The organism is Hamadaea tsunoensis DSM 44101 (genome assembly GCF_000428945.1).
GTDB classification, from domain to species: domain Bacteria; phylum Actinomycetota; class Actinomycetes; order Mycobacteriales; family Micromonosporaceae; genus Hamadaea; species Hamadaea tsunoensis.
The window spans coordinates 57672-284021 of record NZ_AUAX01000005.1 but is presented as its reverse complement, the minus strand read 5'-3'; the positions used below and the strand labels follow the sequence as shown (position 1 = coordinate 284021).

At 70.0% G+C, this 226350-nt stretch carries 228 protein-coding genes, 7 tRNA genes and 4 pseudogenes (2 of these 239 running past the window's edge); 77 read left to right on the top strand and 162 right to left on the bottom strand.

Annotation, left to right across the window (positions count from 1 at the left end):
• Positions 1–236: the 3' end of a hypothetical protein gene (locus tag G401_RS44920; protein ID WP_034591268.1), read on the top strand. It extends 277 nt beyond the left edge of the window; 236 of the gene's 513 nt are visible here — the last part of the coding sequence; its start codon lies beyond the left edge, outside the window; its stop codon occupies positions 234–236.
• 128 nt (positions 237–364) lie between these two features.
• Here the strand turns inward: G401_RS44920 and G401_RS0111420 are convergent, their stop codons facing one another.
• The gene (locus G401_RS0111420) at positions 365–1891 is read right to left on the bottom strand and encodes an NAD(P)H-quinone dehydrogenase (protein ID WP_157545592.1); all 1527 of its coding nucleotides are present in this window, start codon (positions 1889–1891) and stop codon (positions 365–367) included.
• Here G401_RS0111420 and G401_RS0111415 point away from each other — a divergent pair.
• Complete coding sequence (locus tag G401_RS0111415; protein WP_064741737.1) at positions 1883–2341, top strand: gamma-glutamylcyclotransferase; 459 nt, start codon at positions 1883–1885, stop codon at positions 2339–2341. The genes G401_RS0111420 and G401_RS0111415 overlap by 9 nt on opposite strands.
• A gap of 40 nt (positions 2342–2381) precedes the next feature.
• Here the strand turns inward: G401_RS0111415 and G401_RS0111410 are convergent, their stop codons facing one another.
• The gene (locus G401_RS0111410; RefSeq protein ID WP_027342624.1) at positions 2382–3122 is read right to left on the bottom strand and encodes a helix-turn-helix domain-containing protein; all 741 of its coding nucleotides are present in this window, start codon (positions 3120–3122) and stop codon (positions 2382–2384) included.
• 21 nt (positions 3123–3143) lie between these two features.
• Positions 3144–3773 carry an MBL fold metallo-hydrolase gene (locus G401_RS0111405; protein WP_027342623.1) on the bottom strand — a complete coding sequence of 210 codons (630 nt, stop codon included), beginning with the start codon at positions 3771–3773 and terminating at the stop codon, positions 3144–3146.
• A gap of 149 nt (positions 3774–3922) precedes the next feature.
• Here G401_RS0111405 and G401_RS44915 point away from each other — a divergent pair, with 149 nt between their 5' ends.
• A complete protein-coding gene (locus G401_RS44915) occupies positions 3923–4849 on the top strand; it encodes a DUF4349 domain-containing protein (RefSeq protein WP_034591267.1) in 927 nt (308 codons plus the stop codon).
• A 213-nt stretch (positions 4850–5062) separates the two neighbouring features.
• Here G401_RS44915 and G401_RS0111395 read toward each other — a convergent pair whose 3' ends face one another.
• Both G401_RS0111395 and G401_RS0111390 read right to left on the bottom strand, forming a co-directional pair.
• Positions 5063–6322: an amidohydrolase gene (locus tag G401_RS0111395; RefSeq protein WP_027342622.1), complete on the bottom strand. Its 1260-nt coding sequence runs from the start codon at positions 6320–6322 to the stop codon at positions 5063–5065.
• 368 nt (positions 6323–6690) lie between these two features.
• Entirely contained in the window at positions 6691–8265 is a 1575-nt protein-coding gene (locus tag G401_RS0111390; RefSeq protein WP_027342621.1) for an acyl-CoA mutase large subunit family protein, read from the bottom strand.
• A 236-nt stretch (positions 8266–8501) separates the two neighbouring features.
• Here G401_RS0111390 and G401_RS0111385 point away from each other — a divergent pair, with 236 nt between their 5' ends.
• The 14 genes from G401_RS0111385 to G401_RS0111320 all read left to right on the top strand — a co-directional run bounded on the left by G401_RS0111385 (position 8502) and on the right by G401_RS0111320 (position 28153).
• Positions 8502–10229, top strand: a complete 1728-nt coding sequence (locus G401_RS0111385; RefSeq protein WP_034591265.1) for a serine/threonine-protein kinase — start codon at positions 8502–8504, stop codon at positions 10227–10229.
• Between the two features lie 90 nt (positions 10230–10319).
• Positions 10320–11999 (top strand): phospho-sugar mutase, encoded by a 1680-nt coding sequence (locus G401_RS0111380; protein WP_034591263.1) that lies wholly within the window; start codon positions 10320–10322, stop codon positions 11997–11999.
• A 27-nt stretch (positions 12000–12026) separates the two neighbouring features.
• A complete protein-coding gene (gene upp / locus G401_RS0111375) occupies positions 12027–12659 on the top strand; it encodes a uracil phosphoribosyltransferase (protein WP_027342618.1) in 633 nt (210 codons plus the stop codon).
• Positions 12660–12827: 168 nt separating this feature from the next.
• Positions 12828–13787: a deoxyribose-phosphate aldolase gene (deoC, locus tag G401_RS0111370; protein ID WP_027342617.1), complete on the top strand. Its 960-nt coding sequence runs from the start codon at positions 12828–12830 to the stop codon at positions 13785–13787.
• An 8-nt stretch (positions 13788–13795) separates the two neighbouring features.
• Positions 13796–15220 carry an aldehyde dehydrogenase family protein gene (locus G401_RS0111365; RefSeq protein WP_027342616.1) on the top strand — a complete coding sequence of 475 codons (1425 nt, stop codon included), beginning with the start codon at positions 13796–13798 and terminating at the stop codon, positions 15218–15220.
• Positions 15210–16112: an aldehyde dehydrogenase family protein gene (locus G401_RS0111360; RefSeq protein ID WP_027342615.1), complete on the top strand. Its 903-nt coding sequence runs from the start codon at positions 15210–15212 to the stop codon at positions 16110–16112. The genes G401_RS0111365 and G401_RS0111360 overlap by 11 nt, the downstream gene beginning before the upstream one ends.
• 68 nt (positions 16113–16180) lie before the next feature.
• Complete coding sequence (locus tag G401_RS0111355) at positions 16181–17404, top strand: cytochrome ubiquinol oxidase subunit I (protein WP_027342614.1); 1224 nt, start codon at positions 16181–16183, stop codon at positions 17402–17404.
• 9 nt (positions 17405–17413) lie between these two features.
• Entirely contained in the window at positions 17414–18082 is a 669-nt protein-coding gene (locus G401_RS44910) for a cytochrome d ubiquinol oxidase subunit II (protein WP_051366489.1), read from the top strand.
• A 24-nt stretch (positions 18083–18106) separates the two neighbouring features.
• Complete coding sequence (cydD, locus tag G401_RS0111345; protein WP_034591261.1) at positions 18107–19756, top strand: thiol reductant ABC exporter subunit CydD; 1650 nt, start codon at positions 18107–18109, stop codon at positions 19754–19756.
• Positions 19753–21456 (top strand): thiol reductant ABC exporter subunit CydC, encoded by a 1704-nt coding sequence (gene cydC, locus G401_RS44905; RefSeq protein WP_084557067.1) that lies wholly within the window; start codon positions 19753–19755, stop codon positions 21454–21456. The genes cydD and cydC overlap by 4 nt, the downstream gene beginning before the upstream one ends.
• Positions 21457–21462: 6 nt before the next feature.
• Positions 21463–23163, top strand: a complete 1701-nt coding sequence (locus G401_RS0111335) for an aminotransferase class V-fold PLP-dependent enzyme (protein ID WP_027342612.1) — start codon at positions 21463–21465, stop codon at positions 23161–23163.
• 154 nt (positions 23164–23317) lie between these two features.
• Complete coding sequence (locus tag G401_RS0111330) at positions 23318–24178, top strand: hypothetical protein (protein ID WP_027342611.1); 861 nt, start codon at positions 23318–23320, stop codon at positions 24176–24178.
• A gap of 58 nt (positions 24179–24236) precedes the next feature.
• Positions 24237–26837, top strand: coding sequence for a hypothetical protein (locus tag G401_RS55720; RefSeq protein WP_027342610.1), 2601 nt, complete (start codon positions 24237–24239; stop codon positions 26835–26837).
• A gap of 113 nt (positions 26838–26950) precedes the next feature.
• Complete coding sequence (locus tag G401_RS0111320; protein ID WP_084557063.1) at positions 26951–28153, top strand: ABC transporter substrate-binding protein; 1203 nt, start codon at positions 26951–26953, stop codon at positions 28151–28153.
• A 104-nt stretch (positions 28154–28257) separates the two neighbouring features.
• On the opposite strand, the gene G401_RS0111315 is transcribed toward G401_RS0111320, so the two are convergent.
• From G401_RS0111315 to G401_RS0111295, 5 genes are all read right to left on the bottom strand, one after another.
• Positions 28258–28845 carry a GTP-binding protein gene (locus G401_RS0111315; protein ID WP_027342608.1) on the bottom strand — a complete coding sequence of 196 codons (588 nt, stop codon included), beginning with the start codon at positions 28843–28845 and terminating at the stop codon, positions 28258–28260.
• A gap of 1 nt (position 28846) precedes the next feature.
• A complete protein-coding gene (locus G401_RS0111310; RefSeq protein WP_027342607.1) occupies positions 28847–29221 on the bottom strand; it encodes a DUF742 domain-containing protein in 375 nt (124 codons plus the stop codon).
• A gap of 58 nt (positions 29222–29279) precedes the next feature.
• Entirely contained in the window at positions 29280–29684 is a 405-nt protein-coding gene (locus G401_RS0111305) for a roadblock/LC7 domain-containing protein (protein ID WP_027342606.1), read from the bottom strand.
• Positions 29681–33079 carry a sensor histidine kinase gene (locus tag G401_RS0111300; RefSeq protein ID WP_245601687.1) on the bottom strand — a complete coding sequence of 1133 codons (3399 nt, stop codon included), beginning with the start codon at positions 33077–33079 and terminating at the stop codon, positions 29681–29683. Before G401_RS0111300 ends, G401_RS0111305 begins: the two co-directional genes overlap by 4 nt.
• A 318-nt stretch (positions 33080–33397) precedes the next feature.
• The gene (locus G401_RS0111295; RefSeq protein WP_027342604.1) at positions 33398–34471 is read right to left on the bottom strand and encodes an adenosine deaminase; all 1074 of its coding nucleotides are present in this window, start codon (positions 34469–34471) and stop codon (positions 33398–33400) included.
• A 24-nt stretch (positions 34472–34495) separates the two neighbouring features.
• On the opposite strand from G401_RS0111295, the gene G401_RS0111290 reads away from it, so the two are divergent.
• A complete protein-coding gene (locus G401_RS0111290; protein ID WP_027342603.1) occupies positions 34496–35287 on the top strand; it encodes a putative RNA methyltransferase in 792 nt (263 codons plus the stop codon).
• Between the two features lie 155 nt (positions 35288–35442).
• On the opposite strand, the gene G401_RS0111285 is transcribed toward G401_RS0111290, so the two are convergent.
• From G401_RS0111285 to G401_RS0111230, 12 genes and pseudogenes are all read right to left on the bottom strand, one after another.
• Positions 35443–36123, bottom strand: coding sequence for a DUF4272 domain-containing protein (locus G401_RS0111285; protein WP_034591256.1), 681 nt, complete (start codon positions 36121–36123; stop codon positions 35443–35445).
• A 4-nt stretch (positions 36124–36127) separates the two neighbouring features.
• Positions 36128–37402 (bottom strand): thymidine phosphorylase, encoded by a 1275-nt coding sequence (locus G401_RS0111280; RefSeq protein WP_027342601.1) that lies wholly within the window; start codon positions 37400–37402, stop codon positions 36128–36130.
• 16 nt (positions 37403–37418) lie between these two features.
• Positions 37419–37847 (bottom strand): annotated as a pseudogene (locus G401_RS0111275) (cytidine deaminase); the annotation flags it as partial.
• A gap of 1 nt (position 37848) precedes the next feature.
• On the bottom strand, positions 37849–39117 hold the full coding sequence (locus tag G401_RS0111270; RefSeq protein WP_027342599.1) for an ABC transporter permease: 1269 nt from the start codon (positions 39115–39117) through the stop codon (positions 37849–37851).
• A 3-nt stretch (positions 39118–39120) separates the two neighbouring features.
• Positions 39121–40524: an ABC transporter permease gene (locus G401_RS44900; RefSeq protein WP_084557062.1), complete on the bottom strand. Its 1404-nt coding sequence runs from the start codon at positions 40522–40524 to the stop codon at positions 39121–39123.
• Positions 40521–42152 (bottom strand): ABC transporter ATP-binding protein, encoded by a 1632-nt coding sequence (locus tag G401_RS44895; RefSeq protein ID WP_245601686.1) that lies wholly within the window; start codon positions 42150–42152, stop codon positions 40521–40523. Before G401_RS44895 ends, G401_RS44900 begins: the two co-directional genes overlap by 4 nt.
• Before the next feature lie 186 nt (positions 42153–42338).
• Positions 42339–43403, bottom strand: coding sequence for a BMP family lipoprotein (locus G401_RS0111255; RefSeq protein WP_027342598.1), 1065 nt, complete (start codon positions 43401–43403; stop codon positions 42339–42341).
• Between the two features lie 300 nt (positions 43404–43703).
• Positions 43704–44051 (bottom strand): hypothetical protein, encoded by a 348-nt coding sequence (locus G401_RS0111250; RefSeq protein WP_034591254.1) that lies wholly within the window; start codon positions 44049–44051, stop codon positions 43704–43706.
• 10 nt (positions 44052–44061) lie between these two features.
• Complete coding sequence (locus G401_RS0111245; protein WP_027342596.1) at positions 44062–45897, bottom strand: glycoside hydrolase family 13 protein; 1836 nt, start codon at positions 45895–45897, stop codon at positions 44062–44064.
• 28 nt (positions 45898–45925) lie between these two features.
• Entirely contained in the window at positions 45926–46774 is an 849-nt protein-coding gene (locus G401_RS0111240; protein WP_027342595.1) for a sugar ABC transporter permease, read from the bottom strand.
• Positions 46771–48429: an ABC transporter permease subunit gene (locus G401_RS0111235; RefSeq protein WP_027342594.1), complete on the bottom strand. Its 1659-nt coding sequence runs from the start codon at positions 48427–48429 to the stop codon at positions 46771–46773. Before G401_RS0111235 ends, G401_RS0111240 begins: the two co-directional genes overlap by 4 nt.
• Before the next feature lie 10 nt (positions 48430–48439).
• On the bottom strand, positions 48440–49693 hold the full coding sequence (locus G401_RS0111230; RefSeq protein ID WP_027342593.1) for a sugar ABC transporter substrate-binding protein: 1254 nt from the start codon (positions 49691–49693) through the stop codon (positions 48440–48442).
• A 225-nt stretch (positions 49694–49918) separates the two neighbouring features.
• On the opposite strand from G401_RS0111230, the gene G401_RS0111225 reads away from it, so the two are divergent.
• From G401_RS0111225 to G401_RS0111215, 3 genes are all read left to right on the top strand, one after another.
• Positions 49919–50944: a LacI family DNA-binding transcriptional regulator gene (locus tag G401_RS0111225; protein WP_027342592.1), complete on the top strand. Its 1026-nt coding sequence runs from the start codon at positions 49919–49921 to the stop codon at positions 50942–50944.
• Between the two features lie 119 nt (positions 50945–51063).
• A complete protein-coding gene (locus tag G401_RS0111220; protein WP_027342591.1) occupies positions 51064–52494 on the top strand; it encodes an alpha-amylase in 1431 nt (476 codons plus the stop codon).
• A 61-nt stretch (positions 52495–52555) separates the two neighbouring features.
• The gene (locus G401_RS0111215) at positions 52556–54163 is read left to right on the top strand and encodes a glycoside hydrolase family 13 protein (RefSeq protein ID WP_051366485.1); all 1608 of its coding nucleotides are present in this window, start codon (positions 52556–52558) and stop codon (positions 54161–54163) included.
• A 64-nt stretch (positions 54164–54227) separates the two neighbouring features.
• Here G401_RS0111215 and trpS read toward each other — a convergent pair whose 3' ends face one another.
• Both trpS and G401_RS44890 read right to left on the bottom strand, forming a co-directional pair.
• Positions 54228–55244 (bottom strand): tryptophan--tRNA ligase, encoded by a 1017-nt coding sequence (gene trpS, locus G401_RS0111210; protein WP_027342589.1) that lies wholly within the window; start codon positions 55242–55244, stop codon positions 54228–54230.
• 4 nt (positions 55245–55248) lie between these two features.
• Positions 55249–56085 carry a hemolysin family protein gene (locus G401_RS44890; RefSeq protein WP_245601696.1) on the bottom strand — a complete coding sequence of 279 codons (837 nt, stop codon included), beginning with the start codon at positions 56083–56085 and terminating at the stop codon, positions 55249–55251.
• Between the two features lie 199 nt (positions 56086–56284).
• Between G401_RS44890 and galE the strand changes: the two genes are divergently transcribed.
• Positions 56285–57259 carry a UDP-glucose 4-epimerase GalE gene (gene galE / locus G401_RS0111200; RefSeq protein ID WP_027342588.1) on the top strand — a complete coding sequence of 325 codons (975 nt, stop codon included), beginning with the start codon at positions 56285–56287 and terminating at the stop codon, positions 57257–57259.
• Between the two features lie 100 nt (positions 57260–57359).
• Here the strand turns inward: galE and G401_RS44885 are convergent, their stop codons facing one another.
• Positions 57360–58832, bottom strand: coding sequence for a glycoside hydrolase family 18 protein (locus tag G401_RS44885; protein WP_084557058.1), 1473 nt, complete (start codon positions 58830–58832; stop codon positions 57360–57362).
• Positions 58833–58948: 116 nt separating this feature from the next.
• On the opposite strand from G401_RS44885, the gene galK reads away from it, so the two are divergent.
• Both galK and G401_RS0111185 read left to right on the top strand, forming a co-directional pair.
• Positions 58949–60079 carry a galactokinase gene (gene galK / locus G401_RS0111190; protein WP_027342587.1) on the top strand — a complete coding sequence of 377 codons (1131 nt, stop codon included), beginning with the start codon at positions 58949–58951 and terminating at the stop codon, positions 60077–60079.
• A 35-nt stretch (positions 60080–60114) separates the two neighbouring features.
• Positions 60115–61092, top strand: a complete 978-nt coding sequence (locus tag G401_RS0111185; RefSeq protein ID WP_027342586.1) for a YihY/virulence factor BrkB family protein — start codon at positions 60115–60117, stop codon at positions 61090–61092.
• On the opposite strand, the gene G401_RS44880 is transcribed toward G401_RS0111185, so the two are convergent.
• The 11 genes and pseudogenes from G401_RS44880 to G401_RS44860 all read right to left on the bottom strand — a co-directional run bounded on the left by G401_RS44880 (position 60986) and on the right by G401_RS44860 (position 71741).
• Entirely contained in the window at positions 60986–61576 is a 591-nt protein-coding gene (locus G401_RS44880; RefSeq protein WP_051366482.1) for a 2'-5' RNA ligase family protein, read from the bottom strand. The two genes, G401_RS0111185 and G401_RS44880, sit on opposite strands and share 107 nt — an antisense overlap.
• 115 nt (positions 61577–61691) lie before the next feature.
• The gene (locus G401_RS0111175) at positions 61692–62930 is read right to left on the bottom strand and encodes a sulfate adenylyltransferase subunit 1 (RefSeq protein ID WP_407636856.1); all 1239 of its coding nucleotides are present in this window, start codon (positions 62928–62930) and stop codon (positions 61692–61694) included.
• A gap of 80 nt (positions 62931–63010) precedes the next feature.
• A complete protein-coding gene (gene cysD, locus G401_RS0111170) occupies positions 63011–63925 on the bottom strand; it encodes a sulfate adenylyltransferase subunit CysD (RefSeq protein ID WP_027342584.1) in 915 nt (304 codons plus the stop codon).
• A gap of 411 nt (positions 63926–64336) precedes the next feature.
• Positions 64337–65227 (bottom strand): annotated as a pseudogene (locus tag G401_RS44870) (inositol monophosphatase family protein); the annotation flags it as partial.
• Complete coding sequence (locus tag G401_RS0111160) at positions 65227–66648, bottom strand: sugar transferase (protein ID WP_051366550.1); 1422 nt, start codon at positions 66646–66648, stop codon at positions 65227–65229. The pseudogene G401_RS44870 and the gene G401_RS0111160, both read right to left, overlap by 1 nt.
• A 191-nt stretch (positions 66649–66839) precedes the next feature.
• On the bottom strand, positions 66840–67427 hold the full coding sequence (gene pth, locus G401_RS0111155) for an aminoacyl-tRNA hydrolase (protein WP_027342582.1): 588 nt from the start codon (positions 67425–67427) through the stop codon (positions 66840–66842).
• Between the two features lie 73 nt (positions 67428–67500).
• Positions 67501–68136, bottom strand: a complete 636-nt coding sequence (locus tag G401_RS44865; protein WP_034591252.1) for a 50S ribosomal protein L25/general stress protein Ctc — start codon at positions 68134–68136, stop codon at positions 67501–67503.
• A 307-nt stretch (positions 68137–68443) separates the two neighbouring features.
• Complete coding sequence (locus G401_RS0111145; protein ID WP_027342581.1) at positions 68444–69424, bottom strand: ribose-phosphate diphosphokinase; 981 nt, start codon at positions 69422–69424, stop codon at positions 68444–68446.
• Positions 69425–69587: 163 nt separating this feature from the next.
• On the bottom strand, positions 69588–71021 hold the full coding sequence (gene glmU / locus G401_RS0111140) for a bifunctional UDP-N-acetylglucosamine diphosphorylase/glucosamine-1-phosphate N-acetyltransferase GlmU (protein WP_322787724.1): 1434 nt from the start codon (positions 71019–71021) through the stop codon (positions 69588–69590).
• A gap of 38 nt (positions 71022–71059) precedes the next feature.
• Positions 71060–71130, bottom strand: a tRNA-Gln gene (locus G401_RS0111135).
• 74 nt (positions 71131–71204) lie between these two features.
• Positions 71205–71741, bottom strand: a complete 537-nt coding sequence (locus G401_RS44860; RefSeq protein WP_051366481.1) for a helix-turn-helix domain-containing protein — start codon at positions 71739–71741, stop codon at positions 71205–71207.
• Between the two features lie 142 nt (positions 71742–71883).
• On the opposite strand from G401_RS44860, the gene G401_RS0111125 reads away from it, so the two are divergent.
• On the top strand, positions 71884–72909 hold the full coding sequence (locus G401_RS0111125; protein ID WP_084557057.1) for an acyl-CoA desaturase: 1026 nt from the start codon (positions 71884–71886) through the stop codon (positions 72907–72909).
• A gap of 131 nt (positions 72910–73040) precedes the next feature.
• On the top strand, positions 73041–73643 hold the full coding sequence (locus G401_RS0111120) for a TetR/AcrR family transcriptional regulator (RefSeq protein WP_084557055.1): 603 nt from the start codon (positions 73041–73043) through the stop codon (positions 73641–73643).
• A 64-nt stretch (positions 73644–73707) separates the two neighbouring features.
• Here G401_RS0111120 and G401_RS44855 read toward each other — a convergent pair whose 3' ends face one another.
• From G401_RS44855 to metG, 9 genes are all read right to left on the bottom strand, one after another.
• A complete protein-coding gene (locus G401_RS44855; protein WP_051366480.1) occupies positions 73708–74193 on the bottom strand; it encodes a DUF4383 domain-containing protein in 486 nt (161 codons plus the stop codon).
• A gap of 52 nt (positions 74194–74245) precedes the next feature.
• Complete coding sequence (locus G401_RS0111110; protein ID WP_027342577.1) at positions 74246–75265, bottom strand: GNAT family N-acetyltransferase; 1020 nt, start codon at positions 75263–75265, stop codon at positions 74246–74248.
• A 40-nt stretch (positions 75266–75305) separates the two neighbouring features.
• On the bottom strand, positions 75306–75737 hold the full coding sequence (locus tag G401_RS0111105; protein ID WP_034591249.1) for a DUF4383 domain-containing protein: 432 nt from the start codon (positions 75735–75737) through the stop codon (positions 75306–75308).
• 57 nt (positions 75738–75794) lie between these two features.
• Entirely contained in the window at positions 75795–77576 is a 1782-nt protein-coding gene (locus tag G401_RS0111100; RefSeq protein WP_027342575.1) for an ABC-F family ATP-binding cassette domain-containing protein, read from the bottom strand.
• Between the two features lie 21 nt (positions 77577–77597).
• The gene (locus G401_RS0111095) at positions 77598–78548 is read right to left on the bottom strand and encodes a 4-(cytidine 5'-diphospho)-2-C-methyl-D-erythritol kinase (RefSeq protein WP_027342574.1); all 951 of its coding nucleotides are present in this window, start codon (positions 78546–78548) and stop codon (positions 77598–77600) included.
• Positions 78545–79408, bottom strand: a complete 864-nt coding sequence (gene rsmA / locus G401_RS0111090) for a 16S rRNA (adenine(1518)-N(6)/adenine(1519)-N(6))-dimethyltransferase RsmA (RefSeq protein ID WP_027342573.1) — start codon at positions 79406–79408, stop codon at positions 78545–78547. Before rsmA ends, G401_RS0111095 begins: the two co-directional genes overlap by 4 nt.
• A gap of 192 nt (positions 79409–79600) precedes the next feature.
• Positions 79601–80458 carry a TatD family hydrolase gene (locus G401_RS0111085; protein ID WP_027342572.1) on the bottom strand — a complete coding sequence of 286 codons (858 nt, stop codon included), beginning with the start codon at positions 80456–80458 and terminating at the stop codon, positions 79601–79603.
• Positions 80459–80489: 31 nt separating this feature from the next.
• A complete protein-coding gene (locus tag G401_RS0111080) occupies positions 80490–81515 on the bottom strand; it encodes a hypothetical protein (RefSeq protein ID WP_245601685.1) in 1026 nt (341 codons plus the stop codon).
• A gap of 108 nt (positions 81516–81623) precedes the next feature.
• Complete coding sequence (metG, locus tag G401_RS0111075; protein WP_027342570.1) at positions 81624–83396, bottom strand: methionine--tRNA ligase; 1773 nt, start codon at positions 83394–83396, stop codon at positions 81624–81626.
• Positions 83397–83505: 109 nt separating this feature from the next.
• Between metG and G401_RS44850 the strand changes: the two genes are divergently transcribed.
• Positions 83506–84270: a hypothetical protein gene (locus G401_RS44850; protein WP_157545590.1), complete on the top strand. Its 765-nt coding sequence runs from the start codon at positions 83506–83508 to the stop codon at positions 84268–84270.
• On the opposite strand, the gene rsmI is transcribed toward G401_RS44850, so the two are convergent.
• Entirely contained in the window at positions 84264–85106 is an 843-nt protein-coding gene (gene rsmI, locus G401_RS44845; RefSeq protein ID WP_051366478.1) for a 16S rRNA (cytidine(1402)-2'-O)-methyltransferase, read from the bottom strand. The two genes, G401_RS44850 and rsmI, sit on opposite strands and share 7 nt — an antisense overlap.
• 54 nt (positions 85107–85160) lie before the next feature.
• Here rsmI and G401_RS0111060 point away from each other — a divergent pair, with 54 nt between their 5' ends.
• Positions 85161–86705: a dolichyl-phosphate-mannose--protein mannosyltransferase gene (locus G401_RS0111060; RefSeq protein WP_027342569.1), complete on the top strand. Its 1545-nt coding sequence runs from the start codon at positions 85161–85163 to the stop codon at positions 86703–86705.
• A gap of 3 nt (positions 86706–86708) precedes the next feature.
• On the opposite strand, the gene G401_RS0111055 is transcribed toward G401_RS0111060, so the two are convergent.
• A complete protein-coding gene (locus G401_RS0111055; protein ID WP_027342568.1) occupies positions 86709–87602 on the bottom strand; it encodes a type IV toxin-antitoxin system AbiEi family antitoxin domain-containing protein in 894 nt (297 codons plus the stop codon).
• A 177-nt stretch (positions 87603–87779) separates the two neighbouring features.
• Here G401_RS0111055 and G401_RS44840 point away from each other — a divergent pair, with 177 nt between their 5' ends.
• From G401_RS44840 to G401_RS0111040, 3 genes are read left to right on the top strand one after another with little or no spacing between them, the layout of a single operon-like run.
• Complete coding sequence (locus tag G401_RS44840; RefSeq protein ID WP_051366477.1) at positions 87780–88316, top strand: hypothetical protein; 537 nt, start codon at positions 87780–87782, stop codon at positions 88314–88316.
• The gene (locus tag G401_RS44835; protein WP_034591247.1) at positions 88313–88615 is read left to right on the top strand and encodes a hypothetical protein; all 303 of its coding nucleotides are present in this window, start codon (positions 88313–88315) and stop codon (positions 88613–88615) included. Before G401_RS44840 ends, G401_RS44835 begins: the two co-directional genes overlap by 4 nt.
• The gene (locus tag G401_RS0111040; RefSeq protein WP_027342567.1) at positions 88615–89121 is read left to right on the top strand and encodes a hypothetical protein; all 507 of its coding nucleotides are present in this window, start codon (positions 88615–88617) and stop codon (positions 89119–89121) included. Before G401_RS44835 ends, G401_RS0111040 begins: the two co-directional genes overlap by 1 nt.
• Here G401_RS0111040 and ku read toward each other — a convergent pair.
• The 9 genes from ku to G401_RS0110995 all read right to left on the bottom strand — a co-directional run bounded on the left by ku (position 89118) and on the right by G401_RS0110995 (position 100158).
• Complete coding sequence (gene ku / locus G401_RS0111035; RefSeq protein ID WP_027342566.1) at positions 89118–90176, bottom strand: non-homologous end joining protein Ku; 1059 nt, start codon at positions 90174–90176, stop codon at positions 89118–89120. The genes G401_RS0111040 and ku overlap by 4 nt on opposite strands.
• A gap of 65 nt (positions 90177–90241) precedes the next feature.
• The gene (locus tag G401_RS52565) at positions 90242–91111 is read right to left on the bottom strand and encodes a DUF1906 domain-containing protein (protein WP_051366476.1); all 870 of its coding nucleotides are present in this window, start codon (positions 91109–91111) and stop codon (positions 90242–90244) included.
• 170 nt (positions 91112–91281) lie between these two features.
• Complete coding sequence (locus G401_RS0111025) at positions 91282–93732, bottom strand: choice-of-anchor D domain-containing protein (protein ID WP_027342565.1); 2451 nt, start codon at positions 93730–93732, stop codon at positions 91282–91284.
• A 204-nt stretch (positions 93733–93936) separates the two neighbouring features.
• Positions 93937–94010 (bottom strand) — tRNA-Ala (locus G401_RS0111020).
• 96 nt (positions 94011–94106) lie between these two features.
• On the bottom strand, positions 94107–94979 hold the full coding sequence (locus G401_RS0111015) for a hypothetical protein (RefSeq protein ID WP_027342564.1): 873 nt from the start codon (positions 94977–94979) through the stop codon (positions 94107–94109).
• Positions 94980–95131: 152 nt separating this feature from the next.
• Positions 95132–95761, bottom strand: a complete 630-nt coding sequence (locus G401_RS0111010; RefSeq protein ID WP_027342563.1) for a GNAT family N-acetyltransferase — start codon at positions 95759–95761, stop codon at positions 95132–95134.
• Positions 95758–97038, bottom strand: coding sequence for a molybdopterin molybdotransferase MoeA (locus G401_RS0111005; RefSeq protein ID WP_027342562.1), 1281 nt, complete (start codon positions 97036–97038; stop codon positions 95758–95760). Before G401_RS0111005 ends, G401_RS0111010 begins: the two co-directional genes overlap by 4 nt.
• A gap of 21 nt (positions 97039–97059) precedes the next feature.
• Positions 97060–98061, bottom strand: a complete 1002-nt coding sequence (locus tag G401_RS0111000; RefSeq protein ID WP_084557051.1) for a UTP--glucose-1-phosphate uridylyltransferase — start codon at positions 98059–98061, stop codon at positions 97060–97062.
• A 9-nt stretch (positions 98062–98070) separates the two neighbouring features.
• The gene (locus tag G401_RS0110995; protein WP_027342560.1) at positions 98071–100158 is read right to left on the bottom strand and encodes a GGDEF domain-containing protein; all 2088 of its coding nucleotides are present in this window, start codon (positions 100156–100158) and stop codon (positions 98071–98073) included.
• A 75-nt stretch (positions 100159–100233) separates the two neighbouring features.
• On the opposite strand from G401_RS0110995, the gene G401_RS0110990 reads away from it, so the two are divergent.
• From G401_RS0110990 to mscL, 3 genes are all read left to right on the top strand, one after another.
• Positions 100234–100821, top strand: a complete 588-nt coding sequence (locus tag G401_RS0110990) for a 5-formyltetrahydrofolate cyclo-ligase (protein ID WP_064741735.1) — start codon at positions 100234–100236, stop codon at positions 100819–100821.
• A 92-nt stretch (positions 100822–100913) separates the two neighbouring features.
• Positions 100914–101174, top strand: coding sequence for an FmdB family zinc ribbon protein (locus tag G401_RS0110985; protein ID WP_027342558.1), 261 nt, complete (start codon positions 100914–100916; stop codon positions 101172–101174).
• 77 nt (positions 101175–101251) lie between these two features.
• A complete protein-coding gene (gene mscL / locus G401_RS0110980) occupies positions 101252–101620 on the top strand; it encodes a large conductance mechanosensitive channel protein MscL (protein ID WP_027342557.1) in 369 nt (122 codons plus the stop codon).
• A gap of 1 nt (position 101621) precedes the next feature.
• On the opposite strand, the gene G401_RS44825 is transcribed toward mscL, so the two are convergent.
• Complete coding sequence (locus G401_RS44825; RefSeq protein ID WP_034591245.1) at positions 101622–101804, bottom strand: hypothetical protein; 183 nt, start codon at positions 101802–101804, stop codon at positions 101622–101624.
• Positions 101805–101829: 25 nt separating this feature from the next.
• Here G401_RS44825 and G401_RS44820 point away from each other — a divergent pair, with 25 nt between their 5' ends.
• The gene (locus tag G401_RS44820) at positions 101830–102033 is read left to right on the top strand and encodes a hypothetical protein (protein ID WP_051366475.1); all 204 of its coding nucleotides are present in this window, start codon (positions 101830–101832) and stop codon (positions 102031–102033) included.
• A 9-nt stretch (positions 102034–102042) separates the two neighbouring features.
• Here G401_RS44820 and G401_RS44815 read toward each other — a convergent pair whose 3' ends face one another.
• Positions 102043–103158: a CapA family protein gene (locus G401_RS44815; RefSeq protein WP_051366474.1), complete on the bottom strand. Its 1116-nt coding sequence runs from the start codon at positions 103156–103158 to the stop codon at positions 102043–102045.
• 53 nt (positions 103159–103211) lie between these two features.
• Complete coding sequence (locus tag G401_RS0110960) at positions 103212–103721, bottom strand: DUF2231 domain-containing protein (protein ID WP_027342556.1); 510 nt, start codon at positions 103719–103721, stop codon at positions 103212–103214.
• 287 nt (positions 103722–104008) lie between these two features.
• Between G401_RS0110960 and G401_RS0110955 the strand changes: the two genes are divergently transcribed.
• On the top strand, positions 104009–104434 hold the full coding sequence (locus tag G401_RS0110955; protein ID WP_027342555.1) for a Fur family transcriptional regulator: 426 nt from the start codon (positions 104009–104011) through the stop codon (positions 104432–104434).
• Positions 104435–104461: 27 nt separating this feature from the next.
• On the opposite strand, the gene G401_RS0110950 is transcribed toward G401_RS0110955, so the two are convergent.
• From G401_RS0110950 to G401_RS44805, 9 genes are all read right to left on the bottom strand, one after another.
• The gene (locus tag G401_RS0110950) at positions 104462–105355 is read right to left on the bottom strand and encodes a RecB family exonuclease (RefSeq protein ID WP_051366473.1); all 894 of its coding nucleotides are present in this window, start codon (positions 105353–105355) and stop codon (positions 104462–104464) included.
• 38 nt (positions 105356–105393) lie between these two features.
• Complete coding sequence (locus tag G401_RS0110945) at positions 105394–106014, bottom strand: MarC family protein (protein ID WP_027342553.1); 621 nt, start codon at positions 106012–106014, stop codon at positions 105394–105396.
• A gap of 59 nt (positions 106015–106073) precedes the next feature.
• On the bottom strand, positions 106074–107294 hold the full coding sequence (locus G401_RS0110940) for a hypothetical protein (RefSeq protein ID WP_027342552.1): 1221 nt from the start codon (positions 107292–107294) through the stop codon (positions 106074–106076).
• Positions 107291–107968: a SigE family RNA polymerase sigma factor gene (locus G401_RS44810; protein WP_034591244.1), complete on the bottom strand. Its 678-nt coding sequence runs from the start codon at positions 107966–107968 to the stop codon at positions 107291–107293. Before G401_RS44810 ends, G401_RS0110940 begins: the two co-directional genes overlap by 4 nt.
• A gap of 120 nt (positions 107969–108088) precedes the next feature.
• Positions 108089–108925 (bottom strand): PH domain-containing protein, encoded by an 837-nt coding sequence (locus G401_RS0110930; RefSeq protein ID WP_027342551.1) that lies wholly within the window; start codon positions 108923–108925, stop codon positions 108089–108091.
• An 18-nt stretch (positions 108926–108943) separates the two neighbouring features.
• Positions 108944–109102 (bottom strand): hypothetical protein, encoded by a 159-nt coding sequence (locus G401_RS56690; protein WP_169734171.1) that lies wholly within the window; start codon positions 109100–109102, stop codon positions 108944–108946.
• Between the two features lie 141 nt (positions 109103–109243).
• Complete coding sequence (locus tag G401_RS0110920; protein ID WP_051366472.1) at positions 109244–109900, bottom strand: DUF6758 family protein; 657 nt, start codon at positions 109898–109900, stop codon at positions 109244–109246.
• A gap of 68 nt (positions 109901–109968) precedes the next feature.
• Positions 109969–110706, bottom strand: coding sequence for a TrmH family RNA methyltransferase (locus tag G401_RS0110915; RefSeq protein WP_034591242.1), 738 nt, complete (start codon positions 110704–110706; stop codon positions 109969–109971).
• Positions 110703–111215 carry a hypothetical protein gene (locus G401_RS44805; protein WP_051366471.1) on the bottom strand — a complete coding sequence of 171 codons (513 nt, stop codon included), beginning with the start codon at positions 111213–111215 and terminating at the stop codon, positions 110703–110705. The genes G401_RS0110915 and G401_RS44805 overlap by 4 nt, the downstream gene beginning before the upstream one ends.
• A gap of 269 nt (positions 111216–111484) precedes the next feature.
• On the opposite strand from G401_RS44805, the gene G401_RS0110905 reads away from it, so the two are divergent.
• The 3 genes from G401_RS0110905 to G401_RS44800 are packed head-to-tail and all read left to right on the top strand — an operon-like array spanning position 111485 to position 112763.
• Complete coding sequence (locus tag G401_RS0110905) at positions 111485–111949, top strand: MaoC family dehydratase (protein ID WP_027342548.1); 465 nt, start codon at positions 111485–111487, stop codon at positions 111947–111949.
• 10 nt (positions 111950–111959) lie between these two features.
• A complete protein-coding gene (locus tag G401_RS0110900; protein ID WP_027342547.1) occupies positions 111960–112352 on the top strand; it encodes a hypothetical protein in 393 nt (130 codons plus the stop codon).
• Positions 112353–112397: 45 nt separating this feature from the next.
• Entirely contained in the window at positions 112398–112763 is a 366-nt protein-coding gene (locus G401_RS44800) for a DUF3817 domain-containing protein (RefSeq protein ID WP_051366470.1), read from the top strand.
• Positions 112764–112787: 24 nt separating this feature from the next.
• Here the strand turns inward: G401_RS44800 and trxA are convergent, their stop codons facing one another.
• Both trxA and G401_RS0110885 read right to left on the bottom strand, forming a co-directional pair.
• The gene (gene trxA / locus G401_RS0110890) at positions 112788–113150 is read right to left on the bottom strand and encodes a thioredoxin (RefSeq protein WP_027342546.1); all 363 of its coding nucleotides are present in this window, start codon (positions 113148–113150) and stop codon (positions 112788–112790) included.
• Positions 113151–113290: 140 nt separating this feature from the next.
• Entirely contained in the window at positions 113291–114481 is a 1191-nt protein-coding gene (locus tag G401_RS0110885) for an acyl-CoA dehydrogenase family protein (protein ID WP_027342545.1), read from the bottom strand.
• Positions 114482–114692: 211 nt separating this feature from the next.
• On the opposite strand from G401_RS0110885, the gene G401_RS0110880 reads away from it, so the two are divergent.
• Positions 114693–115142: a DUF4190 domain-containing protein gene (locus G401_RS0110880; RefSeq protein WP_027342544.1), complete on the top strand. Its 450-nt coding sequence runs from the start codon at positions 114693–114695 to the stop codon at positions 115140–115142.
• Between the two features lie 154 nt (positions 115143–115296).
• Positions 115297–115836 carry a DUF4190 domain-containing protein gene (locus G401_RS0110875; protein WP_027342543.1) on the top strand — a complete coding sequence of 180 codons (540 nt, stop codon included), beginning with the start codon at positions 115297–115299 and terminating at the stop codon, positions 115834–115836.
• A 61-nt stretch (positions 115837–115897) separates the two neighbouring features.
• Here G401_RS0110875 and G401_RS0110870 read toward each other — a convergent pair whose 3' ends face one another.
• Complete coding sequence (locus G401_RS0110870; RefSeq protein WP_027342542.1) at positions 115898–116668, bottom strand: SDR family NAD(P)-dependent oxidoreductase; 771 nt, start codon at positions 116666–116668, stop codon at positions 115898–115900.
• 65 nt (positions 116669–116733) lie between these two features.
• On the opposite strand from G401_RS0110870, the gene G401_RS44795 reads away from it, so the two are divergent.
• Complete coding sequence (locus G401_RS44795; protein ID WP_051366468.1) at positions 116734–117090, top strand: DUF4190 domain-containing protein; 357 nt, start codon at positions 116734–116736, stop codon at positions 117088–117090.
• Here the strand turns inward: G401_RS44795 and G401_RS0110860 are convergent.
• Complete coding sequence (locus G401_RS0110860; RefSeq protein WP_027342541.1) at positions 117071–118027, bottom strand: HpcH/HpaI aldolase/citrate lyase family protein; 957 nt, start codon at positions 118025–118027, stop codon at positions 117071–117073. The genes G401_RS44795 and G401_RS0110860 overlap by 20 nt on opposite strands.
• Before the next feature lie 63 nt (positions 118028–118090).
• Here G401_RS0110860 and G401_RS0110855 point away from each other — a divergent pair, with 63 nt between their 5' ends.
• A complete protein-coding gene (locus tag G401_RS0110855) occupies positions 118091–118924 on the top strand; it encodes an SDR family NAD(P)-dependent oxidoreductase (protein ID WP_245601684.1) in 834 nt (277 codons plus the stop codon).
• Here G401_RS0110855 and G401_RS0110850 read toward each other — a convergent pair.
• A complete protein-coding gene (locus G401_RS0110850; RefSeq protein ID WP_027342539.1) occupies positions 118921–119826 on the bottom strand; it encodes a DMT family transporter in 906 nt (301 codons plus the stop codon). The two genes, G401_RS0110855 and G401_RS0110850, sit on opposite strands and share 4 nt — an antisense overlap.
• 193 nt (positions 119827–120019) lie before the next feature.
• Between G401_RS0110850 and G401_RS44790 the strand changes: the two genes are divergently transcribed.
• A complete protein-coding gene (locus tag G401_RS44790; RefSeq protein WP_064741733.1) occupies positions 120020–120796 on the top strand; it encodes an HAD family hydrolase in 777 nt (258 codons plus the stop codon).
• A gap of 73 nt (positions 120797–120869) precedes the next feature.
• Positions 120870–121361, top strand: a complete 492-nt coding sequence (locus G401_RS0110840) for a hypothetical protein (RefSeq protein ID WP_034591240.1) — start codon at positions 120870–120872, stop codon at positions 121359–121361.
• Between the two features lie 51 nt (positions 121362–121412).
• On the opposite strand, the gene G401_RS44785 is transcribed toward G401_RS0110840, so the two are convergent.
• A complete protein-coding gene (locus G401_RS44785) occupies positions 121413–122432 on the bottom strand; it encodes a hypothetical protein (RefSeq protein ID WP_211240718.1) in 1020 nt (339 codons plus the stop codon).
• A 118-nt stretch (positions 122433–122550) separates the two neighbouring features.
• Here G401_RS44785 and G401_RS0110830 point away from each other — a divergent pair, with 118 nt between their 5' ends.
• On the top strand, positions 122551–123165 hold the full coding sequence (locus G401_RS0110830; RefSeq protein WP_027342537.1) for a class I SAM-dependent methyltransferase: 615 nt from the start codon (positions 122551–122553) through the stop codon (positions 123163–123165).
• On the opposite strand, the gene truA is transcribed toward G401_RS0110830, so the two are convergent.
• The 41 genes from truA to rpoB form a co-directional block, all read right to left on the bottom strand.
• Positions 123131–123946: a tRNA pseudouridine(38-40) synthase TruA gene (gene truA / locus G401_RS0110825; protein WP_034591238.1), complete on the bottom strand. Its 816-nt coding sequence runs from the start codon at positions 123944–123946 to the stop codon at positions 123131–123133. The two genes, G401_RS0110830 and truA, sit on opposite strands and share 35 nt — an antisense overlap.
• 66 nt (positions 123947–124012) lie before the next feature.
• Positions 124013–124564: a 50S ribosomal protein L17 gene (gene rplQ, locus G401_RS0110820; protein WP_027342535.1), complete on the bottom strand. Its 552-nt coding sequence runs from the start codon at positions 124562–124564 to the stop codon at positions 124013–124015.
• Positions 124565–124596: 32 nt separating this feature from the next.
• Positions 124597–125643 (bottom strand): DNA-directed RNA polymerase subunit alpha, encoded by a 1047-nt coding sequence (locus tag G401_RS0110815; protein WP_027342534.1) that lies wholly within the window; start codon positions 125641–125643, stop codon positions 124597–124599.
• Between the two features lie 91 nt (positions 125644–125734).
• Positions 125735–126361 carry a 30S ribosomal protein S4 gene (rpsD, locus tag G401_RS0110810; protein WP_027342533.1) on the bottom strand — a complete coding sequence of 209 codons (627 nt, stop codon included), beginning with the start codon at positions 126359–126361 and terminating at the stop codon, positions 125735–125737.
• Between the two features lie 15 nt (positions 126362–126376).
• Positions 126377–126784, bottom strand: coding sequence for a 30S ribosomal protein S11 (gene rpsK / locus G401_RS0110805; protein WP_027342532.1), 408 nt, complete (start codon positions 126782–126784; stop codon positions 126377–126379).
• 33 nt (positions 126785–126817) lie between these two features.
• Complete coding sequence (gene rpsM / locus G401_RS0110800) at positions 126818–127198, bottom strand: 30S ribosomal protein S13 (protein ID WP_027342531.1); 381 nt, start codon at positions 127196–127198, stop codon at positions 126818–126820.
• A 178-nt stretch (positions 127199–127376) separates the two neighbouring features.
• Positions 127377–127490 (bottom strand): 50S ribosomal protein L36, encoded by a 114-nt coding sequence (rpmJ, locus tag G401_RS0110795; protein ID WP_020520458.1) that lies wholly within the window; start codon positions 127488–127490, stop codon positions 127377–127379.
• 51 nt (positions 127491–127541) lie between these two features.
• Positions 127542–127763: a translation initiation factor IF-1 gene (gene infA / locus G401_RS0110790; protein WP_020520459.1), complete on the bottom strand. Its 222-nt coding sequence runs from the start codon at positions 127761–127763 to the stop codon at positions 127542–127544.
• Positions 127764–128005: 242 nt separating this feature from the next.
• Positions 128006–128872: a type I methionyl aminopeptidase gene (gene map, locus G401_RS0110785; RefSeq protein WP_027342530.1), complete on the bottom strand. Its 867-nt coding sequence runs from the start codon at positions 128870–128872 to the stop codon at positions 128006–128008.
• Between the two features lie 20 nt (positions 128873–128892).
• A complete protein-coding gene (locus tag G401_RS0110780) occupies positions 128893–129546 on the bottom strand; it encodes an adenylate kinase (RefSeq protein ID WP_027342529.1) in 654 nt (217 codons plus the stop codon).
• Entirely contained in the window at positions 129543–130871 is a 1329-nt protein-coding gene (gene secY / locus G401_RS0110775; protein ID WP_027342528.1) for a preprotein translocase subunit SecY, read from the bottom strand. Before secY ends, G401_RS0110780 begins: the two co-directional genes overlap by 4 nt.
• Before the next feature lie 238 nt (positions 130872–131109).
• Positions 131110–131553 carry a 50S ribosomal protein L15 gene (rplO, locus tag G401_RS0110770; protein WP_027342527.1) on the bottom strand — a complete coding sequence of 148 codons (444 nt, stop codon included), beginning with the start codon at positions 131551–131553 and terminating at the stop codon, positions 131110–131112.
• Positions 131553–131735, bottom strand: a complete 183-nt coding sequence (gene rpmD / locus G401_RS0110765; RefSeq protein ID WP_027342526.1) for a 50S ribosomal protein L30 — start codon at positions 131733–131735, stop codon at positions 131553–131555. The genes rplO and rpmD overlap by 1 nt, the downstream gene beginning before the upstream one ends.
• Positions 131735–132367: a 30S ribosomal protein S5 gene (rpsE, locus tag G401_RS0110760; RefSeq protein ID WP_027342525.1), complete on the bottom strand. Its 633-nt coding sequence runs from the start codon at positions 132365–132367 to the stop codon at positions 131735–131737. The genes rpmD and rpsE overlap by 1 nt, the downstream gene beginning before the upstream one ends.
• A gap of 17 nt (positions 132368–132384) precedes the next feature.
• Positions 132385–132780: a 50S ribosomal protein L18 gene (gene rplR / locus G401_RS0110755; protein WP_027342524.1), complete on the bottom strand. Its 396-nt coding sequence runs from the start codon at positions 132778–132780 to the stop codon at positions 132385–132387.
• A complete protein-coding gene (gene rplF, locus G401_RS0110750) occupies positions 132777–133319 on the bottom strand; it encodes a 50S ribosomal protein L6 (protein ID WP_027342523.1) in 543 nt (180 codons plus the stop codon). The genes rplR and rplF overlap by 4 nt, the downstream gene beginning before the upstream one ends.
• Positions 133320–133331: 12 nt before the next feature.
• A complete protein-coding gene (rpsH, locus tag G401_RS0110745; RefSeq protein ID WP_027342522.1) occupies positions 133332–133739 on the bottom strand; it encodes a 30S ribosomal protein S8 in 408 nt (135 codons plus the stop codon).
• Positions 133740–133845: 106 nt separating this feature from the next.
• On the bottom strand, positions 133846–134031 hold the full coding sequence (locus G401_RS0110740; protein WP_027342521.1) for a type Z 30S ribosomal protein S14: 186 nt from the start codon (positions 134029–134031) through the stop codon (positions 133846–133848).
• Between the two features lies 1 nt (position 134032).
• The gene (gene rplE / locus G401_RS0110735) at positions 134033–134602 is read right to left on the bottom strand and encodes a 50S ribosomal protein L5 (protein WP_027342520.1); all 570 of its coding nucleotides are present in this window, start codon (positions 134600–134602) and stop codon (positions 134033–134035) included.
• Entirely contained in the window at positions 134602–134919 is a 318-nt protein-coding gene (gene rplX, locus G401_RS0110730; RefSeq protein ID WP_027342764.1) for a 50S ribosomal protein L24, read from the bottom strand. The genes rplE and rplX overlap by 1 nt, the downstream gene beginning before the upstream one ends.
• The gene (rplN, locus tag G401_RS0110725) at positions 134916–135284 is read right to left on the bottom strand and encodes a 50S ribosomal protein L14 (protein WP_020520472.1); all 369 of its coding nucleotides are present in this window, start codon (positions 135282–135284) and stop codon (positions 134916–134918) included. The genes rplX and rplN overlap by 4 nt, the downstream gene beginning before the upstream one ends.
• A gap of 114 nt (positions 135285–135398) precedes the next feature.
• Complete coding sequence (gene rpsQ / locus G401_RS0110720; RefSeq protein WP_027342519.1) at positions 135399–135677, bottom strand: 30S ribosomal protein S17; 279 nt, start codon at positions 135675–135677, stop codon at positions 135399–135401.
• Between the two features lie 5 nt (positions 135678–135682).
• Positions 135683–135913, bottom strand: a complete 231-nt coding sequence (gene rpmC / locus G401_RS0110715; RefSeq protein ID WP_027342518.1) for a 50S ribosomal protein L29 — start codon at positions 135911–135913, stop codon at positions 135683–135685.
• Positions 135913–136338 carry a 50S ribosomal protein L16 gene (rplP, locus tag G401_RS0110710; RefSeq protein ID WP_027342517.1) on the bottom strand — a complete coding sequence of 142 codons (426 nt, stop codon included), beginning with the start codon at positions 136336–136338 and terminating at the stop codon, positions 135913–135915. Before rplP ends, rpmC begins: the two co-directional genes overlap by 1 nt.
• Positions 136339–136341: 3 nt before the next feature.
• Entirely contained in the window at positions 136342–137181 is an 840-nt protein-coding gene (gene rpsC, locus G401_RS0110705) for a 30S ribosomal protein S3 (protein ID WP_027342516.1), read from the bottom strand.
• The gene (rplV, locus tag G401_RS0110700) at positions 137181–137642 is read right to left on the bottom strand and encodes a 50S ribosomal protein L22 (RefSeq protein WP_027342515.1); all 462 of its coding nucleotides are present in this window, start codon (positions 137640–137642) and stop codon (positions 137181–137183) included. The genes rpsC and rplV overlap by 1 nt, the downstream gene beginning before the upstream one ends.
• Before the next feature lie 33 nt (positions 137643–137675).
• Complete coding sequence (rpsS, locus tag G401_RS0110695; protein WP_027342514.1) at positions 137676–137957, bottom strand: 30S ribosomal protein S19; 282 nt, start codon at positions 137955–137957, stop codon at positions 137676–137678.
• Positions 137958–137970: 13 nt separating this feature from the next.
• A complete protein-coding gene (gene rplB, locus G401_RS0110690; RefSeq protein ID WP_027342513.1) occupies positions 137971–138810 on the bottom strand; it encodes a 50S ribosomal protein L2 in 840 nt (279 codons plus the stop codon).
• A gap of 12 nt (positions 138811–138822) precedes the next feature.
• Entirely contained in the window at positions 138823–139128 is a 306-nt protein-coding gene (rplW, locus tag G401_RS0110685) for a 50S ribosomal protein L23 (RefSeq protein WP_027342512.1), read from the bottom strand.
• On the bottom strand, positions 139125–139778 hold the full coding sequence (gene rplD, locus G401_RS0110680) for a 50S ribosomal protein L4 (protein ID WP_027342511.1): 654 nt from the start codon (positions 139776–139778) through the stop codon (positions 139125–139127). Before rplD ends, rplW begins: the two co-directional genes overlap by 4 nt.
• Complete coding sequence (gene rplC, locus G401_RS0110675) at positions 139775–140431, bottom strand: 50S ribosomal protein L3 (protein ID WP_027342510.1); 657 nt, start codon at positions 140429–140431, stop codon at positions 139775–139777. Before rplC ends, rplD begins: the two co-directional genes overlap by 4 nt.
• 13 nt (positions 140432–140444) lie before the next feature.
• Positions 140445–140753 (bottom strand): 30S ribosomal protein S10, encoded by a 309-nt coding sequence (gene rpsJ / locus G401_RS0110670; RefSeq protein WP_007073037.1) that lies wholly within the window; start codon positions 140751–140753, stop codon positions 140445–140447.
• A gap of 454 nt (positions 140754–141207) precedes the next feature.
• Positions 141208–142401: an elongation factor Tu gene (gene tuf / locus G401_RS0110665; RefSeq protein WP_027342509.1), complete on the bottom strand. Its 1194-nt coding sequence runs from the start codon at positions 142399–142401 to the stop codon at positions 141208–141210.
• A 123-nt stretch (positions 142402–142524) separates the two neighbouring features.
• Positions 142525–144621, bottom strand: coding sequence for an elongation factor G (gene fusA / locus G401_RS0110660; protein WP_027342508.1), 2097 nt, complete (start codon positions 144619–144621; stop codon positions 142525–142527).
• 72 nt (positions 144622–144693) lie between these two features.
• Entirely contained in the window at positions 144694–145164 is a 471-nt protein-coding gene (rpsG, locus tag G401_RS0110655; RefSeq protein WP_027342507.1) for a 30S ribosomal protein S7, read from the bottom strand.
• A gap of 3 nt (positions 145165–145167) precedes the next feature.
• Positions 145168–145551: a 30S ribosomal protein S12 gene (gene rpsL, locus G401_RS0110650; RefSeq protein WP_027342506.1), complete on the bottom strand. Its 384-nt coding sequence runs from the start codon at positions 145549–145551 to the stop codon at positions 145168–145170.
• A gap of 507 nt (positions 145552–146058) precedes the next feature.
• Positions 146059–146532 carry a DUF4190 domain-containing protein gene (locus G401_RS0110645; protein ID WP_245601683.1) on the bottom strand — a complete coding sequence of 158 codons (474 nt, stop codon included), beginning with the start codon at positions 146530–146532 and terminating at the stop codon, positions 146059–146061.
• A gap of 38 nt (positions 146533–146570) precedes the next feature.
• Positions 146571–146894 carry a hypothetical protein gene (locus G401_RS0110640; RefSeq protein WP_027342504.1) on the bottom strand — a complete coding sequence of 108 codons (324 nt, stop codon included), beginning with the start codon at positions 146892–146894 and terminating at the stop codon, positions 146571–146573.
• A gap of 15 nt (positions 146895–146909) precedes the next feature.
• Positions 146910–148520 carry an ArnT family glycosyltransferase gene (locus tag G401_RS0110635; RefSeq protein WP_157545584.1) on the bottom strand — a complete coding sequence of 537 codons (1611 nt, stop codon included), beginning with the start codon at positions 148518–148520 and terminating at the stop codon, positions 146910–146912.
• A gap of 80 nt (positions 148521–148600) precedes the next feature.
• Entirely contained in the window at positions 148601–152500 is a 3900-nt protein-coding gene (locus G401_RS0110630) for a DNA-directed RNA polymerase subunit beta' (RefSeq protein WP_027342502.1), read from the bottom strand.
• An 84-nt stretch (positions 152501–152584) separates the two neighbouring features.
• Positions 152585–156025, bottom strand: a complete 3441-nt coding sequence (gene rpoB / locus G401_RS0110625) for a DNA-directed RNA polymerase subunit beta (protein WP_027342501.1) — start codon at positions 156023–156025, stop codon at positions 152585–152587.
• Positions 156026–156448: 423 nt separating this feature from the next.
• Here rpoB and G401_RS52560 point away from each other — a divergent pair, with 423 nt between their 5' ends.
• Entirely contained in the window at positions 156449–157609 is a 1161-nt protein-coding gene (locus tag G401_RS52560) for a mannosyltransferase family protein (RefSeq protein ID WP_051366466.1), read from the top strand.
• Positions 157610–157657: 48 nt separating this feature from the next.
• On the opposite strand, the gene rplL is transcribed toward G401_RS52560, so the two are convergent.
• The 13 genes from rplL to G401_RS0110555 form a co-directional block, all read right to left on the bottom strand.
• Positions 157658–158041, bottom strand: a complete 384-nt coding sequence (gene rplL, locus G401_RS0110615) for a 50S ribosomal protein L7/L12 (protein WP_027342500.1) — start codon at positions 158039–158041, stop codon at positions 157658–157660.
• A gap of 62 nt (positions 158042–158103) precedes the next feature.
• Entirely contained in the window at positions 158104–158640 is a 537-nt protein-coding gene (gene rplJ / locus G401_RS0110610; RefSeq protein WP_027342499.1) for a 50S ribosomal protein L10, read from the bottom strand.
• A gap of 1736 nt (positions 158641–160376) precedes the next feature.
• Complete coding sequence (gene rplA / locus G401_RS0110605) at positions 160377–161090, bottom strand: 50S ribosomal protein L1 (protein WP_027342498.1); 714 nt, start codon at positions 161088–161090, stop codon at positions 160377–160379.
• 70 nt (positions 161091–161160) lie between these two features.
• A complete protein-coding gene (gene rplK / locus G401_RS0110600) occupies positions 161161–161595 on the bottom strand; it encodes a 50S ribosomal protein L11 (RefSeq protein ID WP_027342497.1) in 435 nt (144 codons plus the stop codon).
• Between the two features lie 154 nt (positions 161596–161749).
• Positions 161750–162397: a transcription termination/antitermination protein NusG gene (gene nusG, locus G401_RS0110595; protein ID WP_245601694.1), complete on the bottom strand. Its 648-nt coding sequence runs from the start codon at positions 162395–162397 to the stop codon at positions 161750–161752.
• 73 nt (positions 162398–162470) lie between these two features.
• A complete protein-coding gene (gene secE / locus G401_RS0110590) occupies positions 162471–162890 on the bottom strand; it encodes a preprotein translocase subunit SecE (protein ID WP_027342495.1) in 420 nt (139 codons plus the stop codon).
• A 145-nt stretch (positions 162891–163035) separates the two neighbouring features.
• Positions 163036–163108, bottom strand: a tRNA-Trp gene (locus tag G401_RS0110585).
• 394 nt (positions 163109–163502) lie between these two features.
• Positions 163503–163670, bottom strand: a complete 168-nt coding sequence (rpmG, locus tag G401_RS0110580) for a 50S ribosomal protein L33 (protein ID WP_027342494.1) — start codon at positions 163668–163670, stop codon at positions 163503–163505.
• A gap of 103 nt (positions 163671–163773) precedes the next feature.
• Positions 163774–163846 (bottom strand) — tRNA-Met (locus tag G401_RS0110575).
• Between the two features lie 24 nt (positions 163847–163870).
• Positions 163871–163943 (bottom strand) — tRNA-Thr (locus tag G401_RS0110570).
• Between the two features lie 104 nt (positions 163944–164047).
• Positions 164048–166510, bottom strand: coding sequence for a putative bifunctional diguanylate cyclase/phosphodiesterase (locus G401_RS0110565; RefSeq protein WP_211240723.1), 2463 nt, complete (start codon positions 166508–166510; stop codon positions 164048–164050).
• Between the two features lie 109 nt (positions 166511–166619).
• Positions 166620–166817: a hypothetical protein gene (locus G401_RS0110560; protein ID WP_157545582.1), complete on the bottom strand. Its 198-nt coding sequence runs from the start codon at positions 166815–166817 to the stop codon at positions 166620–166622.
• A 206-nt stretch (positions 166818–167023) separates the two neighbouring features.
• On the bottom strand, positions 167024–167518 hold the full coding sequence (locus G401_RS0110555; protein WP_027342491.1) for a YajQ family cyclic di-GMP-binding protein: 495 nt from the start codon (positions 167516–167518) through the stop codon (positions 167024–167026).
• Between the two features lie 217 nt (positions 167519–167735).
• Between G401_RS0110555 and G401_RS0110550 the strand changes: the two genes are divergently transcribed.
• A tRNA-Tyr gene (locus G401_RS0110550) sits at positions 167736–167819 on the top strand.
• A gap of 92 nt (positions 167820–167911) precedes the next feature.
• Here the strand turns inward: G401_RS0110550 and G401_RS0110545 are convergent.
• Positions 167912–169129, bottom strand: coding sequence for an MFS transporter (locus G401_RS0110545; protein ID WP_027342490.1), 1218 nt, complete (start codon positions 169127–169129; stop codon positions 167912–167914).
• 170 nt (positions 169130–169299) lie between these two features.
• Positions 169300–170181 (bottom strand): zinc metalloprotease HtpX, encoded by an 882-nt coding sequence (gene htpX, locus G401_RS0110540; protein WP_407636846.1) that lies wholly within the window; start codon positions 170179–170181, stop codon positions 169300–169302.
• A gap of 319 nt (positions 170182–170500) precedes the next feature.
• On the opposite strand from htpX, the gene G401_RS0110535 reads away from it, so the two are divergent.
• On the top strand, positions 170501–171478 hold the full coding sequence (locus tag G401_RS0110535) for an aromatic acid exporter family protein (RefSeq protein ID WP_027342488.1): 978 nt from the start codon (positions 170501–170503) through the stop codon (positions 171476–171478).
• A 105-nt stretch (positions 171479–171583) separates the two neighbouring features.
• Here G401_RS0110535 and G401_RS0110530 read toward each other — a convergent pair whose 3' ends face one another.
• The 7 genes and pseudogenes from G401_RS0110530 to G401_RS0110500 form a co-directional block, all read right to left on the bottom strand.
• A complete protein-coding gene (locus tag G401_RS0110530) occupies positions 171584–172339 on the bottom strand; it encodes an EI24 domain-containing protein (RefSeq protein ID WP_034591232.1) in 756 nt (251 codons plus the stop codon).
• 16 nt (positions 172340–172355) lie between these two features.
• Positions 172356–173087 (bottom strand): alanyl-tRNA editing protein, encoded by a 732-nt coding sequence (locus tag G401_RS0110525; RefSeq protein WP_027342486.1) that lies wholly within the window; start codon positions 173085–173087, stop codon positions 172356–172358.
• A gap of 40 nt (positions 173088–173127) precedes the next feature.
• Positions 173128–174015 (bottom strand): alpha/beta fold hydrolase, encoded by an 888-nt coding sequence (locus tag G401_RS0110520; RefSeq protein WP_034591231.1) that lies wholly within the window; start codon positions 174013–174015, stop codon positions 173128–173130.
• Entirely contained in the window at positions 174012–174329 is a 318-nt protein-coding gene (locus G401_RS0110515) for a DUF2516 family protein (RefSeq protein ID WP_051366465.1), read from the bottom strand. The genes G401_RS0110520 and G401_RS0110515 overlap by 4 nt, the downstream gene beginning before the upstream one ends.
• Before the next feature lie 77 nt (positions 174330–174406).
• Positions 174407–174811: a hypothetical protein gene (locus tag G401_RS44775; RefSeq protein ID WP_051366464.1), complete on the bottom strand. Its 405-nt coding sequence runs from the start codon at positions 174809–174811 to the stop codon at positions 174407–174409.
• Positions 174811–175191: pseudogene (locus G401_RS44770) on the bottom strand (helix-turn-helix domain-containing protein); the annotation flags it as partial. The pseudogene G401_RS44770 and the gene G401_RS44775, both read right to left, overlap by 1 nt.
• A gap of 65 nt (positions 175192–175256) precedes the next feature.
• Positions 175257–176216, bottom strand: a complete 960-nt coding sequence (locus G401_RS0110500; RefSeq protein ID WP_027342483.1) for an asparaginase — start codon at positions 176214–176216, stop codon at positions 175257–175259.
• A gap of 41 nt (positions 176217–176257) precedes the next feature.
• Between G401_RS0110500 and G401_RS0110495 the strand changes: the two genes are divergently transcribed.
• Complete coding sequence (locus tag G401_RS0110495; RefSeq protein WP_027342482.1) at positions 176258–176866, top strand: nitroreductase family protein; 609 nt, start codon at positions 176258–176260, stop codon at positions 176864–176866.
• 152 nt (positions 176867–177018) lie between these two features.
• Here the strand turns inward: G401_RS0110495 and G401_RS0110490 are convergent, their stop codons facing one another.
• The 3 genes from G401_RS0110490 to pdxH are packed head-to-tail and all read right to left on the bottom strand — an operon-like array spanning position 177019 to position 179867.
• Entirely contained in the window at positions 177019–177933 is a 915-nt protein-coding gene (locus G401_RS0110490; RefSeq protein ID WP_027342481.1) for an aldose 1-epimerase family protein, read from the bottom strand.
• Between the two features lie 9 nt (positions 177934–177942).
• Positions 177943–179205 (bottom strand): MFS transporter, encoded by a 1263-nt coding sequence (locus tag G401_RS0110485; protein WP_027342480.1) that lies wholly within the window; start codon positions 179203–179205, stop codon positions 177943–177945.
• Positions 179202–179867 carry a pyridoxamine 5'-phosphate oxidase gene (gene pdxH, locus G401_RS0110480; protein WP_027342479.1) on the bottom strand — a complete coding sequence of 222 codons (666 nt, stop codon included), beginning with the start codon at positions 179865–179867 and terminating at the stop codon, positions 179202–179204. The genes G401_RS0110485 and pdxH overlap by 4 nt, the downstream gene beginning before the upstream one ends.
• A gap of 230 nt (positions 179868–180097) precedes the next feature.
• Between pdxH and G401_RS0110475 the strand changes: the two genes are divergently transcribed.
• The 3 genes from G401_RS0110475 to G401_RS0110460 all read left to right on the top strand — a co-directional run bounded on the left by G401_RS0110475 (position 180098) and on the right by G401_RS0110460 (position 184009).
• Entirely contained in the window at positions 180098–181201 is a 1104-nt protein-coding gene (locus G401_RS0110475; RefSeq protein ID WP_027342478.1) for a citrate synthase 2, read from the top strand.
• A gap of 216 nt (positions 181202–181417) precedes the next feature.
• Positions 181418–182539 (top strand): phosphoserine transaminase, encoded by a 1122-nt coding sequence (serC, locus tag G401_RS0110470; RefSeq protein WP_027342477.1) that lies wholly within the window; start codon positions 181418–181420, stop codon positions 182537–182539.
• 135 nt (positions 182540–182674) lie between these two features.
• Complete coding sequence (locus tag G401_RS0110460) at positions 182675–184009, top strand: hypothetical protein (RefSeq protein WP_157545580.1); 1335 nt, start codon at positions 182675–182677, stop codon at positions 184007–184009.
• A gap of 3 nt (positions 184010–184012) precedes the next feature.
• On the opposite strand, the gene G401_RS58275 is transcribed toward G401_RS0110460, so the two are convergent.
• The 4 genes from G401_RS58275 to G401_RS0110440 are packed head-to-tail and all read right to left on the bottom strand — an operon-like array spanning position 184013 to position 188215.
• Positions 184013–185464: a hypothetical protein gene (locus tag G401_RS58275; protein WP_157545578.1), complete on the bottom strand. Its 1452-nt coding sequence runs from the start codon at positions 185462–185464 to the stop codon at positions 184013–184015.
• Complete coding sequence (locus G401_RS0110450; RefSeq protein ID WP_027342473.1) at positions 185461–186081, bottom strand: DUF4352 domain-containing protein; 621 nt, start codon at positions 186079–186081, stop codon at positions 185461–185463. Before G401_RS0110450 ends, G401_RS58275 begins: the two co-directional genes overlap by 4 nt.
• Positions 186074–186835 (bottom strand): hypothetical protein, encoded by a 762-nt coding sequence (locus tag G401_RS0110445; RefSeq protein WP_157545576.1) that lies wholly within the window; start codon positions 186833–186835, stop codon positions 186074–186076. Before G401_RS0110445 ends, G401_RS0110450 begins: the two co-directional genes overlap by 8 nt.
• 54 nt (positions 186836–186889) lie before the next feature.
• Positions 186890–188215, bottom strand: coding sequence for an ATP-dependent 6-phosphofructokinase (locus G401_RS0110440; RefSeq protein ID WP_034591229.1), 1326 nt, complete (start codon positions 188213–188215; stop codon positions 186890–186892).
• A 96-nt stretch (positions 188216–188311) separates the two neighbouring features.
• Between G401_RS0110440 and G401_RS0110435 the strand changes: the two genes are divergently transcribed.
• From G401_RS0110435 to G401_RS52550, 12 genes are all read left to right on the top strand, one after another.
• A tRNA-Arg gene (locus G401_RS0110435) sits at positions 188312–188384 on the top strand.
• Between the two features lie 164 nt (positions 188385–188548).
• Positions 188549–189106, top strand: a complete 558-nt coding sequence (locus G401_RS0110430) for an RNA polymerase sigma factor (protein WP_027342470.1) — start codon at positions 188549–188551, stop codon at positions 189104–189106.
• On the top strand, positions 189106–190086 hold the full coding sequence (locus tag G401_RS52555) for a CU044_5270 family protein (RefSeq protein ID WP_027342469.1): 981 nt from the start codon (positions 189106–189108) through the stop codon (positions 190084–190086). Before G401_RS0110430 ends, G401_RS52555 begins: the two co-directional genes overlap by 1 nt.
• A gap of 45 nt (positions 190087–190131) precedes the next feature.
• Positions 190132–191358 (top strand): hypothetical protein, encoded by a 1227-nt coding sequence (locus G401_RS0110420; RefSeq protein ID WP_157545574.1) that lies wholly within the window; start codon positions 190132–190134, stop codon positions 191356–191358.
• 109 nt (positions 191359–191467) lie between these two features.
• A complete protein-coding gene (locus tag G401_RS0110415) occupies positions 191468–192199 on the top strand; it encodes an NUDIX hydrolase (RefSeq protein WP_027342467.1) in 732 nt (243 codons plus the stop codon).
• 66 nt (positions 192200–192265) lie between these two features.
• Complete coding sequence (locus tag G401_RS44760) at positions 192266–193162, top strand: hypothetical protein (RefSeq protein ID WP_034591227.1); 897 nt, start codon at positions 192266–192268, stop codon at positions 193160–193162.
• On the top strand, positions 193159–194388 hold the full coding sequence (locus G401_RS0110405; protein ID WP_034591226.1) for an adenylosuccinate synthetase: 1230 nt from the start codon (positions 193159–193161) through the stop codon (positions 194386–194388). The genes G401_RS44760 and G401_RS0110405 overlap by 4 nt, the downstream gene beginning before the upstream one ends.
• A 7-nt stretch (positions 194389–194395) precedes the next feature.
• On the top strand, positions 194396–194839 hold the full coding sequence (locus G401_RS0110400) for a GNAT family N-acetyltransferase (protein ID WP_027342465.1): 444 nt from the start codon (positions 194396–194398) through the stop codon (positions 194837–194839).
• Between the two features lie 246 nt (positions 194840–195085).
• Positions 195086–196426 carry an ABC transporter substrate-binding protein gene (locus G401_RS0110395; RefSeq protein WP_211240717.1) on the top strand — a complete coding sequence of 447 codons (1341 nt, stop codon included), beginning with the start codon at positions 195086–195088 and terminating at the stop codon, positions 196424–196426.
• A 10-nt stretch (positions 196427–196436) separates the two neighbouring features.
• Positions 196437–197390 carry a carbohydrate ABC transporter permease gene (locus tag G401_RS44755; RefSeq protein WP_084557042.1) on the top strand — a complete coding sequence of 318 codons (954 nt, stop codon included), beginning with the start codon at positions 196437–196439 and terminating at the stop codon, positions 197388–197390.
• On the top strand, positions 197387–198277 hold the full coding sequence (locus tag G401_RS0110385) for a carbohydrate ABC transporter permease (protein ID WP_027342463.1): 891 nt from the start codon (positions 197387–197389) through the stop codon (positions 198275–198277). The genes G401_RS44755 and G401_RS0110385 overlap by 4 nt, the downstream gene beginning before the upstream one ends.
• A 207-nt stretch (positions 198278–198484) precedes the next feature.
• Positions 198485–200533: an NPCBM/NEW2 domain-containing protein gene (locus tag G401_RS52550; protein WP_245601682.1), complete on the top strand. Its 2049-nt coding sequence runs from the start codon at positions 198485–198487 to the stop codon at positions 200531–200533.
• Positions 200534–200648: 115 nt separating this feature from the next.
• Here the strand turns inward: G401_RS52550 and G401_RS0110375 are convergent, their stop codons facing one another.
• The 7 genes from G401_RS0110375 to G401_RS0110345 all read right to left on the bottom strand — a co-directional run bounded on the left by G401_RS0110375 (position 200649) and on the right by G401_RS0110345 (position 207744).
• Complete coding sequence (locus G401_RS0110375) at positions 200649–201950, bottom strand: ABC transporter ATP-binding protein (RefSeq protein ID WP_027342462.1); 1302 nt, start codon at positions 201948–201950, stop codon at positions 200649–200651.
• A gap of 158 nt (positions 201951–202108) precedes the next feature.
• Positions 202109–202783, bottom strand: a complete 675-nt coding sequence (locus G401_RS0110370; RefSeq protein ID WP_407636855.1) for an ABC transporter ATP-binding protein — start codon at positions 202781–202783, stop codon at positions 202109–202111.
• 84 nt (positions 202784–202867) lie between these two features.
• Complete coding sequence (locus G401_RS0110365) at positions 202868–203674, bottom strand: ABC transporter permease (RefSeq protein ID WP_027342460.1); 807 nt, start codon at positions 203672–203674, stop codon at positions 202868–202870.
• Positions 203675–203751: 77 nt separating this feature from the next.
• Complete coding sequence (locus G401_RS0110360) at positions 203752–205119, bottom strand: L-serine ammonia-lyase (protein ID WP_027342459.1); 1368 nt, start codon at positions 205117–205119, stop codon at positions 203752–203754.
• A 185-nt stretch (positions 205120–205304) separates the two neighbouring features.
• Positions 205305–206069 (bottom strand): DUF4230 domain-containing protein, encoded by a 765-nt coding sequence (locus G401_RS0110355; protein ID WP_245601681.1) that lies wholly within the window; start codon positions 206067–206069, stop codon positions 205305–205307.
• A gap of 182 nt (positions 206070–206251) precedes the next feature.
• On the bottom strand, positions 206252–206875 hold the full coding sequence (locus G401_RS44745; RefSeq protein ID WP_051366460.1) for an NUDIX hydrolase: 624 nt from the start codon (positions 206873–206875) through the stop codon (positions 206252–206254).
• Positions 206876–206904: 29 nt separating this feature from the next.
• Positions 206905–207744 (bottom strand): aminotransferase class IV, encoded by an 840-nt coding sequence (locus G401_RS0110345; protein ID WP_027342457.1) that lies wholly within the window; start codon positions 207742–207744, stop codon positions 206905–206907.
• Positions 207745–207825: 81 nt separating this feature from the next.
• On the opposite strand from G401_RS0110345, the gene G401_RS0110340 reads away from it, so the two are divergent.
• From G401_RS0110340 to G401_RS0110320, 5 genes are all read left to right on the top strand, one after another.
• Positions 207826–208233, top strand: coding sequence for a Fur family transcriptional regulator (locus G401_RS0110340; protein ID WP_034591225.1), 408 nt, complete (start codon positions 207826–207828; stop codon positions 208231–208233).
• Complete coding sequence (gene ygfZ / locus G401_RS0110335) at positions 208230–209270, top strand: CAF17-like 4Fe-4S cluster assembly/insertion protein YgfZ (protein ID WP_027342455.1); 1041 nt, start codon at positions 208230–208232, stop codon at positions 209268–209270. The genes G401_RS0110340 and ygfZ overlap by 4 nt, the downstream gene beginning before the upstream one ends.
• A 31-nt stretch (positions 209271–209301) precedes the next feature.
• Positions 209302–210135, top strand: coding sequence for a BKACE family enzyme (locus tag G401_RS0110330; protein ID WP_027342454.1), 834 nt, complete (start codon positions 209302–209304; stop codon positions 210133–210135).
• 109 nt (positions 210136–210244) lie between these two features.
• The gene (locus G401_RS0110325; protein WP_027342453.1) at positions 210245–210535 is read left to right on the top strand and encodes a type II toxin-antitoxin system VapB family antitoxin; all 291 of its coding nucleotides are present in this window, start codon (positions 210245–210247) and stop codon (positions 210533–210535) included.
• Between the two features lies 1 nt (position 210536).
• The gene (locus tag G401_RS0110320; RefSeq protein WP_027342452.1) at positions 210537–211703 is read left to right on the top strand and encodes an acyl-CoA dehydrogenase family protein; all 1167 of its coding nucleotides are present in this window, start codon (positions 210537–210539) and stop codon (positions 211701–211703) included.
• Positions 211704–211724: 21 nt separating this feature from the next.
• Here the strand turns inward: G401_RS0110320 and G401_RS0110315 are convergent, their stop codons facing one another.
• The 5 genes from G401_RS0110315 to G401_RS44740 all read right to left on the bottom strand — a co-directional run bounded on the left by G401_RS0110315 (position 211725) and on the right by G401_RS44740 (position 217059).
• On the bottom strand, positions 211725–213254 hold the full coding sequence (locus G401_RS0110315) for a hypothetical protein (RefSeq protein ID WP_027342451.1): 1530 nt from the start codon (positions 213252–213254) through the stop codon (positions 211725–211727).
• Positions 213255–213311: 57 nt separating this feature from the next.
• Positions 213312–214307 (bottom strand): mycothiol synthase, encoded by a 996-nt coding sequence (gene mshD / locus G401_RS0110310; RefSeq protein WP_027342450.1) that lies wholly within the window; start codon positions 214305–214307, stop codon positions 213312–213314.
• 12 nt (positions 214308–214319) lie between these two features.
• Positions 214320–215048, bottom strand: coding sequence for a winged helix-turn-helix transcriptional regulator (locus tag G401_RS0110305; protein ID WP_027342449.1), 729 nt, complete (start codon positions 215046–215048; stop codon positions 214320–214322).
• Between the two features lie 194 nt (positions 215049–215242).
• On the bottom strand, positions 215243–215989 hold the full coding sequence (locus tag G401_RS0110300; RefSeq protein WP_027342448.1) for an LmeA family phospholipid-binding protein: 747 nt from the start codon (positions 215987–215989) through the stop codon (positions 215243–215245).
• Positions 215990–216078: 89 nt separating this feature from the next.
• A complete protein-coding gene (locus G401_RS44740) occupies positions 216079–217059 on the bottom strand; it encodes a hypothetical protein (protein WP_064741731.1) in 981 nt (326 codons plus the stop codon).
• A gap of 142 nt (positions 217060–217201) precedes the next feature.
• On the opposite strand from G401_RS44740, the pseudogene G401_RS58495 reads away from it, so the two are divergent.
• The 4 genes and pseudogenes from G401_RS58495 to G401_RS44735 form a co-directional block, all read left to right on the top strand.
• Positions 217202–217282: pseudogene (locus G401_RS58495) on the top strand (Ms5788A family Cys-rich leader peptide); the annotation flags it as partial.
• Positions 217283–217446: 164 nt separating this feature from the next.
• On the top strand, positions 217447–218301 hold the full coding sequence (locus tag G401_RS0110290; protein WP_027342447.1) for a sulfurtransferase: 855 nt from the start codon (positions 217447–217449) through the stop codon (positions 218299–218301).
• A gap of 5 nt (positions 218302–218306) precedes the next feature.
• Complete coding sequence (locus G401_RS0110285) at positions 218307–218618, top strand: DUF1416 domain-containing protein (protein ID WP_034591224.1); 312 nt, start codon at positions 218307–218309, stop codon at positions 218616–218618.
• A gap of 128 nt (positions 218619–218746) precedes the next feature.
• Complete coding sequence (locus G401_RS44735; protein WP_051366459.1) at positions 218747–219208, top strand: hypothetical protein; 462 nt, start codon at positions 218747–218749, stop codon at positions 219206–219208.
• A gap of 7 nt (positions 219209–219215) precedes the next feature.
• Here G401_RS44735 and G401_RS0110275 read toward each other — a convergent pair whose 3' ends face one another.
• Complete coding sequence (locus G401_RS0110275) at positions 219216–219578, bottom strand: DsrE family protein (RefSeq protein ID WP_034591223.1); 363 nt, start codon at positions 219576–219578, stop codon at positions 219216–219218.
• Between the two features lie 24 nt (positions 219579–219602).
• Between G401_RS0110275 and mtfM the strand changes: the two genes are divergently transcribed.
• Both mtfM and G401_RS0110265 read left to right on the top strand, forming a co-directional pair.
• On the top strand, positions 219603–219707 hold the full coding sequence (gene mtfM / locus G401_RS58270; protein WP_027342444.1) for a small membrane protein MtfM: 105 nt from the start codon (positions 219603–219605) through the stop codon (positions 219705–219707).
• Entirely contained in the window at positions 219701–220285 is a 585-nt protein-coding gene (locus tag G401_RS0110265; RefSeq protein ID WP_157545570.1) for an FABP family protein, read from the top strand. Before mtfM ends, G401_RS0110265 begins: the two co-directional genes overlap by 7 nt.
• 46 nt (positions 220286–220331) lie before the next feature.
• Here G401_RS0110265 and G401_RS0110260 read toward each other — a convergent pair whose 3' ends face one another.
• From G401_RS0110260 to G401_RS44730, 4 genes are all read right to left on the bottom strand, one after another.
• Positions 220332–221336, bottom strand: coding sequence for an inorganic phosphate transporter (locus G401_RS0110260; RefSeq protein ID WP_034591326.1), 1005 nt, complete (start codon positions 221334–221336; stop codon positions 220332–220334).
• Positions 221337–221348: 12 nt separating this feature from the next.
• Positions 221349–221975 (bottom strand): DUF47 domain-containing protein, encoded by a 627-nt coding sequence (locus tag G401_RS0110255; RefSeq protein ID WP_027342441.1) that lies wholly within the window; start codon positions 221973–221975, stop codon positions 221349–221351.
• Between the two features lie 106 nt (positions 221976–222081).
• Entirely contained in the window at positions 222082–222957 is an 876-nt protein-coding gene (locus G401_RS0110250) for a PPK2 family polyphosphate kinase (RefSeq protein ID WP_034591222.1), read from the bottom strand.
• 53 nt (positions 222958–223010) lie between these two features.
• Positions 223011–223586 carry a DUF402 domain-containing protein gene (locus tag G401_RS44730; RefSeq protein ID WP_051366458.1) on the bottom strand — a complete coding sequence of 192 codons (576 nt, stop codon included), beginning with the start codon at positions 223584–223586 and terminating at the stop codon, positions 223011–223013.
• 181 nt (positions 223587–223767) lie between these two features.
• Between G401_RS44730 and G401_RS0110240 the strand changes: the two genes are divergently transcribed.
• On the top strand, positions 223768–225825 hold the full coding sequence (locus G401_RS0110240; protein WP_027342439.1) for an ATP-dependent DNA helicase: 2058 nt from the start codon (positions 223768–223770) through the stop codon (positions 225823–225825).
• 252 nt (positions 225826–226077) lie between these two features.
• Here the strand turns inward: G401_RS0110240 and G401_RS0110235 are convergent, their stop codons facing one another.
• Positions 226078–226350, bottom strand: partial view of a GroES family chaperonin gene (locus G401_RS0110235; protein ID WP_027342438.1) — the 3' portion only. It continues 66 nt past the right edge of the window; only the last 273 of its 339 coding nucleotides appear in the window; the start codon falls outside the window, past its right edge; its stop codon occupies positions 226078–226080.

The window sequence follows — 226350 nt, the reverse complement described above, 5'->3', positions numbered from 1 at the left end:
CGAAGCTGCAGCCGATCTTCACGAGGGTGGCCGCGACGTTCACGGACGCCGCTTCCAAGGTGGACGACGCCGAGGTCCAGGCCGCGATCACGCAACTGGCCGACGCGGCGAAGAAGGAGTCGACCTACAAGACGTTCGACGACTTCAACGAGATCGAGCAGATGACCGGCCCCGCGGAGGGCGTCCTCAAGGCCAAGTGCAACGCCGCCGGCGCCCCGCTCCAGAACATCTCCTGACCACCCCGCCACTCCCCGCCCGGCGCCCCTGATTCCCGGCGATCTTGCGCGAATGCCCCAAAAATCGCGGCTTATGCCCGATAGGCCCGGACATTCGCGCAAGATCGTCGGAAAAGGGCGGGACGGGGTCAGTCGGATTCGTGTTGCATGAGCTGGCGGGCGGCTTCGGCGACCGAGCCCGACAGCGACGGGTAGATCGTGATCGTGTGCGCCAGCTGGTCCACCGTGAGGTGGTTCTCCACGGCCATCGCGATCGGCATGATCAGCTCGCTGGCCCGGGGCGACACGACGACGCCGCCGACGACCAGGCCGGACGCCGGGCGGCAGAACAGCTTGATGAAGCCGTCGGAGATCCCGGCCATCTTGGCCCGGGCGTTGCCGGTCAGCGGCAGCATCACCTCGCGGGCCGGTACCTTGCCGCTGGCCACGTCCTGCTGGCTGACGCCGACGGTGGCGAGTTCCGGGTCGGTGAAGACGTTGGCCGCGACGGTCTTGAGGCGCAGCGGGGCGACGGCCTCGCCGAGCGCGTGCCACATGGCGATGCGGCCCTGCATGGCGGCGACGCTGGCCAGGGCGAGCACGCCGGTGCAGTCGCCGGCCGCGTAGATGCCCGGCACGTTGGTACGCGACACCCGGTCCGTCGTCACGTAGCCGCCCGGGGAGACGGCCACGCCGTACTCGACGAGTCCGAGGTCGGCCGTGTTCGGAACCGATCCGACGCACATGAGCGCGTGCGAGCCGGTGACGGTACGCCCGTCGGCCAGCTCCACGACGACGGCGTCACCCTGACGGCGTACCGCGTTGGCGCGGGAGTTGTTCATGATCTGCATGCCCCGGGTGCGGAAGACGCGCTCGATGGCCATGGCGGCGTCGGCGTCCTCGTGCGGCATCACGCGGTCGCGGCTGGACACGAGCGTCACCTTCACGCCCATCGCCAGGTACGCCGACGCGAACTCGGCGCCGGTCACCCCGGAACCGATGACGACGAGGTGTTCGGGCAGCTCCCGCAGGTCGTAGATCTGCCGCCAGGTGAGGATGCGCTCGCCGTCGGGCTGGGCGTCGGAGAGGATGCGCGGGGTCGCCCCGGTCGCGATGAGCACGGTTCCCGCATCGACCGAGTACTCTGCGTCACCGTCGGTCGGCGTGATCCGGACCTTGTGGTGATGGCCGAGCGAATCCTCGCCGAGCCGGGCGCTCCCGGAGATCATCGCCACGCCCGCTTTGATGAGTTTGGCGTGAATGTCGGAAGATTGCGCGGCGGCGAGCCTGCGGACACGGCCGTGCACCAGGGTCGCATCGACGGTTATCGCTTCAAGGCCGTCCGAGTGAACGCCGAACTCCTCGGTGTCGCGGTACCCGGTCACCACGTCTGAGCTGGCGATGAACGTCTTCGACGGCACACAGTCGTGTAGCACGCACGCCCCGCCCGCGCCGTCCTCCTCGACGATCGTCACGTCCGCGTCGAGCTGCGCGGCGACAAGCGCCGCCTCGTAGCCGGCCGGTCCCCCACCGATGATCACAATCCGGTTCACGGCTGTTTCCCCTAGTCGTCCGGCCGGTCGTGCCGAGCCGTTCCGCCATGGCGCGACATACGACACGCCCCGCCATATTCTCTCGTACGCCCGAGGCGGACTATCGTCATCGCCGTGCGTCATTACGCTGCGTACGGCTCGAATCTCGACCCCGCCCGCATGCGAGCCTACTGCCAGCACTCACCGATGGTGGGCGTGGGCTGGCTCGAGGGGTGGCGGATCACGTTCGCCGGCGAAGAGGTCATCGGCTGGGAAGGCGCCGTCACGACCATTGTCGAGTCGCCCGGCGACCGTGTCTTCGTCGCGCTCTACGACGTCCATCCCTGGGACGAGTCCCAGCTCGACGAGGTCGAGGGCGTCGTCGCGGGCACCTACCGCAAGCTGCACGTCCGCGTCGCGACGCTGGACGGCGAGCTGACCGCGTGGGTCTACGTCTTCAACGGGTACGAGGGCGGCCTGCCGACCGTCTGGTACCTCAACGAGATCGCGAGCGCCGCCGGCAAGGCCGGTGCGCCCGACGACTACGTGGCGAGCCTCCGCGAGCGGCCCACCCGCAACAACACGCTGGAGTAGGGCCTCTGTCCGCCGGATCGTTCGCGACCCGTCGGCGGCTTCAGACGATGACCGGCCGCCCGGCGAGCGTACGCACGCCGGCGAGCCATTCGGCGCGCTCGGTCTCGTCCAGCGCGGCGAAGGCCGGTGCGACCAGGCGTACCACCGCGGCGTCGGCCCAGGCCCGGCGCCGGGGCAGGTGCCCGGGGCGGTGGAAGGGCGGCTGCCAGCCGTGGTCGAGCGCGGCCGCGTCGCCGTCCGGTCCGGCCAGCAGCGCCTGCACCGGACTCAGTCCGGCCGCCCGGTACGCCGGCACGGCCGCCCCCGCGTACAGCTCGCTGAGCTGGTAGAGGCGGACGGCCAGCAGGTCGGCCGGTACGCGCGACGGCACCGGCATCTCCCGCCAGGCCGCGAAGAGCGGCAGCCCGCCCGCGTCGGCGGCGTCGAGGACGCGACCGGTCAGATCGGCGAGCCGGCCGGGGCCGACGACGCCGGCGAACTCCTCGCCACCCCAGCGGCAGCACAGCGCCAGCCGCTCGGCGGCCAGTTCCGACACCGGCATCACCTTGCGGGCGGCGGCGAAGGCCTCGCGTACACCGTCAGGGGCGACGAGACCGAGGGCGGCGGCCGCGACCGACGGGCTCACCTCGCCCAGGGCGCCCGCGCGACCGGCGACGGCGAAGGCCCAGCCGGAGACGCCGAGGTCCCGCGCCCGCCGGACGGTACGCGCGGACCGCGACCACTCGGTGCCGAGGGTTTCGACGGTGCGGCGCCCGGCCGCGGCGAGCTGCTCTGGCGTCACATTCGTGAGTATGCTCCGCGTTCAGCCGACGCTCGTACCCGGTTCCAGCCGGAGGTAGGGCGCCTGCGCGAGCTTCGTCATGTTGCCGTCGACGACCATGTGCCCGAACTCGTTGTGCAGCCCGTCGTGCAACGCGTAGACCCGGCGGGGGCGGATCGCCCGGACGAACGCGATCGACTCCGACAGCTTCAGCCACGGTCCGCTGACCGGCACGAACAGGGTGTCCACGGTGGCACCCTCGGGGACGTCGAACGAATCGCCCGGGTGGTAGACCGACTCGCCCACCAGGAATCCGAGGTTCGGCACGGGCGTCACCTCTTCGTGCACGAGCGCGTGCAGCCCGCCGAACGCGCGTACGCCGAACCCGGCCGCCGTGAACGCGTCGCCGCTGTCCACCACCGTCGCCACCGACCGCAGGTCGCCCAGCTTGTCCACGACGGACTTGTGCGCGTGGATCGTCACCCGGGGCCGCTGGTCCAGCGCGTCGGCCAGCTTGTCGACGTCCAGATGGTCGAAGTGCTCGTGCGTGATCAGGACGGCGTCCACCCCGTCGAGCGCCTCCGGCCGCGACCACGGGCCCGGATCGATCACGAGCACCGCGCCGTCGTCCTCGACGCGTACGCAGGAATGTTCGAACTTGGTCACCCGCATGAGTTCCAGCCTAGAGCCTGCCTCCCGGATCAGGCCCCGGTCACGGGGAACCGGCCGGGACGGCGCTGCGTCCCTACTGACACGCCGGGTCGGTTGGGGGTCAATGCGACCCGGCGCCCATCTTTCCTTCTTCCGCACCGGGGGAACCCATGAGCACCCGATCCCTGCGCCGCCCCCTCGCCGCCGCCGGCCTGGTGGTCCTGCTGGCCACCGGCGGCTGCGCGGCCTCGAGCGACAGCGGCGCCACGTCCAGCGACGCCGGCGCCCCCGCACCCGCGGCCCAGGCTCCGGGCGCCGACGAGAAGGCCGCCGGCGGCGGCACCGGCTACACCTCCGCACCGGGCGGCCAGACCGCGAATGACCCCGCCGCCTACGCCCGCTCGATCATCTACAACGGACAGATCACGGTACGCGTGGAGCACGTCTCCGACACCGCCACCCGCGTACGCACACTGGCGACGTCGTCGGGCGGCTTCGTCGGGGACGAGAAGAGCGACGGTTCACCCGGGCACGAGGAATCCACGCTGACGTTGCGCGTACCGGCGGACAAGTTCGGTTCGATCCTCGACGACCTGGCCAAGCTCGGCACCGAACTCTCCCGCTCCCTCAGTACGCAGGACGTCACCGACACGGTCGTCGACCTGGACGCCCGGATCGCGGCGCAGAAGGCCAGCGTGGACAGTGTCCGGCGGATGTTCACGCAGGCCAAGCAGCTCAGCGAGGTGGTCCTGCTGGAGAAGGAGCTCACCCAGCGCCAGGCCGAACTGGACTCCCTCATGGCCAAGAAGCGCCACCTCGACGACCTGGTGACCCTGTCCACGATCACGATCACCCTGGTCGGCCCGCAAACCCCCTACGTGCAGCCGAAAAAGGCGGACCCCACATTCCTCGGCGGCCTGTCCACCGGCTGGGACACGTTCGTCACGATGCTCAAGGTCGCCTCAGCAGTACTGGGCTTCCTCCTGCCCTTCCTACTGGTCCTGGCCGTAATCCTGGTCCCCCTGCTGGTCTGGCGCCGCCGCCGGAAGACTCCGCGGGCGAGCTCGGCCCTCAAGGATCAAGAGTCCACGGACTGACCCGCGGGTGGTTGCTTCCCCCGGTGGTTGCTGCCCTCGATGGGCGCTGCCCCCGGTGGTTGCTGGGAAGGTTATTGCCCGTTCGCCCTTCGGGCGAGACGAGGGCACATCGGCCCTTATGCAACGTCCGGCAGCACAAGATCCTCAAACGCTTCGCGCTTGCGGATCTTGCACTGCCGGACGTCGCGGCCGAGTGCGGGTCCCTGGGGCCGTTTAGAAGTAAGAAGACAGAGCAGCCAGCGCTGTGTGGACCATGGTCCGGACGCCGTAGCCGATGGCGCGTTCGTCCACGTCGAACCCTGACTGGTGGATGTCCATCCGCACCTCGGAGCCGGGAATCCCGGTGCCTAGGCGGATCATCGCTCCTGGTGCGTGGTCCAGGTAGAAGGCGAAATCCTCGCCGCCCATGCTGATCTCCGCCTCGACCACCCGCTCGGCACCCAGCGCCGCGCCGGCGGCCGCCGCGATCACGGCCGTCGCCATCCGGTCGTTGATCACCGGCGGTACGCCGCGCGTGTAGCGGACCTCGACGCCCGCGCCGGTGGCGGCGACGACGTCCTTGATCAGCTGAGTGATCAGCTCGGGGGCCTGCTGCCAGGCGTCCTTGTTGAGGATGCGAACGGTCGCCTTGGCCACGCCCTCGATCGGGATCGCGTTGGCGGCTTCGCCCGCGTGCACCGCGCCGAACACCATCGAGACGCCGGCCCGCGGGTCGACGCGGCGGTCGAGCAGAGCCGGGCCGTCCACGATGACGCGGGCGAGCGCGTGCACCAGGTCGGCGGTGAGGTGCGGGCGGGCGGTGTGGCCGCCTTTGCCGGTGAGGCGGACTTCGACGGTGTCGGCCGCGGCCGTGAAGGCTCCGGACCGTACGCCGATCAGCCCGACCGGCAGCTGCGGCGCGCAGTGCAGCGCGTAGATCGCGGCGACGTCCTTCATGGCCCCGGCGGAGATCATCTCCGGCGCGCCCGACGGGAACTTCTCCTCGGACGGCTGGAAGAGCAGCCGGACCCGGCCCGGCAGTTCGCCGCGCTGGTCCAGCTGAGCCAGGGCGAGCCCGACGCCGAGCAGTACCGTCGTGTGTACATCGTGGCCGCACGCGTGGGCGGCTCCGGAGACCAGCGAGCGGTACGGAACGTCCTTTGTGTCCGGCAGCGGCAGCGCGTCCAGGTCCGCGCGCAGCGCGATCACCCGGTCGCCGGAGCCGATGTCGCAGATCACGCCATTGCCGCGGGGCAAAAACCGCGGCTGCAGGCCGGCCACCGCCAATTCGCGCGCGACCAGGGCGGCCGTCTCGAACTCGTGACCGGAAAGCTCCGGATGCGCGTGAATGTGCCGTCGAATCGCTACGAGCTCGGCCCCTCGGGAGGCGAGCCATCGGTCCAGATGACCAGGCAACGGATCAGCCCCAGGCAAAGTCTCGGGCCAGTTCGACGTCAGCGTGCTGCCCTCGGGCAGCGTCAGCGCACTCGTCACGGCGTTTTCTCGATCTCGATCGACAGTGGGACAAACCTCGACAAGCCTAGCCCCAGACCGGTAACTCTGCGCAACGTCATTGCGGTAGCGATGACGTTGCACTGTGTCACGTCCTCCCAGGTAGGGAGATTTCATGGCTGTTTCGATCGCTGGCATGGCCCCTACACCTCTCACAACGCGTGACGGCTGTGGATGTGACGCACACCTGGTCCGGTCATGAAGTTTCACGCTCGTGCATCGAGGGGCGTCCGCGTCGCACAGGCGGTGCGAGCACCGAAAGAGTGATTAACTGAGCAACCTTTTGGATGTCATCGGTGCCCTTTCGGATGACCCCACGGAGTCCTGATATCCGCCGTAACTGTGAAGTTTCAGAACCGATCAGCCGGGCGGTAGGTCCCCCAGACGTCGCGCAGGGCGTGACACACCTCGCCCACGGTGGCCCGGGCCGCGAGCGCCTCCTTCATCGGATAGAGCACGTTGTCCGTACCCTCGGCCGCCTTCTTCACACCTGCCAGAGCGGTACGCACAGCCGCGTTGTCGCGTACCCGGCGGAGTTCGGCCAGGCGAGCGACCTGGGCCTCCTCGATCGCGGGGTCCACCCGGAGGGGCTCGTACGGCTCCTCCTCGTCCAGCGCGAAGCGGTTGACGCCGACGACCGTCCGCCGTCCGCCGTCGATCTCCTGCGCGACCTGGTACGCCGACGCCTCGATCTCCCGCTTCTGGAACCCGTTCTCGATGGCGTCCACCGCCGAGCCGTACGCGAACACGCGCTCGATGAGCTCGTTCGCGGCCGCCTCGATCTCGTCCGTGAGCGCCTCCACCACATAGGAGCCCGCGAACGGGTCCACGGTGGCGGTCAGATCCGTCTCGTACGCGAGCACCTGCTGCGTACGCAGCGCCAACCGGGCGGCCTTGGCGGTCGGCAGGGCGATCGCCTCGTCGAACGAGTTGGTGTGCAGGGACTGCGTACCGCCGAGGACGGCACCGAGGCCCTGCACCGCTACGCGGATCAGGTTGACCTCCGGTTGTTGCGCGGTGAGCTGGACTCCCGCGGTCTGCGTGTGGAAGCGCAGCATCCAGGATTTCGGGTCCTTGGCGCCGAACTCCTCCTTCATGATGCGCGCCCAGATCCGCCGCGCGGCGCGGAATTTGGCAACCTCTTCGAGCAATGTGGTCCGCGCGACGAAGAAGAACGACAATCGCGGCGCGAACTTGTCGACGTCGAGGCCGGCCGCGATGGCGGCGCGCACGTACTCGATGCCGTCGGCGAGCGTGAACGCGATCTCCTGCACGGGCGTCGCACCGGCTTCGGCCATGTGGTAGCCGCTGATGGAGATGGTGTTCCACTTCGGGATCTCCGCGCCGCAGTACGCGAACGTGTCGGAGACCAGCCGCAGCGACGGTTTCGGCGGGAAGATGTAGGTCCCGCGGGCGATGTACTCCTTGAGGATGTCGTTCTGGATCGTGCCGTTGAGCTGGTTGCCCGCGATGCCCGACTGCTCCGCGACAAGCTGGTAGAGCAGCAGCAGCACGCTTCCCGGCGCGTTGATCGTCATGCTCGTGGAGACCTTGTCCAGCGGGATGTCCCGGAACAGCACGGCCATGTCGTCGATCGAGTCGATGGCGACGCCGACTTTGCCGACCTCACCGTGGGCAATCGGTTCGTCCGAGTCATAACCCATTTGAGTGGGAAGGTCGAAAGCAACCGACAGGCCCATCGTGCCCGCATCGAGCAGTTGGTGATACCTGGCATTTGATTCGGCGGCCGTGCCGAAGCCCGCGTACTGCCGCATGGTCCAGGGCCGCGACGTGTACATGGTCGGATAGACGCCCCGCGTGAACGGGTACGCGCCCGGCTGCTCGTCGGACTGTCCGTGCAGGTCAGCGGGCCCGTAGACGGGCTTGATCTCGAATCCGGACTCGCTTAACCGACGTTCAGTCATACCGCCGATCGTAGGGGTAGGCACCCGGCCGGTGGATGAGGTCTTCCCCACAGGACCACCCGTACGCCCGCACGAATTTGCAGTAAGGAGCGATGATCAGCCCACACGGCTTTCGCTCGACCGGGATCTGCAGCAGAATAGGGCGATTGGCCGACCCGGCCCCAGGGTACGGCTGCGACCGGCCCCCGAGCCCGAGACAGATCCCTCAGCGAGACGGCGGCGAAGTGACTACCCCCATGCCCACAACCTGGAACAGCTCCCCAGGCGACGGACGAGCCGCCCCCGGGACCCTGATCGGCGGACGTTACTCACTGCGCACCGCGATCGGCACCGGTGGCATGGGCGCCGTCTGGCGGGCCTCCGACACCCTCCTCCGCCGGGAAGTGGCGGTCAAGGAGGTCGTCTGCCCGCCCGGGATGGCGTCGTCGGACCGCGAGGCGATGTACGAGCGGACCATGCGCGAGGCCCGGGCGGCGGCCGCGCTGGCCCACCCGAGCGTCGTCCAGGTCTACGACGTCGTGCACGAGAACGGCCGGCCGTGGATCGTGATGGAGCTGCTCGACGCGCGCAGCCTGGCTGACATGGTCATCGAGGGTGGCCCGCTGGCGCCGCGTACCGTCGCCAAGATCGGTGTCGCGCTGCTGGGCGCGCTGGAGGTGGCGCACGCGGCCGGCGTACTGCACCGGGACGTGAAGCCGGCGAACGTGCTGATCTGCGCCGACGGCCGATGCGTGCTGACCGACTTCGGCGTCGCCCGGATGCCCAGCGACGTCCAGCTCACCACGCCGGGCATGGTCCTCGGCTCGCCGCACTTCATCTCGCCCGAGCGCGCGATGGGCCACCCGTTCGGGCCGCCCAGCGATCTGTTCTCGCTCGGCGTCACGCTCTTCACGGCCGTCGAGGGCCGGCCGCCGTTCGACAAGGGCGACCCGCTGGCCACGATGCACGCCGTCGTCGAGGACCCGCCGGCCAAGCCGGTGCTCGCCGGACCGCTCGCCGACGTCCTGGCCGGCCTGCTGATCAAGGATCCCGCCCGGCGGTGGGACGTCCACCAGGCCCGTGCCGAGCTGCGCGAGCTGCTGGCCGGATCGCTGGCGCAGGCGCCGGCCGGCAACGCGTACACCGATCCGTGGGCCGTGGTGCCCGCCCAGCTGCCCGCCACCCGGCCGGCTGCCGCGAGCGAGGCCACCGGCGCCCACGACACGCTCGCCCCGGCGGGCCCCGCGCAGCCGAGCCCGGCCAAGCCGGGCAAGCAGGTCGGCGGCCGTGCGCTGCTGGCCACCGGCGCGATGCCGGGTGTGAGCGTCCCGCAGGACGCGACCAGCGCGATGCCCGCGCTGGACCGGCCGCGCAAGAGCCCGCTCGCCGCGTTGGGCGGTCTGTCCCGCAACGTCCGGCTCGGGCTCGTCGGCGGCCTGGCCGTCGTCCTGCTCGCCGCCGGGATCATCGCCGTGAGCAAGATGGGCGGTTCGGGCACGCCCGCCGCGAACGGCGCGTCCACCGGCCCGTCGGTCGAGCCCTCGCCGAGCGTCGCCGGCGACATCTACCAGGGCAGCGGCTACTCGGTGATCCTTCCCGACGGCTGGAAGCCGAAGAAGGCCGGCTCCTACATCCAGGCCGAGGACCCCAGCGACAGCGGCCACTGGATCCGGCTGATCGTCAGCAACGGCAAGGACGCCGACAAGATCCTCTCCAGCGGCGGCAGCCGGCTGAGCAAGTCCGGCTGCGAGGACCTCTACCAGGAGGTCGATACGCGCGACATCCAGCTCGCGGGGGCCGCCGGCTCCGAACTCGAATACCTGTGCACGCCCAAGGGCGGCAAGCAGCGCCACGGCCTGTGGCGGGCGGTCGCGATCGACGGCAAGGTCTACCAGATCTACCTGTCGACGTGGCAGAACGACTACGACGCCATGAAGACCCTGTTCGACGCGTCCACCTCGACGTTCCAGGTCAAGGCCGCCTGACCGGGGCCGGTGACCGGTCGGCCCGGCCGGTCACAGGGCAACTTCGCCGACCACTGCGACCAGGGCGTCACACTGTGCTAGAAATCGCCCATGAGCGACCACACCGTCCTGGACCCCGCGCTGGCCGACCGCGTACGCGCCTGGATCGATGACGACCCCGACCCGGCTGCCCGGGCCGAGCTGCAGGCCCTGCTCGACACGGGTGCCGCGGCCGAACTGGCCGACCGGTTCGCGGGGCCGCTGATGTTCGGCACGGCCGGGCTGCGGGGACCGCTGCGGGCCGGCCCGAACGGCATGAATCTCGCCGTCGTCCGCCAGGCCGCGGCCGGCCTGGTCACCTGGCTGCTCGCGAACGGGACCACGGCCGGCGAACCGCTCGTCATCGGCTACGACGCCCGGCGGGGCTCACACGAGTACGCGCTGGAGACGGCCCGGGTCGCCACCGGTGCCGGCCTGCGGGCGCTGGTGATGCCCCGCAACCTGCCGACTCCCCTGCTCGCCTTCGCGGTACGCAAGCTCGGCGGCTGTGCCGGCGTCATGGTGACCGCGTCGCACAACCCGCCGAACGACAACGGGTACAAGGTGTATCTCGGGGCGCGGCTCGGTGGCCCGCTCGGCGCCGGTGCGCAGATCGTCCCGCCGGTCGACGCCGAGATCTCGGCGCGGATCAGTGCCGTGACGAGCCTGTCCGGCGTACCTCTCGGCGACGACGGGGAACTGCTGGACGAGTCGATCGTCGAGAGCTACGTCGCCGCGGCCGCCGCCACGGTGGATCCCGACGGGCCGCGGGACCTGGTGATCGCGTACACGCCGATGCACGGGGTGGGCGGCCAGGTGCTCGTCGACGCCTTCGAGCAGGCCGGTTTCGCCACGCCGCAGGCCGCCCCGGAGCAGTGGGTCCCGGACGGCACCTTCCCGACGGTCTCCTTCCCGAACCCGGAGGAGCCCGGCGCGATGGATCACGTCATGGCGCTGGCCCGCCGGATCGACGCAGACATCGCCATCGCGAGCGACCCGGACGCCGACCGTTGCGCGGTGGCCGTTCCGGCGCCGAACGTGCCCGGCGGCTGGCGGATGCTGCGCGGGGACGAGGTCGGCGTACTGCTCGCCGACCACCTCATGCGCAAGGGCCGGCGCGGCACGTACGCGTGCTCGATCGTCAGTTCGTCCCTGCTCAAGGCGATGACCGCCGAACGGGGACTCGGGTACGCCGAGACCCTCACCGGGTTCAAGTGGATCGTCCGGGCCGCCGACGATCTCGCCTTCGGTTACGAGGAGGCGCTGGGCTACTGCGTGGACCCGGGCAGCGTACGCGACAAGGACGGCATCTCGGCGGCGCTGGTCGTGGCCGAACTGGCGGCCGGGTTGAAGGCGGAACTGCGCGGGCTGACCGACCGCCTCGACGAGCTCGCCGAGCACTTCGGCCTGTACGCGACCGACCAGCTCGCGGTACGCGTCGACGACCTCACCGAGATCTCCGACGCGATGGCCCGGCTGCGGGCGAAGATGCCGGCGACCCTGCTCGACGAGAAGGTGACGTCGGCCGAGGACCTGCTGCCCGAGGCGGACGTCGTCATCCTGCGGACGGCCGACGCCCGGGTCGTCGTGCGCCCGTCGGGCACCGAGCCGAAGCTCAAGGCGTACCTCGAAGTGGTGGAGAAGGTCGTGGACGGCGACATCGCGGCGGCGCGCGAGCAGGCGGGCGCCGCGCTGACCGCGCTGCGCACGGAGATGGCCGCCGCGCTGGGAATCTGGAGTGTCCATCCGTGAAATACATATCCGGTAGGTTGTGAGCCCGTGGACGTACACGTCGTAGATCATCCGCTCGCCCAGTCCCGGCTGACCGCCATGCGGGACGGCGGGACCGACTCGGCCTCCTTCCGGGCGGCGCTGCACGAGCTGAGCACCATGCTGGCCTACGAGGCCGCGCGGTCCTTCGCCGCCGAGAAGTACCCGATCGAGACGCCGGTGGCGCCGACCGAGGGCACCCGGCTGGCGAACCCGCCGCTGATCGTGCCGGTGCTGCGGGCCGGTCTCGGCATGGCCGACGCCGTCCTCAACCTGCTGCCGGAGTCCTCGATGGGCTTCGTGGGGCTGGCCCGGGACGAGCACACGTTCGAGCCGCGGGCCTACATGGAGTCGCTGCCGGCCGACCTGCGCGGCATTCCGGTGCTGGTGCTCGACCCGATGCTGGCCACCGGCGGCTCGCTGGAGCACTGCGTACGCCTGCTCACCGACCGGGGGGCCACGGACATCACGGTGCTCTGCGTGATCTGCGCGCCCGAGGGCATCGAGCGGCTGTCCCGGTCCGGCCTGCCGATGCGGCTGGTGACGGCGAGCATCGACGAGCGCCTCAACGAGAAGATGTTCATCGTGCCGGGCCTCGGCGACGCCGGCGACCGCCAGTTCGGCGGCATGCCCCGCTTCTGACCCCGCTTCAAGATCCCACTCAGGCAAGCCCCCAAGATCCCGTTTGGATCATGGTTTCGCACGTAATCTTGGTCCAAGATTCGGGTGATTTCCCTGATCCAAACGGGATCTTGGGGGACATTCGCGCAAGATCGTCGGGGTTGATCGCGGACGGGTAGGCTTTCGGGCATGACAGTCGCGACCACCCCCTCGGCCGCCACCCTGGCCGAGGTGACCAGGTCGAACGCGGCCCTCCGGGCGTTCCTGCACGGCCTGCCCGGCGTGGACAAGGTCGGCGCCGACGCGCGCGCCGCCACCCTCGGCACCCGCTCGATCAAGACCACCGCCAAGGCCCTCGCCATCGACCTGGCGATCAGCATGGTCGACCTGACCACGCTGGAGGGCGCCGACACTCCCGGCAAGGTCCGCGGCCTGGCCAACAAGGCCCTGCGCCCCGACCCGCTCGACCCGACCTGCCCGCCGACCGCCGCGGTCTGCGTCTACCCGTCGATGGTCGCCGAGGTCGCCCGGGTCGTGAAGGGCAGCCCGGTCAAGATCGCCTCCGTGGCCACCGCGTTCCCGGCCGGCCAGGCGTCCCTCAAGGTCAAACTTGATGATGTACGCGACGCGGTGCGGGCCGGTGCCGACGAGGTCGACATGGTGATCAACCGAGGCGCCTTCCTCTCCGGCCGGTACCTCGAGGTGTTCGAGGAGATCGTGGCGGTCAAGGACGCCTGTGGCGACGCCCGGCTGAAGGTCATCATGGAGACCGGCGAGCTGGTCACCTACGACAACGTACGCCGGGCCTCGTGGCTGTCGATGCTGGCCGGCGGCGACTTCATCAAGACCTCGACGGGCAAGGTGCAGCCGGCCGCGACGCCGCCGGTCACCTTGATCATGTTGGAGGCCGTCCGCGACTTCCTGGCCGTCACCGGCCGCAAGGTCGGCGTGAAGCCGGCCGGCGGCATCAAGACCAGCAAGGACGCGATCAAGTACCTCGTGCTGGTCAACGAGACGGTCGGCGACGGCTGGCTCGACCCGCACTGGTTCCGCTTCGGCGCCTCCTCGGTCCTCAACGACCTGCTCATGCAGCGGAGCAAGATGAAGACCGGGCACTACTCCGGCCCCGACTACGTGACCCTGGACTGATCATGAGCATCTTCGAGTACGCCCCGGCCCCCGAGTCGCGGGCGATCGTCAGCCTCAAGCCGTCCTACGGGCTGTTCATCGGCGGCGAGTTCGTCGACGGGTCGGGCAGCTTCAAGTCCATCTCCCCGTCCAGCGAGGAAGTGCTCGCGGAGGTCGCCGAGGCGTCCGAGGCCGACGTCGACCGGGCCGTCGCCGCCGCCCGGAAGGCGTACGAGCAGGTGTGGGGCAAGATGTCCGGCGCCGAGCGGGCCAAGTACCTGTTCCGCATCGCCCGGATCATCCAGGAGCGCGGCCGCGAGCTGGCGGTGCTGGAGTCCCTCGACAACGGCAAGCCGATCCGCGAATCCCGGGACGTCGACATCCCGCTGGTCGCCGCGCACTTCTTCTACTACGCGGGCTGGGCCGACAAGCTCGATCACGCCGGGTTCGGCGCGAGCCCGCGTCCACTGGGCGTGGCCGGGCAGATCATTCCGTGGAACTTCCCGCTGCTCATGCTGGCGTGGAAGATCGCGCCCGCACTGGCCTGCGGAAACACGGTCGTCCTCAAGCCGGCCGAGACCACTCCGCTGACCGCGCTGCTGTTCGCCGAGATCTGCCAGCAGGCCGAGTTGCCGCCGGGCGTGGTCAACATCCTCACGGGGGCCGGTGCCGCCGGCGCCGCTCTCGTGGCCCACCCGGACGTCGACAAGGTCGCCTTCACCGGCTCGACCGAGGTCGGGCGGATCATCGCGCGTACGGTGGCCGGCACGAACAAGCGGGTCACGCTGGAGCTGGGCGGCAAGGCGGCCAACATCGTCTTCGAGGACGCGCCGGTCGACCAGGCGGTCGAGGGCATCGTCAACGGCATCTTCTTCAACCAGGGCCACGTCTGCTGCGCGGGCTCCCGGCTGCTGGTCCAGGAGTCGATCTCGGAGGAGGTGCTCGAGTCGCTCAAGCGGCGGATGAGCACCCTGCGCGTCGGCGACCCGCTGGACAAGAACACCGACATCGGCGCGATCAACTCGGCCGAGCAGCTGGCCCGCATCAAGGAGTTGACCGCGGCCGGCGAGCAGGAGGGCGCCGAGGCCTGGTCGCCGCCGTGCGAGCTGCCGAGCCGGGGCTTCTGGTTCCGCCCGACGATCTTCACCGGCGTCTCGCAGGCCCACCGCATCGCGCGCGAGGAGATCTTCGGCCCGGTGCTGTCGGTCCTCACCTTCCGTACGCCGGCCGAGGCCGTCGAGAAGGCGAACAACACGCCGTACGGGCTGTCGGCGGGGATCTGGACCGAGAAGGGCTCCCGGATCCTGGCCGTCGCCGACCAGCTGCGGGCCGGTGTCGTCTGGGCCAACACGTTCAACAAGTTCGACCCGACGTCGCCGTTCGGCGGTTACAAGGAGTCCGGTTACGGTCGCGAAGGCGGCCGGCACGGCCTGGAGGCGTACCTTGCCCACTAAGGATGCTCAGCCCGCCCGGCTGGCCGTACGCAAGACGTACAAGCTCTTCATCGGGGGCGCCTTCCCGCGCAGCGAGTCCGGGCGCAGCTATGTCGTCTCCGACGCGAAGGGGAACTTCGTGGCCAACGCGGCCCAGGCCTCCCGGAAGGACGCCCGCGACGCGGTGCTCGCCGCGCGGGGTGCCGTGGCGAAGTGGTCCGGGGCGACGGCGTACAACCGGGGCCAGATCCTCTACCGGATCGCCGAGATGCTGGAGGGGCGCCGCGACCAGTTCATCGCGGAGCTGCGTACCTTCGGGCTGTCGGCGGCCGCCGCGGTGTCCGAAGTGGACGCGTCGATCGACCGCTGGGTCTGGTACGCCGGCTGGTCCGACAAGATCGCGCAGGTGGTCGGCGGGGCGAACCCGGTCGCCGGACCGTTCTTCAACCTGTCGGCCCCGGAGGCGACCGGCGTGGTCGCGATCGTGGCCCCGGCCGAACCGGCCCTGCTCGGGCTGGTCGGCGTCGTCGCACCGGCGATCGTCACGGGCAACACCGTCGTCGTGGTCGCCTCGCCGGACCGGCCGCTGCCCGCGATCACCCTGGCCGAGGTGCTGGCCACCTCCGACCTGCCCGGTGGCGTGGTGAACCTGCTGACCGGCAGCCCGGCCGAGATCGCGCCCTGGCTGGCGTCGCACGCCGACGTCAACGCGCTCGACCTCACCGGCGTGACCGACCACGGGCTGGCGAAGGAGCTCGAGGTCGCGGCGGCGGACACCCTCAAGCGCGTGGTACGCCCGGCCGCCGTGGACTGGTCCGCCGACCCCGGCATCGCCCGGATGACGGCGTTCCTGGAGACCAAGACGGTCTGGCACCCGAAGAGCTTCGAAGGCGCCAAGGGGTCGGCCTACTGACGCCCTAGGGGTCGTTTTCCGGGGAAGCACCGATTCGGCGAGGCCGTCGCCGTGGCTAGCTTGATCATGTGAGTGTGCTCGACATCGCGCGACTCCAGTTCGCCACGACGACGATCTTCCATTTCCTCTTCGTGCTGCTGACTCTGGGTCTCGTCACCCTGCTCGTCGTCCTGCAGACCGCCTGGCTGATCACGCGCAAACCCGCGTACGAGCGCCAGGTCCGGTTCTGGGGCCGGCTCTACGTGATCAACTACTTCCTGGGCATCGCCACCGGGATCGTCCTGGAGCTGCAGTTCGGCCTGAACTGGAGCGGCCTGTCGCACTATCTCGGCAACATCTTCGGCGCACCGCTGGCGATGGAGACCATCCTCGCCTTCTTCCTCGAATCCACGTTCCTGGCACTGTGGATCTTCGGCTGGGGGCGGCTCAACCGCTTCGTCCACACCGCCCTGATCTGGCTGATCGCCGCGACGGCGTACCTCAGCGTGTTCTGGGTGCTGGCGAGCAACTCGTTCCTGCAGCATCCGGTCGGGTACACGCGGTCGGCGGACGGCGTACTGCACCTGACCGACTTCGGCGCGCTGTTCACCAACCCCACCTTCGTCATGGCCGTGCCGCACGTCGTGTTCGCCGCGATCACCACCGGCGGTTTCGTCATGGCCGGCATCAGCTCGTGGCACCTGCTCCGGCGTACGCGGGAACTGGAGTTCTTCCGGAAGTCCCTGCGGCTCGGCGTGGTGACCGCCTTCGTCGGCATCGTCATGACGATCGGGGCCGGCTTCGCGCAGTTCAAGCCGGTGGGCGAGGTGCAGCCGACCAAGCTCGGCGACGATCACGCCAAGGCGGCGGCGGTCGCGGACTTCACACACCGGTTCGGGCCCGGCCACTACCAGATGCCGACCTACGGCAGCGTCGGGCTCGGTTTCATGATCCTGATCGCGTTCGGCCTGTTCTTCGTCGGTGCCCTCATCCCGCTGTTCTTCCGGGACTGGATCATCCGGCTGAAGTTCCCGCTCGTGCTGCTGCTCCTGGCGATCCCCCTGCCGTTCCTGGCGGCGATCTTCGGCTGGCTGGTACGCGAGGGCGGCCGGCAGCCGTTCGCGGCGTACGGCGTACTGCCGCTGGACCAGGCGATCACACCGGGCGGCTCGACGGGCTCGATGCTCACCAGCTACCTGATCTTCACGGCGGTCCTCGTCGCGCTGGCGGTGACGGACTGGGTGCTGATCGCCCGGGCCGCCCATCGCGGGCCGGTCGAGCCCACGCCCGACGCGCTCACCGCACTGGCATAGGAGGTAGTCATGCTCATCGTCTTGGCCGTGATGTTCACCGGCTACTTCCTGCTCGGCGGGCTCGACTACGGCGTCGGGATCATGGCCCGCGACCGGGCCGAGATGAACAGGGTCGCACCGTTCTTCCTCGGCAACGAGGTCTGGCTGGTCGCCGCGGCCGGGCTGCTGTTCGGCGCGTACCCGTGGAATGAAGGCGAACTGCTCGGCGCGTACCGCGTGCCGGTCTGGTTCGCGCTGGGCGGTGCCGTGCTGGTCGTGGCCGCGTACGGGCTGAGGATCTTCAAGCCGGGCGGCGCGCTGGACGGGGTCGCGCGGGTGGGTGCCGTGGTGGCCGCCCTGGGTTGGGGTGCATTTCTCGGCGCGGTCTGGCAGGGCGGTGAGTTCCGCCTCACACCCCTGGTGATGGCGAGCTCGGTCGGCCTGCTGGCCCTGCTCTGCGCGCACGGCTGGGCCTTCCTGCGGCGGCGCTGGCTGCTGCTCGCGGCGACCTCGATGACGGTCGTGGCCGCGGTCCTCCTCGCGGGCAGCGCCGTGACCTGGCACGCCGCCGACCGCGAGTCCGTCGCGGTGATCGCGCCGGTGGTCATGGTGGCCCTGCCGGTCCTCATCGCGGTGCAGGCGGTCACCTGGTGGCTGTTCCGTACGCGACACCCCAGCGAGGCGAAGCAGCCGGTCTGAGCGGCGTCTGCTGTACTGCGTCTGATGCGTCCGTTCGATCCGCGCCTGTTGCGCGCCGTGCCCGCGGCCCGGCGTGACGCCGCCGCGCTCGCTCTGACCGGCGGCGCCACCGCGGTGACGATCGTCGCGGTGGCGTACGCGCTGGCCCGCACCCTGGCCGCCGCGGCGGAGGGCCGGCTGGACGGGGTGGCGCTCGCCGGCTTCGTCGTCGCCCTCGTGCTGCGGGCCGGGTGCACCGCCCTGAGCGGTCTGGCCGCGGCCCGGATGGCGGCGACGGTCAAGGCTCAGCTGCGGGCGGATCTGCTCGGCGCGGTCGGCGAGCGCGGCCCCGGCTGGCTCGCCGGCCAGCGCGCGGGCGAGCTGGCGACGCTGACCGGGCGCGGTCTCGACGCGCTCGACGGCTACTTCACGGGTTACCTGCCGCAGCTCGTGCTGGGCGCGACCGTGCCGGCCGCGGCGGTGCTGACCCTCGCCCTCAGCGACCTGACCAGCGCGATCATCGTGCTGGTCACGCTGCCGCTCATCCCCGTGTTCGGCATCCTGATCGGCTGGCAGACCCAGGCCGCCACCGAGAAGCAGTGGCGGCGCCTGCGGCACCTGGGCGGGCACTTCCTCGACATGGTCTCCGGGCTGCCCACGCTACGTGCCTTCGGTCGCGCCCAGGCCCAGGTCTCCGCCGTACGCGCGATGGCCGACCAGCATCGCGTCGCGACCATGAAGACGCTGCGGATCGCGTTCCTCTCGGCGCTCGTCCTGGAACTGATCGGGACGATCTCGGTGGCGCTGGTCGCCGTCCCGGTCGGCCTGCGCCTGCTGTCCGGCAGCCTGACGTTGTCGACCGCGCTGCTGGTGCTGCTGCTGACCCCGGAGGCGTACGCACCGCTGCGCGCGGCCGGCAGCAAGTTCCACGCGAGCATGGAAGGGCTGACCGCGCTCGACGAGGCGTTCACCCTTCTCGCTCCGTCAGAGGTCTCCGTCTCCGTCGGTCAGGCCGTTGTGGCGGCGCCCTCGGCCATCGTCCTGAGCGGGGTCGGCGTGGCGTACGAGCGCGGGCCGGCGCTGGTCGACGTCGACCTCACGATCAACGCCGGCGACCGGATCGCCCTCGTCGGTCCCAGCGGCGGCGGCAAGAGCACGCTGGTCGGACTGCTCCTCGGCTTCGTACGCCCGACCGCCGGCACGGTCACCGTCGACGGCATCGATCTGTCCGAACTGGACATCGAGCACTGGCGCCGGCGGCTCGCCTGGGTTCCGCAGCGCGCCCACCTGTTCGCCGCGACGCTCGCCGAGAACATCGCTCTCGGCACCCCCGGCCTCGACCGGGCGGCGATCGAGGCGGCGGCGCGGTCGGCGTACCTGGGGGACGTGATCGACGCGCTCCCGCTCGGCCTGGACACCCCGCTCGGCGAACGCGGCGTCGGCCTGTCCAGCGGCGAACGGCAGCGGCTGGCCCTGGCCCGGGCGTACGCGCGTACGGACGCGGACCTGATCCTGCTCGACGAGCCGACGGCCCGCCTCGACGGCGGCAGCGAGCAGGCGGTGATCGAGGCGACCGCCCGGCTGGTCGAGGGCCGCACCGCGATCTTCGTAGCCCACCGGCCGGCCATGCTCGACCTCGCCACCCGCGTGATCGAGGTCGTCGACGGCCGCGTACGCGAGAAGGTGCTCTCATGATCTTCCGGTTGGCGAGGCCGGTGGCGGGACGGTTGCTGGGGGCGGTGCTCCTCGCGACCGCGACCGAACTCGCCGGGCTGAGCCTGATGGCGACGGCGACCTGGTTGCTCATGACGGCCGCCGGGCAGCCGCCGGTCGCCTCGCTGACCGTGGCCATCGTCGCCGTACGCGCCCTCGCCATCGCCCGCGGCGCCCTGCGCTACGCCGAACGCCTGGCCTCGCACGACGCCGTACTCCGGATCGTCACGACCGTACGCGCGCGCGTCTTCGCCGCCCTCGTGGACCGCCCGGCCGAACCGGTACGCCGCGGCGACGCCCTGGCCCGCATGGTGTCCGATGTGGATGCCGTCCAGGATCTCGTCGTCCGCGTCTGGATCCCCGCCTGCGCCGGTACGCTCGCGAGCGCCCTCGCCGTCACCGGTGCCGTCCTGATCGACCCGTGGTGCGGGGTCGTCCTCGGGGCCGGGCTCGTGCTCTGCGGCGTAGTGCTGCCGGTGCTGGCGTACCGGCTGGCCGCGACCTCCACCCTGGCCGCGCTCCGCGCCGAGTACGCCGTCGCCTCCCTCGATCTCGTCCACGGCGCCGCCGACCTGGCCGCGTACGGGGCCCGGCCGGCGTACGAGGCCACGGCGGCGTCGATCTCGGACGCCCTGGCGCGACTGGAGAAGCGGCTGGCGTTCCGGGCCGTCCTGGTCGACCTGATGGGCTCGCTGATCATGGCGCTGACCGCATTCTCGGTGATCGCCGCGGCCCACGCCGCCGGCGTACCGGGCGTGTGGATCGGGGTCCTCGCGGTCGGCACGATCGCCGCCGGGGAGGTCGCGCTCTCGCTGACGGCGGCGGCCCGGCGCCGCGCGGAGATCGCCGGAGCCCTGGACCGCCTCCGCCCCCTCCTCACCACCGCCGCCGCCCCCACCGCTGACGGCCGCGCCGCCTCCGGCGGCGACCGCCAAGATCCGGTTTGGATCACGGAAAACCACGTGATCATGGCCCAAGATTCGGGTGATTTCCCTGATCCAAACCGGATCTTGGGGGCGCCCGGCAGGCCCGGGTTGCTGGAGGTGGAGGGGGTTTCGGTGCGGTACCGGCCCGCCGGACCACCCGCGCTCGCGGACTTCTCGCTCACCCTCGCCCCCGGATCGACGACCGCGCTCGTCGGGCCGTCCGGTGCCGGCAAGTCCACCGTCCTCGCCCTGCTCTCCGGTGCCCTGCGCCCGGACGAGGGCCAGGTCCGCTACGACGGCCGGCCGCTGCCCGAAGACGCGTACGCGACCGTCGGCGGCCTCTTCGCCGATGCGGCGGTCTTCCACGCGAGCATCGCCGAGAACGTGACCCTCGGCCGGCAGGCCACCGAGCCCGAGCGCCGGGACGCCGCCCGCGCGGCCGGCCTGCTGGACTGGATCGAGGCGCAGCCCGAGGGCTGGAACACGATCGTCGGCGAGGACGGCACCGCGATGTCCGGCGGTCAGCGCCAGCGCCTGACGCTGACCAGGGCGCTGCTGCAGGCACCTCCGGTCGTGCTGCTCGACGAGCCGACCGAGGGCCTGGACCCCGCGCACGCCGACACCGTGCTCCGCGACGTGCTGGAATTCCTGCGCGGGCGTACGGTCGTGCTGGTGACCCACCGGACGGCGGAGACCGCCGGATTCGATCAGGTGATCCGAATCGGTACTGCGCGGGAAACAAGCCCGGCCGCATAATGAGGGATGGTCGCTCAGGACAGCCCGCTCATCCGGCGGATCCGCGAATCCGTCATCGGTGACGATCAGGTCATGTGGGGTCCCTACGGCCCCCGTCGGGTGACCTACGCCGATTACACCGCTTCGGGTCGCGCGTTGTCCTTCATCGAGGACTTCATCCGCGACGAGGTACTCCCCCGTTACGCGAACACACATACCGAGTCGTCGGGCACCGGGCTGCAGACCACCCGTCTGCGCGAGGACGCCCGCCAGATCATCCGCGACGCCGTGGGCGGCGACGAGCGTACGGTCGTGATCTTCGCGGGCTCCGGCACCACCGGCGCCATCGACAAGATGATCGGCATCCTGGGCATCCGCCTGCCCGCCGAACTCGACGACCGCTACTCGCTGCGCGAGCACATCCCGGCCGCCGAGCGCCCGGTCGTCTTCATCGGCCCGTTCGAGCATCACTCCAACGAACTGCCGTGGCGCGAGTCCATCGCCGACGTCGTGGTCATCCCCGAGGACCACGACGGCCACATCGACGTCCAGGCTCTCGAAAAAGCCCTCCAGGAGTACGCCGAACGGCCGCTCAAGATCGGATCGTTCTCGGCGGCGTCGAACGTGACCGGCATCGTGAGCGACACCCACGGCATCTCCGACCTGCTGCACCGGTACGGCGCCCTCTCGTTCTGGGACTTCGCCGCCGCGGCCCCCTATGTGGACATCGAGATGTACGGGCGGTGCACGAAGCACCCGCTGGCGTACAAGGACGTGGTGTTCATGTCGCCGCACAAGTTCGTCGGCGGTCCGGGCACCCCCGGCGTCCTCGTCGTACGCCGGGAGCTGCTGACGAATCGCGTACCGACGGTGCCGGGCGGCGGGACTGTCGACTACGTCAACACTTTTGAGCACCACTACCTGGCCGACCCGGCCCACCGCGAGGAGGGCGGCACCCCGGCGATCGTCGACGACATCCGGGCCGGGCTGGTGTTCCAGCTGAAGCAGGCGGTCGGCGCCGACGTGATCCGGGCGCGCGAGGAGGACTTCCTGCACCGGGCGATCGCGTCCTGGCAGCACAACCCGCATGTGCAGATCCTCGGCAACACCAGCGCCGAGCGGCTGTCCATCGTGTCCTTCGTCGTGAAGGGACCCTCCGGACGTTACCTTCACCACAACTTCGTGGTGGCGCTGCTGAACGATCTGTTCGGCATCCAGTCCCGCGGCGGCTGCTCCTGTGCGGGGCCCTACGGCCACCGCCTGCTCGGCATCGACCTCGCCCGGTCGCACCAGTTCGAGCAGGAGGTGCTCAAGGGCTGCGAGGGGATCAAGCCCGGCTGGGTGCGGGTCAGCTTCAACTACTTCATCTCCGAGACCGTCTTCCGCTACATCGCCGAGGCCGTCCATCTCGTCGCCACCTACGGCCACCGGCTGCTGCCGGAGTACCGGTTCGAGGCGCGTACCGGGCTGTGGCGGCACCGCGAAGGGGTCGTCGAGCCGCCGCTGCGCCTGGGCCGCCTGCGCTACGACGCCGCCGGGGAACTGCGCTGGCCGGCCCAGCACGAGCGGGCGCCCGAGTCGGCACTCGACGACTATCTCGAAACAGCCCGGAGCCTGTTCGACAAATTCGAGGACCGCCCCTACGCCGACGGGACCGCCGGGGCCAGGGTCTCCGCGGGTTTCGAGGAGCTTCGCTGGTTCGAGCTGCCCGACGAATGCCTGCTCTGACCCTGGTACGCCGCAACGCGTACCACTGGCGGAGCCGGGCGCACGCGCGGCCGGGGGAACGACTAGGGTTGTGCCCTGAGTCACGACGGTTGGTGCGTGACTCCGGCACCATCGGACAGCGACAAGCGTCGGACAGCGAACGCAGGAGGCCGCAGTGGCGGAGGAGCCCACCGAGTTCTGGAGCGGGTACGCGATGGACCCGGTCGAGATCGCCCTGCCCGCGGGCAGCGGTTTCACGCTGCGCGCCTACCGGACGTCGGACGCGGTGACGCCGACCGACGTCTCGGAGCGCGAGCCCGAGGAGAACCCGTTCGCGCGCAAGCCCGACGAGCCGCTGGAAGACGAGGACCTGCCCGACTTCGACGAGGACGAGCTCACCCGCCAGGCGCTGGGTGAGGACTCCGACGACGCGGACAAGGCCGCCGGCAAGGGCGACACGAGCGTCGACCTCGAGCCGGTCACCGACGAGGACTCGGCCGACGACGCCGAGGACGCGGCGGAGACCGAGGAGGAGCCGGCCGCCGACGCCGAGGAGGTCCCGCTCTTCCTGTCCCACAAGGGCAAGGTCCTGATCTTCAAGTCGACCGAGGGCCTGCTCGACTTCGTCAAGTCGGACGCCCCGCACGACCTGCGCCAGCTCGCCGAATGGGACGAGTTCGCCGAGGCGGTCACCGCCGACGAGATCGAGCCGGCCGAGGACGACGCCTACGAGCTCGACCTCGTGGTGGAGAACCTGCGCGGCGGTCACGACGCCTGGGACGCCCCGTTGCTGCTGAGCGCCGGCGAGGTGGCCCGCGACCTCGCGTACGCGTTGCGCCTGGAGACGGTGCTGACCATGCTGTCCCCCGGTTCCCCGCTGGACGATCTCGACGAGGCGCTCCGGGCGGCATCGGCCGGCGGCATCGGCGGATTCATGGCCAAGCGCCGCATTCGTAAAATCGGTGCACAACAGGCGAGCCTCGGCTGGCGTACGGTGATCGGCAAGATCTCCAGCGCCGTGGACTGGCGCGACTGAGCATCGCAAGGCAGCATCAAAGCTTGGCACACGACAGTCCCGGGAGGAGATCGACGCCGTGGCGCTCGTTCGCGTGTATTGCGGTTTGGCTTCGGCCGACACAGGGGTCGCCGGTGACGACGGATGGCTGACCGCGGCCGTCGTCGACGACTCGGGCCGCCTGCTCGACGTCTGCGAGATCGGCGACGACGCCAACGGGTACGCGACGCTGAGCGCCCTGCTCGCCGAGCGCTCCAGCGCCCCCTCCGGGGTCGCGGTCGCCGCCGACAGCGATGACCACCTGCTGACGATGCTGCTCACCACCGCCGGCCGATCGCTGGCGGTGGCCGACGACGACGCCGCGGACGACTTCGCCGAGCGCTTCGCCGACGACGACTCGGCCGACGAGATCGAGTCGGCCCCGGCCGAGCGGCGCGCGGTCGGTCTCGCCCGCGCCCTGCAGGCGGGTGCGCTGTCCGCCCAGGCCGGTCCGGCCCCCCGCGACCTCGCCGGGCTCAAGCCGGTGCTGGCCGCGCACACCGCACTCGCGTACGGCCGGCACGGCACCGCGGGCGCCCTGCGGGAGGTCCTCCGCGAGCTCTACCCGGCGGCCCTGCGGGCGTACCCGGACCCGGCCGAGCACCTCTCGCTGGCGATCCTCGACGTCCTGCCCGAGCCCGGCATGCTCGCGGCCCCGGCCGGCCGCGGCCGCGAGGTGCTGACCGTCGACTCGGTGGCCGCTCAGGTCGCCACGGCCGGTGTCACCGACCACGCCACCGCCACCGAAGCCGTCACCGCCCTGCGGGTGGCCATCGCCGAGACGCCGCGCCGCGGCGGCGTGAGCAAGCAGATCACCGCCGCGATCGCCGAGACCGTCCGGCAGGCCGTCGCCGCCGTGCGCGCCTGCGACGCCGCCTGCGCCTCGCTCATCCAGACCATCGCCGACCGGGTCTCCTCGCCGGGCGCGGCCGCACCGGTACCGCCACCCGCGAAACCGCTGCGCCGGACGGCCGCCGCACCGGCGTCCGCACCACCCGCGGCCACGCTGCCGGCGCCCGTACCGATGCCGCTTCGGCCGGTCCGCGAAGAGGTACAGGCCCCGACCCGGATACCGGCCTCGCGCCGGGCCCGGTCGCCCCTGAACCCCGTCGCCGCCGCACCGGTCTCGCCCGCGCCTGTCGCACCCGTCGCGCCCCTGCCGCCCGGCTTCGAGCCGACGCCGGCGGTCGGCGTACCGGTGATCCAGCCGCCGCGGCAGCCGCAGCAGGTCAGCCAGCCGGCGCACCCCCGGCCCGTCGCGCAGCCCAAGACCCAGCCGCAGCCGGTCGCCACCACCACGGTTGCGCAGCCTCAACCGCAGCCGGTGCAGGGGGGCACGGCCGCCGTGCCGGCCCAGCGCGGCCCGATCGACGACGGCCCCCGGACCACGACGCCCGCCGAGGTGGGTGCGCCGTTCGTGCCGACCCTGTCGCAGGCCGCCATCCACAACGCCCGTGCCGAGCGCCTCACGTCGCCGGGCGAGCCGGCCGGCTCCGCCCTCGACGAGCAGGGTGCCGGCATCGGTGCCACGGAGATCGTGCTGCCGCTCACCCGGCCGGCGCCGTCCGCCGAGCCCGCCGGCTCCCGGTCGTCCTGGCCGTTGATCGGCGACCGCGACGAACGGGCCGCCGTGTCCGGGCCGCCGGCCTACGAACCGCCCGCGTACCAGGCGCCCTACGAGCCGGTCGGCTTCGACCGCGGCTACGAGGAACGCGGCTACGAAGAGCGGGGTTACGAGCGCGACGGCCGCGGCCGGGATCCGCGCGACCGCGACGTCCGCGACACCCGCGATCCGCTGGACGTCCGGGACGGTCGCGACGCCCGGGACCGGGACGCCAGAGACCGGGATGCCCGGGACAGAGATGTCCGGGACCGGGACGGCCGGGGCCGCAACGGTTACGACCGCGGCTACGAGAGCGGCGGCTTCGAGGGCAGCGGCTTCGAGGCCAACGGTTACGAGGCCAACGGTTACGGGGCCAACGGCTTCGGGCCGAACGGATACGAAGCCAACGGGTCCAACGGCTACGAGGCGAACGGCTACGACACCGGCGGCTACGACAAGGTCACCCCGCCGTGGCTCGCCGACGATCTGGTCCTGCCCGAGCCTCCGCCGCTGCGCCTGGTCGACGCCAGCGCCCTGGAGGAGCCGCTGAGCGTACGCGCCGCCAACCGGGGCGGCTCGCCCGTCGTGGACGACGGCGACGGCGACCTGCTGATCTTCTCCACGATCCGGTCCGCCTGGTTCACCGGGCACCCCGAAGGGGACGCCCCCGAGGACAACGGCGACGAGCCGACCTGGAACTCCGAAGTCGACCTCGGCTGGCGGGCCGCCGAGAGCGCGGCCAGCCCCAGCTTCGCCGAGGAGACCCGGGCCGGCCTGCCGAAACGCGTACCGCAGGCCAATCTGGTGCCGGGCTCGCCGATCACCACTCCCGACCGTTCGCTGCGCATAGTGCGCGACCCGCAGCGCCTCGCCCAGCACACCTCGGGCTACTTCCGGGGCTGGCGGCGCGGCCAGGAGGTCAACGGCTACGCCGTCGGCGGCCGCCCGGGTCGCGAATCGGCCGGCGGCTGGGACTTCAGCCGCGACACCGACGACCGCGAAGACTACGGCTACCGCACAGCCAATTACGGCCGGTAACTGCTCCCCCTTGTTCAGCCCTTGTCGTGAGGTTCTCCACACGGCAAGGGCTTGACCTTGTACTGCCTGGCCAGAGAGCATACGCGGGCAGTAGTAGCAGTTCGGAGGCGTACATGAGAGTCACCCGACGCGGATTCCTCACCATGGGAGCCGCGGTCGCGGCGGGCTCGGCGCTCACGGCCTGTGATGTCATGACCGACTCCAGTGCCGCGACAACCACCCACAAGGTGCTGAGTACCGACCCGATCCGTATCGGCGTCAGCCTGGAGTTGTCCGGGAGCAACGCCGTCTTCGGCCGCCTGCAGGAGCGGGCGGTCGGCATCGCGCTGGCCGACCTCAACGTCGACGGCGTACGCGTCGGCGACGTCTACCGTCGCCTCGACGCGATCGTGCTGGACAACCACGGCGACGCCGGCCAGGCGACGTTGGTCGCCCGGCAGTTCGCCGAGCAGGGCGTGTCCGCGATCATCGGCGGCATCACGGCCGAGACCGCGTTCGCGACGCTGGCCGTCGCGGAGGACCGCCGCGTGCCGTACCTGTCGCTGTGCGGGGCCGATGCGATCTCCATTCCGCTGACGACGCGGAAGTTCACCTACAAGCTGGCCCCGAACGCGTCCGACATCGCGACGACGCTGGCCCGCGACATCCGCTCCAGCGGCCTCAAGCGCGTCGTGGTGATGTCGGGTACCGACACGCTGGGTTCGGACGGCCTGCGCGCGATGACGGCCGCTCTCGACGCCGCCGGGCGTACGCTCAGCGACAAGGTGACGCTGCCGTCGTCGGGCAAGGACTACTCCGGTGCCGCCGCCCGGGCCGTGGACACCCATCCGCACGCGATCGTGGTGTGGGCCGGCCCGTCGAACACGGCGCGGGCCGTCAAGGAGCTGCGCGGCGTGAACACCACCGCCAAGATCTACCTGCCGACGGGCGGGGTGGACGACGACACCCTGTCCACCGACAACCAGCCCATCATGCAGGGCGTACGCGTCGCGTACCCGGCGGTGCTCGGTGGTGCCCCGTTCCTGGCCAACGGAGCCAGTGCCCGGGCGACCCGCAGCTTCATCAACCGGTACACGCAGCAGTTCGGCTCGTTCAGCGGCTGCGCGCCGTACGCGGCCGACGCCCTGTCCCTCGTCGCGGCGGCGGTACGCCGGGCGTCCAGCGTCGAACCACGGCGGCTCCGGGGTGCTCTGGAATCCACGCCATACGAAGGAGTCGCGGGCGCGTACGGGTTCAGCCCGATCGACCACGGCGGCATGTCACCCGACGTGCTGGCGATGTTCGTCGCCCAGCGCCACACCTGGATCCGCCTGTAGCCCGCTCGGCGAGACGCCGGCTCGGCAAGACGCCCGGGTCGGCAAGATCTGAAGAAGCCCGGTCCATCAGGACCGGGCTTCTGTCGTCGTATCGCCGGGACGCGTCAGGCGGGGATGCCCTGTCGCGTACGCCGCATGCTCAGTACGTACTCGACCAGCGAGATCAGCACCTGCTTGGTGGACTCACGACCACGGGCGTCGCACGTGACGACCGGCACCTCGGGCGAGATGGCGAGCGCGTCGCGCACGTCCTGCGCCGTGTGGTACTGGGTCCCGTCGAAGCAGTTGATCGCCACCAGGTACGGCAGCTTGCGGTGCTCGAAGAAGTCGATCGCCGCGAAACAGTCGGCGAGACGACGGGTGTCGACGAGCACGACCGCGCCGATCGCGCCGCGGACCAGCTCATCCCACATGAACCAGAACCGCGTCTGGCCCGGCGTACCGAAGAGGTACAGGATGAGGTCGCGGTCGATCGAGATGCGGCCGAAGTCCATGGCGACCGTGGTGGTCGTCTTACCCGGCACCTGGCGCGTGTCGTCGACCCCGACGCCGGCTGACGTCATGATCGCTTCCGTCGTCAGCGGCGTGATCTCTGAGACCGAGCCGACCAGCGTGGTCTTACCCACGCCGAAGCCACCGGCGATGACGATCTTCGCCGAGGTCACCCGTCCAGGGTTGGGACGGTGCGACATGTCAGAGCCTCCGAAGTCCACTCAGCACCCTTTCCAGCAATTCAGTGCCTACTGCGTCATTGGTCTCGAATGAGGTGGGCTCATAGACCGCGACGAGACCGTCTGCGGCCATGTCCGCGATGAGCACGCGCGCCACACCCAGCGGAAGCTGCATCCGCGCCGCGATCTCCGCGAGGGATTGCAACCTACCGTCGCACAACGACGCGATGTGCTGGTGTTCGCGGCCGGTCGAGCCCTTGGACGCCGAAGACGACCGGCCGCGCATGGTGGTCTCGACCAATGCCTCGATCGCGATGTCCAGCCTGGGCCGGGTGCGACCACGGGTAACGGCATACGGCCGAACCAGCGCGCCGGTCGGCTCATCTCGTTCAACCATCAGCCGTTCACCCCCTTTCGGACCCGCGTGGACCGTCCAGCGCGGGCTGCCATCCTGTTCAGTTGAGCATGCCCGCGGGCGAGCGCGGCGCCGGCGTGAGCGCGTCGCCCACTCGGTCCACCAGCAGCGCCATCTCGTACCCGACCTGGCCGACGTCGCAGCTCCGCGACGCCAGGACGGCGAACGATGAACCATCCGAGATGGACATCAGGAACAGGAACCCGTTGTCCATCTCGACCACGGTCTGCAGGACGGCGCCGCCCTCGAAGCAGCGCGCCGCGCCCTGCGTGAGGCTGACCAGACCAGAGGAGATCGCCGCCAGCTGGTCGGCCCGGTCCCGCGGCAGGTCCCGCGAAGACGCGAGGAGCAGACCGTCCGCGGAGACGGCGACGGCGTGCGCGACTCCCGGTACACGATCCGCGAAGTTGGCCAGAAGCCAACCCAGATCCTGCGTTGATGTCATGCCTCATGCTCCTTGCCGGATTGCCGCCCGTTCGGGGTGGAACTGGCGGGCGTTTCGTCGTTCTGCTGTGTGCGGCCTCGCTGCACTCCTCGGTGGTACGCGGAGAGCAGGCCGCGCACCCCCTCAGGCGTACGCCGCTGGACGGTCGCGGCTCCGCCAGGGCGCTCGATTCCACCGGGAACCAGCTGTGCCATCGGAACGCGCTTGGGCAGCCCGGCGCCGGTCGTCTCGTCCATGCCGCCGTCGTGAGCGGCTGAACTGGCCGCGGACGCGGCCGCCCAACCGTCGTCGGCGGACGTCTGCCAGCTCGGCGCGTACGCGGCCGGGACGGAGTAGGGGGCCGGGATCGTCGGGTTGCTCGCGGCCCGGTCGTCGGAGTAGGGCTTCGTGCTGCTTGCCGTCGTGGTCGAACGCCGCTCGTCGGCGTCGTCCCATGCCCCGCCGGCGACCGGGTACTGGCTGGTGGGCGCGCTCTGCGCCGACACGGTCCGGTACTGGCCGGTGGCCGAGGCATCGCCCGACGCGACGCTCGGGAACTGTGCCGTCTCCGAGATGTCGACCGGTTCCGCGGGCTCGCCGGCAGCCGGTTTGCGGGTGCGGAACCAAGCCGATTCGAGTTCCCGGAAGATCGGCAACTCCATCGTCTCGTCCGCGTAGGCTACCGCGCTGTCGGCGTTCGCGGGAGCCGGTGGAACGTAGGAGATCGTCGGCTGAGCGGTCGCCTGCTCGTCGACCATCGGGAATTCGCTCGTCCGATCGGGCGTCGGCGTGTCACCGGGCGTGACCGGCGGCCAGACCGGCAACGCGGCGCCGCTCGGCACCGACGGCGCGCTGACCGGGGTGCTGCTCACCGGCATGCTGCTCACCGGTACGCCACTGACCGGCATGCTGCTCACCGGGACGCTGCTGACCGGGCTCGACCCGAACGGCGGCGCGGACATCGGCTGCCCCGCGAACGTGTCGCCGGACGTCCAGTTCGGCTCGGACCGCGTGGTCTCGGGCGCGGCGGACGGCGGCCAGGTGGTGTCGGCGCGCGAGTTCACCTCGGGCGACGTCGGCATCTGGCGCGGGATGCCCCGGCCGTCCGACATCAGCTCGCCCTCGACGGTGTTCTGCTCGGTCGCGCGGCGCTGCGGCAGCGGGTCGATCGGCGAGCCGTTGCTGCCGTTCGCCGGGCTTGCCGGGCGGCCGTTGGCGCCGGTCAGATCCGACCAGGCCGGCATCGAGCGGCCGTTGGTGCCGAAGTCCCCGGCCGGGGTGCTCGCCGGCGGTGCGGGCGGCGCCTCGAAGAGGCGGCTCGGCGACGGCGGGACCTCGTAGAGCGGGCGCTGCGGGACGTGGCCGTTGGAGTGCGGCGCGGGCACGGGCCCGCTCTCCAGCGCGAGCGGCTGGGCGAACGGCGAGCGCGGCGGCACCTGCGAGGGCTGGGCCTGCGGCGTCACCGCACGGCTCGGCGCCTGGCCGCGGCCCGACAGGGCCCGCGGTACCAGCACCGACTGCGGCAGGGTGACGTCGGCGATCGTGCCCCGGTCCGCGGCGGGCCGCAGCTCGACCTTGACGCTGTGCCGGGCAGCCAGCCGGGCGACCACGACGAGGCCCATCATCCGGGAGACCGCGACGTCCACCATGGGCGGCGTCGCGAGGCGCTCGTTGATGTCGGCCAGCATCTCGTTGGAGATGCCGATGCCCTGGTCCTCGACGTAGAGCACGGCGCGGTCGCCGACCCGGCGGGCCTCGACCATGACGATCGAGTCCGGCGGGGAGAAGGCGGTCGCGTTGTCGAACAGCTCGGCGACCAGGTGCACGAGGTCGTTGACCGCGTGCGAGGCCACCTCGATGTCCCGGTCGACGGTGCCGAACTCGATGCGGGTGTAGTGCTCGACCTCGGACTGGGCGGCCCGCAGCACGTCGCCGAGGGACGCCGGGTCCCGCTGTACGCGAGTCGAGTCGGCGCCGGCGAGGACCAGGAGGTTCTCGTCGTTGCGCCGCATCCGGGTGGCCAGGTGGTCGAGCTGGAACAGCTCGCCGAGACGGTCGGGGTCCTCCTCGCCGCGCTCCAGCCGGTCGAGGTGGCCGATGAGCCGGTCGACCAGGATCTGGGAACGGCGGGCGAGGTTGACGAACATCGTCGCGACGGAGGCCCGCAGGGCGGCCTGTTCCGCCGCGGTACGCACGGCCTCGAGGTGGACCGCGTTGAACGCCTCGGTCACCTGCCCGAACTCGTCCTTGCTGCGGACCGGCAGGGGGTCGGCGATCTGGCTGGCCACCTGGGCCGGCGACAGGGCGCTGGAGATGGAGGGGTCGCGCAGCCGGGCGACCGCCTGGGGCAGGCCGTACTGGGCGACCGCGAGCGCGCCGTGGCGCAGCTCCCGCAGCGACCGGGCCATCGACCGGGCGATCAACCAGGCGAACAGGATGGCGAGCAGCAGCGCGCCGAGCAGCAGGCCGGTCTCGACCAGGATCCGCTGGGTGACCTGGTCGCGGACCGCGGTCGCCTCGGCCGCCGCGTCGGCGTCGACCTTCTCCTCGACCTTGCGGACGAGGTCGGACGCCTCCGAGTGGGCCTGGTCCCAGTTCTGCGCGTTGAAGTTCAGGGTGGACATCGTCGGCGACTGCATCGAGTCGATCGCGCTCTCGTCGATGCCGACCTCGCGCATCGCCCGGCCGCTGGTGCGGCTGGTCCACAGCTCGTTCTGCTCGGGCGTCGCCACGAGCTTGAACGACGCGTACGCCTGCTCGGCACCGATGCGGGCGCCGATGTAGGACTGGCGCATCTGGTCGCTGAGGCTGCCGCTCGCGAAGGCGTTGAGGATGATGACGCGTTCCTGCGCCATGTATTCCTTGTACTTCGCCAGCTGCGCGCCGGCCTGCATCCGCTCGGACAGCGTGGTGTCGCCGGCCAGCTGGGCGGTGAAGTTCCGCACGTTCAGCAGGTCGTCGATGATGACGCCGTACGAGTTGGCGACCTCGCTGGACTGGGACTTGGCGTTCTTCGTGCCGTCCCGGAGCGGGCCGAGGTCCTGCAGACCCTGCTGGATGTGCTCGATCGCGCTGACGAAGTTGGCCGGCAGGTCCCCGGTGGACAACGACTGCATCTGCTGCAGATAGTCGCCGACCGCCTTGTCGGTCTCGCCGACGGCCTGGTCCAGCGCACTCTTCGCGGTCTGCACGTTGTTCTTGTCGCTGCCCGCGCCGAGCAGGTAGACGGCCTTGGCTCGTTCTTCCTGCAGGGAATGCGTCAGCGCACCAGCCTCGGCGTCGAGGTTCGCGAAAGTTCGCGCCCTGTCCGCCTGCTGGACCGTATCCATCTGACCGACGAGGCCGTTGACACCGACGACGATCGTCGCCAAGGTCGGCACGACCATGATCAGGCCGAGTTTGGCCCAGATGGGCATGTCCCGGAGTCGACCCGCCGGTCGACGGAGACGCGAAAGGACCGTGTCACCCGATCCTGGCCGCTTGCTCACGTCACCGCCCTTCATGCGGACCGCCCTGGCCCTGGCTCGCCACACGGTACCCAGGGTTCCAGAAATCCGCCACGCGCTTGCTCAGCAATCACCGGACCGGCCGCAAGGGCCGGACCCCCGAGATTCCATCACGCCGAGCGACAAAGCAAAAGGCCAGCCCGCCTCGCTTCGCACAGTTGGGGCGGAACAATTGGACAGTTAGTTAATACCGGTCCGCCAGAAGCCGCCGAATATCACCGTCCGTAACTATGCCGATGCGATCAGCTTCGCGTACGCCGGCTTGATCGTCTCGTTGATGATGGCCAGACGCTCATCGAATGGTATGAATGCGCTCTTCATGGCGTTGATGGTGAACCACTGGAGCTCCGCCCAGCCGTAGCCGAAGGCCGCCACGAGCAGGGCCATCTCCCGTGACATCGAGGTGCCCGACATCAGCCGGTTGTCGGTGTTGACCGTGACGCGGAACCGCAGGTCACGCAGCAGTCCGATCGGGTGCTCGGCGATCGAGGCGGCCGCGCCGGTCTGGACGTTCGACGACGGGCACAGCTCCAGCGGGATGCGCTTGTCGCGCACGTAGGACGCGAGCCGGCCCAGCCGGCCGTCGGCGATGTCGTCGACGATGCGTACGCCGTGGCCGAGCCGGTCGGCGCCGCACCACTGGATGGCCTGCCAGATGGACGGCAGCCCGAACGCCTCGCCGGCGTGGATCGTGAAGTGGAAGTTCTCCCGCTGGAGGAACTCGAACGCGTCCAGGTGCCGGGTGGGCGGGTAGCCCGCCTCGGCGCCCGCGATGTCGAACCCGACCACCCCCGCGTCCCGGTACGCGACGGCCAGCTCGGCGATCTCCATCGAGCGGGCGGCGTGCCGCATCGCGGTGAGCAGGCAGCCGATCCGGATCGTCCGGCCGGCCTCGGCGGCCCGCGCGGTGCCCTCGGCGAACCCCTCCAGCACCGCCTCCACCACCTGCGGCAGCGTCAGGCCCCGGTCGAGGTGCTGCTCGGGCGCGTAGCGGACCTCGGCGTACACGACGCCGTCGGCGGCCAGGTCGAGGGCGCACTCGGCGGCCACCCGGCGCAGCGCCTCGGCGGTCTGCATGACGGCCACCGTGTGCCCGAAGGTCTGCAGGTAGCGCTCCAGCGAGCCGGAGTCGGCCGCGTCGGCGAACCATTGCCCCAGTTCGGCGGGGTCGGTCGTGGGCAGCCGGTGGCCGATCTCCGCCGCCAGCTCGACGATGGTCGCCGGCCGCAGGCCGCCGTCCAGGTGATCGTGCAGCAGGGCCTTCGGGGCGTTGACGATCTCGTCGTGGCTGGGTGCGACCATGTACCCAACATATCGGAGAACACGATGAACGACGCCGTGGTGGCCGCGTTGCGCTGCCCGCTCTGCGCTGACGGCCTGGCCGCGACGCCCGGGTCTCTGCGCTGCCCGCACGGGCACAGCTTCGACGTCGCCCGCGCCGGCTACGCGCACCTCGGCGTCGGCCGGCGGCTCCCGGCCGGCGACACCCCCGAGATGGTCGCGGCCCGCGCCGGGTTCCTCCATCACTACCTGCCTGTACGCGCAGCCGTCGCCGACGCGGTACCCGGCGGGGCCGCCCTCGTCGCCGACGCCGGCGCCGGAACCGGTTTCTACCTGTCCGGCGCGCTGGACGCCGCCCCCGACGCGGCCGGGCTCGCCATGGACGTGTCGAAGGCCGCCCTGCGCCGCGCCGCCCGCTGCCATCCCCGCGCCGCCGCGGTGCTCACCGACCTGTGGGGCCCGCTACCCCTCCGGGACTCCGCCGTCGACGTCCTCCTCAACGTCTTCGCCCCCCGCAACGGCCCCGAGTACGCCCGCATCCTCACCCCACGAGGCCGCCTCGTAGTCGTCACCCCGCTGGCGGACCACCTCAGCGAGCTACGAGCGGCGCACGGGCTTCTGGACGTGGATCCCGCCAAGGAGGAACGGCTCGCGACCTCGCTGTCGGCCTTCCAAGCGACTGCTTCCGAAGACCTCACGTGGCCGATGAGTCTCACCGCCGAAGATGTCACGGCAGTGGTCGGTATGGGCCCCAACGCCTTCCACACCCAGACCCGCGCCTACGAACCGACGACGGTGACCGCGGCGATCCGGGTGACGACATACATGAAGGGTTGAGAGCGCGAGGGAACGACGGCGAACGATGCGTCGCCCCACTCACCTGGCAGTGGAGGCGCCCCGCGCCGGAACGGTCTCCCGCGCGAGGAGCGGAGGTGAGATCGACGAACCCGGGACAAGATGCTCTTCAGGCACTTGAATTCGATCTTAAGCCACTACGTAGAAAGATCTATCTCTTCCCAGCCGACGGGCGCTTCCTGGTACGGGCCGGCGAGAACCACCGCCCACTCCAGCCCCCACCGGCGCTGCCCGATCGCGGCTGAGTCCAACACGCCCGGGAGGGAGAGGCCCTGCGCTTCCGCGGCCTGGAACGACCAGTCGAGGCAGTAGTAGAGGTCCAGCACCGCGGCGATGAGCTCGGGTTCGCGCGGCGCGGGCAGGATGCGCGACCGCCATTCCTCGAACGTCTCCGAGCGGGTCAGATCGGGCATGAGCGCCATGTGATCGTCCGGTGGGGCGGTGGGATCCAGGCGCCGGGACAGGCCGAGCATCCAGGTCAGCGCGGCGAGGGCGTCCAGGTGCAGCGCGAAGGCGTGCTGGTCCCCCACCCCGCCCTTGATGAAGTCGAACTCGAAGTCGGTGACCTCGTCGTTGAGCCGGTTGGCGTCGAGCCAGGCGAGCGCATGGTCGACCGGCATGCCGAAGCAGCGTTCGAGGATGACGTAGAGGACCGCCGCGCGCGCCTCGATCTGGACCGTGGGGCGCAGCGCGACCGTGTCGCCGGGTTCCCACACGAACGGGTAGCTCTCGGGTGGCAGCGGCAACCCCAGGCGCTGTATCTCGGCGAGGTTCGCGAGGCGGGTGGCGATCGGGTCGGGGGCGAGGACGGCGGCCACGAACCTACGCTACCCGGTCGATCACCAGCGGCCGGCCGGCGACAGGGGCATCGGCCAGCGTGAACGCGCCTTCGGCGTCCGGCAGCGCCGCGGGGATCCGAGCGGCGTCGTCGGCCCGCAGTTCCGCGAGGACGTCCCCGGCGGCGACCCGGTCACCCGGCTTCGCCTTGAGCAGTACGCCCGCGGCGGCGCTGACCGGATCCTCCTTGCGGGCCCGGCCGGCGCCGAGCCGCCAGGCGGCCAGTCCGATGCCCATGGCGTCGACCGCGGTCACGTGCCCGTCGCGGGACGCGCGGACGACCTCGGTCTCGCGGGCGGTGGCGAGGGGCGCGTCCGGGTCGCCGTCCTGGGCGCGGATCATCGCCCGCCAGGCGTCCATGGCCCGGCCGTCGCGCAGCGCCTCGGCCGGGTCGGCGTCGATGCCCGCCGCGGCCAGCATCTCCCGGGCGAGGGCCAGGGTCAGCTCCACGATGTCGGCCGGGCCGCCGCCGGACAGCACGTCCAGCGACTCCTGCACCTCGACGCCGTTGCCCACGGCGAGGCCGAGCGGCGTACTCATGTCGGTGAGGAGGGCGACGGTGGTGACGTGGTGCGCCTTGCCCAGCTCCACCATCGTCTCGGCCAGCGTCCGGGCGTCGGCCGCCGACTTCATGAACGCGCCCGAGCCCACCTTCACGTCCAGGACCAGCGCGGAGGTTCCCTCAGCGATCTTCTTGCTCATGATCGAACTGGCGATCAGCGGGATCGCCTCGACCGTCCCCGTGACGTCGCGGAGGGCGTACAGCTTGCGGTCGGCGGGGGCGAGGCCCTCACCGGCCTGGCAGATCACGGCGCCGACGGCACTGAGCTGGGCGATGAACTCCTCGTTGCTGAGCGCCGCGCGCCAGCCCGGGATCGCCTCCAGCTTGTCCAGCGTGCCGCCGGTGTGCCCGAGGCCGCGGCCGGACAGCTGGGGCACGGCCGCACCGCACGCCGCGACCAGCGGGGTCAGCGGCAGCGTGATCTTGTCACCGACACCGCCGGTGGAGTGCTTGTCCACGGTCGGCCGGGACACGCCGGACAGGTCCAGCCGCTCCCCCGAGGCGATCATCGCGTGCGTCCACCGGGCGATCTCCGCGGGCGTCATGCCCCGCAGCAGGATCGCCATGGCCAGCGCGGACATCTGCTCGTCCGCGACGGCCCCCTTCGTGTACGCGTCCACGACCCAGTCGATCTGCGCGTCGGACAGGACGCCGCCGTCGCGCTTGGTCCGGATGACGTCCACCGCGGCGAAGCTCATGTGCTGTGATTCCTTACTCGAGGTTCGCGGGGCCGAAGGCTCCCGGCAACAGCTCGCCGACGGTGGTGTGCCCGTCGGCCGTCTCCACGAGGCAGTGCTCGCCGCCGTGCTCGAACAGCAGCTGGCGGCAGCGCCCGCACGGCGTCAGCGGATCCCCGTTGCCGTCGACGCAGGAGATCGCGACAAGCCGGCCGCCGCCGGTCCGGTGCAGCTCGCTGACCAGGCCGCACTCGGCGCACAGGGTCAGGCCGTAGGAGGCGTTCTCGACGTTGCAGCCGCTGATCAGCCGGCCGTCGTCGACCAGGGCCGCCACGCCGACCGGGAACTTCGAGTACGGCGCGTACGCGTGCCGCATCGCGACCACGGCCAGCTCGCGCAGGGCCGCGAAGTCGACCTCGCGCGGCTTGGCCCGGCGCAGATGCGATCCGGGCAGTCCTCCGGCCATCTCAGTGTCCCTTCACCCAGGGTTTGCCGTCCGCGGCGGGCGCGCGTACGCGGCCCACCAGCCCGGCCACCGCGAAGATCGTCGCGATGTAGGGCAGCATGTTGAGGAAGGCGCTCGGGATGGGGGTGGCGATGCTGCCCAGGATCGAGGCGAGCGCGCCGGCGAAGCCGAAGAACAGGGCGGCCAGGAAGGCGCCGATCGGCTGCCACCGGCCGAAGATCATGGCGGCCAGCGCGATGAAGCCGGCGCCGCCCGTCAGGTTCTTGGTGAAGCTGGTCGCCGACACCATCGAGAAGTAGGCGCCGCCGAAACCCGCCACGACGCCCGCCATCAGCACGTTCGCCCAGCGCAGGCCGAGTACGCGGACACCGAGCGTGTCGGCCGCCGTCGGGTGCTCGCCGACCGCCCGCGTACGCAGTCCCCAGCGCGTACGCGTGAGGGCGATCGCGACGACCGCGACGACGAGGAAGGCGCCGTAGGTGAGGATGGTCCCGGTGAACACCGCGGGCCCGAGGATCGGGATCTTCGACAGCAGCGGGATCTCCCAGACCGGCAGGCTGCCCGGCGAGTTGTACGCCGCGTTCTTCTGCATGATCTGCTCGTACAGGTAGCCGGTGATGCCCAGGGCGAAGCTGTTGAGCACGATGCCGATGACGACCTGCTCGACCACGTACCGGATGGCGAAGAAGGCCAGCAGCGCAGAGATCAGTACGCCGCCCAGCGCCGCCGCGATCAGCCCGAGCCACGGATTGTGGGTGACCGAGCCGACGAACGCGGCGAAGAAGGCGCCGGTGAGCAGCTGACCCTCGATCGCGACGTTGACGACGCCGGTCTTCTCGCACAGCACGCCGCTGATGGACCCGTAGATGAGCGGCAGCGCGGCGAGCACGGTGAGCTGGGCGAGCAGCCCGAGGGCGATGGTGTCGCCGGTGGCTGCCCGGGAGATCTGCCAGCACAGCGAGGAGATCACGAAGGCGGCGAGGGAGATGCTCGTCCACAGCCCGTACCGGGCCTGGGTGAAGTACAGCGCGAGCCCGGCGCCGAGGGCGACCAGGCCGAAGACGATCGCCCCGAGCCGGCCGGGGATCGACATCGCCGCCCCGCTCACGTCGGTGCCGAACGAGAAGTGGGCGCTGCGGCTGCTCGCCAGGGCGCCGAACACGACGGTGGCGATGACGCCGAGGACGGTCAGGATGAGCCCCGTCTTGCGGGCCCGCGTCCAGTACGCCGCCGGCGCCACCACGGCCGTGTCGAGAGTGGTTGCGGTCATTGCCTACCCCTGGGCCAGGCCGACGTGCGCGGCGCTCGACGGTGACTTGCGGAGCCGGAAGATGGCCTTCACCAGCATCGGGGCGGCGACGAACATGACGATCAGCGCCTGGATGACGGTGACGAGTTCGGTGGAGATGCCGGGGTCGGCCTGCATCCGCAGCCCGCCGGCGGTCATCGCGCCGAACAGCAGCCCGGCCCAGACCACCCCCCACGGTTTCACGCGGCCGAGCAGGGCGACCAGGATGCCGTTGAAGCCGATCTGGCCGACGACGTCCGCGGACAGCGCCCGGGCGTCGCCGTGCACCATCGTGACGCCGCCGAGGCCGGCGAGCGCGCCCGCGAGGCCCATCGTCAGCGCGAGCGTCAGCCCCACCGACATGCCGGCGGTACGCGCGGCGTCCTGGTTGTATCCGACGGCCCGCAGTTCGAAGCCGAAGGTGCCCCGGCGCAGCAGCCAGGACACCCCCCACGCGGCCAGCAGGGCGAGCACGATGCCGAGGTTGGCCCGCAGGCCGGCGTCGGTCGCGGTGGGTCCGAAGATCTTGGGGAACATCGCCTGCGGGTGCACCGGCTTGCTGATCGCGTCCGGGCGGTTCGGGTCGTGGATCCCCTTCTGCAGGATGTACCAGCCGAGGAACAGCAGGGCGATGTAGTTCATCATGATCGTCACGATGACCTCGTGCGCCCCGGTACGCGCCTTCAGCACGCCGACGATCAGACCGTAGAGGGCGCCGAACAGGGCACCCGCGAGGGTGGACAGGATCCACGCCGTCGCGCCGGGCGCGGAGAAGGCGAAGCCGACCGTCGCACCGCCGATCGCGCCCATGATCGCCTGGCCCTGGCCGCCGATGTTGAACAGCCCGGCCCGGAACGGCAGGGCCGAGGCGAGGCCGGTGAAGATCAGCGGGGCGGCGAAGGTCAGCGTCTCCGAGATCGGGTACATCACCCGTTGCCAGGTGACGTTGTCTACGCCCCAGATCCAGCGGTTGAAGCTGTCCGGGTCGATGATCGAGCCCTTGAACATGTTCCCGTACGCCGAGCTGACCAGGTCCCAGGAGGCCGACAGGGTCTTGCCGGGCTGGTAGAAGAAGTAGGCCCACTGCTGGCGGGTCGGCTCGTCGCCCAGCACCATGAGCACCGCGCCGACGATCGCGGCCAGCACGATCGCCAGCAGCGTCACGGTGAACGCGTTGTCCGCCCACAACTCGTCCAGGAACGCCTGGCCGAGGGTCCGCTTGGGCTGAGGTGCGGGCGTATCGGCCGGCTGCCGGACGGCGTCGGGGCCGGCGGCCTCCCGGTCGGCGCGCAGTGCGTCGGGGTGCACCGGCAGCATGCCGCCCTTGCCGGGCTCGGGGCCGGTCTCCGGCGTGCCGCCCGGCTCGATCGGGGGGTTCTCGTCGCTCATGATGCCGTCTCCTCGCCGTCCGCCTCGGCGTCCGGGGTCTCGGTGTCGCCCGCGGCCTCGCGTACCTCGCCGGGGGTGTCGGCCGGCAGCGGCTGCTTCCCGGTGATGCCGGCCATCAGCAGGCCGATCTCGTCGCGCGGCGTGTCCGGCGAGACGATCGCGAGGACCCGGCCGCGGTACATGACGGCCACCCGGTCGGCCAGCGAGAGCACCTCGTCCAGCTCGCTGGAGACCAGCAGGACGCCGGAACCGGTGTCGCGCTCGGCGACGATCCGCTTGTGGATGAACTCGATCGAACCGACGTCCACGCCGCGGGTCGGCTGCGCGGCCACCAGCAGTTGCAGCTTGCGCGACAGCTCCCGGGCCACGATGACCTTCTGCTGGTTGCCGCCGGACAGCGTGCCGACGGCGTGCAGGGGCGAGCGCGTACGGATGTCGTATTCGGAGATCTTCTCGGCCGCCCCGGACTCGATCTTCGACCGGTTCAGCGCGAAGCGGGTGCCGTTCGGGCTCTTCGCGTACGTGTCGAGGACCAGGTTCTCGGCCACCGAGAACTCCCGGACCAGGCCGTCGACCCCCCGGTCCTCCGGGATGTAGCCGACGCCGGCGTCGAGGATCTTGCGCGTACCCCAGGCGGTCACGTCGTCGTCGAGCAGCTTGATCGAACCGGCCGCGATCGGGCGCAGGCCCATCACCGCCTCGACCAGTTCGGTCTGCCCGTTGCCCTGTACGCCGGCGACGCCGAGGACCTCTCCCGCGCGTACCTCCAGGGAGATGCCGCCGACGGCCTGCAGCCCGCGGTCGTCGGCCACGACGAGGTCGGCGATGGACAGCACGGGGCGGCCCGGCACGGCCTCGTCCTTCTCGACCCGCAGCAGTACGCTGCGGCCGACCATGAGGTCGGCGAGCTCGGACTCGGGTGCGTCGGGAGCCGCGGTGCCCACGGTCCGGCCGCGGCGGATGACGGTGATCCGGTCGGCGACCGCCTTCACCTCGCGCAGCTTGTGGGTGATGAAGACGATGGACTTGCCGGCCGCCTTGAGCCCGCGCATGACGTCGAGCAGTTCGTCGGTCTCCTGCGGGGTGAGCACGGCGGTCGGCTCGTCGAGGATGAGCAGGTCGACGTCGCGCGTCAGCGCTTTGACGATCTCGACCCGCTGCTGTACGCCGATCGGCAGGTCCTCGACGACCGCGTCGGGGTCGACGGGCAGGCCGTACTGGTGGGACACGTCGACGACCAGCTTGCGCGCCTTGGCGTGGTCGAGGAAGCCACCGGGGCCGCGGATCTGCTCCGCGCCCAGCATGACGTTGTCGGTGACGGTGAAGACCGGCACGAGCATGAAGTGCTGGTGGACCATGCCGATTCCGGCCGCGATGGCGTCGCCGGGCCCCTTGATCTTGATGGGCCGGCCGTCGACGAGGATCTCGCCCTCGTCCGGCTGCAACAGTCCGTAGAGGACGTTCATCAAGGTGGACTTGCCCGCGCCGTTCTCGCCCAGCAGGGCGTGGATCTCGCCCGGCTCGACCGTCAGGCTGATCTGATCGTTGGCGACGAGATCACCGAAGCGCTTGGTGATGCCGCGCAGTTCGAGTCTCAGCGGGGACCTCCTTGTGCCGGCTGATCGCATCGCAGGGGCGTGCGCAAGATTCTTGTGCACGCGGGCGGTCATTTCTAGCAGACGTTCGGCCGGAGCCGACGGGCCCCGGCACACAGCGGCCGCCCCGGTGTGATCGGGGCGGCCGGTGTGCTGTCTACCAAAACCGGCCTTAGCCGGATAATCTCACCCGGGAGTGCCCGCCCGGGTGAGAACGGATCACTTCGGCTGCGCCGGCGACGAAACCGTGATCTTGCCCGAGATGATGTCGGCCTTCAGGCCCTCGATCTCGGCCTTCAGGGCGGCGTCGATCTTCGAGTCGAACTCGTGGTACGGCGCGAGCGAGACGCCGTTGTTGGCCAGCGTGCCCTGGAAGCCGGTGTTCGTCAGCAGCGTGCCGTTCTGCGTGGCGGCCTTGCTGACCGCGTCCGCGACACCGTCGGTCGAGTTCTTCACGACCGTGCTCAGGATGACCGAGCAGTACTGCGTGGTGTTGCAGCCGTCGGCGTCGACCCAGATCACGACGTACTTGGAGCCCGCGTTGGCGGCGGTGCCCAGGCCGGCGCCACCGGCGACCGGCATGATCACGTCGGCGCCCTGGCCCGCGAGGGCGTCGGACTTCTGCTTGCCGGCGTCCTGCTTCACGAAGTCGTTCGTGAACAGACCGTCCTGCTTGTCCTTGTCCCAGCCGAGAACCTGGACGTTCTTGCCGTGGACCTCGTTGTACTTCTTCACGCCGTCGACGAAGCCGTCCATGAAGATCGTCACCGGCGGGATCTTCATGCCGCCGTAGGTGCCGACCTTGCCCGACTTCGAGTAGCCCGCCGCCAGGTAGCCGGCGAGGTACGCGGCCTGCTGGGTCTGGAACTGGATCGGGAAGATGTTCGCCTGGTCGCCGTTGCCGTTGTCGACGATCGAGTACTGGATCTTCGGGTTGGCCTTGGCGGCCGCGACGGTCGCGTCACCCATGAGGCCGCCGACCGACTGGATGTAGTTGCAGCTCTTGCCGGCCAGGTTGGACAGGTTGGGGGCGTACTGGTCCATCGAGGTCGACGAGACGTAGCTGATATCGATCGCCGAGTTCGCCGACTTCGCCTTCTGGAAGCCGGCCCACGTCGATGCGTTGAACGAGTGGTCGTCGATACCACCCGTGTCGGTCACCATGCAGGCCTTGTAGGCCGTACCGCCGCTGGACGAGCCGCTGGTGGGCGACTCAGCGGGCTTGCTACACGCGGCGGCGACAAGCGCCAGACCGCTCACCGCGGCGACCGCGGCGATCTTCATCCCACGCACTGGGCGCAAGACGGTCTCCTCTCCCATGTGACGTCGCGAGCGCCAGTCTGCACATGCAAACAAGTTGCGACGAATCTACGGACGGGAGATTACGCGTCTCCCTGCCCAACGGCTGATCATCGTGCCCTGTTGTTGAGCACCCGTTATGGCCGCGTGACCAAGTGGTGGAATAGATCACCACAGGCACCGGCCATGATCCCCGTCATGGGCAAATGTATCGCTTTTGCCCGTCTTGACCGAGCACATCGACGAAGATGGCCCCCGCCGCGACGGCCCGGCGGCCGAGCCGTCTCAGTGCCAGAAGACGGCGACGGCGGCGGTCCCGAGCACCATGCCCAGGATTCCCAGGAAATGGCCCTTCGAGATCTCCTCGCGCTTGCGCAGCGGGATCACCATGCCGGCGATGAGAATGCCGAGGACGGCCTTGACGATCAGCTTCGCCGTCGGCGGCTCGTGGCCCTCCCCGCGCAGCGGCGCGGCCAGCGCGAGACCCGTCACGACCTGGGTCGCCGCGCCGATGACCATCGCGGTGTTGACCCGGAACTTGCCGGTCAGCCACTGGGTCACGGCACCGCCGAGCAGCAGGGCGAACCCGATGAGGTGGGCGTACAGCAGGATGAGGCGGATGGCTTCCTTCACGCCGGGCAGCCTAACCCGCCAGGCGCCAGACCTGCAGGGTCGGCCCGTCGGACGCGGGCAGCGCGCCCCCGCTCAGCGGCAGTCCACCGTAGAGGTTCACGCCGCCGCCCAGGCCCGCCAGCTCCACCGCCGCGCCCGCCGCCCGCCGCGCCAGCACCAGCAGCGACCCGGCCGCCGTCTCGCGCAGGAAGGCCAGGGCGTCGCCCTCGGCGTACACCCACCGCAGGCCGCCGTGGCGCAGTGCCGGCTCGTCGTTGCGCAGGCCGATCAGGCTCGTGTACGCGTCCAGCGTCGCCGGGTCGCGATCGGCCGGCCGGTTCCACGGCATCGGCGTACGCGAGTTCTCCCCGTTCCAGCCCGTCAGGCCGAACTCGTCACCGGCGAAGATCATCGGCGTACCCGGGAGGGTCATCTGCAGGCCGACGGCGACGAGATGGCGTTGCCGGGACCCGGCGACCGTCCGCATCCGGGCGGAGTCGTGCGAGTCGAGCGGCGTCCACGAGTTCACCAGCGCCCGCCAGGACGTACGCCCCGCGAACGCCCGCATGGTGGCGACCGCGGACTCGGCCGGCCGGGACGGCACCCCGCCCGGTACGCCGAAGAACTCGGCCGGCGATCCCTCGGCGACCAGCCAGCTCCAGACGGGCCGGGTGAACCCCGCGTAGTTCATGGTGCCGTGCCAGCCGTCGCGGTCGAGATCACCGGTCGCGTCGTGCATGTGCTCGGCGACCAGCAGCGCGTCCGGCCGGACCGCCGCGATCTCGGTACGCAGCAGCGCGGCGACCTCGTGGGTGAGGTCGGACGCGGCGCGGCGCCCGGTCATGTTGGCCACGTCCACCCGCCACCCGTCCAGCGGCGCCGGAGATCCATCCGGGAGCGGCCGCAACCACTTCCGGAGCACGTCGAGCATCCATTCGCGGGTGAGCGGGCTCGCCCAGTTCAGCTTCGGCAGGCTCCGGACACCGTTCCACGACTCGTACTCGTCCTCGGCCAGCCCGTACTCGGGGCCGAAGAAGAACATCTCCCGCTCGGGCGCCTTCGGATCCGAAGCTGATACGAACCACTCGTGCCCGTCGCCGCAGTGGTTGGTGGTGATGTCGCCGACCAGCCGCAGTCCGCGCGCGTGCAGTTCGTGCGCCAGCCGCTGGTACGCCTCGTCCCCGCCGAGCAGCGGGTCGATCCGGTCGAACGTCGAGGCGTTGTACCGGTGGTTGGACCGGGCCGGGAAGACCGGGGTCAGGTAGACGGTGTTCACGCCCAGCGCCTCGATGTGATCGAGGTGCCCGGTGATGCCGTCGAGGTCGCCGCCGAAGAACTGCTCCGAGACGCCGGGACCGCGGCCGAGCACCTCGGTCGTGTCCCAGTCGCACGGCAGCGCCCAGTCCGGCAGTTCCGCCTCGGCCACCGGTCCCGCCGCCGCCGACCGCGCGAACCGGTCGGGGAAGATCTGGTACACGACCGCGTCGGCCGGCCACGACGGCGGGGCCGCGTACGCGACCAGCCGGAAGTCGGTCGCGTCGGGCACGTCGTCGGCCACGATCCCGGCGGCCGTCAGCCAGGCCGGCGGCCGCCCGCCGCTCTCCCGTTCGTCGAACAGCAGGTAGAACCGGTAGTTCGTGACGGGGTTGCGGACCTCGACCAGCCCCGACCACCATTCGCCGCCGTCGTGGCGTACCTGGGTGAACCGGGGTTCCGCGTCGGGCGTGGTCCGCACCCACACCTCGCTGACCCCCGCCCCGGCCGGTACGCGGACGCGTACCGTGACCAGGTCGCCCAGGGCCGGGGCGGGGTCGGCGACGTACAGGGCCGAGCCGTCGTGGTGCGGCTGGTGGAACAGGGACGGCACAGCCGGACTCTCCTCGGTGGTGCTGTTGTCAGCCCTTGACCGCGCCGGCGGTCAGGCCGTTGACGATGTACTTCTGCAGCCAGAGGAACACTGCGACGGTCGGAACGGCGGTCAGCAGCGAGCCCGCGGCGAACATGCCGAAGTTGACGTTCCGGTCGCCGGCGATCATGCCGTAGAGGCCGACGGCGAGCGTCTTGCTCTCCGGGTCGGTGAGGAAGAAGCTCGCGAAGATGAACTCGTTGATCGTGCCGATGAACGCGAGCAGGGCGGTCACCGCCAGGATCGGCGCCACGAGCGGCAGGATCACCCGGAAGAACGCCTGCGCGTGCGAGGCGCCGTCGATCGTGGCCGACTCGTCCAGCTCCCGCGGCACGGTGTCCAGGAAGCCCTTCATCAGCCAGGTGTTCACGCCGAGCGCGCCGCCCAGGTAGAGGACCAGCAGGCCCCACACCTCGTTGAAGCCGAACGCCGGCCACAGGTCCGTCACGGTCGTGAAGATCATGAAGATCGTCACCATGGCCAGGAACTGCGGGAACATCTGGATCAGCATCAGCGCCAGCAGGCCGCCGCGGCGCCCGCGGAACTTCATCCGGCTGAACGCGTACGCGGCGCACATGCTGATGAAGACGCTGGCGAACGCCGACACCAGGGCGATCAGCGTCGAGTTCACGAACCAGTGCACGAACGGGTACCGGCTGTCGGTGAACAGCTTGTGGAAGTTCTCGAAGCTCGCCCCGGTCGGGTAGAGCTCGGAGGAGCTGAGCGTGCCCAGCGGGTTGATCGCCGCCGAGACGACGAAGGCGATCGGGAACAACGCGAACAGCACGATGAGGATCAGCACCAGGTGCCGCCAGCCGACCCGCTTCACCCAGGTCACGAGTAGACCTCCTCAAGCTTGCGCGTACGCCGGAACGCGATGGCCGACATCGTCGCCACGATCGCGAAGATGATGGTCGAGATGGCCGCCGCGAAGCCGAACTGCGCCCCGCTGCCGCCGAAGGCGAGCCGGTACGTGTAGGTGATCAGCAGGTCGGTCGCGCCGCTGGACGCGTTGTCCGGTGGGAACGGGCCGCCCTTGGTGATGAACTGGACCGCGTTGAAGTTGTTGAAGTTGTACGCGAACGACGAGATCAGCAGCGGGCTCAGCGCGACCAGCAGCAGCGGCAGCGTCACCCGCTTGAAGCCCTGCCAGGCCGTGGCGCCGTCGATGCTCGACGCCTCGGTCAGCTCGCGCGGGATCGCCTGCAGCGCACCGGTCGCCACCAGGAACATGTAGGGGAAGCCGAGCCACATGTTCACCAGGATCAGCGCGAACCGGGCCGTCATCGGCTGGCCGAGCCAGTCGATGTGGCTGCCGAACACCCGGTTGATGAGGCCGAAGTCGGTGTTGAACATGTCCCGCCAGACCAGCAGCATCGCGAAGGAGGGCATCGCGTACGGCAGGATGAGCAGGGTCCGGTACAGCTTCGTGCCGCGTACGCGCGGCGAGTGCAGGGCCAGCGCGCAGATCATGCCGAGCGCGAACGAGAAGAACACGCTGCTGAGCGCGAAGACGATGTTCCAGACGAACGAGCCGAGGAACGGGCCCGAGATCGCGGGGTCGTTGACCAGGCGGGCGAAGTTGTGCAGGCCGACGTTGACCTTCCAGCCCTGCGACAGGTTGTCGCCGTTGGGCCCGACGAAGTAGCCCTTCGACTCGTCGGCGGTGTACTTGGTCCCGCTGGCCACGTCGGTGACGCAGTCACAGCCGGCGTCGTAGAGCTTCGTCGCCTTCAGCTCGACCGCCCGGCTCAGGCCGCTGGACTTGATCGCGCCCTGCCCGGTCGGGACCGCGAAGGCGCCGATCTCCTCGGCCCGGCCGGCCGCGTCGCCCGCGTTGAGGATCGTGTAACCGTCCGCCTCGGTCACCTTGCCGGTCAGCCCGACGTTGGCACCGGGCAGGTCCTTCAACCCGTCCGCCGTGCCGACCTGCACCTTGCGGTCGCCGGCCGCGTCGGTCGTGACCAGCAGGAACACCAGGTGGTCCGACTTGTCGAGGGCCGGGCTCAGGCCGTACTCGGGTGCGTTGGCGACCTGCTGCAGCGAGCTGGTCTGGATGGCGACGATCGCCTCGTCCTTGTTGCCCCGGTGGCCGTCGCCGAAGTTCGTGACGGCCGTCGTCAGGGTGTACAGGACCGGCAGGACCTGGAACGCGATCAGGAAGATCGTGCCCGGCAGCAGGTACTTGACCGGAACGTGTCGCTTGCTCAGATACACGTACGCGATCACCAGGCTGACCGCGGCCAGGATGACCACGCCGGCCCAGTGCCGCCCCGAGATGAGGGGCGGACCCGCGTACAGGTCGATCGCCGCGACGAGGCCCAGCGCGATCACGCGGCCGGCCAGGAAGCCGGTGGTGATCTCGCGGGGTGCGGCGGGCGTCGTCGCCCGTCCCCGGGAACGGCGCTGCTCGGGCAGAGGGCGCGGGGAGCCGTTGCTCCCCGCGCCCTGCGTGCCGCCCGAGTCCACGGAACTCGTGCTCGGCGTGGTCATCGCGATAGACCTACTTCTTGGTGATCGCGTCGTTGATGGCCTTCGCGGCGGCGTCGGCCGCCGTCTTGGGGTCGCCGCCCTTGATCACGGCCACCTCGGCGTTGCCGAACGGGCCCCAGATGGCGGCCATCTCCGGGATGACCGGCATGGGCAGGCCGTCCTTGCCGGCGTCGAGCCACTTGGCCACGTCCGGGTCCTTCGCCTTGGCGTCGTCGATCGCGGCGAGCAGCGCCGGCGGCCGCGGGTCGGCGTCGTACAGGGCCAGCGCGACCTCCTTGTTCGTGACGTAGTTAGCCACGAACTCCTGCGCGAGCGCCTTGCTCTTGCCCTTCGCCGCGACGAAGAACGCCTGTACGCCGAGGAACGGCTGGGCGGGCTTGCCGCCGGCGAACGCCGGGACCGGGGTGATGTCGTACGCGATGCCGGCCTTCTTGATGTCGGCGATGTTCCACGCGCCGGTGATGAAGAAGGCGGCCTTCTTGGCCGTGAAGGTGGCGACGACGTTCTCGGCGGCGATCGAGGTCTTGAGCGCGCCGGAGCCCTTCTCGCCCAGCTCCTTGATCTTCGTGAAGGCCGCGATCGAGTCGGGGCTGTTCACGGTGACGTTCTTCGGGTCCGGGTCGCCGGCCGAGGTCAGGCCGAACATCGAGCCGCCGCCCGAGGAGTAGATCGGGTAGATGTGGTACGCGTCGCCCTGCGCACCGGCCTGGTCGAGCAGGATCTCGGAGACCTTGCCGGCCTTCTTGAGGTCCTGGCCGGCCTTGACGAGGTCCTCGAGGGTCGCCGGGGCGGTCGGGGCCAGCTCGGTGTTGCGGACCAGAGCGATGTTCTCCAGCGCGTACGGGGCGCCGTAGACCTGGCCGTTGAAGGTCACGGCCTTGACGGCGGCGGCGGCGAAGGTCGACTTCTGCTCGGCCGACAGCTGCACCGGGTCGATGGCGCCGTTCTGCACCAGGTTGCCGATCCAGTCGTGCGCGCCCACGACGACGTCCGGGCCGCTGCCCTGCTGCGAGGCGGTGACGAAGACCGTCTGGAGGTTCTCCGCGACCTCCTTGACCTCGACCGTGATGCCGTTGTCCTTGCCGAACTGGTCGGCGTACTTCTTCAGCACGGCCGTACGCTTCGTGTCGGCCCAGATGACGAGCTTGCCGTTGCCCTTGTCCTTGGACGGCGCGGCGGCCGGCTTGTCGTCGGTTCCGCACGCCGCGAGGGCGGAGGCGGACGCGGCGGCGCCCAGTGCCGCGAAGACGATACGTCTGCGCATCAAAGGTCTCCTGTTCAAAGGGGTCGCGCGGAGCCACGGGACGGTGGCCCGGCAGACGGGGGTATCTGAGAATGTGTTCCGGAGTCGGGGTCAGCTTGTTTCGAAGCTGTTCGCCGGTTGTTGCGGTTCTGTGCGTTGGGCGCACGTTAGCAAGACTTTGCAAGATGTGGAAGAGCTTGCAGGTCCCTGTCAGCAAGATCTTGTCTGTTCGGTTACCATTCCGCCATGCGTGCACGTCTGGCTGACATCGCTCAGCAGGCCGAAGTGAGCGAGGCCACGGTCTCGCGGGTGCTCAACGACCGTCCCGGCGTCTCGGCCGAGACGCGTCAGGCGGTTCTCACCGCCCTCGACGTGCTCGGTTACGAGCGCCCGACCAAGCTGCGCAAGCGCAGCGCGGGTCTCGTCGGGCTGGTCGTCCCCGAGCTCGACAACCCGATCTTCCCGGCGTTTGCCCAGATCATCGAGTCGGCGCTGGCGCAGCAAGGGTACACACCGGTGCTGTGTACGCAGACCGCCGGCGGCGTGACCGAGGACGAATACGTCGAGATGCTGCTGGACCGCCAGGTTGCCGGCATCGTCTTCGTGTCCGGGCTGCACGCCGACACGACGGCCGACCCCGACCGCTACCGGAAGCTGCTCACCCGGCCGCTGCCGATCGTGCTGGTCAACGGGTACATGGAGGGGTTGGAGGCGCCCTTCGTCTCGGTCGACGAGCGGGCCGCCGCCGACGCCGCGGTCGCCCACCTGGTCGCGCTCGGCCACGAGCGGATCGGCCTGATCTCCGGGCCCGGCCGCTACCTGCCCGTACAGCGCAAGATCTCCGGCTACCGGGACGCGATGCGGCGGCTGCTCGGCCTGTCCGACCGGGACATGGACGAGCTCATCGCCCTGTCCCCGCTGTTCGGCGTCGAGGGCGGCGAGGCGTCGACCGGCCGCCTGCTCGATCGCGGCGCGACGGCCGTGGTCTGCGGATCCGACCTGATGGCGCTGGGTGCGATCCGGTCCGCCCGGCAGCACGGGCTGCGCGTACCCGACGACGTGAGCATCGTGGGCTTCGACGACTCGTCGCTGATGGCCTTCACCGACCCGCCGCTGACCACCCTCCGCCAGCCGGTACGCGCGATGGCGCTGGCCGCGGCCCGGGCGCTGATCGACGAGATCCTGGGCCACCCCGCCCCGCACTCGGAGTACGTGTTCCGCCCGGAGCTGGTCGTCCGCGGTTCGACCGCGGTCGCCCGCAAGCGCGGGTAGCGCCTCGGGCGCGTAGTACGTCTGAAACTTGCTGAAAACTTCTGCTTGACGTTTGCAAGGTTTGCGGCGCATTCTTCATCCCGTCACCAGTCAGGTGGCGGGTGGAGAGGAGCAGCAGCGTGCGACGCTGGAGACGCGGTGCCTTCTGCGCGCTGCTGCTCGTCCTCACCGGCTGCTCGGCGGAGCCCCTTGCAGTACCCGCGGCGACCAAGTCCGCCGTTCCGGCGGATGGGAACGCTCCCACAGGGGTCGTCGTCCATCTCTTCGAGTGGCCCTGGGCCTCCGTCGCGAAGGAGTGCACCGATCGGCTCGGGCCGGCCGGCGTCGCGGCGGTGCAGATCTCGCCACCCCAGGAGCACGTCGAGCTGCCGGACCAGCATTTCCCCTGGTGGCAGGACTACCAACCGGTCTCGTACGCGCTGACGAGCCGTCGGGGCGACCGGGCCGCTCTGGCCGACATGGTGGCGACCTGCCACAAGGCCGGCGTACGCGTGTATGCCGACGCGGTCCTCAACCACATGACGGCCCAGCTGTTCGGGGTCGGATCGGCCGGGACGAAGTTCACGAAGACCGGCTACCCCGGCTACGACGGGTCGGCCGACTTCCACCACTGCGGCCACGACATCGCCGACTACACCGATCGGGACGAGGTCCAGAACTGCGACCTCGTGGGCCTTGCCGACCTCGCCACCGAACGCGCGGACGTACGCGCGAAGCTGGCCGCGTACCTGGGCGATCTGCTGTCGCTCGGCGTCGACGGATTCCGGATCGACGCCGCGAAGCACATGCCCGCGGCCGACATCGCGGCGATCCTCGGGAAGCTGGGCAAGACCTCGGCGGGACGCGTACCCGTGATCTATCAGGAAGTGCTGTTCGCCGCGGGCGAGCCGATCCAACCGGCCGAGTACCTGCCCGACGGCGCGGTGCTCGAACCGCGGTACGGCCCGGACCTGAGCCGGGCGATGCGCGGCAGCCTGGTGAACCTCGAAGGTCTCGGCGAACCGACCGGCGACGCCCTGGACTACGAGCCGAGCGGCCAGTCCGTGGTCTATGTGGACAGTCACGACACGCAGCGCGGCGGCACGCCGCTCACCTACAAGGACGGCGCGCTGCACACCCTCGCGACCGCCTTCATGCTGGCCTACCCGTACGGCACCCCACTGGTGATGTCGAGCTTCGCGTTCGACGACTACGACCAGGGGCCGCCCGCCGCGAAGGACGGGACGACGCTGCCGGTAGTGTGTGCGCCCCAGGCCTTCGTCTGTGAGCACCGCACCGTGCTCCCCCTCGTACGCTTCCGCGCGGTCACCGGCGACGCGCCGGTGACCCACTGGTGGGCCGCCGACGACCAGCTGGGCTTCGCCCGTGAGGGCAAGGGCTACTTCGCCCTGAACCGGGCCGCCCAGGCCGCGACCAGGAGCGTCGCGACCGGGCTGCCCGCGGGGACTTATCACGACATCACCACCGGCTCGGCCGTCACCGTCGACGGTTCCGGGCAGGCCACGATCACCGTTCCGGCCCAGGGCACACTCGCGCTTGTCGCCGGATGACCGAACCGTTCCGGCACCGGGCACACTCGCCTCGGCGCCGGATGACCGAGAGGACACACCGTTGAGCACCACAACCTCCGCCGCCAGGGCGCAGACCGTCCTGGGCAACGACGACTGGTGGCGCGACGCGGTCGTCTACCAGGTTTACCCCCGCAGCTTCGCCGACGGCGACGGTGACGGCACCGGCGACCTGTCCGGCCTGCGCGCCAAGCTGCCCTACCTGCGCAAGCTCGGCATCGACGCGATCTGGCTGAGCCCCTTCTACACCTCCCCGCTCGCCGACGGCGGCTACGACGTGGCCGACTACCGCGACGTGGACCCGCGCTTTGGCACGCTCGCCGACTTCGACGCCATGATCGCGTACGCGCACGAGCTGGACATCCGCGTGATCGTCGATCTCGTTCCGAACCACTGCTCCGACCAGCACGAGTGGTTCCAGGCCGCGCTGGCCGCCGGTCCGGGCTCGCCCGAACGGGAACTGTTCCACTTCCGCGAGGGCCGAGGCGACCTGCCCCCGAACGACTGGGAGTCGATCTTCGGCGGCCCCGCCTGGACGCAGACCCCGGACGGCCAGTGGTACCTGCACCTGTTCGCGCCCGAGCAGCCCGACTTCAACTGGGACAACCCGGCCGTACGCGCGGAGTTCCGCGACATCCTGCGGTTCTGGCTGGACCGCGGGGTGGACGGTTTCCGGATCGACGTGGCGCACGGAATGATCAAGGCGGACGGCCTGCCGAACGTGGGCAAGGCCGGCGACGAGCGCCAGGTGATGATGGTCGGCCGGGGCGAGCTGCCCTACTTCGACCAGGACGGCGTGCACGAGATCTACCGCGAGTGGCGCCCGATCCTCGACTCCTACCCCGGTGGCCGGATGGCCGTCGCGGAGGCGTGGGTGCCGAGCCCGCAGCGGCTGGCCCGGTACATCGGGCGGGACGAGCTGCACCAGGCGTTCAACTTCGACTTCATGATGGCCAGCTGGGACGCGGACTCGTTCCGGACCATCATCGACAAGTCGCTGATGGAGGCCGACCTGGTCGGGGCGCCGACGACCTGGGTGCTGTCCAACCACGACAAGCACCGGCACGTCACCCGGTACGGCGACGGTCCCGTGGGGCTGCTGCGGGCGCGTACCGGCACGCTGCTCATGCTGGCCCTGCCCGGCTCGGCGTACCTGTACAACGGCGAGGAGCTGGGTCTCAACGAGGTCCTCGACCTGCCCGACGAGCTGCGCGAGGACCCGTCGTTCCTGCGTACCGGGGAGAGCCGGGACGGCTGCCGGGTCCCGCTGCCCTGGGGCGGCACACCCGCCGACGGGTTCGCGTTCGGCCCCGCCGGTGCGGCCGCGCCCTGGCTGCCGCAGCCCGCTTCCTGGGCGGCGCTGACGGCCGAGGTGCAGGAGGACGACCCGGCCTCGACGCTCAACCTCTACCGGCAGGCCCTCGCCGTCCGCAAGTCGAACCCCGCCCTCGGCGGCGGTGCCGTGCGCTGGCTGGCCGCGCCGGCCGGCGTTCTGGCCTTCGAGCGGGAGCCGGGGATCGTCGTGGTGGCCAACCTGTCGAAGGTGCCCGTCTCGCTGGACGCCTTCGGCGGCAAGGCGCTCGTCACGAGCGGCCCGCTGACCGAGACGGGCGAGCTGCCCGTCGACACCGCGGTGTGGCTCCAGCGCTGATCTTTGTTCGCTGAGTACGAAGCGGCCGCGCCCCACCGGGGCGCGGCCGCCTTCTCGTCGGGCCTCAGGCCGCGGGCTTGAGGAAACCCAGGCGGTCGTAGGTCAGGGCCAGGGTCGCGCCGGCCACCGCGCGCGCCTTCTCCGCCCCGATCGCCAGCATCTTGTCCAGCTGCGCGGGATCGTCCAGGTAGGACCTGGTCGCCGCCTGGATCGGCGTCACGAACTGCACGAACACCTCGGCCAGGTCCTTCTTCAGGTCCCCGTAGCCCTTGCCGTCGTACGCGGAGACGAGCTCCTCGACTCCCCGGCCCGACAGCGCCGAGTAGATCGTGAGCAGGTTGCTGACGCCGGGCTTGCCCTCCGGGTCGTAGATGATCTCGCGGCCGGTGTCGGTCACGGCGGACTTGATCTTCTTCGCCGACTTAGCCGGGTCCTCCATGATCTCCAGGAGGCCGCCCGGGGTCGACGACGACTTCGACATCTTCGCGGTCGGATCCTGGAGGTCCAGGATCTTCGCGGTCGCCTTCGGGATGTAGGGCGCGGGCAGCGTGAACGTCGGCCCGAACAGGTGGTTGAACCGCTGCGCCAGGTCGCGGGTCAGCTCCAGGTGCTGGCGCTGGTCCTCGCCGACCGGCACGGCGTCGGCCTGGTAGAGCAGGATGTCGGCGGCCTGCAGGATCGGGTACGTGAACAGCCCGACGCTCGCCCGCTCGGCGCCCTGCTTGGCCGACTTGTCCTTGAACTGCGTCATCCGCGACGCCTCGCCGAAGCCCGTGATGCAGCCCATCACCCAGCCCAGCTGGGCGTGCTCGGGCACGTGCGACTGCACGAACAGCGTGCTGCGCTGCGGGTCGATGCCGAACGCGAGCAGCTGCGCGAGGCTCGTGCGTGTACGCGCGCGCAGCACCTTCGGGTCGTGGCCGGCCGTGATCGCGTGCAGGTCGACGACCATGTAGAAGGCGTCGTGCGTGTCCTGCATCGCCACCCAGTTGCTCACCGCGCCCAGGTAGTTGCCCAGGTGGAAGGAGTCAGCCGTCGGCTGGATCCCGGAGAGGACGCGGAGGCGGCGGTCGTCAGACATGCGCCTATTGTTCCAGCCCCACCACCGGCGCGCCGAGCGGCCCGGTCACGTACATCTCATCGACGGCCGTCGCCTGCTGGGGCAGGTCGGGCTGGCGCACCAGGCCCAGCCGGGCGACCCGCCGGCCGTCCAGGGCCAGCACCCGCAGCACCACTCCGGCGTCGTGGACCTCGACGCTGTCGCCGACCACCGGTACGCGTCCCAGCCGGGCCATCACGTACCCGCCGAGGGTCTCGTAGGGGCCGGGACGCAGCGTGAACCCGGTACGCTCGGCGAAGTCGGCCAGGTTCAGCCGGCCCTCCACCTCGGCCGGGAACAGCCCGGCCATCACCGGGTCGGGGGCGTCGTCGTACTCGTCGTGGATCTCCCCGACCAGCTCCTCGATGAGGTCTTCGAGGGTCACGATGCCGGCCGTGCCGCCGTACTCGTCGACGACGAGGGCGAGCTGCTGGTGTTCGCGACGCATCTCGGTCAACGCCGGCAGTACGCGTTTCGCCGCCGGCAGCCGCTTGACGTCGCGGACGAGGTCGGCGAGCGTACCGGTGCCGAGCAGCAGGTCGCGCAGGTGCACGAAGCCGACGACGTTGTCGCTGCCGCCGTCGGTCACCGGGAAGCGGGAGTGGGTCTCGGACTTCGCCACCGTCACGGCTTCGGCCAGCGGCATCGAGATGTCCAGGAAGACGACGTCGGGGCGCGGGATCATGATCTCGCGGATGAGCGCGTTGCCGCTGCGCCACACGTCGCCGATGATGCGCCGCTCGTCGCCGCCGATCGAGTCGTTGGCCGCCACGAGCGCCCGCAGCTGGTCTTCGCTGATGCGGTCGCGCAGGAACCGCAGCATCCATGGGGAGACGGTCTTGGTGAGCACGCCGGGACCGCGTTTCGAGGGCGCGGCGCGCCCCGGAGGTCGGTCCGGACTATGGCCATCCGGCATCCCTGCATCGTACGACGCGGCGTCCGGGAGTTCCCAGGTCGCCACGATGTCGTGCAGATTCGCTGGGTAGGGTGGGCGCGATCACTGCACCCACCGGGAGGAACGCATGAAGCTGCTCGTCACCGGCGGCGCCGGGTTCGTCGGCGCGGTCGTCAGCCGGCTGCTGCTCGACGCCGGGCACACCGTCGTCGTGCTGGACGACCTGTCCCGCAACGACGCCGCCCAGGTTCCGGCCGACGCGCAGTTCGTGCAGGGCCGGGTCCAGGACGCCGCCGAGATCCTGACCCCGGAGGCCGGCTTCGACGGCGTACTGCACTTCGCGGGGCTGATCTCGGCCGGCGAGTCGATGTCGCTGCCCGAGCTGCACTGGGAGGCCAACACCCGGGCCGGGCTGAACCTGATCGACGCGATGCGCGCGGCGGGCGTACGCCGGCTGATCTTCTCGTCGACCGCCGCCTGCTACGGCGAGCCGTCCGAGCTGCCGCTGACCGAGAACGCCGTGACGATGCCGATCAACACCTACGGCGCCACGAAGCTCGCGGTGGATCTGGCGATCGCGTCCGAGGCCCGGGCGCACAAGCTGGCCGCGGTGAGCCTGCGGTACTTCAACGTCGCCGGGGCGTACGTGGGGGCGGACGGGACCGTGATCGGCGAGCGGCACGACCCGGAGACCCACCTGATCCCGATCGCGCTGGAGGTGGCGGCCGGCAAGCGGGAGAAGATGCCGATGTTCGGCGACGACTACCCCACGCCGGACGGCACCTGTATCCGCGACTACATCCACGTCACCGACCTGGCCCGGGCACACCTGCGGGCACTGGAGGCGGCCACGCCCGGCGAGCACCGCATCTACAACCTCGGCGTCGGCACCGGCTTCTCCAACAAGCAGATCATCGACGCCGTACGCGAGGTCACCGGGGCCGACGTGCCGGTGGAGTGGCTGCCGCGCCGCCCCGGAGATCCCGCCGCCCTGTACGCGTCCTCGGCCAAGGCACAGGCCGAACTGGGCTGGACTCCGGAGAAGACCGAGGTCGCCGACATCGTGGCCGACGCGTGGACGTTCTACCGGCGCCAGAACTGAGACGGCGCCAGAACTGAGAAAGCGCCAGAACGACCGTCGGCAAGACGGGAAAGGGGCGCTCCGGTGATCCGGAGCGCCCCTTTACGCGTACTCGGAGATTCTAGGAAAGAACCGGGGAGAGCGCGTTGATGAGCGCGTGGTCGTTGGAGTCCTGGCTGAGTTCCCAGGCCATGGCCCCGCGCAGGCCGAGCAGCTTGATGAGCGCGGCGCGCTCGCCGATCGACTTGGGGTCGGAGTAGACGATCGTGGTGGGGACGGTGATGGTGGTGCCGTCCGAGAGGTTGTGCACCGCCGCCGGGTTCCACAGGTAGGGCTCGCCCGCGAACAGGTTCCACTTGCGGGTGTAGCCGTTCTGGCCCACGCCCGCGGCCGTGACGATCGCGCCGTTGTCGACGAGCTCGTGGTAGCTGGGCTGCGGGGTCTGGTCCCAGGCCAGCACGTTCGCGTCGAGGCCGGTGTTGTCGAAGGCCGTGTAGAGGCCGCCGGTGTTGCGGATGTACTGGTTGGCGTAGAACGGCACGCCCACGACGATCTTGCTCGCCGGTACGCCGGACGCCAGGTAGTACCCGACGGTGCCGGCCGTGTTCCAGGTGAGGTCCTTGCCGTTCGGGTCCCGCGGGTCGGGCGTGAACAGCGTGTCGTGCGCGGAGACGGCGCCGCCGGTGACGTTGTAGTCGTAGCTCATGATGTTCGCCCAGTCCAGGGACTTCACGAAGTTCGCGAGCTCGTAGTACTTGGTCGAGTTCTTGGCGGCCGGCATGGCGGCGGTCAGCAGGTAGTGCTTGCCCGTCGTCTTCCCGTACGCGTCCAGCTGCTTGCGGAACTCCTGGGCGAGCAGGGTCGCGTTGTGCCGGTCGGCCGGGCTGACGTCCTCGTTGCCGCCGGCGACGGCGGTCGGGTACTCCCAGTCCAGGTCGATGCCGTCGAAGATGCCGGCGGCCGCACCGAGGCCGCCCGCGTCCTCCGGCCACCCGCCGGTCGGCAGGTTGCCCTTGATGAACGTGTCGATGCAGGCGGACACGAACGACGCGCGCCGCTCGGGCGTCGCCGCCACCTGCGAGAAGTGCGTGGACTTGGTCCAGCCGCCGAGCGAGATCTCGACCTTGAGATCCGGGTGCGCCAGCTTCAGCTTGCGGAGCTGGTTGAAGTTGCCGTACAGGTTCTGCCCCGGGTAGGTGTCGGCGACACCGTCCACCGAGTTCTCCCCGCCCCAGTAGACCTGCTGGAAGTCCGCCCAGGGGTCCAGCACACTGCAGCTGGTCGCGCCGGTCGCCGGGTCGAACCCGGGTACGCCGAACGCGTACTGGATGACGTTGATCTTGTCGGCGGGGATGTCCTTGACGAAGTACCCGCGCCCGTAGACGTCCCAGTCGGCGAAGTACGCCGAGACGACCTTCTTGGGGGCCTGGCCGGCCGCCGATCCGGAACCGGCGTCCGCGGCCGTCGCGGGGGCGATCCCGGCGCTCAGGGCGAGCGCGGCGACCGCGGCGATCCGCACCATCGGACGCGTACCAGCAGTCTTGCTGGATCGCACGCCCGCGGCGGACCGGTCAGTCAGGAATGAACGCAACATGTGACGACACTCGACCGCAAACGACGCTCTGTCAAGACTCCTAACAGATAGACACGCCTGCCCCGTCGAACAACCTCTTGAGGCGCGCCCACGCGAAGGTCGCTACCATCCTGCCCATGACTGATGCGGCCCAGCGCGCGGTGGAACTGTTCCGGCGGACCCACGGTGAGGAGCCGGTCGGCTTGTGGAGCGCGCCCGGGCGGGTGAACCTGATCGGCGAGCACACCGACTACAACGACGGCTTCGTGCTGCCCTTCGCCCTGCCGCACAGCACCTGCGTCGCGGCCAGCCCGACCGCCGCCGCCACCTGGTCGGCCACGTCCGAGCTGACCGGCGAGACCGTCGAGTTCGACCTCTCCACCAAGGTCGACGGCTGGGCGGCGTACGTGGCGGGGGTCGTGTGGGCCCTGCGCGACGCGGGCTACGACGTCCCCGGCGCCCGGTTCACGATCGCCTCCGACGTCCCGCTCGGCGCCGGGCTGTCCTCCTCCGCCTCGCTGGAGTGCGCCGTCCTGGTCGCCCTGTCCGACCTCGGCCGGCTCGGCGTACCGCACGAGCGGCGGCCGCTGCTGGCGCAGCGCGCCGAGAACGCGTACGTGGGGATGCCCTGCGGCGTGCTCGACCAGTCCGCCTCCGTGCTCTGCACGGCCGGCAACGCGCTGTTCCTGGACTGCCGCTCCGGCGCCAGCGAGCAGATCCCCTTCGACCTCGCCGCCGACGGCCTCGCCGTGCTCGTCGTCGACACGCGCGCCCCGCACCGCCTCGTCTCCGGGGAGTACGCCGCCCGGCGCGAAGCCTGCGAGCGGGCCGCCGCGGAGCTCGGGGTGCCCGCCCTGCGCGACGCGACCCTGGCCGACCTCGACCGCCTCACCGACGACCTCCTGGTACGCCGGGCGCGCCACGCGATCACCGAGGACCAGCGCGTCCTCGACACGATCGAGCTGCTGCGCTCCGGCCGCCACCGCGAGATCGGGCCGCTGATGACGGCCTCGCACGCCTCGCTGCGCGACGATTTCGAGGTGACCGTCCCGGAGCTGGACGTGGCCGTGGCGGCGGCCCTGACCGCCGGCGCGTACGGGGCCCGGATGACCGGCGGCGGCTTCGGCGGCTGCGTGATCGCCCTCGTCGACGCCGACAAGGCCGACCTCGTCGCCGAGGCGGTGGCCAAGTCGTTCGCCGACCACGGCTTCGCCGCCCCGGCCGCCTTCCGGGCGGTGCCCGGCGCGGGCGCCCGCCGCATTTCCTGACCACCTGCGGCGCGGGATTGAGCAAAGATAAAGACGTGGTGGCGATCTTCGAACGCATCCAGCACGCTGTCGACATGGCGCTGGAGCGGTACGACCACGCGGTGGCCACCGCCCGCAAGCGGTCCGGGACGTTCGACAACTTCTGGGCCGCCAAGGAGCGCTACTCCGAGGTCATGGGCGGCCGGCTGGCGGCCGCGATCGCGTACTACGGATTCTTCGCGGCGTTCGCCCTGTCGCTGGTCGCCTTCTCGGTCTTCGGCTTCTTCCTGGAGTCCCACCCGCACCTGCAGGACACCGTCACCACGGCGCTCGAGAAGAACCTGCCGAGCCTGCCGGTCGAGTCGATCCAGAACAACGCGGCCAACATAGCGTTCTTCGGTGTCATCGGCCTGCTGCTCACCGGGCTCGGCTGGGTCGACTGCTGGCGTACCTCCCAGCGGGCGGTCTGGAAGCTCGAGGAGCACCCCGGCAACGTCGTCATACGCCGGCTGGTCGACCTCGGCATGCTCATCGCGCTGGCCGCCGTCATGGGGTTCTCGCTGGTCCTCGGCGACCTGCTGGACAGCCTGTTCCGGTGGCTCTCCGGCGGCACGTCGTCGATCTGGCTGACCCTCTCCACCGGCGGGGTCACGGTCCTGATCAACGTGATGTTCGCGGCCGCGCTGCTCACCGCCCTGCCCCGGCTGCACATCCAGCCCCGGCGCCTGATCCCGCCGGCCGTGGCGGTCGGCCTGACGCTGTCGCTGCTGAACTGGCTGGGGCGCGCGTACGTGACCCACGCGACCCGGTTCTACACCGCGTACGCGGTGATCGCGACCGCCGCCGGTCTGCTCATCTACCTCTACCTGTTCAACCAGGTGGTGCTCTGGGGCGCGGCGCTGGCGGCCACCTCGACCCGCGGCCGGTTCATCGACCTGGCCGCCGGCCCGAAGCCCGAGGCCGACCAGGAGCCGGAGCAGCCGGAGCAAGCCGGTAGTCCCGCAGATGGTGCCACTGGGAGTCCGGGGACTTGATGTCGCCGGTGTGCGTGTGCAGCCGGAAGACGTCGACCGTGAACCGGGCCTCGAAGGTCGACAATTCGTCGAAAACCTGGTCAAGCTTCTCCGGCGCGACCTCCTGGGCCACCGTCACGTGCGGGTGGTAGGGGAAGTGCCGGGGCCGGTCGAGCTCGGGCGCGCCGGAGATCGCGGCGGCCAGCAGCTCGCACTCGCTGATCCCGGCCGCGACGGCCACGAACACGACCTCGGTGACCGGCCGGAACGTGCCCGTACCGCGCAGGAGCAGCTCGAACGGGCGGTGAGCGGCCGAGACGCGGACCAGATGGTCCTTGATCGCGCCGAGATCCCCCGGGTCGACCTCGGTCGGCCCCAGCAGGGTCAGATGGGCCGGCACCGTGGCGCCGAGCGGATCTCCCGCCGCCACCCTGGCCTGGGTGAGACGCGGGCCCCAGGGCGCCGGGATGTCGACCGCCACGCCGATCCGGACGGTCTCCGCCATAGCGCCATTCTCCTCTTCGCCGGATCATCGTGGGAGCGGTCTGGTTCCCCTCCTGGGATCATCCCCGGTCGCCCGGCGCCCGCGCTACATCCGGTTACACGATCATTCCAGCCGCTTACACGATCATTCCGGCGGCGACCGTCCGGTTCGTGACCTCGTCGATGATGATGAAGCCGCCCGTGGTGCGGTTACGCCGGTACTCGTCGGCCAGCAGCGGCTGGGTCGTGCGCAGCCGGATCCGCCCGATCTCGTTCAGGCCGAGCCGGTCGGTCGACTCGTCCCGGTGCAGGGTGTTGACGTCCAGGCGGTAGTACAGCTCCTTGACGATCGCGCGTACGGTCCGCGTCGTGTGCTTGACCTGGTACTTGCCACCGACGGTCAGCGGCGCCGACTCGTCCATCCAGCAGACCATCGCCTCGATGTCCTGCGTGACGGCCGGGGCGTTGTTCGGACGGCAGATCAGGTCGCCGCGCGAGATGTCGATCTCGTCGTCCAGGCGTACGGTCACCGACATGGGCGGGAACGCCTCGGCCACCGGGCCGTCGGCCGTGTCGATCGCCGAGATGCGCGTCGTCAGGCCGCTCGGCAGCACCAGCACCTCGTCGCCCGGCTTCAGGATGCCCGAGGCCACCTGTCCGGCGTACCCGCGGTAGTCGAGGCCGTTGGCGACCTGCGGACGGATCACGTACTGGACCGGGAAGCGTACGTCGACGAGGTTGCGGTCGGACGCGATGTGCACGTGCTCCAGGTGGTGCAGCAGGGACGGGCCCTCGTACCACGGCATGTTGTCGCTGCGGCCGACGATGTTGTCGCCGTGCAGCGCGGAGATCGGGATCGCGGTGAGATCCGGCGCGTCGAGCTTGGCCGCGAAGTTGGCGAAGTCGTCGGCGATCTGGTCGAAGACGTCCTGCGAGTAGTCGACCAGATCCATCTTGTTCACGCACAGGACCAGGTGCGGTACGCGCAGCAGCGAGCAAAGGAACGCGTGCCGCCGGGACTGCTCGACCAGGCCCTTGCGGGCGTCGACCAGGATGAGCGCGAGATCGGCCGTGGACGCGCCGGTGACCATGTTGCGGGTGTACTGGATGTGCCCCGGGGTGTCGCCGATGATGAACTTGCGCCGCGGCGTCGCGAAGTAGCGGTACGCCACGTCGATCGTGATGCCCTGCTCCCGCTCGGCGCGCAGGCCGTCGGTGAGCAGCGCCAGGTTGGTGTACTCGTCGCCGCGGGCCGCGCTCACCGCCTCGACCGCTTCGAGCTGGTCGGTGAACAGCGACTTGGTGTCGTAGAGCAGCCGGCCGATCAGGGTCGACTTGCCGTCGTCCACCGATCCCGCGGTGGCGAACCGGAGCATGTCGATCTTGTCCCCCGCCGCCGGTACGCGGGCAGCGGGGATCGTGGCGGCCGCCTGGCCGCCGTGGGTCTGCGACACCATCAGAAGTAGCCTTCCCGCTTGCGGTCTTCCATCGCCGCCTCGCTCACCTTGTCGTCGCCGCGGGTGGCGCCGCGCTCGGTGATCCGGGTGGCGGCGACCTCCTCGATCACCTTCTCGACCGTGTCCGCGTCGGAGCGGACCGCCGCCGTACAGCTCGCGTCCCCGACCGTGCGGTAGCGCACCCGCTCGGTCGTGATCACCTCGCCCGGCCGGGCCGGCAGGTGCTCGTGGACGGCGTACAGCATGCCGAAGCGGTCGACGACCTCGCGGTCGTGCGCGAAGTAGATCGAGGGCAGGTCGATGTTCTCGCGGGCGATGTAGTGCCACACGTCCAGCTCGGTCCAGTTGGACAGCGGGAAGACGCGGATGGACTCGCCGGAGTTGATCCGCGCGTTGTACAGCGACCACAGCTCCGGGCGCTGGTTGCGCGGGTCCCACTGGCCGAACTCGTCGCGGAAGCTGAACACCCGCTCCTTGGCGCGGGCCTTCTCCTCGTCGCGCCGGGCCCCGCCGAACAGGGCGTCGAACCGGTACTTCTCGACGGCGTCCAGCAGCACCGGCGTCTGGATACGGTTGCGCGTACCGTCGGCGGGCTCGCGGACCAGGCCGCGTTCCAGGGCGTCCGGCACGCTCGCCACGATCAGCTGGATGCCGAGCTCGCGTACCCGCCGGTCGCGGTACTCCAGCACCTCGGCGAAGTTGTGCCCGGTGTCGACGTGCATCACGGGGAAAGGAATGCGGCCGGGCGCGAACGCCTTCTCGGCCAGCCGGAGCATCACGATGGAGTCCTTGCCGCCCGAGAAGAGCAGCACGGGCCGCTCGAATTCGGCCGCCACCTCGCGCATCATGAAGATGCTCTCGGCCTCCAGGGCGTCCAGGTGCGAGATCCGGTACGCCGCCGTCGCCGGGCTCATGTTTCCAGACCTTTCCTAGTGCTTTGCTGGGGAATTAACGTACCCGCCGCGTACCGCTTCGATCAACGGTGCTCAGCCGAGTTGTGATGTGCCCGACATATCGGTGCCGGCCGGTGTCTCGTCGTCCCCGACCGGCGTTTCCCCCGGCTCGGCCGGTTCGTCGTCCACAGCCTCGTCCGCGAGATCGTCCTCGAATCCGGCCTCGTCCTCGTCTTCGAGTTCGTCCTCGTCTTCGAGTTCGTCCTCGTCCTCGAGATCGGTCTCGGCATCGTCCGCGAGTTCGGTCTCGTCCTCGTCCTCGTCCTCGTCCTCGAGATCAGTCTCGGGATCGGTTTCGAGGAGCTCCAGGGCGGCTTCCTCGTCGAGGGCCGCGCGGGCGGCGGCCGCCGTCTCCGGGTCGAGCGGCTGCGGCGCGAGCGCCCGGGCCAGCGCGTCGAGCAGCGGGCGGGCCAGGTCCCGGCGGCAGACCACCAGGTCGGGCAGCAGCGGATCGGCCTGGTTGTAGACCAGCGCCGAGCCGTCGAGCCGGGACGTGTGCAGGCCGACCGCCGCGGCCACCGCCACGGGTGCGGCCGAGTCCCACTCGTACTGGCCGCCCGCGTGCACGTACGCGTCCACCTCGCCGGTGATGACGGCCGCGATCTTGGCACCGGCCGACCCCATCGGGACCAGCAGGGCGCCCAGTTCCTCGGCGACCGCCGCGACCACGGCCGGCGGGCGCGTACGGCTGACGGCGATGCGTACGCGGGTGCCGCGGGCGAGGACGGCGCCGTCCGGGCCGACGCCGGGCTCGGGCGTCGTCCGGTGCCCCCGGGCCGACGGGATCGTCCCCGGCGCGGGCTCGGTCGAGAAGACGAGGCCCTGGGCGGGCAGCGCGATCGAGGCCGCCACGAGTTTGCCCCCGGTCACCGGCCGGGCGCTGGTACGCCGTCGCCGCCCCGTCCGGCTCACGGTGGCCGACGGGCCGGCCGAACTCCACAGCGCCACGTGCACCGCCCAGTCGGTACGCCCTTCCTCGGCGTACTCGCGGGTGCCGTCGAGCGGGTCCACGATCCAGACGCGGTCGGCCGACAGCCGCTCCGCCTCCTCGTCGGCCTCCCGGGAGCCGGTCGCCTCCTCGGACAGCACGGCGTCGTCCGGCCGCCAGTCCGCCAGTTCCTTCATCAGGTACGCGTGGGCCGCCTGGTCGCCCGCGTCCTTCAGCGCACCCGGATCGGCGAAGCCCATCTCGTCGCGGAGTCCCAGCAGGAGCGCTCCGGCGGTGGCGGCCAGCCGGCGGGAAAGCTCGGCGTCGAACTCCATCAGTACGCCCCCGAACTGCGGACGACCGCGGTGAGCGTACGCAGCAGGATGACCACGTCCATGGAAAGCGACCAGTTCTCGACGTAGCGGAGGTCCAACCGGACCGCCTCCTCCCAGGACAGGTCGGCGCGGCCCGAGACCTGCCACAGGCCGGTCATGCCCGGCTTCACGGCGAGGCGGCGCAGCACGTCGTCGTGATACATCGCCACCTCCTGCGGCAGCGGCGGGCGCGGGCCCACCAGCGACATCTGTCCGGCCACCACGTTGAACAGCTGCGGCAGCTCGTCCAGCGAGAACCGCCGCAGCCACTGCCCGACGCTGGTGACCCGCGGGTCGTCACGGATCTTGAAAAGTACGCCGTCGTGCTCGTTGAGATGCCGGAGCTCGCTCAAGCGCGCCTCGGCGTCCACATGCATCGTACGGAACTTGTAGATGCGGAATTCACGGCCGTCACGCCCGACGCGTACCTGGCGGAAGAGCACCGGTCCGGGCGAGTCACGGCGAATGCGCCAGGCGATGTAGGCGAACAGCGGCCACAGAAGGCCGACGAGCAGCAGCGCGCCGCCCCGGTCGACCAGGTTCTTGACCACACGGCTGCCCCCGGCCAGGCGCGGGTGCTCGACGTGCAGCATCGGCAGCCCGTCCAGCGGCCGCAGCGTCGTCCGCCCGCCGGCCACGTCGACCAGGGCGCTGGCCACGATCAGGTCGATGTCGTCGCCCTCCAGCCGCCACGCCAGCCGGCGCAGCCGGTCGCCGTCGAGCTCCGGGCAGCCCAGGACGATCACCGTGTCGGCGGCGGCCCGGCTCACCGCCTCGGGGACCTCGTCGAACGTGCCGAACACGGGCAGGCCCACCTGCCCGTCGCCGTCCGCCGGCAGGCACGCGCCCACCACGTCCATCCCGTGGAAACGCTCGCGCCGCAGCTGCCGGGTCATCGCGACGACGGCCAGCTCGTGCCCGACCACGATCACGCGCCGCAGGAACTCGCCCCGCGCCCGCCCCCGGTGCAACCTCTTGCGCAGCAGGAACCGCACCACGATCAGGGTCGCCGTGGCGGCGGGCAGCGCCATCAGGACGTAGGTGCGCGCCGTGGGCAGCTCCAGGGCGTACGACACGATCGCGATGCCCGCGATCAGCGCCAGCCCGCCGCGCAGCACGCGGTCGTACTCTTCCGTGCCCACGTACAGGAACCGCTTGTCATAGGCCCGCGCCAGCGCCAGCACCCCGACCAGAGCGAACGGCAGCAGGCACGACAGGATCATATAGATCCGCGTGTACGCGGTGAGCTCCGCGAACCGGACGTGGAAGGCGAGCCAGCCCGCGCCCAGGCCGACGGCGAAATCCGCGCACAGCAGGGACAGCTGGTAACGCAGCTCCCACCGGCGGGAACGCCGGGCCTGTGCGGGATGCACGGGCACCATCGCCGGTACGCGCGGCAGCACCACCGTGTCCAGATCGGAGAGAGGACGCGTGTCCACGATCGCCGCGGGCTTCGCGGGATTCCCGGCATTCGTGGGATTCTGGTGCGGCCGCGGACTGAGCCGTCGGTGTTGAACGTCCACCACATACCCCCGAAGTCTTCTGGGGGTTCAACGGCTGAGCTGCGACGACGTCACGCGCCGTGGTACGCGTTCTGCGTCGGCTCCAGTCCTTTGACGATGATCGACTCGACGGCGTCGGCCGCCCGGTCGATGAGGAACTCCAACTCCTTGCGCTCGGCGGCCGAGAAGTCCGCGAGCACGAAGTCCGCGGGATCCTGGCGACCCGGCGGCCGCCCGACGCCGAAGCGTACGCGGACATAGTCCTTTGTCGACAGTGACTTGGACATGGACCGCAGGCCGTTGTGGCCGCCCTCGCCCCCGCCGATCTTCATCTTCAGCGTGCCGTAGGGGATGTCCAGCTCGTCGTGGACGGCGATGACCTGCTCGGCCGGAACCTTGTGGTAGTCCGCCCACGCCTTCGCCGGGCCGCCCGAGACGTTCATGTAGGTCAACGGCTTGACCAGCACCAGCTTGGGCGCGTCGACGCCCACCCCGAGCCGCCCCTCGGCGACCTCGGCCGGGCCGCCCAGCGACTTGCGGCCGAACGAGGCGCCGATGCGCTTCGCGATCAGGTCGGCCACCATGAAGCCGACGTTGTGCCGGTTGCCGGCGTACTTCGGGCCGGGGTTGCCCAGGCCGACGACGAGCCACGTGTTCACGGGACCAGCCTCTCAAAAGGGTGGGGATACGACAAAGGCCGGTGCCCGCGGCACCGGCCTTTGAAGTCGTGGCTCAGGCCTCGGTGGCCTCGGCGCCGGGCGCCTCCTCGGCGGTCTCCGCGGCGGCTTCCTCGGTGGTGGTCTCGCCCTCGAGGTCCTCGGCGGTCGGCGCGACGCTGACGACGGCGATGATCGTCTCGGCGTCCGCGGCCAGCTCGACGCCGCGCGGAAGCTTCAGGTCGGCGGCGGTGACGTGCGAGCCGGCCTCCAGGCCGTCGATCGAGGCCTCGAGCGACTCGGGCAGGTGCAGCGCCTCGGCGTTGATCGAGATGCGGTCGTTCTCGGTCATGACCAGGGTGCCCGCGGCGGCGTTGCCCACCAGGTGGACGGGAACGTCGACGGTCACCTTCTCGCCCCGCTTGACGATCACGAGGTCGACGTGGTCGAAGGTGTCCTTGATCGGGTCACGCTGGATCGCCTTCGGCAGCGCCAGCGTCTTGGTGCCGTCCTCGCCCACGAGCTCGAAGACGGTGTTCACGCCGCCGTGCCGGATGGCGGCGGCGAACTCACGGGCGGGCAGCGCGATGTGGCGCGGGTTCTCGCCGTGGCCGTACACGACGGCCGGAACCTTGCCGGCCCGTCGGGTCCGGCGGGCGCCGCCCTTACCGAACTCGGTACGCGACTCGGCGCTGATCTTTACCTCGGACACAGTTAATCTCCTGCTCAACGGGCTGGCTGTCGTGGGCCGACGAGAAGGGCGCACGGGTACGGACCCGGAGCACCATGTCGATCACGGTGCTTCAACGCAGACCGCGAAGCCCGCAAAGCACCCTCGCCGTGGCAACCGAAACAGCCTACAGCACCCGAAATGCGTTCCACACAGCGGTGCCGCCCACGTCACCTTCCCGGGCACCCGACGAGCGCGGCCCCGCCCCGAGACACGCTCGGGACGGGGCCGTGGAAGGCGCTCCAGTGCGCTCAGGACCAGCCTGGGCACCTGTTCGGGACCGGCGGTGTCAGGACAGGCCGCCGAAGAGGGTGGTGACCGATCCGTCGTCGAAGACCTCGCGGATCGCCCGCGCCAGCAGCGGCGCGATCGAGAGCACGGTGAGCTTGTCGAACTGCTTCTCGGGCGGCAGCGGCAGCGTATTGGTGACGATGACCTCCGAGATCCGGCTGTTCTTGAGCCGCTCGGTCGCCGGATCCGAGTGGATCGCGTGCGTGGTGGCCACGATCACGTCGGCCGCGCCCGAGTCGAACAGGATGTCGGCCGCCTTGCAGATCGTCCCGGCGGTGTCGATCATGTCGTCGACCAGGATGCAGGTACGCCCCTCGACCTCACCGATCACCCGGTTCGCGACGACCTGGTTCGGCTTCAGGGGGTCCCGCGTCTTGTGGATGAAGGCCAGCGGGCAGCCGCCCAGCCGGTCGGTCCACCGCTCGCCCACGCGTACCCGGCCGGCGTCCGGGGACACGACGGTCAGCGCCCGGTCGCCGTACTTGGCTTCGACATAGCTGGCCAGCGGCTCCATGGCGAACAGGTGGTCCACCGGGCCGTCGAAGAAGCCCTGGATCTGCGCCGTGTGCAGGTCGACCGTGAGGATCCGGTTGGCCCCGGCCTGCTTCAGCAGATCGGCGATCAACCGGGCCGAGATCGGTTCGCGACCGCGGTGCTTCTTGTCCTGCCGGGCGTACGGATAGAACGGCAGGACCACGGTGATGCGCTTGGCGGAGCCCCGCTTGAGCGCGTCGATCATGATCAGGGTCTCCATGACCCAGGTGTTCACCGGAGCCGTCACCGACTGCACCACGAAGGCGTCGGATCCGCGGACGGACTCCTTGTAACGAACGAAGATCTCGCCGTTGGCGAAGTCGTACGCCGCGGTCGGCGTCGGCGCCACCCCCAACGTCTGGCCGATCTCCTCGGCCAGCTCGGGATAGGCCCGCCCCGAGAAGAGCATCAGATTCTTACGGTTCTCCGCGACGATGCTGCCCATCGGCCTCGTTTGCCCCTCCGCGTACGCGACTGCGACACCAAGTATGACCCGTCACGGTCATACTCTCCTGCCAGTTGCCGAACGTCGCACGGGGCCGGCGCGGCGTGGAACAGATCACCTCCGGCCGTGCCGCCAAGCCCGTAACCTCGCCGAAACCACCCGTTCAGGCGGCCGCCGCGCCACCGTCCGCCTCCGCGGCCGCCTTCGCGGCGGCAGCGGCGGCGCTGTCCGGCCGGGCCCGGTGGATCCAGCCTTCCTTGTTGACCTGACGCTCACGGGCGATCGCCAGCGCGCCCGGCGGCACATCCTCGGTGATGATCGAACCTGCCGCGGTCGTCGAGCCGTCGCCGAGGCGTACCGGTGCGACGAGCACGGAGTCCGACCCCGTGTTCACGTACGCGCCGATGATCGTGCGGCTCTTCGACTGCCAGTTGTAGTTCGCGACCACGTTGGCGGCGCCGATGTTCGTGTGCTCCCCGACGTTCGCGTCGCCGACGTAGGACAGGTGCGGCACCTTCGCGCCCTCGCCCAGCGTCGAGTTCTTCACCTCGACGAAGGTGCCCACCTTCGACTTCACCCCGAGCGTCGTGCCCGGCCGCAGGTACGCGTACGGCCCGACCTTGGCCTGCGGCCCGATCTCGGCCAGCACGGCGTGCGCGCGGACGACCTCGGCACCGGCCCCGACCGTCGTGTCGACCAGGGTCACGTCCGGACCGACCACGGCACCGGCGGCGATCGCGGTGGCGCCCTTCAGATACGTCGCCGGCTCGACGACCGCGTCCCGCTCGATCGTCACGTCCGCGTCGATCCACGTCGTCGCGGGGTCCACGATCGTCACCCCGGCACGCATGTGCGCGGCGTTGATCCGGTCCCGCAGCAGCGCGCCCAGCTGGGCCAGCTCGGCCCGGTCGTTGCAGCCGAGCGTCTCGTCGGCGTCCGCCGCGACGTGCACGGACACCCGCCGACCGGCCTGCCCGAGCAGCCCGAAGACGTCGGTGAGGTACTCCTCGCCCTGCGCGTTGTGCGCGGTCAGCTTGCCCAGCGCGTCCCGCAGCGCGGCCGCCTCGAAGGCGTAGATCCCGGCGTTGATCTCCCGGATCGCCAGCTGCTCCGGCGTCGCGTCGCGCGCCTCCACGATCCCGGCCAGCCCGCCGTCGGCGTCGCGCAGGATGCGGCCCAGCCCGCCCGGCGACGCGACCTCGGCGGCCAGCACGGTCGCGGCCGCACCGGCGTCCTCGTGCGCGCCGACCATGGCCGCCAGCGTCTCGGTACGCAGCAGCGGCACGTCCCCGTTCAGCACCAGCACCGTGCCGTCCACGCCGTCCAGGGCGTCCAGCGCCGTACGCACGGCGTGCCCGGTCCCGCGCTGCTCGGCCTGCAGAACAGTGCTCGCATCCGGTGCGACCTCGCCGACGTGCGCGGTGACCAGCTCCGCCCGGTGCCCGACGACCACCACGGTACGCGCGGCCAGCGGCCGGGCCGCGGCCATGACGTGACCGACCAGGGTCCGGCCGAGCAGCGGGTGCAGGACCTTGGGCAGGTCGGACTTCATCCTCTTGCCTTCGCCCGCGGCCAGGATGATCACAGTGCGCGCCACGCGGGTTACCGCCTTGCTATCAGGGGCAATTGGGACAGCTCCCGGGAGAGGATTCGAACCCCTATATACCGGACCAAAACCGGCAGTCCTGCCATTAGACGACCCGGGACTACAATTCGGGCATTTTGCCATGGCGGCTCCGGCCCGCGTAAAGACTAACCTGTCTCGCCCTCAGCTTCAGTTTCAGGTTGTCCCATCATCGCATCGACCGCGGCGGCGATCCGTCGATACATCGCCCCACTCCGCCGGACTTCCACCCGCAGGCAGCCGATAGATCATCTCTTCCGGAGCGGCCCCGACGCTCCGGAGGAAGGACAGGAAGAGCCGGACCAGTCGGGCGTCGCTGTTCACGAAGACGACCCGGGGACTCGGGTTCCACGGCTTCACCTTCGCGCCTTCGCACCAGTACATGAGCGCGCCGAGCATCAGCAGGTCCCGCTCGTCCAGGCCGCCGATCACCCCGGCGCACTCGACGGCGAGCCGCTCTTCTTCCGCCGCGCGCTGCACACGGTGCCGTTCCCAGCGGGCGTCCGTCATCGCCTTCGCGTGTGCCCGGCGCCGTTGCCCTTCCGCCGTGTCGTCGGCGAGCGGGACGTGTCTGGTCCACTCCCACGCGGTCGACCGGGCGACTCCCAACCGGCGCGCGATCGACGGCACCGAATGGCCGTCGATCTTGAGCGCTATCGCCTGTTCCCGCAGCTCTCGTCCGGCGTACGCCATGACCGGACGATAGAACACGCGTACGACAGGAATTCACCGAAGGAAATTCACAGGAAGCAGCTCTGGGAAGACTACGGTCCCGTAGGTTACGGTATCGTAGGTAAGCCGTCCCCGGTCCGTTGTTCCCGCTCAGTGAGGTGCCATGTCCTCTGCCGCCGCCACCCGCACTGCCGATCTCGAGACCAACGCCACCGGCGCGGCCGAGATCGAGCAGACCATCCGCGGTCCGAAGCCGCTGACCGAGGGGCCCCAGCCCAAGGGCATCCTGATCGGGCTGTGGGGCTTCGTCGTCATTCCCTTCCTGGCCCTGCTGGCCGCGATCCCGGTCGCCTGGGGCGGCTGGCTGTCGTGGACCGACGTGGCCATCGGCGCCGTCTGGTACATCGTGTCCGGGCTCGGCATCACGATCGGGTTCCACCGCTACCTGACGCACGGATCGTTCAAGGCGACCCGCTGGCTGCGGGTGACGCTGGCGGTCGCGGGTTCGTTCGCGGCCGAGGGTTCGCCGACCCAGTGGGTCGCCGACCACCGCCGCCACCACGCCTTCTCCGACAACGAGGGCGACCCGCACTCCCCGTGGCGCTTCGGCCAGTCCTTCTGGGGCCTGACCAAGGGCCTGTTCCACGCCCACGTCGGCTGGCTGTTCAACCGGGAGATGACCAACCGCGCCCGGTTCGCCCCCGACCTGATGGCCGACAAGGACATCCAGAAGGTCGACAAGCTCTTCGTGCCGCTGATCATCACGTCGCTGCTGGCCCCGGCGGCCGTCGGCGGGCTGGTCACCTGGTCCTGGCAGGGCGCGCTGACCGCGTTCTTCTGGGCCGGCCTGGTCCGCGTCGGCCTGCTGCACCACGTCACGTGGTCCATCAACTCGATCTGCCACGTGTACGGCGAGCGCCCGTTCGAGACTCGTGACGGCGACAAGGCCTCCAACTTCTGGCCGCTGGCGATCCTGTCCTTCGGCGAGTCCTGGCACAACCTGCACCACTCCGACCCGACCTGCGCCCGGCACGGTGTCATGCGCGGTCAGATCGACATCTCCGCGCGTACCATCTGGTTCTTCGAGAAGTTCGGCTGGGCCACGAACGTGCGCTGGCCGAAGAAGGACCGGCTCACCGCGAAGCTGGTCGAGGGCGCGCAGGGCAGCGCGGCGCGGCTGGGCGGGTGACCGCCGCCACGGTGGGTGAGGACCTGCCGGGCCGACCCGAGCGGGCATCGGCCTGGCAGGATGGCTCCGTGGAGGATGCGCGGGGGCGGGAACCCAGGCCGGAGCGTGCGCCGGCGAAGGCCCGGGTACGCATGTCGGCGGCCCAGCGGCGCGAGCAGTTGATCGCCATCGGCCGGCAGCTGTTCGCCGAACGCGGGTTCGACGCGACCTCGATCGAGGAGGTCGCCGCCCGGGCGAAGGTCTCGAAGCCGGTCGTCTACGAGCACTTCGGTGGCAAAGAGGGCCTGTACGCGGTGGTCGTCGACCGCGAGGTGCGCTCGCTGCTGGACCGGATCGCCAACGCGCTGACCGCAGGACATCCGCGGGAGCTGCTGGAGCAGGCGGCGCTGGCCCTGCTGGACTACATCGAGGAGGAGACCAACGGGTTCCGCGTCCTGGTACGCGAATCGCCCGTGATGTCGTCCTCCGGCAACTTCTCGTCGGTGCTGAACGACGTGGCCCATCAGGTCGAGCACATCCTGGGCGCGGAGTTCAAGACGCGGGGCTACGACCCGAAGCTGGCCGAGCTCTACTCGCAGGCGCTGGTGGGCATGGTGTCGCTGGTCGGCCGCTGGTGGCTGGAGGTACGCAAGCCGCGCAAGGAGACGGTCGCCGCGCACATGGTGAACCTGGCGTGGAACGGCCTCGCCCAACTCGAGGCGAAGCCGCTCCTGCTCACCCGCCGCGGAAAATAGCGGCCACCCGCGCGGCGGACGCGGCCCACCGGAAGCGGCCCTCACGCAGCCCGGGAGACGGCTCTCAGCTGGACGTGGACGGCGTCATGCGCCGTGGTTCCCCCTTCGGCGACCCCGCGACCCGCATCGACTCCTCGCGGCGCGCGTCCTCCCTGCTGCCGGTCTTGCCGTAGAGGCCGGCGATGAGCAGGCCGGTGCCGACCAGGCTGGACACGACGCAGGTGGCGACGGTGAAGTTCAGCTTGTTGAGGTCCGAGCGGATGATGATCAGCCCGAAGACGCCGGCGAACATGAAGACGCCCCCGGCCACGATGTTGATGAAGTGGTCGATGTTGCGGCCGTACAGTGCCCCGATCGCGACGACCGCCCCGACGATGATCGACAGGAGCGCGAACGCGGTGTTGGTCTTCAGTCCGAGCGCGTAGTTGTCGCCGCGGCCGAAGAACGGGTCGCCCCAGCTCACGATGAGCCCGACGATCCCGAAGACCAGCAGGTACAGCCCGATGAGGAAGGCCAGCCCACGGTAGAAGGGCCGGAGCCGATGATTCACCGGAATATGCGACATACCCGGATTCTCCCACCGGCTCCGAGCCGCGTCCCGGTTACAGGTTCTTCTGCCACTCCATCAGGCCGTAGGCCGCGCGGAAGCCCATGGCCTCGTTGATCGAGATCATGTAGTCGTTCGCCGCCGCGTTCCAGGTGGTGATCCGGTTGATGTCCGGGTCCTGGGCGAGGGCGGCGTACAGATTCTCGATCTTGACGATCGTGCCGAGCCGGTGGCCCCGGTGGTCCGGGTCCACGATCGTGATGAACTGCATCGCCTGCCCGTTGTCCGCCTCCGGGTCCAGGCAGATCGTCGTCCAGGCCGCGAGCGCCCCGGTCGCCTCGTGCACCGCGCCCGCGTGGACCGTGCTGCGGCCCCGCGCGGACAGGGCTTCCTCGTGTTCGCGTACGCGGGCCGCGTCGACCTTCTGCGGCTCGACGTCGAGGTCGCCCATGGGAGCGTCCTGGATCAGGCGCCCGTCGAGGTACGCGACGCCGTCGATGAGGTCGTCCGGGGCGATGCCGTTCCAGCGGACGAGGCGGTAGCCGGGGGCCTTCTCCCACGCCTCGGCGAGCATCTTCGCCAGCGCGGGCCGGTCCAGCGTCTCGATCACGAGTTGCCGGGCGACCTCGGGCAGGGCCGCGGCGAACCCGAGCTTCTCCGCGAAGCCGACGCCGGCCAGATCGCCCGGCGGGCAGCCCGGAATCTCGGCGTTCGTCTGCGCGAAGATCTTGGTACGCCCCTCCTCGGCGCGTACGAGGTCCTCGAGGTGGCGGTAGACCTCGGAGCCGATGCCCTGGCGGCGGTGCTCCGGATGGACGGCCACGCCGATCGAGGCGGTCGCGAGGTTCTCCTTGAGCGGGAACTCGGTCATGCCGACGGCCACCGGTACGCCGTTCGCCCGAACCAGATACCGGGTGGACCGCTCGCTCGGCCAGGGGTGCGTGTAGAGGGAGTCGAACGACCGGCGCGTCATGATCGGCGCCAGCGGCAGGTCCACCGCAACGGCCGCCCGGTATACCGCGTACGCCTCGGCGGCGCCCTCGTCGACGGTCACGGGGGTGATGGTCAGGCTCATGCCCACAGCATGGCGGGGCCATCACCCCGGCGCACCCGAATTAGTGGGCGGTGACGGTCTTGCCGGACTTGATGTAGAGACCGGCCGTGAGCAGTACGCCGCCGATGACGAACGCGACGACGACGTTGGCCATCCGGTAGTTCAGGACGTTCATGTCGGTACGCATCGTCAGCAGCCCGAAGGTGCCGGCGGCCATCAGCGCGAGGCCGAAGAACAGGTTCGCGACCTGGTCGACGTTGCGGCCGGCAAGCAGCGACAGCAGGATGAGGACGCCGGTGGCCGCCATGAGCAGCGCGTGCCCGGGGTTCATGCCGAGGCCGAGGACCTCGCCCGGCCCCTTGTCGAAGTAGGGGTTCGACGCGGTCGCTGCGAAGCCCCAGACCCCGAGCGCGAGCGTCACGAGGCCGGCGACGGCGGCGATCGTGCGGTACAGCGACCGGAGCGGGTGGTTGACCGGTGCGTGGCTGAGCATCACGGGCTCCTGCGAGGGGTGGGGAATCGAACGACAGGCAGGCTACAAGACCCCGTTTCAGCCCTCGCTGACGGTCTCCGCGAGCGTGAGCCACTCCTCTTCGAGCGACTCCTTCTCCGCCAGCAGCGTGCGCAGGTCCGCGTCGAGCGAGGCGACCTTCGCGTAGTCGGTCGCGTTGTCGGCCATCTGCTTGTGCAGCTTCGCCTCGCGCTCGGTCAGCTTGCTCAGCGCGCGCTCGACGCGTACCAGGTCCTTCTTGGCCTGGCGCAGGTCGCCCGTTGCGGACGGTCCCTTGGCCGGGGTCGCGGTCGCCTTCGCCGCCTCGGGTTCCGACCGGGTCAGGTACTCGTCGATCCCGCCCGGCAGGTGGGTCAGCTTCGCGTCGCCCAGCATCGCGTACACCATGTCGGTGACGCGCTCGACGAGGTAGCGGTCGTGGGACGCGACGATGAGCGTGCCCGGCCAGCCGTCGAGCAGGTCCTCCAGCGAGGCCAGGGTGTCGGTGTCGAGGTCGTTGGTGGGCTCGTCGAGGATGAGCACGTTCGGCTCGGCCGCCAGCAGCCGCAGCAGTTGCAGGCGCCGCCGTTCACCGCCGGACAGGTCGCGTACGTGCGTCCACACGCGACGGTCGGTGAACCCGAACAGCTCCGCGAGCTGCGTCGCCGACATCTCCTTGTCGCCGACCGTGACCCGCTTGGCGACCTCTTCGACGGCCTCCAGCAGGCGCAGCTCACCCGGCAGCTCGACCAGTTCCTGCGACAGGTACGCGATCTTCACCGTCTGGCCGACCTTGACCTCGCCGGTGTCCGGCTTCAGGGTGCCGATGAGCGCCCGCAGCAGCGTGGTCTTGCCGGCGCCGTTCGGACCGAGCAGGGCGATCCGATCACCCGGCCCGATCCGCCACGTCACGTGGTCGAGGATCAGCTTCGGCCCGGCGTGCAGGGTCACGTCCTCGACGTCGAACACCTGCCGGCCCAGCCGGGCGGTCGCCATGCGGGCCAGGGTCACCGTGTCGCGTACCGGTGGGACGTCGGCGATCAGCGCGTTGGCCGCGTCGATCCGGAACCGCGGCTTGCTGGTCCGCGCGGGCGGTCCGCGCCGCAGCCACGCGATCTCCTTGCGCAGCAGGTTCTGCCGCCGTTCCTCGGTGACCGCCTCCCGCCGGGTCCGTTCCGCCCGCGCGAGGGTCCAGGCCGCGAAACCGCCGTCGTACGCGCGGACGCTCTGATCGGCGACCTCCCAGATCCGGGTGCACACCGCGTCGAGGAACCACCGGTCGTGGGTGACGACCACGAGCGCGGAGGTGAGCTTCGTGTTGATCCAGTCGGCCAGCCAGCCGATGCCGGCGATGTCGAGGTGGTTCGTCGGCTCGTCGAGGATCAGCAGGTCGCAGTGGCGGATCAGCAGCGCCGCCAGCGCGATCCGGCGCCGCTCGCCACCCGACTTCGGCCCGATCTGGTCGTCGAGCCCGATGCCCGGCATGCCCAGCCCGTCCAGCACCGTACGCACACCGGCGTCGCCGGCCCACTCGTGCTCGGCCGCGAAGCCCTCCGGCAGCCAGGCGGTGCCGAGGACGATGTCGCGTACGGTGAAGGTGCCGGGCAGGTCGAGACGCTGGGGCAGGCTGGCGACGCGCAGGTCCCGCCGGTGGGCGACCCGGCCGGAGTCGGGTTCCTCCTGCCGGGACAGCAGTTTCAGCAGCGTGCTCTTGCCGGCCCCGTTGAGGCCGACGACCCCGATCCGGTCGGTGTCCTCCAGGCCGAGCGAGACGTCGGTGAGCAGTGGCCCCGCCGTCCCGTACGCCTTGCTGACCCGGTCGAGATTGATGATGTTCGCCATGATGCCTTTCCGACGATCGCGTCAGACGCTGCGGGCGCCCAGAACAGGGCCGTGCGCGACGCGTACTTCCCGGCAGACCCCGGCCTTCTCGAGTTCGGCCGCCAGCCGGGCGGCGTCCTCGGCGCCGGCGGCGAGGAACACGCAGGTGGGTCCGGAACCGGAGACCAGGCCGGCGAGCGCGCCCGCCACCCGGCCGGCTTCGAGCACCTCGGCCAGCGCCGGGCGCAGGGAGATCGCGGCCGCCTGCAGGTCGTTGCCGAGGGCGGCGGCCAGCACGGCCGGGTCGCGCTGGCGCAGGGCGGCCATCAGCTCGCCGGCGTCGTCGAGCGGCGCCGGGCCGTCCGGGCCCGACCGCAGCCGGTCCAGCTCCCGGTAGACGTCCGGAGTGGACAGACCGCCGTCGGCGATGCCCACCACCCAGTGCCATACGTGCGCCCGGGCGAGCACCGGGCTCACCGCCTCGCCGCGGCCGGTGCCGAGCGCGGTGCCGCCGTGGACCAGGAACGGCACGTCGGAACCGAGGTCCGCGGCGATCCGCGCCAGCTCGTCACGGCCGAGATTGGTGCCCCACAAGGCATCGCAGGCGACCAGGGTCGCGGCCGCGTCGGCGGAGCCGCCCGCCAGACCGCCCGCCAGCGGGATCGACTTGCGCAGGTGCAGCCGGGCGTGCGCGGCGACCTTCGCGGTGTCGGCGAGCGCCCGGGCGGCCCGGATGATCAGGTTGGATTCGTCGAGCGCCAGGTCGCCCGCGCCCTCGCCTTCCATCGTCAACGTCAGCGTATCGCCGCGCCGCGCCGTGACCTCGTCGTACAGCGAGATGGCGTGATAAATCGTCCGCAGCTCGTGGAAGCCGTCCGCGCGCAGCGGCCCCACGCCGAGATGCAGATTGATCTTCGCCGGTACGCGTACCCGCACACTGCTGGGCAACGGCCGGTCCGTGTCGTCGTCGTCCGGCCACCACGCTTCGGTCACCGGGTCACCCTACCGTTCCCGGATTGCGCCGCGATGGCCGCGAACTCCTTCACGGTGAGCGCCTCGCCACGGGCCTGAGGATCCACCCCGGCGGCCCGCAGGAGCAGCTCGGCCGCGGGCGGCGAACCGGCGTACCCGGCCAGGGCGGCGCGCAACGTCTTGCGGCGCTGGGCGAACGCGGCGTCCACGACCGCGAAGACCGCCTCGCGGCGCACATCCGTACGCGGCGGCTCCCGCGACGTGAACGCGACGAGACCGGAGTCCACGTTCGGAACCGGCCAGAACACGTTCGGCGGAACCTTTCCGGCCAGGCGCGCGGACGCGTACCAGGCAAGTTTGACGGAGGGGATCCCGTAGATCTTGGAACCGGGGCCGGCGGTGAGCCGCTCGGCCACCTCCAGCTGGACCATGACGAGGCCGTGGCGCAGCGACGGCAGCTCGGCGAGCAGGTGCAGCACGACCGGGACGGCGACGTTGTAGGGCAGGTTCGCGACGAGCGCCGTGGGGGCCGGGTCGAAGTCCGCGGCGGTGGCCTTCAGCGCGTCCTGGTGATGGACGGTCAGCCGGTCCGCGACCCCCGGTACGCGTTCCGCCGCGGTCTCGGGGAGCGCGGCGGCCAGCGGCGCGTCGATCTCGACGGCGTGCACGTGGGCGGCCGCCTCCAGCAGCCCGAGGGTGAGTGACCCCAGCCCGGGCCCGACCTCCAGGACGACGTCTTCCGAGGTGAGGCCGGCGGCCGTCACGATACGCCGGACCGTGTTCGGATCATGGACGAAGTTCTGGCCGAGCTTCTTGGTCGGGCTCACCCCGAGCCGCGCGGCGAGGGCGCGAATCTCGGCGGGGCCGAGCAGACCGGTCATGGTGCTGCACTCTATGCGGTCGCGGCGGCCCGTCCCCTCAGGCGCCGCCCGCCGCGTCCCGCGTCACCCTCCCCCGTGGCCCCCGCCCCCTTCCGACGATCTTGCGCGAATGCCCCGAAATTCGCGATGAATGCCCGGAAAGCCCGAACATTCGCGCAAGATCGTCGGGGCGGGAAGGCAGGCGGCGGGCGGTCACCAGGGACCGAAGACGCGTTCGCCGGTGGCGGAGATGCCCGCGCAGACCTCGTCGACCTCCTTGCCCGTCGCCGCCGCCAGCTGGCGGATCGTCAGCGGGATCAGGTACGAGCCGTTCGGCGCGCCCCGGTGCGGCATCGGCGTCAGATAGGGCGCGTCGGTCTCCACCAGCATCTGGGTGAGCGGCGTCAGGGCGGCGGCCGCGCGCAGCTGCGGCGCGTTCCCGAAGGTCACCGTCCCCGCGAACGACAGCACATAGCCCCGGCGTACGCATTCCGCTGCGAAGTCGGCGTCGCCGGAGAAGCAGTGCAGGACGACCGTGTCCGGTGCCCCGGCGTCGTCGAGGATCCGGAGCACCTCCGCGTGCGCTTCCCGATCATGGATGACGAGCGCCTTGCCCGTCCGCTTCGCGATCTCGATGTGCCCGCGGAAGCTGTGCTCCTGCGCCTTGCGGCCGTCCTCACCGGTGCGGAACGTGTCCATGCCGGTCTCGCCGACACCGCGTACGCGCTCCTGGTCGGCCAGCGCGTCGATGCGGGCCAGCGCGCCGTCGAGGTCGGTCAGGCGGGGCGCCTCGTTCGGGTGCAGCGCGACGGTGGCGAGCACGGCCGGCTCGGTACGCGCCAGGGCGGCTCCCCATTCCGAGGAGTCGAGGTCGACGCCGACCTGGACGAGCCGGTCGACACCGACCGCCCGGGCCGCCTCGATCTGCTGGGCGACCGGCCAGCCGGCCCCGCTGGAGCCGACGATGTCGAGGTGCACGTGGCTGTCGAGGACGGGCACGGCGAGCGGTTCGGGCGCGGGCGGTGCCGGGCGCTCACGCCGAAGCGCTGCCCGGGAACTGCGGTTGGTCACCGCCCGATCCTAGATTCGGTGAGGTCCGCGCTCAGATCCGGTAAGGGATGTCCACGTCCTGAATGTCGGTCACCTCGGCGACCGGCGCCCAGGCCTCGTAGACCCCGCGTTCGTGGCACTGCGCCCCGAGCGTCGCCACGCCGACCGCGTCCGGGCGGCACAGGCGCAGGCGTACCCATTCGCCCTCGACGGTCACGCCGGTGCAGAGGACGCCGCGCCAGCGCGCGTACCGGGTGCGGCGGTTCAGGGACTCGACGGAGTACCGGGCGGCCCGGGTCATCGCGAGCACCCGGAAGGTGTCCGGCGGGTCGGCGACGGCGTCGTGCTCCAGCCCCTGGTAGTTGCCGACCAGCCGGCTGAAGCCGCGTTCCGGCTGCACCGGCAGGTAATCCTGGTCCGGCGCGACGCCGTTGAGCGGGGTGAGCAGGTGCCGCCACTGCGGGCCGGCCAGCCGCAGCCAGCCCCGCTGTTCGGGCTGGTACGTGTAGAGGATCGCCTCGGTCCCCTCCGGCGTGTACGCCACGAGCTGGGCGTTGGCCGGCAGCGGCAGATCAGCGAAGTCGCTGGTGATGAATTCGGGGATCAGCTCGGAATTGCTGGGCGCGAAACCCGTGCCGAGCACCGGCGGACCGATCCGCTCGTGCGCCGGGATCGCGAGCAGTCCACTGGTGACATCCGGGTAGCCGTAGTCGACCCCGTCGACCGCCCGCCACCGCAGCATGTACGCCGCCGGCGCGGTCGCGTCCCCGCCGAGCACCGACCAGTCCCCCGGCGTACGCAGGTGGGCCGTGTCGAACTCGCGATAGCAGAAGCCGTACGCCATCGCGCCCCGCAACGTCGCGTTGACGGCCCGGGCGGGCAACGGCTTGACCATGCGCGTACCTCGTCGTACGGCAGCCGAACTGCGGACCTGGGCGATCAGCTCGCCGTCGGTCCCCCGCGGGGGGACCTGGCTCAGCCGCTGGATCTGTTCCCAACTCGTCGTCCGGGTCAGCGGAACGAGAAGAGGACCGTCCAGTTCGCCACTCGCCGTCACGGTTTGATCGACGATCGTCACGAGGCGTGACGTTACGGGGCCAAGGTGAACAGGACCTGACAGTCGAACCAACGAGGCGGCCGGGATTTCCCCCGACCGCCTCGGTCCGACTCACCACAATTGCGGACGTCAGCCGCCCAAACGGGCGAGCTCTTCCTCCACGATGGACGGATCCAGCTTCTTGAACACCGGCGTCGGCGGCTGCAGCGGCGTACCGGGCGTGATGGCCGTCGACTCCCACGCACCGCCGCTGTAGTCACCGGTCAGGATCGGGTAGCCGGGGCCGCCGTCGAGGTCCTCGACCTCCACGATCCGCGGCATCGGCGCGAGCACCCCGGCGCCGCCGAGCAGCTCGTAGATCTTCTGCGCCGAGTGCGGCAGGAACGGCGACAGCAGCGTGTTGCAGTCGTTGATCACCTGGAGCGCGGTGTGCAGGATCGTGCCGAGCCGCTCCCGCTGGTCCTCGCCCTTCAGCGTCCACGGCGCCTGGTCGGACAGGTACCGGTTGGCCTCGGCCACGACCCGCATCGCCTCGTTGATCGCGAGCTTCTGCCGGTGCTGCTCCAGCAGCCCGCCGACGGTCGCGAAGCCCGCCTTCGCGGTGGCCAGGAGCTCCTCGTCGGCCGGCAGCAGCGGTCCCGGCGCGGGGATCGCGCCGAAGTTCTTGGCCGCCATGGCGATCGAGCGGTTGACCAGGTTGCCCCAGCCGGCGACCAGCTCGTCGTTGTTGCGGCGCAGGAACTCCGCCCAGGTGAAGTCGGTGTCGGTCGTCTCCGGACCGGCCACCGCGATGAAGTACCGCAGCGCGTCGGCTTCGTAGCGGGACAGGAAGTCCCGGACGTAGATGACGACCCGGCGGGACGAGGAGAACTTGCGTCCCTCCATCGTCAGGTACTCGCTGGAGACGACCTCGGTCGGCAGCCCCAGCTCACCGAGCGCGCCCGGCTTGCCGCCCTTGTCGCCCTTGCCGTCGTAACCGAGCAGGATGCTGGGCCAGATCAGCGAGTGGAAGACGATGTTGTCCTTGCCCATGAAGTAGTAGCCGCGGGCGGCGTCGTTCTGCCACCACTCGCGCCACGCCTCCGGGTTGTCCGTACGCCGCGCCCACTCGATCGACGCCGACAGGTACCCGATGACGGCGTCGAACCACACGTAGAAGCGCTTGGTGTCCCAGCCGTCGCGCGGGATCGGCACGCCCCAGTCGAGGTCGCGCGTGATCGCCCGCGGGCGCAGGTCGTCGACCAGGTTGCGGGAGAACCGCAGCACGTTCGGCCGCCAGCCCTCGCGGCTGTCCAGCCACTCGCCCAGCGCCTCGGCGAACGCGCCGAGGTCGAGGAAGAGGTGCTCGGTCTCGCGGAACTCCGGCGTCTCGCCGTTGATCTTCGAATGCGGGTTGATCAGGTCGATCGGGTCCAGCTGGTTGCCGCAGTTGTCACACTGGTCGCCGCGGGCGCTCGTGTAGCCGCAGATCGGGCAGGTGCCCTCGATGTACCGGTCGGGCAGCGTACGCCCGGTGGACGGGGAGATGGCGCCCATCTGGACCTGGGAGACGATGTAGCCGTTCGCCTGGAGGCCCTCGAAGATCTCCTGGACGACCGCGTAGTGGTTGCGGGTGGTGGTCCGGGTGAACAGGTCGTAGCTCAGGCCCAGCGCGGCCAGGTCCTCGACGATGATCCGGTTGTACTTGTCGGCGGCCTCCCGCGCGGTCAGCCCCTCACCGTCCGCCTGGACCAGGATCGGCGTGCCGTGCTCATCGGTGCCGCTGACCATGAGCACGTCGTGACCGGCCATGCGCATGTACCGGCTGAAGATGTCGGAGGGCACCCCGAATCCGGACACATGACCGATGTGGCGCGGGCCGTTGGCGTAGGGCCAGGCGACCGCGGCGAGAACGTGGCTCATGGGCATAGAGCCTAATGAGGCTCGCTCCGGCCCTGCGAACGGGATATCACTCCGCGCGACACGCGAGCCAATGTCCAGCTAGTACCTATTTTGCGCGGAAGATTACCTTGTGACCGGATCAATGGAGAGCAGCCCGTGGGCCTCACCTGACAGCCGGGGTGGGATCGCTCCCGAGCCGGCGCCTCCGGCCGGCCGGCCCGAGGGCCAGGAGGAGATCGAAAGCCGCGTACCGGCGCAGACCGTCGTCACCGTGCCGACACCGGCCGCCCTCGCCGGCGAGCCGGACACCGAGCAGAGCCTGGCGCAGTGGCCCACCCGCGAGATGATGGCCGGCCGCACCGTCCGGGCCCACCGCGAACCCGCCCGCCCGAAAGCCGAGCCGGCCCGCCGGGCGGCCTCCGTGTTCGGGCTGACCAGCCTGGTCCTGTTCACCCTGCTCGCCGCCTTCTTCGCCTGGGTCAGCGCCGGGCCGCTGTGGCTCGCCGTCGGGCACGGCGAACACGGGTCGGCCGCCGTCACCGAATGCGTCGGCGCCGGGGTCAGCCGCCGCTGCGTGGGCGACTTCACCGCCGCCGACGGCACCGTGACCGAGCGGGTCGCGCTGTACGGCGTACCGACGGGGGCGGCGGACACCTCCCTGCCCGCCCGGATGGCCGGCAGCCACGGGGACACGGCGTACGTCGGCGAGGCCCTGCGCGGCCTGCACCTGCGCTGGGCCGTCGGCGTCGGCCTCTGCCTGCTCTGCGGGGCCGGCATCGCGCTCACCTCGGGCGCCGTACGCTTCACCGACCGCCGGGCCCGCCGCGCCGCCGTCGCCGTCAGCCTCGCCGCGCCGCTGCTGCTCCTCGTCGGGTTCCTCGCCGCCGCCTACTGAGCCGCCGCGTCCTGCTTCTTCGCGGTCGCCGCGGCATAGACCTCTTTCCGGGGTACGCCCAACTCCGCGGCCACGGCGTCGATGGCGTCCCGCCGGGTGCCCCCGCCGGCCAGCCGCTCGTCGACGAGTTCCCTGAGTTCGGCGTCGCTCGGCCGGGCCGCCGGCGCGGCGGGAGCCCCGGCCACGACCAGCGTGATCTCGCCCTTGTACGCGTCGGCCCCGGCCGCCAGTTGCGAGAGGCTGCCCCGGCGTACTTCTTCATAGGTCTTGGTGAGCTCACGGCAGAGCGCGGCGGCGCGATCCGGACCGAACGCGCCGGCCAGATCGCGCAGGGTGGCCTCGATGCGGTGGGTGGACTCGAAGAAGACGAGCGTGCGGGATTCGGCGGCGAGTTCGGCCAGGCGCGCGCGGCGGGCCGACCCGGTACGCGGCAGGAAGCCCTCGAAGCAGAAGCGGTCGCAGGGCAGCCCGGACAGCGCGAGGGCGGTCGTGACCGCGCTGGGCCCGGGCGCGCACGACACCGGTACGCCGGCCGCCAGAGCCGCGGTGACCAGGCGGTACCCGGGATCGCTGACGCTCGGCATGCCGCCGTCGGTGATCAATGCCACGGTCGTGCCGGTACGCAGCAGCTCGACCAGTTCCGGGGTGCGCTTCTCCTCGTTGCCCTCGAAGTAGGAGACGAGCCGCCCGGGCATCTCGATGCCGAGATCCCGCGCGAGCCGCACGGCGCGGCGGGTGTCCTCGGCCGCGATCACCTCCGCGGTCGTGAGAGTTTCCGCCAACCGGGCCGAGGCGTCGGCGGGGTTTCCCAAGGGCGCGCCGCAGAGGATCAACATACTGTCATTATCCGGGCGTCCCTTCCCATGAACATTGAGCGCTACTATGCGCGAATGACGATTGCCCCCGAGGCGCGTACGGGAACTCCCGAGACCGCGGAACCCGCGCTGCCGGCCGTGGTACGCCGCCGCCTGGACCCCGTCGACCGGCGGCTGGACCCCTATGCCTGGCTCGCCATGGGCGTGGTGGGGCTGATCGCCGCGCTCCTGAGGTTCGTCAACCTGGGCTCGCCCAAGGGCAAGATCTTCGATGAGATCTACTACGCGACCGACGCGCACAACCTCTGGCGCCTCGGTTACGAATGGGACGAGAAGAACAACTCGCCCGGTTACGTCGTGCACCCGCCGCTGGGCAAGTGGCTGATCGGCATCGGCGAGCAGATCTTCGGCTACAACGAGGTGGGCTGGCGGTTCTCGGCCGCCGTGATCGGCACCGCCAGCGTCGTGATGCTGATGCTGATCGCCAAGCACCTGTTCGGCTCGACCGCGCTGGCCTGCGCCGCCGGCCTGCTGATGACCTTCGACGGGGCCGAGTTCGTGCTGTCGCGCGCCGCCCTGCTCGACATCTTCCTCATGTTCTTCATCCTGGCCGCGTTCGGCTGCCTGGTGCTCGACCGCACCGCCCGGCGCCGCCGCTGGATGCGCTTCATCGCCGAGGGCGGCGACCCGGCCGGTCGCGGCCGCGCGTCCCGGCCCCGGTTCGCCGTGCCGTGGTGGCGCCTCGCGGCCGCCGTCATGATGGCCTGCGCGCTCAGCGTCAAGTGGAGCGCCCTGGCGTTCCTGCCGGTCATGGCCCTGCTGGTGATCTGGTGGGAGGTCGGCGCCCGGCGCTCGGCCGGCGTACGGCACCCGATCGCGGACGCGCTGCTCGACGAGTCCGGCTGGTTCCTGGTCTGCATCGCGATCATCGTCCCGCTCTACATCGCCTCCTGGTCGGGCTGGCTGCTCACCGACGGCGGCTTCGACCGGCACGGCCCGGCCGGCGAGGGCCTGCCCTGGGGCATCAGCGCGCTGGCCAACCTGTGGGACTACCACTCGCAGGCGTACCACTTCCACGTCGGCCTGCACGATCCGCACACGTACCAGTCGTGGCCGTGGCAGTGGCTCCTGCTGGCCCGCCCGGTCGCCTTCTACTGGTCGACCAACGACCCGTGCGGCAGCGGCAGCTGCGCCGCCGAGGTCGTGCTCAACGGCACCCCGCTGCTGTGGTGGGCGTTCATCCCGGCACTGGCCGCGCTCATCTGGTTCGGCATCGCCCGCCGCGACTGGCGGGCCGGCGCCCTGCTCGCCTTCATCGCGGCGGCCTGGCTGCCCTGGTTCCCCTACGAGCTCGACCACCGCACGATGTTCTTCTTCTACGCGCTGCCGATGGAGCCCTTCCTGATCCTCGGCATCGTCTACATCATGGGCGTGATCATGGCCCCGGTCGGCGACCCCGTCCGCGACGAGAAGCGCCGCATGAGCGGAGCGGTGGTGGCCGGCGTGTTCATCATGCTGGTGGCGCTGAACTTCGCGTACTTCTATCCGATCTTCACCGGCCAGTCGATCCCGTACGAGGCCTGGATGCACCGGATGTGGCTCGGCAACCGCTGGATCTGACGCTCAGGCGCCCGTTCCCGCGAGCATGCCCTGCACGGCCGCGACCACGTACGCCGGCCGCTGCACCACGTCCGCCCAGGTGAACCGGAGCACGTTCCAGCCGGCCGCCGCGAGCCGGTTCTGCCGCTCGCGGTCGCGCTGGAACGCGCCCGGCGAGCCGTGCCGGGCGTGGCTGTCCACCTCGACGATGAGCCGGGCGCCGGGGAAGGCGAAGCCGGCGGGCCCGATGAGGCCCGCCTGATCGAAGATCGGTTCCTGACCGGTCCAGCCGTCGATCCCGGCCGCCGACAGCAGCCGGGCCAGCAGCCGCTCGGCCGCCGTACGCCCGCCCCGGCCGGCCGAGCGCATCAGCCGGGCGAGCCGTGGCGCGTCCCGGCGGCCGGCGTGCGCGTGCACCCGCTCCCCCACCTCGTCGACCGTGGTCAGGCCGGCCCGCACGGCCTCGTCGAGCAGGGCCAGCGCCTGATGCTCGGGCAGTACGCGCAGGCAGTCGAAGACCGTCCGGACCGCGATGGTGACCGGGCAGCCCTCATGCCGGGTGAGGTCGCCGGGGCCGACCTGGTCGCGCAGGTGCACGACCCCGGGCGGGGCGGGCCGCGCGACGTCGCCGACGGCCACGAACACCCGCCGGTCGGCGCTGCTCAACCCGTGCCGGCGGGCCGCCGAGGGGCCGGCCAGGACGGCACCGGGCAGGTCGAGCAGGATCGCCCGCTCGCGTACGCGTTCGGTGACGGGCAGCCCGGCCACCGCCAGCGCGGCCCCGGCCACCACCAACCATTCGCCGGCCTGAATCCGGCGCCGGATCTGGTACGCCGAGAAGCCCAGGTCGCGCGCCTGACCCCGGGTGAAAAGGCCCTGCTGACGCGACGCGAGCCGGCGCAGCGCGACGGCATCCACGAGCGCCAAGCATGCCCGGTGCGCGTACGCCCCGCTCGTCCATCCACATCAACCAAGCGGACAAAACGGGCATGATCACGGGTTGACCCCCGCTACGCGCATTTTCCTCGGCGTGTCGCCCCTAAATCCCTGATCAATAGGGCGAAGCGTCGGTCCCACCCCCTATCGTCCCGGGGCATGACGCAGACGCAGGAGTTCCTCCGCGAAGTCACCGGACCCGACCGCACCTGTCAGGTCTCCTCCACCCTCACTCCCGACGGCCGCTGGGACTTCAGCGTCGTCACCTGCGACAACGACGGCCAGATCATGACCGACCTGCACGGCCTGATCGCTCCGGACGACCTCGACCTCATCCTCAGCGCCCTGCCCGGTGAACTGATCACGATGAGCCTGTGGGCCGGCCAGCCGGTGACCATGCCCGGTGCCGCGAGCCTCGCCGAACGCCGCAAGAAGCACCCCAAGCTCTTCACGAAGTGGACGGAGGCGGACGAGGACCGGCTCGCCGCGCGGTTCCGGGGCGGGGCGTCCTATGCCGAGCTGGCGGCGGAGTTCGGCCGCAACGTCGCCGGGATCAAGGCCCGCCTCGTCAAGCTCGGCGAGCTCACGCCCGAGCAGGGCGGCTGGGTGGCGCGCTGGCCCAACCCGCGGCCGCGTGACGCCGGGGCGTCCGGCGAGGCGGACCCCGCCGAGCCCGCCGAACCGGCCGGGCGATGAGCTGCCGGGCGGTCCCAGAGCCGCACCGCGGGCGACCGGGCCGGCCGGTCGCGTACCGCAAGCCGACCACGACGATCGGCGGTCGCCTGCCGGCGCCGGAGATCACCGCCGCCCTGGTCCGAGGGCTGCTCGCGGGCCTGTTCCTGCGGGCCGTTCCGGCCGGGCCACGGTGGGGTGTGATCGCCTGCGTCCGCTGCCGGGCCGACCGCGCCGTCTGGGCCGCCCCGAGCGACCCGGCCGGCCACGCCCGGCAGGTCGACCGGTTCATCCAGCAACACGATCACACCCAGGAGCCGTGATGCGGACACTCGCCTTCGTTCTCGTCCTCGACCGGCCGCCCACGGGCGACGACCTCACCCGCCTGTTCACCCACGGCTGCGACGACGCGGCCTTCGGCACCGACGGCGGCCTGGCCGTCGCCGAGTTCGACCGGCACGCCGAGACGATGGCCGCCGCCATCGTCTCGGCCACCCGGGCCCTCGAATCGGCCGGCCTGCACCCGCTGCGGGTCACCGACACCGTCCGTCTCACCCTCGCCGGAGTCGCCGACCGTGCCGGAGTCCGGCCAGAGATGCTGCTACGGCACCTGTCCAGCGGCGACTTCCCGGCACCGGCCGATCCGGGCCGGTCCGGGCCGGTCTTCTACGACTGGCGTACGGTCGCGCCCTGGCTGCGCGACCGCCTCGGGCTCGACGTCGCCGACACCGATCCGTCCCTGCTGCTGGCGAGCCTGCTGCTGCAGGCCCGCCGGCTCCGGCCGCACGTGCCCGACGCCGCCACCCTCGACCAGTTGCTGACCTCCTAGGCCGCCTTCTTCCGCGGTGCCTTCTTCGCCGGGGCGGCCTTCTTCGAGGCCGCCTTGGCGGTGGCTCCGGCCGTCTTCCCGGCCGCCGACCTCGTCGCCGCGGCCTTCTTCACGGCAGCTTTCTTCACAGCGGCCTTCTTCACGGGTGCGGCCTTCGCGGGAGCCTTCCTCGCCGGCGCCTTCTTTGCCGCGGCCTTCTTCGCCGCCGGCGCCGCCTTCTTCCCGGCCGTCGCCTTCGCCGGCGCCCGGCGGCCCGGCGCCTCGCCCGCCGACGTCCGCACGGTCCGGCCCTGGGCCTGCTCCACCGAGGCGGTCAGCACGGCGAGCAGGTCGGCGGCCTTCGTCGGCCGCTCCGGCGCCGCCCTCGCCACCTCACCGCCGTGCAACTTCGCCTCGACCAACTCCAGCAGCGCCGCCCGGTAGTCGTCGGTCTGCTCGTCCGGCTGGAAGTCCCCGGCCATCGTCTCGACCAGCGAGGCGGCCATCTTCCGCTCCTGCGGACGCAGGGTCGCGCCCTTGCCCAGAAGGTCGAAGTCCGGCTCGCGTACCTCGTCCGGCCACAGCATCATGCTCACGACCAGCACGTCATCGCGTACGCGCAACGCCGCCAGATGCTCGCGCTGCCGAAGGGCGATCTTGACGATGCCGACCCGGTCGGAATCCCGCAACGACTCCCGCAGCAGCAGGTACGGCTTCACCGCTGCGGCACCGTCCGGCGCGAGGTAGTAGGCCTTCGCGAACAGGACCGGGTCGACCTGCTCGGCGGGGACGAACTCCAGCACGGTGATCGTCTTCGCGGTCGCCACCGGCACCTCGGCCAGATCCTCGTCGGTGAGCACCACCACCGCACCGTCGTCGGCCTCGATACCCTTGGCGACCTCGGCGTACGGGACCTCCTCGCCGTCCACCGAGCAGACCCGGCGCATCGAGATCCGGCCCCCGTCGGCGGCGTGCACCTGATGGAAGCGGATGTCCTTCTCCTCCGTGGCGGAGTAGAGCTTCACCGCGATCCCGACCAGGCCGAGCGAGACCGAGCCCTTCCAGATGGCGCGCATCGGCATAGGGCCAGCCTGACACAGCGTTCCTCAGCCCAAGGGCTGTTTACGCAGGTCGGCCCGGTTCAGACGGCGCCCTCGCGCAGGGCCTGCTTGACCGCTTCGACGATGGCCGGCTTGTCGGCGTCCCCGAGCGGTGCCCCGTCGACGATCACGTCCCCGGTCAGCTGGTTCTTCATCGCGTCCAGGAACTGCTGATTGGTGGCGAGGGTGGCGGCGATCTTGTTCCAGGTCAGCACCTTCTCGCCCTTGGTCGGGCCGCCGACCACGGTGTCCCGGCCGCTCACCAGGGCCTCCACCCGGTACGCCAGTGCCGCGAAATCCTTGTCGTCCATGAACGCCATGTCGTCGTCTCCCGTCCACTGGCCATAGTCCGGCACCATGGCCCGATTCAGATCGCAGTCGGCTCCGCCGATCGTGGCGCCGACCTTGTACTGCTCGAGGTGATTGCCCGCCGCCCACCGGCCGCCGGACCACGCGTACGTCTGCCAGAACCAGCGCGCCACACCGTCCCGGCGCGCCCACACCATGGCGTTGTACCCGCCGTACACGCCCACCCGCGACAGGCCGAGGACGCTCGCGGCACCGCGCAGACCGTTGGCGACCGCCTTCCACTGGCTCGCCGTCATGTCGAAGTCGGCGCTCAGGTAGATCGGCCGGCTGTCGGGCAGCCCCAGCGCCGCGAAATGGTCAAGCGCGCTGTTCGCCCAGCTCACACCGGTGCTGTAGCCGCCCAGCAGGCCGTCGGCCGCGCCTTCGGCGTTCGCCACGATCCCGAGGCCCGCGTTGTGCAGGGCGTCCCGCTCGGCGGCGTGCAGCTGCTTGCCGTCCGAGCCCGGGCCGCCGTACCGGCAGGCGAACTGCTTGCCCGCGGCGACCAGCGATGAGGGGGAAGGCAGGGGCGGGAACGCATAGTCCACGCCTTCGACAGACATCGGCGCTCCTCGGGGGTCGGCGGGCGCACTCGATCGAGCGTAGTCGAGGCGGCCAGGAGCGCAACGCCCTCCGACAGTCGGGAAACGGTCTCGCCGCTCGCCTTCCGCGCCCGCCCGGAAAACGGGAAGCCGCCCCGAGCCGATCGGCCCGAGGCGGCTTGCCGTGCACGTCACGCCTTGTGCGGAAGCGGTGCAGGCGTACCGAGGCCGACCACGCCCGGCGCCGCCCGGCGCGGGCCCGCGGCCCCACCGAGTACGCCTTGGCCGAAGGACGGGCTCGCGGTACCGGGATAGAGCCAGAACGCACCGACGACGTCGACGACCGCGTGGGCGGTGCCGGAGTTGTTGTAGATGTCGAACTGGTTGATCCCCGACCCGCCCAGCAGGGTCAGCGACGCGTTGGCCGCGATCTCACCCTTGCCGAGGTTGAGCGTGCTGACGGTCGGCCGGGCGAGCCCGGTCGGCCACAGGGACATGTAGGTGTTGGCGGTGGGCTGGATCCCCGTCGCGTTCAGCATGAGCGCCTGCGTCGCCGCCGGCAGCACCGAGCCCGGTGCCGTGACGGTGGCGGTCGAGGCGCCTCCCAGCGGTCCGGTCAGCCCGAGCGCGCTGCGGCTGTCCACGATGCGCTGCGGCGTCTGCGGCGTGAACCGCAGGCCGTCCGGCAGCGTGCCGTCGTCGATGAGGCCGACGACGTCCACCACGACGTGCGTGGTCTGCGGACTGAAGATGCTGATCGACGGAAGCCCGTAGTACTTGCCGGTGCAGATGGTGCACGGGCCGACCGGCACGATCGCGAAGTTCGGCGTGACGCCGCCCTTCGTGTAGTTGACCGTCGACGTACTCGGGTTGGTGCCGTTGCCGTCCCACGCGGTCAGGAAGCCGGCCGCCCGGGGGGACACCGCCGTGATGTTGACGACGAACGCGCGGATGTGCGAGTTCGCCGTGCCGTAGTCGTCGGCGAGCTGGGCGTAGTAGCCCGCGGGAAGCGGCTCGCCCCAGTCCGACCGGCTGTCGAAGAGCCGGTAGGGCTCGACCGGCTGGAGCTGCCCGGCGAGCTGGCCCGACTGGTAGTAGGCGGAGCCCGCGTACCAGCCGTTGACATCGGCCACGATGTGCGTCGCGGTGGACGCGTAGATGTTCACCGCGCCGTCCGCCCCGACGGGCACGGTCACGGAGTTCGACCGCAGGCCGCCCTTGACGTAGTTGAGCGAGGACGCGGTCGGCCGCGCGACGTCCGACGGGTACGCCGTCAGGAAGCCGGAGCCGATCGGGCCGGTCACCGTCAGGTTCAGCACGACCGCGGAGACGCCGTTGAACGGCAGGCCGCCCTGGCCGAGGACCTGGAGATGAACCACGTTGCCGGAGTGGACGATGCTCTTGGGCGCGCCGAGACCCGAGCGGGTGTCGAGGATCCGCGCGGGCGTGACCGGGCTGTACGTCCCCCGGAATCCCTGGGTGACGTAGTAGAGCGTCAGCTGCACCGACTTGGTCGGCGTGAGGCTGTTGTCATGCAGCTCCAGCGTCGCATACTTCGGGTACGCGGTGCTCAGCGGCTTGGCCGCGACCTCGACGTAGCAGGTCTGGTTCTTCGCGAGGCTGACACCCTTGCAGGTGTCGGTCGTGACGAAGAAGTTCGCCGCGTCCGTACCCGTGATCGTGGCCGGCGTGAAGGTGTCCGGCGTGTCTCCGGTGCCGGTCACCGTCACCCGCTGGGGCGCGCCGAGCTCGTACAGGATCTGGCCGTCGAAGCTCAGGAAGCCCGGCGACACCGTCACGGTACGCGGATCGACGCCGTTCATGCCGAGCTGGAACCAGCGGGCGCCGAGCGACGTGTTGTCGGCCAGTTTGAGCAGGGTCCAGTCGCCGCTGAGCTTGGTCGAGTGCGCCGTCACGGTGATCGTGCAGGTCTCCCCGTACGCCAGGGACGCCCCGGTGCACGAGTTCTGCGAGATCGCGTACGAGCCGCTGTTCTCGATGAAGGTCGGGTCGCCGAAGACGACCGGCCCCGCGCCGAGCGACGTGACGGTGAACGTCTTGCTGACCGGTCCGCTGCCGACGAGACGCGACCCGAAATCGTAGGCCATCAGGTCGGTACCCGCTCCGGCGTACGCCGTGCCGGAGTTCCAGCGGATCTCACCGTGCAGATCCTGGTAGTTCGAGAAGCACGAGAGGACGAACGTCGCGGCGAACCCGGTCAGGGCTCCGCCGCTGCCGCGGACGACGTCTTCCACGTGCAACGTGCCCGGCGCCTCGTCGCAGGTCGCACCCGCGTGGGCGACGTCGATGTACGCCTTCGCCGCGTCGGGTACGAGGCTGAGCTCGTAGTCGGTGCCGGCGGTCCAGGTGGATCCGGTGGGCGGAGCCACGTGGATCACCCAGTTGTCGGTGCCGCGGTCGGCTCGGAAGTCGACCTGGTCGGTGCCGGTGGCGCCGACCGTGAACGTCGACCCGTTCGTCGCGTCGTACGCGAGCGATCCCTGGTGCCACCATGATCCGGTGGAACCGTCGACGTAGAGGGCTGTGTAGGGCGCTGTCGGGCCCGCGGCCTGCGCCGGTGCGGCAACACCGGTCAGCGCGAGGACGACTGCGGAGGCGAGGGCGCCATGAAGAGCCCGCATGTGATCTCCCCGTTCACGGAATGCAGAGCTTGCGGGCGGAAATATAGGACTCTCGCGCAACTACAGCCCATAGGTCGAACGGCCTACTCGCGTCGCGGACGGGGAACCGGGCTGGGGGCGCGGGCTGGGGACCGGGCGAGGCGAACAGGCCGCGGCACAACGACGAAGGCCCTGAGCGATGAACGCTCAGGGCCTTGCTCAGTGTGGAGACGAGGGGATTCGAACCCCTGACCCCCTCGATGCGAACGAGGTGCGCTACCGGGCTGCGCCACGTCCCCCGGTGCGATCCGTTTCCGGACCGGCGCCAAGGTTAGCAGGTCTGCCCGCCCATGCGCGAATCACCCCGCCGCGTCGTGTTCACCCGGTCGCGACGCTCATCGGGAGCTGCCGCGCGAGTCGGCCGGGCCGGCGGAGTAGGGCTTTCCGCGTACGCGTGATCCTCGCGGGCTGGGGGCGCGGTAGGACAGCACCGGTGCCGACTGCTCCGCTCCGACCGCCTTGGGCAGCTCCTGCGTCTCCTGGAGGGAGAGCATGAGGGCGGCACGCTGGCGTACCAGTTCTTCCTGGAGGAGGCGGGCCGCTTCCCGGCGGGCGGTGGCGCGGCGGCGCTGCGCGCGGCGTACCTCGGCTTGCTGCTCTTCGAGCCAGCGGGCCTCGGCGGCTTCGGCGGCGCGGCGGCGCTGCATCTGGCGGGCGCGGCCGCGCAGGTGGCCGACGTAGACCGCGAGCAGGGTGCCGCTGGCGGCGAAGCCGATCCAGAAGCCGGGTCCCACGGCGAAGACGCCGCCCAGCTCGACCGCGTTGAACAGGATCAGGGCGGCCAGTACGCGCCGGCGCCGGTACACGGCCGGGCGGGCCCGGCTGCGGCCGCCGGTGGCGCCGCGGAGTGTGTAGGGGACGGCGGAGCGCGGGACGACGGTGAGGGTGGGGCGGCGCGAGGAGGCGCGCGGTCCGGAGCGGGCCGGGGTGGAGACGGGGATGGCGCTGACCATCGGGACCGCCGACACCGGCGTGTACGCCCCCACGAGCGAGCCGAGGATCTGCGAGGGGATGTACGCGCGGGGCGGGTTGACCGGGAGGCGTCCTGGCACGGTGCGACGGCGCCGGGACCTGGCCAGGACCCGCGCGGTCGACAGCGCCCGCTCCGCCACGAGGCGCTCGGTGGCGTCGTACCGGCGTACCAGCGCCGGGGCGAGAGCGAGCAGCCCCGCGGCGGTGAGGACGGCGAGGAGCACCGAGGTCGGCACCCTCTCCCCTCCCGTCACTCCTCGGCGGGACCCGGACGGGATCCCGCGCTAGATAGATCGTTTACCGAGGGTAAAGGTCGCGGCGCGCCGTAGGTGGCAGGCGCGCCGCCCCGGCGCGTCGCGGGATATCGACGAGGGCAGGTAAAGCGGGGTCAGGCGGCTCGTAAGCGGTGCCAGCGGCGGACCAGCCCGCCGTCGGCCAGCACGTCCTCGATCGTGACGCCGTAACCGATGTGGTCCCGCCAGGCGCCGTCGATGAACATGTAGTGCGGGTGGTACGCCTCCTCGCGCAGCCCGAGCTTCTCGGCGACCCGGCGGCTGGCCTTGTTCTCGGGGCGGATGTTGACCTCGACCCGGTGCAGGCCGCCGGAGCTGAACGCGTGGTCCACGACCAGCGCCAGCGCGGTCGGCATGATGCCCTGGCCGGCGACCCTCGAGTCGATCCAGTACCCGCAGTACGCCGAGGCGAACGCGCGCCGCACGATGTTGCCCAGGTTGATGTGGCCGACGAAGCGCTCGCGGCCGTCCTCGACGAGGCAGATGGCGAACGGCATGGCTTCGCCGATCTTGGCCGCCTCCTTGAGTCCCTTGTAGACGAGACGGAACGAGGCCGGGGAGTTCATCTGCGCCCAGGGCCCGATCGGCGTGGCCTCCCAGGGCGCGAGCCACGGCTGGTTGCGGATGCGTACCTGGGACCAGTCCTGGGCGTCGGAACGCTTGTACGGGCGCAGCAGCACCGGCCCGTCACGCAGCACGGTCGGATAACCGAGGGCTCTCGTCATCGTCGCCTGTCCAGCAGCAGAACGTCCACAGTCGACCCGGCGGGGGCGGTCGTCACCCGCTCGCCGAGGACCAGCAGGCCGTTCGCTTCGGCCAGCCCCGCCAGCGTACGCGGTCCGCCGGCCAAAGGCTGCACGGTGTAGCCGCCGCCGCGGCGCTCGGCCACCAGAGCGGGCCGGAATTCGCGCAGCCCCGGAGGGGAGGTCACCGTCTCCAGGAGGTGCCCGCGTACGGACGGGCGGAACACCGGCTCGGCGCCGGCCAGCAGCTGGATCGCCGGGCGGGCGAGCACCTCGAAGCCGATCAGGGCGGCGCCGGGGTCGCCGGGCAGGCACACGATCGGCACCTCCTCGGCCGTGCCGTAGGTGCCGAAGCCCAGCACCGAGCTCGGGTACAGGGAGACCTCCGTGAAGGTCACCGAACCGCTCCGGCTGCCGTCCCGCCGGGACAGGATGCGGCGCACCATGTCGCCCGGACCGGTCCCGGTGCCGCCGGTGGTGATGATCAGGTCGGCCCGCAGCGTCTGGTCCTCCAGCAGGCTGCGCAGGCCCTCCGGATCGTCGTCGCAGATCCCCACCCGGTACGCGTGCGCGCCAGCCTCGGCCGCCGCGGCGGTCAGGGCGTGCGAGTTCACGTCGACGACCTGGCCGGGCTGGCTGACCCGGCCCGCCTCGACGAGTTCGTCGCCGGTCGCCACGATGACGACGCGGGGCGTGGGCCGCACGACGACGTGGCCGATGCCACTGGCCGCGAGGACAGCCACGAGCGCCGGGGTGACGACCGAGCCGCCGCGGGCCAGGACCGTCCCGGCCGCGATCTCCTCGCCCGCCCGGCGTACGCCGTAACCGCGCTTGGGTACGCGGGCGATCTCGACGGCGGCCATGCCCTGGTCGGTCCAGTCGACGGGGACGATCACGTCCGCGCCGATCGGCAGCGGCGCACCGGCCGCCACGGAGAAACACGAGTTCGGGGTCAGCCGGGCCGGCCGCCAGCTGGCCGCGCCGAGATCGCCGACGACGTTCAGGCGTACCGGCCGGCCGGGGCCGGGCGGCACGAGATCGTCCGCCCGGCACGCGTACCCGTCGATGCCGGCCTGGTCGAAGGCGGGGTAGGGATGCGGCGCGAGGACGTTCTCGGCGAGCACGTTGCCGTGCGCCTGCGTCAGGTCGAGGTCGAGCGCCGGCAGCGCCCTGAGCCTGCGCAGCACGCTGCCCAGGTAGTCGGCGAGCGGCGTCAGCTCGGCTGCTGACGCCGCGTCGAACTCGGCCGTTGCGGTCATCTCTGCGTCATCCCGATCCGCCTAAGAGGCGCCTCCGGCTGGACTGCTGCCGGCGAGGTAGTCGACCAGCCACTGGCGGAACGCCGGGCCGAGGTCCTCGCGTTCGCAGGCCAGCTGCACGGTCGCCTGGAGGTAGCCGAGCGGGATGCCGGTGTCGTAGCGGTGGCCGCGGTAGACGATGCCGTGCACCGGCGTGCCTTCGGCGAGCAGGATCGCCATGGCGTCGGTCAGCTGGATCTCGCCGCCGCTGCCCGGCTTGGTCCGCCGGATGGCGTCGAAGATGGAGAAGGGCAGCACGTAGCGGCCGACGACGGCGAGATTGCTGGGCGCCTCGCCGACCGGCGGCTTCTCCACGAGCCCGGTCACCTTCACCACGGATCCAGCGTCGCTGACGGCGGCAAGTGACGGATCGACCTCCTCGACCGACGCGATGCCGTAACGGTTGACCTGGTCCTCGGGAATCTCGATGAAGGACAGGACTATTCCGCCGGTCTGCGCCTGCAGATCGAGCATCGAGGGCAGCAGCGGCTCGTCCTCCGCGCAGAACTCGTCGGCCAGCAGGACCGCGAACGGCTCCCCGCCCACGTGCGACTCGGCGTACGAGACGGCGTGGCCGAGGCCCAGCGGCTCGCCCTGCCGGCAGGTGTAGATCTCGGCCAGTTCGGACGTACGCCGCACGGCGTTGAGCCGCGCGATGTCTCCCTTGGCCTCCAGCCGGGACTCGAGGTACGGGTTGCGGTCGAAGTGGTCGACCATGCTGGTCTTACCCCGGCCGGTGACCAGGAGGATGTCGTTGATCGAGGCGCTGGCGGCCTCTTCGACGATGTACTGGAGCACCGGGCGGTCGACGACGGGCAGGAGTTCCTTGGGGACGGCCTTGGTGGCGGGCAGGAATCGCGTGGCCAGTCCGGCAGCGGGGATCACTGCCTTCGTGGCCCGCCGTGCAGCCGTCACCGGCCGGTCGGGGGCGTTGCCGCCCGCGCCGCCGGCTGTACGGTCCGCTGAGGGGGTGTGTCCGAGCATGTGGCGAGACTATCGGCCATTGCCCTGTCGGGGCGTCTGAGTCCCGCCCGACGCGCCGCGCGCGGTCAATTCTCCGACCGGCGCGCAGGCACCGAGAGCTGCGGACATCGCCGGGCGGGCCACATCCGGAATGGCATCTCCGGCTGTCCGATAGCGGTCACGCCCGGCCGCTTTGGCCGCGTACAGGGCGTCGTCGGCGGCCTGCACGACGGCCGATCCGCTCTCGCCGTGCTCCGGATAGACCGCGATCCCGATCGACACCGTCACCTCGACCCGGCCGCGCGGCAGCAGCACCGGCGCCGTACGCAGGGCCGCGCACAACCGTTCCGCCACGGCCTGCCCGCCGGCCAGATCGGTTTCGGGCAGGAGCACCACGAACTCCTCCCCGCCGTGCCGGAACGCGAGGTCGACCTCCCGGATCTCCCCGCGTACGCGGCGGGCGAACTCGGTCAGCACGATGTCGCCGGCCGCGTGCCCGAAGGAGTCGTTGATCTCCTTGAACCGGTCGAGGTCCATGGCCAGTACGCACAGCCGCCGCCCGAACCGGTGCGCCCGTTCGACCTCCCGGCGCAGGCAGTCCAGCATGGACCGGTAGTTGAGCAGCCCGGTGAGCGAGTCGGTGACCGACAGCCGCTGGGCCTCCTCGTGGACGCGTACGTTGTCGACGGCCACCGACGCCTGCCCGGCGAAGGTACGCAGCGTGTCGAGGTCGCCGTCGTCGAACTCGTCCCGGCCGAGCCGGTCGTAGAGCGCGAGTACGCCCTGCGCGGCGGGCAGCCCGGCCGGCCACAGCCCGCGGGCGGAGGCGGTGCCCGGGGCCGGTTCGGCCGGCAGCAGCCCGCCGAGCGTGAACGGGACGATCACGTAGGACCGGCTGGCCGGCTCCATCGGCAGCAGCACCGGGCGGTCGCGGTCGGTGCGGCCGCGTACCGGGACGCCGGTGGCCGCCACGGAACCGAGCAGCCCTTCCCCGATCGGTACGCGCAGCACGGACCCGTCGACCCCTTCGGCGCACTGGGCCGTGAGGAGTCCGGTCGCCGGGTCGACCAGGAGCACGGCGCCCGCCCTGGCCCCGGCGGCGTGCCGGGCGGTCTGCAGGATCACCTGGAGGATCCGGTGCAGGTCGTGCGTGCTCGACAGGGTGTCGCCGAGGACGCCGAGCTGGCCGCGCAACTGGTCCCGGCTGGCGGTCAGCGCCTCCACATAGGATTCCAGCTCGGCCGTCATCCGGTTGAAGGCGGAACCCAGCCGGCCCATCTCGTCCGCCGACTCCACCGGTACGCGTACGCGCAGGTCGCCGTCGGCCACCTGGTCGGCCGCCCGGGCCAGCCGGTCGAGCGGGGCGGTCGTCGTGCGGGCCAGCCACCAGGCGACCACGACGGCCAGCCCGGCGGTGAGCAGCACGACGGCGATCAGGGTCAGGTAGCGGCCGGCCATCGAGGGCTCCGGCACCGACAGGACGAGCGGCAGCGGGATCCCGTCCGCCGTGCCCAGCCGGCGGGCGAAGTCGCCTGGTCCGCCGGCGGTCGACACCGCCGGCACGACACCGTCGCCGGACAGCAGCGTCACGCGTACGCCGGCCGAGTCGGCGAGCCGCTGCAGCGCCGCCGGGTCCACCGACTGCGCCGCCCACACCGTGCCGACCTGGTCGCCCTGGGCGTCGACGAGGTCCACCCGCGCGGCGATCCCCTCGAAGGTCGCCGGGCCGATCTCCTCGGACGTGCCCGGCGCGCACAGCGCCCACGGCGGCGGCGGCGCGTCCACGGTGGTCAGGCCGCTGAACCCGGTCTCCGCATCGGACTCGACGTGCACGCCGGACACCAGCCCCCGAGCCACGTACCGCTGCGCCACCCCGGCCCGGTCGGCCTCAGGCGCGTCGGCGACCGCCTCGGCCACCGCCCGCAACTGCCCGCACAGGGCGGCGAAGCTCGTGCGTACCGCCCCGCTCGCGACGGTCAGCCGGTCCGCCGCGCGCTCCTGGGCAGCCGAAGCCACGTAACCGGCGGCGAACACCGCCCCGATCAGCGCCGGCGCCAGGACCGTCGCCAGAAAGGCGCTGGTCAGGCGGGTTCGCAGGCTCACCGGGTCTCCCTCCATCGACTACGATTGCGGTCGCGGGTGCGATGCTTGCACGCTTTGCCCGCTTCAACTGAGTTGTGGGGAAAGTGTCACGTGTCGGATTTTTCGGTTCGTTCGGCGGTGGCGCCCGTCGATCTTGTCGGCAGCAAGATCGAGGTCAGGAAGGCGCTGCTCACGGCCCGTCGCTCCCGCCCGGAATCGACCCTGCGGAATGCCGACGCCCGGCTCTGGCGCCATCTGTCAGATCTTGTACGCGTCACCCGCCCGTCGGTCGTCGCGGCGTACGAACCGTTCGGGACCGAGCCCGGCGCCCACCTGTCCGGGCCGCTGCCCCGGCTGCTGGCCCGGCACGCCGCGGTACGCGTACTCGTGCCCGTCCTGCTGGCGGACAACGACCTGGACTGGCGCGACTGGGACGACGACGACCTGCTCGGCGAGGCGGAGATCGCCGCGGCGGACCTGGTGATCGCCCCGGCGCTGGCCGTCGACACGACCGGTGTACGCCTCGGTCGCGGCGGCGGCAGTTACGACCGCGCGCTGGCGCGGGTGGCCCCCGACGTGCCGATCGTGGCGCTCGTGCACGACGGTGAATTCGCTCACAGCCTGCCGGCCCAGCCGCACGACCGGCGGGTGACCGCCGTGATCACGCCCACGGCCGGGATGATCCGGCTGCCACAGTGAGTTGAGCTGGACGGAGTTCGCGTGCCACTATTGGCACTCGACGTTATGGAGTGCCAGCCGATCCCGCGGCGGCAGTCGGTCAGGAGGAGATCGTGCCCACGTACCAGTACGCGTGCACGGCCTGTGGTCACCAGCTCGAGCGCGTCCAGTCGTTCACCGACGCGCCGCTGACCCAGTGCCCCGAGTGCGACGGCCAGCTGCGCAAGCTGTTCTCCGGCGTCGGCGTCGTCTTCAAGGGCTCGGGCTTCTACCGCACCGACTCGCGGAAGACCCCGTCGCAGTCGAACTCCTCGTCGAGTTCGTCGGGCTCGTCCAGCTCCAGCCCGTCCGCCAGCTCCTCCTCGGCATCCTGACGCCGGCACGTCGCGCTAATACGGACTTTTTGCCCGAATTACGCTAATTCTGCGCGTACGCGCGGGACAATGACGGCGTGTTCAAGGGTTTTCGGGAGTTCGTCCTTCGCGGCAACGTCATCGACCTGGCCGTCGGCATCGTCATCGGCGCCGCGTTCGGCGCGGTGATCAACCAGTTCACGAAGTCGTTCCTGGAACCACTGATCCAGGTCCTCACCGGCGGGCACGGCACCGGCGGCCGATTCACCGTGCGCGGCGTGCCGTTCGACTACGGCGCCTTCATCAACGCGCTGATCACGTTCGTCCTGACCGCGCTCGCCCTGTACTACTTCGTCGTCGTACCGGCGAACGCGTACGCGCGCCGGCGCGGGACGCTCAAGGAGGACGAGCTCTCGGACGAGGCGAAACTGCTCACCGAGATCCGCGACCGGCTGCCCAGGGGCTGACTCACCAGTGCGGCGGGCGGTCTTCGAGCAGGCGGTCGTCGTTGGAGCCGGCGGATTCGCCCCAGCCGGCGTCGGTGTCGTCGACGGTCTGGTCGGGCAGGATCGGCGCGTCGTCCGGCTCGAGTTCGACGACGCGGTCGTCCTCGGTGCTGGAGATGCCGTAGGTCAGATCTTCACCGGCCACGCCATCCAGCTTAGGAGGTGTACGCGTGTCTGAGTACCCGGGTCCGCCCATTGCGGTACCGCCCCAGGACTTCCATCCGGAACTGGTCGAGGTGGTCGACCCGCCGCGCCGGCTGCCCGAGCAGGACGCCGCCGCCCTGGACGCGGACGAGCGCCGCGCCCGCCGGTTCACGCTGCTCGTCGGGGCGATCGCGGTGGCCGCCCTGCTGATCGTCACGCTGGCCCGCTGAGCCGGCGGTCTACGAAGCAAGCGCCGCGTACTTCATCACCCGGTCGTACGCGGCCTGGTAGGTGGCCCGCCGGGCGGGATCGAGAGCGGGATCGGCCAGCGCCGCGGTCAGGTCCACGAGACGGATCGACGGCGCGAGGTCGACCCAGGTCGGCAACGGATCGATCTTCCGGACCGACCACCGGCCCGCGTACGCGAACGTCACCCGGACCATCAGCCCCTCCCGGTTGGCGTCCTGCGGATCGGCGTGCCGGGCGAGTTCGTTGCCCATGCCGAAGACGAACCACGTGCCCTTGATCCGGCGGATCGGCTGCACCACGTGGGCGTGGTGGCCGAGGACGAGGTCGATGTCGGGCGAGCCCGCGAGCGCGTTCGCCCAGGCCAGCTGATTCGAGTCCGGATCGTGCCGGTACTCGGTGCCCCAGTGCAGGCTCACGATGACGATCTGCGCACCGGCCAGCCGGGCGGCGTGCGCGGCAGCTTTGATCTTCGCCGGGTCGATCCTGCTCGCCAGCCATTCCCGGCCGGCCGGCGGCGTGAGCCCGTTGAAGCCGAACGCGTACGCGAGATGCGCGATCTTCACTCCGCGGACGGTGTAGATCCACGGCTTGCCGGCGTCCTGCGGCCGGGCGGCGATCCCGGCGTGGCCGAGGCCCTCGGCGTCCATCGCGGCGATCGTCCGGTCGATGCCGGCCTCGCCCTGGTCGAGCGTGTGGTTGGAGACCGTCGAGCACCCGTCGAAACCGGTGTCCTTGACGCCGTCGAGGATCTGCGGCGGGACGCTGAACCGGGGGAACCCCTTGAACGGCCCGCCCGCCGGGGCCAGGGGCGTTTCGAGATGGCAGAGCGCGAGGTCGGCCCCGGACACGACCGGGCGTACGCCGGCGAACATCGGCGCGTACCCGCCGTCGCGCGTGGCCTGCTGCCAGATCTCGGGGTGGGCGAGCACGTCGCCCGCTGCCACGAGTGTGATCGTCTTCGGGGCCGCGGCCGCCGGGCTCTGCCCCGCCACCGCGGCGGGAGTGCCGCTCGCGGAGCCGGTCGGGGAGCCGTCCGCGACGGGGGACGCGGTCGGCGTGCAGGCGGTGAGGGCCACGCACAGGACGATCGGGAGGATTCTGCGCACACTCCCGTGTACCACAGAGATCCTCCCGATCAGGGTTGCCGTCAGAGTTGCCGTCAGGGTTGCTTGAACGATCCCCACACGATGTGGGCGCCCGTGTCACCGGTCTTGAACACGTAGTAACCGGTGAACCCGGCCAGCACCAGGACGACGAGGGCGAGCCCGATCGTCGCGATCAGCGAGCCCTTGCGCGACGAGCCCTCCGCCGAGGGCCGCCGGCCGATCGCCGTCGAGACCAGGACCAGCAGCAGCGCCGCCACCCCCAGCCCGATCGAGAAGTACTCGGTGTTGTCGCCGTAGTGCAGGTGGGTGTCGACCTGGCTCATGATCTGCGGCGGATAGTTCTGCGCGACCAGCATCTTGCGCAGCGCGTTCCCCGACTGCGTGGCCGCGAACGCCCCCAGCGGGCCCGCGACGGCCAGCAGCGCCACCGCCCAGCCGATACGCCTGCGCAACGGCGGGACCAGCGCGTACACGGCCGACCCGCCGACGAGCAGCACGATGAACACGATCGCGAAGTGGATGATGAGGGGGTGGGCGGGGATGCCCAGGATGTAGTCGAACACGAGTGGGCCTCCGTGGCTGGTCGTTCCCCGGGTCGCCGGTCAGCGGCTTGCGGGTCAGCGTAAGGGGCGGCCACCTGCGGGCGCGGCGTACGAACGGCTGTTCCTGGGGTTCTCGACTTTCGGCCGGAAGCCCCTCCGCCGTTCGGTCAGAAACGATCATCAGGACGCTCGGCGAACCCGACGAAGGCGACGTTCGTCAATGAAACAGCAGCCGGACGCGCAGTTCGCGGCCGGTGAGATCAGGCTCTTTTCTTGGACGATTCCAAAGATCGTGCTTTGATGGCTGTGTGTCCGGTGAAGAGCGGCTGCGTTCGGTCGGGCTGCGGGTCACGCGCCCCCGGCTCGCCGTCCTCGACGTGCTCACCGGCGGCGGTCACTTCGAGGTCGACGAGGTCACGCGGCTGGTCCGCGACCGGCTCGACTCGGTGTCCACCCAGGCGGTCTACGACGTGCTGGGCGCCCTGTCCCGGGCCGGCCTGGCCCGGCGGATCGAACCGGCCGGCTCCCCCGCGCTGTACGAGGCTCGTACCGGCGACAACCACCACCACGTCGTGTGCCGCGGCTGCGGCGAGGTCGCCGACGTCGACTGCACCGTGGGCAGCGCCCCCTGCCTCGACCCGAACACCGCGCACGGTTTCGAGGTCGACGAGGCCGAGGTCACCTTCTGGGGACTGTGCCCGGCCTGCCAGTCGCTGCGCGGCGCGGACGCCTGACCCGGCCGCTTCCGGTCGGCACCCGGCTCAGTCCAGCTCGACCGCCGGTTCGCGCGGGACGACCGCCGTCCACGGCTCACGCACGGCGGCCTGCGCACCGGCAGGACAGACCTTGCGGTAGTCGCACCACGAGCACAGGGCACCCGGCTGCATCGGGTACGCCTCGTCCGGGTCGGCCCCGGCGGCGACGGACTTCTCGGCGGCGATGATGTCGCGGGCGGTCGCCTCGGCCCGGCCGACGTGGCGGGCGATCGACTCGTCGGTGTGCTCGTGCGCCGCCACCGTCTCGGTCGGCAGGTGATGCAGTTCGACCCGGTGGCACGGGCGGCGGAACTGCCGCGCGGCGGCGAACGCGTAGAGCGCGAGGGCCAGCGAGCCCCGCGCGTCGTCCGAGGTGAGCTCGCCCCGGCCGGTCTTGTAGTCGACGATCACCAGCTCGTCGCCGCGCCGGTCGATCCGGTCGGCCCGGCCGGACAATGCCAGCACCGACGTCTTGGTGGCGACCGTCCGCTCGACGCCGACCGGTTCGTCCTCGGGATCGAGCGTCGCGATGTACGCCTCCAGCCAGGCCAGCGCCCGGGCGAAGACCTCGCGTTCCTGCTCCTCGTCGCGGTAGCCCTCACGGACCCAGGTCGCGCGCAGCAGAGTCGCCAGCGGGTCGGCGGTACGCTTCGCGACCGGCAGGGCCCACCAGTTCTTCAGAGCGGTGTGCACGCTCGCGCCGAGGGAGTTGTGCGCCCAGGGCGGCCCCTTCGGCGGCGCCGGCCGGTCGACGTAGCCGTACCGGAAGCGCCGCGGGCAGTCCGCGAACGAGGACAGCTTGCTCGGCGTACAGACGAGGAGGCGGTCGGGGAGGTCACCGAAGTCCAGCCCGAGTTGCTCGGAGGGGCCGGACTGTCCCGGGATGCGGCCGGTGGGCATAGGGCGAATCCTCCCAGACGGGTACGACATCCGCCTCTTCAGGCCCCCCGCGAGGCCCGGTACGCGTCCACGAACTGTCCGATCGCGCCGGCCATCAGCTGCACCGCGATGGCCGCCAGCAGCAGACCGGCGATCCGGGTCAGCACCTCGATCCCGCCCGGGCGCAGTATGCGTACCAGCGTGCCGGAGAAGCGCAGGACCAGCCAGACCGCGATCATCACGGCCACGATCGCGAGGGCCACCGCCGAATAGTCGGCGAAGTCGTTCGCCTTGCGGACCTCCAGCATCGTCGCCACGATCGCACCCGGCCCGGCCAGCAGCGGCGTACCGAGGGGGACCAGGGCGATGTTGGAGGTCGACTGCTGCTGCGGATCGTCGGCCTTGCCGGTGAGCAGCTCCAGGGCGACCAGGATGAGCAGCAGACCGCCGGCCGCCTGCAGGGCGGGCAGATCGATCTGGAGGTAGTCCAGGATCTTCTGGCCCGCGACCGCGAAGACGACGATCACACCCAGCGCCAGGGCGACCGCCTGCCAGGCCGCCTTGTACCGCTCCCGGGCGGGCAGCGAGCCGGTCAGGGCCAGGAAGATCGGCACCATGCCGGGCGGATCGGTGATGACCAGCAGGGTCACGAACATCTCGCCGAAGAGCTGCGCATTCACATCCGCCACGATAGGGCGTGACGCGCCTCAAACCGCCGCTACCCGACCGGCGCGGCCGGTCATCGCCTGATAGGCACCAGTTCGGCCCCGCCGGGTACGCCGGACGGCAGCGCGATCGGCCGCTGGCCACCGTCCACACCGCACGCGACGTAGCCGTTGTTGGCCCCGACCACGACGGTGTCGGTGGAGATCCACACCGGTGTGGCGGTGCCGTCGGCGGAGCAGCTGGCCACCCAGGTCGGGCCGGCCTTGTGATCCTTGCCGGCGGACGCCACCGACCGGTCGAGGTCGATGATCCACATTCCACCGGGGAACGGGCTCGCGAGGTACCGCCCGTCCGGGGAGACCGCCGCCCGCTCGACACCGCTGCCGAGCAGTTCGTGGCAGCCGGCGTACGCCTGGAGTTTGATCTGGCCCGTCGCGGCGGCGGCCTGGACGAGGCAGGTGGTGCCGCCGGAGCTGACCACGCCGAACGTGTCGAACCGGGGACTGCCGAACAGCTGCACGTAACCGGTGGTGCTGCGATAACCGCCGTTCTGCCGCCAGATCGCGTACCGGCCCCGGTCGGCCGTGGCCAGCAGCACCGACGTCGACACGAACCCGACCGGGATGTCACCGGCGACGACCGTGCTGCTCGCGATGTCCTGCAGCCCGGTGACGGTCAGCTTGGCCAGCCGCAGCGTGGTGCCGGCGACCGCGGCGATCTGCGTACCGTCGGCGTTGACCGTCCAGCGCTCACCACCCGGCAGGAGCTGGACCGCCGTCCCCTGCGTACGCATCAGCCAGAGCCCGCTCTCGTCGCCGGCCAGCCAGCCCAGCCGCGTACGCACCACGGTCAGGTCGGCGCCGTCGACGACCAGGGTGCGCCACTTTCCTTCGGTGGCGTCCCAGAGCCGGTCGCCCACGCGTACGTCCACGAGCATGCCGACCGGCTGGACGGGCGCGGTGAACTCCGACGGTTCGAGGTCGAAGGCGACCTGCGGGTCGCCGGCCATGCCGAGGCCGTGCAGCGGGCTGTCGCGGTCCTCACCGGTCGACCAGGCCCGCAGGCTGACCGCGGCGGTCAGGACGAGCACGAAGACCAGGGTGGCCGCGATTCCGCTGGTGGTCAGGCGGCGGCTGCGGATGCGCTGCGCCCGGCCCACCGCGATGCCCGCGATGTCCTCGGCGAGCGGGATCGCGTCGGCCTGCCGGTCGAACAGGCCGCGCAGCGCCGCGGCCGCGTCGGCCTCGGTGGTGGCCTGTCCGGGAAGGCGCTCCGCGGGACGCACGGCGGTCATCGCCCGTCCCGTGCGGGGACTGCGATCCGCGGCCGGGGCTTGCGGCCGACCGGATTCTCCTCGAACTTGTCCGCGCGGACCGGTTCGGGCACCACGGCGTCGGCCGGACGCGGGCGCGGGGTCGCCACCCGGGGCTTGGCCGGGCGCGCGGAAGTCTCGGCGGGCGCCGCCGGTCCGGTGATCCCCGGGACCTGGACACCCTCAGCCGTGAGCCGTTGCCGCAGCGTGCCGAGCGCCCGGGAGGTCTGGCTCTTGACGGTCCCCGGCGAGATGTTGAGCAGTTCGGCGGTCTGTGCCTCTGACATGTCCTCGTAGAAACGCAGAACGAGCACGGCGCGTTGTCGTGCCGGCAGAGCTTTGACATGTTTCCAGAGAAGATCTCGGTCGAGCTGCTCCTCGGTGGCGTCGCTGATCGCCCGCTCGGGCAGGAACTCGGTCGGCCGTTCGCCGTGCCAGCGCCGACGCCACCACGAGGTCGCCGTGTTGACCAGCACGCGGCGGGCGTACGGCTCGACGGCCTCGATCTCGCCCAGCCGCTTCCAGGCCAGGTAGGTCTTGGTCAACGCCGTCTGCAGGAGGTCCTCGGCCGTGGCCCAGTCGCCCGCCAGCAGGTACGCGCTACGCAGGAGGGCGCCGGAGCGAGCCGCGACGAACTCGCGGAACTCGTCCTCCATTCCCGACCGACCGGCCAACTGACGTCACCCGCCTCCCCGCATTGTGGAAGACAGGCTGTCACATACGTGGCCGCGTATCCAGAGTCCGAATGGATGTTTACCGGTGGAGTAACGACGGGACTACGCTTCGTCCTCGGCGTCCCGGCCCAGCCGCGCCTCGACCGCCGCCGGCTCGTACATCTCCTCGACCACCCGCAGGTACAGCTCGTTCGGGTTCGGCAGGTGCTTGACCTCGCGCAACGCCTGATCCTGGCCGGCCGACTCGAGCACGAACGTGCCGTAGTTGAGCATGCGGCCGAGCGGGGACTGCTCGTACTTCATGTCGGTGACGCGCAGCAGTGGCATCATTGCGACATTCCGCGTGATGAGTCCGCGCACGACCATGACCCGCTTGTTGGTCAGGATGAAGCGGTCGTAGTACCAGTCCGCCACGCTCCAGGCGACCCAGCCCATGACCAGCGCGTAGATGACCACCGCGACGACGCTGAGGCTGCCGAGGTTCTGGTGCGCCAGGAACCCGGTCAGGTAGCCGAGCGCGAGGGTGGCGACCGCACCCACCAGAACCTGGTTGGTCAGGTGGATCCAGTGTTTGCGCCATTCCCCGCGATACCGCTCCGTCGGGAACAGGTAGCGCGCGACCAGCGAACTCGGCTCGTCCTCCAGCGGCAGTACGCGCCGCGGCCCGGCCGAGTTCGCGGTGGCGTTGCTCAGCCCCGCGAGCTCGTCGGCCGAGATGAATTCGTCGGGCGGGACGTAGCCACCACCGCTGGACCCGGAGCCGGTCGAACCGCCGCCCGCCGCGGCCGCGCCCACGTGGGCCCGGCCGATGAAGGCGGTGTCGTCATCGGACGCCCGAGCCGATTCCCCACGCGTACGCGGGATCGGCTCGGTGTCGTGGTCACGACGGCCCGGTTCGTCATCCGGGCCTTCCGGCTCGTCGTCAAATGGCCCAGCCATGGGGGTGCGCCCGCCCTATCAGGCGACGAGGCTGGAGAAGAAGTCGCCGAAACCCTGGGCGATGTCCATGATGGTGCTGCCCAAGGACTTCACCACGTTTGCCGCCGAGTCGGGACGGAAAGCCACGAAGAAGATCAGGAAGGCAATCCCGCCCCAGACGAGGATCTTCTTGACCATGGTGGGCCACTCCCCCTCCGCCGCGGCATCCAGTCGCCGCGATGCAACTTAGCGTAGCAGTTACCAGGTCCTCAGTGAATCATTCGCCGACAACCTGGCCTGACGCGCCACTAAAGCAAAACCCGCAGGTCAGGCCATGATTCAGAACTTGCCTAGCAGGTAGGGCGATATGGCGCCGTAAACAAGTCCACCCGGGACCCAATCACTCAAGTCATGCAGCGTGACGTCCTCGGCCAGGAGATATCCGGCCGGTGCCGGCCACGCGACCGTCCACAGCCAACGGCCGTGCGCTTCCCCCACGTACGCGCTGCGGTCCTCGGGCGTGTCGAGTGCCCACATCGGAGCCGGGTGGCCCGCCGCGCGTACCTTCGCGTGGGCCGTCGTGGAGGCGGCGAGGTCGGCGATGCTCGGCCCGGGATCGGTCCCCGGCCGGCCCGCGAAGCGAACGCCCAGGCCGACGCCGGGGTCCTCGGCGATGAAGAGGATGTCGGCGGGGCCGGAGATCAGCGAGGCCGGCCCGGTGCACGCGACGACCGAGGCGACCACTCCGGTCCGGTCGTCGCCGACCCAGCCGACGCCGGTGACCATCCAGCCGAGCGGCAGCGGCCACGGGCACCAGACGGGGAACTCCTGGCCGGCCGCCCGCTCGGCGGCGCCCCGGACGATCTCCGGGCCGATGTGCTCGGCCACGTGCAACGGCAGGACCGGCCCGCACTGGTGGCATTGCCAATGGGAGCGTACGAGGTCCGGCGGTCGCACCGGGCCACCGCAGCGGGGGCAGGACACCGCTACCGCCATGCGTTCACACTCCCCCGGGTGGGTACGCCCGTCAAGGTCGCGGCGGGCATATGACCGAAATGCGGGTATTAGGACATCCAATGGAAGAGCGCCATGGCGACGCTGGTCGCCAGGTTGTAGCTGGACACCTGCGGCCGCATCGGCAGCGCCACCAGGTGGTCCGCCCGGGACTTCAGCGCCGCCGACAGCCCGTGGCGCTCCGAACCGAAGGCGAGCAGGGCACCCGGCGGCACCGGCACCGAGCGCACGTCCGCGCCCGCCGGGTCGAAGGCCAGGATCGGGCCGGCGGGCAGGTCGTCGAGGTCCGCCGCCGCCACGGCGGTCGCGTAATGCAGGCCCGCCGCCGCGCGTACGACGGTGGGGTGCCAGGGGTCGAGCGGCCCGGTGGTGACGACGCCCGCGGCCCCCGCGCCCGCCGCCAGCCGGATCACCGCGCCCACGTTGCCCAGGTTGCGCGGTTCCTCCAGGAGCACGACGGGCGCCGCGCGATCCGCGGCGAGTCCCGTCGCGGGCCGGTCGGCGAGCGCCGCGACCCCGGTGGGGTGCAGCCGGGGGACGAGCAGGCGGAGCTGGTCGGCCGGTACCGGCGCGAGCAGCACGTCCAGGTCCGTGAGCAGGTCCGGGGCGAGGGAGGCCGCCAGCTCCAGCACCGCGGGCTTGTCGGCCGCCAGGGCCACCCGGATGTACGCGTCGAAGCGCAGCGCGTGCTTGAGCGCGTGGAAGCCGTCCAGCAACACGACGCCGGGGTCGTCCCCGGCGTCGCGCCACAGTCGCAGTTCTTCCCCCGAGGGCCGCGTCGTCCTCAAGGCCGCAGGGCCCGGTCCAGGTCCACGAGGAACGTGTGCTCGGCGTCGCTGATCAGCGAGCCGCCCAGACCGAACACCCCGCCGGTACGCGAGGCGCCGCAGACGCGTGCGGCGATGTTCTGCAGCCACTGCCCGTACGCCGCCGCGTCGGCGGGGTCGGCCCGCCGGGTGAGGGTCAGGCTGGCTGCGCGACAGGTCACGAGGACCTCGGTGATGCCGGCGTGGCGGTCCCGGAACTGCTCCGCCGTGGGCGGGTCGGGATCCAGTTCGGCGTAGATGGCGGCGACCACCGCGCGAACGAGGTCGGAGTCCGAGACGGCTCCGGCCGCGATGGCGTCTATGCCGGCGAGACCTTCGGCGACCGTACGCTGGTCGCTGTCGGGCTCGGCCGACGTCGCGGCGATCATGACTTTGGCGGGCAGCCGGGTGAGCAGATCCCACTCCTCCGGCTCGAAGGCGATCGGCGGAGCGGAACGTAACCGCTGGCCAGCCCCGGATTGGCTCGGCATGGCGACCTCCTACAGGCCAGCATATGCCCGCCGCGGCCCGGCGCACCTCGATGCGCTGGAAAGGGTTCACTCACACCGCGACTCAGACACGGACGGTCACCGTCCATGATCTGTCTGCTCTGTGACCGGGGTCTCTTGGCCGATCCTCTATACAGTTCACGCAACATTCCGGCAAAATCATTTCTCAAGAGCGTGGGCGGCGGGTGCTAAGAGCCTCGCCGCTCATTGCGTTCCCCGGGACATCGTCGTCTCCGCGCAGGGAGTTACAGATGCAGTTCGGTCGGTACTTCGAGGAGTTCGAGGTCGGGGCGGTCTACAAGCACTGGCCCGGAAAGACCGTCACGGAATACGACGACCACCTGTTCTGCCTGCTGACGATGAACCATCACCCGCTGCACCTCGACGCGCACTACGCGCAGACGCAGACGGCCTTCGGCAAGAACGTCGTGGTCGGCAACTACATCTACTCGCTGCTGCTGGGGATGTCGGTGCCGGACGTCAGCGGCAAGGCGATCGCCAACCTCGAGGTCGAGTCGCTGCGGCACGTCGCGCCGACCTTCCACGGCGACACCATCTACGGCGAGACGACCGTGCTGGACAAGCGCGAGTCGGAGTCGAAGCCCGACCGGGGCGTGGTGACCGTCGAGACCCGCGGCTACAACCAGGACGGCACGATGGTCTGCATCTTCAAGCGCCGGGTGATGGTGCCGAAGACCCCGGTCCCGGCCGAGTAGTCTCGGGGGCGTGCGACCCCTGCTCACCCCCGCCTGGCTCGGCCGGCACGCGCTCGCGTTCGTGCTCGTCCTGGCCTGTGCCGGGCTCGCCTGGTGGCAGACGACCCGGGCGATGGGCGGCAACCTGCTCAGCTACGGGTACGCGCTGCTCTGGCCGGTGTTCGGCGTCTTCGTGATCCTCATCTGGCTGCGGGAGGCCCGGCTCGCGCTGGGACGCGTACCGAAGGCGGGCCCGGTGGCGCCACGGGAGGGATTCGGCCGGCCGGTCGTCGCCCCCCGGCCGGTGACTCCGGCCACCGCGACCGGCCCGGACGACGACGATCCGCGGCTGGCGGAGTACAACCGACTACTGGCATGGCTGGCCGCGAACCCCGGCGCCCGGCCGGCCGACTTCCCCGGCTGACCTTTCCCGGACCGGGCTTCCCGGCCCCGACACGCGGAGTTGCTCATGAACGGCGCACACACCCGGTACCGCATCGCCGCGTACGTCGTCGGCGTGATGCTCGTGCTGCTCGTCCTGGTCGCCATGCCTATCAAGTACTTCGGCGACAACGCCGTACCGGTGCAGGTCATCGGCACGGCCCACGGCTGGCTGTTCGCCGGCTACCTGGCGCTGACGTTCGACCTCGCCCGGCGTACGAACTGGCCGCTGCGGCGCACGCTCGGCGTGATGGTCTCGGGGACCATCCCGTTCCTGTCGTTCGTGGTCGAGCGCAAGGTCGACAAGTGGCTGGCCGCCGACGGCGCGAAGACCGCCGCGGACACGAAGACGGGGGCCGCCGAAGCAGCCCCCGTCGAGCACGCCGACGCGTGATCCGAGTCTGTTGGGGAGTTTGGCCTACGCCTGAGCGGCGATCTGCTCGCGGACCATGTCCATGTCGAGCTCCTGCACCTTGGTGATGAGCTCCTCCAGGGCCGCGCCCGGCAGCGCGCCGGGCTGCGCGAAGACGATCACGCCGTCGCGAACCGCCCAGATGGTGGGGATCGAGCTGATGCCGTACTTCATGGCGAGGTCCTGGTTCGCCTCGGTGTCCACCTTCGCGAAGGTGATGTCCGGGTACTTCTGGGAGGCCGCGTCGAACACCGGCGCGAACCGCATGCAGGGCCCGCACCAGCTCGCCCAGAAGTCCACCAGCACGATGCCCTCGTCCTTGGTGGTGATCTCGTCGAAATTGGCGGCGGTCAAAGCCACGGTCGCCATGTCACGCTCCGATTCGTCAGCGATTGCGCAATGGGTCTTCGTCGATGCTCAACGCCTGCCCGGGCGATCGCATTCCCGGCCGGTCGTCCCCGGGCCGGTGGTTCAGCTCACCCTATCCCCCGCCGCACCGGGCGCCCGGATCAGGCGCGGTACTCCTTGAGCAGGCCACGCGAGATGATCGTCTTCTGGATCTCGCTCGTGCCCTCGCCGATGAGCAGGAACGGCGCCTCCCGCATCAGCCGCTCGATCTCGTACTCCTTGGAGTAGCCGTAGCCGCCGTGGATGCGGAACGACTCCTGCACGACCTCAGCGCAGTACTCGCTGGCCAGCAGCTTCGCCATGCCGGCCTCGACGTCGTTGCGCTGGCCGGAGTCCTTCAGCCGGGCCGCGTTGACCATGAGCGCGTGCGAAGCTTCGATCTTGGTACCCATCTCGGCCAGCTTGAACGCCACCGCCTGGTGCTCCGCGATCGCCTTGCCGAACGTGCGCCGCTGCTGCGCGTACGCGACGGCCAGCTCGAACGCGCGCAGCGAGATGCCGCAGGCCCGGGCGGCGACGTTGACCCGGCCGACCTCGATGCCGTCCATCATCTGGTAGAAGCCCTTGCCGATCTCGCCGCCGAGCACAGCCGACGCGGGCACCCGGTGGTCGGCGAGGACCATCTCGGTCGTCTCGACGCCCTTGTAGCCCATCTTCTCGATCTTGCCGGGGATGGTCAGGCCGGGCGCGGTCTCGCCGAAGCCGGGCTCCTTCTCCAGCAGGAAGGTGGTCATGTTGCCGTACACGGTCGGGGCGCCGGTCTCGGTCTTGACGAGGGTCGCCACCACGCCGGCGTAGCCGCCGTTGGTCAGCCACATCTTCTGGCCGTTGAGCACGTATCCGTCGCCGTCGGGGACCGCCCGCGTCTTGATCGCCGAGACGTCCGACCCGCATTCGGGCTCCGACATGGAGAACGCCCCGCGCAGCTCGCCGGTCGCCATCCGGGGCAGCAGGCGCTGCTTCTGCTCGGGCGTACCGTGCTGGGCCACCAGGTACGCGACGATGAAGTGGGTGTTGACGATGCCGCTGATCGACATCCAGCCGCGCGACAGCTGCTCGACGACGAGGGCGTAGGTCAGCAGCGACTCGCCGAGCCCGCCGAACTCCTCGGGGATCATGAGCCCGAACAGGCCCATCTCCCGCATCCCATCGACGATCTCTGTCGGATATGTGTCATCGTGCTCCAGCCGCTGCGCCCGCGGAATGATCTCTTTGTCGGCGAACTCCCGCACGGTGTCGAGGATCGATTCCTGAACGTCGGTGAGGCCGTGCGTACGGGCGAGGCGGGGCATGCGTACCCTCCGGGTGAGTTTGTTACTTAACGGTCACTCAGGTTGCTTGAGTATCTCGCGGGAATCGATCCGCCGAGAAGGTGGGACGAGCCCTTTACCTCTGTGAAAAGCTTCACCCCGTCTAGTACCCTGCGCCAGTACGCCACCCCGGAGGGCTGCCCGCCGCGAGAGCGGCCCGGGCGGGCTCGTTCGAGAATCACAGGAGCCGACGATGACCTATCCGCCGCCGGGCAACCCTGACCCCTACGGTCAGCAGCCCCCGTACGGTCAGCAGCCCGACCCGTACAACCCTTACGGCACGCAGCCGGGTTCCCCGGCCGCGCCGCAGTACGGCGCCCAGCAGCCGGCTCCTTACGGCCAGCCCGCGCCCTACGGTCAGCCGTACGCGGCGGCCCCGGCCACCCAGCAGAACTCCATGGCCCTGGTCTCCATGATCCTGTCCCTCGTGGGCCTGCTCTTCTGGATCACGGCGCCCATCGGCGCGATCCTCGGCCACGTCGCGCTCAAGCAGATCCGGCAGACCGGTGAGCAGGGCGAAGGCATGGCCAAGGCCGGCATCATCATCGGCTGGATCATCACCGGTCTGGGGATCATCGCCTGCTGCGGCTGGTTCGTCTTCGTCATCGCCCTCGCCAACAACACGTCCTCGACGACCTACTGACCCGCACGTGGGGCCAGGGGCCACCGAGCAGCGCCCACCAGCGGGCGTGGCCTCGCGCCGCGCCCGTTGGACGCGTTCGTAGTATGAAGATCGACAGTGCCGCCGGACGGATGCTGGCACACCTCCGGCGTGCACCGGAAAGGAAGGACTTCGCGTGACCTATCCGCCGCCGCCCGGCAACCCGGACCCGTACGGTCAACAGCCGGCCCACGACCCCTACTCCGCGCCGCAGCCGCCGGCCGCCGATCCCTACGGCGCACCCCAGCCTCCGGCCGCGCCGCAGAACCCGTACGACCCGTACGCGCAGCAGCAGCCGCCCGCTCCGCAGTACGGCCAGCAGCCGGTCAGCCCCTACGGCGCCACGCCGCAGTACCCGGCGTACGGCGCGCCGATGGCCGACCCGAACAAGAACAACGGGCTCGCGATCGGCTCCATGGCCACCGGTATCGGCAGCATCCTGCTGGCCTGCTGCTGCGGCGTACTCGGCCTGCTGGCCGGCGTCGTGGCCGTGGTCCTCGGCATCATCGCCAACAAGCAGATCTCCGAGCGCGGCGGCCAGGGCAAGGGCATGGCGCTCGCCGGCATCATCACCGGCGGTGTGGGCATCCTGATCGCCCTCGCGCTGATCATCTGGGCGCTGTCGGGCGGTCAGCAGTCGCTGATCAACGACATCGTCAACAGCAGCAACAGCTGAGCCACGGGCTCCGAACGGCCCGCCGGATCCCGGCGGGCCGTTTCCGTGTCCGGCCGCCGGATCAGAAGGCCGCCTGGCGCACGCTGTTGCCGCCGTCGATGACCAGGATCTGACCGGTGATGTAGGACGACGCCGGGGAGACGAGGAACGCGATGGCCCCGGCCACCTCGTCGGGCGTACCCGGGCGGCCCATCGGCGAGCCGTAGCCCTGCTTGAGCTCCACCAGGGTCGAGGCCGACGTGTGGATCAAGCCGGGCGCGACCGCGTTGACCGTCACGCCATCGGCGATCAGCTCCATCGCCAGCGCCCGGGTCAGGCCGAGCACGCCCGCCTTCGCCGCCGCGTACGCGGCCTCGGCCGGCAGGGCGTTGACGGGACCGGCGGTGGCCGACAGGTTGACGATGCGACCCCAGCCGCGCTCCGCCATGCCGTCGCCGAACGCCCGGCTGCACAGGAACGCGGTGGTCAGGTTCCGGTCGATCTCGGTACGCCACTCCTCCGCCGACAGCTGGGCGACCGGCCGGATGACCTCCGGCGAGGCCCGGCTCGCGAGGCCGGCGTTGTTGACCAGGATGTCGACCTCGCCGAGCTGATCGCGTACGGCGTCGGTGAGCGCGGCGACCTCGGCCTCGTCGGTGAGGTCGGCCACGAAGCCGGTGACGCCGAGTTCCGTGGCACGCTCGTGGATGCGCCGGGTCGTCGACACGATCGCCACCTTGGCGCCCTGCCGGCGCAGCAGGCGGGCCGTCGCGAAGCCGATGCCATAGGGGCTGCCCGCGCCGGTGACCAGCGCGACCTTGCCATCGAGCGAGAACAGGTCCGGAGTATCCATACCTCGCATACTCGTCCACGCTCACCAGCCCGGCAACGGTGGCCCCCAGGTTTTACCCTGCGGGCATGACGACCCCGCAGCCCTCGCCCTACGGACCGCCGTACGTCCCGGTGCCCGGCCGGCCGACGAACGGCCTGGCCATCGGCGCCCTGATCACATCGATCGCGTGCTTCTTCATCTGCCTGCCGGCCGGGATCGCGGGTGCGATCATGGGCCACGTCGCCCGCCGCCAGATCCGCGAGCGCGGCGAGGACGGCGACGGGCTGGCGCTGGCCGCGATCATCCTGGGCTGGGTCGGCTTCGTGCTGATGCTCGCCGTGGTCCTGCTGTTCGTGGCCTTCTTCGTGTGGGGCGTGGCGGTCTTCCCCAGCGACCCGGGGCCGACCTACGACGGGACCGTGTTCAGCTCGCCGGCGGGGTGAAGGCCGAGGTCCTGGCCATTCCGGCGGCCCGGCCCTTGCCCGCGATGACGAGCGCCATCTTCCGGGACGCCTCGTCGATCATCTCGTCGCCGAGCATCACCGCGCCGAGCCGGCCACCGGCCTCCGACGTCCAGTGCGCGTACGCGTCGAGGATCAGCTCGGCGTGGTCGTAGTCGGCCTGCGAAGGCGAGTAGACCTCGTTGGCGGCGTCGATCTGGCCGGGGTGCAGGACCCACTTGCCGTCGAAGCCGAGCGCGGCCGACCGCTTGGCCACCTCGCGGAAGGCGTCGACGTCGCGGATCTGCAGGAAGGGACCGTCGATCGCCTGCTTGTCGTGCATGCGGGCGGCCATCAGGATGCGCATGAGGATGTAGTGGTACGGGTCGCCGGGGTAGTCCGGCAGCAGCGCGCCGACCACGAGCGACTTCATGTTGATGCTGGCCATGAAGTCGGCCGGGCCGAAGATGACGGTCTCGACGCGGGGCGAGGCGGCCGCGATGGCGTCCACGTTGACCAGCCCGGCGGCGTTCTCGATCTGCGCCTCGATGCCGATCGAGCCGACCTCGAGCCCGGTCGTCTTCTCGATCTGCGTCAGCAGCAGGTCCAGCCACTGCACCTGGGCGGCGTCCTGCACCTTCGGCAGCATGATGCAGTCCAGGTTCGCGCCGGCGCCCTCGACGACCTCGATCACGTCCCGGTAGGTCCACGGCGTGGTGAGGTCGTTGACGCGGACGACCCGGGTCTTGCCGGCCCAGCCGCCCTCGTTGAGCGCCGCCACGATGTTCTTGCGGGCCTCGGGCTTGGCCAGCGGCGCCACCGCGTCCTCCAGGTCGAGGAAGACCTGATCCGCGGGCAGACCCTTCGCCTTGTCCAGCATCTTCACGCTGGAACCCGGAACCGCCAGGCATGACCTGCGGGGACGACCGATGGCACCCATGCGCACTCCTCGACGCGAAACCTGAGCAACCGTTCAGTAACTTCGACAAGGTAACCTTCCGGCGTGCCCGAGGAGAACGCAACTGTGGAAGATCTCACCGCCGTCGTCACCGGGGCCAGCTCCGGCATCGGCCGCGCGGCCGCCGTCGAGCTCGCCCGGCGCGGATGGCGGGTCGCCCTGGTCGGCCGGGATCCGGCCCGTCTCGACGCGGCCTTCTCGGCGGTACGCGACGCCGCGACCGGCCCCGCGCCGCTGACCGTCCGGGCCGACTTCACCTCGTTCGCCTCGGTACGCGAAGCCGCCGCCGAACTGTCGAAGCTGGACGGGATCGGCGTACTGGCGAACAACGCCGGGGCGGTGTCGCGGGGCCGGCACACCACGGCCGACGGCCACGAGGTGACGATCCAGACGAACCATCTGTCGCCGTTCCTGCTGAGCGTGCTGCTGCGCGACCGATTCCGGCCGGGTGCCCGGATCATCACGACCGCCTCGATGGCGCACTCGTGGGGCACGCTCGATCCCACCGACTTCGATCGGGCCGGCGGCGTGTACAGCGCGTGGCTGGCGTACGGTGCGTCGAAATCGGCCAACATCGCGTTCGCCGCGGAGGCCGCCCGGCGCTGGCCCGACCTGCTGTCGTTCTCGTTCCACCCGGGTGTCGTGAAGTCCAACTTCGGTACGCCGGCCGCCCGCCTGTTCTACAGGATCGCACCTGGTCTGTCCACACCGGAGCAGGGCGCGGACACGCTCGTCTACCTGGCCACGGCACCGGCCGGTGAACTGGTCAACGGGGCGTACTACGACAACCGGAAGGTCGCGATGCCGAAGGCGTACCTGACCGATCCGGCGTTCCAGGCCAAGGTCTGGGAGCGGTCCTTGGAGATCACACAGCCCTAGGGCTCGGGGTTGGCCGTGATCGGACGCCGGTCGCGGGCCGATCCCAGGATGACGAAGGCCACGCCGCTCACGAGGATCGCGATGCCGAGCCAGGCCAGCGGCGTCGGCCGCTGGTGCAGCCAGACCCAGCTGATCAGGGCCGCCCCGGGCACCTCCAGCATCACCAGCACGCTCACCGCCGTCGCCGACACCTCGTGCAGCGAGTAGTTCAGCATCGAGTGGCCGAGCAGCTGCGTACCGATGGTCAGGCCGATGATCGCGAGCCACACGCTCCCCGCGTACCCGTGCAGGGGGACGCCGGACACGACGCAGCCGAGGCCGAGCACGAGCGCGCAGACCCCGTAGCAGATGGTGGTGTAGCTGGTGGTGCTCGCGCGGCGGCGGGCGCGCTCGCCGAGGACGGTGTAGACCGCGGCGAAGAAGCCGCCGGCGACCGCGAGCAGGTCGCCGAGGAGGGCCTGCGACGAGCCGCCGCCGAGGTCGGCACCGGTGGCCACGATGACGCCGGCCACCGACGCGATGATGCCGATCCAGGTGCCGCGGCCGAGGCGGCTGCCGAGGACGACGGCGATCAGGCCGACCCAGACGGGCTCCGCGGCACCCAGCGCGGTGGCGGTCGCGACCTTGGTGAGCTGTGCCGCGGCCATCCAGGTCGCGAAGTGCGCGGCCAGCGCGACGCCGGCCAGCACGCTCCAACGGATCTCCCGGTCCCGCCGGAGAGCGGTGATCTCGGCCCGCCGGGTGAGCGCCGCCGCCGGGGCGAGGACGGTCGTGGCGATGGCGTTGCGCCAGAACGCGAGGGCGAGCGCCGGTGCGGCCGCGTACGCGATCAGCGGCCCGGAGGTGGAGATCGCGAACACGGCGATGCCGAGGGCCAGGGCCGTACGGAGGCTGATCTTCACGCGACGGAGGGTAGCGTCCGGGCCGGTGAACCGGCGACCGCCTCCCGCCGAGCGCGCAGCGTGACCGTGGCACAACGGTCGGCGATTCGGATGATGCACGACGCGTGATCACCTGGCTACGCTCGGACAGTCCGCTGCAACTTGCATATTTTCACCGGCACAGCTCCGGGTACGCGTGTGGGGGAACTGAAGAGTGGTCGCATCCGAGCGCGCTGTCCTGTTCGACTTCTTCGGCACGCTGACGCACGCGTGCGTACGCGGCCGCGGTCACGAGCGGGTCGCCCGCATCCTCGGTTGTCCCCTGCCGGACCTCGTCGCCGTGCTCGACGCGTCGTTCTATCCGCGCAGCCGGGGCGCGTTCGGCGGCCCGATCAACACCCTGCGGTGGATCGCGGAGCAGCTCGGCCTGCGCGTGAGCGACGCCCGGCTGAGAGCCGCCCATCAGGCGCGGATCGTGGCACTGCGGGACGACACCGTCATCCGGGCGGAGGCGGCACCGGCGCTGCGCCTGCTCCGGTCGGCCGGTTACAAGATCGCCGTGGTCAGCGACTGCGGGTACGAACTGCCGGAGATCCTGCCGATGCTGCCGATCGGGAGGCTGGTGGACACCGCCATCTACTCCGTCCACATGGGCGTCTGCAAGCCGCATCCGGACATGTACCAGGCCGCCTTCGCCGCGCTGTGGGCCGACCCGCGGCGCAGTGTCTACATAGGCGACGGCGGTTCGCGGGAGCTGACCGGCGCGACCTCGTTCGGGGTGAACGCGATCCGTCTGGGCGCTCCCGACCTCGCGGGACACCTCGTCTTCCGGTCCGACGAGGAGTTCCGCGGGCCGGTGGCGATGTCACTCACCGACATCGCCACCGGAATCGTCCACGCGGGCTCCACGGCGTCGTACGTCGAGGAGCTGTCCGGCCCGCCGGTGGCGCTGCTCGACGGGTTGGACCCCGTCCCGGCCGGCGTACGCTGACGATCCGCCCGCGACCACCCGGTCCGCGAACCGCGTGGCGTGTGAGCATCGCGTGGTGTGTGAGGATGAGGACATGCATCCGCTCGTCGAGGAAGCCGCCAAGAAGGCCGCCGTCGCGTGGCTCGGGTTCGGCGACGGCCCCGCGTACGCGGTCTGGTGCATGCCCCTCGACGGCAAGCTGTACATCGTCACCGGCCCGGGTGAGCAGGACGTCCCCGGGCTCGTCGACGCGGTCGAGGCCGGCCTGCCGGCGCGGCTGACCCTGCGCGGCGATCACGGGGGCAGCATCGTCACCTTCACCGCCGAACCGCGCGGGCTGCACGGCAACGACACCGAGTGGGAGACCGTCGCCCCGCAGCTGGCCGGCAAGCGGCTCAACGCGATCGGCACCACCGACGAAGTGGTGGCCCGCTGGGCGGCCGAGTGCATGATCGTCGCGATCACGCCGGTCGCCCCGCTCGCCGAGCTCGACGCCACCACGGCCGCCGCTCCCCCGCGGCCTACCCCGGCGACCAGGGAAACGCGCCGCCCGTTCCGGCTGCACCGCGTACGCGGAGCGCGCTGAATCCCTACCGGTGGCGGGTCCCCGGCGGCGAATGATGCACGGGACGGACCCTCAGTCCGAGCTGACCGAGCCCGGGCTCACCGGGACGACGGATCGCTTCTCCACCACCGATCCCAGCAGGTGCAGTTCGATGACGTCGTAGAGGATCTGCTGCGCGTACGGGTCGTCGTCGGCGAGGTCGCGGCCGTCGGCCCGGGCCACGACGCAGTAGACGAGGAAGTGCCCCCGGTAGTCCCAGCCGAGATGCGTCGACGACAGCGCCAGCGCCCGGGTCGCACCGGTCGGCACGTAGCCCTTGAACCGGCCCTGCTTCGCGTCCACGACCGAGTGGATCCGCTCGTACGCGCCCTTCGCCGCCCCCGAGTCGGCCAGGTTCACGATCCCGCCCGTGGCCAGGTACGCCTTCGTCGGCGACCGCAGTGTGGCCCGGACGACCTGCGTACAGCCGGCCGCCAGCAGGGGTGCGAGGCGACCGTCGGCCACCGAGGCGCAGTTCCGGACCGCCTGTACGCCGATCACCTGGTACCCCGGCTCACCCGGCTTGATCGTGATCACCTTGCGGCCGAACACCTCGGACGCGGTCAGCGGGGCGGGATCGGCCAGCCGGGACGTGATGTCGCGGGGCAGCGCCGTCGGCACCACCGGTACGCCCTGCGCGGCCGCACTCGTCCCGGCCCGCTCGTCGCGCAGGATCTGCCAGCTGCCGAAGCCGCACACGATGAGCAGGACGACCGCCGCGGTCGCCGCGAGGCTCGCCTTCAGCCAGGCCGCCTGATGCGTACCGAGCACGAGCGGGGTCGGCTGCAGGAGGAGATCGCGCGGGCGTGCGGACACCCCGCGGGAACGCCGCCGAACCGGGCGGACTCCGCCGACCGGGCGCGCCGGACCGGAATCGGCGTGGCGAGTCGGGCTGTCGGCGTGGCGGGTCGGGCCGTCGGCGTGGCGGATCGGGCCGTCGGCGTGGCGGGCTCGGCGTACCGGGCGGCCGGTATCACCACCGGCGACCCGTCGAGCGGTTCTGAGGGGCGACTCCCCGTCCGGGCTGGTCCCGGCGTACCTATGCGCACCCATGACCGACCACCCTAATCGGGCGCACCGGCACGAAGCGCTAGACTCGCGCGAAATACCCCAGTAGTGTTCCGCCGAGGTGCGACCGAGGGTGCCGATCGCGGTCGGGGAGAATGACGGCGTGACAGGCGATCATTACTTCACCCCGACCCCCGGATCGGCCGCCCGGCCCCGGGAGATCGCGTTCAGCGCCGGCGGCCGCGAGTACGCGCTGGCCTCCTCGACCGGCGTCTTCTCCGCCGATCGCCTGGATCCCGGCACGGCGGTGCTGCTGCGCAAGGCGCCCCTGCCCGGCGACGACGCGACCGGCACGTTCCTCGACATCGGCTGCGGCTACGGCCCGATCACGAGCGTGCTGGCGGTCGGCGCGCCCCGCGTACGCGTCGTCGCGGTGGACGTCAACGAGCGGGCGCGGGCGCTGGCGGAACAGAACATGGCGACCCTCGGCGTGGCCGACCGGGTCGTGGTGGCCGCGCCCGACGACGTCGACCCGGCGCTGCGCTTCGACCAGATCTGGTCCAACCCGCCGATCCACGTGGGCAAGGCGGAACTGCACGACCTGCTGCTGCACTGGCTGCCGCGGCTCACACCGGACGGCACGGCCTGGCTCGTCGTGGCCCGCCACCTCGGCAGCGACTCGCTCGCGGACTGGCTCGGCGGTCAGGGCTTCCCGACCGTCAAACACGCCAGCCAGAAGGGCTTCAGAGTGCTGCGCGTAGCTGCCGCGTCGCGGTAGCCCGCTCGGCCCACTCGGCCGGATCCGTCGGGTAACCCACCTCGACCAGCGTCAGGCCGTGCGCGCCGACCACGGCCACGTCGTCCGCGCGCTGCCTGCGGGTCAGCAGACTCCCCGGCCACGCGGGATCGCGGCGCCCGTCGCCGGCCGCGAGCATCCCGCCCACCAGGCTCCGGACCATCTGCTGGCAGAACGCGTCGGCCTGCACCGTCGCGATCAGAATCCCATCGGCTTCGCGGCGCCAGGCCAGCCGGGTCACCCGCCGGATCGTGGTCGCGTGCTCCTTCTTCCGGCAGTACGCGGCGAAGTCGTGCTCCCCGACGAGGCCCTGGGCCGCCGCGTTGAGCCGGTCGAGGTCCAGCGGCCGGGGCCAGGCGAGGGTGTCGCGGCGGCGCAGCGGCTCCGCCCCGAAGGGCGCGTCCGTCACCCGGTACTCGTACCGCCGGAACAGCGCCGAGAACCGGGCGTCGAAGGCGTCGTCGACCCGGTACGCGGCGCGTACGCGGACATCGGGCGGAAGCAGCCCGGACAGGCGGCGCACGACGGTGGTCTCCACGGCGGACCAGACAGGGTCCGGGAGATCGATGTGGCTGACCTGGCCGGTGGCGTGAACGCCCGCGTCCGTACGCCCCGCGACCGTGAGGCCGGTGGCGTTCCCGGCGCCGAGGATGCGATCGAGCTCGGCCTGCAGCACCCCCGCGACCGTACGCCGAGTGGGCTGCGCGGCCCAGCCGGAGAAGTCGGTGCCGTCGTAGGAGATGTCGAGCCTGATCCTGGCCATGCTGGGCGACTCCCGGAAAGACGTCAGCGGGCCGTCCGGAATGGACGACCCGCTGACGGTGGTGTCTTACTTCTTCTCGTCGGCCTCGGCCTCGATGGCCTCGACCTCGGCGGCGGTCTCCGCGTCGGTGACCTCGGCCTCGTCCGCCGCGACCGCGGCCTTGGCGGCCGGCGCGTCGTCGGTGTCACCCGCGAGGGCGGCCACGACGTCGGCCTTGGCGGCCTTGCGCTTCTCGGTCTTGGTGTTGACGGCCGCGACCTCCAGCTCCTCGACCAGCTCGATGATCGCCATCGGAGCGGCGTCGCCCTTGCGGGGGCCGACCTTCACGATGCGGGTGTAACCACCGGGGCGGTTCGTGTACCGCGGCGCGATCGTCTCGAAGAGCTCCACGAAGGTGTCCTTCTCGCGGATCACGCGACGGACTCGGCGCCGGGCGGCGAGGTCGTCGCGCTTCGCGAAGGTCACCAGACGCTCGGCCAGCGGGCGCAGCCGCTTGGCCTTGGTCTCCGTCGTGGTGATGCGGCCGTGCTTGAACAGCGAAGTCGCCAGGTTGGCGAGCATCAGCCGCTCGTGCGCGGGGCTGCCGCCGAGGCGGGGGCCCTTGGTGGGCGTGGGCATGGTTCTGCTCCCTGTGTGGTGGCGGCAGCGCTTTAGAGCTGCTCGGTCTCGCGGTAGTCGTCGACGTCGGCGTCCGAGTCGGAGTCGTCGTCGTAGGCGGTGTCGCCGAAGGAGTCGACGACGTTCGCCGGGTCGAAGTTGGGCGCCGAGTCCTTCAGGCCCAGCCCCATACCGGCCAGCTTCATCTTGACCTCGTCGATCGACTTCTGCCCGAAATTCCTTATGTCGAGCAGGTCCGCCTCCGTACGCCCGATGAGCTCACCAACGGTGTTGATGCCCTCGCGCTTGAGGCAGTTGTACGACCGGACGGTGAGGTCCAGCTCCTCGATCGGCAGCGCCAGGTCGGCAGCGAGCTGCGCGTCCTGCGGCGACGGGCCGATGTCGATGCCCTCGGCGGTCTCGTCCAGCTCGCGGCACAGGCCGAACAGCTCGACGAGCGTCGAGCCGGCCGAGGCCAGCGCCGTACGCGGCGAGATCGACGCCTTGGTCTCGACGTCGATGATCAGCCGGTCGAAGTCCGTACGCTGCTCGACACGGGTCGCCTCGACGCGGTAGGTCACCTTCAGCACCGGCGAGTAGATCGAGTCGACCGGAATCCGGCCGATCTCCGCGCCGCCCTGCTTGTTCTGGGCGGCCGTGACGTAGCCGCGACCACGCTCGACGGTCAGCTCCATGTCGAGCCGGCCCTTGCTGTTCAGCGTCGCGAGCTTCAGATCCGGGTTGTGCACCGAGACGCCGGCCGGCGGCTGGATGTCGCCCGCCGTGACGTCGCCCGGGCCCTGCTTGCGCAGGTACATGCTGACCGGCTCGTCGTGCTCGGAGCTGACCGACAGCTCCTTGACGTTCATGACCAGCTCGACCACGTCCTCCTTGACACCGGGGATCGTGGTGAACTCGTGCAGCACGCCGTCGACCTTGATGCTGGTGACGGCCGCGCCCGGGATCGAGCTGAGCAGCGTACGCCGCAGCGAGTTGCCGAGCGTGTAGCCGAAGCCCGGCTCCAGCGGTTCGATGGTGAACCGGGAGCGGGTCTCGCTGATCGACTCTTCCGTGAGAGCCGGCCGCTGGGTGATGAGCACTTACTTCTCCTTGGATGCCGAGACGCCCGCTATTTGACGTCTGCTGACAGGTGCGGCCGGCGCACACTCGTGTGCGCCGGCCGGTGAGCCCCTACTTGGAGTAGAGCTCGACGATCAGCTGCTCCTGGACCTGGGTGTCGATGGCACCCCGGGCCGGAAGCGAGTGAACGAGGATCTTCAGCTGCGTGGGGATCGCCTCGAGCCACGCCGGAACGGTGCGGCTGCCGGCCTCGCCCTGCGCGACCTGGAACGGGGTCAGCTCCCGCGACTTCTCACGGACCTCGACGATGTCGTGGTCGGTGACGCGATACGACGGGATGTCGACCTTCTTGCTGTTCACCACGAAGTGGCCGTGCTTGACCAGCTGGCGGGCGTGGTCACGGGACTTGGCGTAGCCGGCCCGGTAGACCACGTTGTCCAGACGCGACTCGAGGATCTGCAGCAGAACCTCACCCGTCTTGCCCGACTTGCGGTTGGCCTCTTCGTAGTACGTACGGAACTGCTTCTCCAGCACGCCGTAGATGCGGCGGGCCTTCTGCTTCTCGCGAAGCTGCAGCAGGTACTCGGTGTCCTTGGTGCGGCCGCGACCGTGCTGCCCGGGCGGGAACGGCCGGGACTCGAACGGGCACTTCGGCCCGTCGCACTTGCTGCCCTTGAGGAACAGCTTGGTCTTTTCGCGACGGCAGCGGCGGCAATCGGCGCCGGTGTAACGAGCCATCTCTCTATCTCTCCCTTAGACCCGGCGACGCTTCGGCGGACGGCATCCGTTGTGCGGCTGCGGCGTGACGTCGGAGATGACTCCGACCTCGAGACCGGCGGCGGTCAGCGAACGGATGGCGGTCTCACGGCCCGAACCCGGGCCCTTGACGAAGACGTCGACCTTGCGCATGCCGTGCTCCATCGCCCGGCGAGCGGCGGCCTCGGCGGCCAGCTGCGCGGCGAACGGGGTCGACTTGCGCGAGCCCTTGAAACCCACCTGGCCGGCGGAGGCCCAGGAGATCACAGCACCGGTCGGGTCCGTGATGGACACGATGGTGTTGTTGAAGGTGCTCTTGATGTGCGCCTGCCCGTGGGAGACGTTCTTACGTTCCTTACGCCGGACCTTCTTGACTGCGGCCCCAGCGCGTGCCTTCGGCGGCATAGCTTTATGCGCTCCTTATCGAGATCTGGTCTGCTACTTCTTGCCGGGCTTCTTCTTGCCGGCCACGGTGCGCTTGGGACCCTTGCGGGTACGCGCGTTGGTACGCGTGCTCTGCCCACGGACGGGCAGCCCCTTGCGGTGCCGGATGCCCTGGTAGCAGCCGATCTCCACCTTGCGGCGAATGTCAGCCTGGACCTCGCGGCGCAGGTCCCCTTCTACCTTGAAGCTCGCTTCGATGTGATCACGCAGCTGGACGACCTCGTCATCGGTCAGGTCCTTGGCGCGCTTGTTCGGGTCGATACCAGTCGCGGCGAGGCACTCCATCGCGCGGGTCCGGCCGATGCCGAAGATGTAGGTGAGCGCGATCTCCATGCGCTTTTCGCGCGGGAGATCCACGCCGACGAGACGTGCCATGTGCGGGCTTTCTCCTCAATCGTGGCGGAGGTCTATGCCTGCCCCCATCCCGATCTGCCCGGATCGGGCCCCGGCCTCCGACCGGGGGTAGGCCACGAGAGTTTCCCACAATGGGACGTCCCCGCGGCCGGGACGAGCTTGTGCTGTTGAACTGCTGCGCGAGATCTGCGCGTCGGGCTCAGCCCTGGCGCTGCTTGTGGCGCGGGTCGTCACAAATGATCATGACCCGGCCGTGCCGACGGATGACGCGGCACTTGTTGCAGATCTTCTTGACGCTCGGCTTGACCTTCACGGTTCGCCTTTACTCCGGTTTTGGACACGGGCACGTACGCCCGATGCCGTGTTACTTGTAGCGGTAGACGATTCGGCCGCGGCTCAGGTCGTAGGGCGAAAGCTCCACGACGACCCGGTCCTCCGGCAGGATGCGGATGTAGTGCTGGCGCATCTTTCCGCTGATGTGAGCCAAGACCCTGTGGCCGTTAGCGAGCTCGACCCGGAACATTGCGTTCGGGAGTGGCTCGATAACTCGGCCCTCGATCTCGATGGCCCCGTCCTTTTTCGGCATGTCCTCCGCTACCTGACATCGGGTGTAATGGCTGGCACACGTTGTCCTCGCGCAGTGATTGCCGATACCGCGGATGCGATATTCACAATGTGCACGCCAGCCGCGGCACTGTCAGCTTCCGAGCGCCGGAGGCATGACAGAGGGGACGCGGTGCGCCGTTGAGCCAGTCTACGCGCGGGTATGCATCGATACCAAATCGGGGTCTCGTAGATCACGCCAGCTCAACGGGGCACGGCCCGGAGTCAGTCGGCCTGTGCCGTGAGAAGGTCGCCGAGACGTTCACGGCCGCCGTCGAAAGCGGTGAGAACCCACACACCGTCCTCGAACAGTCCGATCGAATGCTCCACGTGCGCGGCGACCGACCTGTCCGTGCTCACGACCGTCCAGCCGTCGGAGAGTTCCAGCGTACGCGGGCTGCCCATGGTGATCATCGGCTCGATCGCCAGGGCCATCCCCGGCACGAGGAACGGGCCCTTGCCCGGCCGGCCGTGATTGAGGATGTGCGGATCCTGGTGCATCTCGGTACCGATGCCGTGGCCGCCGTAGCCGTCGACGATCCCGTAACGGCGCCGGGCCCCGGTGACCCGGCCGACCAGAGCGGACTTCTCCCCGCGGATGCTCTGCTGGACCGCGTACGAGATGTCGGTGAGGCGGCCCTTGCCCGTGCGTACGCCTCGCGCCGCCGCGGCGATGCCGGCCCACATGGCGTCCTCGGCAACGGCCGACATGCGCAGCAGGTCCGGCGAGGTCTCGCCGACGCCGACGGTGATCGCCGAGTCGCCGTGCCACCCGTCGAGGATCGCGCCGCAGTCGATCGAGATGAGGTCGCCCTCCTGCAGGATCTGGCCGGCGCTCGGGATGCCGTGGACGACCTGCTCGTTCACCGAGGCGCAGATGGTCGCGGGGAACCCGTGGTACCCCTTGAAGGACGGGACCGCGCCGGCGCCCCGGATGACCTTCTCGGCGATGCCGTCGAGGTCGGCCGTGGAAACGCCGGGCGCGACCGCCTGGCGCATGGCTTCGAGGGCCTCCGCCACGACGAGTCCGGCCGCGCGCATCCGGCGCAGCTGTTCGGGCGTCTTGATCTGAACGTCGAGCTGGTGGTGCATAAATCCAGCCTATACAGGGCTCAGGAGCCGAACGAGCGCAGCGCCTCCATGGCGCGCGCCGTCACATCCTCGACCGGGCCGGTGGCGTCGATCCCGACCAGCTTGCCCTGGGCGCCGTAGTAGTCGACCAGGGGAGCGGTGTCCCGCTCGTAGACCCTCAGCCGCTCGGCGATGGTCTCCGGCTTGTCGTCGTCGCGCTGGTACAGGTCGCCGCCGCAGTTGTCGCAGACGCCGTCCTTGGTCGGCCGGTCGAACTCGACGTGCCAGATCTTCTTGCAGCCGTGGCAGTTGCGCCGGCCGGACAGCCGCCGGATGACCTCGTCGAACTCGACGACCAGTTCCATGACCAGGTCGAGAGCGACACCCTCGTCCCCGAGCATCTTGTCCAACGCCTCGGCCTGCGGCACCGTACGCGGGAACCCGTCGAGCAGGAACCCGTCGGCCGCGTCCGCCTCGGCCAGCCGGCCGCGCACCATGTTGATGGTGACCTCGTCCGGAACGAGGCCACCGGCGTCCATGTACCGCTTGGCCTCGATCCCGAGGGGCGTACCCTGCGAGACATTGGCCCGGAAGATGTCACCCGTGGAGATCTTCGGGATGGACAAGGTCGAGGCGACGAACTCCGCCTGCGTACCCTTGCCCGCTCCCGGCGGGCCCACGAGAACCAGCCTCATCGCAGGAAACCTTCATAGTTACGCTGCATCAGCTGGCTTTCGATCTGCTTGACGGTCTCCAGACCCACGCCGACCATGATCAATACCGCCGTACCACCGAACGGGAAGTTCTGGTAGGACGTGCCGCCGAGCCACATGAAGAAGAAGTTCGGCAGGACCGCGATGATGCCCAGGTACAGAGCACCCGGCAGGGTGATGCGGGTGAGGATGAAGTCCAGGTAGTCGGCGGTCGGCTTGCCGGGGCGGATGCCCTGCACGAAGCCGCCGTACTTCTTCATGTTGTCCGCGACCTCGGTCGGGTTGAACGTGATCGACACGTAGAAGTAGGTGAAGAAGATGATCAGCACGAAGTAGGTCGCGATGTAGACCCAGTTGCTCGGGTTCGCGAGGTGCCGGTCGACCCACAGCCAGACGTTGCCCGGGTTGTCGCTCTTGGTGAACTGGAGCGCCAGCTGGGGCAGGTAGAGCAGCGAGGAACCGAAGATCACCGGGATGACGCCGGCCTGGTTCACCTTCAGCGGGATGTACGTGGACGTGCCGCCGTACATGCGCCGGCCGACCATTCGTTTCGCGTACTGCACCGGAATGCGGCGCTGTGCCTGCTCGATGTAGACCACGGCCGCGATGATGGCGACGACGAGCACCAGGACGCCGGCGAACCAGTACGCGCCCTTCTGCTTGTAGATCTGCCAGCCCTCGGAGGGAAGCCGGGCGGCGATCGACGTGAAGATCAGGACGGACATGCCGTTGCCGACGCCGCGGTCGGTGATCAGCTCGCCCAGCCACATGATCACACCGGTACCGGCGGTCATGGTGACGACCAGCGCCACCAGCGTCAGCCAGGCCGGGATCTTGGTGGCCGGGATGATCTCGACGCCGGCCGGGCAGGCACCGCCGAACAGCTGGCCGGACTTGCCGAGCGCGACGAACGCGGAGGACTGGAGGACCGCGAGGCCCAGCGTCAGGTACCGCGTGTACTGCGTGATCTTCGCCTGGCCCGACTGACCCTCCTTGCGGAGCTGCTCGAGCCGCGGGATGACCACGGTCAGCAGCTGCAGGATGATCGACGCGGTGATGTAGGGCATGATGCCCAGCGCGAAGACCGACAGCGAGAGCAGCGCGCCACCCGAGAACAGGTTCAGCAGGCTGAAGATCCCGTTGCTCCCGGCCGAGGCAGCCTTGATGCACTGCTGCACGTTGCCGTAGGACACCCCGGGGCTCGGGATCGTGGCACCGAGCCGGTAGAGCGCGATGATGGCCGCTGTGAACAGCAGCTTCTTGCGCAGGTCAGGCGTTCTGAACGCACTGAGAAACGCGGAGAGCACTCTTTCCTCCTGCGGGAGGCGGCCACGTGTGGGTGGCGCGGGGGCGTGACGGGATCGCTACGGGACGAAATCCATAGCTGGGTTTGGACTGTAACAGCCCGTGGGGGTTCTGGTCAGGGGTGGCCGAGCATTATTTCGCTGAGCTGCCCTTGAGCCAAGCGTCCGATAGAAGAACACGAGGCGCCGATCGTCCGCTTCTGTTGGCGAAGCAGCCGACCGGCGCCCTGTATGTTCCGCCTTACAGCTCGGTGACCGAGCCGCCGGCGGCGACGATCTTCTCCTTGGCGGACGCGCTGAACGCGTGCGCCGAGATCTGCAGCGCGACGCCGCCCAGTTCGCCGGTGCCGAGCACCTTGACCGGGTGGCCCTTGCGGACCGCACCGGCCGAGGCGAGCTCGTCCGGGCCGATCTGGCCGCCCTGCGGGAAGAGCTCGGCCAGGCGGTCCAGGTTCACGACCTGGAACACGACCTTGAACCGGTTCCGGAAGCCCTTCAGCTTCGGCAGGCGCATGTGGATGGGCATCTGCCCGCCCTCGAACGCCGCCGGAACCTGGTAGCGAGCCTTCGTACCCTTCGTACCGCGACCGGCCGTCTTGCCCTTCGAGCCCTCACCACGACCCACGCGGGTCTTGGCGGTCTTCGCACCGGGCGCCGGGCGGAGGTGGTGGACCTTGAGAGTCATCAGTCGACCTCCTCAACCTTGACGAGGTGGTTCACCGCGAAGATCATCCCGCGAATCTCGGGACGGTCCTCCTTGACGACCACATCTCGGATCCGCTTCAGGCCGAGCGACCGCAGGGACTCCTGCTGGTTGCGCTTGGCACCGATCTTGGACTTGACCTGAGTCACCTTGAGCCGAGCCATCACGCACCCGCTCCCGCTCGCGCGGCCAGCATGCGGGCCGGCGCGACGTCCTCGACGGGCAGTCCGCGGCGCGCCGCGACCTGCTCCGGCGACTCGAGCATCTTCAGAGCCGTCACCGCGGCGTGCACGATGTTGATCGGGTTCGACGAACCCAGGCTCTTCGACAGGACGTCGTGGACGCCCGCGCACTCCAGCACGGCACGCACCGGACCACCGGCGATGACACCCGTACCGGCGCTGGCCGGCTTCAGGAGCACGACACCGGCCGCGTCCTCGCCCTGCACCGGGTGCGGGATCGTCGAGCCGATCCGGGGCACCTTGAAGAAGTGCTTCTTGGCCTCCTCGACACCCTTGGCGATGGCCGCGGGCACCTCCTTGGCCTTGCCGTAGCCGACGCCTACGGTGCCGTCACCGTCACCCACCACGACGAGCGCGGTGAAGCTGAACCGACGACCACCCTTGACGACCTTGGCGACACGGTTGATGGTGACGACCCGCTCGATGTGCGGCGTCTTCTCGACCGGCTGCCGGTCGCGGCCGCCCTCACGGCGGTTGTCGCGACCGCGGCGCTGATTGTCGCCGCCCTCGCTGCTGTTACCGGACCCGGAGCCCCGGCGCTGTGGACCTGGCATTCGTAGTCCACTCCTTCCTAGAACTCGAGCCCGGCCGCGCGGGCTGCGTCCGCCAGAGCCGCGATGCGGCCGGCGTAACGGTTACCACCACGGTCGAACACAACTTTGTCGATTCCGGCCGCCTTGGCGCGGTCGGCGATGAGCGAGCCGACTTTGCCGGCCAGGTCGCTCTTGCTGCCCTCGGCGGTACGCAGCGTGGCGTCCAGCGAGGAGGCCGACACCAGGGTGTGACCCTTGATGTCGTCCACGATCTGCGCGGTGATCTGCCGCAGCGACCGGGTGACCACCAGACGGGGCCGCTCGGCCGTACCGCTGAGGTTCCGACGGATCCGGAAATGGCGGCGCGCCCGGCCGACGGCGCGCTTGCCAGCGACACCCCCGCCATTGCGGCGCTTGAGGAGCTGCGCGCTCACTTCTTACCTGCCTTTCCAGCCTTGCGGCGGATGACCTCGTCCGAGTACTTCACGCCCTTGCCCTTGTAGGGCTCCGGCGGACGAATCTTCCGGATCTTCGCGGAGACCTCGCCCACGAGCTGCTTGTCGATGCCCGCCACGTGGAACAGCGTCGGCCGCTCGACGGTGAAGGTGATGCCCTCAGGGGCGGTCACCAGCACCGGGTGCGAGAAGCCGAGGGCGAACTCGAGGTCGCTGCCCTTGGCCGTGACGCGGTAACCCGTGCCGTTGATCTCCAGGCTCTTGCGGTAGCCCTCGGTGACGCCGACGATCATGTTGGCGACCAGGGTACGCGAGAGGCCGTGCAGCTCCTTGGCCTTGCGCTCGTCGTTCGGGCGGGTGACGTGCAGCTCCCCGCCTTCACCACGCTCGATGGAGATGGGCTCGGCGAGCGAGTGCTCGAGCGCGCCCTTGGGGCCCTTGACCTTGACGGTCTGGCCGGAAATGGTGACCTCGACCCCAGCGGGGACCGTGATCGTCTTACGTCCGATTCGCGACATGGCAGACCTTCCTCACCAGACGTAGGCGAGGACTTCCCCGCCCACCCCTCGCTTGCGGGCCTGCCGATCGGTGAGCAGCCCCTGGGACGTCGAGATAATCGCCACGCCCAGGCCGCCGAGCACCTTGGGGAGCTCCTGCGAACGGGCGTAGACCCGAAGGCCGGGCTTGGAGACCCGGCGGATACCCGCAAGGCTGCGCTCGCGGGTCAGGCCGTACTTGAGTTCGACCGTCAGCGTCTTGCCGACGGCCCCCTCCTCGGGCTCCTCAACCGCCCAGGTCGAGATGTACCCCTCCGCCTTGAGGACCTCGGCGATGTTCGCCTTGATCTTCGAGTAGGGCATCTGCACCCGGTCGTGATACGCCTGGTTGGCGTTGCGCAGACGCGTCAGCATGTCTGCGATTGGGTCGGTCATCGTCATTGTTGTTTTAGCCTTTCTCGCCGCGGTTCCACCGGTTGCCGGAACGTGGTTCCGGATCGGGGCCTACGGCGAAGCAAGAATTCAGAATTCTCAGCAGCTCGCGGGTTTACCACGAGGCCTTGGACACGCCGGGGAGCTCGCCACGGTGGGCCATCTCCCGGATGCACACCCGGCAGAGGCCGAACTTGCGGTAGACCGACCGGGGCCGGCCGCACCGCTGGCAACGGGTGTAGGCACGCACGGCGAACTTCGGCTTCGCGGCGGCCTTGATGATCAGCGCCTTCTTGGCCATGTCAGTTCTCCTTGAACGGGAAGCCCAGGAGCTTGAGAAGCGCCCTGCCTTCGTCGTCGGTCTTCGCGGTGGTCACCAACGTGATGTCCATGCCCCGGACCGAGTCGATCCGGTCCTGGTCGATCTCGTGGAACACCGACTGCTCGGTCAGACCGAACGTGTAGTTGCCGTTGCCGTCGAGCTTGCGCCCGTCGAGCCCGCGGAAGTCGCGGATACGCGGCAGCGCGATCGCCAGCAGGCGGTCCAGGAACTCCCACATCCGGTCGCCCCGGAGGGTGACCTTGGCGCCGATCGGCATGCCCTCGCGCAGCTTGAACTGCGCGATGGACTTGGTCGCCCGGCGGATCTGGGGCTTCTGGCCCGTGATGGCGGCGAGGTCGCGGACCGCACCGTCGATCTTCTTCGCGTCCCGGGCAGCCTCGCCGACGCCCATGTTGACGACGATCTTGGTCAGGCCCGGTACCTGCATCGGGTTCGAGTAGCCGAACTGCTTGCGCAGCTCGCCCGCGATCTCGTTGCGGTACTTCTCCTTCAGACGAGGGAGAGTCTTCTCAGCGGTCGCCGTCGACATCACAGCTCCTTGCCGGTGCGGCGCGAGATACGGACCTTGCTGCCGTTCTCATCGATCTTGTAGCCCACCCGGACCGGCTTGCCGTCCTCGAGGTACGCCACCTTGCAGACGTCGATCGGCGCCTCCTGGGTGACGATGCCGCCGCTCTTGGCGCCCCGCTGCGTCGTCCGGATCTTGGTGTGCTTCTTGATGCGGTTCACGCCCTCGACCAGGACCTTGTCCAGCTTCGGGTAGGCCGCGATGACCTTGCCCTCCTGGCCCTTGTCCCGACCGGAGATGACCACGACGGTGTCGCCCTTCTTGATCTTCATGATCAGAGCACCTCCGGGGCCAAAGAAATAATCTTCATGAATCGCTTGTCCCGCAGCTCGCGGCCCACCGGGCCGAAAATACGAGTACCACGGGGGTCTCCGCCGTCCTTGATGATGACGGCGGCGTTCTCGTCGAACCTGATGTACGAGCCGTCGGGCCGCCGCTTCTCCTTGACCGTCCGAACGACGACCGCCTTGACGACGTCGCCCTTCTTCACGCCGGCGCCAGGAATGGCGTCCTTCACGGTGGCCACGATGACGTCGCCGATGCTCGCGTAGCGCCGACCCGAACCACCGAGAACGCGGATGCACAGAATCTCCCGGGCACCCGTGTTGTCGGCGACTCGCAGTCGCGACTCCTGCTGGATCACGTCAACTCCTGTATGTCTGCCAGTTCTCCGGCGTACCGGAGCTTGGCGGAACTTGGTCCACATCGGCGCGGGCCGGGGTTGTCACCCCGAACCCGCACCGACGCAGGCGGTCTGTTACTTGGCCCTCTCAAGGATCTCCACGACCCGCCACCGCTTGGTGGCGGACAGCGGACGGGTCTCCATCAGGAGGACGCGGTCGCCGATGCCGCACGCGTTCTGCTCGTCGTGCGCCTTCAGCTTGCTCGTGCGCCGCAGCACCTTGCCGTAGAGCGGGTGCTTGACCCGGTCCTCGACGGCGACCACGACGGTCTTGTCCATCTTGTCGCTGACGACGAGGCCCTCACGCACCTTACGCGAGGTCCGCGCGACAACGTTCTCGTTGGTCTCGCTCATGTTGTTTACGCCACCTCAGTCGGCGCGGCCGAGAGACCCAGCTCGCGCTCACGCATGATCGTGTAGATCCGGGCGATGTCCTTGCGGATGACCTGCAGCCGCTTGTTGTTGTCCAGCTGCCCGGTCGCACCCTGCACGCGGAGGTTGAACAGCTCCGCCTTGGCCTCCCGCAGCTTGGTGACCAGCTCCTCGCCGGAGAGTTCACGCAGCTCAGCAGACTTCAGTCCGGCCGCCATCACGCCTCACCCACTTCACGCGTCACGATGCGGCACTTCATCGGCAGCTTGTGGATCGCGCGACGCATCGCCTCACGCGCGATCGCCTCGTTCGGGAACGTCATCTCGAAGAGAATCCGGCCCGGCTTGACGTTCGAGACCCACCACTCCGGCGAGCCCTTACCGGAACCCATCCGGGTCTCGGCAGGCTTCTTCGTGAGGGCCTGGTCCGGGAAGATGTTGATCCAGACCTTGCCGCCACGACGAATGTGCCGGGTCATCGCGATACGCGCCGCCTCGATCTGGCGGTTGGTGACGTATGCCGATTCCAGCGCCTGAATGCCGAACTCGCCGAACGCCACCCGGTTGCCGCCCTTCGACGCGCCACTGCGCGACGGGTGGTGCGGCTTACGGAAGCCCTTCGGGGGCTTACGCGGCACCAGCATTGATCAGCCCTCCTGCGTCTGCACCGGCGCGGCCTCGACAGCCGCCTCGGTGGTGCTCTCCGTGGTGGCGGCGGCCGCGGCGGCCGCACGGCCGGCCTCGGTGCCACCCGCGGTGGTGCCGGACGAACCCGACCGGGTGCGGCGAGGCCGCTCCGGACGGTCGGCCCGCTCACGACGCGGGCGCGCTGCGCCTGCGTCCGCCAGGGCCTCACGGCCCGGGACGGCGTCACCCTTGTAGATCCAGACCTTCACGCCGATCCGGCCGAAGGTCGTACGCGCCTCGAAGAAGCCGTACTCGATGTTGGCCCGCAGCGTGTGCAGCGGAACGCGACCCTCACGGTAGAACTCCGTGCGGCTCATCTCCGCGCCGCCGAGACGGCCGGAGACCTGCACCCGGATGCCCCGCACGATCGGGTTCTTCATCGCCGACTGCATCGACTTGCGCATCGCCCGACGGAAGCTGACCCGGCTGGACAGCTGCTCGGCGACGCCCTGCGACACCAGCTGCGCGTCCGACTCGGGGTTCTTCACCTCGAGGATGTTCAGCTGCACCTGCTTGCCGGTGAGCTTCTCCAGCTCGCCCCGCAGACGCTCGGCCTCGGCACCCTTACGGCCGATGACGATGCCCGGGCGGGCGGTGTGGATGTCGACGCGCACCTTGTCACGGGTGCGCTCGATCTCCACCTTGGAGATGCCGGCGCGCTCGAGGCCCTTGGACATCATCTTGCGGATCTTGACATCCTCGCCGATGTAGTCCTTGTAGAGCTTGTCCGCGAACCAGCGCGACTTCCAGTCGGTCGAGATGCCGAGCCGGAATCCGGTCGGGTGAACTTTCTGACCCATTACTCGGTCTCCTCCTGCTCGGCGGCCTCAGCCTTGGCGGCCGCCTTCGCCGGCGTGGCCTTGGCGGGCGTAGCCTTCTTCGCTGCGCGGGCCGGGGTACGCGGCGCGACCGCCTCCACCTCGATGGTGATGTGGCAGGTCCGCTTGCGGATCCGGTACGCGCGACCCTGCGCCCGCGGCCGGAACCGCTTCAGCGTCGGGCCCTCGTCGACGTAGGCCGCGCTCACGAGGAGCGCTTCCGGGTCGAGCCGCTCGTTGTTCTCGGCGTTCGCGATAGCGCTCGCCAGCACCTTGTAGACGGGCTCGCTGGCGGCCTGCGGCGCGAACTGCAGCACCGTGAGGGCCTCCTTCGCGGGTAGACCGCGAACGAGGTTGACCACACGGCGCGCCTTGGTGGCGGACAAGCGCACGTGGCGGGCAACGGCCCGGGCACCGGGCGCCTGCGCGTCCTTCGTAGGCATCGTGTATTCCCCTGGTTCCTTAACGGTCCACCGTCAGCGACGGCGGCTCTTCCGGTCGTCCTTCTCGTGACCCTTGAACGTGCGGGTCAGCGCGAACTCGCCGAGCTTGTGCCCGACCATTGCCTCACTCACGAAGACCGGGACGTGCTTGCGCCCGTCGTGCACCGCGATCGTGTGCCCGAGCATGTCGGGGATGATCGTGGAGCGACGCGACCAGGTCTTGATGACGTTCTTGGAGCCCTTCTCGTTCTGCGCTTCCACCTTCTTGAGCAGGTGGTCGTCGATGAACGGGCCCTTCTTCAGGCTGCGTGGCATCTCGTTACCTTCCTCAGCCGCGCTTACGCGTGGCGTAACGTCGGCGGACGATCAGCTTGTCGCTCGCCTGACCCTTACGACGGGTGCGGCCCTCGGGCTTACCCTGCGGGTTGACCGGGTGACGACCACCGGAGGTCTTACCCTCACCACCACCGTGCGGGTGGTCGATCGGGTTCATCGCCACACCACGGACGGTCGGGCGCTTGCCCTTCCACCGCATACGGCCGGCCTTGCCCCAGTTGATGTTGGACTGCTCGGCGTTGCCGATCTCGCCGACGGTCGCCCGGCAGCGGACGTCCACCTTGCGGATCTCACCCGACGGCATACGCAGCGTGGCGTAGTCGTCCTCGCGGCCCAGCAGCTGGATGCCGACGCCGGCCGAGCGGGCCAGCTTCGCGCCGCCGCCCGGACGCAGCTCCACACCGTGGATCGTGGTGCCGACCGGGATGTTGCGCAGCGGCAGGTTGTTGCCCGGCTTGATGTCCGCGCCCGGACCCGACTCGATCGGGTCACCCTGCTTGAGGTCCTTCGGCGCGAGGATGTAGCGCTTCTCGCCGTCGGCGTAGTGCAGCAGGGCGATACGGGCGGTCCGGTTGGGGTCGTACTCGATGTGCGCGACCTTGGCCGGGATGCCGTCCTTGTCCACCCGCTTGAAGTCGATCAGGCGGTACTGGCGCTTGTGGCCGCCGCCCTGGTGCCGGGTGGTGATCCGGCCGTGGACGTTGCGGCCGCCCTTCTTGGGCAGCGGCACGACCAGCGACTTCTCCGGGGTGGACCGGGTGATCTCCGCGAAGTCGGCGACACTGGAGCCACGGCGGCCCGGCGTCGTCGGCTTGTACTTACGAATAGCCATTGTCTATGCCCCTCAGCTCACCGGTCCGCCGAAGACCTCAATGCGGTCTCCGTCGGCGAGCTTCACCATCGCGCGCTTGGTCGCCTTGCGCTGGCCGTAGCCACCGTTGCGGGTGCGCTTGCGCTTGCCCTCACGGTTGAGCGTGTTCACGGTCAGTACGCGCACGTTGAAGATCTGCTCGATCGCGATCTTGATAGCGGTCTTGTTCGCATCCGGGTGCACGAGGAACGTGTACCAGTTGCGGGTGAGCTCGCTGTAGCTCTTCTCGGAGACGACCGGGGCGACGATGATGTCGCGCGGGTCGGCGATGGTGGTCACTTGTCACCCTCCTCGGTGCCCGCGACGCGTACGCCGAGGAACTCCTCGAGGGCGTCCTTCGTGAAGACCACGTGGTCTGCGACGAGTACGTCGTAGGTGTTGAGCTGGCCGGCCTCGATCAGGTGCACCAGCGGCAGGTTACGCAGGCTGATCCAGTTCAGTTCGTCATCCGTGCCGAGGACGACGAGCGTCTTCTCGGCCTCGATGCCGACCGCCTTCAGCGTGGCGATCGCGGCCTTCGTCGACGGGGTCTCCCCGTTCACGAACGCCTCCACCACGTGGACGCGGCTCTCGCGGGCCCGGTCCGACAGGGCGCCACGCAGGGCGGCGGCCTTCATCTTCTTCGGGGTCCGCTGCGAGTAGTCACGCGGCACGGGACCGTGGACCACACCACCGCCGGCGAACTGCGGTGCACGGGTCGAGCCCTGACGGGCGCGGCCGGTGCCCTTCTGCTTGTACGGCTTACGGCCACCACCGGAGACCTCGCCCCGGCGCTTGGCCTTGTGCGTACCCTGGCGCTTGGCGGCGAGCTGCGCCACCACGACCTGGTGCATCAGCGGAATGTTGGCCTGCACGTCGAAGATGTCGCCGGGCAGCTCAACCGAACCGGCAGCGGCACCATCGACGCCGATGACGTCAACCGCGGTCACTTCGCACCACCCTTCTTCAGCTTCGCCGCCGAACGGACCAGCACCAGCGCGCCCTTGGGGCCCGGGATGGCGCCGCGCACGAGCAGCAGGTTGTTCTCTACGTCCACCGCCTGAACGGTGAGGCCCTGAGCGGTGAAACGCACACCACCCATGCGGCCGGCCATGCGTACGCCCTTGAAGACGCGACCGGGGGTCGCGCAGGCGCCGATGGAGCCGGGCGAGCGGTGCTTGCGCTCGACACCGTGCGAGGACTTGAGGCCGTGGAAGCCGTGACGCTTCATCACACCCGCGAAGCCCTTGCCCTTGGTCTTGCCCGTCACGTCGATGGCCTGGCCCGCGGCGAAGGTGTCCACGGTGAGCTCCTGGCCCAGCGTGTACTCACCCGCGTCGACGGTACGCAGCTCGACGATGTGCCGGCGCGGGGCGACGCTCGCCTTGGCGAAGTGGCCGGCGCGCGGCTTGTTGGCCTTACGCGGGTCGATGGCGCCGTACGCCAGCTGAACCGCGGAGTAGCCGTCCGTGTCGAGGGTGCGGATTTGGGTCACCACGTTCGGGCTGACCTCGACGACCGTCACCGGTACGACCTTGTTGTTGTCCCACAGCTGGGTCATGCCCAGCTTGGCGCCCAGGAGGCCCTTAACTTGCCTGTCCATGAGTGTCCGGTCCCTACAGCTTGATCTCGATGTCGACGCCTGCCGGCAGGTCGAGACGCATGAGCGAGTCGACCGTCTTGGGGGTCGGGTCGATGATGTCGATCAGACGCTTGTGCGTGCGCATCTCGAAGTGCTCGCGCGAGTCCTTGTACTTGTGCGGCGAGCGGATCACGCAGAAGCGGTTGATCTCCGTGGGCAGCGGCACCGGGCCCGCGACCTGAGCGCCCGTACGAGTCACCGTCTCGACGATCTTGCGCGCCGAGGAGTCGACAACCTCGTGGTCGTAGGCCTTGAGCCGGATGCGGATCTTCTGTCCCGCCATGGTGGCTTCTGTTTCCTTCTCTCGTTGTGACCCTCGCCGGAGTGTGTCCGCCGGCGGTGATGGCCGTCCGCTCTCTTCTTGTCAACCCGTCCGAGCTGCTCTGATGAGAGCCTCCGGCTGGTCCATCCGACCCCCGCGGTCGGGCGTGTCGCGCGCCAGGCCACGCCTTACCCATGCATATTCACCACATGGAAGCGGTTTGACCTGGCAAACGTCACGCCCGCGCTGCCGGGGCTGGGCGACACCCACGACTTGCTCGTGAGTCCCGCAGTGACCGGTGCCGACCCCGCTGAAGTGCAAGGTCTACCGGCCGCAACGCAACCTGTTCATTATGCCGTACGAGGTGCGGGTATGTGAAATCGGGGTGCCCGGTCTCACTCACCGGCCTCGCTATAAGGCCGAACATGCGGATCGGGCGCCCCACCTTCGCAGGCAGGGCGCCCGATTCAGCAGATTACTTCAGGATCTTGACGACCCGGCCGGCGCCGACGGTGCGGCCACCCTCACGGATCGCGAACCGCAGGCTCTCCTCCATGGCGATGGGCTGGATCAGCGCCACCGTCATGTTGGTGGTGTCGCCGGGCATGACCATCTCGGTGCCCTCGGGCAGCGTGACGACGCCGGTGACGTCCGTGGTACGGAAGTAGAACTGCGGACGGTAGTTCTGGAAGAACGGGGTGTGGCGGCCGCCCTCCTCCTTGGAGAGGATGTAGACCGTCGCCTCGAACTCCGTGTGCGGGGTGGTCGTACCCGGCTTGATGACGACCTGACCGCGCTCGACCTCCTCGCGCTTGATACCGCGGAGCAGGAGACCGACGTTCTCTCCGGCGCGCGCGTCATCGAGAGTCTTGCGGAACATCTCGATCGCGGTGACCTTGGTCTTGAGCGACTTCTCCTTGATGCCGATGATCTCGACATCCTCGTTCGGGAGCAGCACGCCGCGCTCGACACGACCGGTGACGACGGTGCCACGACCGGTGATCGTGAACACGTCCTCGACGGGCATGAGGAACGGCTTCTCGGTCTCACGCTCGGGCTGCGGGATCGCGGTGTCGACCGCGTCCATCAGCTCGAGCAGCTTGGCCGACCAGGTCGCGTCGCCCTCGAGCGCCTTGAGCGCCGACACGCGAACCACCGGGACGTCGTCGCCGGGGAACTCGTAGGTGCTCAGCAGCTCGCGGACCTCGAGCTCCACGAGGTCGAGAAGCTCCTCGTCGTCCACCATGTCCGACTTGTTCAGCGCCACGACGATGTACGGAACGCCGACCTGGCGGGCCAGGAGCACGTGCTCCTTGGTCTGCGGCATCGGGCCGTCGGTCGCGGCGACCACCAGGATCGCGCCGTCCATCTGGGCGGCACCGGTGATCATGTTCTTGATGTAGTCGGCGTGACCGGGGCAGTCGACGTGCGCGTAGTGCCGCGACTCGGTCTGGTACTCGACGTGCGCGATCGAGATCGTGATACCACGAGCCTTCTCCTCCGGCGCCTTGTCGATCTCGTCGAACGGCGTGTAGGGGTTCAGGTTCGGGTACTTGTCGTGCAGGACCTTCGTGATGGCCGCCGTCAGCGTCGTCTTACCGTGGTCGATATGACCAATGGTGCCGATGTTGACGTGCGGCTTAGTCCGCTCGAACTTCGCCTTCGCCACTGGTGTCCTCCTGTGGACTGTTGGTTCGTACGCCCGACGGCGCCCCGAGGCGCTTTGGACTTCTCCTGGCCGCCTGGCTGACCGTGACGGTCAGCCAGGCGTTCTCGTATGGCTGGCGGGCGATTACTCGCCGGTGGCCTTCGAGATGATCTCCTTCGCCACGTTCTGAGGAACCTCGGCGTAGGAGTCGAACTGCATGCTGTAGCTCGCCCGGCCCTGGGTCTTCGACCGCAGGTCGCCGACGTAGCCGAACATCTCCGACAGCGGCACGAGGGCGCGGACGACGCGGGCACCGCCGCGCTCCTCCATCGCCTGGATGATGCCGCGGCGGGAGTTGAGGTCTCCGATGACGTCACCCATGTTCTCCTCAGGAGTGGTGACCTCAACGGACATCATCGGCTCGAGCAGCGCCGGGTCGGCCTTGCGAGCCGCCTCCTTCAGCGCCATCGAACCGGCGATCTTGAACGCCATCTCGGACGAGTCGACCTCGTGGTACTTGCCGTCCACCAGGGTCATCTTCACGCCGACCAGCGGGTAGCCGGCGAGGATGCCGTACTGCATGGCGTCCTGCGCACCGGCGTCGACCGACGGGATGAACTCCTTCGGGATGCGGCCACCGGTCACGGCGTTGACGAACTCGTACGTCGCGTCCCCGTCGAGCGGCAGCGGCGAGAGGCCGATGATGACCGACGCGTACTGGCCGGAACCACCGGTCTGCTTCTTGTGCGTGTACTCGACCTTCTCCACCGTGCGGCGGATGGTCTCACGGTACGCGACCTGCGGCTTGCCGACGTTCGCCTCGACGTTGAACTCGCGCTTCATCCGGTCGACGAGGATCTCCAGGTGGAGCTCGCCCATACCGGAGATGACCGTCTGGCCCGTCTCCTCGTCGTTGCGGACGCGGAAGGTCGGGTCCTCCTCGGCGAGCTTCTGGATGGCGACACCCAGCTTCTCCTGGTCGGCCTTGGTCTTCGGCTCGATCGCCACGTCGATGACGGGCTCCGGGAAGGTCATCGATTCGAGGACCACCGCGTTGGCCGGGTCGCACAGCGTGTCACCGGTCGTGGTCTGCTTCAGGCCCTGGACGGCGATGATGTCACCAGCCTGCGCCGACGAGCGCTCTTCGCGCTTGTTGGCGTGCATCTGGTAGATCTTGCCGATCCGCTCCTTGCGGTCCTTGGTCGAGTTGATGACCTGGGTGCCGGACTCGACCGTGCCCGAGTAGACCCGGACGTAGGTGAGCTTGCCGAGGTGCTTGTCGGTCTGCACCTTGAACGCCAGGCCCGAGAACGGCTCCTTGACGTCGGGGTGGCGCTCGGCCGCGGTCTCGCCGTCCATGAGGATGCCCTCGATGGCCGGGATGTCCAGCGGCGACGGCAGGAAGTCGACGACCGCGTCGAGCATGGGCTGGACGCCCTTGTTCTTGAACGCGGAACCGCAGACGACCGGGTTCAGCTTGCCGGCGATGGTGGCGCGACGGATCGCGGCCTTCAGCTCGTCGACGGTGAACTCGCCACCCTCGAGGTACTTCTCCATGATCGAGTCTTCCGCCTCGGACAGCGTCTCGAGCAGCTTGACACGCCACTCGTCCGCGGAGTCCTTCAGGTCGGCCGGGATCTCCTCGACCGCGTAGTCCTCGCCCTTCTGGGTCTCGCCGCGCCAGGTGAGGGCGCGCATGCCCAGCAGGTCGACGACGCCGATGTGGTCGCCCTCGAGCCCGATCGGGATCTGCAGGACCAGCGGCGTCGCGTTCAGGCGGCTGATCATCATGTCGACGCAGCGGAAGAAGTCCGCGCCGGTACGGTCCAGCTTGTTGACGAAGCACATACGCGGAACGTTGTACTTGTCGGCCTGGCGCCAGACGTTCTCGGTCTGGGGCTCGACGCCGGCGACGCCGTCGTAAACGGCCACCGCACCGTCGAGGACCCGCAGCGACCGCTCGACCTCGACCGTGAAGTCGACGTGGCCGGGCGTGTCGATGATCTGGATGACGTGACCCTTCCACTCGCACTTGGTGGCGGCGGAAGTGATCGTGATACCACGCTCCTGCTCCTGCTCCATCCAGTCCATGACGGCAGCGCCCTCGTGGACCTCACCGATCTTGTGCGTGATACCGGTGTAGAACAGAATGCGCTCGGTCGTGGTCGTCTTACCGGCGTCGATGTGCGCCATGATGCCGATGTTGCGGAGCTTGGCGAGCGCGGCGTTTGCGGCGGCCACTTTCGAGTTCCCTTCAGGAGATGTAACTCAGGGTCGGGAGCCGGGCCGGTCAGCCCGGCTCCCGGAAGATGCTTACCAGCGGTAGTGAGCGAAGGCCTTGTTGGACTCCGCCATCTTGTGCGTGTCCTCGCGCCGCTTGACGGCGGCACCGAGGCCGTTGCTGGCGTCGAGCAGCTCGTTCATGAGGCGCTCGACCATGGTCTTCTCGCGGCGGGCCTTGGAGTAGGTCACCAGCCAGCGCAGGCCCAGCGTGGTGGCACGGGCCGGACGAACCTCGACCGGAACCTGGTAGGTCGCGCCACCGACACGGCGGCTGCGGACCTCGAGGGTCGGCTTGACGTTGTCCATCGCGCGCTTGAGCGTGACGACCGGGTCGGTACCGGTCTTCTCCCGGCAGCCCTCGAGGGCTCCGTAGACGATGCGCTCGGCGAGCTGGCGCTTGCCCTCCAGCAGGATCTTGTTGACCAGCTGGGTCACGAGGGGCGAGTTGTACACCGGGTCAGCGATGAGCGGCCGGCGCGGTGCGGGTCCCTTACGCGGCATGGCTTACTTCTTCCCATCCTTGACGAGCTTCGCGCCGTAACGGCTGCGTGCCTGCTTGCGGTTACGGACGCCCTGCGTGTCGAGCGAGCCACGAATGATCTTGTAGCGCACACCGGGCAGGTCCTTCACACGACCGCCGCGGACGAGCACGATCGAGTGCTCCTGCAGGTTGTGACCGACACCGGGGATGTACGCCGTGACCTCGATCTGGCTCGAGAGCTTGACGCGGGCGACCTTGCGCAGCGCCGAGTTCGGCTTCTTGGGAGTCGTGGTGTACACACGCGTGCACACGCCGCGGCGCTGGGGGCTGCCCTTCAGCGCGGGCGTCTTGGTCTTGCTCGTCTTGGCCTGGCGGCCCTTGCGGACCAACTGCTGGATTGTGGGCACCGGGTGTCTCCGCTCCCTGTCCTCTCGGTGCCGAATCGCTCGGTGCGACCCGGATGTTCTCTTCGGTTGGCCGATGGACGTCACCGCGACGCTCACCGGTCGGCCAGCCTGCTGGGTCCGACCCGTCCACGCTGCGCTTTCACGGCGCTCGTGGCGCGTTTCCGACCCCCGCGGTCGGGCGTGTCGCCCAGCCACGGTTCGGCGCGCGATCGCTCGCTCGCCGGGGTTTGAGCGCGTACCCGCCGCTACCGGTTCGGGCGCACGCACAATGAGCCCAGGCATGCCTGGGCACGAGGGAAAAGAGTACCCACCGTGAGCGTGCAGGTCAAAACGAGCATTCGGACCAGCCCTGCGGCCGTTTCGAACGATCACTCTTCATGTACGCGTCTCTTCATGCACACATCACATCGGGCCACTCGACCCCATAGTCTACCCGTTGGCCCGGGACGGGGCGCACGGGATAGGCGGCTGTGAGCGGACGCACGTGGCGTACTGCGGTTGACCGGGTCAGACGCCGCTGATCTGGGAGGCGTCGAGCACGAACGCGGCCACCATGGCGATGACGGTCAGCACAACGCCGACGGCCCCGCAGATCATTCCGGCCAGCGCGAGGCCCTTGCCCCGCAGCGCGCTCGACCGGCGGATCTGGCGCAGCCCGAGCCCGCCGAGGACGACCGCCCCGATCCCGAGGACGCCGGCCAGCACGGCGAACGCGCCGGCGGCCGTCGCACCCCAGCCGCCCGACGCCCCGACCAGCGCGAAGCAGCCGACGACGAAGCCCACCAGGATCGACGCGATGCCGGCGACGAGGCTGCCCGAGGCGAGCCCCGTGGTGATCGGCGGCGTGCCGAGGATGGCCAGACCGTAGGGCGTACCGAGGACCGGGTCCACGCGTACGGGCGGCGGCAGCTGGACGGGCCGCGGGGGAACGTGCGGCATCTGGGTGTGGAGGGGGCCACCCGAGCCCGGCGCCTGAGTCACCCGCTCAACTTACCGCCGACGCCCCGGTGGGCGCGGACTCAGTTCACCGTCGGCGGGAAGTCGTGCGCCGGATCGGCCGCGTGGTGCAGCACCCCCACCACGACGGCCACGCTGACCACCAGCGCCGCGACCCCCAGTGCCAGCCGGGCGAGCAGCTCGCCGCGGCCGAGCAGCGCCGAGCCGGTGCGCCAGCCCTCCCCTGCCGCGATGTCCGCGCGCGCCTGCCGGGCCAGAGCCAGGGCGAGCACCGCCGGGACGACGCCGCCCAGCAGCGGGCTGGTCACGATGGCGATCCAACCGAGGGCGTACGCGGCCACTGCCTTGCTGTCACGGATCGGCTCCGGGTCGGCCGGGTGTCGCATTCATCCAGATTAGCGCTAATACTGACGCAGTGAGACCCGGCACAGCGGCTCGCCTTCGACCATCACCGCATGGATCTCGCGATAGCCGTCCGGTGCCGGCGACGTGGTCAGCAGGAAGATCGGCTGGCCGTCGCCGACCGACTGCATCCCCGGCAGGTACGGCTCGGTGAGCGAGTTCCAGGCGACCTCGTCCTGGAAGGTCGGATTGTCCGGGTGGTAGCCGCGGTAGTGGTCGTTGAGCCAGCTGGCGGCCGTCGACGCGCACTGGCCCCAGTAGTCCGCCTCGTACTCGTGCCGCGCCTGCGCGAATCCGCCGGCCAGGGGGCTGAAGTACGCGTACTCGAAGGGGTAGATCTTCGCGGTGGACACGACGACCTCGGCCTGGCCGACCAGCGCGAGGCCGACGAGCCCCCAGGCGATCGCGGTCCGGCCCGAGGCGCGCAGCGCACGGACGGCGCCCACGAGGACGGCAGTGGCCAGCAGGATGAAGCCGGGTACGACGTAGAGGAACTGCCGGATGCCGTTGTAGAGCGTGGCGTGCGCGTACATGATCAGGGCAAGGGGAATCAGGGAGTAGAGGGCGATCAGCAGGTACTGGCCGGGCACCCGGACGCGGCGGCTCAGCAGCCACAGCGCGACCAGCGGGCTGACGACGGTGAACGCCACGACGGGCAGCGGCGAGCCGATGACCAGCCAGGTCGGCACGTAGCTGAGCGGCAGCGCCTTGGCCCGGACCATCTCGCCGCCGAACATGATCGAGTTGTCCCAGTCGTACGCGGCCATCATCTTGATCGAGTTCATCAGGCCGGTGCCCGGATACACCATCAGATACGGCCAGAGCAGGGACATCACGAGGTAGCAGGCGGCCGCGACGACGAGACCGGCGCCCAGGAAACGGACGATCTCGGGCCCGAGCGCGCGTACGCCGCGGCGCCGGAACACGATGACCAGGTAGCCGAGGGCGACCAGGCCGAGCAGCGCGAAGAACGCGAGCCCGTTGACGCGGACGGCGGCGGCCGCCCCGATGACCCCGCCGAGAAGGAAGTACTCGCCGATCTCGACCCGGCGCGGACGTTCCCAGCGGCGCATGAGACGCAGGGTGAGCCACAGCGCGAGCATCATGAGGACGGTGAACGGCACGTCCTTGGAGTTCGTGAAGATCGCGCCGAGGTAGCGCGGGTAGAGGGTCAGCCCGACCGCCGCGGTCAGCGCGCCCCACGAACCCGCGATCTCCTTGCCGCACAAGGCGATGACCAGGATGCCGAGCACGCCGACCACGCCGTTGACCAGCGAGCGGGTGTGCCAGGTCTCGCCCGACCAGTGCTGGAACAGCGCGACGAACGCCTCGTACGCCGGCCCGTGCTCAGGCATGTGAATGTTGTCGCCCATGTTGAGGAACGACTTGTCGTGGCCGCCGCTCAGGTACCACTGCAGGGTCAGCTTGCCGTAATCGTCCTGCATGTACTCGTCGTACGTGCGCCCGTGCCGCCAGTACTGCGTCGCGACGAACCACGCGAGACCCGCGAAAAGCAGGCCCAGCAGCGCGTACGGCAGCCGCGCCGGCCAGCTCCCCGGTTCGCGTCCATCCTTGACCGTCGCCACGTCGGGCCGAGCGTCAACAACCACCACATATTTGTACGCGAAAACGGCGGCGGATCGAAGTCGATCCGCCGCCGTTCTAGTGTCGCTTGTCGATACCGGGAAACTTACCGGTAGGCACCGAAGTCGAAGTCGTCCAGCGGAACGGCCAGGCCGCTCGCCGGGCCGAAGCCGTAGTCGGTCTCGCCGTAGGCGGCGGTCATCGAGTAGACCTTCGCCTTGGCCTCCTCGGTCGGCTCCACCCGGATGCTGCGGTACTTGCTGATGCCCGTACCGGCCGGGATGAGCTTGCCGATGATGACGTTCTCCTTGAGACCGATGAGCGAGTCACTCCGGGAGTTGATCGCCGCCTCGGTGAGCACCCGGGTCGTCTCCTGGAAGGAGGCGGCCGAGAGCCACGACTCGGTGGCGAGCGACGCCTTCGTGATACCCATCAGCACCGGCCGGCCGGCCGCGGGCTCGCCGCCCTCGGACACGACACGGCGGTTCTCCGACTCGAACTGCGCCCGGTCGACGAGCACGCCCGGCAGGAACTCCGTCGCGCCCGAGTCGATGACCGTGACGCGCTTGAGCATCTGCCGAATGATGATCTCGATGTGCTTGTCGTGGATCATCACGCCCTGCGACCGGTAGACCTCCTGGACCTCCTGGGTCAGGTGGACCTGGACGGCCCGCGGGCCCAGGACGCGCAGCAGCTCGTGCGGGTCGATGGTGCCCTCGGTCAGCTTCTCGCCGACCTCGACGTGTCCGCCGTCGTGCACACCCGGACGCAGGCGTACGCGCTTGGAGATCTTGTCGTGAACGATCTCTTCGCTGCCGTCGTCCGGCACGATGATGATCTTCCGCGACCGGTCGCCGTCCTCGATCCGGATCCGGCCCGGGGTCTCCGCGATCGGCGCCTTGCCCTTGGGCACGCGCGCCTCGAAGATCTCCTGGACACGGGGCAGACCCTGCGTGATGTCCTCGCCGGCGACACCACCGGTGTGGAACGTACGCATCGTCAGCTGCGTACCGGGCTCACCGATCGACTGGGCGGCGATGATGCCGACGGCCTCGCCGACGTCCACCGTCTTGCCGGTCGGCAGCGAACGGCCGTAGCAGGCCGCGCAGACGCCCAGCTTCGACTCGCAGGTCAGGACGCTGCGGACGCGTACCGTCTCGACACCGGCCCGGACCAGATCGTCGATGATGATCGAGTTCAGGTCGACGCCACGGGACGCCACCAGGGCACCCGAGGAGTCGGTGATGTCGTCGGCGAGCGTACGCGCGTGACCACCGGTCTCGGCGTGCTCGTGGACGACGACCTCGCCGGCCTCGTTGCGCTCGCCGACGTGCACCGGGATGGCGCGGTCGGTGCCGCAGTCCTCCTCGCGGATGATCACGTCCTGCGAGACGTCCACCAGACGACGGGTCAGGTAACCCGAGTCGGCGGTACGCAGCGCGGTGTCGGCCAGACCCTTGCGGGCACCGTGGGTGGAGATGAAGTACTCCAGCACCGACAGGCCCTCGCGGAACGAGGACTTGATCGGGCGCGGGATGATCTCACCCTTGGGGTTGGCCACCAGACCGCGGATCGCGGCGATCTGCCGGAGCTGGAGCATGTTGCCTCGGGCACCCGAGTGGATCATCTTCCACAGCGGGCTCTCCTGCGGCAGAGCGCTGTCCATCTCCTTGGCGACCTCGTTGGTCGCCTTCGTCCAGATCTGGATGAGCTCGCCGCGGCGCTCCTCGGCCGTCATGAGACCGCGCTGGTACTGCTTGTCGATCCGCTCGGCCTCCTTCTCGTAGCGCTCCAGGATGGCCTTCTTCGCCGGCGGCTGCACGACGTCCTCGATGCCGATCGTCACACCGGACCACGTGGCCCAGTGGAAACCGGCCTCCTTGAGGGCGTCGAGCGTCGCGGCCAGGGCGACCTTCGGGAAGCGCTCGGCGAGGTCGTTGACGATCGACGAGAGCTGACCCTTGCGGATCTCGTAGTTCACGAACCGGTAGCCGGGCGGCAGGGTCTCGTTGAACAGCACCCGGCCGAGCGAGGTCTCCACGATGAGCGGATCCCCCGGCTCCCAGCCCTCCGGCGCCTGCCACTTCGGCTGGCCCGCGCCGTTGTCCACGCCGATCAGGCCGTGCAGGCGGATCTTGACCGGCGCCTGCAGGTGCAGCTCGCCCTGGTCGAAGGCCATCTGCGCCTCGGCGTCGGTGCTGAAGATCCGACCCTCGCCGGTCATGTCCGGACGCTGGTGCGTCAGGTGGTAGAGGCCGATCACCATGTCCTGCGTGGGCATGGTGACGGGCTTGCCGTCGGCCGGCTTGAGGATGTTGTTCGAGGACAGCATCAGGATCCGGGCCTCGGCCTGCGCCTCGGCCGACAGCGGCACGTGCACCGCCATCTGGTCGCCGTCGAAGTCCGCGTTGAACGCGGTGCAGACGAGCGGGTGGATCTGGATCGCCTTGCCCTCGACCAGCTGCGGCTCGAACGCCTGGATGCCCAGGCGGTGCAGGGTCGGCGCCCGGTTGAGCAGCACGGGGTGCTCGGTGATGACCTCTTCCAGCACGTCCCATACGACCGGGCGCTGGCGCTCGACCATCCGCTTGGCGGACTTGATGTTCTGCGCGTGGTTGAGGTCGACCAGCCGCTTCATGACGAACGGCTTGAACAGCTCCAGCGCCATCTGCTTCGGCAGGCCGCACTGGTGCAGCTTCAGCCGCGGGCCGACGACGATGACCGAACGGCCGGAGTAGTCGACGCGCTTGCCGAGCAGGTTCTGGCGGAACCGGCCCTGCTTGCCCTTGAGCATGTCGGACAGCGACTTGAGCGGGCGGTTGCCCGGACCCGTGACCGGCCGGCCGCGGCGGCCGTTGTCGAACAGAGCGTCGACGGCCTCCTGCAGCATCCGCTTCTCGTTGTTCACGATGATCTCGGGCGCGCCGAGGTCGATGAGCCGCTTGAGGCGGTTGTTGCGGTTGATCACGCGGCGGTACAGGTCGTTCAGGTCGCTCGTGGCGAACCGGCCACCGTCGAGCTGCACCATCGGGCGCAGGTCCGGCGGGATCACCGGTACGCAGTCCAGCACCATGCCGAGCGGCGAGTTGTTGGTGTTGAGGAAGGCCGCGACGACCTTGAGGCGCTTGAGCGCGCGGATCTTCCGCTGCCCCTTGCCGGAGCGGATGGTCTCGCGCAGGTCGTCCGCCTCGTTGCTGAGGTCGAGGTTCTGCACGAGCGACTTGATCGCCTCGGCGCCCATGCCGCCGTTGAAGTACTCGCCGAACCGGTCGCGCAGCTCGCGGTACAGCAGCTCGTCGGTGACCAGCTGCTTCGGCTCGAGCTTGCGGAAGGTGTCGAGCACCTCGTCGAGGCGGTCGATCTCGCGCTGCGCCTTGTCCCGGATCTGGCGCATCTCGCGCTCGCCGGATTCCTTGACCTTGCGGCGCACGTCGGCCTTGGCACCCTCGGCCTCGAGCTCGGCCAGGTCGGCCTCGAGCTTGGCGGCCCGCTTCTCGATCTCGGCGTCGCGGGCGTTCTCGGCCTGGCGCTTCTCCGCGAAGATCTCGTTCTCGATGGTCGAGAGGTCGCGGTGACGCGCCTCGGTGTCGACGCTGGTGACGACGTACGAGGCGAAGTAGATGATCTTTTCGAGATCCTTCGGGGCGAGGTCCAGCAGGTAGCCCAGCCGGCTCGGCACGCCCTTGAAGTACCAGATGTGGGTCACGGCGGCGGCCAGCTCGATGTGACCCATGCGCTCACGACGCACCTTGGACCGGGTGACCTCCACGCCACACCGCTCGCAGACGATGCCCTTGAAGCGCACGCGCTTGTACTTGCCGCAGTAGCACTCCCAGTCCCGCTGCGGACCGAAGATCTTCTCGCAGAAGAGTCCGTCCTTCTCGGGCTTCAGGGTGCGGTAGTTGATGGTCTCGGGCTTCTTGACCTCGCCGTGCGACCAGCGCCGGATGTCCTCCGCGGACGCCAGAGCGATCCGCAGCTCATCGAAGAAGTTAACGTCGAGCACCTAATATTCCTTCTGGCTCGTTCTTGCCTGGTCAGTCGTTCCGGGTGGTCCGGGGGCCGCTCGCGCGGCCCCCGGGCACCAGGGTCAGACTTCGTCGACGCTGATCACGCCCTCGTTCGGGCGCCGGGAAAGGTCGATGCCGAGTTCCTCGGCCGCCCGGAACACCTCGTCGTCGGTCTCGCGCATCTCCAGCGCCACGCCGTCGGAGGAGAGGACCTCCACGTTCAGGCACAGCGACTGGAGCTCCTTGAGGAGAACCTTGAACGACTCCGGGATGCCCGGCTCCGGGATGTTCTCGCCCTTGACGATGGCCTCGTAGACCTTCACGCGGCCGAGCACGTCGTCGGACTTGATGGTCAGCAGCTCCTGCAGCGCGTACGCGGCGCCGTAGGCCTGCATCGCCCAGCACTCCATCTCACCGAAGCGCTGACCGCCGAACTGCGCCTTACCACCGAGCGGCTGCTGAGTGATCATCGAGTACGGGCCGGTCGACCGAGCGTGGATCTTGTCGTCGACCAGGTGGTTGAGCTTCAGGATGTAGATGTAGCCCACCGCGATCGGGTCCGGCAGCGGCTCACCGCTGCGGCCGTCGTAGATCTGGGCCTTGCCGGACGAGCCGACCAGCTGCACGCCGTCACGGTTCGGCAGCGTCGAGGCGAGAAGACCGGTGATCTCCTCCTCCTTGGCGCCGTCGAAGACGGGCGTCGCCACGTTGGTGTCCGGGATCGACTCGTGAGCGTCGATCGAGCGCAGCGCCCGCTTCCACTCCGCGTCGTCGCCCTCGACCTTCCAGCCGGTCTTGGCCACCCACCCGAGGTGGGTCTCCAGCACCTGGCCGATGTTCATACGCGACGGCACACCGAGCGGGTTCAGCACGATGTCGACCGGCGTACCGTCCTCGAGGAACGGCATGTCCTCGACCGGAAGGATCTTGGAGATGACGCCCTTGTTGCCGTGCCGGCCGGCGAGCTTGTCGCCGTCCTGGATCTTGCGCTTCTGCGCCACGTAGACGCGAACCAGTTCGTTCACGCCCGGCGGCAACTCGTCGCCGTCCTCACGGGAGAAGGTGCGTACGCCGATCACCGTGCCGGTCTCGCCGTGCGGGACCTTGAGCGACGTGTCGCGGACCTCGCGGGCCTTCTCGCCGAAGATCGCCCGCAGCAGCCGCTCCTCCGGGGTCAGCTCGGTCTCGCCCTTCGGGGTGACCTTGCCGACCAGGATGTCGCCCGGCACGACCTCCGCGCCGATCCGGATGATGCCGCGCTCGTCCAGGTCGGCGAGCATTTCCTCGCTGACGTTGGGGATGTCGCGGGTGATCTCCTCCGGACCCAGCTTGGTGTCGCGGGCGTCGACCTCGTGCTCCTCGATGTGGATCGAGGTGAGCACGTCCTCCTGCACGAGGCGCTGCGACAGGATGATCGCGTCCTCGTAGTTGTGGCCCTCCCACGTCATGAACGCGACCAGCAGGTTGCGCCCGAGCGCCATCTCGCCCTCGTCGGTGCAGGGACCGTCGGCGATGACCTGGCCGGCCTCGACGCGATCGCCCTCGAAGACGACCGGCTTCTGGTTGACGCAGGAGCCGGAGTTGGAGCGGCGGAACTTGTGCAGCAGGTAGGTACGCCGGTGGCCGTCGTCCTGGTGCACCGTCACGTAGTCGGCGCACAGGTCCTCGACCACGCCACCGACCTCGGCGACGACCACGTCACCGGCGTCGACGGCCGCCCGGTACTCCATGCCGGTGCCGACCAGCGGCGCCTCCGCCTTGACCAGCGGAACCGCCTGACGCTGCATGTTGGCACCCATGAGGGCCCGGTTGGCGTCGTCGTGCTCGAGGAACGGGATCATCGCGGTCGCGACCGACACCATCTGGCGCGGCGAGACGTCCATGTAGTCGACCTGCGCCGGCGGCACGAAGTCGACCTCGCCACCCTTGCGGCGCACCAGGATCCGGTCGTCGACGAAGGTGCCGTCGGCCTTGACCTGGGTGTTGGCCTGCGCGATGACGTGCCGGTCCTCTTCGTCGGCGGTCAGGTAGTCGATCTGCTCGACGACCCGGCCGTTCTCGACCTTCCGGTACGGCGTCTCGATGAAACCGAACGGGTTGACCCGCGCGAACGTCGACAGGGCGCCGATGAGGCCGATGTTCGGGCCTTCCGGCGTCTCGATCGGACACATCCGGCCGTAGTGCGACGGGTGGACGTCACGGACCTCGAAGCCGGCGCGCTCACGCGACAGACCGCCCGGACCGAGCGCCGACAGGCGCCGGCGGTGGGTCAGACCCGCGAGCGGGTTGGTCTGGTCCATGAACTGCGACAGCTGCGACGTACCGAAGAACTCCTTGATCGCGGCCACCACGGGGCGGATGTTGATCAGGGTCTGCGGCGTGATCGCCTCGACGTCCTGGGTCGTCATGCGCTCGCGGACGACGCGCTCCATCCGGGACAGACCCACGCGGACCTGGTTCTGGATGAGCTCGCCGACCGTACGCAGACGCCGGTTGCCGAAATGGTCGATGTCGTCGGCCTCGTAGCCCTCTTCGCCGACGTGCAGCCGGCAGAGGTACTCGACGGTGGTGACGATGTCTTCCTCGGTCAGGGTGCCCGTCGTGATCGGGACGTCCAGCTCGAGCTTCTTGTTGAACTTGTAGCGACCGACCTTGGCGACGTCATACCGCTTCGGGTTGAAGAAGAGGTTGTCGAGGAGGGTCTGCGCGTTCTCGCGCGTCGGCGGCTCGCCGGGGCGCAGCTTGCGGTAGATGTCCAACAGCGCCTCGTCCGCGCTGGCGATGTGGTCCTTCTCCAGGGTGGTCATGAGCAGCTCGGACCAGCCGAACCGCTCCCGGATCTGGTCGTTGGACCAGCCGATCGCCTTGAGCAGGACGGTGACCGCCTGACGGCGCTTGCGGTCGATGCGTACGCCGACCGTGTCGCGCTTGTCGATGTCGAACTCCAGCCAGGCACCCCGGCTCGGGATGACCTTGACGCTCGACAGGTCGCGGTCCGACGTCTTGTCGGGCTCCTTGGTGAAGTACACGCCCGGCGAGCGGACGAGCTGGGACACGACGATCCGCTCCGTGCCGTTGATGATGAAGGTGCCCTTGGGCGTCATCATCGGGAAGTCACCCATGAACACGGTCTGGCTCTTGATCTCGCCAGTCGTGTTGTTGGTGAACTCCGCGGTCACGAAGAGCGGCGCGCAGTAGGTGAGATCCTTCTCCTTGCACTCCTCGATCGAGGCCTTGACCTCTTCGAAGCGCGGGTTGGAGAAGGAAAGCGACATTGTGCCGGAGAAGTCCTCGATGGGACTGATCTCTTCGAGGATCTCTGCGAGGCCCGAGAGGGCGTGAGCGTCAGTTGCCGAGCGGGTCTGCCAACCCTCGCTGCCAACGAGCCAGTCGAAAGACTCGGTTTGAATGGCGAGCAGGTTGGGGACCTCGAGATGTTCGGTGATCCTGCCGAAGGAGATCCGGCGGGGAGCGAAAGCGCTCGACGTACGACTGGTCTTCGCAGGGCGGGAAGTTGCCAAGATACGTCCTTCCGAGGACCGGTGGTGCAACGGCCGTTTCGCGTGCACTCCAATGGCCCCTGATCCAGGAAGTCAAGGACTTCCCAGGCAGGGGGAAAAGAGAAGGCAGCGCAAACTAGCAGTGTAGCCGGAAGGCACGCCGCTGTAAAGTGGCCACAGCAAAATCGGGCAGGACGTGTCGCAGACCACCTTATCCCAGAGGGGCGACAGTTTCTTGGCAAACCGTACGCCCGGCGGTGGGGTGGGACCCGTCGCTCATTTGTTCTGACATCAGCGTGCCTTTCGCCGCCCGCGCCGTCAAGACCATGCCGCATAACAGTGTGGGCGTGGCATCATGAGCCCTCGGCCGATACCAGGTGAGCGGGGTCGGCGTACCTGGGGCGCCACCAGGGTAAATCGACTATCCGACATATGGGGGATCGTGTGACAACGCCCGTCCTGGACGCGCCCGCGACCGAAGTCGTCCCGCGCGTGTCACTCCGGCGACTCTCCCCCGCCCTGGCGGCGTGGGCGACCGGGGCGGCGGTCTACCTGCTCACGACGGCGTACCACTATCGGGCGCTCGGGATCGCGGTCCGGCCGGCGAAGCTGTTCTTCGAGGACTGGCTGGTCTGGGACACAGGTCACTACCTCGACATCGCCACCGGCGGCTACACGCCCTTCGACCAGTACGCGTTCTTCCCGCTCTACCCGCTGATCCTGCGCGGCACGGATTACCTGCCGGGCGGCGTACGCGTCGCGGGCCCGATCGTGACCATGCTGATCGCCCTGGCCGCCCTCATCGTCGTCCAGCTGCTCACGGAGCGGGAGTTCGACCGGGAGACGGCGCGGCGCACGGTGTTCTACCTGATCGCCTTCCCGACCGCGTTCTTCCTGTTCGCCCCCTACAACGAGGGCCTCTTCGTGCTCCTCGCCGCCACCGCCCTGTACGCCGCCCGCAAGCAGGCCTGGTGGCTGGCCGGACTGGCCGGCGGGCTGGCCGCGGGGACGCGTACCTTCGGGTTGCTGTTGCTGCTGCCGCTGGCGTACGAGTATGTGCGGCAGTACCACCGTCCTCGGTGGAGCTCGCTGTGGCTGTTGCTGGTTCCGGCGGGGCTCGGCGCGTACCTGCTCTACTCGTGGCAGTCCGCCGGGGACGCCCTGGCCTTCGCCCACGCCCAGGACAGCTGGCACCGCGCGTACGCCTGGCCGCTCGTACCCCAGTGGCACGCCGTGCGGCTGCTCGGGAGCCAGCCGCTGCTCTCCGCGTACTCCCTGCTGTATGTGCAGCAACTGGCCCTGTTCGCGCTGGCGGCGACGACGCTGGTGCTGTGCGTGGCCGGCCCGTGGAAGCTGCGTCGCGACCAGCGTTACCTGCTCGTGTACGCCTTGGTCCTGTTCCTGCCCTTGCTCGTGACCGAGGTGGGTCCGCAGGACCCGCTCGGCAGCATCCACCGGTTCCTGCTGGAGATCATTCCGATCTTCATGATCCTGGGCCGTGTGGGGCGGCGGGACCTGCTGGACCGGTTCCTGCTGCTGGGCATGATGGCACTGAACGTGATCAACATGCTCACGTTCCTGACCAAGAACACCTTCGTGGCATAGCGAAAGGGCCGTCCCGCACGTGGCGGAACGGCCCTTTCGGCAGAGAACTTACTTGAGCTTGACGCCCGCGCCCTCGGCCTCGAGCTTGCCCTTGGCCTTCTCGGCCGTCTCCTTGTTGACCTTCTCGAGGATCGCCTTGGGGGCGGCCTCGACCAGGTCCTTGGCCTCCTTGAGGCCCAGGCCGGTCAGCTCACGCACGACCTTGATGACCTGGATCTTCTTGCCACCGTCGTTCTCCAGGACGACGTCGAACTCGTCCTGCTCCTCCGCGGCCTCGGCCGGGGCGGCAGCGGCGGCCACGCCGGCGACCGCGACGGGCGCGGCGGCGGTGACCTCGAAGGTGCTCTCGAACTGCTTCACGAACTCGGAGAGCTCGATCAGCGTCATCTCCTTGAAGGCCTCAAGGAGCTCGTCGGTGCTCAGCTTCGCCATAATGTGGCGTCCTTTCTCAAACTACTGAAAAATCGTGAACCGGAGTGCCGAACCCGAGGGGCTCAGGCACCTTCCTGCGCGCGCTTGTCCTGCAGTGCGGCGACCGTGCGAACGGTCTTCGACAGGGGAGCCTGCAGCACGGCCGCGGCCTTGCTGAGGTTCGCCTTCATCGCGCCGGCGAGCTTCGCCAGCAGCACCTCACGGGACTCCAGATCAGCGATCTTGGTGACCTCGGCCGCCGAGATCGCCTTGCCCTCGAAAACGCCGCCCTTGATGACGAGGAGCGGGTTGGCCTTCGCGAAATCGCGCAGACCCTTCGCGGCCTCGACGGGGTCACCGGAAACGAAGGCGAGCGCGGTAGGACCGGAGAACAGCGCGTCGAGACCCTCGATGCCCGCCTCACTCGCAGCGCGCTTCGCCAGGGTGTTCTTCGCGACCGTGTAGGACGCGTTCTTCCCCAGCGCACGGCGCAGCGCGGTGAGCTGAGCAACGGTGAGGCCGCGGTATTCGGTCAGCACGGCAGCCGGCGAGTTCTTGAAGCTCTCCGTGAGCTCCGCGACCGCGCCCGCCTTGTCGGCCCGAATCGGCTTGTCCGCCATGTCCCTCCTCTCTCGTAACTACGAGCTGGTGGTCCACGCGGAAAAACAAAACGCCCCGGCGCAAGCGCACGGGGCTACTTCGACGCGCGGCGGCGCCGGGAGCAAATCCGTCCATCCTGCGCGGGCCGTCCGCACTCCTGCGGACCCTTCGACCACCGATTGCTCGGCGGTGACCAGCGGTCTATGGGTGAAACTGCAGTCAGCGTATCCGGGAAGGGGCTCTTCCGCCAAATCAGGCAGATCACGATCTTCATTTCCCGGGTCCGTCGATCTCACCTCCGCTCCTCGCGCGGGAGACCGTTCGGCCCTGGGGGGCCTCACTGCCATCTGAGTGGGGCGACGCATCCTTCTCCGCGGTCAGGTCACCGTTTCCCCCGTTCGACCTTCGCCGCACCTTGTTCGGCCTTTGTCGCGACTGTCCGACTTGGGCGCCGGGTCGCCGGGCCGCCGGGCCGCCGGGCCGCCGGGCCGCCGGGTCGCCGGGTCGCCGGGCCGCCGGGTCGCCGGGTCGCCGGGTCGCCGGGTCGCCGGGTCGCCGGGTCGATCTTGCACGAATGTCTCGATTTTCGTCCTGAGCGCCCTATATACCCGGACATTCGCGCAAGATCGTCGATACGCTGGGGATCAGGGACGGCGGTTCGCTTCGGCCCGCTTGGCCTTTGTCGCGAGTGTCCGAAACGGGTTCGGCGGGGCAGGCTCGACCGTGATCGTTTGCGGCTGGGATGTAGTTTCCGGGTCCACTCCCTCGATCCATTGCGGTGGGGATGTAGGCAGGGGGCCGATTTCCTGCATCTGAGGCGCTTTGGATCTTGGGCGAAGAGGCGGTTTTTACATCTCAACCGCTGTGGATCACGACCGAGGCGCCCTGCCGCCACTCCGAACCGCCCTGCGGCCGCGCAGTGTCCGCGATGCGGGAACGATCTTCCGGCCCACGAGACGACGCTGCTGATCTCGTGATCGTTGACGGATATGGCGCATTTTCCGACCCTTCTGCATGATCATTTACGCGCCAGGTGCACCCAGCGGCCATCAAGGTGCTCCAGAACCGTAAACAATCATGCAGCGGGAGGCCGTTCTCACACCTCAGCCGTAAACGATCACCGCTGGCCGTAGCTGCTGGCCGAACATATCGGACAGTCGCGACAAAGGCTGGGGGTGAGCAGTCCCGACAGCCGAACCGGGCTGCCCTCTTCCCTTGAGCTCGCCCTTCCCTTGAGCCCGCCGCCTTGCCCTTCCGGCCGGCCTCCTTCGACCGCTCCGGAGCGGTTGCCCCCACACTTAGTCGCGACTGTCGGACTTGGACATCCAGGCGCGCCTGCCAGTCGATCATCGTTGGCGGCCGAGATGCAGCTCTGGCCGTCGTCGGCTTGATCGTTTGCGGCTGCGATGTAGCCAGGGGCCGTCTCCTACATCCGAGCCATCGTGGCCTTGGGCCGGATCTCTACATCACAGCCGCTTTCGATCACGCCTGGCCCACCCCACCCGCGATACAGGAACGGTTTCAGGCGGCAGAGAGGCCCCGGGGGCAGAACCGTTCTCCCGCAGAAGGAGCGAAAGCGAAATCGGCGAACCCGGGAAATAAAAAATCTTGAATTCAAGAATTTGATCTTGGCTAGAAATGTCGCACCCATGTTGTAGAAAAAGCGACAGAGGCTTGAGCGCCACGGGGGAGCTCAAGCCTCTGTCCAATTCCTACGAGGTTCTGTTCTTCGACCGGTCACGACGACCGGCGCGCATCACACCTCGGCGGTGTCGTGGAAGTTCCGCGTCACCTTCGGGTCGACCGGGACACCGGGACCCATCGTGGTGGCGACGGTGACCTTCCGGATGTACGCGCCCTTGGCCGCGGACGGCTTCGCCCGAGCGACCTCGTCGTAGACGGCCGCGTAGTTGTCGATCAGCTGCTCCGCGGTGAAGGACGCCTTACCGATGATCAGGTGCAGGTTCGAGTGCTTGTCCACCCGGAAGGTGATCTTGCCGCCCTTGATCTCGTTGACGGCCTTCGTGACGTCCACCGTCACGGTGCCGGTCTTCGGGTTCGGCATCAGGCCGCGCGGGCCCAGGATCCGCGCGATCCGGCCGATCTTGGCCATCTGGTCCGGCGTGGCGATGGCCGCGTCGAAGTCCAGCCAACCTTCCTGAATGCGGGCGACCAGGTCGTCGCTGCCGACAACGTCGGCGCCGGCGGCCTGCGCCTCGGCGGCCTTCTCGCCGACCGCGAAAACGATCACGCGAGCGGTCTTGCCGGTGCCGTGCGGGAGGTTGACCGTGCCCCGCACCATCTGGTCCGCCTTACGCGGGTCGACGCCGAGGCGCATCGCGACCTCGACCGTGGCGTCGAACTTGACGGTGGTCGTCTCCTTGGCCAGCTTGATGGCCTCGGCGGGGAGGTAGAGCTTGGCGCGGTCGATCTTCTCCGCGCTCTTGTTGTAAGCCTTGCTGTGCTGCATGTCTGCTGCTTCTCCTGTGGTCTGTGTCGAGCCTTCGGCTCTGCCACTCAAAGTGCGGGAATGGAGCCCGTCACTCGCTGACGGTGATGCCCATCGAGCGGGCGGTACCGGCAATGATCTTCATCGCCTGGTCGATGTCGTTGGCGTTCAGGTCGGACATCTTCTTCTCGGCGATCTCGCGCAGCTGCGTGCCGCTGACCTTGCCGACCTTCTCCTTGTGCGGGACGCCGGAGCCCTTCGGGATCCCGGCCGCCTTGATGAGCAGCTGGGCCGCGGGCGGCGTCTTCAGCACGAACGTGAAGGTCCGGTCCTCGTACACCGTGATCTGCGCGGGAACCACGTCACCGCGCATCGAGTCGGTCGCGGCGTTGTACGCCTTGACGAACTCCATGATGTTCACACCGTGCTGACCGAGCGCGGGACCGACCGGCGGAGCCGGAGTCGCCGACGCTGCCTTCAGCTGAAGCGTGAACGTCTTGACGATCTTCTTCTTCTTCGGAGGCATGTCTCTTCCTGGGCTGTATGGGCAGACTGCTCCCGCAGCCTGACCGGGGTGGTTTTCACCGGACCGGCCCGAAGGCGCGCACGGTCAGCACGCCTATACGCAGGCCGGACATTCCATGGTAACGCCAGTCGATCCGATCGACCGCACCGGGCTGCTAGATCTTCGACACCTGGTTGAAGTTGAGCTCCACCGGCGTCTCCCGACCGAAGATCGAGACAAGCACCTTCAGCTTCTGCTGATCGGCGTTGATCTCGTTGATCGTGGCCTGGAGCGAGGCGAACGCGCCGTCGGTCACCGTGACCGAGTCGCCCACCTCGAAGTCGAGAACCTTGACCTCGGGCTTGACCTTCTTGCCCGGCTCGGCGGCGACGGCCGGCGCCAGCCACTTGAGCACCTCGTCGAGGCTCAGCGGCGCGGGGCGGTCGGCGCGATCGGTGGCGCCCACGAAGCCCGTGACCCCCGGCGTGTTACGCACACAGGAGTAGGACTCAGGCGTCAGATCCATCCGTACCAGGATGTAGCCCGGGAAGACCTTGTTGGTCACGACCTGGCGCTTGCCGTTCTTGATCTCGGCTTCTTCGCGCGTCGGCACCTCTACCTGGAAGATGAAATCCTCCATGTCGAGGCTGGTGATCCGCGTCTCCAGGTTCGTCTTGACCTTGTTCTCGTAACCGGCGTACGAGTGGACGACATACCAGTCGCCAGGGGCGAACCGCAGCTTCTGCCGCAGCTCGGCCACCGGATCGAAGGGAGCGTCGGCGTCCGCCACCGGCAACTCGACCTGGTCGGCGACGTCGTTCACGTCGTCCTCGACCTCGTCGGCCACGGCGGTCTCGTCGTACTCAGCCACGCTCGCTCACTTCCGTCGATATGGATTACTTAGTGCCGTTGCCGAAGATGTGCAACACACCCCAGGCGTAAGCCGCATCGAGGAGGCCGACGAGCGTCATCATGATCGCAACGAATACCACCACGACAGCGGTGTAGGTCAGCAGATCCTTGCGCGTCGGCCAGATGACCTTGCGAAGCTCGCCGATGACCTCACGGAAGAAGAACCAGATCCGCCGGGGAATGCTCCCCAGACGGCCCAGGAAGCCCTGCTTCTCGGAGCGCTTGCCGCCCTTGTCCGACGCCGACTTCGACTCGGACTTGCCGGACTTACCGGCCTTGGCGGGCTTCTCCTCGGTGCTGGACTCGTCCTCGAACAGCTGGGCGTCGTCGTCGACAGCGTCGTCGAACACGTCGTCGACGTGCTCAGCCGCGGCGCCCTCGCCACGTCGATTGCTCTCGGCCACTTCGCCCTACTTCCGTGTCGCGGGGGTGGGAGTGCAACGTGCGCACTCGGTCACGCTGACCTGAAGCCTCACCCGATCCGGACCGGTTGGCTTCGAAGGGCCACCGGGCCACGCTAACCGGGCTTACCAGGAAGGCTTCAAGCCGCAGGGGCGACAGGACTCGAACCTGCAACCTGCGGTTTTGGAGACCGCTGCGCTACCAATTGCGCCACACCCCTTCGCGGGAAGTTCACCCATCCGGCCGCGCAGGCGACCAGACAGGAGTCACTCAACCCCACGGCGGACCAGTGTACGGGTAGCCGGACCGCTTGCCAACTCAGACCTGCTGACCAGTCCCGGCGTACGAGTCCTAGGCATCAGGGACTCGCTTCGACACCTCGCCATGGCGTCGATGCGTACCGATCACCGCTCGAAATTCCGGATCCGAGCGACCGCCTCATCGTACGCGTATCAGCACATGTCGTTACGAAATCGTGTCCCTTACGATCGTTCACACGTCCGCGGGATGCACTTCGCGGCCCACGGCGTACTGATCGCGGACATGCCGAAGGCCGGCACCCCATTGGAGGGCCGGCCTGGCGAAAGATCAGATCCCTGGCGGGACCGCCGTGATCAGCGGGTCTCGCGGTGCAGGGTGTGCTTGCCGTCGCGCGGGCAGAACTTCTTCAGCTCGATGCGGTCCGGGTCGTTGCGACGGTTCTTCTTCGTGATGTAGTTGCGCTCTTTGCACTCCACACACGCCAGGGTGATCTTTGGACGTACGTCAGTCGCCTTGGCCACAGCAGTGCCTTCCTCAAACGAACTACAGACTTCCCGACGCTCCAGCGTAGGGCGGTACTTTCCGAAACGCAAAAGAGCGAGTCACAATGTGACCACGCTCAAGTAGCGGTGGCCGGACTTGAACCGGCGACACAGCGATTATGAGCCGCTTGCTCTACCAACTGAGCTACACCGCTGGGCGCGGGTCCTTCGACCCGGAGAGCCCCCTTACGGAATCGAACCGTAGACCTTCTCCTTACCATGGAGACGCTCTGCCGACTGAGCTAAGGGGGCGTGCGCATCGCTACTGCGGCGCGCGCCTTGGTAAGAGTACACGGCGCCCTGGATTCCGCGAAATCGGGTTCGGCGTAGCCATTGCGGTGTCGTGCGGGCGGGTCTCAGCCGACCGCACGCAAGCGGCGGAGCTCCCCCGTCGGCGACGGTTCGGCGTCCGTACGCGCACCCAGCCACGCCTCCAGCCGCTCGTACGGCAGCGGGCGGCTGAACAGGAAGCCCTGGCCGATGTCGCAGCCGATCTCGGCCAGCAGATCCAGCGTGAGCTCGCTCTCGACGCCCTCGGCGACGACGGCCAGCCCGAAGTGGCGGGAGATGTCGACGACCGCCCGCACGATCGCGAGGTCGCCCGCGTCGGTCGCCATGCCCTGCACGAACGACCGGTCGATCTTCACCTCGTGCACGGGCAGGCGACGCAGGTAGGACAGCGACGAGTAGCCGGTGCCGAAGTCGTCGACCGACAGGCGTACGCCGAGTTCGTAGAGGCGGCGCAGGGTCGGCAGGGGCCGGTCCTCCTCGCCGACGAAGCCGTCCTCGGTGATCTCCAGTGTCAGCCGGTCCGGCGAGACGCCGAACTCGCGGAGCAACTCGTCCACCCGGCCCGGGAAGTCCGTGTCGATCAGGGTCTTCGCGGAGAGGTTGACCGCCACGCCGAGCGGCCGGCCGGCGTCGACCCATTCGCGGGCCCGCTTGAGGCCTTCGCGCATCACGGCCTCGGTGAGACGGCCCAGCTGGCCCGTGTGCTCCGCCACGGCGACGAAGTCCTCCGGGGCGACCGAGCCGTGCGTCGGGTGCTCCCAGCGGGCCAGGCACTCCACGCCGACCAGGTGCCGGTCGCGCAGGTCCACCTTCGGCTGGAAGTAGACCTCGAGCTCGTTGTTGTCCAGCGCCCGCCGCAGATCGCCGGCGAGGCCGAGGCGGCGTACCGAGCGGGACTCCATGCCCAGGCTGAACAGCTGTACGCCGTTCGCGCTCGACTTCGCCGCATGCGTGGCCAGTTCGGCGCGCTGGAGCAGGGTCGACGGATCGGTCCCGTGATCCGGGTGCACCACGACGCCGGCCGCGGTGTCCACGTCCAGCGTCAGGGTCCCGAATCCGAGCGGCTGCTGCAACTGCTTGCGCAGGCTCGTGGCCAGCGAGACGGCCGCCTCGGCGCTCGGCAGGCGCAGCGTCACCACGAACTCGTCCCCGGTCACCCGGCCGACCAGCGCCGCCGGTGGCGCGGCCGCCCGCAGCCGGTTCGCGACCTCGGCGATCAGGCGGTCGCCGGCGGCGTACCCGAGGGAGTCGTTGACGTCGCGCAGCGAGTCCACGTCGAAGAAGAGCACGCCGACGACCTCGCCCGGAGCCCGGATCTTGACGGCTTCCTCCAGCGCGGCGGTGACCCGGCGCCGGTTGGGCAGCCCCGTCAGCCCGTCGTGGTACGCGTCGTAGCGCAGCCGTTCGACCAGCCGCGAGTTCTCGACGGCGACGGCGGCGTGGGCGGCGACGGCCTCCAGCAGCTGCACGTCCGGCGGCCCGAACTTGACGGTGTCGCCGAGCCGGTTGGCCACTTCCAGGGTGCCGATGACGGCGTTGCCGGCCTTGAGCGGGACCACGATCGCGTCGCTGGCCCCGGCCGCGCGTACCTCGCCGAGCTGGTCGTTCTCGCCGAAGCCGTCGCCGACCGCCACGGTCTCGCCGCCTTCGAGCGCCTGCTTGCGCAGCGATTCCGGCGTCTTGACCACGTCAATCAGGCCAAGCGCGTCCTCCTTGGCCGTGAGGAGGACTTCCGGATGGCGGCCCTGACCGGGCAGCCACAACGTCGCGTACTCCGCTTTGAGCAGGGCGCGTACGCGGGTCAGCAGGACGTCGCTCAGCGTCCCGTCGTGGGGCGTGTCGGCGATGTCGCGGGTGATGTCGTAGATGTCCGCCAGCGTGGTGTGCTGCCGCATGAATCCGTAGTACGACCGGTACGCGAACATGAAGCAGCCGACCAGCGCGGCGAGCAGGAACAGCGCCCACGGGCCCTGCTGGAGCAGGACGAGGATCGACAGGCCGATCGTGATGTTGGTGAGCGCCACCATGAGGCTCGGCAGCGCCGCGTTGATCAGCTCGCGGGACGACATCCGGCCCTGGACGAGGCTCACGACGCCGGCGGTCGAGGTGAACGAGACGGCCGCGCCGAGCAGCACCGCGACGGCCAGGACCAGCCAGCTCTCGGGCCGCATGGCGTTCAGCGGCCAGAACGCGGTGACGACGAGTTCGGCGGAGACGGCGGTCAGCGCGGAGGACGAGATGTTGAAGGCGCTCTTGGCCGGCGGCAGGCCGAACGGGCTGCGGACGAGCGATCTCGCGAGGACCCGCGCCACGATCAGGGTGATCGGCGGCAGGTACACCAGGCCCAGCAGGAGTGGGATCTCACTCAGCGAGAACGAGAGGATGTTGCGCCGCACCTGGAATTTCAGCGGCGCCAGTTCGGCGGCGACGAACAGGCCCACGAATGCGGCGCCCAGCAACCATCTACCGGCAGCCGGTTCCACTCGCGCCGCAATGACGAACGAGAGGATGACGGAGATGAGAGCCATGGGGCCGGTGACGAGCCAGCTCAGTTCCGAACTTCTACGGACGGGCCGGACATTTCTCGCCACCCGGATGCTCCCTCAATCGGCTCACGGCGTCAGCGCACCGCCCGCATCAATCCCAGATGGTTTCCTGGAGACTGAACATCTCCTCGCGGCCGGACGACGCGGCGGGGGTCACGTCCGCGCGGGCCGTCCCGACGGTGGGTGCGGCTTGGGCGACACCGGCCTGCGCCACGCTCAGGGCCGTTCCGCCCACGGTCGCGGCGAGCATGCCGAGAACCACCGCTCGGCGAAGCTTCTTAGCGCTCATCGACGACTCCTGACTCACGTCCCGTGTGCAATAAGGCATAGGGGTTCAAGGGATATTGCCACACTAACGCTCGTCAAGGAAAGCCCCAACCGCAGGGGTGCGCGGGCCGACTCGCGGAGCTTCGTCCGTTCAGCCGGTAAATGCCGCCGAGGGTACTACCCCTGCCCGGCCGACATTCTCCACAGTCACCCATTTAGTAGTTTTTGTCAACGGTAGTTCGTGAATTGCAGGGCTACGTCGAGGTCAGCCCCTTTCAACAAGGCGATGACCTCCTGCAGGTCATCCTTCTTCTTGCCGGTGACCCGCAACTGATCGCCCTGGATCTGCGCCTGTACGCCCTTGGGGCCCTCGTCGCGGATCTTCTTCGAGATCGCCTTGGCCTTGTCCTGGTCGATCCCCTGAACGATCTTGCAGTCGATCTTGTAGGTCTTCCCGGAGGACTTGGGCTCCCCCGCGTCCAGCGACTTCAGGGAGATGTTCCGCTTGACGAGCTTCTCCTTGAAGACCTCCAGCGCGGCCTTGGCCCGATCCTCGGTCTCCGCCGTGATCGTGACCCCCTCCTCGCCGGCCCAGGCGATGGCCGCCCCGGTGCCCCGGAAGTCGAACCGCGTACCCAGTTCCTTCTCGGTCTGGTTCAGCGCGTTGTCGACCTCCTGGCGGTCGACCTTGCTCACGATGTCGAACGACGGATTGGCGGCCATCGGCCCCCTCCTCGCACCCACGGCCACCGGCGTACGCCGGCCGCCTGACCCGATTGGAGATATGTACGGTTCATCAGCCTATCCGGCGCGGGTGTCCGGGCGGACACCCCGTCGCCACCCGGATACGCCAACCCGGTTGCACGAACCCGGGGGCATGCCGCTATCCTTGCTGAGTCGCACGGCCAACACCCCGGTGAAAGCCTTGCGGCAGTGCTTTGGCGGGTTGCCCGAGTGGTCAATGGGAACGGACTGTAAATCCGTCGCGAAAGCTACGAAGGTTCGAACCCTTCACCCGCCACCAACAGCACGAAGAGCCCCGGCTCGCGGAGACGCGAACCGGGGCTCTTGCCATGTACGGCATCAGGTCCTGCGCGACCGGCCCGGCTGAGAACCTCAGGCCTCGGCCGCCGCCGCCCGGGCGATGGATCCCTTCGGCAGCGCGGTGATCGCCGCCGCGACCGCGACCGCGAACCCCGCCAGCAGGAACGCCACCGGTACGCCGCCCTGGTGGTCGACGAGCGCGCCGGCGACGGCGGCCCCGACCGCGCTGGCGGAGACGCTCACGGTGACGCCCCAGGTGTACGCCTCGTTGCGCATCGCGCCCGGCGAGATCCGCCCGATGAGCGAGTTCTCGACGGTCAGCGCGGGTGCGATCGTGGCGCCGCCGAGGACGAGGGCGACTCCCATCGCGACCGGGGTCGGCATGACCGCGAGGATCGCCATGCTGAGTCCGACCCCGCCGAGCAGCCAGGCGAACTGGCGGGGCAGGGTCATCGCCGGGCGGCGCGTACCGAAGTAGACGCCGCCGATCGCGCTGCCGGTGCTCCAGACCGCGAACAGGACCGCAGCCAGGGTGTCCGGCGTTGCCGATCCACTCGCGGACGCGTACGCGGGGACGGCCACGCTCACGATGCCGAAGGCCGTGCCGATGCCGGCCACGCAGGCGAGGAGGGCCGGGAATCCGGTGACGCCCAGCGGTCCCAGCCCGGAGGCGCGGTGCTCGACGGCATGCGGAGTGAACGTACGCATGACCGGCCGCGTGGCCACGATCAGCGTGCCGGTGAGGGTCACGAATGCGCTCACGCCGAGCGCGAAGGCCGGGCCGAGCAGCGCGATGGCCGCCGCGACGAGCAGCGGGCCGACCACGAAGACGATCTCGAAGATCGAGGTCTCGGCGGCCAGCGCGGTCGGGCGCAGCGCGGCTCGGCCGGTGGCGGGTTCGGTGAGCGTCGCCCACGCACCCCGGATGGCGGCCGTCAGCGGCGGATAGGTCGCCCCGGCCAGCGCGCTCAGGGCGATCACCGGCCAGCCCGAGCCGCCGCCCAGGATGAGCAGGAACAGCGCGACCGGGTGCGCCACCGCCGTCGCGAGGAGCACCGGAGACGGGCCGAACCGGTCGGCCAGGCGACCGGCGAGCGGGCTGAGCACCGCTCCGGCCAGCGCGTACGCCCCGCTGGCCAGGCCGGCCGCGGCGTACGAGCCGGAGGCGTGCTGGACGAGCAGGAGCAGGGCCAGCGAGGTCATGCCGATGCCGAGGCGGGCGAACGCGCCCACGACCAGGAGCGCCCGCGCCCCGGGGATCCGCCACACCATCGCGTACTGCCTGAACATCGGTCACCTCCTGGAGCCACAAAGAAAGGACCTTCCCGGGCAATAAGCCCGGTAGGTCCGATATAGCGACGTTATCCCAGCAGGGAGCTTCCGGCCAAGGGCGGCCGATCGAGATCACATCGGAAAGAGGCGGCCCGCCGGAGCGGACCGCCTCTTTCGGTGAACGAGGGTCACCGCAGGTACTGCACCGGTCCCGAATTGGCGGCCATGAGTTCCAGCCGGCGTACGCGCTCCTCCATCGGCGGGTGCGTGGAGAAGAGGTTCGCGATGCCGCCGCCCCGGAACGGGTTGTCGATCATGAGGTGTGCGGTGCTCGTCAGCCCGGCGTCGGCGGGCAGGGGCATCTGCTGCGTACCCATGTGAATCTTGCGCAGGGCCGAGGCGAGCGCGAGCGGGTCCGCGGCGAGCCGGGCGCCCGACTCGTCGGCCTGGAACTCGCGACTGCGGCTGATGGCGAGCTGGATGATGGACGCGGCCAGCGGGCCGAGGATCAGCATCAGCAGGAACACGGCCGGATTGGGGCCGTCCTCGTCGTCGCCGCCGAGCGGGATGAACCAGGCGAGGTTGGCCAGCATCGTGATGATGCTGGCGAGCGCGCCGGCCACGCTGGAGATCAGGATGTCGCGGTTGTAGACGTGCGACAGCTCATGGCCGATGACCCCGCGCAGCTCGCGGTAGTCGAGGATCTGGGTGATGCCCGAGGTGACGCAGACCGCGGCGTTCTGCGGGTTGCGGCCGGTCGCGAAGGCGTTGGGCTGCGAGGTGGGGCTGACGTACAGCCGGGGCATGGGCTTGCCCGCCTGCTGGGACAGCTCGCGCACCATCTGGTACAGCGCCGGGAACTCCGCCTCGGAGACGGGCTGGGCGCCCATGGAGCGCAGCGCGATCTTGTCGGAGAAGAAGTAGCTGACGCCGTTCATCCCGAGGGCGAGGACGATGGCGATGACGAAACCCGTACTGCCGCCGATCCAGTAGCCCACGCCCAGGATGAGGGCGGAGAGCAGGCCGAGCAGCGCGGCCGTCTTGAGCCCGTTGTGGCTGTGCACGATCACTCCTGTCGGTGTGGTCTGGGCGAGAGCGCCGGCCGGTCGCCTTCGATCGAGCCGGGCGTCTCTGTCAGATACAACTGATCGCCCGTACTGCATCATCCAATGCGGCGCTGTGAGCCTCCTGTGAATGAGCTGGTTTTTCCTGAGTGTGAGGCGAAACAACGACAGAGCGTCGTAGATCGCCGAATGCCAGCTAAACCACATCTACCCCAAAAACCCTGGACGAGCCGGGCAAAGCGCGGAGACTGGTCAGATCACCCCGCGCAGCGTCGCGCTCGGTTCACCCTGCACCGCAGCGACCCCGCGAGGAGGTTTGCAGCCGATGTCTGCCTCTGTACCGCGCGTACCGACCGGCGACGCTTCACGCCGCGGCATCCTGCCCATCGTCCGCGACGCCTGGCCGGTCATCCGGCCCATCGCCTGGCAGATCCTGCTGGCCGTGGTGATCTCCAGCGGCCTGGCCCTGCTCCTCGGCCACACGGGCTTCCCCGTCTTCGCTCCCCTGCTCGCCGTCGCGACCATGGAGCTCATCTGCGCGCGCCACCACCGGCGCGCCGTGGAAATGTCGTTCGGCGTCGTGATCGGCGCACTCCTGACCGCCGTCGTCGGCCCCTCCTGGAGTACGCCGCACGTGCTCATCGACGCCGCGATCGGCACCGCCACAGCCATCGGCGTCGCATGGTTCACCACACCCCGATCTCCCGTACGCCTGGTCAACACCGCGATCGACCCGCTGCTGTCCGAACTGGCGGGCAACATCCGGGCGGTCTCGACCGCTCTGCGCCGGCAGGATCCGCCGACGGCCGGGGCCGCCGTCTACTCCCTGGTCGGCACCGACGCCGGCCTGCACCGCCTCGACGAAGTGCTGCTCCAGGTCCGCCGCTCGGCCTTCCTGATCAAGTGGTCCACCGGGCAGGATCTGACCGCGTACACGCGTACGGCGGCGAACATCGGGGACGCCGTCCGCAACATCCGCGGCGTGGCCGAACACGCCTGGTGGGGCATCCTCCGCGCGGGCGAACACGTCCCGTCCCCACTGCCGCAGGCACTCGACACGCTGGCGGACGGGATCGGCGTACTGCGCGAGGAACTCGACCGGGACGGGTGCCTGAGCAATGCCCGGCCGCTGCTGATCTCGTCGGCGCAGTGGATCTCGATGATGCGGTCGGACCACCTCAGCCTCGGCGCGGCCGGAGTCGCGGCCAGCGCGGACGCGGCCGTGTTCAATCTGCTCAAGGCGACGGGTATGCCGGCAGTCGAGGCCGACGCCGCACAGCACGCACGCCTGGTCGGCGTCTAGCACCCTCCCCCTTCACCCGACGATCTTGCGCGAATGTCTCAAATTTCGTCCGAAGTACCCGATATGCCCGAACATTCGCGCAAGATCGTCGCAAGACGGGGGGCGTCAGGCTTCGTCGAGGACTTCGCGGGCCAGGAGAGTGCCGCCGGCCACGGCGGCGGGCATGATCAGGACTGAGCCGAGCGGGATCAGGAAGCAGAGGAAGACGCACACCCCGAAGCCCAGGGCCGTCCAGCGGCGGGTACGCAGATGGGCGAGCCGATCCCGCATCCGCAGGCCGCGACGGGTGAAGGCGACGCCGACGAGTTCGACCGACAGGAACCATCCGCCGACGAGAGCACCGATCACGGGCACGACGGTCTGGCCGACGACCGGGATGAAGCCGCACAGGAACAGCGGTACGCCGATCAGCACCGACAGCGCCGTGACCCGGATCGAGTCCCGGATGCCCCGGCCGAGTTCCTTCCAGAAGCCGGACCTGACCTCGCCGGGGCCGCCGCCCAGATGGGCCTCGACCCGCTCGGAGATCTTCTCGTAGAAGGGCTCGCCGATGACGAGGGTGACCGCCGTGAACGAGACGACCCAGACGAGCAGGGCGATCCCGATCAGCCCGACGCCGGCCGCGATGTGGATCGCCGTACGCCATCCGTCGGACCAGTCGTCGGCGAACCACGTCACGTCCGCGGACAGGTCGTCCACGAAGTACACGAGCAGTCCGAAGAGGAACGCGAACAGCAGCAGCGTGATCAGCGCGGGCACGATGCCGAGCAGGACCAGGCCCGGACTGCGGCCGTAGACCTTCAGCCCCCGCGCGAAAAGGCGTACTCCCGTCGAGAACTGCGACACCGGCTTCGCCACCATGGGGGCGAAGATACCGTCACACGAGGCGTACGCGTACCCGCCGGTTGGCCTTGCCCTTGCTCTCCACTTTGAGCACCTGGACCTGACCGACGCTCGCCGTGGACGCCACATGGGTGCCGCCGTCGGCTTGAACGTCCAGCCCGACGATGTCGACGATGCGGATCTCCTGCTCGTCGGCCGGGATCAGGTTGGACTGGGTGCGGATGATGTCGGGCAGGCTGAGCGCCTCGTCCCGGCCGAGCACCTTCGTGACGACCTGGCGGTCCGCCGCGACCTCGGCGTTGACCAGCTCTTCCAGGCGGGCCTTGAAGTCGCCCGGCACCTCGGGCAGGTTGAAGTCCATCCGGGCCTCGCCGGGTTCCATGTTGCCGCCGGTGACCAGCGCACCGAAGTCGCGGAACACCACTCCGCAGAGCACGTGCAGGCCGGAGTGCGTACGCATCAGCAGCGTCCGCCGCTCGTCCTCGACCGCCCCGGTGACCTGCGTACCGACGGGCGGGAGGAGGGCGCCCTCGGCGGGCAGGAGATACAGGTCGTCGCCCTTGCGGGTGCCCTCGATCCGGGTCTGCACCCCGTTCCACAGCAGTACGCCGTGGTCCGGTGGCTGGCCGCCGCCGCCCGGGTAGAAGGCCGACCGGTCGAGCACGATGCCCTCGGCGTCCGACGCGAGAACGGTGCACTCCCATTCGCGCAGGGTCGGGTCGAGCAGGTCCAGCCGGTCGGTACGCCCGTGGCGCGTGACACCCATGAGACCGCAGCGTACGCCTACCCGGGGCGGGAACCGGCCCTCACTGGTTGAGGAAGGACGTGATCCGTTCGCGGAGGTCGGCGCGCTCCGTCCACAGCAGAGCCGGGCGCTGGTAGATCTGCAGCTCGGCGCCGGGCAGCACCGCGGCCAGCTCCTCGGCCACCGAGACCGGGTGCAGTTCGTCGCCGAGACAGCCGATGACCAGGGCCGGAGCGGTCACGCTGGACAGCACGGCGGCGTTGGCCACGGCCGTCTGCTCGGCGAACGCCGCGACGCCGGGGGCGAGCCCGTCACGCAGGAGCGAGTCCAGCCGCTGCCGCACGTACGCCCAGCCGGGTGCCGCGTTGCGGAACGTCTTCGGGACCTCGGCGACCAGCTGGTTGGCGAGCTGGCCGATGTCGCCGCTGGCCAGCGCCTCCAGCAGGGTGGTGATGCGGTCGCGGCTGGCCGGCGTACCCCGGTGGTCGAGGACGGCCGGCAGGACGAAGACGAGCCGCTCGAACCGGTTCGGCGACTCGACGAGCAGCCGGCACAGGGCGCCGGCGCCGAGGCTCACGCCCAGCGCGCGGGTGGCGCCGGACAGATCGGCGATCGTCCGCAGGTCGCGGGCGAGGTCGGCGTAGGTCCAGCCGGCTTCCGGCGCGTCCGAGCGGCCGTGCCCGCGGAACTGGAAGAAGACGCGGCGGCCGGTGACGCCGCTGCCGTAGACGCGGGTCTCGGCGATGCCCTGCGCGAGGCCGTGCGCGAAGATCGTGACGGGATCACCGATGCCGGTGACCAGGCGTTCGAGGGTGACCCCATGCGGTGTCGCCACGAGCTCGGTGGCCGCGGCCAGCGGCGCGGGCCGGGCCGAGCGGGGCGCCGCGTACCGTGGCCGGACCCGCCGCGGCGTGCCGTCGGGGGGCGGTGGCCAGCGGAACTGGTTCACCAGCGGCCCTCCATGAGATCTCGGAAGCCCGACCGCACCTGCAGCAGGTAGTAGCCGGCGAAGCCGAGGCCGATGAGGCCGAGCAGGAACACCCCGCCGAAGACGCCGAACAGCGCGGTGATCAGCAGCGCCAGCACCAGAATGACGATCCAGCCGCCCTTGGCGATCGTTCCCAGGGCCGCGAAGGCGTCCGGCCGCTGCCGTATGCAGTGGATCAACGCCCAGGCCTCGATGACGATCGCCACGAGGTCGATCGCCACGTTGAGCCAGTAAAGGATGCCGGTGTAGAACACCGGCGCCGCCGCCATGCCCATGCCGCCAAGAGTAAGCGACCGGGGACGCCCCCGCTCGTTCGCAGGGCGCCCCCGGTCGTCAGGGTCTTGCCGGACGGCTACTTGGCGGTCTTCGGCTTGCGTACCGGCTTGGCCGCCGGGGCCGCGGGCTCGGCGGCGGATTCCGGCACGGTGAAGTCCGGGACCGTCTCGACCGGGGTCTCCTTGTCGATGACCTTGGTACCCCGGGCGACCAGGTCGCCGTACACGCCGACGGCCACGTCGGCGGCCTTCTGCGCGTTGGCCAGGACCACGGTCCGGATCCGGTCCACCTCGACCTTGCCGGTCAGCCCGGTCGCCTGCGCGCGCAGCGTCGGTGCCTGCTCGCGCAGCTTCTCGGCCCGCTCCCGCAGTTCGCCGGCCAGCGCCGGCAGCTTGCGCAGCTGCTCTACGGCCAGGTCGCCCAGGCCGGCCGCCGCGTAGACCGCAGTCGCGTACTTCTGCTCGCTCTTCGTGGTGCTCACGGTTTCTCCTCAACTGGTACGCCGTCGGTGCCCGCTGCCTCGCGGGCGTTCTCCCGGCGGAACGTCTCGTAGATCTGGGTGAGGGATTGCTTCTGCGCCAGGGTCAGCTCGGCGTCGGCGGCGATGGCGGCGAGTACGCCGTGCGTGTCGTCGGTGCCGAGCAGTCCCGCTCGCAGATACATGGCCGGGGTGGAGACCCGCAGCGCCGACGCGATGGAGGCGAGTACCTCCGCGCTCGGCTTGCGCAGCCCTCGTTCGATCTGGCTGATGTACGCGTTGCTGACACCGGCCTGCTCGGCAAGCTGCCGCAGGGAGATCTTGGCGTTCTCCCGCAGGTCCTTGATGAACGAGCCGATGTCAGGTGTCTGCACGTCCGCCAACCTAGCCGCGCCGTGTTAACAATTGCAAGCAGAATGGTAACTTCTGTAAGCAGTCGTGAGCGGGCTCACCAGATGGCGTGCACCGCGCCGACGCGTACACCGCCGCCGAGCAGGGGCTCCTCGGTCAACTCGTCCAGCACCGGGGCGACCACTCCGAGCCGTCGCAGGGCGCTGGCCACCACGGGCATCCGGGCCCGCATGCCGCCGTCGTCGATCTTCAGCGCCACCGCGCCCACACCCGGCACCGCCAGTGCGTGCACGCCCTCGGCGCCGCCCTTCGACAGCAGGCCGGTGACGCCCTTCATGAGCCGGTCGTCGTGCTGGTTCGTGCCGCTGACGATCTCCGGGTACGCGCGCATCGCGTCGGCCACCGACCGCTCGGCCGATCCCTCGGGGGCGTCGACCAGGCCGAGGAACGAGCGGGCCAGGCCGGTCAGCGAGATCGCCATGACGGGCGCGCCGCAGCCGTCGATCCCGGTCGCCGCGACCGGTTCACCGGCGCAGGTCTCGAGGGCGTCGCGGAGGCGTACCTGGAGCGGGTGGTCCTGGTCGAGGTAGCCCTCCAGCTCCCAGCCCGCGGCCAGGCACGTCAGCAGCATGCCGGCGTGCTTGCCGGAGCAGTTCATGTAGACGCGTTCACGCGTACCCCCGGCACGCAGCACCGCCGCGCGCGCGTCCTCGTCGAGCGGCAGGTCCGGCGGGCAGCGCAGGACCGTCTCCTCCAGGCCGGCCGAGCGCAGCAGCGCGCGTACGCGGGAGATGTGGAAGTCCTGACCGAAGTGACTGGCCGCCGCCAAGGCGAGATCGGCGGGGTCGGCGAGCCGCAGCCCCGCGCGGAGCATGCCCACCGCCTGCATGGGTTTGTTGGAGGAACGGGGGAAGATCGGTCCTGTCACGTCCCCGGCGGCCGCCACGACCGACCCGTCGGGACCCAGGACAACGACGGAACCGCGATGGAAACCTTCCACGAATCGGGACCGGACGACCTCTGCGAGGGCCACGCCGCCCTCATAAGCCTTGACCATGCCCTCATAGTGCCGCAGGCCTGGTGTGACAGGGTGGCCGGATGGAGTTTCGTGACGTGGTCCGCACCCGCCGGATGGTCCGCGGCTACGACCCGGACCGGCTGGTACCCGCCGACCTGGTCGACCGGATCCTCACCCACGCCACGCACGCCCCGAGCGCGGGCTTCAGCCAGGGCTGGGCCTTCCTCGTGCTGGAGACGCGGGAGACGCTCGACTCCTTCTGGGCCGCGACCACCCCGCCCGGGGCCGCTTCGCGCTGGCTGGCCGGAATGCGTACGGCGCCGCTGATCATCGTGCCGCTCGCGCACAAGGACGCCTACCTCGACCGGTACGCCGAACCCGACAAGGGCTGGGCCGACCGCGACGAGAGCCGGTGGTCGGCGCCCTACTGGTACATCGACACCGGCATGGCCTCGCTGCTGATGCTGCTGACGGCCGTCGACGAGGGCCTCGGCGCCTGCTTCTTCGGCATCCCGCCGCAGCGGCTGGCCGCCTTCCGCGAAGCGTTCGGCGTCCCGGACGCGTACGCGCCGATCGGGGCGATCACCTTCGGCTACCGGGCGGCCGACCGGCGCTCGGCGTCGTTGAAGCGGGGCCGCCGGCCCCTCGACGAGATCGTCCACCGCGGCCGCTTCCACCCCGCCGCCTAGCCACCCTGGCTGCGGCGCTGGCCGCCGCTCCAAGATCCGGTTTGGATCAGGGAAATCACCCGAATCATGGGCCATGATTACGTGCGAAAACCTGATCCAAACGGGATCTTGCCGCTGGTGATCTTGGCGGCGGGAGCCGACGGGCTGGGCGGTCAGCGGGGGGAGATGCCCCAGGACGCGGTCCAGGGCTCGCCCGGCTTGAGCGTCACCAGGTCCCGGCCCGAGCGCAGCGCGTCCGGCGGGCAGGTCATCGGCTCGACCGCGATCGAGCGCCGGCGCCGCGGGGGCGGGGTCGTGTCGGCGGTGTACACCTGCCACCAGCCGAACGAGGCGTCCGCCCAGATCGTCGTCGCCGGGCCGTCGAGCACGGCCAGCGTGACCGCCGAGCGGCCGCTGTCGTCGCGTACGACGTCGCCGAACGCGGTGTCGAGGACGCTCTGACCGAGGCGCTTCGGCGTACCGAAGTCCCATTCCGAGCCGGTGACCTTGGCCGCGCCGATCGGCAGCCCCCGCGTGTCGGTCAGCAGCCGGGACCGGGCCGGGATGCCCACCCACACGTCGTCGACGGCCGAGCCGCCCGGCGGGAACAGGTATGGGTGCGCTCCCAGGCCGAAGGGCGCGGGCTCGCCGCCGAGGTTGGTCGCGGTGTGCGTGACCGTCAGGCCGGCGTCGTCCAGTTCGTGGCGGGTCGTCAGCGACAGCGTCCACGGGTACGCGGGCTGGGCCGGCAGGACCACGCTCACGGTCACGGCCGACTCCGACCGGTCCACCAGCGTCGCCGGCTGCCACCGGACCAGGCCGTGGATGGCGTTGTGGGTGGCGGGCTCGGACAGCGCCGCCTGGCAGGTGTGCCCGCCGAACGTGTACTTGCCGTCACGCAGCCGGTTCGGCCAGGGCGCCAGGATCTGGCCGGCCCCGTTGGGGCAGATCTCGTCCTCGGCGTACCCGTCGACGATCTCCCGGTCACCGTCCCGGTATTCGCGCAGGCCGCCGCCCACCTCGACGACGGTGGCCGACTGGGATCCATAGGTGATCGTCCATTGTGTTCCTGATGGCGCGTGTGGCATGCGCGAACACTACCGAACAGGCTCCGTACGCGCATAGCGCATGAGCGAAGGCACCCCCAGGCCGAGCAGGAGGGCTACGATCGCGCAGGCCAGGCCGCCGCCGACCCAGGCGCCGGTCACCCCGAACGCCGCCGCGGTGGCGCCCGCGCGCAGGTCACCGAGCCGGGGGCCGCCCACGACCACCGCTGTTCGCACGCCCTGGACGCGGCCGCGCAGTTCGTCCGGGCACGCCTCCAGCATGATCGTGTTCCGGAAGACGGCGCTGACCAGGTCGGCCGCGCCGGCCACGCCGAGCAGGACGACCACGAGCCAGAGGCTGCGGGCGAGTCCGGCGACCGCGACGGCCAGCCCCCACCCGATGATCGCCGCGATGAGCCAGGTGCCCTGCCTGCGTACGCGGGAGATCCAGCCCGAGGTCAGCCCGGCCAGGACGGTCCCGATGGCGATCGCGGCGTAGAGCCAGCCGACGGCCGCCCCGTTCCCGCCGAACCGCTCGGCCGCCAGCTGCGGGAACAGCGCCCTGGGCAGGGCGACGACCATCGCCACCAGGTCCACGGCGAACGAGGCGAGCAGGATCGGCGTACGCACGAGGAAGCCGAGCCCCTCGACGATGGTGTGCCAGCCGGCCGGGGCGGCGTGTTCGTGGGCCGGCAGTTCGGGCAGCCGGAACGTGGCCCACAGGCTGACCGTGAAGAGCAGTGCGTCCAGCCCGTACGCGACCGTCAGGCCACGCGTACCCGAGAAGGTGGCGAGCAGAAGTCCCGCGGCGAGCGGGCCGAAGATCTGGGTGCCGTTGACCATGGTGAAGTTGAGCGTGGTGGCCGGGGCGAGGTCGTCCTCGCCGACCAGCCGCGGCAGGATCGACTGCCGGGTGGGCGCCGAGACCGCGAACCCGATGGTCTGCGCGCCCAGCGCCAGCAGGAGCCACCCGGGGCCGGCGAGCCCGGTCAGGGCCAGCACGAACAGCGCGATCGTCGGCACCCATGCGATGACCGAGGAGACCAGCAGCAGCCGGCGGCGGTCGATGGCGTCCGCGTAGGCGCCGCCCCAGATCGAGAAGATCAGCATCGGCACGAAGGACACGAGGCCGAGCAGCCCGACCCAGAGCGACGAGTGCGTGAGCCGGTACATCTGCACGGGGACGGCGACCGCGGTGAACTGGGCGCCGAAGAAACTGACCGCGTTGCCCGTGAACACCCGCCGGTACGCCGGGTGGCGCAGGGGCGACAGGTCGATCAGGAGCCGGCGGAGCTGGGGGGCGGCGGTCGTCACGGCGCCAAGCGTTCCACGACCCACTCTCCGTGATCAACCGTGCCGGTACGCCGGAAGCGCAGCCGGTCGTGCAGACGTGACGGACGCCCCTGCCAGAACTCGACCGTCTCGGGCACGACGCGGAACCCGCCCCAGTGCGGCGGGGCCGTGACGGTGTCGGTGAAGCGCTCGTCGGCGGCCTCCCAGGCGTCCTCGATCACCGACCGGTCGGGGATGACCGAGGACTGCGGGCTGGCCCAGGCCCCGAGCTGCGAACCGCGCGGCCGTTCGGCGAAGTACGCGTCCGTCTCCGCCCGGGGTACGCGTACCGCCGTCCCGGCGACGATGACCTGCCGCTGGATGGCATGCCACGGGAACAGCAGGCTGCACCGGGGGTTCTCGGCCAGGTCGAGGCCCTTGCGGGAGCCGTAGTTGGTGAAGAACGTGAAGCCGTTCTCGTCGAACCCCTTCAACAGCACCGTACGCACGCTCGGCCGGCCGTCCCCGGCGGCGGTCGCGACGATCATCGCGTTGGGCTCCGGCAGCCCGGCGTCGACGACGTCGGCGAACCAGGCGGTGAACTGGGTGTGCCAATCTGCGGCCAGCTCGGCCTCGGTGAGGGTGGCGAGCCGGTAGTCACGCCGCATATGGGGCAGATCCGGTGTGTTCGTAGTCACGATCACATCCTTGTACACCTCCGCGGCCGTGCGTGAAGATGTGTCGTCCACGGCAGCTCCGCGCGTTGTTTTGCATCCGATCCCCCGCCGTTCGCGGAAGAATGTCGTTTGTCGCACAGGCCGGGCGGCTCGCCACGAGGGCCGGCGGGGTGCAAGATGTGCGCTGAACGACCACTCAGCACCCGCGGCCGCCGGCGTACGCGCAGGCAGCCGAGATCCCCAACCAGGAGAGCGGAATGTCTGACTTCAAGCCGGGACTCGAGGGCGTCGTCGCCTTCGAGACCCAGATCGCCGAACCCGACAAAGAGGGCGGCTCGCTGCGGTATCGCGGTGTCGACATCGAAGACCTGATCGGTCACGTCTCGTTCGGCAACGTCTGGGCCCTGCTGGTCGACGGGAAGTTCGGGCCGGGCCTGCCGCCGGCCGAGCCGTTCCCGGTGCCGGTCCACTCCGGCGACATCCGCGTCGACGTGCAGTCGGCCGTGGCCATGCTGGCTCCCTACTGGGGCCTCGGCCAGCTCCTCGACATCGCCGACGAGCAGGCCCGCGAGGACCTCGCCCGGGTCTCCGTCACCGCCCTCAGCTTCGTCGCCCAGTCGGCCCGCGGCCTCGGCCTGCCCGCCGTACCGCAGCGCGAGATCGACAAGGCCGCCACGATCGTCGAGCGCTTCATGAAGCGCTGGCGCGGCGAGCCCGACCCGCGGCACGTCAAGGCCGTGGACGCGTACTTCATCTCGGCGGCCGAGCACGGCATGAACGCGTCGACCTTCACCACGCGTACCGTCGCCTCGACCGGCGCCGACGCCGCCGCCTGCATCTCCTCCGGCATCGGGGCGCTGTCCGGCCCGCTGCACGGTGGCGCGCCGAGCCGCGTACTGCACATGATCGAGGGTGTCGAGCGCACCGGCAACGCCGAGGAGTACGTCAAGGGCGTCCTCGACCGCGGCGAGCGCCTGATGGGCTTCGGCCACCGCGTCTACCGCGCCGAGGACCCGCGCGCCCGAGTACTGCGGCGTACCGCGAAGGAGCTCGGCGCCCCGCGCTTCGAGGTCGCCGAGGCGCTGGAGAAGGCGGCCCTCGCGGAACTGCGGGCCCGCAAGCCCGACCGCGTCCTGGAGACCAACGTCGAGTTCTGGTCGGCCGTCGTCCTCGACTTCGCCGAGGTGCCGGCGCACATGTTCACCTCGATGTTCACCTGCGCCCGGGTGGCCGGCTGGTCGGCCCACATCCTGGAGCAGAAGAAGCTCAACCGCCTCGTACGCCCGTCGGCCAAGTACGTCGGCCCCGAGCCGCGCAAGCCGCAGGACGTCGAAGGCTGGGGCGCCATCTCGCACGTCTGAGTTCGACGTCGTCCACGGGCCCGCTTCCGCACCGGAGCGGGCCCGTCTTCGCGCCCGGACCGGCCCGTTCCGACGCCGCGGCGCGCGCGTTGTGTGTTCACCATCACGGGCCAGGTGGTGGGCCGCGCCCGGTCAGGCCCGGGTTGACGTGGGAGGATTCGTCATCGGCAGTGCCGCCGAGTCTGATCCACGGTGCCCGCGAAGGATTCGATATCCATGGCTGATCCGATCCGCATTCCCGACTCGCTCTTGCCCGCCGACGGCCGCTTCGGCTGTGGCCCTTCCAAGATCCGGACCGAGGCGGTGGACGCCCTCGCGCGTACCGGCTCCTCGCTGCTCGGCACGTCGCACCGGCAGAAGCCGGTCAAGAACCAGGTCGCGCGGCTGCGCGCCGGTCTCGCCGAGTTCTTCTCGATCCCCGAGGGCTACGAGGTCATCCTCGGCAACGGCGGCACGACGGCGTTCTGGGAGGTGGCCGCCTTCTCGCTGATCCGCGACCGGGCCCAGTTCGCCACCTTCGGCGAGTTCGGCGCGAAGTTCGCCAAGGCCGTCAAGGACGCCCCGTTCCTGGGCGAGCCCACCGTCCGCAAGGCCGAGCCGGGCACCGCCGCGACGCTCGTCGCCGAGTCGGGTGTGGACGCGTACGGCGTACCGCAGAACGAGACCTCCACCGGTGTGGCCGTGCCGGTCAGCCGGGTCGAGGGCGCGGACGAGGGCGCGCTGCTGCTGCACGACGCCACGTCGGCCGCCGGCGGCCTCGCCGTCGACCTGACCCAGAGCGACGTCTACTACTTCGCGCCGCAGAAGTGCTTCGCGTCGGACGGCGGCCTCTGGATCGCGATCGCGTCGCCGGCCGCCATCGCGCGCGCCGAGCAGATCAAGGCGGACGGCCGCTACATCCCGGCGTTCCTCGACTTCACGACCGCCGTCGAGAACTCGCGCCTGGAGCAGACGCTGAACACCCCGGCCGTGGCGACGATCTTCCTCGCCGCCGAGCAGACCGACTGGATGAACAGCCAGGGTGGTCTCGCATGGGCCGCCGCGCGGACCGCCGAGAGCGCGGGCATCGTCTACCAGTGGGCCGAGAAGTCGCCGGTCGCGACGCCGTTCGTGACCGACCCGGGCGCACGCTCCAATGTGGTCGCCACCATCGACTTCGCCGACGGCGTGGACGCGGCGCTCATCGCCAAGACCCTGCGCGCCAACGGCATCGTCGACACCGAGCCCTACCGCAAGCTCGGCCGCAACCAGCTGCGCATCGCCCTCTACCCCGCCGTCGACCCGGCGGACGTCGAGGCGCTCACCGCCAGCATCGACTACGTCATCGGCCAGCTCTGACCTTCCCGAAACGGGCCGTCCACCACCAGGTGGGCGGCCCTTTCCGTGTACGCGTACCGGAAAGCGACCCGCTGCGCGGCTGCCGGCCCGAGACGTGGGCCGTCCGTGTCGGTGGGGTTCGCTAGGCTGACGCCCATGTCCGCCCGTCGTTCCGCCGTCGCCGACACCCTCCAGGTAGTGAGCCAGGCAGCCGTCTCCTTCTGGCGGACATGGCCGGTCCTGCTGACGATCTCGTTCCTCGGGGTGGCCGCGCACGGGCTCATCCTCGACGCCGCGGTCTGGGCCAGCCGGTTCGGTCAGACGCTCGGCGTCCTCGTGCTTGCCTTCGTGCCGCTGGCTCTGCTCACCGCGATCGTGGCCATGCTGCGCGCGATCCGGCCGACGCTGCCGTACCTGACCTCGATCGACGGGTACCTGGCCCGGCACAGCAAGCCACACATGCTCGAATTCCTCGGCAGCGTCGCGGTCCCGTTCCTCGCCGTCTACACGTGGACGACCGAGGGCACGATGACGATGAAGGAAGACGTCTCGCGGTACGCGTACGAGGTCCTGCAGTCGTCCGATCCGGCGACCCTGCTCCACAACCTGCCGCTGTCGCCCACCATCAGCCTCGGCGTGCTGGTCGGCGCGGCCATCCTGATCCGGTTCGTCCTCGGCCGCTTCTCGTTCTTCGAGGGCCGGGTGTGGGCGTCCGCGATCGGCGCGTACGTCGAGGTGCTCGCGGTCGGCGCGGGGCTCATGGGCCTCAACGGCATCCGGAGCTCGGGCGTCGACTGGCTGGGCGCCCGGGAGATCAGCACCTGGTGGGGCGACCTGCGTACCCGGCTCACCGTGGACACGCCGTCGTTCGTGTCCTGGGCGTTCGATCACCTCATGGCCGCGTACTCCTCCGTACAGGCCAACGCGAACACCGTCATCATCGCGCCGATCCTCTGGATCGCGCTCGGCGCGGTCGTCTACGGCCACCAGCTCGCCGAGGCCCGGCTGACCGACGAGCGGTACATGGTCCGGGCGACCCGCTGGGTGGCCGCCTCGAAGAGCAGGCTCCTGCGCACCGTGGTCACCGTCATCCTCAGCGAGATGCACCGCCGCTGGGGGCCGCTCGGCGGCGGCCTGCGCCTGCTCATGCGGGCAGGTCTGCGCCCGATGATGCTGTTCTGCGTCATGTTCGTCGTCATCGACTACGCCGGCGCCGGTCTGTGGGAAGTGGAGCGGCTCCTCATCGGACCGCAGGACCTCGGCCAGGTGTGGATGCCGGTGTCCTATTTCCTCGCCCCGTTCAACTTCGCCGTGCAGATGGTGCTCACCATCTGCCTCATCGGCGCCGCCACGGACCGGCTGCTCAGCGTCAGCGGCGACGCCCCGGCTACGGAGCCGTCGGCCACTTCCACGTCAGCCACCCCGACATCCGCCGCAACGGGCCGGGTGAACCCGCCGGCCGAGCCGCAACCGCAGCTCAGCCCGGCATAGACATCAGCTCAGCACCAGGTAACGAGGATTTTCCGACCGCAGCTCGATCCGCACCCCGGCCGCGTACGCCGAGAGCGGCAAAGCGAAGTAGGTCGTCGTCTTCCACCGCAGGACCAGTCCCGGTGACGGCGAAGGCCCGGTCGGGGCCGGCGTCGCGAACAGGTCCGGCTCCGGCACCGAACACATGTCATAGGTGAGCTTGCCGTCGTCCAGCTCGTTCGGGTTGGACGCGTACTTCTCGCCGCTCTTCGAGACGACGTAGAGCTGGCACCCGTTCAGCGCGGTCGACGGGCCGTCGAACGCGAGCACCACCTTGATCGCGCGTACGCCCGCCGGCACCGGCACGGTGGAGCCGCCGTAACCGGGGAGCGTCTTCTCCTCCGACATGGACTCCAGGCGGACGTGCACACCCGCGTACGTCGCCCACTGGTCGGCGCCCGGTGTGACCTCGACCAGGGGCTGGCCCTTGATCTGGTCCCACATGTCGATCGTCGGCGAGATACCCGCGGCGACCAGGGCGGGGATGAGGAACAGCAGGCCCCAGAGATTGCGCCGGAACCATCGCGGACGAGGATTTCGCTGTTGTCCCCAGGGCTGTGGCATCGCCGCCGGGCGCGGAGCCGCGACGACCTGCCCCGACGCCGGCGTCCACGGTTGCACCGGTCCTGGTGGCTGAGCGGTCGCGGGCTGCGGGGCCGGCGGCATCGGGGGACCCGACATCGTGGACAGGGCTTGCGGGCCGACAGCTGCGGGCGCCGCGGAGGGAGGCCACGACGTGCCCGGCGGGACCGCCTGCGGGACGGGCTGCCCGGGTACCGGTTGGCCCGGATGGGGGAAGCCCGGAATCGGCTGACCGACGAGCGGCTGCCCGGCCGGCGGCTGCCCGGGCCGTGCGTAGGCACCCGGCTGTCCCGGCGCGGCGTAAGCCGAGGGCTGGGCTGGTTGCGCGTACGCCCCAGGCTGCACGTGACCCTGTGGCTGTGCGTAGCCCTGCGGCTGGCCGTAATGCTGCGGCTGCGCGCTGGCCGGCGGCCCGTAGCTCTGCGGCTGCGGCGGGTACGCCGGTGGCTGCTGAACCTGCTGATAGCCGGAGTGCTGATGACTTGTCTGCTGTGGATGGACGGGCTGCTGTGGAGCGGCCGGCCGCCCCGGCTGCGCACCCTGCGGGTAGGCCGGCCCGGTCCCGTACGGATACTGCTGCCCGGCCGCCTGCGGGTACGCCTGCGCGGCTCCCTGCGATGCGGCCTGCCCATACGCCGACGGCCCCGGCCCGGGCGGCACCGGTGGCGGCGGCCCCCACGAGCTCGCACCGGGCGGCGCGGTCGGCGCCGACGGGTTCCCATCAGCGGGCGGCTGCTCCGGACCGGGCTGCCCGGACGCCGATCTGCCGGCGAGGAAGTGCTCGAACGGATCGGTGCTCTCCGGCGGAGGTCCGGCCGGTTCGTACGCGCTCATGCCGGTCCTCCGGACGCGGACGGGGCTCCCGACGGCAGTCCGTCCACTGCGGTCTCCTTCAGCCGGAGCACGTCGGTGTTGCCGGCGTACAACGCGAGGTCGGGGGCGCCGAGGCCCAGGTCGATCTGGGCGATGGCCTGCACCCGCAGCTCGAAGGGCGGCTCGGCCAGCCGGATCGCGAGCGGCAGGGGCACATCCTTGGGCACCTCGAAGGCCAGCTCCATCCGCACCGGTAGACCGGGCTGCAGGAGACGGCCGCCGACGGGCAGCGTGACCCGCTCGGTCGCCCGGAACGTCCGGCCGTCGCCGTCGATCAGCGCCGCGTACCCGACGGAGCTGGTCTCCTTCTTGGCGGTCACGCGTACGGTCACGAGGATCCAGACGCCGCTGGTGTCGTGGGCCGCTCCGCCGCCGGCGAGTTTCGTCCCACCGCGTACGCCGAGAACCTGCGCGTCGAAGAGCCGGGCGTCGACGGAGTCGGAGCCGGCGCCGGTGCGCACGAAGGGACGTTCCTGCTCGTCCTTGTCCGGCATGTACGCGGTGATCGCACCGCCGACGGCCAGCGCCGTGGCGACGGTGAGGAAGGTGACGACCCCGCGGGCGACGGCGCTAGCCATGGGACGCCGCCGGACTCGGACTCGTACGCGGACTCCTGCTCGCCTTGGGGCTCCGGCCGGCGTTGGGGCTCCGGCTGGCACCGGGGCTGGCGCTCGCGCTCGGGCCGGCCTTGACCGAGGCCCCGGGGCTCGGGCTGACCAGCAGGTTTCGCTTGTCCTGGACCGGCGCTCGCACGGTGGCGACGAGGTTCTCCTCGATCCACTGCTTGTTGCCGGTGAGGGTGCTCTCGCGGAACGTCTTGCCGATGATCTGGATCTCCACGTTCGTCGGCAGCGGGAAGCCGGCCTTCTGCTCCCAGAGGAACGCGATCTTCTCCGGCATGCCCGGGTTGAGATAGTCCACCCGGGTCGCGTCGCGTGACAGCAGCATGTCCGTGGCCCGCTCGTCCGGGACTCCGGGGGTGTAGTCGTGCAGCAGCAGCCCCTGTACGCCATGCAGCTTGAGCGCGTCGCGCATGTCGTTGTGCGGCTCGCTGTCGGTGATCGTGATCTCCGCGATCACCGCGATCCAGTGGTCTTCCTTGTTCTCCAGCGAGGTCGCCGGCGAGAGATCCCCGAGCAGCCGCACGTCGACGATCTGCACGCTCCACGGCGCGGCCGCGTAGACCTGCTTCACCGGCACCTGCGCCTCGGGCTGGGCGATCGGCGTGAAGCCGCCGAACGCCGCCGAAACGGCCAGCGCCACCCCGCCGAGCCCATACGCCGCCCACTGCACGGGGGCCTTCGCCACCCGCGCCGCCAAGCCTCCTGGCACGCCACCCTCCCCAGAGTCCGCAACGCAGTATAGGTACGCCCACCGACAGGCGTGCTATCCGAAGGTCCGGGGCTGTCCCGTCGCCTCCAGTACGGACATCCACAGGTCACCGTACGGATCGACCTGATTACGCTTGCTGATCGCGAGGGAGATGGGGACGTGCACGAACCGCCCGCGCCAGCGCCCTACGACCATCGCCGTCCGGCCGGCCATCGCCGCGTGCACGGCGGCGTGGGCCAACCGTATGCAGTGGACACTGTCGTACGGGTTGGCCGGCACGCTGCGGATCGCGTAACTCGGGTCGATGTACTTCATGTTCATCTCGAGCGAGTGCTCGGCGAAATGATCCGCGATCCGGTGCCGGAGGAACTGGCCGATGTCGCGCAGCCGCTTGTTCCCCGACGCGTCCGTCCCGCTCGCCCCCTCGGTGAGAAACTCCTGGCCGGCCCCTTCGGCCGCGACCACGACCGCCCGCCCGCGCCGCTCGACCCGCCGCCGCAGGGTCGCCAGGAAGCCGTCCTCCCCGTCCAGCGCGAACGGCACCTCGGGGATCAGCACATAGTCCGCGTCGTTGTTGGCCAGCGCCGCGTAGCAGGCGATGAACCCCGAGTGCCGCCCCATCACGTGCACCAGCCCCACGCCGTTCGGCACCGCGCGCGCCTCGACGCTCGCCGCCCGGATCGACTCCGTGGCCTTGGCGAACGCGGTCTGGAACCCGAACGACTGATCGATGTACGGAATATCGTTGTCGATGGTCTTCGGCACGCCCACGACCGCGATCTTCAGGCCGCGCTCCTGCACCGCGTCGGCGATCCGCAGCGCGCCCTTCATCGACCCGTCGCCGCCGATCACGAAGAGCACGTTGATGCTCATGTGCTCCAGGCAGTCGACGATCTCCTCCGCGTCCTGCTCACCGCGCGAGGACCCGAGGATCGTCCCGCCGTACTCGTTGATCCCGCTCACGGCCTTCGGGTCGAGCTCGACCACCTCGCGGCCGTACTTCGAGATGAAACCCTGGTAACCGTTGCGGAACCCGTAGATCTTCCGCACGCCGTAGTGGTGGGTCAGCTCCAGCACCAGGCCCCGGATCACGTCGTTCAGCCCCGGGCACAGGCCACCGCAGGTCACAATGCCCACGCGGGTCTTGCTCGGCTGGAAGAAGATCTGCCGCCGCGGGCCACCGGGCTCGAACCCAGGAAGATCATTCAGGGGTACGCCCCGCGCGGCGACCATGGCGGCGGTGTCGTCGAAGAGGACACGGTCATCCTCGTGCACGTAGTGCTCGGTCGACGGACGTCCGTCCAGCAACGCTGCCAGCGGCGACTCGATCCGGCATTCGCCGAGCGTACGCACGGCGAGATCCTGGAGTCCGGGAATCATGGTCGCAACTTAGCGCGGCCGTGTTGCGCATACCGGCTCGCCCATCCCGCCGCCTACTCCGTAGACTCGTGACGTCGCCGGGACCACCCCGGTGAGGGCCTCGTAGCTCAGGGGATAGAGCACCGCTCTCCTAAAGCGGGTGTCGCGCGTTCGATTCGCGCCGGGGCCACACATAGAACCGCAGGCCAGTGGTGTGATCACCGCTGGCCTGCGGTTGTTCGACCTCGTTTCCCCCACCCCGTCGTCCGGCATCGCGTACGGGATCTTCGGGCGGCGTGAAGAAGATCGCGGCTGCGGGCGAGTACCGGGTGACAGTCACCACGGAGGAAGCCGATGCCCCTCGAAACCGAAACACATCCCCTCGCCCGGGACGACCCCGAATGGTTCACCGTCCTGTACGACCGCTACGCCGGGGACATCCACCGCTACATCGCCGGGCGGCTGGGGTGGGAGCCCGCCGGCGACCTCACCGCCGACGTCTTCCTGGTCGCGTTCCGCAAACGAGCGTCTTTCCATCCGGAACGCGGCGAGATCAAGCCATGGCTGTACGGGATCGCGACCAAAGTCGTGTCGCGCCACCGGCGTACCGAGGGGCGCAGGCTCAAGGCCCTGTCCCAGGTGAACGCCGAGTACGCCGCCGACGGCCACGAGGACCAGGCGACCGCGCGGGTGGCGGCCCAACTGGCCGGGCCACAGCTGGCGCGGGCCATCAAGGGTCTGGCCCGGGCAGATCGTGACGTGCTGTTCCTGACCGCCCTGGGCGGGCTGAGCTACCAGGAGGTCGCCGAGGCCCTCGGCGTTCCCGTCGGGACGGTCGGCTCCCGCCTCAACCGGGCCAAGCGTGAACTGCGCCGTGTCCTCGGCGGCGTGAACCCCTTGAAGGAGAACTGATGGAAGAGATCGAGATCGTGCAGCAGATGTTCACCGAGTCGCCGCCGACACCGGCGACCCTGGCCCTCGGCCGGCAACGGGTGGTCCAGGGGACCCGTGTCCGCCGCCGGGCGTACGCGACGCCGCTGTGGGCCGCCGGGCTCGCGCTCGGCGCGGCGGCGGTCGTGTCCGTCGTCGTCCTCGGCGGCGGATCCGGTACTCCGCGTCCGCAGGAGTCCATCCGCCTGAGCGCCGCGCAGCAGGTGCTGACGAACGCCGCGTTCTTCGCCGACGCGCAGCCGGCGCTGAACTCCCAGCCCGGCCAGTGGATCCATTACCGGTTCGCCGGCTACGACCCCAAGAGCGCGAACCCGGTCTATCACGGCGAAGCGTGGCAGCGCCTCGACGGCCGTCAGGACGCGAGCCTGATCGGGGGACGGCTCGTCGTCACCGGCCCCACCGCCGCCGGGCCTGAGGTGTACACGCCGCTGGGCGCGTGGCGGCGGCTCGCCGCGCTGCCCACCGAACCCGAGCCGATGCTGGCCGCCCTCAGCGACCAGCCGGACCTGTCCACGGATCCCGCCCTGACGCCCGACCAGCGGGCCTTCGCGAACGCCGGCGAGTTGCTGTGGAACTCCCCGTTGGGCACTCCGCCCGAGATCGGGGCCGCCCTGTACCGCGCGCTGGCCATGCTGCCCGGTATCCGCCTCGACGAGGCGGCCGACGTGGTCGGGGAGCCGGCCGTCGGACTCTCGCTGCCGGGCACACCGGAGATCCTCTTCGATCCGGCGACCTACCGGTTCCTCGGCGAGCGGGTGGTGAGCGACGGCGTGCGGAAGGGGCGCCCGCAGCCGCCCGCGGGGATGTCCGCGGCCAAGCTCGCCGCCTGGCGGCAGTGGGCCGACGATCCGGCGAATCAGCAGGTCCCCGCGGCGGGAACCCTCATCAGCTCCCGGCTCCGGCTCACGGCGACCGTGGTCGGCCGGCCGGGCAGCAGGTAACGGCTCGTGAACCTACCGACGACCACAGACGGGAAGACAATGATCATGTCCTTCGGACGACATGCGCTGGGAGCGCTGGCGATCGCGGCCATCTCGGTGACGGCGGCCGCGCCGGCCGCGTCGGGTCACCTGCCGACGGCCGGCACGGCGACCGGAGCGGCCGCCTCGAACAACGAGGTGGCCAGCGGGGCGCAGTGGCGGCTGTACGACCTGCCGGTACAGATCGGGGCCAATCTCACGGGCGTCGCGACGGTCGCCCGCGACGACGCGTGGGCCGTGGGTTTCACGATCCCGGCCAAGACCGCCGCCGCGACGGCGAAACCCGCCACCGCCGAGGCTGACGTATGCGACGCCACCGGCCTGCCCTCCCTGGCCTTGCACTGGGACGGGGTCGCGTGGAGCCAGGTCCCGGTTCCCAACCTGGGCCGCGTCAACGCGGTCAGCGCGTCGGGCCGTCGCAACGCGTGGGCGGCGGCGGACTGCGGCGTACTGCGCTGGGACGGTCGCACGTGGACCCGGACCGCGCCCGTCCCGATCCAGGGCGCGGCCGGGTTCTACTACAGCGGCATCAAGGCGATCGGCGCGTACGACGTCTGGCTGTCCGGATTCGCGTGGGACGGGGCGACCGGCGACAGCCACGGCTTCGTCCAGCATTGGGACGGCGTACGGTGGCGGCTCGTGGACCTGCCCGCAGTCGGCAGCGCCTTCGACCTCAGCAGCATCGACGCCGGCGGGCCGCAGGACGTCTGGGTGGGCGGCACCGACTACACCGACAAGGCCACCGCCGGTGAGCGGCTGCTCATCCTGCACTGGAACGGCTACGCCTGGAAGCGGTTCCCGGCGCCGGCCTCCACCATGGTGATCCAGCGCGTGGCCCGCGTACGCGTCGTCGCCGCCGCCGACGTGTGGATCGCCGGCATGGGTCAGCGCGACCCGGACGGGTGGGACATCGACCGGCCGCTGATCCTCCACTGGAACGGCACCGTGTGGAGCGACACGCACGCGGCCGAGGAGCGCGGCGACCTGCGCGACATCGCCGCCGACGGCCGCACGGTCCTGGCGGCCGGCGACACCTATTCACCGCTGGACGACACCTTCGAGGCATACGTGCGGCGGTGGACCGCCGGCGGCTGGATCCCGGGTGCCGTTCCGGTCTCCGGCCTGGCCTCGATCAGCGCGCTCGCTCCCATCCCGGATGGCGGAATGTGGGCGGTGGGAGCCGCCGGGGATCCGACCGCGCTGAAGCCGTTCATCGCCCGCACCGGCCGCTGACCGGCGTACCGGCCCTGGAACCGGCCCCGGCCGGCCCGTTGACATCGCGGGCCGGCCGGGGCATAGTTCTTCTCAGAGCGAGTTAATCTCAACTAGAGAAGGACACCACGTGAACTCCGAGCAGGACTTCCTCTCCGCCTACGACCCGCGGGCGTACGCGCCGGTCGCCGTGACCGTCGACGTCGTCGCGCTGACCGTGCGGGACGGGGAGCTGCAGGTCCTGCTCATCGAGCGCGGCGAGCACCCGTTCGCCGGCCGGTACGCCCTGCCCGGCGGCTTCGTCCGCGACGAGCCCCTCGAAACCGCCGCCCGCCGGGAGCTGGCCGAGGAGACGGAGCTGGACCGCGTACACCTGGAGCAGCTCGGCACGTTCGGCGATCCGGGGCGCGACCCGCGGATGCGCGTGGTGAGCGTGGCCTACCTGGCGTTCGCGCCGAGCATGCCGGACCCGGCGTCCGGCGGTGACGCGGCCTCGGCGGCGTGGGTGCCGGTCGCGCAGGCCCGGGAGCTGGCCTTCGACCACGACGCGATCCTCGCCGCGGGGCTGGAGCGGGTCCGGGCGAAGCTGGAGTACACGCCGCTGGCGACCGCCTTCGTCGGGCCCGAGTTCACGATCGCCGAACTGCGCGCGGTGTACGCGGCGGTCTGGGGCGAGGACCTGCACGCCGGAAACTTCCACCGCAAGGTGCTCTCCGTGCCGGGGTTCGTCGAGAGCACCGGCACCACGACCGAGCGCGGCGGCGAGCGGGGCGGGCCGAAGCCGCGGCTCTATCGCGCGGGCGATGCGCGACTGCTGCATCCGGCCCTCTTGCGGCCCGCCCGCGAAGCCGACATCCGATGAATGCCGAATCAAGCCTGTCCGGTCTGGACGGATGAAAGACTGGACCCACCCCAAGGGAGACGAACCATGGGAAGCGGACGCTGGTCCACCGACGTGTACGACGCCGCCGAGCGATACCGGGCGGCCACCGGCCGGAGCGCCTTCGCGTACAGCGACGGCGGGGCGCGCTCGGTCCATCCGCGACTCGACCCCCGGCAGGCCCGGGTACGCGAGAGCCGCGACAGCTTCGAGCACCCCGAGTCGCTGGCGATCGCCGTGCTCTTCGACGTGACGGGATCGATGGGTTCGGTGCCCCGGACCCTGCAGAGCCGCCTGCCCGACCTGTTCCACCTGCTCATCCGCAAGGGGTACGCGGCCGACCCGCAGATCCTGTTCGGCGCGATCGGCGATGCCACCTGTGATCGCGTACCGCTGCAGGTCGGGCAGTTCGAGTCGGACAACCGGATGGACGACGACCTCGGCCGCATCGTGCTCGAAGGCGGTGGCGGCGGCCAGCGTACGGAGTCGTACGAGCTGGCGATGTACTTCATGGCCCGCCACACCGACATCGACTGCTGGAACAAGCGCGGCCACCGGGGCTACCTGTTCATCGTCGGCGACGAGATGGCGTACCCGCGGGTGGATCCGGGTCAGGTCGAGCGGTTCGTCGGCGACCGGCTCGGTGAGCCGATCGCGCTCGACGCCATCGTCGCCGAGCTCACCGAGCGCTACGACGTCTACTACCTGCTGCCCGCCGGTGCCAGCTACGCGGGCGACCCGCAGATCCTGCGCTTCTGGCGGCGGCTGCTCGGCCAGAACGTCATCGAGCTCGACGACCTCGACGCCGTCTGCGAGACCATCGCGCTCACCGTCGGCCTCGGCGAGCGCGCCGTCGATCTCGACACGGGCCTCGGCGACCTCGCGGAGATCGGTTCGGCCGCTCTTCCCGTCAGTCGCGCCTTCCAGCGACGGGTACGCGTATGAGCGTGCTCGACGACCGGCACGTGATCGTCGTGGACCTCGGTTACGGCGACGCGGGCAAGGGGACGGTCGTCGACTTCCTGTGCGCCGGCCGGCCCGTCCACGCGGTGATCCGGTTCAACGGGGGCGCACAGGCGGCGCACAACGTGGTGACGTCCGACGGGCGGCACCACACCTTCTCCCAGTTCGGGTCGGGGACGCTGCGAGGCGTCCCCACCCACCTGTCCCGATTCCTCGTCGTGGACCCGTTCGCGCTCGCGGTCGAGGCGGATCATCTGGCGGCGATCGGCGTACCGGCGGTGTGGGATCTGCTGACGATCGACGCCGGTGCCCTCCTCGCCACGCCGTGGCACCGCGCGGCCAACCGCGTACGCGAGCGGCGGCGGGGCGACGACCGGCACGGCTCATGCGGCGTGGGTGTCGGCGAGACGATGGCGTTCGCGCTGGCCGCACCGGACGACGCGCCGAGAGTCGGGGACTGCCTGGCGCCGGACCGGCTGCGGCGCCGGCTGGCCGCGGTCCGCGACCGGCTCACCGACGAGCTGGGCGACCTGGGCGTGAGCGCGCCTCTCGACGCGGTGCTGGACGCCTACCGGGCGTTCGCGGCGACGGTGTCCATCGTGGACGATTCTCACCTCGGCCGCCTGCTGGACCGGGGGCCGTGCGTCTTCGAGGGCGCGCAGGGCGTGCTACTCGACGAGTGGCGCGGCTGGCATCCGTACACGACCTGGTCCACCACGACGTTCGACAACGCGCTGTCCCTTCTGGACGGACGCGGTGCCGGTCGCCTCGGCGTGCTGCGCGGCTACACGGTCCGCCACGGCCCCGGCCCGCTCGTCACGGAGGATCCGGCGCTGGAGCGGCCCGAACCGCACAACGGGTTCGGGCGCTGGCAGGGCGCCTTCCGTAGCGGCCACTTCGACACGCCCGCCCACGCGTACGCGCTGGAGGTGTGCGGCGGGGCGGACGGGATCGCGCTCACCCATCTCGACGCCGTCGACGGCATCCGCATGGCGACCGGGTACGCCGTCGACGACACGATCCTGCGCCGGCTGACCCCGGGCGAACCGGGCGATCTCGCGTACCAGGAGAAGATGACGGCACTGCTGCTCACCGCGGCACCGGTCTACGGCGGCCCGGTGTCGGCCGAGGCGGTCGCGGCCGCTCTGCGTACGCCGGTCGTCCTGGAGTCCTTCGGGCCGACCGCCGCCGACAAACGCCTGGCATGATCGACCCATGCAGGTACGCCCCGCCCGCCCCGCCGACTACGACCCGATCGTGACCGTCGTGGACGAGTGGTGGGGCCGGCCCATCGCGGGCGCCCTGCCGCGGCTGTTCTTCGACCACTTCCACACCACGAGCCAGGTGGCCGAGTTCGACGACGGTACGCTCGCCGGCTTCCTGGTCGGCATCCTGTCGCCGGCGGAGCCGGAAGCCGCGTACATCCATTTCGTGGGCGTCGCACCGGCGGCGCGCGGCACCGGCCTGGGCCGGACGCTGTACGAGCGGTTCTTCGCGCTGGCGCGGGCCGGCGGGCGGCGGCGGGTCGGGGCGATCACCTCGCCGGTCAACGCGGGATCGATCGCGTTCCACCAGCGGATGGGGTTCACGGTGACCGGACCGATCGTGGACTACGACGGGCCCGGCAAGACGATGATGCACTTCGACCGCGACCTCTGATCCGATCTCTGATCCGGCGCTGCGAAAAACCAACACAATCGACAGCACCTCACCATCGTGAGGGCCCTATCGGTGGCCGCGCTGCCGCCTGATTGATAGGCATATGTCGCATTGATACGGTGAGCCAAATTACGGATGCGTTACAGGCAAGCGTGCTCCTTGACAGTTCGACCATGGCTGATCCAACGTGTGACTTCTGAAAGCGTCAAGTTCGATCGTGTCCCAACGCTCCCCAAAGGAAGGGTCATGAACAACGAACCGGCCGGAAGCCACCCGGCATTCAGCACTCCCCTGTCGCACGCGTCCCTGTCCCGTCGTGCTCTCATGCGCGGGGCGGTCGCCGCGACCGGCGCCGTCACTGTCCCTTCTCTCCTCGCAGCCTGCAGCGACGACTCCGGCTCCGGCGGTTCCGGCGCCAAGAAGACCGTCACGGTGGGCTCCAACTACTCCGACGCGGTGCCGAAGAAGGCGCTGGCGGACGCGGTCGCCTCGTTCCAGCAGAAGTCGGGCGACACCGTCAACGTCAACACCATCGACCACAACACGTTCCAGGAGCAGATCAACCAGTACCTCAAGGGCACGCCGGACGACGTGTTCACCTGGTTCGCCGGCTACCGCATGCAGTTCTTCGCCGCGCAGGGCCTCGCCACCGACATCAGCGACATCTGGGGCGACATCGGCTCGGGCTACAGCGACGCCTTCAAGGCCGCCTCGACCGGCGCCGACGGCAAGCAGTACTTCGTGCCGTACTACCTCTACCCGTGGGCGGTCTTCTACCGGCCGAGCGTCTTCCAGGCCAAGGGTTACACGGTGCCGAAGACGTTCGACGAGTACAAGACGCTCGCCGCGAAGATGAAGTCCGACGGCCTCGTCCCGATCGCCTTCGCCGACAAGGACGGCTGGCCGGCGATGGGCACGTTCGACTACATCAACATGCGGCTCAACGGCTACGACTTCCACATCAGCCTGATGGCCGGCAAGGAGTCGTGGGAGGACGCCAAGGTCAAGGCGGTCTTCGACACCTGGGCCTCGCTGCTGCCGTACCTCCAGGAGGGTGCGCTCGGGCGTACCTGGCAGGAGGCCGCGCAGTCCCTGCAGCAGAAGAAGGCCGGCATGTACGTGCTCGGCATGTTCGTCGGCCAGCAGTTCAGCGAGGAGGAGCGCAAGGACCTCGACTTCTTCCCCTTCCCCGAGATCGCGCCCGAGAACGGGCAGGACTCGGTCGAGGCACCGATCGACGGCTACATGATCTCGAAGAAGGCCAAGAACGTGGCCGGGGCCAAGGACTTCCTGAAGTTCCTCGCCACCCCCGAGGCACAGGGCATCTACCTCAAGAGCGACCCGAACAACGTGGCCACCAACAAGAACGCGGACGCCAGCGGGTACACCGCGCTGCAGAAGAAGGCCGTGGAGATCATCTCCGGGGCCAAGCACATCTCGCAGTTCATGGACCGCGACACCCGACCGGACTTCGCGTCGACCGTGATGATCCAGGCGATCCAGGAGTTCCTGAAGAACCCCAAGGACATCGACGGGCTCTGCAAGAACATCGAGACCCAGAAGAAGACCATCTTCGCTACGGAGTAAGGGTCGGGCAGTGGCACTCTTCTCGGACCGCGCCACACGCCCGGACGAGACGACCGACCACCCGGGCGCGCCGGTACGCCGGCGCGCCCGGCGGCGTCGTTTCACCCCTCGGGATGTGGCCGTCTTCGCCCTTCTACTGGGCATACCGATCGTTCTCGACGTCGTGCTCATCTGGGGACCGACGGCCGCCTCGGCGGTGCTGTCGTTCTCCCGCTGGGACGGCGTCTCGGACCTCGTCTGGAACCACGGCGACAACTACCGCCAGATCGTGCAGGACTACCCGCCGTTCTGGCCGGCGGTCTGGCACAACGTGATCTGGCTCGTGTTCCTCGGCCTGGTGGCGACGCCGCTCGGGCTGTTCCTCGCCGTCCTGCTGGACAAGGGCATCCGCGGTACGCGTTTCTACCAGAGCGCGATCTACATGCCGGTCGTGCTGTCCCTCGCGATCGTCGGGTTCATCGCCAAGCTGGTGTACTCGCGGGACTACGGCGCGCTGAACGGCGTACTGGGGCTGACGCAGCATCCGGTCGACTGGCTCGGCGATCCGAGCAAGAACCTGTGGGCCGTGCTCGTCCTCGTCGCGTGGCGGCACATCGGCTACGTGATGATCCTGTACCTGGCCGGGCTCAAGGCGGTGGACCCCGAACTGAAGGAAGCGGCCTCGATCGACGGGGCCAACGAGGTGCAGACCTTCTTCCGGGTCACGTTCCCCACGCTGCGGCCGATCAACATCATCGTCCTCGTCATCACGGTGATCGAGGCGCTGCGGGCGTTCGACCTCGTCTTCATCATCAACAAGGGCCGCAACGGTTTGGAGCTGCTGTCGGTCCTGGTCAGCGCCAACATCGTCGGTGAGGCGAGCCGGATCGGCTTCGGGTCCGCGCTCGCGGTGATCCTGACGGTCATCTCGCTCGGCTTCGTCGTCACCTATCTCGTGCAGGTCTTCCGGGAGGAGAAACGGTGAGCACCGCCGACATCGTCCAGCGCCGGCCGCACCGCGTACGCCCGGCGCGTGCCCTCCTGCACGCCTTCCTGGCCCTGGTGGCGGTCGGCTGGCTGATTCCCCTGCTGCTGGCCGTGTACGCGTCCATTCGCCCCTACCAGGAGACGTCGGAGCGCGGCTACCTGTCGTGGCCGAAGCACCTGACGTTCCACTACTACCTGCAGGCCTGGCGCGACGCCGACCTGCCGCACTACTACCTGAACACGCTGATCATCGCGGTGCCGGCCGTCCTCGTGACGCTGTTCCTGGCGTCCTTCGTGGCGTTCGCGATCTCGCGCTTCCAGCTGCCCGGCAGCAAGTTCCTGCTGGTGATGTTCACCGCCGGCAACCTGCTGCCGCCGCAGGCCATGCTCATCCCGCTCTACACGATCTACCTGAAGATCCCGCTGCCGGAGTTCCTGTCGGCGTCGCAGACGCTCTACGACTCGTACCTCGGCGTGATCCTGATCCACGTGGCGTTCCAGACCGGCTTCTGCGTCTTCGTCCTGCGCAACTACATGCAGACGGTGCCGAAGGAGCTGACCGAGGCGGCCATCATGGACGGGGCCGGGGTCTGGCGGCAGTACTGGGGCGTCATCCTGCCGCTGTGCCGCCCGGCCCTCGGCGCCCTCGCCACGCTCGAATTCACCTGGATCTACAACGACTTCCTGTGGGCGCTGGTGCTCATCTCCACCGGCGACAAGATGCCCATCACCACGGCCATCAACAACCTGCAGGGCCAGTACTTCACCGACTACAACCTGATCGCCGCCGGCTCGGTGCTGGTCGCCCTGCCGACGATCCTCGTCTTCCTGCTGCTGCAGAAGCAGTTCGTCGCCGGACTCACGCTCGGCTCCACGAAGGGATAGGACTCGCGTACGCGATTCCCGGCCGGACTCCGGCCGGGTCTTTCGCATGCCCAAACCATTTATCGCCGTAGATGAAAAATGGCAGGCGGGCTGGCGTTTTCTTTTGTTGTAATACGTTGACCTACGTCTATGGCAGCCCTATCTTGAGGAGGCGCGCGCGTCTTCATCCGTCCTTTACTCCGCGAATACTCCGCGAAGGAGTGCCCAGTGCGAAGACTCCCCCGCGCCCTCTGCCTGGCCGCCGCGACCATGCTCGCCGCCGCCTCCGGAGTGGCAGGCGCGCTGACCACCGCTTCGGTAGCGCCCGCGCCCGCGTACGCCCTCGGCAACGGGCTGGCCCTGACCCCGCCGATGGGCTTCAACAACTGGAACACGACGGGCTGCGGCTCGTCCTTCAACGAAGCCCTCGTCAAGGGCATCGCCGACACGTTCGTCTCCTCCGGCCTGAAGGCCGCCGGATACCAGTACGTCAACATCGACGACTGCTGGGCCAAGTCCACCCGGGACGCGAGCGGCAACCTCGTACCCGACCCCGTACGCTTCCCCAACGGCATCAAGGCCGTCGCGGACTACGTACACGGCAAAGGCCTGAAGTTCGGCCTCTACACCAGCGCCGGAACGATGACGTGCTCCGGCAGCGGCTTCCCCGGCGGGCTCGGCCACGAGACCGCGGACGCCAACCTGTTCGCCTCCTGGGGTGTCGACTACCTGAAGTACGACAACTGCAACAACCAGGGTGTCGACGCCCAGCAGCGGTACACCACGATGCGCGACGCGCTGGCCGCCACCGGCCGCCCGATCGTCTACAGCATCTGCGAATGGGGCAGCAACTCCCCGTGGAACTGGGGGCCGGCGACCGGCAACCTGTGGCGTACCACGGGCGACATCTCGGACAACTGGGCGAGCATGATCGGCAACGCCCACTCCAACGCCGGTCACGCGAGCGCGGCCGGCCCCGGCGCCTGGAACGACCCCGACATGCTGGAGGTGGGCAACGGCGGGATGACCGACGCCGAGTACCGCACGCACTTCAGTCTCTGGGCGGTCATGGCCGCGCCGATGCTCATCGGCTCGGACATCCGCAACGCGTCGGCCGCGACGCTCACGATCCTCAAGAACACCGACGTGATCGCGGTGGACCAGGACTCGCTCGGCAAGCAGGGCAACATCGTCAGCACCTCCGGCAGCCTGTACGTGTGGAGCCGCCAACTGTCCAACGGCGACAGAGCGGTCGCGCTGACGAACGAGGGCACCACGACCGCCACGATCACGACCAGCGCGGCGGCCGTCGGGCTGGGCGGTTACGGCAGCTACTCGCTGAAGGACCTGTGGAGCAAGGCGGTCACCACGACCACGAGCACCATCAGCGCCTCCGTCCCGGCCCACGCGACCGTGCTGTACCGGATCACCCCGGTCGGCGCCCCGGCCACCCCGCCGGCGGGCACGTCGTACCTGTCGAACCTGCAGTGGACCTCGGCCACCAACGGCTGGGGACCGGTGGAGAAGGACAAGAGCAACGGCGAGCAGGCGGCCGGCGACGGTCACACCCTCACCGTCAACGGCACCACGTACGCGAAGGGCCTGGGCGTGCACGCCGCGAGCGAGGTCCAGTACTACCTCGGCGGGCAGTGCTCCACGGTGTCCGCCTCGGTCGGCGTCGACGACGAGGTCACGGCCGGCTCCGTGGTGTTCCAGCTCTGGCGGGACAGTACGAAGATCGCCGACAGCGGTACGCGTACCGGTGCCGATCCGCCGGTCGCGTTGAGCGGCAGTCTCAGCGGCGGCGGCTATCTCCGGCTCGTGATGACCGACGCCGGCAACGGGATCGACTTCGACCACGGGGACTGGGGCAACGCCCAGATCACCTGTGGCGGCGGTTCCACGGCCGCTTACGAGGCCGAGGCGTCCAGCAGCACGCTGGCCGGTGCGGCGGTCCTGGCGACCTGCGCCGGCTGCTCAGGCGGCCAGAAGGTCGGCTGGATCGGCAACGGGACGGCCAACTACGTCACGCTGACCGGCGTCCAGGCAGCCACGGCCGGCTCGAAGACGCTCACCATCTACTACCTCGTCGACGGTACGCGTTCCTTCTCCGTCAGCGTCAACGGCGGGACACCGCAGACGGTCGCCTGCTCCGGTACCAGCTGGACGACGGCCGCCTCGATCACCATCACGGTGAACCTCAACGCGGGCGCCAACACGATCAAGTTCGGGAACGACACCGCGTACGCGCCCGACCTGGATCGCATCGTCGTCTAACAATCCGGCCCCCACACTCGGCCGCAATGTCTTGAGGTCCAAGATCTGCAAACGAAGTTTGCGGATCTTGGACCTCAAGACATTGCACAAGGGCCGACGTGCCCTAACCACGAACCTACCGACGACCCACGTCGATCCGATCCCCGCGCTCGTCGAAGAAGTGCAGCGCCTCCATGCGGACCTGCACCGCGAGCGGGTGGCCGCTGGACACCTGCGGATAGGGCGCGAGCCGTACCGCGAGTTCGGCCGGCCGCCGGTGGTGCCGGCCGTCGGACAGGACGCTCGTCCGCTCCGCCACCTGGGTCATACCCGCGTCCCGCGGGGCGTTCCGGCCGCTCAGGCGGCTCAGCACGTGGCCGAAGCGGCGCAGGCCGCGCTGGCCGTTCTCCTCCGCGTTGGACGGAGCGCCACCCAGTTCGTCGACGATGACGGCGGTGGCACCGATGTCCACGAAGGCGAGCGACTCGTGCCCGTGGTGCTCCAGGTACCGGATGCGGCCCTGCAGCACATCGCCGGGCGTGTCCGGGGAGACCGGCATGAGCGCCTCCGCACGCACACCGACGACGATGCGCTCGCCGTGGTAATGCGAGACGGCTCGCGCCCGGATGTCGTCCCAGCGCAGGTAGAGCGACTGCTCGCCCAGGTTGAGCTGGACGTAGCGGTCCAGGTGCACGTAGACCGACGCCTCCAGCAGGTTCATCCTGGGGCTGCCCAGGAAGGCCGCCACGTAGAGCGTGGCCGGCTTGCCGTAGACCTCGGTCGGCGTGCCGACGTCCTGCAGGACGCCCTTACGCATGATCGCCACGCGGTCGGCCATGGTCAGCGCCTCGGCCTGGTCGTGCGTGACGTAGATGGTGCTGACGCCCAGTTCGTGGACGAGGCCCGAGATCTCCGCCCGCAACTCGGCCCGCAGGCCGCTGTCGAGGTTGGACAGAGGCTCGTCCATGAGGAACAGGCCGGGCCGGCGCACGATGGCGCGGCCCATGGCGACCCGCTGACGCTGGCCGCCCGAGAGCTGGCTGGGTTTGCGGGCGAGCACGTCCCCGATACCGAGGGCGCTGGCCACGTCCGCGACCCGCTCCGCCCGTGGCTGGGGCTCGACGCCCGACAGCCGTAGCGGAAATCCGATGTTGTCCCCGACAGTCATGTGCGGGTACAGGGCGAAGTCCTGGAAGACCATCGCGATCCGGCGGTCGCGCGGGGCGAGCTGGTTCGCCAGCTGTCCGTCGAGCATGATGGCGCCGTTGGTCGGGTCCTCCAGCCCGGCCACCATGCGCAGCACCGTCGACTTGCCACAGCCGGACGGTCCCAGCAGGACCATGAATTCTCCGTCAGCCACATCCAGGCTGACGTTGTCGACCGCAACCGTTCCATCCTGGAAGATCTTGGTGACGTCCTTGAGCGCGACGGTGGTCACCGCCACCTCCCCACAGTTGTCTCGCTCCGAGCCTCGTTACTTTCCCCAAGGACCGGGTCCCGACAACATCGGGTAAACGTGTGATGTTCCCGACGTATTCGTGGCGTTACCTAGCTGCTACGACGCGTCGCCGTCACGGTTGTTGATCGTGGAGCAGGTCAGGCGGGAACGTAACCGCCTTTGTACGCGGCGAGCGCCTCGTGCACGGTCCCGTCCACGGTGAGGCGGCCCTCGTTGATGAACAGGCCACGCGTACAGAAGCGGGTCAGGTCGCCCTCGTTGTGGGAGACGAGCACCAGCGTCCGGCCCTCGGCCAGCAGCCGCTGCATCGTGTCGTAGCACTTGGCCCGGAACTCCGCGTCGCCGACCGCCATCACCTCGTCGACCAGCAGGATCGGGTGGTGCAGCTGCGAAATGATCGAGAAGCCGAGGCGTACGCGCATGCCCGAGGAGTAGTGCCGCACGGGCAGGTCGAGCGACTTGGCGACCTGGTCGCCGGCAAAGTCCACGATCTCGTCGAACTTGGCCGCGAGCTGCTGCTTGGACAGCCCGTGGAGGGTGGCGACGAGGTTGAGGTTCTCCTTGCCGGTGAGGTCGTTGGAGAAGCCGGCGGAAAGTTCCAGCAGCGGGGCGACCCGGCCGCGGACCGTGATCGTCCCCTCGTCCGGGATCAGTACGCCGGCGATCAGCTTGAGCAGCGTGGACTTGCCGGTGCCGTTCTTGCCGATGACGCCGACGGCCTCGCCGGGGGTGATGTCGAAGTCCACGTTGCGCAGCGGCCAGAAGCCGTCGTCACCGGCGTTCGGGTTCCGGCGCATGCCGTGGAAGAGCATCTCGCGCACCTGGAGGTTGCGGCGGCGTCCCTTGACGAAGCGGACGCCGAGACCGCGGGCGCTGATGATGGGGTCGCTCACGACTCACAGCTCCTTGAGAACCGAGGGCTCCAGGCGGTGGAACGTCCACCAGCCGGCGAAGAGGATGATCAGACAGCCGGCGGCCGAGGTCAGCAGCAGCTTGGTGGACGGCCACTCCGTCGGGAACCACGCGGCGTGCTGCAGCTGGACGATGCCGACGAGGGGGTTCATCTGGTAGACGACCTTCACCCAGTGCGGGATGTCCGCGTCCTGCACCTTCTGCAGCGGGTAGATGATCGGCGCGGCGTAGATCAGGATGCGCTGGGCCAGGCGGATGAACCGCTCGACGTCGCGCAGCATCACGTTCAGCGAGCTCAGCAGCAGCGATACGCCGATCAGCAGGACGAACTGCATGAGCACGGCGAGCGGCAGCCCGACAGCGGTACGCCAGGTGACGTGGCCGTGGAAGAGGATCGCCGCGGCGACCAGCACCGGCAGGCCGGCCAGGTACTCGGCGAACCGGCCGGTCACCCGTCCGATCGGGAAGATCTCGCGCGGCACCTTGATCGTGGTGATCAGGCGGGCCTGCGCCGTCAGGGCGCTGGTCGACTCGCTGAGCGCGCTGGAGAACCACTGCCAGACGAAGATGCCGGACAGGATGAACAGCGGGTACGACGCGCCGTCGAAGCTGCCCCGGGTGTTGTAGACGACCCCGAAGATGAACCAGTAGATCAAGCCCATCGACAGCGGCTCGATCAGCGACCAGAGGTAGCCGAGCACCGACTGCTGGTACTTGACCGCGAGATCGCGCTGAACGAGTACACGCAGTACGGTCCGGTGACTCCAGACCCCCGCCACGCTCGTAGTCACCCACGACCTCCTGTCATGACCTTCGGTTGCTGTGGGCGCAAGGGTAACAGCGCGCGAGCCGTCGTCCGGACCCACGGTCAGCACTCGATGACATTGACCGCGAGGCCGCCGCGGGCCGTCTCCTTGTACTTGACCTTCATGTCCGCTCCGGTCTCGCGCATCGTCTTGATGACCTTGTCAAGGCTCACGTGGTGCTCCCCGTCGCCACGCAGCGCGAGGCGTACGGCGGTGATCGCCTTGACGCTGGCGACCGCGTTGCGCTCGATGCACGGAATCTGCACCAGGCCGCCCACGGGGTCACAGGTCAGGCCGAGATTGTGCTCCATGGCGATCTCCGCGGCGTTCTCCACCTGGGCGGGCGTACCGCCGAGGACCTCGGCCAGGCCGGCGGCCGCCATCGAGCACGCGGAGCCTACCTCGCCCTGGCAGCCGACCTCGGCACCGGAGATCGAGGCGTTCTCCTTGAACAGCACGCCCACGGCCGCCGCGGTCAGCAGGAACCGGATGATCCCGTCGTCGTCCGCACCGGGCACGAACCGCGCGTAGTAGTGCAGTACCGCCGGAACGATCCCGGCCGCGCCGTTGGTCGGGGCGGTCACGACCCGGCCCCCGGCCGCGTTCTCCTCGTTCACGGCGAGCGCGAACAGCGTCACCCAGTCCATGACCCGCAGCGGATCGGTCATGCCCAGCTGGCCGACCTCGTCTCGCAGCTGCCGCCGCAGCTCGGTCGCGCGCCGGCGGACCTTCAGGCCGCCGGGCAGCGTGCCCTCGCGCGTACAGCCGTTCTCGACGCACTCGCGCATGACGGTCCAGATCCTCAGCAGCCCGGCCCGCACGTCGGCCTCCGACCGCCAGGACAGCTCGTTGGCCAGCACGATGTCGCTGATCCGCAGGCCGGTCTCGCGGGTCAGCGCCATCAGTTCGGCGCCCGTCGAGAAGGGGTGGCGCACAGGCGTGTCGTCGGCCTTGATCCGGTCGGCCCCGGCCGCGGCCTCGTCGACCACGAAACCGCCGCCCACCGAGTAGTAGGTCCGCGTGCGGATGACCGCCCCGGCGGCGTCACGCGCCGCGAACGTCATGCCGTTGGGGTGGTAGGGCAGCGCACGCCGGCGGTGCAGAACAAGATCGACACCAGCGTCCTGTACGCCGAGCAGCGCCACCCGCCCCGTCGCGCGCATCTGAGACGCGCGCGCGTCGACGGTGTCGGTGTCGACCGTCTCGGGATCCTCGCCGGCGAGGCCGAGCAGGACGGCCTTGTCGCTGCCGTGCCCGTGCCCGGTGGCGCCCAGGGAGCCGAACAGCTCCGCGTGCACCGACGACACGTCGGCGAGCAACCCGTCGGCCTTCAATCCGGCGACGAAGGTGTACGCCGCCCGCATCGGCCCGACGGTGTGTGAGCTCGACGGACCGATGCCGATCTTGAACAAGTCGAAAACGCTGATCACAACACCCCTCCGAGCCGAGCGCGGTACGCCGTTGTACTCGCCACCCGGCGGCACAAAGCCTACTGGGCGGGCCCGGGGAACCTCACCCCCCGCCGAGCGGCGAAGGTCCTGGTTCCCCGTGAACCTGCCCACTCGATCACGGAGAGTATGGAGACCGTTTCACGTAGTACCGGTCGGTGGCGGACTCAGCCGGCGGCGTCCTCGAACTTCACGACGACGGCCGTGTAGCCGAGCGAGTGCAGCAGGCCGTTGAGCATGTTGCGGGTGTTCGTCTCCGCGCGGGACTTCAGCTCGCTCGCGTCGGCGGCGCCCTTCAGCGAGTCCTCCGCCTTGAGCATGACCTCCTGCTGACGGTTGGGATCCCCGTCGAAGAAGTCGCCGACCCGGTTGATCAGGCCGCGCTCCTCGGCGAACACGTAGCTGCGCCCGAGGTCGAGGTGCGGGTCCTCCAGCTGGACGGCCGGCAGGGTGATCTCGACGGACTTGCCCGGTTCGGTCTCCTTGATCGCGCTCTGGCCGATCGTGCTGAAGTCCACGTACGCCTGCACGGTCCCGTCGGCCACGAACAGCGTCCGCTCGTTGAGCAGGAAGTCCGGCACGAACTTGCGGTCCTTCTTGAGGTCGATGACGACCTGGAACTCCGCCTCGGCCGCGACGAACCGGTTGAGGTCCTTGATGGACAGCAGCAGCGGTGGCTGCTGCTTGACCGTGGTCTGCTGGGCGAACGGGTTGTGGAACTTCGGCAGGATGCCGGTCAGGTTGATCGCCAGAACGGTCGCGACCACGAGGCCGACGATCGTCAGGAACCAGAAGATGCGCCGGCCGACGCCGGACGAACGCGGTTCAAGGATGTAGGTCGGTCCGGGGACGGTCGGCGGCTCCACCTCCTGGGTGTCGCCCCGCCGGGCGAGGGCGCGGGAGAACCGCTTGTCGCTCGATCGGTCGCTCACCGCTGGCACTCCTGCCTCGTCACGCACGCCTTCATCGGGGGTCCCTTCTCCGCCGTGTGTCACCTAAAGGTACGGGCCGCGTACGACAGTCGAAAGTCCTTGCTCGGACATGATCGGCGCACGCGGGCGGGAACAACGGACGGTCGATGGATGCCCCGAAAACACCTGCGGCAAACCGCAGGTCAGCCGAGCCGCAGGCCCGGGATGATCGGCTGCGCGAGATCGTGGTGGACCGCTTCGGCGCGTACCGCGTCGATGGTGCCGTGGCCGGCCAGCTCCCGCAGGGTCACCGCGGTCGGCGGCAGCATCGACAGCTCACCGCTGGCGTACCTGGTCACCGCGTCGGCCGGCATGATCCACAGGTGCGCCTCGGCCTCGCCGGAGTCGTCGACCACCTCGGCCGCCGAGCGCAGCGCCCCGACGAAGAAATAGGTGTCGAAGCGGCGCGGCTCGAAATCCGGGGTCAGCCAGCGCGACCACGGGATCAGGTCGGCCCGGTCGAGCTCGTAGCCGGTCTCCTCGCGTACCTCGCGGAGCGCGGCGTTGGCGGCGGTCTCCAGCTCGTCCGCGACCCGGTCGGCCGGATCGACGCTGCCGCCGGGGAAGGCCCAGCGACCGCCGAACACCATCCCCATCGCCCGGCGCATGAGCAGAACCTGCCCGTCGGTACGCATGAGCACGACCGTCGACGCCTGCCGGGGCACGCTCGCCGGCCGCCCCGACGCCGCGAACTCGGCCGCCATGCGCTCGAAGTACGCCTGGTCGCTCGCCGGTACGCCGGAGAACGGATCGCCCGCGGAGGTCATGTCCGAAGCCTAACGGTCGTTCAGAGCTCTTAGAAGCCGAGGAGGGAACGGATCCGGGCGGTGTCCGGCGAGGCCGGCAGGGCGACCCCGTCCAGCGACCGGATCTCCGCGATGCCCCGGACGCTCGACAGCAGCCAGGCGCCCGACGCCGCGGTCAGCGCGGCGGCGGTGATCATCTCCTCGCCGGCCGCCAGGTCCAGCTCGAACGAGCGGTCGAGCAGGTGCCGGGCGGTGGTGCCGGGCAGGATTCCCGTCGCGTCGACGGGCACGGTCAGCAGCCGGTCGCCGCTGCGCCACACGAGGGTGGACGTCGGCGCCTCGAGGACGAAGCCGTCCGCCGACAGCCACAGCACGTCGTCCACGCCCTGGCTGAGCGCCCAGCGCTGGGAGGCCATGTTCACCGCGTACGACAGCGATTTGACCCCGCCGAGCAGCCAGGGCGCGTCGCCGCGGGCGCCGGCCGTGAATCCGAGGGAGATGGTGTTGACCGACACCCCCCGCGTACGCGGCGTGACCGAGGCCTGGGTCACCGGGGCGATGCCGGCGAAGCAGGTGACGGTATCGGCGCCCTCGGGGCCGCGGGTGCAGACCAGCCGGAGCGTGTTCTCGATCGCCGGGTCGGCGGCCGAGCAGGCGACCTCGGCCAGCTCCCGCAACTGCTCCTCGGGCGGCAGGGCCAGCTCCATCCGACGGGCCGAGCGGGCCATCCGGGCCAGGTGCTCGTCGAGCAGCCAGGGCTTGCCGGAGCGGACGTGCATCGTCTCGAAGATCCCGTCCCCCCGCAGTACGCCGAGATCGTCGGCGCGCAGCAGCGGGGTGGCGGGGTCGACGAGGCCACGGCCGAGAACGGCCAGCGCAGTCAAGGTCACCTTCGCAGCGTAGATCCTCGCCGTCGGCCCCGGGACCGCGGACGTGCGGCCGTCCCGGCGAAGGGGCCTACCATTGGCGGCGTGCCCGATGCTCTGACCCGCGCCCTGAAGGAACGCGGCCTGCGGCTGACCGCCCAGCGCCAACTGGTCCTGGAGGCGGTGCTGGAGCTCGGCCACGCCACGCCCGACGAGATCCATGCCAAGGTCAACTCCGTGGCCGCCGGTGTGAACATCACCACCATCTACCGGACCCTGGAGCTGCTGGAAGACCTCGGGCTGGTCACGCACGCGCACCTGTCGCACGGCGCGCCCACCTTCCACGCCGCCGAGGACAGCCACGTGCACCTGGTCTGCCGGGCCTGCGGATCGGTCCAGGAGCTGCCGGTGGACTCGGTCACGCCGCTGGCCCACTCGCTGCGCGCCGAGCGCGGCTTCAACCTTGACGTAGGCCACGTCGCCCTGTTCGGAACGTGCAAGGGGTGCCAATGACCAAGCCCATCCTCATCGACGATCTCGACCCCGGCTCGCGCGACTCCGGCGTACCGGCGCATTTCGGTGATCCGGTCCGCGAGCAGCGCCTGCTCGCGAACGAGGTCGGCATCGTCGACCGCTCGCACCGCGGCATCGTCGCCGTTCCCGGCGCGGACCGGCTGAGCTGGCTGCACGACATCTCGACGCAGCACCTCACGGCGCTCGCCGCCGGGCAGGGCACGCGGACGCTCTTCCTCTCCCCGCACGGGCACGTCGAGCACGTCGCCGGGGTCACCGAGGACGGCGGGACCACCTGGCTCGACGTCGAGCCCGGCGATCAGGCCCCGCTGCTCGACTTCCTCAACCGCATGCGCTTCCTGCTGCGCGTCGAGCCCCAGGACGTCACCGCCGAGTGGGCGCTGCTCTCGCTCGTCGGCCCCGCCGCGGCCCAGGTCCTGGACCTGGCGCCCGCGCGGGTCGGGGAAGTGCCCGGTCCCAAGTTCGCGGCGGGCACCGTTCCTCCCCTTCCCACCAGCGTGTACGCGGTGACGCCCGCCTTCGGCGGCTGGGCGCGGCGCGACGGGTTCGGCATCGATCTCGTCGTGCCCCGCGCGTCGGCCGACGCCGTGATCGAGAAGCTGGACGTCCCCCGGGCCGGGCTCTGGGCGTACGAGGCGATGCGGGTGGAGGCACGGCGGGCCCGGCAGGGGCTGGAGACCGATCACAAGACGCTGCCCGCGGAGGTCGATCTGATCGCGGACGGCGTGCACCTGGAGAAGGGCTGCTACCGGGGGCAGGAGACGGTGGCGCGGGTGCACAACCTGGGCCGGCCGCCGCGCCGCCTCGCGCTGCTGCACCTGGACGGGATCGCGTCGGACGAGCTGCCGGCGGCGGGGACGCCGGTGACGAGCGACGGCCGCGCGGTCGGTTTCGTCGGCACCGCCGTACGCCACCACGAGCTGGGCCAGATCGCGCTGGCGGTGGTGAAGCGGAATATCTCCGACGAAGCACCCCTGTTGGTCGGAGAATCTTCGGCCGCGATCGACCCGGACTAGATTTCTTCCGCTGACCTGGCAGGATGTGCCCATGACGACACCGACGTTGATCACGGTCGCGCCCACCGGCGCGGAGTCGGCCAAGGCCGACGTGCCCGCCCTGCCGGTCACCCTCGACGAGCTGGTCGAGACGGCGAAGGAGTGTGAGGCCGTCGGCGCGAGCGTCGTGCACGTGCACATCCGCGACGCCGCCGCCCAGCCCACGCTCGACCTGGGCCGGCTGCGCGACACCGTGGCGGCGCTGCGGGCGAACACCAGCCTGATCGTGCAGCTGTCGACCGGCGGATCGGTGCACGACCCCGAGGCCGACCGGCTGGCCGTCCTGGAGGCGGCGCCGGACATGGCCAGCTGCACGATGGGCACGGTCAACTTCGGCGAGGACGTCTTCCTCAACCGCTGGGAGTTCATCGTCGACCTGCACACCCGGATGCAGGAGCGCGGCATCGTGCCGGAGTACGAGATCTTCGACCTCGGCCACCTGTGGGCCCTCCAGCGCCTGCTCGACAAGTACGGCCTGCCCGCCGGCGGCCACGTGCACGTCGACTTCGTGATGGGCGTGCCGGGCGGGATGCCGGGGACGACGGCGGCCCTGGTCGCCTGCACGACCGCGCTGGCCGACCTGCCCGCCGGGACGACCTTCTCGGCGACCGGCATCGGCCGCGCCACCCTGCCCGTCCTGCTGGCGTCGCTGTCGGCCGGCGGGCACCTGCGGGTCGGCATGGAGGACACCGTCACCTACGAGCGCGGCCGGCCCGTCGAGTCGAATGCCCAGCTCGTCGCCCGCGCGGCTGGTTTCGCCCGGCTCGCACAGCGGCCGGCGTTGACCCCGGTCGAGGCGCGCACGATGCTGGGCTTGCCGGCTTAGCCAAGGCGGTCGACGCCACGGTGGTCGGATGCGGTTAGGGTGACACGGTGACCGGCGCCTGGGTGACGCCGGTCCGCCGCAGGGGTGCGGCCCGCGGGAGGGGGCAACGGTGATCTTCAGAGGTGTGCGTGACGGGCGTCCCTATCCCGAGCACGGCTACTCCTTGAAGCAGTGGTCGGAGATCCCGCCCCGGCCGGTGCGGCTCGACCAGCTGGTCACGACCAAGCGTGAGCTGGCGCTGGACAAGCTGCTGGCGGAGGACTCGACGTTCTACGGGGACCTGTTCCCGCACGTCGTCCAGTGGGAGGGCGCGATGTACCTGGAGGACGGCCTGCACCGGGCGCTGCGCGCGGCCCTGCAGCAGCGCCACCAGATCCACGCCCGGGTCCTGGTGCTCTGACATGTCCGACCCGCTCGACATCCTGAAGATCGACTCCTTGCTCAGCGACGACGAGCTCGCGATCCGCGACTCCGTCCGCGCGCTGCTGGACCGCAGGGTCCGCCCGCACATCGCCGGCTGGTACGCCGCGGGCGACCTCCCGGCCCGTGAGCTGGCCCGCGTCTTCGGCGAGCACGGCCTGCTCGGCATGCGGATCGAGGGGCACGGCTGCCCGGGAATGTCCGCGGTCGCGTACGGGCTGGCGTGCCTGGAACTGGAGGCGGCCGATTCGGGCCTGCGCTCGCTGGTCAGCGTCCAGGGCTCGCTCGCGATGGAGGCGATCCACCGGTTCGGCTCCGACGAGCAGCGCGAGCACTGGCTGCCCCGGATGGCGGCCGGCGAGGCGATCGGCAGCTTCGGCCTGACCGAGCCCGACCACGGCTCCGACCCGGCTTCGATGCGGACCCGGGCGAAGGCGGTCGAGGGCGGCTGGGAACTGAACGGCGTCAAGACCTGGATCACCAACGCCCCGGTCGCCGACGTGCTCGTCATCTGGGCACAGGTCGACGGCCAGGGCGTACGGGGCTTCGCGGTTCCGGCCGGCACCGACGGCGTGACGGTGAACGAGATCACGAACAAGATGTCGCTGCGGGCCAGCCTGACCGGCGAGATCGTGCTCGACGGGGTACGCGTACCGGAAACGGCGGTCCTGCCCGGCGCGAAGGGTTTGCGAGCACCGCTCTCGTGCCTGACCGAGGCCCGTTACGGGATCGCCTGGGGGGCCCTCGGCGCCGCCCGGGACTGCCTGTCGACGGCTCTGGCGTACGCGCGCGACCGGGAACAGTTCGGCAAGCCGATCGCGGCCTTCCAGCTGACCCAGGCCAAGCTCGCCGACATGGCGGTCGAGCTGCAGAAGGGCCTGCTGGTGGCGCTGCACCTGGGCCGGATGGCCGACGCCGGCACGATGACGCCCGACATGGTCAGCCTGGCCAAGCTGAACAGCACCCGCGAGGCGATCGGGATCGCGCGTACCTGCCGGACGATCCTCGGCGCGAACGGGATCTCCGGTGAGTACCCGGTGATGCGGCACGCCAACAACCTGGAGAGCGTGCTGACCTACGAGGGCACGGCCGAGATCCACCAGCTCGTGCTGGGCCAGAAGCTGACCGGGCTCGCCGCCTTCGGCTGAGCGCCCCCGCGCTCGACGGCTCTACTGCACGACGTCGGTGAGGTCGGCGACGGCCATGCGTACGGCCGCGTTGATCACGCTGACCAGGCTCAGCTCCCCGGTGTCGATCCGCCACGCGATGACGAGCGAGGCGTCCGCCGAGTTCGCCGTGATCAGCACCGTCGCCTCGTCCAGCCAGCCCGCCGGCTCGACCCGCTCGGCCGCCGTCTGCGAGGTCGCGACCGCCATCCGCAGGACCGCGGACGCCTTGGACCGGACCGCCGCGATGCCGCTCTCCGGCTCACCGGCGTCCGCCGGCAGGTGCACATTGCTCTGGCAGCGGCGTACCAGCAGCTGTGTGTCCAGGTCGGTGCCACGGCTGAAACCGATGCCGCGCCACAGGCCGACTGCGGGGACGAGGTCACCGGTGAGCGGCCGGTCCGACAGGCCGGCGGCGGTGAACTGGCGTACGCGTGCCGGGGCTCCGAGCGGTACGCCGAGGGAGAGCAGCTGGACGAGGTGGCTGCCGAGCGCGCCGGACCTGGCGTTCGGCCCGGGCGCTTGCGGGACCAGGACGTCGCCGATGTCCGCCACGATCGTCCCGTGCTCCTTGCCGTCGACCGAGAGCACCTGCACCCCGCCGACGACGCTGACGACGAGGTGGGTGGCGTCGATCCACACCGGCGAACCGACGTTGGCCGAGGCCGGCAGCGGACGGCTGGTGCCGGTCGAGACGTCGAACAGGGTCACCTGCCCCGCCCGGTACGCCACATAGCGGCCATCGGGCGACAGGGCGGCCGTGTTGTCGACGCGTACGCCGAAGTCCGGGGCCGCGTAGAGCCGGCCGTCGTCCAGCAGGAAGATGCTGGACCGGTCGGCGGGGCTGAAGATGGCGCGGGCGCGATGGCCGTGGGGGAAGTCGGTGGCGGCCCGGTCCAGGTCGATCTCCAGCGGCAGCGGCGTCGTCCGCGGCCGCAACCGGGCCAGCTCGGCCAGGCTCGGCAGCAGGTCGATCCCCGGCGGTACGCCGGTCGCCGACTGCTGCGGCACCGGTTGCGGCTGGTCGTCCGGGGTGCCCTGCGGCTTGGGCCGGCTGACGAAGACGACCAGGCCCATCAGCGCGACGCCGCCGGCGATGAGCGTGCGGCGGCGTACGGACTGGGCGGCCCGCTCCCAGAGCAGGCCCGCCTCGTCGGTGTTGCTCAGCCGGCCTTCCAGGAATGTGCGGGGCGCCGGTCCCTCGGGGTACTCCGCGTTCGGGTCGAGCAGCAGGACGATCGGCTGATCGGTGTCGGCGACGTCGCGTACGCCCTCGCGGAACGCCTTGCGCAGGAACTTGTCGGCGACCACCGCCGGGTCGGGCCGCCGCCGGCGCAGGACGGGTCCGGCCATCCGCACGTCGCCGGCGTACCAGGGCCATCGGACGGCCACCGCCGCGAGCAGGTCCCGGGCGAGCTGATCGGCGAACCGCTCATCGCCGACGTACCGGCGGGCGCCACGCACGAGCGACGGCAGGCGGCTCTCCACATAGGAGACGAATGCGGCCGGCGGAACGAATGGATCGCGGACCATCCGCACATAATCGCGCGGCCGTGTCACGTTTCGGAAGAGAAACGCGTACGCGTAGGCCTACGCTTCGCAGCGGGCCTGGGTGTGCCGTTCGTAGCAGGCGTCGGTGGCCCAGCGGACGAAGCCGAGCCGCTGGTAGAGCGCGATCGCGCCGGTATTGGTCTCGTCCGCGTAGAGCATCACCTGGTCAAGACCGCGCCCGCGCAGGTGCACGAGTCCGGCGATGGTGAGCGCCGAGCCCAGCCCGAGGCCGTGCGCGTCCGGGTCGACGCCGAGGATGTAGACCTCGCCGATCGGATCGTGCTGGTGGCCGTGCTGGTGATCGGCCTCCAGACCGGGCGCGTGGCCGCCGTGGATCTTCGTCCAGTGGAAGCCGAGCAGGGTGCCGTCCGGCCGCTCGGCCAGCAGGAAACCGTCCGGGTCGAACCACGGCTCGGCCATGCGTACGCGCAGGTCGTCGAGGGTCCAGGCGCCCTGGTCGGGGTGATCGGCGAAGGCCCGGTTGTTCAGCCGCAGCCACGCTTCGTCGTCCGCGCCGGGCCGGAACGCCCGGATCGAGACGCCCTCGGGCACGGTCAGGGCCGGCACCGGCGAGAACAACGAGCGGCGCATCTGCCAGAGCACCCGGGCCCGCCGGAACCCCAGGGAGACCGCGAGCGCACCGGCCGACGGGTGGTCGCCGTGCGACCACAACCGCAGCCGGCCCTCCGGGTCGTGCTCGCCCGCCACCGACAGCGCCGCCGTGACCAGCGCGCGGCCCAGGCCGCGCCGCCGCCGCAGCGGATGCACGACCAGCTCGGCGCTCGGTCCGGCGACGCGGTCGGTGGGGTCGAGGTGCGCGTAGCCGGCCAGGCCGTCCGGGTCGTCGATCAGCAGGTGCACCGCGGGCGCCTCGCCACCGTGCCTCAGGTGCAGCACGATGTGCTCGGACAGCGGGTACGCGCCGTCGACGTCACCGGCCAGCCCGGCCAGCCGCAGAACCTGCTCCACCTCGTGCGGCAGGAGCCGCTCGGCCCGGCGGACGTCGACGTCCGGGGCCCGCCCCGCAGTGGAGATCACGACGCCAGCCTACAGAGAGGCCCGCTCCTTCGCCGGGGACGAGACGGAGCTGTCCTCGTTGTGCCGGGTGGTCGGCAGGACGAACTTGTAGCCGACCTGCCTGACCGTGCCGATCATCGACTCGTACTCGGAGCCGAGCTTGGCCCGCAGCCGCCGGACGTGGACGTCGACCGTACGCGTACCGCCGAAGTAGTCGTAGCCCCAGACCTCGCGCAGCAGCTGGTCGCGGGTGAAGACCCGGCCCGGGTGCTGAGCGAGGAACTTGAGCAGCTCGAACTCCTTGTAGGTGAGGTCGAGGGGGCGGCCTTTGAGCTTGGCCGCGTAGGTGTCGGGGTCGATGGTCAGCTCGCCGCCCCGGATCAGGCCGCTGGCGCTCGCGGTCGCCGTGGTCAGGCGGCCGACGGCGAGCCGCAGCCGGGCCTCGACCTCGGCCGGACCGGCCGTCGCCAGGATGACGTCGTCGACGCCCCAGTCGGAGTTCAACGCGATCAGGCCGGCCTCGCTCACGACCGCGATCAGCGGTACGCCGATCCCGGTGGCGTGCAGCATCCGGCAGGTCGCACGGGCCTCCGACAGCTCGGAGCGGGCGTCGACCAGGACGGCGTCGGGGCTCGGCGCGGACACCAGGGTGCGCACGTCCCGCGGCGCGGTACGCACGGCGTGGGGCAGCAGGTCGAGCGCGGGGAGCACCACCGAGGGCTCACCGGCACGCGGCGTCACGAGAAGCAGGATCTCCACGGGCTACCTCCGTCGCACACGGGGGCTGATTCCCCGGCGGCACTGACGGGCGGATTAAGTCTCGACTCTATCCGAATACACGAAGAACACCAGCTTCTCACCTGTACGACGCGTCCCGGTAGACCAACTTGAGATGTAGTTAACCAGCGAGAAACATGAATTAACATCGTGCACACACGCCCCGAACAGGGGAGTCACTTGGCGGTCGCGCCGTCCTTCGTCAGCGGGACGTCGTCGGCGTACCCGGAGATGTCGAGCCCGGCCGGGGTCGGCTGCACCTTCGACAGCTTCAGGTTGTACGGCAGCTTCGGCAGCTGGAAGGTGAAGACCAGACGCTCCTTGAACTTGTCGATCAGCGCCGTGATCGCCGCGTTCAGGTTCGGATCGGTGCCCCCGAGCTCGGTCACGCGTACGCGTAGCGACGTGGGCGTCGCCAGGGTCACCTGGGCCGCGCCCGTCAGCGGGACGCTCAGCCCGGCGAACGAGGCCGTCCCGGAGACCTTGAGCGTGCCGTCGTCGTTCGCGCTCAGCTGGAGTTCGGGCAGCTTCGCGGCGGCGACGACCGAGGCCCACGGGATCACCGAGTGGCCGGTGACCTTGTCGGCGGTGATCGAGCCCTGGTGCGAACGCAGCGCCTCCAGCGGGGCGTTGACGCCGGTCGCCTCCAGCGTCAGCTCGGGCAGCGTGATCCCCTGGCCGGCGAGGTTGTCCAGGACGATCGTGATCTTGTCGTACTTCCCACCGATGACCTGGTTAATGAAGGGGAAGCCGCCTACGTCCACCCGGGGGTCGTCGGACTTCATCCCCTGCTTCGACACCTCGGCGACGGTCTGCTGGCGGATCTGGTCCTCCGCGTACGCGGCCACGGCCCGGTCGATGCCGAAGACACCGGCCGCCACGATCACGATCAGCACTGCCGCAGTGATGAGAAACCGGCGCATGCGCGCTCCTTCATCGGGTCCGTCAAAGGCCATCGAGGCTGCCGGGTGGCGGGTACCGAGGTATCCCCTCACCGGCCGCCTTTCAAGCGTCAGGTCAGGAAGATGACGGAGACCGCGTACGCCACCGGTGCGGCGAGCGCGAACCCGCCCAGGGGGCCCTGCATGTGCCGGGCGATCCACATCGTCGGCGCGTCGCCGGCCAGCTCACGGCCCACCTCCGCGAACCCGACGGCCAGGTCGGCCAGGACGGCCGCGCCGGCCGCCGCCAGCCCGATGAACGCGGCGCTCTTCGGGCTGAAGCTGAACAGGTAGCTGCCCCAGATCGCGGCGACGAGCGTACCGGCCATGGCGCCGACGACCACGCCCAGCGAGCCCCGGGGCACCTGCGCGGCGATCCGGGGTACCGGCGCGATGGTGTCCATCAGGCGGGCGACCAGCAGCGCGACGCCGGCGGCACTCAGGCAGATGACGATCGCCTGGGTGCCCTCGGGGATCCGGGTGAGCACGACCAGCGTGGCGAAGCTGACCACGCCTATCACGATGAGCAGCGTGTTGCCGAGCGTCTCGGTGACCCGCAGGCGGGCGGCCCCGGTGATCATCTGTCCGACGAAGCCGGCCACGAACCCGGCCACCGCGGCCAGCGCCAGCGGGCCGAGCCCGGCCGAGGCCGGTGAGACCGCGGCGAAGTCGGCCACGAGCGCGGTGAGCAGTCCGACCGCCCCGACGACCTTGGCGCCGGCCGGCCGCATCGCCATCGTCCAGGCGAGCACGAACAGCACCTGCACACCGAAGATCACCACGGCGTACGGGATGCGGGCGGAGCCGACGCCGGCGGTCTGGGCGCCGAAGATCAGGCCGACCGCGAGCAGGCCGCTGAAGCCGGCGATGAACAAGGACAGCAGGCGGCGGACCGGGGCGATGGCCGGCTCGAAGTCGTCGTCCTCGAACTCGTCGTCCTCGGCCTCCGGCTCGGGCTCGACGCCGCGCCTGGTCCGGCGGGTGTCGTCGCCGTCCCGGTCGGCACGGCGCGACCTGCGATCTTGCCTGGTCTCTTCGGGGGCGGGGAACACCTGACGATCGTGCCTTGTGCCCCTGCCCACCGCAAGCACGGGGGCCTTCTCGCGTACGGCGCGGACCGCTCTCGCAGGGGTGATCCTTCCCGGATTGTGGGCCGAGCCTTCGGCAGGGGCTCATTCAACTGGTACTGTCCGTCCCATGGGCATCCTGCTCACCAAGAGGCGCGCGGTCGACCTGTGCCGCGTGGCCGCCTGCCTCTGTCGCCCCGTCCTCTGACGGCGGCGCGGCAGGTCCTGCCCATCTGAGCCCTAGCCCGGCTTGATTGCGACGTCGCCGTCGTCGAACCCCGTGAGTCATCCAGGGTCGTGCGCGGCGCAGTTTTCTTCACTTTCAGCGCGTGGCGCCGGCTCACCTCAAGCATCCACTAGGAGAGCCAACCAATGAGTCGCGACACCGCACTCGTCTCGGCCGACTGGGCCGAGAAGAACCTCGAAGCCCCCGGCGTCGTCTTCGTCGAGGTCGACGAGGACACCAGCGCGTACGACGGCGGCCACATCCCGGGCGCCATCAAGATCGACTGGAAGACCGACCTCCAGGACCAGGTCCGCCGGGACTTCGTCAACAAGAAGCAGTTCGAGGCCCTGCTCTCCGAGCGCGGCATCTCGAACGACGACACCGTGATCCTCTACGGCGGGAACAACAACTGGTTCGCCGCGTACGCGTACTGGTACTTCAAGCTGTACGGCCACGGTGACGTCAAGCTGCTCGACGGCGGCCGCAAGAAGTGGGAGCTGGACGCCCGCCCCTACAGCAAGGACGTGCCCCAGCGGGCCGCCACGCAGTACACCGCGCAGGAGCAGGACCTGTCGATCCGCGCGTTCCGCGACGACGTGGTGGCCGCCATCGGCGTCAAGAACCTCGTCGACGTCCGCAGCCCCGACGAGTTCGCCGGCCGCCTCCTCGCGCCGGCCCACCTGCCCCAGGAGCAGGCGCAGCGGGCCGGCCACGTGCCGACCGCGATCAGCGTCCCGTGGAGCAAGGCCGCGAACGAGGACGGCACCTTCAAGACCGACGAGGACCTGCGCGACATCTACTCGGCCGCCGGGCTCGACACGTCCAAGGAGACCATCGCGTACTGCCGGATCGGTGAGCGCTCCTCGCACACCTGGTTCGTGCTGCACGAGCTGCTCGGCGAGCCGAGTGTGAAGAACTACGACGGTAGTTGGACCGAATACGGCTCGCTCGTCGGCGTGCCGGTTGCCCTGGGCGACGAGCCCGGAACCCTGGAGGCCTGATCTTCATGTCCGTGACGACCTGCGCCGCCCCCGACCAGGCGGCTCCCATCCCGGCCAGCGTGGACCTGGAGAAGGAGACCGTCATCTCCGGCACCGTCCTCGCGACCAACGGCGACCCGGTCGCCGGCGCGTACGTGCGCCTTCTCGACCGCACGGGCGAGTTCACCGCCGAAGTGGTGACCTCCCCGGCCGGCCGCTTCCGGTTCTTCGCGGCGCCCGGCCAGTGGACCGTCCGCGCCCTGTCCCGCTTCGGCAACGGCGGTGGCGAGGTCTCCGTCGCCCGCGGCGTCAACGAGTTCCAGGTGTCCGTCTCCTGATTCCAGGTGTCCGTCTCCCGGGACGGATGCGAAGCCCACGCTCTTGCCTCGCGGCCCCGGTGCTTCCCGCGCCGGGGCCGCGCCCTATCCGGCGCCGGCCGGCCGCGAGCGGATGTCACTATGGTGGGATGCGCAAGCGCACCCTCGTCGCCGTGGCGATCACCGCCTGGGCGTTGCTGCTCGCCGGCCTCGCCTACTACTCGTATCGCGACAGCCCGCCGACCGTGCCCGGCCAGACCACGATCGGTCAGGCCCGCGACACGATGGACCGGGTGACCGGGGAACTGCGGAACATCTCCTCCAGCGTCAGCGTCGGCGACTACGCCGAGCAGACCTGCGACATCACCAAGGCGCGTACCGGGGCGTCGATCAAGCGCCAGCTCACCTTCACCACCACCCCGGGCGGCGAGGCCACCCTGCTGCGGGAGATCGCGGACGGGCTGCCGTCGGCGTACCACGCGCAGACCACCGATCAGGACTCCACCATCAGCCTGTACGCCGACGCCGGCCTGTTCGTGGCCGTCCGCGGGCGTACCGGAGATCCCGGAACGGTGGTCGTCACGATGACCTCCGGCTGCCGCGAGCCCTGATCCGTCCTCAGTAGACGAGCGCCTGCACGTTCTCGGCGAGCACCTCCTCCACGAAGAGCGCCGCTCCGGCGATGCGTACGCCCTCCAGAACCTGGCCCGGCGTGATCTGCCGGCGCTGGGCGCACTGCGTACACAGGGTGACCCGGCCGGCGGCCAGGACGGCGCCGAGCAGGTCGGCGAGCGGTGCCGCGTGCGGCAACTCGAAGGACTCGGCCCGGCCGGGCAGGGCGAACCAGGACGACTCGCCGGTGAGCCACAGCGAGACGTCGGCGCCCGCGGCGACCGCCGTCGCGGCCACGGTGAAGGCCTGTGCGCATCGTTCCGGGGCGTCGGCGCCCGCGGTGACCTTGACGACCAGCTTTCGTGTCATACCGGGCAGCCTAAGATGGTCGGCATGGTCACCGAGATCGGATTCGTGAGTCTGCTGGTCGCGGGCTTGGGCGGGATCGCCGGAGGCCTGGTCTACGTGGCAGTCAGGATCGCGAGAGGACGCTGGTGAGCGAGAACCCGATGCAGCCGCCGTGGCTCAATGCCCCGCCGGTCGAGCCGTACCCGTTCGAGGAGACGCACGACCTGCGTACGGGTCCGAACCTCCACGACGACCTGCTCGGCCTGCTGCCGTTCGTCGGCGTGTGGCGGGGCCGGGGCCGGGGCGGCTACTCGACGATCGAGGACTTCGACTACGCGCAGGAGATCCGGATCAGCCACGACGGCCGGCCGTTCCTGCACTACGAGTCCCGGGCCTGGCTGCTCGACGAGGACAGCAAGCCGATCCGCCCGGCCGGCCGCGAGACCGGCTGGTGGCGGCCGGCGGCCGGCGGCGACGAGGTCGAGATGCTGATGATGACCCCGACCGGGATCATGGAGCTCTACCTCGGCCGGGCCGAGGTCAACCCGCCCCGGCTCGAGGTGTCGACGGACGCGATCGTGCGTACGCCGACCGCGAAGGAGGTCCGCGGCGGCGTACGCCTGTTCGGCATCGTCAACGGCGAGCTGCTGTACGCGCACGACATGGCCGCCGTGGGCCAGCCGATGCAGAGCCACCTGAGCGCCCGCCTGGTACGCGTCGGCGGCTGATCCGCACCCTGCGCAGCGCAGGTGCAGGCTCAGCGCAGGTGCCGGCTCAGAACAGGTGCAGGATCAGATAGGTCACGGCGGCGACGAGTCCGGCACCGGGGAACGTCAGGACCCACGCGGTCACGATGTTCCCCGCCACGCCCCAGCGTACGGCCGAGACCTTCTTGGTGGCGCCCACGCCCATGATCGCCGAGGTGATCGTGTGGGTGGTGGAGATCGGGGCCTTCAGCCAGGTGGCGGTGTAGAGCACGACGCTGGCGACGGCCTCGGCCGCGAAGCCTTCGGCCGGACCCAGATCGATGATCTTCCGGCCGAGCGTGCGGATGATCCGCGCGCCGCCGGAGAACGTGCCCAGGGCGAGCATGGTCGCCGAGGTCCAGTAGACCCACTGCGGAACGTGCGTCGCGCTGTCCTGGTAGCCGCCCGTGTAGAGGGCCAGGACCACGATGCCCATGGTCTTCGCGGCGTCCTGCATGCCGTGACCGACCGACATCGCGACCGCCGAGACCGTCTGGGCGTGCCGGAAGCCGCGGTTCAGCCGGCCGGGCATGCCGTTGCGGAAGATCCACATGATCGCGAGCATCGCCAGCGCGCCGAGGACGAAGCCCGTGATCGGCGAGACCACCATGGGGATGACGACCTTCTGCACGATCATGCCCCAGAGCACCTTCGTGCCCTGGACGTCGAAGAGGAACGAGCAGACCGTCGAGCCGACCAGGCCGCCGATGAGCGCGTGCGAGGACGACGAGGGGATGCCGAAGTACCAGGTCAGCAGGTTCCAGCCGATCGCGCCGACCACGCCGGCGAAGACGATGGCCAGGCCCGCGGTGCCGGCCGGGAGCTTGACGATGCCGCTGCCGACCGTGGCCGCGACCCGCCCGCCGAGGTGGGCGCCGACGAAGTTGCCGATCGCGGCCACCGCCAGGGCGACACGCGGAGTGAGCGCCCGGGTCGACACGCTGGTCGCGATCGCGTTCGCGGCGTCGTGGAAGCCGTTCGTGAAGTCGAACAACATCGCGACGATGATCACCGCGAGAACGGCCCAGAACATGGTGTCCAAGACTCAGGACTCCTTGACGGCGATCGTCTCGACGGTGTTGGCCACGTGCTCGAAGGCGTCGCACGCCTTCTCCAGCTCGTCGGCGACCTCCTTCATCTTCAGCACCGTCAACGCGTCGTACTCGCCGGAGAAGAGGCGGACGAGCAGCATCCGGTAGGACCGGTCGCCCTCGTTCTCCAGCCGGTTGCACTCGACCCAGTACTCCTCGAGCTGCTTGAGGCCCTTCAGCCGGGGCATCGCCTCGGCGGTGAGCTTCGCCTGCTGGTCGAGCACGTCCACCAGCTCGTGCATCTCGCGCGGCAGGGCCGGCAGCTTCGTGAGCCCGTAGAGGTAGACCAGGTTGCCGGCCGCCTCCAGGTGGTCCATCACGTCGTCGAGGCCGGAGCCGAGGTTGTAGATGTCCTCGCGGTCGAACGGCGTGATGAAGGTTGAGTTGATCTTCTTGTACAGCTCGTGGGTGATCTGGTCGCTGTCGTGTTCCACCTCGCCGAGCCGCTCGCTGACCGACTGGACGTCGGCGCCGGGCAGGGCCAGTTCGGTGAGCAGCTCGGTCCCGCGCACCAGGTTCTGGGCGGCCCGACTGAAGTAGTCGTAGAACGCCTGGTCCTGCGGGCGAAGGGAGAACTTCACGGCAAACCTCGTCTTCTGGCGATGATCGCTACCGGCCGAATACTAGGGTGCTTCACATTCACGTCAACAGCAGGTCACCGCCAGCTACCGTTGATTCATTCGCCGTTCATGTTCCGTTTACCTTGGCCTCCTGGGCGAGCCGCTCCCGCTCCACGTCCAGATCGAAATCCGGCGGCGGATAGGCCAGTCCCAGCGCGCGGAACCGCTCCAGCAGGAGCGTCGCCACCGCCCAGTCGCGGTACCACTTGCGGTCCGCGGGGACCACGTACCAGGGTGCGGCGTCTGTGCTGCATTTCACCAGAGCATCGTTGTACGCGTCCTGGTACGCGGGCCATTTCCGCCGCTCGTCCAGATCGGACGGGTTGTACTTCCAGTACTTCGTCGGATCCTGGAGCCGGTCGCTGAGCCGGCCGCGCTGCTCGGCGTACGAGATGTGGAGCATGACCTTGATCAGCTCGCAGCCGGACCCGACCACGGCGGCCTCGAACTTGTTGATCTTGTTATAGCGCGCCCGCCAGGTACGCGCGGGCACCAGGCTGTTGACGCGGACGGTGAGCACGTCCTCGTAGTGCGAACGGTTGAAGACGCCGACCTGGCCGGGGCCGGGCAGCGCCTTCTCGATGCGCCAGAGGAAGTCGTGCGCGAGCTCCTCCTCGGTGGGCTTGCCGAACGCCACGATCTGTACGCCCTGGGGGTTGAACTCCCCCACCACGTGCTTGATCGTGCCGTCCTTGCCCCCGCAGTCCATGGCCTGGATCAGCAGCAGTACGCGTTGCCGGGACCCGGCGGTCTTGGCCGCGGCGACCAGCTTCTCCTGCTCGGCGAACAGCTCGCCGCCCAGGATCGGCAGCTGGGCGCGGGCCCACACCTTGGGATCTTCGCGGGCGGCCTTGGGCAGTCCTGGAGTGCCGCGGGGATCGATCGCGGCGAGATCGCCCGTCGCGGGGTCGAACCGCAACAGGTCGGCGAGACTACGAGCCATGTCCAGATCATCACCCAAACACACCGCCGCTGCCGGGTTTTGCGGTGTATCCCTCAGTGACCTGGTCGCTGTGTGACGGGTTCCCAGGACATGATCTTGTCCAGCCAGCGGTGGTAGTACGAGGCGAACGGCTCGCTCCCGTCGCCGAGGGCCTGCCGCAGCTCGAAGGCCGCCGCCCAGGCCCGGTCGATCAGCGGCGCGGGGTACCCGAACTCGGCCGCGTGCGCGGTGAACTCGTCGTCGTCCACGAGCAGCACCGCACCGGACTCCCGGCGCCGCTTGACGTCCAGGTCGAGGTCGGCGAGGACCAGCCGGCCCTCGATCCACTCAGCCGGCGTCGTGATGTCGCAGTAGATCTCGCTGCCCTGCGGCGCGGGGTTGAACATCGCCGTCCACCAGGCGTCCGGCGGGACGAGCAGCACCCAGGGCAGCTCGTGCCGGGTACCGGAATCGGACACCGTTCCGCGCGGCACACCCAGCCACCGCCCGAACTCGTCCTCGCCGAGCAGCACCGCCGGGTAGCCCCGGTGCGGCGACCCGTCGAACTTCGCGATCTCCACCCGCACCCGGTCGCCCGTCCGGGGACCGCTCCCCGGCGAACCGTCGTCCCCCACGGACCGTTCGTCCATAGCGCCTCATCCTCCCCCACACCGCGCCCCTTGGCTACCAGGATCGGCGTACCCCGCAAGCACACTCCCGCGTACGCGTTTCTTCCGCGAGTCCGGCGGGTGACACCGCGGGGTGTGACGGCGGCCGTCGCGTCGGCGGGGCCGGTCGGACTTGTCGCCCCCTCGGGCTAGGGTCTTCAGCGTGACGCGACGGAAGGCACCCTCGGCGGACGAGGTACTGAACGCCGCGGTCGGCGCGGTCCCCGGCGGCGGCGCCCGCCCCGGCCAGCAGGCCATGACCGCCGCCATCGCGACCGCCCTGGAAACCGGCGAGCATCTGCTGGTGCAGGCCGGCACCGGCACCGGCAAGTCGCTGGCGTACCTGTCGCCGGCGCTGACCGTGGACGGCCCGGTCGTGATCTCGACGGCGACGCTGGCGTTGCAGTCCCAGCTGGTCGATCATGATCTGCCCCGGCTGGCCGAGGCCGTGCGGCCGCTGCTCGGGCGCGTACCGACCTTCGCCGTCCTCAAGGGCCGCCACCACTACCTGTGCGTCGCCAAGCTGGAGCACGCCGGCGACGCCGAGGACGAGCCGGCCGGCCTGTTCGACGCGGCCGCCGGGGACACCGGGCCCGGCAAGGCCAAGACGGTCTGGATCGGCGAGTCCGGCCGGCTCGGCAAGCAGTTCGAGCGCCTGCGCGAGTGGGCGGAGAAGACCGACACCGGCGACCGCGACGAGCTCGACCCCGGCGTGGACGACGTCATCTGGCGCCAGGTCAGCATGCCCGCCCGGGAATGCGTCGGCGCCGGCCGGTGCCCCTACGGCGCCGAGTGCTTCGCCGAGGCGTCCCGCGTCCGCGCCCGCGAGGCCGACCTGGTGGTCACCAACCATTCGCTGCTCGCCGTCGACATGCTCACCGGGCGGCAGATCGTCCCGCCGCACAAGCTGCTCATCGTCGACGAGGCGCACGAACTGGCCGACCGCGTCTCCAGCGCGACCCAGGCCGAGCTGACCGCCGAGGCCGTCGACCGGACCGCCCGGATGGCCCGGTCCTTCGTGGAGCCCGAGGACCACCAGTCGCTGCAGGAAGCGGCCGACTCCCTGACGCTCGGCCTCGTCGAGTCGCCCGCCGGCCGGATCACGACCGGCCTGCCGCAGGCGGTCCACGAGGCGTGCACCCTCATCGACGGCGCCACGAGCCGGGCGCTGCGCCAGATCGGCGACGTCAAGGCCGACGACCCCGATCCGGTCCGCAAGCAACAGGCCAAGGTGGCCCTGACCGACCTGAACACGACCGCCCAGCGGCTGCTGGCCGCCGCCGACCACGACGTCGCCTGGATCGAGCACGAGCCCCGCCGGGCGATCCTCGTCGCCCCGCTGTCCGTCTCCGGCCTGCTCGCCGAGAAGCTCTACGAGGAGCGTACGGTCGTCGCGACCTCGGCGACCCTGACGCTCGGCGGTGCCTTCGACTCCGTCGCCCGCTCCCTCGGCCTGATCTCGGCGCCCAAACCCGCCCCCGACCCGGCCGCGAAGTCCGCCCCGAAGTCGCCGCCGGCCCCGCGCCAGCGTGACGAGACGCCGACCTCCCTGCCCTGGCAGTCGCTCGACGTCGGCTCGCCGTTCGACTACGCGAAGCAGGGCATCCTCTACGTCGCCGCGCACCTGCCCCGGCCGGCCGCGTCCGGGCTGCCCGAACAGGCCGGCGAGGAGCTGCTCGCCATGATCAATGCGCTGGGTGGGCGTACGCTCGGGCTCTTCTCCTCGCGCCGGGCCGCCCAGCAGGCCGCCGACCTGGTCCGCATGAAGACCGACTTCCCGGTGCTGCTGCAGGGCGACGAAGCGCTGCCCCTGCTCGTCCGCAAGTTCCGGGCCGACAAGGCGAGCTGCCTGTTCGGCGTGATGTCCCTCTGGCAGGGCGTCGACGTGCCCGGCGACGCGTGCCAGCTCGTCGTCATCGACCGCCTGCCGTTCCCGCGCCCCGACGAGCCGCTCGCGGCCGCCCGCAGCGCCGCCGTCGACCAGGCCGGCGGCTCGGGCTTCGCCGCGGTCAGCGTCCCCATCGCCGCAGTACGCCTGGCGCAGGGCGTAGGCCGCCTCATCCGCTCCACAAGCGACAAAGGAGTGGTCGCGATCCTCGACTCCCGCCTGGAGACGGCCCGAGGCTACGGAGCATTCCTCAGAAAGACGCTCCCGCCCTTCTGGTACACCACAAAACCCGAGGTGGCCTTGGGAGCCCTCAAACGCCTCAGCGAGAGCTAGAACTCAGAGTGCGCACCGGATGAGCTCAACCACCCCAACCATCGGGTGACTGGCCGACGGCGAGCACCTCATCGGCGGCCGGGCCGCGCGGGGTTGGATGGCGTGACCGCGACGCCCGGCAGTTCAAGATCCTCAAACTTCGTTTGCGGATCTTGGGCTGACGGGCGTTGCATAAGGGTCACGCCAGGCCAGCCCCGCCCGACAGCAACCTTCCAGAGCTCCCACCGAGGCAAGCCCAGCCACGAACTCAGGCTAGAGATAGAGGCCGGTGGCGTTTTCTTCTATGCGGGTCGCGGCTACCGCGTGCACGTCCCGCTCGCGGAGCAGGACGTAGTCGCGCCCGTGTAGCTCCACCTCGGACCGGTCGTCGGGGTCGAACAGGACCCGGTCCCCGGTGACGATCGAGCGTACGTTGGGGCCGACCGCGACCGCTGTCGCCCACGCGAGGCGGTGTGCCACCGAGGCCGTCGCCGGGATCACGATGCCGGCCGCGGACAGCCGTTCGCCGTCGCCCGTCTCAAGGCG

Coding starts and splice junctions, on each gene's coding strand:
- G401_RS0111420 (WP_157545592.1), bottom strand. CDS start 1,891: ATGACGCACGGCGATGACGATAGTCCGCCTCGGGCGTACGAGAGAATA.
- G401_RS0111405 (WP_027342623.1), bottom strand. CDS start 3,773: ATGCGGGTGACCAAGTTCGAACATTCCTGCGTACGCGTCGAGGACGAC.
- G401_RS44915 (WP_034591267.1), top strand. CDS start 3,923: ATGAGCACCCGATCCCTGCGCCGCCCCCTCGCCGCCGCCGGCCTGGTG.
- G401_RS0111390 (WP_027342621.1), bottom strand. CDS start 8,265: ATGACTGAACGTCGGTTAAGCGAGTCCGGATTCGAGATCAAGCCCGTC.
- G401_RS0111385 (WP_034591265.1), top strand. CDS start 8,502: ATGCCCACAACCTGGAACAGCTCCCCAGGCGACGGACGAGCCGCCCCC.
- G401_RS0111380 (WP_034591263.1), top strand. CDS start 10,320: ATGAGCGACCACACCGTCCTGGACCCCGCGCTGGCCGACCGCGTACGC.
- deoC (WP_027342617.1), top strand. CDS start 12,828: ATGACAGTCGCGACCACCCCCTCGGCCGCCACCCTGGCCGAGGTGACC.
- G401_RS44910 (WP_051366489.1), top strand. CDS start 17,414: ATGCTCATCGTCTTGGCCGTGATGTTCACCGGCTACTTCCTGCTCGGC.
- cydD (WP_034591261.1), top strand. CDS start 18,107: ATGCGTCCGTTCGATCCGCGCCTGTTGCGCGCCGTGCCCGCGGCCCGG.
- cydC (WP_084557067.1), top strand. CDS start 19,753: ATGATCTTCCGGTTGGCGAGGCCGGTGGCGGGACGGTTGCTGGGGGCG.
- G401_RS0111335 (WP_027342612.1), top strand. CDS start 21,463: ATGGTCGCTCAGGACAGCCCGCTCATCCGGCGGATCCGCGAATCCGTC.
- G401_RS0111320 (WP_084557063.1), top strand. CDS start 26,951: ATGAGAGTCACCCGACGCGGATTCCTCACCATGGGAGCCGCGGTCGCG.
- G401_RS0111315 (WP_027342608.1), bottom strand. CDS start 28,845: ATGTCGCACCGTCCCAACCCTGGACGGGTGACCTCGGCGAAGATCGTC.
- G401_RS0111310 (WP_027342607.1), bottom strand. CDS start 29,221: ATGGTTGAACGAGATGAGCCGACCGGCGCGCTGGTTCGGCCGTATGCC.
- G401_RS0111305 (WP_027342606.1), bottom strand. CDS start 29,684: ATGACATCAACGCAGGATCTGGGTTGGCTTCTGGCCAACTTCGCGGAT.
- G401_RS0111300 (WP_245601687.1), bottom strand. CDS start 33,079: ATGCCCATCTGGGCCAAACTCGGCCTGATCATGGTCGTGCCGACCTTG.
- G401_RS0111295 (WP_027342604.1), bottom strand. CDS start 34,471: ATGGTCGCACCCAGCCACGACGAGATCGTCAACGCCCCGAAGGCCCTG.
- G401_RS0111290 (WP_027342603.1), top strand. CDS start 34,496: ATGAACGACGCCGTGGTGGCCGCGTTGCGCTGCCCGCTCTGCGCTGAC.
- G401_RS0111280 (WP_027342601.1), bottom strand. CDS start 37,402: ATGAGCTTCGCCGCGGTGGACGTCATCCGGACCAAGCGCGACGGCGGC.
- G401_RS0111270 (WP_027342599.1), bottom strand. CDS start 39,117: ATGACCGCAACCACTCTCGACACGGCCGTGGTGGCGCCGGCGGCGTAC.
- G401_RS44900 (WP_084557062.1), bottom strand. CDS start 40,524: ATGAGCGACGAGAACCCCCCGATCGAGCCGGGCGGCACGCCGGAGACC.
- G401_RS44895 (WP_245601686.1), bottom strand. CDS start 42,152: ATGCGATCAGCCGGCACAAGGAGGTCCCCGCTGAGACTCGAACTGCGC.
- G401_RS0111255 (WP_027342598.1), bottom strand. CDS start 43,403: ATGAAGATCGCCGCGGTCGCCGCGGTGAGCGGTCTGGCGCTTGTCGCC.
- G401_RS0111235 (WP_027342594.1), bottom strand. CDS start 48,429: ATGACCACGCCGAGCACGAGTTCCGTGGACTCGGGCGGCACGCAGGGC.
- G401_RS0111230 (WP_027342593.1), bottom strand. CDS start 49,693: ATGCGCAGACGTATCGTCTTCGCGGCACTGGGCGCCGCCGCGTCCGCC.
- G401_RS0111225 (WP_027342592.1), top strand. CDS start 49,919: ATGCGTGCACGTCTGGCTGACATCGCTCAGCAGGCCGAAGTGAGCGAG.
- trpS (WP_027342589.1), bottom strand. CDS start 55,244: ATGTCTGACGACCGCCGCCTCCGCGTCCTCTCCGGGATCCAGCCGACG.
- G401_RS44890 (WP_245601696.1), bottom strand. CDS start 56,085: ATGCTGCGGTTCCTGCGCGACCGCATCAGCGAAGACCAGCTGCGGGCG.
- galE (WP_027342588.1), top strand. CDS start 56,285: ATGAAGCTGCTCGTCACCGGCGGCGCCGGGTTCGTCGGCGCGGTCGTC.
- G401_RS44885 (WP_084557058.1), bottom strand. CDS start 58,832: ATGTTGCGTTCATTCCTGACTGACCGGTCCGCCGCGGGCGTGCGATCC.
- galK (WP_027342587.1), top strand. CDS start 58,949: ATGACTGATGCGGCCCAGCGCGCGGTGGAACTGTTCCGGCGGACCCAC.
- G401_RS44880 (WP_051366482.1), bottom strand. CDS start 61,576: ATGGCGGAGACCGTCCGGATCGGCGTGGCGGTCGACATCCCGGCGCCC.
- G401_RS0111175 (WP_407636856.1), bottom strand. CDS start 62,930: ATGCTCCGGTTCGCCACCGCGGGATCGGTGGACGACGGCAAGTCGACC.
- cysD (WP_027342584.1), bottom strand. CDS start 63,925: ATGAGCCCGGCGACGGCGGCGTACCGGATCTCGCACCTGGACGCCCTG.
- G401_RS0111160 (WP_051366550.1), bottom strand. CDS start 66,648: ATGGTGCCCGTGCATCCCGCACAGGCCCGGCGTTCCCGCCGGTGGGAG.
- G401_RS0111145 (WP_027342581.1), bottom strand. CDS start 69,424: ATGGGCAGCATCGTCGCGGAGAACCGTAAGAATCTGATGCTCTTCTCG.
- G401_RS44860 (WP_051366481.1), bottom strand. CDS start 71,741: ATGGCGTACGCCGGACGAGAGCTGCGGGAACAGGCGATAGCGCTCAAG.
- G401_RS0111125 (WP_084557057.1), top strand. CDS start 71,884: ATGTCCTCTGCCGCCGCCACCCGCACTGCCGATCTCGAGACCAACGCC.
- G401_RS0111120 (WP_084557055.1), top strand. CDS start 73,041: ATGTCGGCGGCCCAGCGGCGCGAGCAGTTGATCGCCATCGGCCGGCAG.
- G401_RS0111110 (WP_027342577.1), bottom strand. CDS start 75,265: ATGAGCCTGACCATCACCCCCGTGACCGTCGACGAGGGCGCCGCCGAG.
- G401_RS0111105 (WP_034591249.1), bottom strand. CDS start 75,737: ATGCTCAGCCACGCACCGGTCAACCACCCGCTCCGGTCGCTGTACCGC.
- G401_RS0111100 (WP_027342575.1), bottom strand. CDS start 77,576: ATGGCGAACATCATCAATCTCGACCGGGTCAGCAAGGCGTACGGGACG.
- rsmA (WP_027342573.1), bottom strand. CDS start 79,408: ATGACCGGTCTGCTCGGCCCCGCCGAGATTCGCGCCCTCGCCGCGCGG.
- metG (WP_027342570.1), bottom strand. CDS start 83,396: ATGAGCCACGTTCTCGCCGCGGTCGCCTGGCCCTACGCCAACGGCCCG.
- rsmI (WP_051366478.1), bottom strand. CDS start 85,106: ATGTTGATCCTCTGCGGCGCGCCCTTGGGAAACCCCGCCGACGCCTCG.
- G401_RS0111060 (WP_027342569.1), top strand. CDS start 85,161: ATGACGATTGCCCCCGAGGCGCGTACGGGAACTCCCGAGACCGCGGAA.
- G401_RS44840 (WP_051366477.1), top strand. CDS start 87,780: ATGACGCAGACGCAGGAGTTCCTCCGCGAAGTCACCGGACCCGACCGC.
- G401_RS44835 (WP_034591247.1), top strand. CDS start 88,313: ATGAGCTGCCGGGCGGTCCCAGAGCCGCACCGCGGGCGACCGGGCCGG.
- G401_RS0111040 (WP_027342567.1), top strand. CDS start 88,615: ATGCGGACACTCGCCTTCGTTCTCGTCCTCGACCGGCCGCCCACGGGC.
- ku (WP_027342566.1), bottom strand. CDS start 90,176: ATGCGCGCCATCTGGAAGGGCTCGGTCTCGCTCGGCCTGGTCGGGATC.
- G401_RS52565 (WP_051366476.1), bottom strand. CDS start 91,111: ATGTCTGTCGAAGGCGTGGACTATGCGTTCCCGCCCCTGCCTTCCCCC.
- G401_RS0111025 (WP_027342565.1), bottom strand. CDS start 93,732: ATGCGGGCTCTTCATGGCGCCCTCGCCTCCGCAGTCGTCCTCGCGCTG.
- G401_RS0111010 (WP_027342563.1), bottom strand. CDS start 95,761: ATGACGAGAGCCCTCGGTTATCCGACCGTGCTGCGTGACGGGCCGGTG.
- G401_RS0111005 (WP_027342562.1), bottom strand. CDS start 97,038: ATGACCGCAACGGCCGAGTTCGACGCGGCGTCAGCAGCCGAGCTGACG.
- G401_RS0111000 (WP_084557051.1), bottom strand. CDS start 98,061: ATGCTCGGACACACCCCCTCAGCGGACCGTACAGCCGGCGGCGCGGGC.
- G401_RS0110995 (WP_027342560.1), bottom strand. CDS start 100,158: ATGGAGGGAGACCCGGTGAGCCTGCGAACCCGCCTGACCAGCGCCTTT.
- G401_RS0110950 (WP_051366473.1), bottom strand. CDS start 105,355: ATGCCCACCGGCCGCATCCCGGGACAGTCCGGCCCCTCCGAGCAACTC.
- G401_RS0110940 (WP_027342552.1), bottom strand. CDS start 107,294: ATGACCGCCGTGCGTCCCGCGGAGCGCCTTCCCGGACAGGCCACCACC.
- G401_RS44810 (WP_034591244.1), bottom strand. CDS start 107,968: ATGGAGGACGAGTTCCGCGAGTTCGTCGCGGCTCGCTCCGGCGCCCTC.
- G401_RS0110930 (WP_027342551.1), bottom strand. CDS start 108,925: ATGGCTGGGCCATTTGACGACGAGCCGGAAGGCCCGGATGACGAACCG.
- G401_RS56690 (WP_169734171.1), bottom strand. CDS start 109,102: ATGGTCAAGAAGATCCTCGTCTGGGGCGGGATTGCCTTCCTGATCTTC.
- G401_RS0110920 (WP_051366472.1), bottom strand. CDS start 109,900: ATGGCGGTAGCGGTGTCCTGCCCCCGCTGCGGTGGCCCGGTGCGACCG.
- G401_RS44805 (WP_051366471.1), bottom strand. CDS start 111,215: ATGCCGAGCCAATCCGGGGCTGGCCAGCGGTTACGTTCCGCTCCGCCG.
- G401_RS0110905 (WP_027342548.1), top strand. CDS start 111,485: ATGCAGTTCGGTCGGTACTTCGAGGAGTTCGAGGTCGGGGCGGTCTAC.
- G401_RS44800 (WP_051366470.1), top strand. CDS start 112,398: ATGAACGGCGCACACACCCGGTACCGCATCGCCGCGTACGTCGTCGGC.
- trxA (WP_027342546.1), bottom strand. CDS start 113,150: ATGGCGACCGTGGCTTTGACCGCCGCCAATTTCGACGAGATCACCACC.
- G401_RS0110885 (WP_027342545.1), bottom strand. CDS start 114,481: ATGCCCCGCCTCGCCCGTACGCACGGCCTCACCGACGTTCAGGAATCG.
- G401_RS0110880 (WP_027342544.1), top strand. CDS start 114,693: ATGACCTATCCGCCGCCGGGCAACCCTGACCCCTACGGTCAGCAGCCC.
- G401_RS0110870 (WP_027342542.1), bottom strand. CDS start 116,668: ATGGATACTCCGGACCTGTTCTCGCTCGATGGCAAGGTCGCGCTGGTC.
- G401_RS44795 (WP_051366468.1), top strand. CDS start 116,734: ATGACGACCCCGCAGCCCTCGCCCTACGGACCGCCGTACGTCCCGGTG.
- G401_RS0110860 (WP_027342541.1), bottom strand. CDS start 118,027: ATGGGTGCCATCGGTCGTCCCCGCAGGTCATGCCTGGCGGTTCCGGGT.
- G401_RS0110840 (WP_034591240.1), top strand. CDS start 120,870: ATGCATCCGCTCGTCGAGGAAGCCGCCAAGAAGGCCGCCGTCGCGTGG.
- G401_RS44785 (WP_211240718.1), bottom strand. CDS start 122,432: ATGGGTGCGCATAGGTACGCCGGGACCAGCCCGGACGGGGAGTCGCCC.
- truA (WP_034591238.1), bottom strand. CDS start 123,946: ATGGCCAGGATCAGGCTCGACATCTCCTACGACGGCACCGACTTCTCC.
- rplQ (WP_027342535.1), bottom strand. CDS start 124,564: ATGCCCACGCCCACCAAGGGCCCCCGCCTCGGCGGCAGCCCCGCGCAC.
- rpsD (WP_027342533.1), bottom strand. CDS start 126,361: ATGGCTCGTTACACCGGCGCCGATTGCCGCCGCTGCCGTCGCGAAAAG.
- rpsK (WP_027342532.1), bottom strand. CDS start 126,784: ATGCCGCCGAAGGCACGCGCTGGGGCCGCAGTCAAGAAGGTCCGGCGT.
- rpsM (WP_027342531.1), bottom strand. CDS start 127,198: ATGGCACGTCTCGTCGGCGTGGATCTCCCGCGCGAAAAGCGCATGGAG.
- infA (WP_020520459.1), bottom strand. CDS start 127,763: ATGCCGAAAAAGGACGGGGCCATCGAGATCGAGGGCCGAGTTATCGAG.
- map (WP_027342530.1), bottom strand. CDS start 128,872: ATGCACCACCAGCTCGACGTTCAGATCAAGACGCCCGAACAGCTGCGC.
- G401_RS0110780 (WP_027342529.1), bottom strand. CDS start 129,546: ATGAGGCTGGTTCTCGTGGGCCCGCCGGGAGCGGGCAAGGGTACGCAG.
- rplO (WP_027342527.1), bottom strand. CDS start 131,553: ATGACTCTCAAGGTCCACCACCTCCGCCCGGCGCCCGGTGCGAAGACC.
- rpmD (WP_027342526.1), bottom strand. CDS start 131,735: ATGGCTCGGCTCAAGGTGACTCAGGTCAAGTCCAAGATCGGTGCCAAG.
- rpsE (WP_027342525.1), bottom strand. CDS start 132,367: ATGCCAGGTCCACAGCGCCGGGGCTCCGGGTCCGGTAACAGCAGCGAG.
- rplF (WP_027342523.1), bottom strand. CDS start 133,319: ATGTCGCGAATCGGACGTAAGACGATCACGGTCCCCGCTGGGGTCGAG.
- rpsH (WP_027342522.1), bottom strand. CDS start 133,739: ATGACGATGACCGACCCAATCGCAGACATGCTGACGCGTCTGCGCAAC.
- G401_RS0110740 (WP_027342521.1), bottom strand. CDS start 134,031: ATGGCCAAGAAGGCGCTGATCATCAAGGCCGCCGCGAAGCCGAAGTTC.
- rplE (WP_027342520.1), bottom strand. CDS start 134,602: ATGTCGACGGCGACCGCTGAGAAGACTCTCCCTCGTCTGAAGGAGAAG.
- rpsQ (WP_027342519.1), bottom strand. CDS start 135,677: ATGAGCGAGACCAACGAGAACGTTGTCGCGCGGACCTCGCGTAAGGTG.
- rpmC (WP_027342518.1), bottom strand. CDS start 135,913: ATGGCGGCCGGACTGAAGTCTGCTGAGCTGCGTGAACTCTCCGGCGAG.
- rplP (WP_027342517.1), bottom strand. CDS start 136,338: ATGCTGGTGCCGCGTAAGCCCCCGAAGGGCTTCCGTAAGCCGCACCAC.
- rpsC (WP_027342516.1), bottom strand. CDS start 137,181: ATGGGTCAGAAAGTTCACCCGACCGGATTCCGGCTCGGCATCTCGACC.
- rplV (WP_027342515.1), bottom strand. CDS start 137,642: ATGCCTACGAAGGACGCGCAGGCGCCCGGTGCCCGGGCCGTTGCCCGC.
- rpsS (WP_027342514.1), bottom strand. CDS start 137,957: ATGCCACGCAGCCTGAAGAAGGGCCCGTTCATCGACGACCACCTGCTC.
- rplB (WP_027342513.1), bottom strand. CDS start 138,810: ATGGCTATTCGTAAGTACAAGCCGACGACGCCGGGCCGCCGTGGCTCC.
- rplC (WP_027342510.1), bottom strand. CDS start 140,431: ATGGACAGGCAAGTTAAGGGCCTCCTGGGCGCCAAGCTGGGCATGACC.
- rpsJ (WP_007073037.1), bottom strand. CDS start 140,753: ATGGCGGGACAGAAGATCCGCATCCGGCTCAAGGCCTACGACCACGAG.
- rpsG (WP_027342507.1), bottom strand. CDS start 145,164: ATGCCGCGTAAGGGACCCGCACCGCGCCGGCCGCTCATCGCTGACCCG.
- G401_RS0110640 (WP_027342504.1), bottom strand. CDS start 146,894: ATGCGACACCCGGCCGACCCGGAGCCGATCCGTGACAGCAAGGCAGTG.
- rplL (WP_027342500.1), bottom strand. CDS start 158,041: ATGGCGAAGCTGAGCACCGACGAGCTCCTTGAGGCCTTCAAGGAGATG.
- rplJ (WP_027342499.1), bottom strand. CDS start 158,640: ATGGCGGACAAGCCGATTCGGGCCGACAAGGCGGGCGCGGTCGCGGAG.
- rplA (WP_027342498.1), bottom strand. CDS start 161,090: ATGCAGCACAGCAAGGCTTACAACAAGAGCGCGGAGAAGATCGACCGC.
- rplK (WP_027342497.1), bottom strand. CDS start 161,595: ATGCCTCCGAAGAAGAAGAAGATCGTCAAGACGTTCACGCTTCAGCTG.
- G401_RS0110565 (WP_211240723.1), bottom strand. CDS start 166,510: ATGGCTCTCATCTCCGTCATCCTCTCGTTCGTCATTGCGGCGCGAGTG.
- G401_RS0110560 (WP_157545582.1), bottom strand. CDS start 166,817: ATGAGCGCTAAGAAGCTTCGCCGAGCGGTGGTTCTCGGCATGCTCGCC.
- G401_RS0110555 (WP_027342491.1), bottom strand. CDS start 167,518: ATGGCCGCCAATCCGTCGTTCGACATCGTGAGCAAGGTCGACCGCCAG.
- G401_RS0110545 (WP_027342490.1), bottom strand. CDS start 169,129: ATGTTCAGGCAGTACGCGATGGTGTGGCGGATCCCCGGGGCGCGGGCG.
- G401_RS0110535 (WP_027342488.1), top strand. CDS start 170,501: ATGTCTGCCTCTGTACCGCGCGTACCGACCGGCGACGCTTCACGCCGC.
- G401_RS0110530 (WP_034591232.1), bottom strand. CDS start 172,339: ATGGTGGCGAAGCCGGTGTCGCAGTTCTCGACGGGAGTACGCCTTTTC.
- G401_RS0110525 (WP_027342486.1), bottom strand. CDS start 173,087: ATGGGTGTCACGCGCCACGGGCGTACCGACCGGCTGGACCTGCTCGAC.
- G401_RS0110515 (WP_051366465.1), bottom strand. CDS start 174,329: ATGGGCATGGCGGCGGCGCCGGTGTTCTACACCGGCATCCTTTACTGG.
- G401_RS0110500 (WP_027342483.1), bottom strand. CDS start 176,216: ATGGTCAAGGCTTATGAGGGCGGCGTGGCCCTCGCAGAGGTCGTCCGG.
- G401_RS0110495 (WP_027342482.1), top strand. CDS start 176,258: ATGGAGTTTCGTGACGTGGTCCGCACCCGCCGGATGGTCCGCGGCTAC.
- G401_RS0110490 (WP_027342481.1), bottom strand. CDS start 177,933: ATGCCACACGCGCCATCAGGAACACAATGGACGATCACCTATGGATCC.
- G401_RS0110475 (WP_027342478.1), top strand. CDS start 180,098: ATGTCTGACTTCAAGCCGGGACTCGAGGGCGTCGTCGCCTTCGAGACC.
- serC (WP_027342477.1), top strand. CDS start 181,418: ATGGCTGATCCGATCCGCATTCCCGACTCGCTCTTGCCCGCCGACGGC.
- G401_RS0110460 (WP_157545580.1), top strand. CDS start 182,675: ATGTCCGCCCGTCGTTCCGCCGTCGCCGACACCCTCCAGGTAGTGAGC.
- G401_RS58275 (WP_157545578.1), bottom strand. CDS start 185,464: ATGAGCGCGTACGAACCGGCCGGACCTCCGCCGGAGAGCACCGATCCG.
- G401_RS0110450 (WP_027342473.1), bottom strand. CDS start 186,081: ATGGCTAGCGCCGTCGCCCGCGGGGTCGTCACCTTCCTCACCGTCGCC.
- G401_RS0110440 (WP_034591229.1), bottom strand. CDS start 188,215: ATGATTCCCGGACTCCAGGATCTCGCCGTGCGTACGCTCGGCGAATGC.
- G401_RS0110430 (WP_027342470.1), top strand. CDS start 188,549: ATGCCCCTCGAAACCGAAACACATCCCCTCGCCCGGGACGACCCCGAA.
- G401_RS52555 (WP_027342469.1), top strand. CDS start 189,106: ATGGAAGAGATCGAGATCGTGCAGCAGATGTTCACCGAGTCGCCGCCG.
- G401_RS0110420 (WP_157545574.1), top strand. CDS start 190,132: ATGTCCTTCGGACGACATGCGCTGGGAGCGCTGGCGATCGCGGCCATC.
- G401_RS44760 (WP_034591227.1), top strand. CDS start 192,266: ATGGGAAGCGGACGCTGGTCCACCGACGTGTACGACGCCGCCGAGCGA.
- G401_RS0110405 (WP_034591226.1), top strand. CDS start 193,159: ATGAGCGTGCTCGACGACCGGCACGTGATCGTCGTGGACCTCGGTTAC.
- G401_RS0110400 (WP_027342465.1), top strand. CDS start 194,396: ATGCAGGTACGCCCCGCCCGCCCCGCCGACTACGACCCGATCGTGACC.
- G401_RS0110395 (WP_211240717.1), top strand. CDS start 195,086: ATGAACAACGAACCGGCCGGAAGCCACCCGGCATTCAGCACTCCCCTG.
- G401_RS0110370 (WP_407636855.1), bottom strand. CDS start 202,783: ATGCTCTTCCACGGCATGCGCCGGAACCCGAACGCCGGTGACGACGGC.
- G401_RS44745 (WP_051366460.1), bottom strand. CDS start 206,875: ATGACCTCCGCGGGCGATCCGTTCTCCGGCGTACCGGCGAGCGACCAG.
- ygfZ (WP_027342455.1), top strand. CDS start 208,230: ATGACCAAGCCCATCCTCATCGACGATCTCGACCCCGGCTCGCGCGAC.
- G401_RS0110330 (WP_027342454.1), top strand. CDS start 209,302: ATGACGACACCGACGTTGATCACGGTCGCGCCCACCGGCGCGGAGTCG.
- G401_RS0110320 (WP_027342452.1), top strand. CDS start 210,537: ATGTCCGACCCGCTCGACATCCTGAAGATCGACTCCTTGCTCAGCGAC.
- G401_RS0110315 (WP_027342451.1), bottom strand. CDS start 213,254: ATGGTCCGCGATCCATTCGTTCCGCCGGCCGCATTCGTCTCCTATGTG.
- G401_RS0110300 (WP_027342448.1), bottom strand. CDS start 215,989: ATGCGCCGGTTTCTCATCACTGCGGCAGTGCTGATCGTGATCGTGGCG.
- G401_RS0110290 (WP_027342447.1), top strand. CDS start 217,447: ATGAGTCGCGACACCGCACTCGTCTCGGCCGACTGGGCCGAGAAGAAC.
- G401_RS0110285 (WP_034591224.1), top strand. CDS start 218,307: ATGTCCGTGACGACCTGCGCCGCCCCCGACCAGGCGGCTCCCATCCCG.
- G401_RS44735 (WP_051366459.1), top strand. CDS start 218,747: ATGCGCAAGCGCACCCTCGTCGCCGTGGCGATCACCGCCTGGGCGTTG.
- G401_RS0110275 (WP_034591223.1), bottom strand. CDS start 219,578: ATGACACGAAAGCTGGTCGTCAAGGTCACCGCGGGCGCCGACGCCCCG.
- mtfM (WP_027342444.1), top strand. CDS start 219,603: ATGGTCACCGAGATCGGATTCGTGAGTCTGCTGGTCGCGGGCTTGGGC.
- G401_RS0110260 (WP_034591326.1), bottom strand. CDS start 221,336: ATGTTCTGGGCCGTTCTCGCGGTGATCATCGTCGCGATGTTGTTCGAC.
- G401_RS0110250 (WP_034591222.1), bottom strand. CDS start 222,957: ATGGCTCGTAGTCTCGCCGACCTGTTGCGGTTCGACCCCGCGACGGGC.
- G401_RS44730 (WP_051366458.1), bottom strand. CDS start 223,586: ATGGACGAACGGTCCGTGGGGGACGACGGTTCGCCGGGGAGCGGTCCC.